This is a genomic window from Alphaproteobacteria bacterium (assembly GCA_016699305.1).
Taxonomy (GTDB): domain Bacteria; phylum Pseudomonadota; class Alphaproteobacteria.
Map to the genome: position 1 here is coordinate 690492 of CP064970.1, position 230686 is coordinate 921177.

Annotated in this window: 218 protein-coding genes and 6 tRNA genes (2 of these 224 only partly in view); 130 read left to right on the forward strand and 94 right to left on the reverse strand. The window is 58.8% G+C overall.

The annotated features are described in order from the left end of the window. The 8 genes from lptC to IPI58_03240 all read left to right on the forward strand — a co-directional run. Nucleotides 1–132, forward strand: the final stretch of a protein-coding gene (gene lptC, locus IPI58_03205) for an LPS export ABC transporter periplasmic protein LptC (protein QQR69675.1). The gene continues 555 nt to the left of window position 1, outside the view; the window shows 132 of its 687 coding nt (coding positions 556–687); its start codon lies beyond the left edge, outside the window; its stop codon occupies nucleotides 130–132. Between the two features lie 13 nt (nucleotides 133–145). Then, nucleotides 146–1135 carry a hypothetical protein gene (locus IPI58_03210; GenBank protein QQR69676.1) on the forward strand — a complete coding sequence of 330 codons (990 nt, stop codon included), beginning with the start codon at nucleotides 146–148 and terminating at the stop codon, nucleotides 1133–1135. A gap of 87 nt (nucleotides 1136–1222) precedes the next feature. Further along, nucleotides 1223–1975 carry an LPS export ABC transporter ATP-binding protein gene (gene lptB, locus IPI58_03215; GenBank protein ID QQR69677.1) on the forward strand — a complete coding sequence of 251 codons (753 nt, stop codon included), beginning with the start codon at nucleotides 1223–1225 and terminating at the stop codon, nucleotides 1973–1975. A gap of 9 nt (nucleotides 1976–1984) precedes the next feature. Next, nucleotides 1985–3382 carry an RNA polymerase factor sigma-54 gene (gene rpoN, locus IPI58_03220; GenBank protein ID QQR69678.1) on the forward strand — a complete coding sequence of 466 codons (1398 nt, stop codon included), beginning with the start codon at nucleotides 1985–1987 and terminating at the stop codon, nucleotides 3380–3382. A gap of 88 nt (nucleotides 3383–3470) precedes the next feature. After that, complete coding sequence (locus IPI58_03225) at nucleotides 3471–3905, forward strand: transcriptional repressor (protein QQR69679.1); 435 nt, start codon at nucleotides 3471–3473, stop codon at nucleotides 3903–3905. Between the two features lie 273 nt (nucleotides 3906–4178). Next, nucleotides 4179–4601, forward strand: a complete 423-nt coding sequence (locus tag IPI58_03230; protein ID QQR69680.1) for a rubrerythrin — start codon at nucleotides 4179–4181, stop codon at nucleotides 4599–4601. 78 nt (nucleotides 4602–4679) lie between these two features. Beyond that, nucleotides 4680–6077 (forward strand): glycerol-3-phosphate dehydrogenase, encoded by a 1398-nt coding sequence (locus tag IPI58_03235; protein ID QQR70027.1) that lies wholly within the window; start codon nucleotides 4680–4682, stop codon nucleotides 6075–6077. After that, nucleotides 6058–6267, forward strand: coding sequence for a hypothetical protein (locus IPI58_03240; protein ID QQR69681.1), 210 nt, complete (start codon nucleotides 6058–6060; stop codon nucleotides 6265–6267). The genes IPI58_03235 and IPI58_03240 overlap by 20 nt, the downstream gene beginning before the upstream one ends. A gap of 625 nt (nucleotides 6268–6892) precedes the next feature. On the opposite strand, the gene nuoF is transcribed toward IPI58_03240, so the two are convergent. Both nuoF and nuoE read right to left on the reverse strand, forming a co-directional pair. Beyond that, nucleotides 6893–8179, reverse strand: coding sequence for an NADH-quinone oxidoreductase subunit NuoF (nuoF, locus tag IPI58_03245; GenBank protein QQR69682.1), 1287 nt, complete (start codon nucleotides 8177–8179; stop codon nucleotides 6893–6895). Nucleotides 8180–8183: 4 nt separating this feature from the next. Beyond that, nucleotides 8184–8738, reverse strand: coding sequence for an NADH-quinone oxidoreductase subunit NuoE (gene nuoE, locus IPI58_03250; GenBank protein QQR69683.1), 555 nt, complete (start codon nucleotides 8736–8738; stop codon nucleotides 8184–8186). A 114-nt stretch (nucleotides 8739–8852) separates the two neighbouring features. On the opposite strand from nuoE, the gene IPI58_03255 reads away from it, so the two are divergent. The 5 genes from IPI58_03255 (at nucleotide 8853) to IPI58_03275 (ending at nucleotide 14102) form a co-directional block, all read left to right on the forward strand. Next, a complete protein-coding gene (locus IPI58_03255; protein ID QQR69684.1) occupies nucleotides 8853–9527 on the forward strand; it encodes a DUF3592 domain-containing protein in 675 nt (224 codons plus the stop codon). A gap of 150 nt (nucleotides 9528–9677) precedes the next feature. After that, entirely contained in the window at nucleotides 9678–10358 is a 681-nt protein-coding gene (locus tag IPI58_03260) for a DUF3592 domain-containing protein (GenBank protein ID QQR69685.1), read from the forward strand. Between the two features lie 110 nt (nucleotides 10359–10468). Beyond that, nucleotides 10469–11962 (forward strand): insulinase family protein, encoded by a 1494-nt coding sequence (locus IPI58_03265; protein QQR69686.1) that lies wholly within the window; start codon nucleotides 10469–10471, stop codon nucleotides 11960–11962. A 368-nt stretch (nucleotides 11963–12330) separates the two neighbouring features. Beyond that, nucleotides 12331–12756 carry a hypothetical protein gene (locus tag IPI58_03270; protein QQR69687.1) on the forward strand — a complete coding sequence of 142 codons (426 nt, stop codon included), beginning with the start codon at nucleotides 12331–12333 and terminating at the stop codon, nucleotides 12754–12756. A 32-nt stretch (nucleotides 12757–12788) separates the two neighbouring features. Then, the gene (locus IPI58_03275) at nucleotides 12789–14102 is read left to right on the forward strand and encodes an alpha/beta fold hydrolase (protein ID QQR69688.1); all 1314 of its coding nucleotides are present in this window, start codon (nucleotides 12789–12791) and stop codon (nucleotides 14100–14102) included. A gap of 11 nt (nucleotides 14103–14113) precedes the next feature. On the opposite strand, the gene mutL is transcribed toward IPI58_03275, so the two are convergent. The 3 genes from mutL to thrS form a co-directional block, all read right to left on the reverse strand. Then, on the reverse strand, nucleotides 14114–15955 hold the full coding sequence (mutL, locus tag IPI58_03280) for a DNA mismatch repair endonuclease MutL (protein ID QQR69689.1): 1842 nt from the start codon (nucleotides 15953–15955) through the stop codon (nucleotides 14114–14116). 12 nt (nucleotides 15956–15967) lie between these two features. Then, on the reverse strand, nucleotides 15968–16315 hold the full coding sequence (locus IPI58_03285; GenBank protein ID QQR69690.1) for a tautomerase family protein: 348 nt from the start codon (nucleotides 16313–16315) through the stop codon (nucleotides 15968–15970). A 120-nt stretch (nucleotides 16316–16435) separates the two neighbouring features. Continuing rightward, nucleotides 16436–18241 carry a threonine--tRNA ligase gene (gene thrS, locus IPI58_03290; protein QQR69691.1) on the reverse strand — a complete coding sequence of 602 codons (1806 nt, stop codon included), beginning with the start codon at nucleotides 18239–18241 and terminating at the stop codon, nucleotides 16436–16438. A 96-nt stretch (nucleotides 18242–18337) separates the two neighbouring features. Here thrS and IPI58_03295 point away from each other — a divergent pair, with 96 nt between their 5' ends. From IPI58_03295 to der, 4 genes are all read left to right on the forward strand, one after another. Continuing rightward, on the forward strand, nucleotides 18338–19495 hold the full coding sequence (locus IPI58_03295) for a site-specific DNA-methyltransferase (GenBank protein QQR69692.1): 1158 nt from the start codon (nucleotides 18338–18340) through the stop codon (nucleotides 19493–19495). Between the two features lie 93 nt (nucleotides 19496–19588). Continuing rightward, on the forward strand, nucleotides 19589–20323 hold the full coding sequence (locus IPI58_03300) for a hypothetical protein (GenBank protein ID QQR69693.1): 735 nt from the start codon (nucleotides 19589–19591) through the stop codon (nucleotides 20321–20323). Further along, on the forward strand, nucleotides 20320–21687 hold the full coding sequence (locus tag IPI58_03305; protein ID QQR69694.1) for a PQQ-binding-like beta-propeller repeat protein: 1368 nt from the start codon (nucleotides 20320–20322) through the stop codon (nucleotides 21685–21687). The genes IPI58_03300 and IPI58_03305 overlap by 4 nt, the downstream gene beginning before the upstream one ends. Nucleotides 21688–21704: 17 nt before the next feature. After that, nucleotides 21705–23123 (forward strand): ribosome biogenesis GTPase Der, encoded by a 1419-nt coding sequence (der, locus tag IPI58_03310; GenBank protein ID QQR69695.1) that lies wholly within the window; start codon nucleotides 21705–21707, stop codon nucleotides 23121–23123. Here the strand turns inward: der and IPI58_03315 are convergent. Then, nucleotides 23054–23806 (reverse strand): phosphatase PAP2 family protein, encoded by a 753-nt coding sequence (locus tag IPI58_03315; protein QQR69696.1) that lies wholly within the window; start codon nucleotides 23804–23806, stop codon nucleotides 23054–23056. The genes der and IPI58_03315 overlap by 70 nt on opposite strands. Before the next feature lie 84 nt (nucleotides 23807–23890). Here IPI58_03315 and IPI58_03320 point away from each other — a divergent pair, with 84 nt between their 5' ends. From IPI58_03320 to IPI58_03335, 4 genes are all read left to right on the forward strand, one after another. Further along, entirely contained in the window at nucleotides 23891–24499 is a 609-nt protein-coding gene (locus IPI58_03320) for a YdcF family protein (GenBank protein QQR69697.1), read from the forward strand. Continuing rightward, the gene (locus IPI58_03325) at nucleotides 24496–25248 is read left to right on the forward strand and encodes a 1-acyl-sn-glycerol-3-phosphate acyltransferase (GenBank protein QQR69698.1); all 753 of its coding nucleotides are present in this window, start codon (nucleotides 24496–24498) and stop codon (nucleotides 25246–25248) included. Before IPI58_03320 ends, IPI58_03325 begins: the two co-directional genes overlap by 4 nt. Before the next feature lie 260 nt (nucleotides 25249–25508). Then, complete coding sequence (locus tag IPI58_03330; protein QQR69699.1) at nucleotides 25509–26720, forward strand: pentapeptide repeat-containing protein; 1212 nt, start codon at nucleotides 25509–25511, stop codon at nucleotides 26718–26720. Nucleotides 26721–26749: 29 nt separating this feature from the next. After that, nucleotides 26750–27139: a response regulator gene (locus tag IPI58_03335; protein ID QQR69700.1), complete on the forward strand. Its 390-nt coding sequence runs from the start codon at nucleotides 26750–26752 to the stop codon at nucleotides 27137–27139. A 13-nt stretch (nucleotides 27140–27152) separates the two neighbouring features. Here the strand turns inward: IPI58_03335 and IPI58_03340 are convergent, their stop codons facing one another. Next, entirely contained in the window at nucleotides 27153–30743 is a 3591-nt protein-coding gene (locus IPI58_03340) for a PAS domain S-box protein (protein QQR69701.1), read from the reverse strand. Between the two features lie 207 nt (nucleotides 30744–30950). On the opposite strand from IPI58_03340, the gene IPI58_03345 reads away from it, so the two are divergent. Next, complete coding sequence (locus IPI58_03345) at nucleotides 30951–31427, forward strand: hypothetical protein (protein ID QQR69702.1); 477 nt, start codon at nucleotides 30951–30953, stop codon at nucleotides 31425–31427. Between the two features lie 79 nt (nucleotides 31428–31506). Here IPI58_03345 and tolB read toward each other — a convergent pair whose 3' ends face one another. The 4 genes from tolB to tolQ are packed head-to-tail and all read right to left on the reverse strand — an operon-like array spanning nucleotide 31507 to nucleotide 34958. Next, complete coding sequence (gene tolB / locus IPI58_03350) at nucleotides 31507–32847, reverse strand: Tol-Pal system protein TolB (GenBank protein QQR69703.1); 1341 nt, start codon at nucleotides 32845–32847, stop codon at nucleotides 31507–31509. Nucleotides 32848–32881: 34 nt separating this feature from the next. After that, the gene (locus IPI58_03355; protein ID QQR69704.1) at nucleotides 32882–33748 is read right to left on the reverse strand and encodes a hypothetical protein; all 867 of its coding nucleotides are present in this window, start codon (nucleotides 33746–33748) and stop codon (nucleotides 32882–32884) included. A gap of 4 nt (nucleotides 33749–33752) precedes the next feature. After that, entirely contained in the window at nucleotides 33753–34211 is a 459-nt protein-coding gene (locus IPI58_03360) for a biopolymer transporter ExbD (GenBank protein QQR69705.1), read from the reverse strand. A 9-nt stretch (nucleotides 34212–34220) separates the two neighbouring features. Further along, nucleotides 34221–34958: a protein TolQ gene (gene tolQ, locus IPI58_03365; GenBank protein QQR69706.1), complete on the reverse strand. Its 738-nt coding sequence runs from the start codon at nucleotides 34956–34958 to the stop codon at nucleotides 34221–34223. 485 nt (nucleotides 34959–35443) lie between these two features. Between tolQ and IPI58_03370 the strand changes: the two genes are divergently transcribed. Beyond that, entirely contained in the window at nucleotides 35444–35929 is a 486-nt protein-coding gene (locus tag IPI58_03370) for a hypothetical protein (protein ID QQR69707.1), read from the forward strand. A 13-nt stretch (nucleotides 35930–35942) separates the two neighbouring features. On the opposite strand, the gene IPI58_03375 is transcribed toward IPI58_03370, so the two are convergent. Further along, nucleotides 35943–37514 carry an ABC-F family ATP-binding cassette domain-containing protein gene (locus IPI58_03375; GenBank protein ID QQR69708.1) on the reverse strand — a complete coding sequence of 524 codons (1572 nt, stop codon included), beginning with the start codon at nucleotides 37512–37514 and terminating at the stop codon, nucleotides 35943–35945. A gap of 160 nt (nucleotides 37515–37674) precedes the next feature. Between IPI58_03375 and IPI58_03380 the strand changes: the two genes are divergently transcribed. Continuing rightward, on the forward strand, nucleotides 37675–37827 hold the full coding sequence (locus tag IPI58_03380) for a hypothetical protein (protein QQR69709.1): 153 nt from the start codon (nucleotides 37675–37677) through the stop codon (nucleotides 37825–37827). Nucleotides 37828–37879: 52 nt separating this feature from the next. Here IPI58_03380 and IPI58_03385 read toward each other — a convergent pair whose 3' ends face one another. Then, on the reverse strand, nucleotides 37880–39070 hold the full coding sequence (locus IPI58_03385; GenBank protein QQR69710.1) for a DUF2336 domain-containing protein: 1191 nt from the start codon (nucleotides 39068–39070) through the stop codon (nucleotides 37880–37882). 315 nt (nucleotides 39071–39385) lie between these two features. On the opposite strand from IPI58_03385, the gene IPI58_03390 reads away from it, so the two are divergent. After that, nucleotides 39386–40810: an IS66 family transposase gene (locus tag IPI58_03390; protein QQR70028.1), complete on the forward strand. Its 1425-nt coding sequence runs from the start codon at nucleotides 39386–39388 to the stop codon at nucleotides 40808–40810. Nucleotides 40811–40955: 145 nt separating this feature from the next. Further along, nucleotides 40956–41774, forward strand: a complete 819-nt coding sequence (locus IPI58_03395) for a hypothetical protein (protein ID QQR69711.1) — start codon at nucleotides 40956–40958, stop codon at nucleotides 41772–41774. Between the two features lie 133 nt (nucleotides 41775–41907). On the opposite strand, the gene IPI58_03400 is transcribed toward IPI58_03395, so the two are convergent. After that, on the reverse strand, nucleotides 41908–42903 hold the full coding sequence (locus tag IPI58_03400; protein QQR69712.1) for an RluA family pseudouridine synthase: 996 nt from the start codon (nucleotides 42901–42903) through the stop codon (nucleotides 41908–41910). Between the two features lie 130 nt (nucleotides 42904–43033). Between IPI58_03400 and IPI58_03405 the strand changes: the two genes are divergently transcribed. Continuing rightward, nucleotides 43034–43109, forward strand: a tRNA-Lys gene (locus IPI58_03405). 173 nt (nucleotides 43110–43282) lie between these two features. Here the strand turns inward: IPI58_03405 and IPI58_03410 are convergent. The 5 genes from IPI58_03410 to IPI58_03430 are packed head-to-tail and all read right to left on the reverse strand — an operon-like array spanning nucleotide 43283 to nucleotide 50033. After that, complete coding sequence (locus tag IPI58_03410; GenBank protein QQR69713.1) at nucleotides 43283–44692, reverse strand: insulinase family protein; 1410 nt, start codon at nucleotides 44690–44692, stop codon at nucleotides 43283–43285. 3 nt (nucleotides 44693–44695) lie between these two features. Then, a complete protein-coding gene (locus IPI58_03415; protein QQR69714.1) occupies nucleotides 44696–46117 on the reverse strand; it encodes an insulinase family protein in 1422 nt (473 codons plus the stop codon). A gap of 27 nt (nucleotides 46118–46144) precedes the next feature. After that, nucleotides 46145–46690 carry a DUF3035 domain-containing protein gene (locus tag IPI58_03420; GenBank protein ID QQR69715.1) on the reverse strand — a complete coding sequence of 182 codons (546 nt, stop codon included), beginning with the start codon at nucleotides 46688–46690 and terminating at the stop codon, nucleotides 46145–46147. Continuing rightward, entirely contained in the window at nucleotides 46687–47202 is a 516-nt protein-coding gene (gene lspA, locus IPI58_03425) for a signal peptidase II (GenBank protein QQR70029.1), read from the reverse strand. Before lspA ends, IPI58_03420 begins: the two co-directional genes overlap by 4 nt. A 14-nt stretch (nucleotides 47203–47216) precedes the next feature. Next, nucleotides 47217–50033 carry an isoleucine--tRNA ligase gene (locus tag IPI58_03430; protein ID QQR69716.1) on the reverse strand — a complete coding sequence of 939 codons (2817 nt, stop codon included), beginning with the start codon at nucleotides 50031–50033 and terminating at the stop codon, nucleotides 47217–47219. Nucleotides 50034–50154: 121 nt separating this feature from the next. Between IPI58_03430 and rpe the strand changes: the two genes are divergently transcribed. From rpe to IPI58_03455, 5 genes are all read left to right on the forward strand, one after another. Next, the gene (rpe, locus tag IPI58_03435; GenBank protein ID QQR69717.1) at nucleotides 50155–50847 is read left to right on the forward strand and encodes a ribulose-phosphate 3-epimerase; all 693 of its coding nucleotides are present in this window, start codon (nucleotides 50155–50157) and stop codon (nucleotides 50845–50847) included. 44 nt (nucleotides 50848–50891) lie between these two features. After that, a complete protein-coding gene (locus IPI58_03440; GenBank protein ID QQR69718.1) occupies nucleotides 50892–52568 on the forward strand; it encodes a heparinase II/III family protein in 1677 nt (558 codons plus the stop codon). Next, nucleotides 52565–54157 (forward strand): hypothetical protein, encoded by a 1593-nt coding sequence (locus IPI58_03445; GenBank protein QQR69719.1) that lies wholly within the window; start codon nucleotides 52565–52567, stop codon nucleotides 54155–54157. Before IPI58_03440 ends, IPI58_03445 begins: the two co-directional genes overlap by 4 nt. Before the next feature lie 322 nt (nucleotides 54158–54479). After that, the gene (nhaA, locus tag IPI58_03450) at nucleotides 54480–55652 is read left to right on the forward strand and encodes a Na+/H+ antiporter NhaA (GenBank protein QQR69720.1); all 1173 of its coding nucleotides are present in this window, start codon (nucleotides 54480–54482) and stop codon (nucleotides 55650–55652) included. 346 nt (nucleotides 55653–55998) lie between these two features. Continuing rightward, a complete protein-coding gene (locus tag IPI58_03455; GenBank protein ID QQR69721.1) occupies nucleotides 55999–56763 on the forward strand; it encodes a PhoH family protein in 765 nt (254 codons plus the stop codon). Nucleotides 56764–57003: 240 nt separating this feature from the next. On the opposite strand, the gene IPI58_03460 is transcribed toward IPI58_03455, so the two are convergent. Next, complete coding sequence (locus IPI58_03460; protein ID QQR69722.1) at nucleotides 57004–58662, reverse strand: hypothetical protein; 1659 nt, start codon at nucleotides 58660–58662, stop codon at nucleotides 57004–57006. Nucleotides 58663–58837: 175 nt separating this feature from the next. On the opposite strand from IPI58_03460, the gene IPI58_03465 reads away from it, so the two are divergent. The 7 genes from IPI58_03465 (at nucleotide 58838) to scpB (ending at nucleotide 65451) form a co-directional block, all read left to right on the forward strand. After that, nucleotides 58838–59296 carry a prepilin peptidase gene (locus IPI58_03465; GenBank protein QQR69723.1) on the forward strand — a complete coding sequence of 153 codons (459 nt, stop codon included), beginning with the start codon at nucleotides 58838–58840 and terminating at the stop codon, nucleotides 59294–59296. Nucleotides 59297–59358: 62 nt separating this feature from the next. Next, entirely contained in the window at nucleotides 59359–61119 is a 1761-nt protein-coding gene (locus tag IPI58_03470; protein QQR69724.1) for an arginine--tRNA ligase, read from the forward strand. Continuing rightward, a complete protein-coding gene (locus IPI58_03475; protein QQR69725.1) occupies nucleotides 61116–62078 on the forward strand; it encodes an SPOR domain-containing protein in 963 nt (320 codons plus the stop codon). The genes IPI58_03470 and IPI58_03475 overlap by 4 nt, the downstream gene beginning before the upstream one ends. A gap of 33 nt (nucleotides 62079–62111) precedes the next feature. Next, nucleotides 62112–63200 (forward strand): beta-N-acetylhexosaminidase, encoded by a 1089-nt coding sequence (gene nagZ / locus IPI58_03480; protein QQR69726.1) that lies wholly within the window; start codon nucleotides 62112–62114, stop codon nucleotides 63198–63200. Between the two features lie 30 nt (nucleotides 63201–63230). After that, nucleotides 63231–63938 carry a site-2 protease family protein gene (locus IPI58_03485; protein QQR69727.1) on the forward strand — a complete coding sequence of 236 codons (708 nt, stop codon included), beginning with the start codon at nucleotides 63231–63233 and terminating at the stop codon, nucleotides 63936–63938. Further along, on the forward strand, nucleotides 63935–64765 hold the full coding sequence (locus tag IPI58_03490; GenBank protein QQR69728.1) for a segregation/condensation protein A: 831 nt from the start codon (nucleotides 63935–63937) through the stop codon (nucleotides 64763–64765). The genes IPI58_03485 and IPI58_03490 overlap by 4 nt, the downstream gene beginning before the upstream one ends. Next, a complete protein-coding gene (gene scpB / locus IPI58_03495; protein ID QQR69729.1) occupies nucleotides 64762–65451 on the forward strand; it encodes an SMC-Scp complex subunit ScpB in 690 nt (229 codons plus the stop codon). Before IPI58_03490 ends, scpB begins: the two co-directional genes overlap by 4 nt. Before the next feature lie 15 nt (nucleotides 65452–65466). Here scpB and pbpC read toward each other — a convergent pair whose 3' ends face one another. From pbpC to IPI58_03605, 22 genes are all read right to left on the reverse strand, one after another. Continuing rightward, nucleotides 65467–67524 (reverse strand): penicillin-binding protein 1C, encoded by a 2058-nt coding sequence (gene pbpC / locus IPI58_03500; GenBank protein ID QQR70030.1) that lies wholly within the window; start codon nucleotides 67522–67524, stop codon nucleotides 65467–65469. Between the two features lie 156 nt (nucleotides 67525–67680). After that, nucleotides 67681–67806, reverse strand: a complete 126-nt coding sequence (gene rpmJ / locus IPI58_03505; protein QQR69730.1) for a 50S ribosomal protein L36 — start codon at nucleotides 67804–67806, stop codon at nucleotides 67681–67683. 140 nt (nucleotides 67807–67946) lie between these two features. Next, on the reverse strand, nucleotides 67947–68363 hold the full coding sequence (locus IPI58_03510; GenBank protein QQR70031.1) for a MucR family transcriptional regulator: 417 nt from the start codon (nucleotides 68361–68363) through the stop codon (nucleotides 67947–67949). Between the two features lie 169 nt (nucleotides 68364–68532). After that, nucleotides 68533–69165: an RlmE family RNA methyltransferase gene (locus IPI58_03515; GenBank protein QQR69731.1), complete on the reverse strand. Its 633-nt coding sequence runs from the start codon at nucleotides 69163–69165 to the stop codon at nucleotides 68533–68535. 95 nt (nucleotides 69166–69260) lie between these two features. Further along, on the reverse strand, nucleotides 69261–70025 hold the full coding sequence (locus IPI58_03520; protein ID QQR69732.1) for a biotin--[acetyl-CoA-carboxylase] ligase: 765 nt from the start codon (nucleotides 70023–70025) through the stop codon (nucleotides 69261–69263). A 7-nt stretch (nucleotides 70026–70032) separates the two neighbouring features. After that, nucleotides 70033–71532 (reverse strand): NADH-quinone oxidoreductase subunit N, encoded by a 1500-nt coding sequence (locus tag IPI58_03525; protein QQR69733.1) that lies wholly within the window; start codon nucleotides 71530–71532, stop codon nucleotides 70033–70035. Continuing rightward, complete coding sequence (locus IPI58_03530; protein ID QQR70032.1) at nucleotides 71529–73019, reverse strand: NADH-quinone oxidoreductase subunit M; 1491 nt, start codon at nucleotides 73017–73019, stop codon at nucleotides 71529–71531. The genes IPI58_03525 and IPI58_03530 overlap by 4 nt, the downstream gene beginning before the upstream one ends. A 72-nt stretch (nucleotides 73020–73091) precedes the next feature. Then, entirely contained in the window at nucleotides 73092–73400 is a 309-nt protein-coding gene (gene nuoK / locus IPI58_03535) for an NADH-quinone oxidoreductase subunit NuoK (protein QQR69734.1), read from the reverse strand. Then, nucleotides 73397–74005, reverse strand: a complete 609-nt coding sequence (locus IPI58_03540; protein QQR69735.1) for an NADH-quinone oxidoreductase subunit J — start codon at nucleotides 74003–74005, stop codon at nucleotides 73397–73399. The genes nuoK and IPI58_03540 overlap by 4 nt, the downstream gene beginning before the upstream one ends. Before the next feature lie 125 nt (nucleotides 74006–74130). Next, complete coding sequence (locus IPI58_03545) at nucleotides 74131–75687, reverse strand: DEAD/DEAH box helicase (protein QQR69736.1); 1557 nt, start codon at nucleotides 75685–75687, stop codon at nucleotides 74131–74133. Between the two features lie 300 nt (nucleotides 75688–75987). Then, complete coding sequence (gene ftsA, locus IPI58_03550) at nucleotides 75988–77283, reverse strand: cell division protein FtsA (GenBank protein QQR69737.1); 1296 nt, start codon at nucleotides 77281–77283, stop codon at nucleotides 75988–75990. Next, nucleotides 77280–78158 (reverse strand): FtsQ-type POTRA domain-containing protein, encoded by an 879-nt coding sequence (locus tag IPI58_03555; GenBank protein QQR69738.1) that lies wholly within the window; start codon nucleotides 78156–78158, stop codon nucleotides 77280–77282. The genes ftsA and IPI58_03555 overlap by 4 nt, the downstream gene beginning before the upstream one ends. After that, nucleotides 78139–79122 carry a UDP-N-acetylmuramate dehydrogenase gene (gene murB, locus IPI58_03560; GenBank protein ID QQR69739.1) on the reverse strand — a complete coding sequence of 328 codons (984 nt, stop codon included), beginning with the start codon at nucleotides 79120–79122 and terminating at the stop codon, nucleotides 78139–78141. Before murB ends, IPI58_03555 begins: the two co-directional genes overlap by 20 nt. Beyond that, a complete protein-coding gene (locus IPI58_03565; GenBank protein QQR69740.1) occupies nucleotides 79123–80598 on the reverse strand; it encodes a UDP-N-acetylmuramate--L-alanine ligase in 1476 nt (491 codons plus the stop codon). Beyond that, entirely contained in the window at nucleotides 80595–81749 is a 1155-nt protein-coding gene (locus tag IPI58_03570; GenBank protein QQR69741.1) for a UDP-N-acetylglucosamine--N-acetylmuramyl-(pentapeptide) pyrophosphoryl-undecaprenol N-acetylglucosamine transferase, read from the reverse strand. The genes IPI58_03565 and IPI58_03570 overlap by 4 nt, the downstream gene beginning before the upstream one ends. Then, nucleotides 81746–82873: a cell division protein FtsW gene (locus IPI58_03575; GenBank protein ID QQR69742.1), complete on the reverse strand. Its 1128-nt coding sequence runs from the start codon at nucleotides 82871–82873 to the stop codon at nucleotides 81746–81748. The genes IPI58_03570 and IPI58_03575 overlap by 4 nt, the downstream gene beginning before the upstream one ends. An 11-nt stretch (nucleotides 82874–82884) precedes the next feature. Further along, nucleotides 82885–83970, reverse strand: coding sequence for a phospho-N-acetylmuramoyl-pentapeptide-transferase (locus tag IPI58_03580; protein ID QQR69743.1), 1086 nt, complete (start codon nucleotides 83968–83970; stop codon nucleotides 82885–82887). After that, nucleotides 83960–85453 carry a UDP-N-acetylmuramoyl-L-alanyl-D-glutamate--2,6-diaminopimelate ligase gene (locus IPI58_03585; GenBank protein QQR69744.1) on the reverse strand — a complete coding sequence of 498 codons (1494 nt, stop codon included), beginning with the start codon at nucleotides 85451–85453 and terminating at the stop codon, nucleotides 83960–83962. The genes IPI58_03580 and IPI58_03585 overlap by 11 nt, the downstream gene beginning before the upstream one ends. Then, nucleotides 85446–87161, reverse strand: coding sequence for a penicillin-binding protein 2 (locus IPI58_03590; protein ID QQR69745.1), 1716 nt, complete (start codon nucleotides 87159–87161; stop codon nucleotides 85446–85448). Before IPI58_03590 ends, IPI58_03585 begins: the two co-directional genes overlap by 8 nt. A 34-nt stretch (nucleotides 87162–87195) precedes the next feature. Then, nucleotides 87196–87699, reverse strand: coding sequence for a hypothetical protein (locus IPI58_03595; protein QQR69746.1), 504 nt, complete (start codon nucleotides 87697–87699; stop codon nucleotides 87196–87198). Next, nucleotides 87696–88694 (reverse strand): 16S rRNA (cytosine(1402)-N(4))-methyltransferase RsmH, encoded by a 999-nt coding sequence (gene rsmH, locus IPI58_03600; GenBank protein QQR69747.1) that lies wholly within the window; start codon nucleotides 88692–88694, stop codon nucleotides 87696–87698. Before rsmH ends, IPI58_03595 begins: the two co-directional genes overlap by 4 nt. Next, entirely contained in the window at nucleotides 88691–89188 is a 498-nt protein-coding gene (locus IPI58_03605) for a division/cell wall cluster transcriptional repressor MraZ (GenBank protein QQR69748.1), read from the reverse strand. Before IPI58_03605 ends, rsmH begins: the two co-directional genes overlap by 4 nt. Nucleotides 89189–89728: 540 nt before the next feature. Here IPI58_03605 and IPI58_03610 point away from each other — a divergent pair. The 12 genes from IPI58_03610 (at nucleotide 89729) to IPI58_03665 (ending at nucleotide 100986) form a co-directional block, all read left to right on the forward strand. Then, the gene (locus tag IPI58_03610; GenBank protein QQR69749.1) at nucleotides 89729–90571 is read left to right on the forward strand and encodes an acyl-ACP desaturase; all 843 of its coding nucleotides are present in this window, start codon (nucleotides 89729–89731) and stop codon (nucleotides 90569–90571) included. 72 nt (nucleotides 90572–90643) lie between these two features. Next, on the forward strand, nucleotides 90644–91540 hold the full coding sequence (locus tag IPI58_03615) for a glycine--tRNA ligase subunit alpha (protein QQR69750.1): 897 nt from the start codon (nucleotides 90644–90646) through the stop codon (nucleotides 91538–91540). Beyond that, nucleotides 91533–93629, forward strand: coding sequence for a glycine--tRNA ligase subunit beta (locus IPI58_03620; GenBank protein QQR69751.1), 2097 nt, complete (start codon nucleotides 91533–91535; stop codon nucleotides 93627–93629). Before IPI58_03615 ends, IPI58_03620 begins: the two co-directional genes overlap by 8 nt. Nucleotides 93630–93768: 139 nt before the next feature. Then, the gene (locus tag IPI58_03625) at nucleotides 93769–94449 is read left to right on the forward strand and encodes a prepilin-type N-terminal cleavage/methylation domain-containing protein (protein QQR69752.1); all 681 of its coding nucleotides are present in this window, start codon (nucleotides 93769–93771) and stop codon (nucleotides 94447–94449) included. An 81-nt stretch (nucleotides 94450–94530) separates the two neighbouring features. Beyond that, nucleotides 94531–94875 (forward strand): histone, encoded by a 345-nt coding sequence (locus tag IPI58_03630; GenBank protein QQR69753.1) that lies wholly within the window; start codon nucleotides 94531–94533, stop codon nucleotides 94873–94875. Between the two features lie 45 nt (nucleotides 94876–94920). Then, entirely contained in the window at nucleotides 94921–95424 is a 504-nt protein-coding gene (locus tag IPI58_03635) for a hypothetical protein (GenBank protein QQR69754.1), read from the forward strand. A 750-nt stretch (nucleotides 95425–96174) separates the two neighbouring features. Further along, nucleotides 96175–96561: a 30S ribosomal protein S13 gene (gene rpsM / locus IPI58_03640; GenBank protein ID QQR69755.1), complete on the forward strand. Its 387-nt coding sequence runs from the start codon at nucleotides 96175–96177 to the stop codon at nucleotides 96559–96561. Nucleotides 96562–96647: 86 nt separating this feature from the next. Next, complete coding sequence (gene rpsK, locus IPI58_03645) at nucleotides 96648–97049, forward strand: 30S ribosomal protein S11 (protein QQR69756.1); 402 nt, start codon at nucleotides 96648–96650, stop codon at nucleotides 97047–97049. Between the two features lie 83 nt (nucleotides 97050–97132). Then, complete coding sequence (locus tag IPI58_03650) at nucleotides 97133–98185, forward strand: DNA-directed RNA polymerase subunit alpha (protein ID QQR70033.1); 1053 nt, start codon at nucleotides 97133–97135, stop codon at nucleotides 98183–98185. A 110-nt stretch (nucleotides 98186–98295) separates the two neighbouring features. Beyond that, nucleotides 98296–98733, forward strand: a complete 438-nt coding sequence (rplQ, locus tag IPI58_03655; GenBank protein ID QQR69757.1) for a 50S ribosomal protein L17 — start codon at nucleotides 98296–98298, stop codon at nucleotides 98731–98733. A gap of 71 nt (nucleotides 98734–98804) precedes the next feature. Further along, nucleotides 98805–99464, forward strand: coding sequence for a hypothetical protein (locus tag IPI58_03660; GenBank protein QQR69758.1), 660 nt, complete (start codon nucleotides 98805–98807; stop codon nucleotides 99462–99464). 154 nt (nucleotides 99465–99618) lie between these two features. Further along, entirely contained in the window at nucleotides 99619–100986 is a 1368-nt protein-coding gene (locus IPI58_03665) for a hypothetical protein (GenBank protein ID QQR69759.1), read from the forward strand. 3 nt (nucleotides 100987–100989) lie between these two features. Here IPI58_03665 and IPI58_03670 read toward each other — a convergent pair whose 3' ends face one another. The 3 genes from IPI58_03670 to IPI58_03680 form a co-directional block, all read right to left on the reverse strand. Continuing rightward, complete coding sequence (locus IPI58_03670) at nucleotides 100990–101415, reverse strand: transcriptional repressor (protein ID QQR69760.1); 426 nt, start codon at nucleotides 101413–101415, stop codon at nucleotides 100990–100992. A gap of 423 nt (nucleotides 101416–101838) precedes the next feature. Beyond that, the gene (locus IPI58_03675; protein QQR69761.1) at nucleotides 101839–102369 is read right to left on the reverse strand and encodes a hypothetical protein; all 531 of its coding nucleotides are present in this window, start codon (nucleotides 102367–102369) and stop codon (nucleotides 101839–101841) included. Between the two features lie 142 nt (nucleotides 102370–102511). Beyond that, a complete protein-coding gene (locus IPI58_03680; protein QQR69762.1) occupies nucleotides 102512–104002 on the reverse strand; it encodes an AarF/ABC1/UbiB kinase family protein in 1491 nt (496 codons plus the stop codon). Between the two features lie 41 nt (nucleotides 104003–104043). Here IPI58_03680 and IPI58_03685 point away from each other — a divergent pair, with 41 nt between their 5' ends. After that, entirely contained in the window at nucleotides 104044–105057 is a 1014-nt protein-coding gene (locus IPI58_03685) for an adenosine kinase (protein ID QQR69763.1), read from the forward strand. A gap of 46 nt (nucleotides 105058–105103) precedes the next feature. Here IPI58_03685 and IPI58_03690 read toward each other — a convergent pair whose 3' ends face one another. Both IPI58_03690 and ubiG read right to left on the reverse strand, forming a co-directional pair. Continuing rightward, nucleotides 105104–106897, reverse strand: a complete 1794-nt coding sequence (locus IPI58_03690; GenBank protein QQR69764.1) for a hypothetical protein — start codon at nucleotides 106895–106897, stop codon at nucleotides 105104–105106. Between the two features lie 1203 nt (nucleotides 106898–108100). Further along, nucleotides 108101–108856, reverse strand: coding sequence for a bifunctional 2-polyprenyl-6-hydroxyphenol methylase/3-demethylubiquinol 3-O-methyltransferase UbiG (ubiG, locus tag IPI58_03695; GenBank protein QQR69765.1), 756 nt, complete (start codon nucleotides 108854–108856; stop codon nucleotides 108101–108103). Nucleotides 108857–109000: 144 nt separating this feature from the next. On the opposite strand from ubiG, the gene mnmA reads away from it, so the two are divergent. Next, the gene (gene mnmA, locus IPI58_03700) at nucleotides 109001–110083 is read left to right on the forward strand and encodes a tRNA 2-thiouridine(34) synthase MnmA (protein ID QQR70034.1); all 1083 of its coding nucleotides are present in this window, start codon (nucleotides 109001–109003) and stop codon (nucleotides 110081–110083) included. A gap of 8 nt (nucleotides 110084–110091) precedes the next feature. On the opposite strand, the gene IPI58_03705 is transcribed toward mnmA, so the two are convergent. From IPI58_03705 to IPI58_03725, 5 genes are all read right to left on the reverse strand, one after another. Further along, nucleotides 110092–110754, reverse strand: a complete 663-nt coding sequence (locus IPI58_03705; protein ID QQR69766.1) for a CPBP family intramembrane metalloprotease — start codon at nucleotides 110752–110754, stop codon at nucleotides 110092–110094. Then, a complete protein-coding gene (locus IPI58_03710; GenBank protein QQR69767.1) occupies nucleotides 110751–111689 on the reverse strand; it encodes a histone deacetylase family protein in 939 nt (312 codons plus the stop codon). The genes IPI58_03705 and IPI58_03710 overlap by 4 nt, the downstream gene beginning before the upstream one ends. Nucleotides 111690–111709: 20 nt before the next feature. After that, nucleotides 111710–112513, reverse strand: a complete 804-nt coding sequence (gene xth / locus IPI58_03715) for an exodeoxyribonuclease III (protein QQR69768.1) — start codon at nucleotides 112511–112513, stop codon at nucleotides 111710–111712. Continuing rightward, a complete protein-coding gene (locus IPI58_03720; protein QQR69769.1) occupies nucleotides 112510–113202 on the reverse strand; it encodes a DUF502 domain-containing protein in 693 nt (230 codons plus the stop codon). The genes xth and IPI58_03720 overlap by 4 nt, the downstream gene beginning before the upstream one ends. Before the next feature lie 114 nt (nucleotides 113203–113316). Next, the gene (locus IPI58_03725) at nucleotides 113317–113988 is read right to left on the reverse strand and encodes a hypothetical protein (protein ID QQR69770.1); all 672 of its coding nucleotides are present in this window, start codon (nucleotides 113986–113988) and stop codon (nucleotides 113317–113319) included. A gap of 342 nt (nucleotides 113989–114330) precedes the next feature. Here IPI58_03725 and IPI58_03730 point away from each other — a divergent pair, with 342 nt between their 5' ends. Both IPI58_03730 and IPI58_03735 read left to right on the forward strand, forming a co-directional pair. Next, a complete protein-coding gene (locus IPI58_03730; GenBank protein ID QQR69771.1) occupies nucleotides 114331–114999 on the forward strand; it encodes a hypothetical protein in 669 nt (222 codons plus the stop codon). 171 nt (nucleotides 115000–115170) lie between these two features. Beyond that, the gene (locus IPI58_03735) at nucleotides 115171–115869 is read left to right on the forward strand and encodes a hypothetical protein (protein QQR69772.1); all 699 of its coding nucleotides are present in this window, start codon (nucleotides 115171–115173) and stop codon (nucleotides 115867–115869) included. 491 nt (nucleotides 115870–116360) lie between these two features. On the opposite strand, the gene IPI58_03740 is transcribed toward IPI58_03735, so the two are convergent. Continuing rightward, on the reverse strand, nucleotides 116361–117032 hold the full coding sequence (locus IPI58_03740; protein ID QQR69773.1) for a CarD family transcriptional regulator: 672 nt from the start codon (nucleotides 117030–117032) through the stop codon (nucleotides 116361–116363). A 379-nt stretch (nucleotides 117033–117411) separates the two neighbouring features. Here IPI58_03740 and IPI58_03745 point away from each other — a divergent pair. Next, a tRNA-Lys gene (locus IPI58_03745) sits at nucleotides 117412–117487 on the forward strand. 47 nt (nucleotides 117488–117534) lie between these two features. Here the strand turns inward: IPI58_03745 and pip are convergent. Then, nucleotides 117535–118524, reverse strand: a complete 990-nt coding sequence (pip, locus tag IPI58_03750; protein ID QQR69774.1) for a prolyl aminopeptidase — start codon at nucleotides 118522–118524, stop codon at nucleotides 117535–117537. A 53-nt stretch (nucleotides 118525–118577) separates the two neighbouring features. Here pip and IPI58_03755 point away from each other — a divergent pair, with 53 nt between their 5' ends. The 5 genes from IPI58_03755 (at nucleotide 118578) to IPI58_03775 (ending at nucleotide 122931) form a co-directional block, all read left to right on the forward strand. Continuing rightward, entirely contained in the window at nucleotides 118578–119660 is a 1083-nt protein-coding gene (locus tag IPI58_03755) for a glycosyltransferase family 9 protein (protein QQR69775.1), read from the forward strand. Between the two features lie 25 nt (nucleotides 119661–119685). Then, nucleotides 119686–120885, forward strand: a complete 1200-nt coding sequence (locus IPI58_03760; GenBank protein QQR69776.1) for a glycosyltransferase — start codon at nucleotides 119686–119688, stop codon at nucleotides 120883–120885. Between the two features lie 410 nt (nucleotides 120886–121295). Next, nucleotides 121296–121808 carry an NUDIX domain-containing protein gene (locus IPI58_03765; GenBank protein QQR69777.1) on the forward strand — a complete coding sequence of 171 codons (513 nt, stop codon included), beginning with the start codon at nucleotides 121296–121298 and terminating at the stop codon, nucleotides 121806–121808. Between the two features lie 152 nt (nucleotides 121809–121960). Continuing rightward, nucleotides 121961–122263 (forward strand): hypothetical protein, encoded by a 303-nt coding sequence (locus tag IPI58_03770; GenBank protein ID QQR69778.1) that lies wholly within the window; start codon nucleotides 121961–121963, stop codon nucleotides 122261–122263. A 107-nt stretch (nucleotides 122264–122370) separates the two neighbouring features. Further along, nucleotides 122371–122931, forward strand: coding sequence for a translation initiation factor IF-3 (locus IPI58_03775; protein ID QQR70035.1), 561 nt, complete (start codon nucleotides 122371–122373; stop codon nucleotides 122929–122931). Between the two features lie 303 nt (nucleotides 122932–123234). On the opposite strand, the gene IPI58_03780 is transcribed toward IPI58_03775, so the two are convergent. The 3 genes from IPI58_03780 to ruvX all read right to left on the reverse strand — a co-directional run bounded on the left by IPI58_03780 (nucleotide 123235) and on the right by ruvX (nucleotide 126479). Then, nucleotides 123235–124629 (reverse strand): phosphomannomutase/phosphoglucomutase, encoded by a 1395-nt coding sequence (locus tag IPI58_03780; protein QQR69779.1) that lies wholly within the window; start codon nucleotides 124627–124629, stop codon nucleotides 123235–123237. Between the two features lie 75 nt (nucleotides 124630–124704). After that, nucleotides 124705–125955 carry an O-antigen ligase family protein gene (locus IPI58_03785; protein QQR69780.1) on the reverse strand — a complete coding sequence of 417 codons (1251 nt, stop codon included), beginning with the start codon at nucleotides 125953–125955 and terminating at the stop codon, nucleotides 124705–124707. Beyond that, nucleotides 125955–126479 (reverse strand): Holliday junction resolvase RuvX, encoded by a 525-nt coding sequence (ruvX, locus tag IPI58_03790; protein QQR70036.1) that lies wholly within the window; start codon nucleotides 126477–126479, stop codon nucleotides 125955–125957. Before ruvX ends, IPI58_03785 begins: the two co-directional genes overlap by 1 nt. Nucleotides 126480–126531: 52 nt before the next feature. Here ruvX and gatC point away from each other — a divergent pair, with 52 nt between their 5' ends. Together gatC and gatA are read left to right on the forward strand one after the other, a co-directional pair. Continuing rightward, complete coding sequence (gene gatC / locus IPI58_03795; GenBank protein QQR69781.1) at nucleotides 126532–126819, forward strand: Asp-tRNA(Asn)/Glu-tRNA(Gln) amidotransferase subunit GatC; 288 nt, start codon at nucleotides 126532–126534, stop codon at nucleotides 126817–126819. After that, a complete protein-coding gene (gene gatA, locus IPI58_03800; GenBank protein ID QQR69782.1) occupies nucleotides 126819–128303 on the forward strand; it encodes an Asp-tRNA(Asn)/Glu-tRNA(Gln) amidotransferase subunit GatA in 1485 nt (494 codons plus the stop codon). The genes gatC and gatA overlap by 1 nt, the downstream gene beginning before the upstream one ends. 180 nt (nucleotides 128304–128483) lie before the next feature. Here gatA and IPI58_03805 read toward each other — a convergent pair whose 3' ends face one another. After that, a complete protein-coding gene (locus IPI58_03805; protein QQR69783.1) occupies nucleotides 128484–129773 on the reverse strand; it encodes an alpha/beta fold hydrolase in 1290 nt (429 codons plus the stop codon). A 429-nt stretch (nucleotides 129774–130202) separates the two neighbouring features. Between IPI58_03805 and phaR the strand changes: the two genes are divergently transcribed. The 3 genes from phaR to IPI58_03820 all read left to right on the forward strand — a co-directional run bounded on the left by phaR (nucleotide 130203) and on the right by IPI58_03820 (nucleotide 132197). Beyond that, nucleotides 130203–130883, forward strand: a complete 681-nt coding sequence (gene phaR, locus IPI58_03810; protein ID QQR69784.1) for a polyhydroxyalkanoate synthesis repressor PhaR — start codon at nucleotides 130203–130205, stop codon at nucleotides 130881–130883. Next, entirely contained in the window at nucleotides 130880–131464 is a 585-nt protein-coding gene (locus IPI58_03815) for an SIS domain-containing protein (protein QQR69785.1), read from the forward strand. The genes phaR and IPI58_03815 overlap by 4 nt, the downstream gene beginning before the upstream one ends. A 160-nt stretch (nucleotides 131465–131624) precedes the next feature. Then, nucleotides 131625–132197, forward strand: coding sequence for an N-acetyltransferase (locus IPI58_03820; protein ID QQR69786.1), 573 nt, complete (start codon nucleotides 131625–131627; stop codon nucleotides 132195–132197). Between the two features lie 207 nt (nucleotides 132198–132404). On the opposite strand, the gene IPI58_03825 is transcribed toward IPI58_03820, so the two are convergent. Next, complete coding sequence (locus IPI58_03825; protein ID QQR69787.1) at nucleotides 132405–133199, reverse strand: ABC transporter permease; 795 nt, start codon at nucleotides 133197–133199, stop codon at nucleotides 132405–132407. A 160-nt stretch (nucleotides 133200–133359) separates the two neighbouring features. Here IPI58_03825 and IPI58_03830 point away from each other — a divergent pair. Next, nucleotides 133360–133436: transfer RNA gene (locus tag IPI58_03830), tRNA-Pro, on the forward strand. A 92-nt stretch (nucleotides 133437–133528) separates the two neighbouring features. Then, a tRNA-Arg gene (locus tag IPI58_03835) sits at nucleotides 133529–133605 on the forward strand. 22 nt (nucleotides 133606–133627) lie between these two features. Here the strand turns inward: IPI58_03835 and IPI58_03840 are convergent. After that, the gene (locus IPI58_03840; protein QQR69788.1) at nucleotides 133628–139753 is read right to left on the reverse strand and encodes a tail fiber domain-containing protein; all 6126 of its coding nucleotides are present in this window, start codon (nucleotides 139751–139753) and stop codon (nucleotides 133628–133630) included. Nucleotides 139754–140168: 415 nt separating this feature from the next. On the opposite strand from IPI58_03840, the gene rpmG reads away from it, so the two are divergent. The 12 genes from rpmG (at nucleotide 140169) to IPI58_03900 (ending at nucleotide 152099) form a co-directional block, all read left to right on the forward strand. Next, nucleotides 140169–140327: a 50S ribosomal protein L33 gene (gene rpmG, locus IPI58_03845; GenBank protein ID QQR69789.1), complete on the forward strand. Its 159-nt coding sequence runs from the start codon at nucleotides 140169–140171 to the stop codon at nucleotides 140325–140327. A gap of 41 nt (nucleotides 140328–140368) precedes the next feature. After that, nucleotides 140369–140938, forward strand: coding sequence for a hypothetical protein (locus IPI58_03850; protein ID QQR69790.1), 570 nt, complete (start codon nucleotides 140369–140371; stop codon nucleotides 140936–140938). A gap of 45 nt (nucleotides 140939–140983) precedes the next feature. Then, nucleotides 140984–141238, forward strand: a complete 255-nt coding sequence (hfq, locus tag IPI58_03855) for an RNA chaperone Hfq (GenBank protein ID QQR69791.1) — start codon at nucleotides 140984–140986, stop codon at nucleotides 141236–141238. A gap of 52 nt (nucleotides 141239–141290) precedes the next feature. Next, nucleotides 141291–142610 (forward strand): GTPase HflX, encoded by a 1320-nt coding sequence (hflX, locus tag IPI58_03860; GenBank protein QQR69792.1) that lies wholly within the window; start codon nucleotides 141291–141293, stop codon nucleotides 142608–142610. Nucleotides 142611–142706: 96 nt separating this feature from the next. Then, nucleotides 142707–142780, forward strand: a tRNA-Gln gene (locus IPI58_03865). Between the two features lie 479 nt (nucleotides 142781–143259). Next, nucleotides 143260–144426, forward strand: a complete 1167-nt coding sequence (locus IPI58_03870; protein QQR69793.1) for an FkbM family methyltransferase — start codon at nucleotides 143260–143262, stop codon at nucleotides 144424–144426. A gap of 6 nt (nucleotides 144427–144432) precedes the next feature. Further along, nucleotides 144433–145083 carry an acetyltransferase gene (locus tag IPI58_03875; GenBank protein ID QQR69794.1) on the forward strand — a complete coding sequence of 217 codons (651 nt, stop codon included), beginning with the start codon at nucleotides 144433–144435 and terminating at the stop codon, nucleotides 145081–145083. A gap of 3 nt (nucleotides 145084–145086) precedes the next feature. After that, complete coding sequence (locus IPI58_03880; GenBank protein ID QQR69795.1) at nucleotides 145087–146214, forward strand: DegT/DnrJ/EryC1/StrS family aminotransferase; 1128 nt, start codon at nucleotides 145087–145089, stop codon at nucleotides 146212–146214. Next, complete coding sequence (locus IPI58_03885; GenBank protein QQR69796.1) at nucleotides 146211–147242, forward strand: glycosyltransferase family 4 protein; 1032 nt, start codon at nucleotides 146211–146213, stop codon at nucleotides 147240–147242. The genes IPI58_03880 and IPI58_03885 overlap by 4 nt, the downstream gene beginning before the upstream one ends. After that, entirely contained in the window at nucleotides 147239–148279 is a 1041-nt protein-coding gene (locus tag IPI58_03890; GenBank protein ID QQR69797.1) for a glycosyltransferase family 4 protein, read from the forward strand. Before IPI58_03885 ends, IPI58_03890 begins: the two co-directional genes overlap by 4 nt. After that, entirely contained in the window at nucleotides 148276–149574 is a 1299-nt protein-coding gene (locus IPI58_03895; protein QQR69798.1) for a glycosyltransferase, read from the forward strand. The genes IPI58_03890 and IPI58_03895 overlap by 4 nt, the downstream gene beginning before the upstream one ends. Nucleotides 149575–149636: 62 nt before the next feature. Next, nucleotides 149637–152099: a hypothetical protein gene (locus IPI58_03900; protein QQR69799.1), complete on the forward strand. Its 2463-nt coding sequence runs from the start codon at nucleotides 149637–149639 to the stop codon at nucleotides 152097–152099. 73 nt (nucleotides 152100–152172) lie between these two features. Here the strand turns inward: IPI58_03900 and IPI58_03905 are convergent, their stop codons facing one another. Then, nucleotides 152173–152868 (reverse strand): cytochrome b/b6 domain-containing protein, encoded by a 696-nt coding sequence (locus IPI58_03905; protein ID QQR69800.1) that lies wholly within the window; start codon nucleotides 152866–152868, stop codon nucleotides 152173–152175. A 149-nt stretch (nucleotides 152869–153017) separates the two neighbouring features. Between IPI58_03905 and IPI58_03910 the strand changes: the two genes are divergently transcribed. The 4 genes from IPI58_03910 (at nucleotide 153018) to IPI58_03925 (ending at nucleotide 156857) form a co-directional block, all read left to right on the forward strand. Continuing rightward, nucleotides 153018–154373, forward strand: a complete 1356-nt coding sequence (locus IPI58_03910) for an ActS/PrrB/RegB family redox-sensitive histidine kinase (protein ID QQR69801.1) — start codon at nucleotides 153018–153020, stop codon at nucleotides 154371–154373. 69 nt (nucleotides 154374–154442) lie between these two features. Beyond that, complete coding sequence (locus IPI58_03915; GenBank protein QQR69802.1) at nucleotides 154443–155129, forward strand: Tim44 domain-containing protein; 687 nt, start codon at nucleotides 154443–154445, stop codon at nucleotides 155127–155129. 8 nt (nucleotides 155130–155137) lie between these two features. After that, nucleotides 155138–156181, forward strand: a complete 1044-nt coding sequence (locus IPI58_03920) for an MltA domain-containing protein (protein QQR69803.1) — start codon at nucleotides 155138–155140, stop codon at nucleotides 156179–156181. 79 nt (nucleotides 156182–156260) lie between these two features. Beyond that, nucleotides 156261–156857, forward strand: a complete 597-nt coding sequence (locus IPI58_03925) for a superoxide dismutase (protein QQR69804.1) — start codon at nucleotides 156261–156263, stop codon at nucleotides 156855–156857. A 479-nt stretch (nucleotides 156858–157336) separates the two neighbouring features. On the opposite strand, the gene IPI58_03930 is transcribed toward IPI58_03925, so the two are convergent. Together IPI58_03930 and atpH are read right to left on the reverse strand one after the other, a co-directional pair. Then, nucleotides 157337–158869 (reverse strand): F0F1 ATP synthase subunit alpha, encoded by a 1533-nt coding sequence (locus IPI58_03930; GenBank protein QQR70037.1) that lies wholly within the window; start codon nucleotides 158867–158869, stop codon nucleotides 157337–157339. A 7-nt stretch (nucleotides 158870–158876) separates the two neighbouring features. Then, entirely contained in the window at nucleotides 158877–159464 is a 588-nt protein-coding gene (atpH, locus tag IPI58_03935) for an ATP synthase F1 subunit delta (GenBank protein QQR69805.1), read from the reverse strand. A 163-nt stretch (nucleotides 159465–159627) separates the two neighbouring features. Between atpH and IPI58_03940 the strand changes: the two genes are divergently transcribed. From IPI58_03940 to IPI58_03990, 11 genes are all read left to right on the forward strand, one after another. Next, nucleotides 159628–160602 carry a hypothetical protein gene (locus tag IPI58_03940; GenBank protein QQR69806.1) on the forward strand — a complete coding sequence of 325 codons (975 nt, stop codon included), beginning with the start codon at nucleotides 159628–159630 and terminating at the stop codon, nucleotides 160600–160602. 148 nt (nucleotides 160603–160750) lie between these two features. Continuing rightward, nucleotides 160751–161638 (forward strand): RNA polymerase factor sigma-32, encoded by an 888-nt coding sequence (locus IPI58_03945; protein ID QQR69807.1) that lies wholly within the window; start codon nucleotides 160751–160753, stop codon nucleotides 161636–161638. A gap of 257 nt (nucleotides 161639–161895) precedes the next feature. After that, on the forward strand, nucleotides 161896–162531 hold the full coding sequence (locus tag IPI58_03950; GenBank protein QQR69808.1) for a hypothetical protein: 636 nt from the start codon (nucleotides 161896–161898) through the stop codon (nucleotides 162529–162531). A gap of 150 nt (nucleotides 162532–162681) precedes the next feature. Beyond that, the gene (locus IPI58_03955) at nucleotides 162682–163317 is read left to right on the forward strand and encodes a hypothetical protein (protein ID QQR69809.1); all 636 of its coding nucleotides are present in this window, start codon (nucleotides 162682–162684) and stop codon (nucleotides 163315–163317) included. A gap of 146 nt (nucleotides 163318–163463) precedes the next feature. Further along, complete coding sequence (locus IPI58_03960) at nucleotides 163464–164126, forward strand: hypothetical protein (protein ID QQR69810.1); 663 nt, start codon at nucleotides 163464–163466, stop codon at nucleotides 164124–164126. Nucleotides 164127–164319: 193 nt separating this feature from the next. Then, nucleotides 164320–164877, forward strand: coding sequence for an HNH endonuclease (locus tag IPI58_03965; GenBank protein QQR70038.1), 558 nt, complete (start codon nucleotides 164320–164322; stop codon nucleotides 164875–164877). Between the two features lie 33 nt (nucleotides 164878–164910). After that, nucleotides 164911–165855: a lipoyl synthase gene (lipA, locus tag IPI58_03970; GenBank protein QQR69811.1), complete on the forward strand. Its 945-nt coding sequence runs from the start codon at nucleotides 164911–164913 to the stop codon at nucleotides 165853–165855. Nucleotides 165856–165976: 121 nt separating this feature from the next. Then, on the forward strand, nucleotides 165977–166396 hold the full coding sequence (locus tag IPI58_03975; GenBank protein ID QQR69812.1) for a response regulator: 420 nt from the start codon (nucleotides 165977–165979) through the stop codon (nucleotides 166394–166396). Nucleotides 166397–166472: 76 nt separating this feature from the next. Next, nucleotides 166473–166829 carry a hypothetical protein gene (locus tag IPI58_03980; protein ID QQR70039.1) on the forward strand — a complete coding sequence of 119 codons (357 nt, stop codon included), beginning with the start codon at nucleotides 166473–166475 and terminating at the stop codon, nucleotides 166827–166829. Nucleotides 166830–166858: 29 nt separating this feature from the next. Then, the gene (locus IPI58_03985; protein QQR69813.1) at nucleotides 166859–168232 is read left to right on the forward strand and encodes a TolC family outer membrane protein; all 1374 of its coding nucleotides are present in this window, start codon (nucleotides 166859–166861) and stop codon (nucleotides 168230–168232) included. 160 nt (nucleotides 168233–168392) lie between these two features. Then, complete coding sequence (locus IPI58_03990) at nucleotides 168393–168839, forward strand: hypothetical protein (protein ID QQR69814.1); 447 nt, start codon at nucleotides 168393–168395, stop codon at nucleotides 168837–168839. 42 nt (nucleotides 168840–168881) lie between these two features. On the opposite strand, the gene IPI58_03995 is transcribed toward IPI58_03990, so the two are convergent. The 8 genes from IPI58_03995 to IPI58_04030 all read right to left on the reverse strand — a co-directional run bounded on the left by IPI58_03995 (nucleotide 168882) and on the right by IPI58_04030 (nucleotide 178451). After that, entirely contained in the window at nucleotides 168882–169625 is a 744-nt protein-coding gene (locus tag IPI58_03995) for a LuxR family transcriptional regulator (protein QQR69815.1), read from the reverse strand. Nucleotides 169626–169631: 6 nt separating this feature from the next. Continuing rightward, nucleotides 169632–170294 carry a YceI family protein gene (locus IPI58_04000; protein QQR69816.1) on the reverse strand — a complete coding sequence of 221 codons (663 nt, stop codon included), beginning with the start codon at nucleotides 170292–170294 and terminating at the stop codon, nucleotides 169632–169634. Next, nucleotides 170272–170679, reverse strand: a complete 408-nt coding sequence (locus IPI58_04005) for a hypothetical protein (protein QQR69817.1) — start codon at nucleotides 170677–170679, stop codon at nucleotides 170272–170274. Before IPI58_04005 ends, IPI58_04000 begins: the two co-directional genes overlap by 23 nt. Nucleotides 170680–170805: 126 nt before the next feature. After that, nucleotides 170806–172689, reverse strand: coding sequence for a SpoIIE family protein phosphatase (locus IPI58_04010; protein QQR69818.1), 1884 nt, complete (start codon nucleotides 172687–172689; stop codon nucleotides 170806–170808). Beyond that, nucleotides 172679–173017, reverse strand: a complete 339-nt coding sequence (locus tag IPI58_04015; protein ID QQR69819.1) for an STAS domain-containing protein — start codon at nucleotides 173015–173017, stop codon at nucleotides 172679–172681. The genes IPI58_04010 and IPI58_04015 overlap by 11 nt, the downstream gene beginning before the upstream one ends. Nucleotides 173018–173038: 21 nt before the next feature. After that, nucleotides 173039–174049: a hypothetical protein gene (locus tag IPI58_04020; GenBank protein QQR69820.1), complete on the reverse strand. Its 1011-nt coding sequence runs from the start codon at nucleotides 174047–174049 to the stop codon at nucleotides 173039–173041. A 138-nt stretch (nucleotides 174050–174187) separates the two neighbouring features. Further along, on the reverse strand, nucleotides 174188–177055 hold the full coding sequence (locus IPI58_04025; protein ID QQR69821.1) for a response regulator: 2868 nt from the start codon (nucleotides 177053–177055) through the stop codon (nucleotides 174188–174190). Between the two features lie 190 nt (nucleotides 177056–177245). Next, the gene (locus IPI58_04030) at nucleotides 177246–178451 is read right to left on the reverse strand and encodes a class I SAM-dependent rRNA methyltransferase (GenBank protein QQR69822.1); all 1206 of its coding nucleotides are present in this window, start codon (nucleotides 178449–178451) and stop codon (nucleotides 177246–177248) included. A 113-nt stretch (nucleotides 178452–178564) separates the two neighbouring features. On the opposite strand from IPI58_04030, the gene lpxD reads away from it, so the two are divergent. From lpxD to IPI58_04050, 4 genes are all read left to right on the forward strand, one after another. After that, nucleotides 178565–179674, forward strand: coding sequence for a UDP-3-O-(3-hydroxymyristoyl)glucosamine N-acyltransferase (gene lpxD / locus IPI58_04035; GenBank protein QQR69823.1), 1110 nt, complete (start codon nucleotides 178565–178567; stop codon nucleotides 179672–179674). 51 nt (nucleotides 179675–179725) lie between these two features. Continuing rightward, the gene (locus IPI58_04040; protein QQR69824.1) at nucleotides 179726–179980 is read left to right on the forward strand and encodes an acyl carrier protein; all 255 of its coding nucleotides are present in this window, start codon (nucleotides 179726–179728) and stop codon (nucleotides 179978–179980) included. Nucleotides 179981–180013: 33 nt separating this feature from the next. After that, nucleotides 180014–181237: a beta-ketoacyl-[acyl-carrier-protein] synthase family protein gene (locus IPI58_04045; protein QQR69825.1), complete on the forward strand. Its 1224-nt coding sequence runs from the start codon at nucleotides 180014–180016 to the stop codon at nucleotides 181235–181237. Between the two features lie 197 nt (nucleotides 181238–181434). Beyond that, on the forward strand, nucleotides 181435–182109 hold the full coding sequence (locus IPI58_04050) for an exopolysaccharide biosynthesis protein (protein QQR69826.1): 675 nt from the start codon (nucleotides 181435–181437) through the stop codon (nucleotides 182107–182109). A 14-nt stretch (nucleotides 182110–182123) separates the two neighbouring features. Here the strand turns inward: IPI58_04050 and IPI58_04055 are convergent, their stop codons facing one another. Further along, nucleotides 182124–182480, reverse strand: coding sequence for an iron-sulfur cluster assembly accessory protein (locus tag IPI58_04055; protein ID QQR69827.1), 357 nt, complete (start codon nucleotides 182478–182480; stop codon nucleotides 182124–182126). A 20-nt stretch (nucleotides 182481–182500) separates the two neighbouring features. Next, nucleotides 182501–182893 (reverse strand): DUF59 domain-containing protein, encoded by a 393-nt coding sequence (locus tag IPI58_04060; GenBank protein ID QQR69828.1) that lies wholly within the window; start codon nucleotides 182891–182893, stop codon nucleotides 182501–182503. A 138-nt stretch (nucleotides 182894–183031) separates the two neighbouring features. Here IPI58_04060 and IPI58_04065 point away from each other — a divergent pair, with 138 nt between their 5' ends. Beyond that, complete coding sequence (locus tag IPI58_04065) at nucleotides 183032–183871, forward strand: phosphoribosylaminoimidazolesuccinocarboxamide synthase (protein ID QQR69829.1); 840 nt, start codon at nucleotides 183032–183034, stop codon at nucleotides 183869–183871. 469 nt (nucleotides 183872–184340) lie between these two features. Here IPI58_04065 and IPI58_04070 read toward each other — a convergent pair whose 3' ends face one another. After that, complete coding sequence (locus tag IPI58_04070; GenBank protein ID QQR70040.1) at nucleotides 184341–185726, reverse strand: tail fiber domain-containing protein; 1386 nt, start codon at nucleotides 185724–185726, stop codon at nucleotides 184341–184343. A 949-nt stretch (nucleotides 185727–186675) separates the two neighbouring features. Beyond that, entirely contained in the window at nucleotides 186676–187080 is a 405-nt protein-coding gene (locus IPI58_04075) for a hypothetical protein (GenBank protein QQR69830.1), read from the reverse strand. Between the two features lie 238 nt (nucleotides 187081–187318). Between IPI58_04075 and IPI58_04080 the strand changes: the two genes are divergently transcribed. Further along, nucleotides 187319–187573 (forward strand): DUF2312 domain-containing protein, encoded by a 255-nt coding sequence (locus tag IPI58_04080; GenBank protein ID QQR69831.1) that lies wholly within the window; start codon nucleotides 187319–187321, stop codon nucleotides 187571–187573. Between the two features lie 11 nt (nucleotides 187574–187584). After that, on the forward strand, nucleotides 187585–188100 hold the full coding sequence (locus tag IPI58_04085; GenBank protein ID QQR69832.1) for a flavin reductase family protein: 516 nt from the start codon (nucleotides 187585–187587) through the stop codon (nucleotides 188098–188100). Here the strand turns inward: IPI58_04085 and IPI58_04090 are convergent. Continuing rightward, entirely contained in the window at nucleotides 188058–189929 is a 1872-nt protein-coding gene (locus IPI58_04090) for an ABC transporter ATP-binding protein (GenBank protein QQR69833.1), read from the reverse strand. The two genes, IPI58_04085 and IPI58_04090, sit on opposite strands and share 43 nt — an antisense overlap. A 133-nt stretch (nucleotides 189930–190062) precedes the next feature. Here IPI58_04090 and IPI58_04095 point away from each other — a divergent pair, with 133 nt between their 5' ends. After that, nucleotides 190063–190557, forward strand: a complete 495-nt coding sequence (locus IPI58_04095) for an SUF system NifU family Fe-S cluster assembly protein (protein ID QQR69834.1) — start codon at nucleotides 190063–190065, stop codon at nucleotides 190555–190557. A gap of 79 nt (nucleotides 190558–190636) precedes the next feature. Here IPI58_04095 and IPI58_04100 read toward each other — a convergent pair whose 3' ends face one another. From IPI58_04100 to IPI58_04110, 3 genes are all read right to left on the reverse strand, one after another. Next, nucleotides 190637–191413, reverse strand: coding sequence for a PIG-L family deacetylase (locus IPI58_04100; GenBank protein QQR69835.1), 777 nt, complete (start codon nucleotides 191411–191413; stop codon nucleotides 190637–190639). A gap of 46 nt (nucleotides 191414–191459) precedes the next feature. Further along, nucleotides 191460–191723 (reverse strand): hypothetical protein, encoded by a 264-nt coding sequence (locus tag IPI58_04105; GenBank protein QQR69836.1) that lies wholly within the window; start codon nucleotides 191721–191723, stop codon nucleotides 191460–191462. 115 nt (nucleotides 191724–191838) lie between these two features. Beyond that, a complete protein-coding gene (locus IPI58_04110; GenBank protein QQR69837.1) occupies nucleotides 191839–193110 on the reverse strand; it encodes a glycosyltransferase in 1272 nt (423 codons plus the stop codon). A 95-nt stretch (nucleotides 193111–193205) separates the two neighbouring features. Between IPI58_04110 and mrdA the strand changes: the two genes are divergently transcribed. The 5 genes from mrdA to IPI58_04135 all read left to right on the forward strand — a co-directional run bounded on the left by mrdA (nucleotide 193206) and on the right by IPI58_04135 (nucleotide 198918). Continuing rightward, nucleotides 193206–195041, forward strand: coding sequence for a penicillin-binding protein 2 (gene mrdA, locus IPI58_04115; protein ID QQR69838.1), 1836 nt, complete (start codon nucleotides 193206–193208; stop codon nucleotides 195039–195041). Between the two features lie 120 nt (nucleotides 195042–195161). After that, the gene (locus IPI58_04120; protein QQR69839.1) at nucleotides 195162–195758 is read left to right on the forward strand and encodes a GNAT family N-acetyltransferase; all 597 of its coding nucleotides are present in this window, start codon (nucleotides 195162–195164) and stop codon (nucleotides 195756–195758) included. A gap of 14 nt (nucleotides 195759–195772) precedes the next feature. Beyond that, the gene (locus IPI58_04125; GenBank protein QQR69840.1) at nucleotides 195773–197353 is read left to right on the forward strand and encodes a RimK family protein; all 1581 of its coding nucleotides are present in this window, start codon (nucleotides 195773–195775) and stop codon (nucleotides 197351–197353) included. Nucleotides 197354–197581: 228 nt separating this feature from the next. Then, complete coding sequence (locus IPI58_04130) at nucleotides 197582–198514, forward strand: hypothetical protein (GenBank protein ID QQR69841.1); 933 nt, start codon at nucleotides 197582–197584, stop codon at nucleotides 198512–198514. Between the two features lie 131 nt (nucleotides 198515–198645). Further along, nucleotides 198646–198918 carry a hypothetical protein gene (locus IPI58_04135; GenBank protein ID QQR69842.1) on the forward strand — a complete coding sequence of 91 codons (273 nt, stop codon included), beginning with the start codon at nucleotides 198646–198648 and terminating at the stop codon, nucleotides 198916–198918. Between the two features lie 102 nt (nucleotides 198919–199020). Here IPI58_04135 and IPI58_04140 read toward each other — a convergent pair whose 3' ends face one another. Next, the gene (locus IPI58_04140; protein QQR69843.1) at nucleotides 199021–200133 is read right to left on the reverse strand and encodes a microcin C ABC transporter permease YejB; all 1113 of its coding nucleotides are present in this window, start codon (nucleotides 200131–200133) and stop codon (nucleotides 199021–199023) included. 54 nt (nucleotides 200134–200187) lie between these two features. Here IPI58_04140 and IPI58_04145 point away from each other — a divergent pair, with 54 nt between their 5' ends. The 5 genes from IPI58_04145 (at nucleotide 200188) to IPI58_04165 (ending at nucleotide 204200) form a co-directional block, all read left to right on the forward strand. After that, entirely contained in the window at nucleotides 200188–200631 is a 444-nt protein-coding gene (locus tag IPI58_04145) for a type II toxin-antitoxin system RatA family toxin (GenBank protein ID QQR69844.1), read from the forward strand. Between the two features lie 439 nt (nucleotides 200632–201070). Next, a complete protein-coding gene (locus tag IPI58_04150) occupies nucleotides 201071–201514 on the forward strand; it encodes a hypothetical protein (protein QQR69845.1) in 444 nt (147 codons plus the stop codon). After that, a complete protein-coding gene (locus tag IPI58_04155) occupies nucleotides 201405–202628 on the forward strand; it encodes a DNA-packaging protein (GenBank protein ID QQR69846.1) in 1224 nt (407 codons plus the stop codon). Before IPI58_04150 ends, IPI58_04155 begins: the two co-directional genes overlap by 110 nt. Nucleotides 202629–202703: 75 nt before the next feature. Continuing rightward, a complete protein-coding gene (locus IPI58_04160) occupies nucleotides 202704–203921 on the forward strand; it encodes a phage portal protein (protein QQR70041.1) in 1218 nt (405 codons plus the stop codon). 63 nt (nucleotides 203922–203984) lie between these two features. Then, nucleotides 203985–204200, forward strand: a complete 216-nt coding sequence (locus tag IPI58_04165; protein ID QQR69847.1) for an HK97 family phage prohead protease — start codon at nucleotides 203985–203987, stop codon at nucleotides 204198–204200. A gap of 2 nt (nucleotides 204201–204202) precedes the next feature. Here IPI58_04165 and IPI58_04170 read toward each other — a convergent pair whose 3' ends face one another. Beyond that, nucleotides 204203–204727 carry a hypothetical protein gene (locus tag IPI58_04170; protein ID QQR69848.1) on the reverse strand — a complete coding sequence of 175 codons (525 nt, stop codon included), beginning with the start codon at nucleotides 204725–204727 and terminating at the stop codon, nucleotides 204203–204205. 137 nt (nucleotides 204728–204864) lie between these two features. Here IPI58_04170 and IPI58_04175 point away from each other — a divergent pair, with 137 nt between their 5' ends. The 3 genes from IPI58_04175 to IPI58_04185 all read left to right on the forward strand — a co-directional run bounded on the left by IPI58_04175 (nucleotide 204865) and on the right by IPI58_04185 (nucleotide 207294). Continuing rightward, nucleotides 204865–205401: an HK97 family phage prohead protease gene (locus IPI58_04175; protein QQR69849.1), complete on the forward strand. Its 537-nt coding sequence runs from the start codon at nucleotides 204865–204867 to the stop codon at nucleotides 205399–205401. 42 nt (nucleotides 205402–205443) lie between these two features. Continuing rightward, nucleotides 205444–206667 carry a phage major capsid protein gene (locus IPI58_04180; GenBank protein ID QQR69850.1) on the forward strand — a complete coding sequence of 408 codons (1224 nt, stop codon included), beginning with the start codon at nucleotides 205444–205446 and terminating at the stop codon, nucleotides 206665–206667. 234 nt (nucleotides 206668–206901) lie between these two features. Continuing rightward, nucleotides 206902–207294, forward strand: a complete 393-nt coding sequence (locus tag IPI58_04185; GenBank protein ID QQR69851.1) for a hypothetical protein — start codon at nucleotides 206902–206904, stop codon at nucleotides 207292–207294. 76 nt (nucleotides 207295–207370) lie between these two features. On the opposite strand, the gene IPI58_04190 is transcribed toward IPI58_04185, so the two are convergent. Together IPI58_04190 and IPI58_04195 are read right to left on the reverse strand one after the other, a co-directional pair. After that, nucleotides 207371–208000, reverse strand: coding sequence for a hypothetical protein (locus IPI58_04190; protein QQR69852.1), 630 nt, complete (start codon nucleotides 207998–208000; stop codon nucleotides 207371–207373). A gap of 115 nt (nucleotides 208001–208115) precedes the next feature. Next, entirely contained in the window at nucleotides 208116–208562 is a 447-nt protein-coding gene (locus IPI58_04195; protein QQR69853.1) for a hypothetical protein, read from the reverse strand. Between the two features lie 131 nt (nucleotides 208563–208693). On the opposite strand from IPI58_04195, the gene IPI58_04200 reads away from it, so the two are divergent. From IPI58_04200 to IPI58_04215, 4 genes are all read left to right on the forward strand, one after another. Further along, on the forward strand, nucleotides 208694–209290 hold the full coding sequence (locus tag IPI58_04200) for a phage head-tail connector protein (protein ID QQR69854.1): 597 nt from the start codon (nucleotides 208694–208696) through the stop codon (nucleotides 209288–209290). Next, entirely contained in the window at nucleotides 209287–209625 is a 339-nt protein-coding gene (locus IPI58_04205; GenBank protein QQR69855.1) for a phage head closure protein, read from the forward strand. The genes IPI58_04200 and IPI58_04205 overlap by 4 nt, the downstream gene beginning before the upstream one ends. A gap of 3 nt (nucleotides 209626–209628) precedes the next feature. After that, on the forward strand, nucleotides 209629–210042 hold the full coding sequence (locus IPI58_04210) for a hypothetical protein (GenBank protein QQR69856.1): 414 nt from the start codon (nucleotides 209629–209631) through the stop codon (nucleotides 210040–210042). A gap of 178 nt (nucleotides 210043–210220) precedes the next feature. Next, nucleotides 210221–211909, forward strand: a complete 1689-nt coding sequence (locus IPI58_04215; GenBank protein ID QQR69857.1) for an MCP four helix bundle domain-containing protein — start codon at nucleotides 210221–210223, stop codon at nucleotides 211907–211909. Nucleotides 211910–212213: 304 nt separating this feature from the next. Here IPI58_04215 and IPI58_04220 read toward each other — a convergent pair. Further along, a tRNA-Ser gene (locus IPI58_04220) sits at nucleotides 212214–212303 on the reverse strand. 48 nt (nucleotides 212304–212351) lie between these two features. Between IPI58_04220 and IPI58_04225 the strand changes: the two genes are divergently transcribed. Genes IPI58_04225 through IPI58_04240 form a run of 4 tightly spaced genes read left to right on the forward strand, consistent with a single transcriptional unit; the run spans nucleotide 212352 to nucleotide 214660 of the window. Then, complete coding sequence (locus tag IPI58_04225; GenBank protein ID QQR69858.1) at nucleotides 212352–212759, forward strand: DUF3168 domain-containing protein; 408 nt, start codon at nucleotides 212352–212354, stop codon at nucleotides 212757–212759. A 19-nt stretch (nucleotides 212760–212778) separates the two neighbouring features. After that, nucleotides 212779–213405: a DUF2460 domain-containing protein gene (locus IPI58_04230; protein QQR69859.1), complete on the forward strand. Its 627-nt coding sequence runs from the start codon at nucleotides 212779–212781 to the stop codon at nucleotides 213403–213405. Nucleotides 213406–213408: 3 nt separating this feature from the next. Beyond that, nucleotides 213409–214263 (forward strand): DUF2163 domain-containing protein, encoded by an 855-nt coding sequence (locus IPI58_04235; GenBank protein ID QQR69860.1) that lies wholly within the window; start codon nucleotides 213409–213411, stop codon nucleotides 214261–214263. Next, nucleotides 214250–214660, forward strand: a complete 411-nt coding sequence (locus tag IPI58_04240) for a C40 family peptidase (GenBank protein ID QQR69861.1) — start codon at nucleotides 214250–214252, stop codon at nucleotides 214658–214660. The genes IPI58_04235 and IPI58_04240 overlap by 14 nt, the downstream gene beginning before the upstream one ends. On the opposite strand, the gene IPI58_04245 is transcribed toward IPI58_04240, so the two are convergent. After that, on the reverse strand, nucleotides 214653–215363 hold the full coding sequence (locus IPI58_04245) for a hypothetical protein (protein QQR69862.1): 711 nt from the start codon (nucleotides 215361–215363) through the stop codon (nucleotides 214653–214655). The two genes, IPI58_04240 and IPI58_04245, sit on opposite strands and share 8 nt — an antisense overlap. 133 nt (nucleotides 215364–215496) lie before the next feature. Between IPI58_04245 and IPI58_04250 the strand changes: the two genes are divergently transcribed. After that, nucleotides 215497–218901 (forward strand): phage tail protein, encoded by a 3405-nt coding sequence (locus IPI58_04250; GenBank protein QQR69863.1) that lies wholly within the window; start codon nucleotides 215497–215499, stop codon nucleotides 218899–218901. A 7-nt stretch (nucleotides 218902–218908) separates the two neighbouring features. Here IPI58_04250 and IPI58_04255 read toward each other — a convergent pair whose 3' ends face one another. Continuing rightward, complete coding sequence (locus IPI58_04255; protein QQR69864.1) at nucleotides 218909–220168, reverse strand: type II toxin-antitoxin system HipA family toxin; 1260 nt, start codon at nucleotides 220166–220168, stop codon at nucleotides 218909–218911. After that, on the reverse strand, nucleotides 220165–220392 hold the full coding sequence (locus tag IPI58_04260; GenBank protein ID QQR69865.1) for a helix-turn-helix transcriptional regulator: 228 nt from the start codon (nucleotides 220390–220392) through the stop codon (nucleotides 220165–220167). Before IPI58_04260 ends, IPI58_04255 begins: the two co-directional genes overlap by 4 nt. A gap of 154 nt (nucleotides 220393–220546) precedes the next feature. On the opposite strand from IPI58_04260, the gene IPI58_04265 reads away from it, so the two are divergent. The 3 genes from IPI58_04265 to IPI58_04275 all read left to right on the forward strand — a co-directional run bounded on the left by IPI58_04265 (nucleotide 220547) and on the right by IPI58_04275 (nucleotide 222700). Beyond that, complete coding sequence (locus IPI58_04265; protein QQR69866.1) at nucleotides 220547–220792, forward strand: hypothetical protein; 246 nt, start codon at nucleotides 220547–220549, stop codon at nucleotides 220790–220792. A 922-nt stretch (nucleotides 220793–221714) separates the two neighbouring features. Beyond that, nucleotides 221715–222179, forward strand: coding sequence for a lysozyme (locus tag IPI58_04270; GenBank protein ID QQR69867.1), 465 nt, complete (start codon nucleotides 221715–221717; stop codon nucleotides 222177–222179). Continuing rightward, entirely contained in the window at nucleotides 222176–222700 is a 525-nt protein-coding gene (locus IPI58_04275) for a hypothetical protein (GenBank protein ID QQR69868.1), read from the forward strand. Before IPI58_04270 ends, IPI58_04275 begins: the two co-directional genes overlap by 4 nt. A gap of 5 nt (nucleotides 222701–222705) precedes the next feature. On the opposite strand, the gene IPI58_04280 is transcribed toward IPI58_04275, so the two are convergent. The 4 genes from IPI58_04280 to IPI58_04295 all read right to left on the reverse strand — a co-directional run bounded on the left by IPI58_04280 (nucleotide 222706) and on the right by IPI58_04295 (nucleotide 226347). Then, a complete protein-coding gene (locus IPI58_04280) occupies nucleotides 222706–223830 on the reverse strand; it encodes an efflux RND transporter periplasmic adaptor subunit (protein ID QQR69869.1) in 1125 nt (374 codons plus the stop codon). 48 nt (nucleotides 223831–223878) lie between these two features. Further along, nucleotides 223879–224439: a DedA family protein gene (locus tag IPI58_04285; protein ID QQR70042.1), complete on the reverse strand. Its 561-nt coding sequence runs from the start codon at nucleotides 224437–224439 to the stop codon at nucleotides 223879–223881. A 40-nt stretch (nucleotides 224440–224479) separates the two neighbouring features. Beyond that, entirely contained in the window at nucleotides 224480–225523 is a 1044-nt protein-coding gene (locus IPI58_04290; protein ID QQR69870.1) for an ABC transporter permease, read from the reverse strand. 80 nt (nucleotides 225524–225603) lie between these two features. Beyond that, the gene (locus IPI58_04295) at nucleotides 225604–226347 is read right to left on the reverse strand and encodes a hypothetical protein (protein ID QQR69871.1); all 744 of its coding nucleotides are present in this window, start codon (nucleotides 226345–226347) and stop codon (nucleotides 225604–225606) included. A gap of 149 nt (nucleotides 226348–226496) precedes the next feature. Here IPI58_04295 and IPI58_04300 point away from each other — a divergent pair, with 149 nt between their 5' ends. Continuing rightward, a complete protein-coding gene (locus tag IPI58_04300) occupies nucleotides 226497–227525 on the forward strand; it encodes a nitronate monooxygenase (GenBank protein QQR69872.1) in 1029 nt (342 codons plus the stop codon). Continuing rightward, complete coding sequence (locus IPI58_04305) at nucleotides 227522–228589, forward strand: DUF4115 domain-containing protein (protein QQR69873.1); 1068 nt, start codon at nucleotides 227522–227524, stop codon at nucleotides 228587–228589. The genes IPI58_04300 and IPI58_04305 overlap by 4 nt, the downstream gene beginning before the upstream one ends. A gap of 263 nt (nucleotides 228590–228852) precedes the next feature. Here IPI58_04305 and IPI58_04310 read toward each other — a convergent pair whose 3' ends face one another. From IPI58_04310 to IPI58_04320, 3 genes are all read right to left on the reverse strand, one after another. Beyond that, nucleotides 228853–229224, reverse strand: coding sequence for an NADH-quinone oxidoreductase subunit A (locus IPI58_04310; GenBank protein ID QQR69874.1), 372 nt, complete (start codon nucleotides 229222–229224; stop codon nucleotides 228853–228855). A 112-nt stretch (nucleotides 229225–229336) separates the two neighbouring features. Beyond that, on the reverse strand, nucleotides 229337–230146 hold the full coding sequence (locus tag IPI58_04315) for a VacJ family lipoprotein (protein ID QQR69875.1): 810 nt from the start codon (nucleotides 230144–230146) through the stop codon (nucleotides 229337–229339). Continuing rightward, nucleotides 230143–230686 carry the 3' portion of an MMPL family transporter gene (locus tag IPI58_04320; protein QQR69876.1) on the reverse strand. Its footprint extends 2063 nt past the window's final position, so 544 of the gene's 2607 nt are visible here — the last part of the coding sequence; its start codon lies beyond the right edge, outside the window; the stop codon is at nucleotides 230143–230145. Before IPI58_04320 ends, IPI58_04315 begins: the two co-directional genes overlap by 4 nt.

Here is a 230686-nt window from a genome sequence, read left to right on the forward strand (position 1 = left end):
CAAAGCCCCGTTGACCTTTTCGGTCCCACGGGCGAGGTTCATGCTCAAGGCGGCTTGCTGATGCAAAACAGCGGCGCGATAGTCATCTTCAAAGGTCCCGCCCGCGCCGTATTGCGCGGCGAAGCTCGATAGACAGGATAGGCGCATGACGGTGCGGAACATGATGATGACTTCACGAAAAGATTTGGCCTGCGGTCTGCTATGGGTGGCCCTGGCATGGACGCCAGGCGCAGCGTCCTTGGCCCAAGCGGCTCCTGCTGCCCCGAAGGCCGCCGATGCGCAGCCAGCTGGCGCATCGTCCTTACCGGGCACGGGAAGCGACAAACCGATCGAAGTAACCGCCGACGAATCCCTGGAATGGCGGCGCGAAGAAGGCATGTATGTGGCCAAGGGCCGCGCGCGGGCGGTGCAAGGCGATGTGGCGGTGACCGCCGATCTGCTGACCGCATCGATGAAAAACAAAGCGGGGCAAAAGCAGGATCGTATCGTGCTGCTCACGGGAACCGGCCATGTGGCGGTCGAAAGCGGACGTTACAAGGCGACCGGCAGCGAGGGCAGCTTTGACGCCGAAACCGGCATGGGCGTCTTGACCGGCGAAGGCCTGCAGATGACATCCGATGATATGACCGTCACGGCACGCGATGCCTTGGAATACTGGCAGAATACGCGTTTGGCCGTGGCGCGCGGCAATGCCGAGATGATCCGCGCCGACGGCACGCATATCAAGGCCGATGAGCTTGTCGCCCAAATGCGCGACTCCTCGGCAAAACCCGCCACGGGCAATGGTGCGATGGATGTTCAGCAGGTGGATGCGCGGGGGCATGTGCATATCTCTATGCCTCAGGGCATGGCACAATGCGATCGCGCCAGCTTTGACCCCGTGCGCAATCTCACTCAGCTGTTCGGACATGTCCGAGTTGTACGCGGCACCACGGTTCTGATCGGGGACGTGGTGGAAATGAATATGGCCACCGGTGTCAGTCGCCTGGTCAGTAAGAGTGGCGAGCGCGTACGCGCCTTCCTGGTCCCGGGCGGCCCATCATCGGGCAGCAAAACGGACGCTTCGGCGGGGATCGACGGCCTTCTGGCCCCCATACCCGGCCAAAAGCGCCCTAAAGACGCCCCACGGCCATGACAAAGCGGTGGATGGTGCCTGTGCATATGGTTTCTCTTGCAGCCTCAATTGTTGTATGACGGTCTGCGAGCATATGGCTAAGGTTCTATGATGACGACTTCCGAATCTCCCAAAGGCGCTCAAGGATTACGCGCCGAGCATCTGGGCAAGACCTATCGTAAGCGGCCTGTGCTGCAAGATGTCAGTGTGCGTCTGGATCGCGGCGAGATCGTCGGCCTGCTGGGGCCCAACGGCGCCGGCAAAACGACATGCTTTTACATGCTGACCGGTCTTATCCCCGCCGATTACGGCACGATCACCATGGACGGGCATGATGTGACCGCCCTGCCCATGTATCGGCGCGCTCGGCTGGGCTTGGGCTATCTGCCACAGGAAGCCTCCGTCTTTCGTGGGCTTTCGGTCGAGAACAACATCCGCGCCGTCCTAGAAACCGTGGAACGCCGCCGCGACGTGCGCGAGGCCATGCTTGACGACCTATTGGCTGAATTTTCACTGGAGCATCTGCGCCGCGCCCCTGCTTTGGCTCTGTCGGGCGGAGAAAGGCGGCGGGTGGAAATCGCCCGCGCCTTGGCCACGCGTCCGCATTTCCTGTTGCTCGATGAACCCTTGGCCGGAATCGACCCGATCGCCCTTGGCGATCTGCGCGACCTGATCCGCCATTTGCGCGACCGGGGCCTTGGCGTTCTCATCACCGACCACAATGTGCGCGAGACGCTGGATATCGTGGATCGGGCCTATATTTTGCACGATGGGCGCGTCCTGATGGAAGGAAAGCCCGAACAAATTGTTGGAAATCAGGATGTTAGGCGCGTTTACTTAGGCGAAAGGTTCGCTTGGTAGCGTCGCTATATGGCGATCGAACCACGTCTGGAACTGCGCCAGGGAGCCTCCCTGGTTTTGACACCGCAATTGCAACAGGCCATCAGTCTGCTGCAAATGTCGAATGTCGAATTGTCGTCTTGGCTTCAGACCGAGATGGCGCAAAATCCTTTTCTGGAAACCGCCGCGCCAGACCCTGACTCGTTGGGTGATGCCGGCGCAGACGAAGCTCCCCAAGCGCCAGCCCTGACCGTGCAAGCACGCGACCGCAGTAATCGCCAATCCTCGGGTTCCGATGGCCATTCCTTACTGGATCAATTGCCTGGCAGACCCGAAAACCTGCGCGAGCATCTATGGGCGCAGATCGAAGTGGATATCCCCGCCGGCCCCGAACGTCTGGTGGCGTTAAGCCTGATGGAGAATCTGGACGAGTCCGGTTATCTGACCGCCGACCTTCCCAGCCTGGCCCAAAGCCTGGGCTGTCCGATCGAGAAGATCGAAGCCGTCCTAGAAAGAGTGCAAGGCTTCGACCCGCCCGGCATCTTCGCCCGTTCGCTGAAGGAATGCCTGAGTTTGCAGCTGAAGGATCAAGGCCGCTTCAGCTTGCCCATGCAAAAGCTTTTGGATCATCTGGATCTTTTGGCGCGGCGCGAAATGGACAAACTGTCACGCGCCTGCGGCGTCGATGCCGCGCAAATCTCGGCCATGGTCGCCGAATTGCGTCTGCTGGACCCCAAGCCAGCTTTGGTCTTCAACGCGCCGACGGCCGATGTCATACAGCCCGATGTGCTGATGCGACCAGCTCCCGCCAATGAAGGCCGAGCCTGGCGCGTTGAGCTGAATCCGGAAACCCTGCCTCGTGTTCTGGTCAATGAGCAATATTTCGCAACGGTACGCGCACAGACCCGGCAAGGCGAAGCGCGATCCTATATGACCGAACGCTTCCAGGCCGCCAATTGGCTGGTGCGCGCCCTGCACCAACGCGCCACCACTTTGTTGAACGTGGCTTCCGAAATCGTCCGTCAGCAAGAGGCGTTCTTTGTGCATGGCGTGCATTGCCTGCGCCCCATGATGCTGCGCGACATCGCCAAAGTGGTCGAAGTGCATGAATCCACAGTCAGTCGCGTGGTCGCCAATAAATTCATGTCCACGCCGCGCGGCACCTTTGCGCTGAAATCGTTTTTCTCGAACGCCCTGAGCGCCTCGGATGGCCAAGCCGACCATTCGGTGACCTCGGTACGCCATCGCATTCGCGAACTCATTAATACCGAAACAACGACCCATATCCTTTCCGACGAAGGCTTATGCCTGCGCCTACGCGAAGAAGGCGTGGATATCGCCCGGCGCACCGTCGCTAAATACAGGGAGTCCATGCACATCCCCCCCGCATGCCAGCGTCGCCGCGACAGTCGTTTACATGCTTCGTGAGCAAGGGCGGCCGCGACATAATGCCACGACCATCTCGCCTCGCATGGAATAACTTGCCAGTGAACTATTTCGGCTTAGACTGGTCGGGATGAAGCAGAGTCCACCCATTCAACGCATCACTGAGAAATTGCGCGGCATGGGCATACGCCCCACGCGCCAGCGCGTGGCGTTGGCAAGCCTCTTGTTTGCCGACCGTGACCGACATGTGACGGCCGAGATTCTGCACGGTGAGGCTGTGAAACAGCGCATAAATGTATCCCTTGCAACCGTCTACAACACGTTGAATCAATTCACACGGCACGGCATATTGCGTGAAGTGCATTTGGATTCGGACGTTTGTTGGTTTGATACCAACACATCGCCACACCACCATTTCATCTTTGATAGTTCGGGCAAGGTTTGCGACATTGATCCAGACAGCCTTCGCATTGAAGGTATGCCCGCCTTACCGGAAGGCCACCACATTCATCATATCGAGTTGGTTATCCATCTGGCCTCTACCGAAGAGTTGCCTCGCCCATAAATCTATCTCCGACTATCCCCCGACATGCCCGTCACGGTGAACTGCGGCAATTGGTCGCCTTGGTCTCGCACATCGAGCCCTATACTCAAAACCTTGTTAAGATGCGGGGCGCGGAAAGCTTGCATATATTTAGAATTGTTCTAAATATGTAGGTATCGAGTTCCCATGCATCCGAGCCTGGCAACTATGATCTTCACCGTTGTGGGGCTAGGCAACCGATCGGTCCATCACGGTGAAACCCTTTCATCACTCACACTCCTGGGGAGACACGTCATGAGCAGCTTAAAAGGCAGCAAAACCGAACAGAATCTGAAAGACGCCTTCTCCGGCGAAAGCCAGGCGAACCGTCGTTACCTGTATTTCGCTCAAAAGGCCGATGTGGAAGGCTATAACGATGTGGCCGCCGTGTTCCGTTCGACCGCCGAGGGCGAAACCGGCCACGCGCATGGCCATCTGAAATACCTGGAAGAGGTAGGCGACCCAGCCACGGGCGAGCCGATTGGCGACACAAACGCCAACCTCAAGGCCTCCATCGCAGGCGAAACGCATGAATACACCGACATGTATCCAGGCATGGCACGCACCGCGCGTGATGAGGGCTTCGAGGAAATCGCCGAATGGTTCGAGATCCTGGCGCGGGCCGAGAAGTCCCATGCTGGTCGTTTCCAGAAAGCCTTGGACAGCATTGCTGGTTAAAACGAAAAGAGTATCATGGCGCACTGGCCGGGGCGGTTATCCGTCCCGGCCAGTGCCAGCCGATTGAGGAACTTGATTATGCGTGAAGGTGGTTTGGAAGCTCCCCGGCGTCATCCCGTGGCCTGGAAAGAAGACGACTTCTGGGACGAGGCCAAATTGGATGCCGAACTGCGCCGTGTCTATGACATCTGCCACGGATGCCGTCGTTGCTTTAACTTGTGCGAATCTTTTCCGCGCCTATTCGATTTGATCGACGCCACAGCCAGCGGCGAAATGGAGGATGTGTCCAGCCAGGACTTCCCCTCGATCGAAAAGGCATGCACCTTGTGCGATATGTGCTATCAGGCCACCTGTCCTTATGTGCCGCCGCATGAATTCAATCTGGATTTTCCGCATCTGATGCTGCGCGCCCGCGCCGTGCGACGCAAGAAAGAGGGCAGTCCTTGGGCCGAGGTTCAACTGACCCAAACAGACCGCAACGGCGCGATGGCGCGGCTGGCACCGGAAATAGCCAATTGGTTGACCGATACCCGCAATCAACCCGCCCGCGTCGCCTTGGAGAAAGTGGCGCAGGTGGATCGCCGCGCTGCATTGCCCCAATATCACGGAAAAACCCTGGTCATGCAGGCACGGGAAAACCCACCCGTTGTCAACGCCAAGGCCCCCGCCTATGGCAAGCGCAAGGCCGTGGTCTATGCTACTTGTTTCAGTAATTACAATAACCCGGCTATCGGCATGGCGGCTCTAGCCGTGCTGGCCCATTGCGGGGTCGAGACCGAGGTGGTGTATCCGCGCTGCTGCGGCATGCCACAACTGGAGCAGGGCGACCTGGGCGGCGTGAATAAGCATGCCGCTACGGTGGCCGAGGCGCTTTCTCCATGGATCGACAAGGGATATGACGTGATCGCCCTGGTGCCCAGTTGTGCCCTAATGCTGAAAAGCGAATGGCCCCTCTTGGTTCCCACCGATGCTCCGCACCGCGCCTTAGTGCAAAAACTGGCCACGGCCAGTTACGACATCAGCGAATATGTGATCAGCCTCGCCAAGCGCGAAGGCGTACCCGATCAGCTCAAAGTTTTAGAAGGCGGGATCACGTTACATATTGCCTGCCACGCGCGCGCACAGAATATCGGCCTTAAAGCGGCCGAGATGTTGCGCCTTATCCCCGGCCAGGCTGTCAAGGTCATCGAACGTTGCTCGGGACATGGCGGATCGTGGGGCGTGCTGAAGGAGAATTTCGATTCCGCGCTCAAGGTCGGCAAGCCTGTGATGCGGCAAGCCGCTCAGGAAAAGAGCGCCTATCTGGCCTCGGAATGCCCCCTGGCGGGCGCGCATATCGCCCAAGGCATGGAGCTGATGGCACAGCAGGTGGTCGTTAGCCAAAGCGGCGCGTTATGCGACCCCGCCGCCGTCACGCCTCAATCGCGGCACCCCATCGAACTTATGGCCTTGGCCTATGGACTCGAAAACACCTAACCCATCGCCGCCAGGCGATGTCCTGTTCGAGCTGACGCGCATCGGCGATATCGTCAAGGTCACCGCCGTGGACGTACACACCGGCACCGAGGTCAGCTTGCAAGGCCCCACCAGTGCTGGCGAGATTCTCTTGCGCCAACGCGCTTTGCAAAAACTGCGCTATGTGATGCAAAAGCGTAAAGGGGATTGATAGCAAGGCGGCAGGTAATACCCCGCCGCCTTGCTATAGATAAATGTCTAGATTATGTGGGGCCGTACGCATCTCGGTACGAACCCGTACATACGGGCTTCAGGCGAATTCGACGAACAACCTGGAGGCAGGGGGCGGCTTGGCCTAGTGTTCGCTTTCTTGATGCTTGGCTTAGTCGGTCGCTTCTCATACATCCTTAGAATGACAATGTTCTCTTTCCCGTCGCCTGTTGGCTTTTCTGTCGTCATGTTGATCTCCCCGACCGCTTTTGAAGGCGGTCTTTTCTGTGCTGTCCGACCCAGCTTGGGAAAAGCCGGTGTGGGCCGATCACCGCAGACGCCGACAAAACGCCCCATAACCCGGAACGCCCTGTCAGCGGGGCCTGAGAAAACCGATTTGGTGTTGTCGTGAAGACGGATTCGCCGCCCAAGACTTCACACGCGCATCGCCCCAAACCCTCTGGGAACCGCAGCATGTGTCTTGTTGGCTGCGGCGCTTTAGCTTTTCGTGACGCGGTGCAAGCTGCCCCATCAAATCCCGCGAGCCGTTCAGGCGGCCAACCATGAGGGAAGGCTAACCCCAGCTTAAAATAACGTCAATGCGGCATTTGATTGCATGATCAAGGCTAATGTTCATGTGTCTCAGGCTCAGACGATGATGCCACCATCCGCTTTTCCATCTCGCCCCTAAAATGCCGGATCAGGCCTTGCACCGGCCAACCGGCGGCATCGCCATGGGCGCAGATGGTGTGGCCTTCGATCTGGCGGGTGATCGCCAAAAGATCGTCGATGTCATGTGGTACCGCCTGTCCCGAGGCTATTTTTTCCATGCGCCGCCATACCCAGCCCGTGCCCTCGCGACAGGGCGTGCATTGGCCGCAGGATTCATGCATGTAAAAACGCGATAAACGCGCGATGGCGCGCACGATATCCGTGCTGCGATCCATCACGATCACGCCTGCCGTGCCCAGCCCCGATTGAGCGGCACGCAAGGAATCGAAATCCATCAAGACCGTCTCGCACACCTCTTTGGGAATAAGAGGCGTGGATGACCCGCCCGGGATCACGGCCAACAGATTGTCCCACCCGCCGCGCACACCGCCCGCGTGACGCTCGATCAGCTCACGCAGCGGAATGCCCATTTCCTCTTCCACCGTGCAGGGCTTTTCCACATGGCCCGAGATGCAAAACAGCTTGGTGCCGGTGTTTTTGGGCCGACCCAGCGCGGCAAACCACGCTCCGCCCTTGCGCAGAATATCGGGCACGCAGGAGATACTTTCCACATTGTTGATGGTGGTTGGGCAGGCATACAGCCCCGCTTGGGCCGGAAAGGGCGGCTTGTTGCGCGGCAATCCGCGCTTGCCCTCCAGGCTTTCCAACAAAGCGGATTCTTCGCCGCAGATATAGGCCCCCGCGCCACGATGCACATGGCATTCCAGGTTCCAACCCGAACCGCAGGCATTGCGGCCCAGCAAACCCGCCGCATTGGCCTCGTCGATCGCATCGGCCAGAATCCGCGCCTCACGCGCGAATTCGCCACGCACATAGATATAGGCGCGATGCGCGCCGATGGCGAAGGCGGCCAATAGCACGCCCTCAAGCAGCATGTGCGGATCATGGCGCAGAATATCGCGGTCCTTGCAGGTGCCCGGCTCGCTCTCATCCGCGTTGACGACCAAATAATGCGGCAGATTGTCGTCTTTGGGCATAAAGGACCACTTCATACCGGTGGAGAATCCCGCCCCGCCGCGACCGCGCAGACCGCTATCGATCATCTCCTTGATGATCGCCTCGCGCCCCTTGGCCAACAGAGCTTTAGTGTCCGCCCAGCGGCCACGGCGGCGCGCCGCGTCCAGATTCCAGCCTTGCTCTCCGTGCAGATTGGTGAAGATGCGATCGGCGTCTTGCAGCATGGTCCTAATCCGCCTTGTCGTTTTGAAGACGTTCGATCAAGGCCTCGGTCTTCGCTTCGTCCAAGTCTTCGTGATAATCCTCGTTCACCTGAATCACGGGCGCGTTCACGCAGGCTCCCAGACATTCGACCTCGGACAAGGTGAACTGCCCATCGGGCGTGGTTTGGCCCGGTTCGATGCCCAATTTGCGGCGGCACACATGCATCACGCCTTCGGAGCCGCGCAGCCAGCATGGTGTGGTGGTGCATACCTGCAGATGCCAGCGCCCCACGGGCCGCGTATTGAGCATGGAATAGAAGCTGGCGACCTCATGCACCCGCATACGCGGCATCGCCAGATAATCCGCCACATAGTCCAAGGCCGCAGGTGGCAGCCAGTGATGATTCTGTTCTTGGGCCAATTGCAGCAGGGGTAAGACCGCGCTGGCCTGGTGTCCCGCCGGATAGCGCGCCACGATCTGCCCAGCCTTGTCCAGGTTCTCGGGCGTAAAGGAAAAGCCTGACGTTTCAGAGCCAGACAACGGCAAAGCGGCAGCGGAACCGGACACGGCAACCCTCATTCAATCGATGACCCAGCTTGCCCCAAGGGGCCAGATGGCGCAACCATGGGGGAGAGTTTTAACACATCTTCAATATGCTGGTCGAAACCGATGGAGCGCTGCAAAGGAATCGACATGTCCAAATTCGGCTTGATGGCCGTTCTTTTCGGAGCGGTCTTTGTGGGTCTAGCGCTATGGCAGGGCCAGGAAACACAAGATTTTCTGGCTGTCAGCGTGCGCGTACCGGGAAAGGTGATCCAAATGGAGGCAAGCCATGGCTCGGACTCCACCACCTATCGCCCCATTTTTGAATACACCACCAAAGACGGCCAGACGCTGACCCATCGCTCGGAGATGAGCAGCAATCCGCCCACTTATCATAGAGGCGAAGAAGTTGAGGTTCTGTATGATCCCGCCTACCCCGAAAAGGCAAAGATCAATGGATTTTTCAGCCTATGGGGATTGCCAGTAATCTTGGGCGCGTTCGGTTGCGTGCCGCTTTTGATCGGTCTTTTTATGGGCATGGCTCATGCCGCGCGGCAACAGCTCCGCGCCAGGCTAGAACGTTTTGGAAACAAGCTGCACTGCAAAGTGACCGATGTCAGCCAGAACACCTCATTTCATGTCAATGGCCGCTCTCCCTGGCGCATCACGGCGCTGGGACAAGTATCGGCCCAACCGATGGAATTCCACAGTCACAATTTATGGAAGGGTCGCCCTGTTCAAACCGAGGCCGCAGGCCATGTCGATGTCCTGTACGATCCCGCCGATCCCAAAAAATATGTGATGCTGGTGGCCGAGGACGATTAACGCGAGCGACGATGCTATCGTAACTAATTCATAAATAATAGATATGCATTTAGATTCATCGACATCATGCAACTGTACTCTTCAATCATTTTTCAGTTTTGTATCCGAGAATGATCCCGTCTAACAGAACACCGCCGGGGAGAGGACAACATGGATGCTCGTCATTATCTAGGAATGATCGCGGGCTTAGTCTTCATGGGTGTCGCTGGCTGGATGGGCTGGCAGAGTTTCGAATTTGTCGCGAGCAGCACATCGGCCGAAGGTGAGGTCGTCAAGATTCAAGAAAGTGTCAGTTCCAGGAGGCGCTATCGCCCTGTCGTCGAATTCACAACCGAAGACGGGCGGACAATTCGTTTTGTGGGATCTGGCTCGGTCCCTGCTATGTACGAAAAGGGAGAAACCGTCAGTGTTCTGTATAATCCCGACCACCCAGAGGGTGCCAAGATCGATTCTCTCCTCGATTTATGGGGAGGGCCGCTGGTCTTGGGTTTCTTCGGCAGCATCCCTTTTCTAGCTTTATTGAACACGCGCGCGGCAGATAACCGTCGCCGCCAATTGGTCAATGATATGGGGCACACGGGAACGCGCTTGCGCTGCAAAGTCATCAGCGTCAAGCAAGACCGTTCGATCAAAGAAGACGGATCATACCCCTGGCGCGTGATCGCCCAGGGCGATCCCACAGGCCACGGCGCACTCATGGAATTCCGCAGCCAAGACCTATGGAACGGTCGCCCCATCGGCGTGGAGTCGGTGGGCTATATTGACGTCCTCATCAACCCCACGAATCCCCAAGACTATGTGATGCTGGTGCCCGGATACGATAAGACCTGAGTTTGCTTTTATCCGTGGGCGGTGCGCCAAACTTCCCCCCGCTTTTTTGTGGCGCATGTATATTCGTTTCGTAAGATTAAATATCTTGATCCTTATTGTGAGGCGGACATATGGCTACATATCAACAATTTGCCGATGGCGAAGAAATGACCATCCTGGACAACGGCATGCATGTGATGACGAAAACCGACCGTACTGATCCAGTAGTGGCTATGAAGGTCCAGGTTGTGAATACGGGTATGTATTATGAAGATCACCGGGGTGCTCGAGAGACTGAGATGAGTCATATTCTAGAGCATGTCGTCGCTAAGGGTTCGATTCGTCATGGAGTGTTTGCGCCTTATTCAGATCTAATTGATGAACTGAGCTACACGGCTATTGGTTCTAACGCGACCACGAATAACCATTCGACAAATTATGCCCTAGATAAAAATACGAATCCCATACAAGTCCTAAAGGAATATGAAGGGCAAGAAGACTGGAGGATAATTTTAGAAGCAAATCTAGATATGTGTTTCTATCCAAACTTTGAAAACAATATTGTGGAAGCAGAGTATCTGGCAGTCAAGAATGAAACGAGTGGGTATGCCTATAGAGAAGAACAAGACAAAAATGCGCTCAAATATCGAGAATTAACGAGAGCGTTTTATCCAGAAATTAGAAATTATCGTCTATCTGATACAGAAAGACTAAATGCGTTGCTGTCGCGCCCGGTGACGGCAGAGCGACTGGAGGAATTCTGGCTCCAACACTATCATCCGTCGGCTATTCGCGTGTCTGTCTGTGGAGATATCACGCACCAGGAAGTGGTGGATGTCTGTTCGCACGCTGCATATAACAGAAGAAATGAGCCTTTGGCCCAGCGAGGCTTTGGACGCCTGCTGCAGCAAGACGCCGATATTCGTATTCCAGATCCAATGGCTGAGATATGCAGTTTCTCACTGGTATTTGGCGACAACGAAGCAAGCGGTTCCCTTGAGAATTCTCCGCGTGGCGACCAAATAAAAATGCTATATGAAAAAATATTTTCTCATGAGTTGTTGCTTGAATTGCGGCATAATCGCAGACTTGTTTATGGTTGCTCTGTGAATCATGCTATTTTGTTCAGCGATAACCAAAACTTCATGGCCATTGAGACGAGTTGTTTGCCACAAGACGTGCTTGGTATGACCAAAGGCATTCTGAGCGTTAGTGAAAGGCTTCTAGAAAAACCAACAATTGTGGAAGAAATTCTTGAGAAAATAATAAGAACTGAGAAGAAACAAGATTGCATGGATGCAAGACTTTTTCCCAAAGGATATGCGAAGAGAAATATAGATGCTTTGGAAGTGTATGGAACGATCATGCCACCTTCATGCACGCGGGAGATAAGATATTCTATTACGCCGCCTGAGATCATGTCCTACCACGCGCAGCGTTTATGCGCTTCGGCCATGGGTATCTTGACATATGGCAATACAGAACATGCGCCGCCATTTGAGCAAGTGAAAGACGCGCTATCGAGTTTGGGGCGTTCTTATTCGCCATCTTCATCTTGCACGCGACCTGGTGGCATCAGACAAAGGGGCGAAGACTTCCGGACTGGTCCATCACCTGCAAAGTGATATCGGCAAAGTGACGCCGATCCCCGGATACGACAAGACCTGAGTTTGCTTTTATCCGTGGGCGGTGCATGATGGTTCCGGTTTATTCGGAGGTCCGTTCATGTCCGCGCCTTGATATCGTCTATGTAGGCTCGGATTCGTGCGGACCGATCAAGCTATGCTTTCCTACCCACCGCCCAATGCGCCCAGATGGATGATGTGATGGCCCTATATCGGTGCTGTGCCATTATGAACTGCACTGGCACTTGCCCCAAGAACCTCAACCCCAGCCGTGCCATTTCCGGAATTAAAAAGCGTTTGGCGGCGGAGTAACCCGCGCCTAGGATGTTGCCACCTGTTCCTTCACGCAGCTTCTAGGAGAACGTGCGATGGTCAATACCTTCAAGAGCAAGGCCTTTGTCCTGTCGGCGCTGAGCGCCTTCGCCATCTGGTCGATCATCGACTTTCTGGTGCATGGCGTGTTGCTGATGCCCAGCTATCAGGCGACCGCGCATCTATGGCGACCGATGGAGGAGATGAAGCAGGCGATGATGCATCTGTCGGTGCTGCTGTCGGCCTTGGCCTTTGTCGCGCTTTATGCCGCCGTAGTTTCCAGCAAGACGCTGCGTAGCGGCCTGAATTTTGGCGCGCTCTTTGGTTTGTCCGTGGGAATCAGCATGGGGCTTGGCACCTATAGCTATATGGACATTCCCTTTCCCATGGCCATGACCTGGATGTGCGCCGAGATCGTGCGCTGCGTATCCGCAGGTGCGGCTATGGGCCTGATTTATAAGGCCGTAGGTAAAAAAGCCTAAGCTTCACGCCATCATTCTCAAGAGGTGTCTCCATGCCCCTAGCCAATCCTGTCATCGTCATTCCCGGCATCACGGCCACCTATCTGCGCGACGAATACACCGTGCCGCCGGAGGTGGTTTGGTCGGTGACGGGCAAGGAGTTCGAGCGTTCGACGCTGCACCCCGACGATCGACGCTATGAGGTCAAGGAACCGGCCCGCGTCCGCGCCGATCAAGTATTCGAGGTGGCCTATCGTGAATTGATCGAAGAGCTGCGGCACAATCTATCGCCCAGTGCCGATAAGCCCGTGCCGGTCTATCCCTTTGGCTATGACTGGCGCAAACCCTTGGCGCAGATCGAGGCCGATCTGGCCGATTTCGTGGAAGAGGTGATCGCCCGTACCAAGCTGATGCGGCATTACGATCAAGACGGCTATGCCAAAGCGCCCAAGGTCAATCTGGTCGGCCATTCGATGGGCGGCTTGATTGTTGCCGGATACATGCAGCGCACGGGCGCGGCGTGCAAAGTAGGTAAAGTGGCCAGCCTGGCCTCGCCCTTGCGCGGCTCGCTGGAAGCCGTGCTGCGCGTGGCCACCGGCACGGCCAATATGGGCGGGGGCGATGCCTCGTCACGCGAACGCGAAGCGGCGCGTCTGACTCCGGCTCTATATCACCTGTTGCCCAGTTTCCCCGGCGCGTTCGACTTTGCCCCCGGTCTGCCGTCTTCGATCTATGACCGCAGGGCTTGGCAGCCGGGCATCGTCTCTACTTTGACCGAGTTCGTGCGTCTGCATGGCCTAAGGCCCGCGCAGGCGGATGTTCAAGCGACCCAATTGCTGGATTCCATGCTCGACGAAGCGCGGCGTCACCGCGAAAGGTTAGAATCCTTCACGTTGCCCTCGGCGGGGCTGAGTGTGGACGACTGGCTATGCGTGGTCGGCGCGAACAGCACGACGCGCGTTCACCTGACCATCGGCGTCAACGGCCAGGGCCAGCCCGAATTTAACTTGAAGAACAACGACCGCCGCAACAATTGGGACAACGCCGATCCCGCTCGACGCGTCGAGACCGGCGATGGCACGGTGCCGTATATGGGGGCTTTGTCCTCGTTCATTCCCCTGGACAAGATCGTATGCGTCACGCCGGACGATTACGGCTATTGGGAAGTGCAAGACCGCTTGCTCTCCGCAGCTTCGGGATTCCACGGAATCTTGCCCAATATGGACATGCTGCACCGCCTGATCGTCTGTCACTTCACCAGCGGCGTGGCCGGGCCACGCGGTAATATCTGGGGCCGCCGCGCACCCAACCTATCCCCCAGCATCGCCTGGAACCCACCGATAAAGGGACTAAAGGAAGCGAAGTAAAGGACGCGGTCCTATCGCCGCTCGAACAGCTTTTCGATATCCGCCAGGCATAGGGTGATATGCGTGGGGCGGCCATGATTGCATTGGCCACTATGGGGGGTTTGTTCCATGTCGCGCAGTAAGGCGTCCATTTGTGCCAGGTTCAAACGGGTGCCGGCGCGGATCGCGCCGTGACAGGCGATGGTGGCGCATCGATGCTCGATGCCTTCGCGCACCGCAAAACCCTCGCCATGCTCCAAGATTTCCTCGGCCAGATCACGCAGCAAAGCGGCTATTTCGATGCGGCCTTGCAGCAAAGCGGGAATGGCGCGCACCAGCACCGCCGCATCGCCAAAGCGTTCAACCTCAAAGCCCCAAGAGGTCAGCTCGGGCAGATGCGCGCTTAAGGCCTCGGCGGCGCGTATGTCCAGCTCCACCACTTCGGGAGTCAGCAACCCCTGACTGGCTAAAGCGCCGTTTTGAATGGCGGCCTTCAAGCGTTCGTGCAGCAAGCGTTCATGCGCGGCGTGTTGATCCACCAGGATCATGCCATCTGGAGTCTCGGCCACGATATAGGCCCGGTGCAACTGGGCGCGGGGAATTCCGAGCGGGCCGGTTTCATCCCAATTCTGTGCCTGCTCGACAGGCGCGGGAAAATCGCCGGGCAAGGGTTCCGCCGCCTGCATGGCCAAAGCCAAACTGCCCTGAGCCAGCGCCGCCCCCGGACGCGCATCGCCCATGCCTGCATATCCACGTCCGGCATAAGAGGAAGCGTATCGCGCACCGCCGCCTATATGGGGCGATGGAGCCTGGAACGAGGGTTGAAACGCCGACAAAGCCTCGGTGCTTAAATGCCCGGAAGTGCGATGCGATTCCTGGGCCAGCCGCGCGCGCAATCCCCCCACGATCAACGAACGCACGGCTTCGGTGTCACGAAAGCGCACCTCGGTCTTGGCGGGATGCACGTTCACATCCACTTCGCGCGGCGGCACATCAAGGAATAAAGCCACCATCGGGAAACGGCCATGCGGGATCAGATCGCCATATCCCGCCCGCACCGTGCCCAACAGAGAACGGTCGCGCAAAGGCCGCCCATTGACGAACAGATATTGATGCCGCGCCGTCGCTTGGTTGGCCGTGGGCAAGGAAATCGTGCCTTCAAGACGCAAAGAGCCACGCTCGGCGTTCACGGACAAGGCCGACTCGCCGATGCTTTCGCCCAGCACCGCGCGCAGACGGGCCAGGCTGCCCGGCGCGGAATCGGAATCCGCGCAAGCCTCGACGCGCCAGGGCCGGCGGCCATCTTCGTTCAATGTGAAGGCGACTTGCGGCCAGGCCAAAGCCAGACGCTCGACCACTTCCATGATCGCGCCATATTCGGTGCCGTCCGAGCGCAAGAATTTAAGCCGCGCAGGCGTAGCGCAAAACAGATCGCGCACCTCGATCCGCGTGCCATGATGCGGCAGGCTGGCAGGCACAGGAACGCCCAGACGGCCACAATCCACCGCCAAGCTCCATGCCTGCGAGGCCCCGCGCGCCAAGCTTGTGACCACCATGCGACTGACCGAAGCGATGGAGGGCAAAGCCTCGCCGCGAAAGCCGAAACTGTGGATATCGAACAAATCATCGTCGGGAAGCTTGGATGTCGCGTGACGCTCCAGCGCCAGGGCCAATTCGTCCCGCTCCATGCCGTCGCCGTCATCTTGTATGATGATCAATGCCTTGCCAGACTGCCGCAAGGTGATCTCGATCCGCCGCGCGCCCGCATCAATCGCGTTCTCCGCCAGCTCCTTGACGACCGAGGCGGGACGTTCGACCACTTCGCCGGCGGCGATGCGGTTGATCAGATGTTCGGGCAGGCGGCGGATCGTCATGGCGGTGGGTGGCTAGCCAAATGTCTTGTTGTTGCATCCCCAATTGGCCCCGGGGACGTCGGTGATATTCACATAGACGCGCTTGGGATGGATGCCCAAGGCCTCGCCCAATGTCTCACACAGGCCCTTGGTCAGGGCAAGGGCCTGTTCCGTGCTGGGCTTACCGATCGAGCGCAGATCGACGAAGGCGGTCGGCCCGGCCTCACCCGCCATGGTCATGGTGCCTGATACGAAAGATGTCATCATGACGCCGGGGGGCTTGCCCAATATCTCAGACACATTCTCTGCAAGCGTCAGTAAAAGCTTTTCCTGGGCCGCGCGCGGGGTTTCGACAGAGGTACACAAGCTCAGATAAGGCATGAATTCACCTCCTTAATGTCGTGGACCGTCCCGCCAGGGTTAATGCCGCAAAGCATCCTGGGGAGGAACGATCTTACACGAAATCGCCCCTAAAAGAAAGCGCGCACCGGACAGGCGTGGTTAACGCCGCGCTGTTGTCTCTTCGATCAAGCGGGTGCGGATGGCATCCAGCGCGGTTGGGCCCATATTTTCGCCGCTGCGCAGACGCATGGCGGCGGTTTTGTCCGCCGCCTCGCGGTCGCCCACGACCAGGATATAGGGAATCTTTTGCATCTCGGCTTCGCGGATCTTCTTTTGCATGCGCTCGTTGCTGTCATCCACCGCAACGCGCAGGCCGCCGGTCATCAGTTCCTCTTGCACCTGCCGCGCATAGGGCACATGGCGATCCGCAATCGGCACCACGACGGCCTGAACAGGTGCCAGCCATAGCGGGAAGGCACCGGCATGATGTTCGATCAGCACGCCTAGGAAGCGTTCGAAAGATCCCAAAATGGCGCGGTGGATCATCACCGGCACAATCTTATCGCCCGCCTCGTCGATATAGGAGGCTTCCAAACGCTCGGGGATCACGAAATCGAGCTGATAGGTGCCGCATTGCCAATCGCGTCCGATGGCATCGCGCAACACGAATTCCAGCTTAGGCCCATAGAACGCCCCTTCGCCCGGATTAAGCGTGTAGGTCAATCCCGCCTCCTCCACGGCTTCCTTCAACGCCGCCTCGGCCTTGTCCCATACCTCGTCCGAACCGGCGCGCACGGGCGGACGGTCGGAGAATTTCACGCAGAAGTCCTGATAGCCAAAAGCCGCATAGACACGGCGCAGCAGATCGCAAAAGGCGATCGTCTCGGCCTTGACCTGGCCGGGCGTACAGAAAATATGCGCGTCGTCTTGCACAAAGGCGCGGGTGCGCATGATCCCGTGCAAGCTTCCCGAAGACTCGTTGCGATGGCACGCGCCGAACTCGGCCATGCGAATGGGTAAATCGCGGTAGCTTTTCAGGCCCTGCTTGAAGATTTGCACATGGCACGGGCAGCTCATGGGCTTAAGAGCCAGAACACGTTCCTCATCGGCCTGGGTGGTGAACATGTTTGCGCGGAATTTTTCCCAGTGGCCCGATTTCTCCCACAAGACCCGATCCAACAATTGCGGCGTCTTGACCTCGACATATCCTTCCCGCGCGAGTTGCTCGCGGATGAATTGCTCGACAATCAACCACAGCGTCCAGCCCTTGGGATGCCAAAACACGCTGCCAACGGCTTCTTCTTGGATATGGAACAGGCCCAATTCGCGTCCCAGACGGCGATGATCGCGCCTCTCGGCCTCGGCCAGCTGGTGCAGATGGAAATCCAATTCATCTTGCGTTGCGAAACACACGGCATGGATGCGCTGCAATTGCGGATTCTCGGGCTTGCCGCGCCAATAGGCGCCGGCCAGGGCCATCAGCTTGAAGGCTCCCGTCTTGCCCGAATGGGCCACATGGGGGCCACGGCACAAATCGGTGAAGTCGCCCAAGCTGTAAAAGGACACGCTGTCCACCCCGGCCTTTTCGCCGTCATCGGCCACGCCGGCATCGCCGGTTTCCTCGGCCACGGCGGTGCTGCCGCGCTCACGCAGCAAATTCAGCAATTCCACTTTATAGGGCTGACCAGCCTTATCCATCACCTCGATGGCTTGGGTGATCGGCACCTCTTTGCGTTCGATCGGCAAGGCCTTACCAGCCAATTGGCGCATCGTCTGTTCGATCTTCTCCAGGTCCTCAAGCTGCAAGGGCTGGGGCAATTCCATATCGTAATAGAAGCCGCGCTCAGTGGCAGGACCAACGCCAAAGCGGGTGCCGGGCCATAATTTTTGCACGGCAGCGGCCATCAGATGAGCGCAAGAATGGCGCATGGTCTGCAATTCATCGGCTGAAATCGGCTTGGACATTGTGTTCGGTCTCCCGATCGAAAGAGTGGACGAGATGGGCACAACACACCTAATATCCGCCAAGATTGCTTAAAGGGCCGCGCCGCGTCAACTGTCATGAATCAACCGAAAAGCCCGTCCCTGCCCGGTCTGCCGCTGGATACGATCATCCAGGGCGATTGCCGTGAAGGGCTGGCATCTCTGCCCGAGGCTTGCCTGGACCTGGTTTTCGCCGATCCGCCCTATAATTTGCAGTTACAAGGCAAATTGCTTCGCCCCAATCAAAGCAAGGTCGATGGCGTGGATGATGAATGGGACAAATTTGCCTCGTTCAAAGAATACGACGCCTTCACCGAATCATGGCTGACCGGCTGCCGCCGCGCCATGAAGGACGAGGCCAGCTTGTGGGTCATCGGCAGTTACCACAATATCTTTCGCATCGGCGCGATGCTGATGGATATGGGGTTTTGGATCATCAATGACGTGATCTGGCACAAGACGAATCCTATGCCCAATTTTCGCGGCACACGGTTTCAAAACGCCACGGAAACCATGATCTGGGCGCAAAAATCGGGCGGAGGGAAAAATCCCACGTTCAACTATCACGCCATGAAGCGGTTGAACGACGATAAGCAGATGGGCAATGTGTGGAACATCCCGCTATGCACCGGCTCTGAGCGCATAAAAGGCGTGGACGGCGTCAAGGCGCATGCGACGCAAAAACCTCTGCAATTGCTGTACCGCGTGATTCTGGCCTCCTCCAACCCTGGCGATGTGGTGCTGGACCCGTTCATGGGTAGCGGCACGACCGCCGCCGCCGCGCGCATCTTGGGACGGCGTTTTATCGGATTCGAGGCGGATCCGGGTTATGTAAGCGTGGCGCGGCAACGCCTAGAGGGGCTGGAGGCCGTGGCCGAGCCGGAATTGCTGCTCTCGCCCAGTCGCCGCGACAGGCCCCGCCTGCCCTTTTCGGCCTTGGTGGAGAGCCAGGCCATTCCGGCCGGTACAAAACTGTATTCCCGCAACCGGCGACATGAAGGCGTGGTGATGGCCGATTCCTCGGTCAAGACCAAGGCCGGCATCGGCTCGATCCACAAGTCCGGTGCGCTGGTCCAAGATTTGCCCGCCTGCAACGGATGGGATTTTTGGCACCTTGAAGACGCGCAAGGCGCTTTGCGCCCCTTGGATGAATGCCGGCAAAAAGCCTTGGAAAACAGCGGAAGTTCTGATACCGATACATCATCAGTCCCAGCAAAAGGCCAAGCGGCGGCCTGAACGGCGCGATGATCCTTCCGTCCGGCTCCATACGGGGCTAGACTGCCGCCATCCTCACTTCCCGCTTCCAGAAACGGACACAGAGCAAAGATCATGGCCGAAGATATTTTTGCCGAAGTCGATGAAGCCCTACAGCGCGAAAAGGTGCTGACGTTCTTCAAGCGCAACCGCATCCTGATCGCCATAACGGTCGTGGGATCGATTCTGGTGGCCGCATCCATAGAGGGCGGCAGTACCCTGCTGCGCCATCAGCGCGAGACCGAGACCGGTTTGCTGCTGCGAGCGATGGAGGAGACCCAGGGCCAGCCTCCCGCCCAGGCCGCCGCGCGCTGGGACGACGTGGTGCGACAACTGAGCATGAGTGGATTCTTGACCGTTATTTCTGGCTCGCAAGCTCTACAAATGGCCCGCATGCAATCGGCGACGGCGCATCTGAAGGCGGGAGACGTCGAACAAGGCGTCACCGCTTTCTCGAACATCGCCAATGACGAGGCCGTGGATCCTTTGTGGCGTTCAACCGCGCGGCTGCTGGCCTCTGTTGCGGTACTGGACACCGCCGATCCCCAGGACCTGCGCCAACGCCTGGAACCCTTGGCGGCCCAGGACGCTCCCTTGCGTCACACCGCCCGATTGATGTTGGCTTTGCTTGATATCCAACAAGGCAAGCATGATGCCGCTGCCGAGCAATTACGCAAGATCGACGAAGACTCGAAAACGCCCGGCCATACCCGACAGCAGGCCAAGTCCATCTTGCGCGTGTTGACTTCGGCGCATCCGGGAATCGCCGCCACGCCCGTTGCGCCGGCGGCTGCATCGGCCCAGCCATGACAGGCTTTGGCTTGATCCCGCAAGGACAAAAAACCCTCGCCTTGGCGGCCATGGCTCTGTCCTTGGTTGCTTGCGACAGCCAAGTGGGTCGCTGGGTCGGCGCAGAAAAAGATAAGCCGGTTGTCACGGGAAAGCGCATTCCCGTCTTGGTGGACGAACAGCGTCTAGCCCCGAACGATAGCGTTTCGGGCGAACAGGTCGCATTGCCCGAGCCAAAGGCAGGAAGCGATTGGCCGCAAAGCGGCGGCAACCCGGCCCATGTCCCTCCACATGCGGCCCTGGCCGAAAAGGTCAAATCCGTTTGGTCGGTCGATATCGGCGCGGGAACCAGCCGTTCCCTGGAAATCCTGGCCACGCCCGTGGCGGCAGGCGGCAAGGTCTATGCCATGGACGCCGCCGGCATGGTCACGGCCTTGGATGCCGCCAAGGGCAAGCGCGTCTGGCAACGCGATACCGCGCCTGACGAAGAAGACAAAAAGGCCATCGGCGGCGGCCTGGCCCTGTCGGGTGAGCGTCTGCTTGCCAGCACGGGTTTTGGCGAAGTATTAGCCCTGTCGGTGGCCGATGGCAGCGTGATCTGGCGACGTCAAATAGGCCAACCTTTGCGCGCCGCGCCCATCGTGGCCGAAGATCGCGTGATCGTCATCGACATCACCAACCGTTCCCATGTCCTGAACCTGTCCGACGGCACCGTTCAATGGACGCATCGCGGCATGACCGAGGCCACGGCCCTTCTGGGCGGCGCGACGCCGGCGGCGGAGAATCAAGTGATCGTCGTCCCCTATTCCTCGGGCGAGGTCTTCGCTTTGCGCGCCGAGACGGGCCGCGTCATCTGGTCGGACAATATCGCCGTGGCGGCGCGCGTCGGGGCCTTGCCGGGCTTGGCCGATATCCGTGCCATGCCGGTGATCGAGGGCAAGCATGTGCTGGCCCTTAGCCACAGCGGACGCCTGGTGGCTTTTGATCTGAACGCAGGACAGCGCGTGTGGGAACAAAGCGTGGGCGGATCGCAAACCCCGGTCGTGGCGGGACAGGCGGTGTTCGTTCTAAGCGCCAAGGGCCAATTGGCCGAGCTGGCGCGCGCAACGGGCCTGGTGCGCTGGGTCAAAGACCTTCCCGCCTGCGCCAAGGACGAAGAAGACGAAAAAGAGTGCGACGAAGCCTTGCACTGGTCCGGTCCGGTTCTGGCGGGCTGGCGTTTATGGCTGACCAACTCGGCGGGTGAACTGGTGGAGGTGACCACCGAAGACGGCACCATCACAAAGCGCCACCATTTGAGCGACGCCTCGTATTTACCGCCCATCGTGGCCGAAGGGACGATCTATGTCCTTAGTCAAGATGGTACCCTGACCGCTTTCAGATAACAGAACAGGCCCGCTCTATGCTTACTTTGGTCATTGCCGGGCGTCCGAATGTCGGCAAGTCCACGTTATTCAATCGTCTGGCGGGAAAAAAGCTGGCCCTTGTCGCTCCCGAACCGGGCGTCACGCGCGACTGGCAAGAAGCCGAATGCGAATTGAATGGCGTATCTTTCCGTCTGATCGATACCGCAGGCTGGGATGTCGGACATGATCCCGGCTCGGTCGCCGCCCGCGCCCGTCTTCAAACAGAACGCGCCCTTGCCCTGGCCGATGCGGCCTTGTTCGTCGTCGATGCCCGCGCCGGACTGACCGCCGAAGATCGCGACGCCGCCAAGCGTCTGCGGCGCGAGGGGTTGCCGGTTATCCTGCTGGCCAATAAATGTGACAGCGGTTTTGTGCCCGGCACATTCGATGAGCTGTACGAATTGGGCATGGACGAGGCCATCCCGGTTTCCGCCGAGCATGGCGACGGGCTGGCCGATCTTTCGCGCACCATCGCGGCCCTTTCCCCGCAGCCCGAGGAAGAGTTTTCCGAAACGGACGAGGTGTCAGACGAGGCCGCAGTCGCAGATCTGCCGCCTTTGCGTTTGGCCATCGTGGGACGGCCCAATGTCGGGAAATCGACACTGGTCAATGCGTTGCTAGGCCAGGAACGTGTGTTGACAGGTCCCGAGCCGGGATTGACGCGCGATACCATCGCGGTGACCATGGATTGGCACGGCCACAGTGTCCGCCTGGTGGATACGGCAGGGTTGCGCCGCTCGGCGCGGGTCACCGAAGACCTTGAACATGACGCGGTTCATGAATCCATGCGCGCCATACGCTTGGCCGAAGTCGTGGTGTTGCTGTTGGACGCGACCGAACCATCCCAGCATCAAGATATGGATATCGCCGCCCGGGTCGAAACCGAAGGCCGAGTCCTGGTGATCGTGGCCAATAAATGGGACAAAGTGAAAGACCCCGATGCCACGATGCGCGCGCTGCGCGACCGGCTGGGGCGTTCCTTGGGCCAGCTGCCCGATGTGCCTGTGGTCACGCTTTCGGCCTTGCGCGGCGAAGGACTGGGCCAGTTGATGTCCACCGTGGCCGCCACATGGCGACGCTGGAACTCACGCGCATCGACCGGTTCGTTAAACCGCTGGCTGGCCGAGGCCACCGAGGCGCAACCCGCGCCGATGGTCGCAGGGCGGCGCATCAAGATTCGCTATATCACCCAGATCAAGGCGAGGCCGCCGACCTTTGTTCTATGGATGAACAAGCCCTTGGACCTGCCGCAATCCTATATGCGCTATCTGGCGCGCAGCCTGGGCCGCCGGTTCGATTTGGCAGGCATTCCCTTGCGTTGGCTGAAGCGCAAGGGCGATAACCCCTATGCCACCAAGACAGGTTGCGACGGGCCACGCGCGAAGAGGCGTCCGCGTTCTTCGAACAAACGCTGACCAAAGAATATTCGATAGGTCAAGGCAACGGTGATCGGAATGACAACTCCGGCGGCCAGGGCGTCGCTGGCGAAATGCGCGCCCATGGCCACGCGCATCAGGCCAAGCCCGAAACCTGCAAGCATTCCCATCCAAAAAAGACGTCGCGCCCGTAAAGGCGAAGCGACAAAGGCAAACGCCACCAACCAAAACCCAAAGGCCGGATCACCCGCCACAAAGGAACAATTCGTGTCGCATTGCGCGCTGGGCAACAAAGCCGGGGTGAATTGCGCCGTCCCGCCGAATTCTTCCACCTGAACCGGGCGGGCGCGTCCCCATTGGTCTTTGAGTGCGACATTGGCCACAAGGCCGGGTCCCAGCAACAGGCTGACCAACAAGAAGGCCCAAACGCGCCATGTGCCCATACTGCGCAGCCATCTATGCCGAGGCAGCAAAGAAACGACCAAGCCGAGAGCAAAGATCACGCCGATCACGCGCGATCCCGTTTGCACGCCCTCATGCAACATATCGAAAGGCCAGGCCATCCGAGCCGGAAAGTTTCCCGCAAGAGAATCAAAAAACAGCCCGGAGACGGCCAAATCAGCCTTTGGATACAATGACAAACACAAAACAGCCGCCAAGCCCCCTGCAATGACGATGACGGGCAACGAAAACCAGTCCTTGATGCGTGGCGGAAGCGTCAACGAATTCCCCTCTGTCGGTCATGATCTTGATACCTGACGGCTTAGCACGTTTTGTTTTGTGCGGTCATGTCTATAATCGGCCTTATGTTCCGTCGATTCGTCCGTCTGCTGATGCTTCTGGTGTTCCTGTCCGGCCTGTTATGGGTGGGCGGGTTCGCCGGATTCATGGCCAGCGTCCTCCATCAACCCGGCATGGAATCTCCCGCCAAAGCGCCGGTGGCCGATGTGATCGTCGTCCTGACCGGTGGTGCCGACCGTATCGCCGCCGCCGTCGATCTGCTGAAGCTGGGCAAGGGCCGCAAGTTGCTGATATCGGGAATCCCCGCATCGGTTCCCTTGGCCGATGTCCTAAGCGGAGTCGATGTCTCCGAATTCTTGCGAGAATGCTGCATCATCGCCGGTCGCACAGCCGACAACACCAAGGAGAACGTGAGAGAGACGCAAGAATGGATCCGCACCGAAGGCGCCAGCTCGGTTTTGCTGGTGACGGCCAATTATCACATGCCGCGCAGTCTGCTGTTGTTCCGCACGGGACTGCCTGACACCATTATCTTTCCCTATCCCGTCTCTCCGTCGCAGATGCATTTAGATCTGTGGTGGATGAACCCGGCGCGGCTGCGCCTTTTGTCGGGCGAGTATAATAAATACCTCGCCACATTGCTGGACCTGCGGTGGGAGACCGTGCACGAATGACAGGACCCATTCTCGCTTCGCGGTTACGCCGAATTTTGTTTGCGACGGTCTATTCTGTCTGGATTGGCTTTTGCTGCTTGGGCCTGCTGATCGTTCTGGCGATGCCTGAACGGGTTTACCTGTATTTTCTGACTTGGTTCTTTCGCAGCTTGGCATGGATTGAGCGCGTGGTTCTGGGGCTGAGTTACCACGTCGAGGGCTTGGAAAATCTTCCCCGTCACGGTGCCTATATCGTCGCGGCCAAGCATCACTCGGCCTGGGAAACTCTGAAGCTGTTCGTGATGCTGCGCAACCCGGCGATCGTCGCCAAGCGTGAGCTGTTCGCCCTGCCTTTTTGGGGATGGTATATGCGCCGATCGGGGGCCATCCCCATTGATCGCGGACAGGGTGCGCGCACGGTCGCCCGTCTGATAGCCAGTGCCCGCGCGGCTACCCAGGCGCAGCGTCCCATCGTCATTTTCCCCGAAGGAACGCGCACCCTGCCCGGCCAGCACCGCCGCTACCAGGTCGGCGTTATCCTGCTGGCTCAACGCCTGAAACTTCCCATCGTGCCGATGGCGCACAATGCCGGGCTGTTCTGGCCGCGACGCGGAATGCCCCATAGCCGTGGCACCATCACCGTCCGATTCTTACCTGCCTTGACGCCTCAAGACGATGCGGCGTCTTTGATGCGCAGCTTAGAGGAATGTCTGGAAGAACAGTGCAACGCCATATTGCCTAAATCACCCGGAGCGCCCGATTGCGTGTAATTCTCTTAGCTCTTATTTTTTGAGATATGTTACAAATCAATAATATATATTAAATGCGCATCAACCCTATGGTTGTTGCTTGGTAGTTTATTTACCTCTTTCTGATTTAATTCGAAGAATGCGTTTCCAATCTGACGGCCAGACACATGCAACCCAAGAATGACGTTGATTTGCATCCAATTTCCCAGCAGGAAGTTGACTCTCGGTACGATCTGCACCGCAGATTCAGGGAAGGCCGACCGGGAGGACAGAAATTCTCTATGACCTTCTGCGATGCCTCTGGACTTGATCTGTCGTCTCGGGACATGGCCGAATGCGAGTTCGTCGGTTCATATCTTGAACGCGTCAATCTGGAGCGGAGCAACCTGAAAGGGGCCAACCTGTTTGGCGTCAACCTGTCATCCGCTCGCATGCGCAGTTGCAATCTCGAAAGATCCGATATGCGTGGCGTGACGCTGAATAGCACTGACTTGCAAGACGCGAATATGCAATTCGCGGATATCCGCGAGGGCTATATCCTAAAGTTACACCCCAACGGAACCTACGTCGCCATCCGCCGCAACGAGGCCGAGTTGAACCACGCGATCATGAACAACGCCAATCTGGCAGGCGCAAAACTGGGCATGGCCATGGCCTGCCAAACTCAATTGATGAATGCCAATCTAGCTGGCGCGCAACTGGCCAACGCCAACCTAACAGGGTCGGATATGCGCGGCGCGAATCTAGAAAACGCGGATTTAAGCGGCGCGATACTCAGCGGATGCCTATTGCACGGTGCAGACCTACACGGCGCAATACTTAGCGCCACCATCATGGACGGTGCCGACTTGACGGCGGCCAATGTCCATGAGGTGGATCTGGTGGATGCCGACACCACGGGCATGATTCGCTCGAAACATCTGGATTTTATGGAAGTTCCGCTTGAGCAGATTTTGGCCGACCATCGCACCTGGATTGACAGCATGTGCGCGAAAGGCGTTCAAGCCAATTTCTCCAATATCACGATGGAGGGCTTGGATTTACGTGATCGCGATCTATCGGCATCTATCATGAACCTAGCAACACTTAATTCCAGCACCTTCACACGCTGCAAGCTAGCCATGGCAAGTTTGAAATATGTCCTGGCCATCGAAGCAGACTTTAGTCACGCCGATTTACGAGGCGTCAATTTGGAAGGAGCCAATCTGAACCGTTGCAATCTCACCGGAGCCAATCTGGGCGCTGTCGCGCTGATCGGTGCCGAAAGGAGGCGCTGGCCTGCCAATCTCCACGGCGTGAAACTACAGAAAGCACGGCTTTGCCAAGCAAATTTACAGGACGTTAACCTTTGCCATGCCAATTTAAGGGGAGCAGATCTTCGCGGCGCAAATCTTAGAGGTGCCTCATTGGTCGATGCCGATCTAAGTGGCGCCAACGTCGAAGGTGTCGATATGACTGCGGTGGATAAGCGCTATACCATCGGCCTGTCATGATGTGGATCATCAGATGCTAGGTTGCTGACATGGGATATGCAGACAAGAAAATCCTGATCATTGATGACCAGCCATTCATCCGCACGGTCGTCAAACGCCTATTGGAGAAAATGGGGTTCGCGCATTTCGCCGAAGCCGAAGATGGCGCATCTGGGCTTTCCCTATTGGACGAAGTCAAACCCGATCTGGTGATTTGCGATATTGAGATGCAGCCCATTGACGGCATCGTCTTCCTTCAACATATCAAGAGGGACAAGCACATCGATCTGAACCAGATGCCCGTCATTTTCCTGACACATCATGCCGAGGCGCGCATTGTCCAACAGGCGCGGGATCTGGGCATTAAATCATTCGTCCTCAAACCCCCCACACAAGAATCCCTGCGCCAACACATTGACCTTGCGTTCTTCGGTCGCTAATTCGTGATAAACATCAGGGCTGTTCTTTCTTTGGCCCTAGGTGTGATGGACGCAGCGCCGCGATCACCGCAGACAATTCCCGCATTGCGGGCATGATCTGCGATCTTACCGCACTGGCGGCATCAAAATGACCTTGCCATATATTCTGTTCGATCATGCGCGTTAGATAACTCATGCGCTTGGCCCCCGCTGTCTCCGACGATCCCGCCATACCATGAGAGAGAGAGCGAATAGCCGTCATGTCCTTTTTGTCGAATGCCTTATCCAAATCCACTAGGTCGCGTTGAACTCTATCTAGATATTGATTCAGCATATCGGAAAGCATCGCCGGGTCATCGCCCACCAATTCCTGGAAATACGCCATGTCCAAGACGGGCAAATCATCGACGTTCTTTTCCATCGAAGGCAATTGCGTCTGCTCTTGTCGGACATCGGTTTCAGGACATGTTTTGTCGGTTCTACGCTTGTCACATCGCCACTCTATAGCACTGGGCAACCAGTGACGAATACACGACTCCATATCACTAATTGACACCGGCTTGATCAGATAATCGTCCATGCCCGCGTCGTAACACAATTGTCGTGTGCCTGGCAGCGCATCGGCGGTCAGAGCGACAATCGGCAAACGTTCCCTCGCCGTTTTTCTCTTTTCGTCAGAACGCCAACGTCTAGATAGTTCATACCCATCCATTTCCGGCATATGACAATCGGTCAGGAGCAGATGGTAATCTTTCTCCTGCAACATCTTGAGCGCCTGTCGTCCGGTGCCTGCCAATTCCATGGCAAAGCCCAGCTTGCTCATCAGCAACCGGATGACGCTTTGATTGGTTGGATTATCCTCTGCCACCAGAATCAGCACGCCTTTTTGTCGCGCTTGCTCGATATCCGGAGGGGAGAAGATGGCATCCCCGATAGGCATGTCGTCACTATTGCGATGACATGAGTGATTCTTGGGTTGCGTAAGTCCCATGGCTTCCGCCATAGCCTGGCGCAAGGCATGGGGCTTGACCGGACGCGACAGATGACTTTGGCGCAATCCTGGCACAGCGTTATCACGCGATGACGACAGATAATGCATGTAGGAAGAAAGGCGAATAAGATAAGGTGGCTTGGCCAGTTCTTTGGGGATCCAAGTCTCTTGATGATCCAGCCGGTCATCAAGAATAACGATCTGAAACGGCTGTCCCTTAACCTCAGCACCCACCAGATATCGGCTGACATCGCCCATATTCGTCAGAACCTTTGGCATGGCGTTATCTTGTCGTAAGATCATTTCCAGATTTTGGGCCAGCATCGGCGAATTGCAGACCACCATAATGGGCGCATGATGGAAATCGTAATGCTGTGCGCTACGCCGGTCAGGATAAGCAATCAGCGGCAAAGTGAACCAGAACGACGACCCCCTATCGGATACGCTGTTAATTCCTATACGTCCGTCCATCATGGTTACCAAGGCGTGGCATATCGAGAGTCCGAGCCCTGTGCCGCCATAACGGCGCATGGTAGACACATCCGCCTGCACAAAGGGACGAAACAGATGTTCTTGAATATGCGGAGGGATGCCGATGCCTGTATCTTCGACAGCAAATCGCAGAACCCGCTTATGATCGTGTGCGACATTCTTCTTGTCATATGCCGGATCCTGAACACATTCTATCGTGAGAGTGATGCCGCCTTTCTCGGTGAATTTCATGGCATTGCCAAGAAGGTTCAAAATGATCTGCCGAATACGCTGAGGATCGCCCTCTAAATAATCGGGGACGTCCGGTTGAATCACCGTCACAAGGTCCAATCCTTTTTCGACCATCTTGGGACCGAGCAAGTCGACCACGCCGTCCACCAGATCAGTCAACGAGAACTCGTTCTGCTCCAACTTGAATTGACCGGATTCGATCTTAGAGAAATCCAAGATATCGCCGATAATGTTCAGCAAGGCCAATGCGGATTCATGTACAACCTCGTTCATCGCCTTCTGTTCATTGGAGAGCGGCGTTCGTGCCAGCAACTCCGACATCGTGACCACACCATTCATCGGGGTCCGAATCTCATGGCTCATGGCGGCAAGGAAGGCGGATTTAGCCTGGTTGGCGGCTTCGGCTTCCTGTTGCGCTTTGGCCAGGGCCACCTCCTGCTTTTTCTGGCGCGTAATGTCATAGCACCAGATGACCACTGCTGGCTGTTCTTCGAATAAGCTACGTTCGGCCGAAATCAGTGCCCAGACATCCTCGCCTTGCGCATGGCTCAGACGCACAGGTTCATCTCGAACGGTGTGACCTTGAGCAATTTGATTCCAGATGCGTTCGTGGTCTTTCGGATCCGCATAAAGAACGCTGGCCTGCATGGCCTGCACATGCTGGCGCGTCATACCCACCATCTCGGCCAGACGATCATTCGCATCCAGAACAAGGCCATCCTCGCTTAGGATCAAGGCACCGACCGGATTGGACTCCAACAGATGCCTCAATTGTCTTTCATTACTGACCAAGGAACGTTGGCTACGTTTGATCTGACTGACATCCATCATCGTGCAGACGATCAGCATCTCGTCCGTGCTGGGGTGACGCGCCACCGCTTTTGAGACCAGGACCTCACGGATGCTGCCTTCCGCGAATGGAAACAGCGCCTCATAGGCGTGAAGCGATCTTCCTTGAATCAAGGCGTCATCCGACCGTTTATGCACATCAGCCAGGCTATGGGGCATGATATCGAAGAGCGTTTTACCGACAATCCTCTCGCGCGCCACGCCCAAGGCTTCCGAGAATGCCTTGTTGCAATATCCAATGCGTCCCTGCTGATCGCTGTAGTAGATGGGGTTAATGATCGTGTCGAGAAGGACTTCCTGGAAACTTTGATGAGATCGTAGAGAATCCTCGATTCGGCGAAAATATGACAGGTCACGTAGAAGGAAAAGATGCCTGTCTGGCTCCATACAGCTGGCCGGAAAATGACTGATGGAAACAGATAATTTGCTGCCGTCCAGCCTTGTGATGGTCATGTCCATGGCGGCTTCTTCTTCCTCATTAAAGCCAGGTAGCCCTAGCTCAGAGGCGGTCTTCGCCAGCAGCTCATGGTGATTCAGTCCCCAGAATGCGCAAGCTTGACGGTTATGCTCTTGCACCCGTCCTTCTGTGTCGCACACCACAACGGCTTCATCTAGGTGGTTAAGGAAGTCGTGATATCGACGTTCACGCGCAATCAAAAGCTCATCTGAACGCTTCTCGGCGGTCACGTCTTGGATGGTGCCAACCATCTCGTCATGCGCACCGGTTGCGCCGGGCAGAACCTGTCCGCGCCAGGCAATAGTACGTACCGTGGCATCCTTACCCGCCGTCACCCGCAACACCAAGTCAAAGCCTCGTTTGGTTTCCATCGCCAGATGAAGGCATGCGCGCGCCAGAACATAATCATCAGGATGCAAGGTTGAAAAAAACTGATCCAACGCCACCGGACTCGTCTCAAAGCCAAGGATGCGCAACGACTCAACCGAATATTCCTGCACCGCGCTGTCGGCTTGCCAACGCCAATGACCAATGCCCGTCAGGCTTTCCACCATCGTCAGCAGATCAGGCTGAGCGATGAGAGTTTGTTGCGTTGGATCCGTCACGTTTTCCTCTGGAATCATAGGATTCGGGCTAGGAATATCGTATCCAAGGATCATTGAGGGCCTGTTAACAGGTTAACCATCACGGGGATGATTGATCGTTCCGATAAAAGAAAAATGTCACGCCTTCGCCATGATCCTGACCAAGAAAAATCTTAATCCCATAGGAGAATAACACCATACAGAACCACCCAGAGAGGGAATCGAACCATGAAACGCATGTTAACCTTTGCCTTGGCCGCTCTTGCTGTCAGCGGAGCGGTTGGCCTACTCCCTCATCCGGCGGCGGCAGATACGCGGGTGGTTGTATCATACGCAGATCGCAACGATCATAACTATAGAGGCCGAGACTATAGGCACGCCGCCCCCTCCCGTTGGGATCGCCGACATCCGCATTGGGACAATTATGGCCCTGGGCCGGTTTGGGAATATCGCCGCTCAGGTATCATTCTGGAGCCGCGCCCCTTGATACGCGAGCGCGTGGTGGTGGTACAGCGTCAGCCGACCATCATCTACCAAAACACCGTTCCGGTTATGTCGGCAGAGCCTGTATCAGGTGTCTATATTGACAACCATGGCCTGACCTGTCGTGAGTTTCAGTCAAGCATCAGCGTCAGCGGTCGTTATCAACCCGCCTATGGCACAGCCTGTCTGCAGCCCGATGGCAGCTGGCGCGTGACGCAGTAGCTGAAATCTAGGCAGATAAGTTCTTAACATGGATCGGGCCGCCCTTGGGCGGCCCGATTTCATGCGCGTCCCTCTCAAATCAGGGAATCAGCGGGGACCATGCCGGATCTGAGGCGTCTTGCGGGGTTTGCACCACACGCTCATTCTGGCCGGTCAGATCGATGCTGTACAAGCGCGCGGTCTTACCCGCGCCGCCGGGACCGCCCGAGGTTTCCTTAAAGAACATCAATACGCGACCATTGGGCGCCCATGTAGGACCTTCGGCGTGATAGGCCTCGGTGATCATGCGCTCACCCGAGCCATCCGGACGAATGACGCCGATATAGAACCGGCCACCCAGAATCTTGGTGAAAGCGATGAGATCACCGCGCGGCGACCATACCGGAGTGCCATAGCGCCCTTCTTGGAAGGAAATGCGCTGTGCCTCACCACCACCGGCGCTCATCACATAAAGCTGCTGCGTGCCGCTGCGATCGGACTCGAAAGTCAGCCGCTTCCCATCGGGCGAGAAGCTGGGCGAGGTGTTGATGGACGGATGGTTGGTCATCTGCTGCGTGCGGCGGGTGCGCAGGTCCATCGTAAAGACGTTGGAATTACCTCCTTGTGACAGACTAAAGACCACGCGATCACCACCGGGCGAGAAACGCGGAGCAAAGGTCATACCGGGGAAATCGCCCAACACTTCCTGACGCCCGCTGTCAATATTGAACAGATAGACGCGCGGCTTATTGTTGAAATAAGCCATATAAGTGACTTCCTGCGCCGTCGGCGAGAACCGTGGCGTCAGAACCAGGGCACGACCATCGGACAGAAAACGATGATTCTCGCCGTCTTGGTCCATGATCGCCAAACGCTTGATCCGACGATTGGCCGGGCCGTTCTCGGCGATATAGACGATGCGAGTATCAAAATAGCCTTCCTCGCCCGTGATGCGCTTATAGATGGCGTCCGAGATGATATGCGCGATGCGGCGCCAATTCTGGGGCACGGTGAAATAGGCCAGGCCCGTCAATTGCTGTTCGGTGAACACATCCCACAGGCGGAACTCCACCTTTAAGCGGCCATCCCCTTGCATGGTCACTTTGCCCGCGACCAGCGACTGCGTTTGCAGGACGCGCCAATCGGCAAAGCGTGGCTGGGTCTGCAAGCTGGCGGGATCTTGGATAAAGCTGCTGGGCGGCACCGGACGGAACAAGCCCGAGCGTTCAAGATCCGCCGCGACCACGGCGGCGATATCGCGCCCCACGCGCTGATCCGAGGGCGAGGTCGCAAAAAAGTCAGGTATGGCGATGGGCATCGGCTCAACCGACCCGCGGGAGATATCGACCTTCAGATCGGCCCGGGCAGGCACGGCCCCCAACAGCCCCGCCACGGCCACCAAAGCCATGATCCCCATTTTTACAAAGCGCCGTGCGGTCATCTTGTTTTCTCCTCGCCTCGTTCTTGCTTGCCAGCTACATCATCCCGCTTGGATTGAAACTCAACGTCAAGCGGTGCCATTGTTCATACTTACCCGCGGGCAGATCCAACGGCGAACAACGCGGGTCAAAGACGGCCCGCATCGCCGAGTCGGCTGCCGCGCGATATGTGTTGTCGCGGTCATAGCGTGACCGGTCCACCAGAATCGCGCGACTTACTGTACGGTCAGAGTTGATTTCGAGCAAGATGTCCACCTGAATATCGAAAATATCGCGCGCGCCGATGGGCACGTTCCAGCAAAACTCGATTTGGCGACGCAAAGCGTCCAGCTCGCTCATGCTCAAAGCCTCGCTGGCCGAAGGGGCCGAGGTCGGAACGCCCACCGAAGGACCCTTGCCACCAAAGATACCCGGTGGCATCTGGGGTGCTTGTTGTGGACGCGGACGAGCGCGGGGCTGGTCTTGCTGCGGTGGCAACTGATTCTTCAACCGAGCGACGTTTTTCAATACGCTTGCCAACTGATCCTGGCGCGGCTCTTCCTTTTTAGGCGGCGTTGGCTTTTTGGGCGGCACCGGGCCAGGTTCGGCACTCTCCACAGGCGGGGTCGGCTTGGGCGGAGGTGTCGGCGACGGAGGCGGTGGCGTGGGCGCGGGCGGCGTTGGAGCGGGTGGCGTGGGGGCGGGAGGTGTCGGAGGCGCAGGCGGTGGCGGGGTTTGTTGTTGTTGCGTGACTTTCTCGCCTTGGCGTAGGCGCGTCAGTTCACTGATATCAACCACGTCCACGGGAATCGGCTGTAGCATGACCGTGTCGCGCTTGGTACGGAACCAATCCGGCAATCCCAACACCATCACCAGCATGAATGCCAGATGAAGCGCCGCAGAAACCAGCAGCCAACGGCGCATGGGATCAGCGCCCCGCACCGCTGCGCGCCCCCTCCTGCGGAAGTTCGGCGACCAGTGCCACCTTGCGATATCCGGCATTGTTCAAAATGCCCATCACTTCCATGACACGGCCATAATTGATTTTTTGATCGCCGCGCACAAAGATGCGCGAGTCAGGATTAACCCCGCCGATCGCTTGCAGGCGCGGAGCCAATTGCGAGACATCCATGCGGGTTTCTTGCAACCAAATGCCCCCTTTACCGTCAACGGTGATCACCAACGGCTCTTTCTGTTCGCTGATATTGGGTGCCTTAGCCTGGGGCAGATCGACCGGAACGGCCACGGTCATCATGGGCGCGGCGACCATAAAGACGATCAGCAACACCAGAGTCACATCGACCATGGGCGTGATATTGATATCCGCATTGGCGCGAAAGGCGTTGCGGCGCGCGCGGCGACGCAAGGTAGCGAGATGGCCGGCCATGTTCTTTCGTCAGCCTCCCCGATGTTCTTCAAGATTGCGCGACAGCAGCGTATGGAAATCGCTGGAGAACGTCTCCAATCTCTCGCCATAGCGGTTGATGTCGGTGGCATATTTGTTATAGGCCAGTGTCGCCGGTATGGCGGCCACCAAGCCCAGCGCCGTGGTGAACAACGCCTCGGCAATGCCTGGCGCAATCGTGGCGAGGCTGGTATTGCCCTGCTGCGCGATGGCCGTGAAGCTGTTCATGATGCCCCAAACGGTGCCAAACAAGCCCACAAACGGCGATGCCGAGGCCACCGAGGCCAGCACCGCCATCCCATGTTCGATATCGCTCATTTCGCGCGCGGAGGTGGTTTGCATGACACGCTCGACACGCGCTTGCAAGCTGCCGCGCATGGCGGGCGTGGCCAGCAGATTCTTGTCCGCCGCGTTGCGCCATTCCTTCATACCAGCCACGAAAACATTGGCCATCGGGTCGCCAGGGCTTTTTGATATCTTGTCGTACAAGGTCTCAAGCGACCCACCCGACCAGAAACGCTCCTCGAAGAAGAACGCGCGCTTTTTCAAGCGGCGCAGACGAAACAGCTTTTCCATAATGATAGCCCATGTCCACACCGATGCCGCTAATAAGGCCATGATGACGACCTTCGACAAGGTATCCGTGGCCATGAACATGCCCATAATGGACATGTCATGAGCGGCCACCGACCCGGCCAAACGCACCTGCTCTACCGATGAACTATCCATGCTTGGCATCCTTTTTTGATCTGAAACCGATTTCCATTCGTCATCTGCCAGCTTGCAGACACTTACCCCTGCAAATCATAACGGTAAATAAGGCACCAAGAGGGCAAGACGCCAGCCCAAAATACACAACTATTGACTTCCAGGGGAGGAAAAGAGGAAATGAGCCTATGAAGTATATTGGTTACATGTTTTTGTTCCCTCCTTCGTTGCTGCGACTGCGACGATGCCGCTTGTGTGCGGCCTAAATTTGCGCCGCTCCTGATCGCGTCTGCTTTCCTCGCCCATCGCTCCCTCAGCAAGGGGGCACAAACGAGACAAAGCCTCAGTCCCGCTTTATGGAACGGATACATAAAATGACCCAGGATTGTTTCAAACAGACAGCGCCATGTTCAACTGCAACCTGGCTTCCGTCTCTCCCGATTGAGATGGATATTCCTCTGACACATCGCCGGTTAAATCGCGCGGATATAGGGATGGTTCTGGGCATGCAAAAACGGAGCATTGCCGCTCTTCCGGCCGAAAACCGCCACTTTATGGTACAAAGATCTCCCGGTGAGCTGATCGCCTTACTGGCTGGCCAGGGCGGAGCCATGCTGGGATGCTGGATGGGGCCGAATCTGGCTGCCCAGATTATTCTGCGTTGGCCGAAGGACAGTTTTGCCGGAACAGGAATTGCCCGTCCCCTGCCCTGGTTGCCGCATGAGATTACCATGCTTCAGGGTGCATTGGTTGACCCTTTATGCCGCCAAAGAGGCATAACGCGGCATTTGTTGCTCAGCGCATGCGGCCTTTCGGTGCGCCATGGCCGCATGCAGATGCTGGCCCGTATCGCCGCCGCCAACACCCCCAGCCTGCGCAGCTTCTTGTCGGTCGGCTTTGGCATCTTGGCTTGCGAACCACACGACCCTTCAGGCCGCGAGACTCTCTATCTGGGCCTAGACCTGGCCAACCACCGACACGGCCTGACGTAATTCAGACAACGATTCAGGAACCGCGTGAGAGCATTTTATCTCCCTCTTCCGATGCCTGGGCGCGCAGAGTCTCGAAAAACGGCTCGACACTCTCCACCTCGATCAAGCGTTTCTTGCGGATTTCCCAAAAACGGGTCGCCGCGCCGCGCACCAAGCGCCTATCATGCGAGACGAACAGGCAGCTATGCCCTTTATCGTCCAATTCCTCTTCCAAATCCTCCTGGCCCTGAATGTCCAGATGATTGCTAGGTTCATCCAGAATATAGAAATTCGGTTTGGACAACCGCAGCACCAGCAAGGCCAGACGCGCCTTTTCGCCCAAACTGAGATCGCCGATGCGCTTGCTTTGCTGATCGGCGGCAAAACCGACCGCCACCAAGACCCGGATGGTCTGCGTGTGTCCCAGTTTGAATTCCTGCGCGATGAAGCTATGCAAGTCCATCCGTGGCGGCAGCTTTTCCAAATGCTGATCCAGATAGCCCATGCGCATCTGAGGGCTAAAATAGATTTCCTTGGATAGGCTGGGGCCTGGCTCATAGTTTTCGAAGGCGTCGATGATCCGCCGAATGAAGACCGATTTGCCCGCGCCATTCAGTCCCAGCAACGCGATGCGATCCCCCTGCTTGATGCCCAACCGGTCGACCTTGAACAAATCGCGCCCGTCCGGCGCGCGGATGATCGTGTTTTGCAGAAGCAACAACGCATCCGAAGCCACATGCGCCTGATGCAGCTTGATATCGCGCCGTTCCTCTTTATACGTCGATGTTTGGCGTTCCTTAAGCTGTTCGGCGCGATTTTGCACGGCGCGCGCCTTGCGGGCCAGATCGGGATTCACGCCCTTGCGATTGGCCCATTCCATCAAACGCTTTGAAGATCTTTCAAGACGTTGAATCTCTTGCTCCTCACGATGACGGGTGCGGGCGGCCAGCGCGTCATACTGCAACAGATTGGCCCGCGCCACCGAATAGGGGGCCGCGAATTCATAAACATGATCCGAGCGCATAAAGACGGTTTTCGTGGTGCATTTATCCAAGAATTCGCGGTCATGCGAGATCACCAGCAGCGCCGCCCGCGCCGCCTGCTGCAGCCAATTTTCCAGCCTGAATATTTTTCCAAGGTCCAGATGGTTGGTCGGCTCGTCCATCACCAACAGATCGGGATCTTGCAGATGGGCGCGGGCGATCAACAACAATCGCCGCCATCCGCCCGACAAAGCGCGCAGAGGCTGATGCCATAAATGGGCCTCCAAGCCCAATTCGGACAGAGCCACATCGACCTGCCAAAAATCCGTGTCTTGAGCATGAGACGGCAAGGCGCGCAGCAAAAAGCCGTGGCAAGTTTCATCGTAGATATCATCGGGGACTTCCTGCGGCACATAGCCGATGCGGGCATGGCGTTGGCGCGTGATGCTGCCCTGATCCAGCTCAATCTCGCCCAACAACGCCCGGACCAAGGATGTCTTGCCGCACCCATTATTGCCCACAAGCCCCACGCGGTCTCCGGCATTCACGGAAAACGTGATGTTCTGAAACAGGACTCTCGTGCCTTGATTCAACCGCGCATTTTCAATGACCCATAATGACATAACCATCCCCTGGTTATCTGAATATCAATACCTCACGCCACGGAGGCGAAGGCCGAACATCGGCAGAATATGACAAGACGCGCGTCAATTTGCAAAGCATGCAAGAGCTGCACGGTGACGGCACCATCTGACAAGCCGCCCTAGATAAGGCAAAAGCACAATGAGTAAGGGGCCGACTGTCTCAATGCCGCACAGGCCGCGCGCGGCACAATCGCGCAGCGAAGCCCCCAATGATGCCTTGGCCCCGAATTCGGGATGCATCCTAAAAATTACTGGCCATGAGATGAGCGAAGCGCCCAAGCTTATCGATTAAGGGCCGGTGGTATTCCTGGTGGCGCAAGACGGCATCGTCAGGAATGCTGACATTACCCGTTCAGACTTTTGACTATGGAAGACTGAACATAAGACGCAGAATCGGCGAGCTGATTGTTTTCTGTGCTGCCCCAAGCGGCCATCATCATCTTGGCCTTTTCCGCCGTGATCTGGTCGAACGCCACCAAGGCTTCCGACAATTCGCTAGGCCGCACGATCTGCTCGCCTGGCCGTGCGCCACGGCTGAGCAGAAAGATCGAGACAAAACTGGGTTTATCCACGCCCGCCGCGCGGCATATGGCGGCCAATGCATGACCGCCCGATTGCAGCACCAAGGCACGTACGCTGTTGGGGCGCAACCCTGTCATATGTCCCAAAAGCGCCTCGAAGAGGCGATACTGCCCCATGCGCAATACTTGAATCAACGTAGCGGCGGAGAGTGCGTCATGCGCCGTCAACCAATCAATGATCTGCGTGAACTCTTCTTGATCGGCGTGATCGCGCTCATGATGGCGCAGCAATTCCTGAATCGACCCGGCCAAGGCGGAATCAATCTGACCGGGATTCAGGCCGTAGCGGCGCAAGATGGTACGACGCAGTTCCGAGGACACCCACCAATACAGGCTGCTGGCCATATGAACGCTCAGTTCCGGACGCTTAATCAACGGCGCGCGCAGCGCCTCGGTCAGGCGTGCGGATTCGGCCAGCATATTCATGGCACTGTCAGAAAGCATGGCCCCGAGATTCTCGACCACAGTCTGCATGACCCGTACGTCACCAGTAGTGATCAATGCATCGGCCACCGCCTCACTGATCGCGCAGCGCGTGGCAATCGCTAAGGCATGATCATGGCCATGGGACTCGGCTACGAAGATCAAGTCTTCATCACTCAGATTCACACTCTGGCGCAAGATAGGTCCGGCAATATCCATCGACTCATCGCAAGCCAGCGAGATAATGACATTACGCGGCGCGCTGTTTGCCTTAGCAAAACGCTCGACCAGAATCTGGCGCACATCCACGCCTGAATTGGCCAAAAGATCATCTATGATTTCCTGCAGTAGATGCGACTCGTGCTCGTTCAGAACCACATGGCATTCTAAGACCGCCGAAGTCAGGACATCGGCCAGCCTGATCCGCGATTCCGATGTCCGTTCGGTAGCCAAACGGAATATCTCGGGCAATCTCTCTTGCAAGTCGCTTTGCAGCGCCATGATTTGCTCTTCGCTCAGATCGTTGGTCATCTTAGATCAAGATAAACACATGAGTAGTTAACAACCTGTTCATCCACCATGGTTAATGGGCACAAAGACCGCGACAGAATGTCACTGCCCTTAAGCACAAAGATCCATGCGACGACCGATACCCCGCAACTGAAAAAAGAACCGTTCGCAACCCTGCGGCTACGGCCGTGACCTGTAAAGTGCGTCTGTCATTTGTCTCAATGATTGGTAACTCCCAAGCCCCCGAGTGAGTCCGGAAGGCAACAGGTTTAAAGATCAAGCGGATAATGAGCTGATTTTGCTGGTGTTAGAAGGCTGGATATGAGTCAAAGGGGGATGGAGCTTTCCCCCGAGTTGCGCGAGTTAATCGAAGGTCTACGGCGAGAGATAGCCGTCTTGCGGTCTGAGAATGCGGCCTTGAAGCAGGAAGTGGCTGATCTGCGGCGGCAGTTGGGCAAGGACAGCTCGAACAGCAGCAAACCGCCGTCGAGCGATGGGCTTGGCAAGAAGCCACGGATAGCGGGGAGTTTGCGCGGCGCGTCTGGCAAGAAAAGCGGCGGACAGGCTGGGCATAAGGGCGGAACGCTGCGACGTGTTGAAACGCCGAATATCATCAAACACCACACGGCAGAAAACTGCGCTCATTGTCGTGCGAAGCTGACATCTGCAATGGCGGATGGCGTCGAGAAGCGACAGGTGTTTGACATACCGGAGCCTCGGCTTGAGGTCACGGAACATCAAGCTCACATCTACACCTGCGCAAAATGCCATGGCACGACCCAGGCGGCGTTTCCCGAAGACGTGACATCGTTCGTTCAATACGGCGCACGCATCAAAGCGGCGGCGGTTTATCTGAACGCGCAGCAGCTTATTCCTGAAGACAGAGCCGCCGAGGTTATGAATGATGTGTTCGGCGCGAAAGGCTTGTGCCCCGACAGCATCGTCGCGTGGGGCAAGGCAAAAGCTGCGGCTTTGCAGCCTTTTGTCGAACATATCAGAAAGTTGTTAGACGCCGCCCCTGTACGGCATCTGGATGAAACCGGCTTTCGCATCGGCGGCAAAACGCAATGGTTGCATGTGGTATCGACAACGGCGCTGACGCATTATCGCGCGTCGGAAAAGCGCGGCACCGTTCCACGAACCCTGCAGGGCGGCGTCATCGTCCACGACCATTTTAAACCGTATTATACGCTGGCGGGCCTGACCCACGGCCTGTGCAACGCGCATCATTTGCGCGAGTTGAAGGCCCTGACGGAGATCGAGAAAGAGCCGTGGGCGAAAAAGATGTTCCGCTTCCTTCTGCTGGCGAACAAGGCCGCGCATCGCGCCAAAGGCGCGGGCATGGAGTCTTTGCCCGAGCGCGTCAAGCGTCGTCTGATGTCTTTGTACGACGCGATCATCATGCAGGGCTGGATTTACCACGAAAACCTGCCTCCGCTCGCAGGGCGGCGTGTGGGGCAACGCGGCAAACAGGCGCGGCGTCCCGGGTTCAATCTGCTGCGGCGCTTGCGCGACTTCAAACAGGACGCGTTGCGCTTCCTCGAAGACTTCGCCGTGCCCTTCACCAACAATCAGGCCGAGCAGGACATCCGCATGATGAAGGTGAAAATGAAAATCTCGGGCGGATTCCGCACCATGGACGGTGCCACAACCTTCGCCTCGCTCCGCTCCGTCCTCTCCACAGCCAGAAAACAGGGCTGGAACATCCTAAAAACCCTTGCCTCAAAACCAGAAACCCTCGTCTCGGCCCTGCCTGCCTGAAATGGGGGCTTGGGAGTTACAATGATTGATGACACGTCTATAGAAACTAAAATTGATTCATTAGTTTCATGCGATCATGGCATTATTGCTTATTAGGAATGATACCCGTTACTAGGCCAGACATTGCAAGCCATGGAGACGCCATATGAATGCACAACCGTTCAAAACACAAACTTATCTTGATGTTGTACGCATGGAGCTTCGAGGCAGATTGTCTTGTGCGGCCATGGGGTACATTGAGATATTGAATTCGAAAGAGGAAAATCAGACCGTCCGAAATCATGCGGGCATGGGTGCTGTGCGTGTGGCCAACGCGATGCAAAAAGATCCTACCAAATTGCTAGAGGCTGCGCGGGTCTATGTTCAGATCATCGCGGGGTCGCAAACTGGTCATGTACGATGTGTCGATCGCGCAACAGTGGGGTTTTCTCAAGCGCTGCTACGATTGGACGCTTTTGATTCAGAGGGCGCAATGGACACGCGTTTGCATGCTATGACCGAGGTTCCCAAGACGGCACTGGGGCAGATGGCGACACGTTTTTTCTATAAACAAGGATGCGGCACTGGTCACGTCCAGAAGATGTGTGTTGCGGCTTCCACGGCGAGAGCGATGATATCCACAGCCGTTCAAGCGCCGCGCGGTTCTCGAAAACGCCATCAGGCCCTGGATCTGTATCGTCGAATGGCCGACATCATTGTGCAGTCAGGGCAGAAAAGAATTGCCGCGGATATGAATCGTTGGGCAACCAAGTTGCTTCATAAAGTCGGTCGCATGGAACAAGCGGCCTTATTAAAATCGACCAACAACCGGTCCGTGCTCGCGCCTCGACAGACGGTGAAGCGGCATAGGGGCGTTCGCCATGCGGTCCGGCTGGTGATGGCCAAATGGGCCCGTAAGGTATACCGCGCGAGCCGCCCTATCCATAGGTCAGTTAACAGTTCAGCCGCCCTGTCAATATCTTAGGGGCCAAGCAGATGCGAGGTGGACGGTGATGAAGCAAGGACAGGCCGTCCATTCTTCGGATTCTGAGACGATCTTGGCGCTCTGATGCAAGCGTGCCAAATATTTTGAGGAATTTTCGCTTAGGATTGCCAGGTTATATTTTAGTGCCTGCCTCCATCAGCACCACCAGTTCCTGCATGTCTTTGGGCAAAGGGCTGGTGAAATGGCGCGGTGCGTTGTCGGTCGGATGGATGAAATCCAGCTCGGTGGCGTGTAGGGCTTGGCGGGGGAAGGCGCGCAGCAGGGGCAACAAGTGGTTTTTAGCCTGTGTACGCAGTAAAGCGCGAGGCGGTGGGCCATAGGTGGCATCGCCCACGATGGGATGGCCGATATGGGACATATGCACGCGAATCTGGTGGGTACGACCTGTTTCCAAACGGCATTCGATCAGACTCGCCAAAGGACCGAAGGTCGCAAGCGTGCGGTAATGTGTGATGGCCAATTTACCATGCTCGGCATCCTGCGCGGCGTTTGTCACGGCCACCTTGCGCCGGTCGGTGGGACTGCGAGCCAACCGCGTTTCGATGCGTCCGGACGATGGATAGGGCCAGCCCCAGACCAGGGCATGATAGACACGCGCCAATCTGTGGCCTGAGAATTGAGCACTGAGCGCCCGGTGGGCGATATCGTGGCATGCCACCACCATAAGGCCGCTGGTGTCTTTATCCAGACGGTGGACGATGCCGGGCCGCAAATCGCCTCCCATGCCCGAGAGTCTACCCGCGCAATGGGCTACCAATCCGTTGACTAATGTGCCGTCAGGATTACCGCAAGCCGGATGCACCACAAGACCGGCGGGCTTATCCAAGACGATCACATCGTCATCTTCGTACACAATAGCCAGATCCATCGGTTGGGCGATGGCTGTCGCTTTTTCAGGCTCGGGCAGGCGCACGCGCAGATGCTGCCCCTGTCGCGTCGTAGCATCGGCCTGGATTTGGGGATGGCCGTCCACTTCCACCCCGCCCGCTTCAATCACGGCGCGCGCCGCCGTGCGGGACAGACAATCCTTCAGCATCAGCGCTAAAGCCTTGTCCAACCTCATTCCTGACCGATCCGGTGGAATCTCAACCTCGACCCAATTGGCCATCCGGCCCTCTCAATCTGTGTGCCTGTGTGACTGAATAATACGAGATTTTTTCATTCTTGGTGTGCTAGTATCTGCCGCACCGTAGCCTCCGGGGGGCGCACACCTCCCAGCTTGTCTATTCGCCTCAGGCGAGTCCGTAGCTCAGCCGGTAGAGCATCTGACTTTTAATCAGAGTGTCGCGGGTTCGAGCCCCGCCGGACTCACCATCTTTCCAATATGTTATCGCCGTCATTCGCGAGACGTTGGAAGTTCTTTGCGCCCTATTCTCCGTTACTCAACGACCAGGAAACAGCGCCAGGAACATCCTTTATATTCTCACAAAGCCCGCCAACATCCTTATTACAGACCTGCATGCTTAATTTTCGGCTTGAGAGTTACCTTATTCTTCCTGCTGCGTGATTGGGGTTCCCGATTCCAAGAGGGTCGGGATGGTCTTCGTGGGTGCCATATGTTCAGGCGCGCCGACCATCAGGATCAAGGGCGAAGGTGTCAGCATCTTCGCGGCGGCTTTTTGAGCTTGGCGCGCAGTCACGGCGCGTAGGCGCTTGGGGTATTCCGACAGAAAGTCAGGACCCATTCCCGTGCGCTTCATCGACAGCATCAAGGCGGACATGTCATCGCTCGATGTCAGGGCCACGGCATGTGAGCCGGCCAGATAGTCCTTGGCTTGGCGCAGTTCCTTGGACGTGGGGCCGGTCTTGGCCATGCGGGACCATACCTGACGCATGACGGCCAGGGCCTTGGCGGCGCGGTCGTTATTGGCCGAGGCCCGCGCCTGGATCATGCCCAGCTCGCGATAAGGCGTGAGGAAGCTGGACGCGCCATAGGTCAGTCCGCGCTTTTCCCGCGTCTCGGTCATCAATCGCGATTCAAAGCTGCCGCCGCCCAGAACGAAATTCACGATCATCGCGGCGAACCAATCGGGGTCACGATAACTGGGCGCGGCCGCGCTGAGCAGTAAGGTGGTCTGTGCGCCTTGGCGCGGCATCAGCACGCTTTGTCCCAGATCCTTCAATCGAGCCGGAGGCATGCCCACGGGCCGGGATTGCGCCGGCAACCCGCCAAATATTTGATCCAGCAAAGCGCCCAGCACTTCGGGCGTCACATCGCCCACCGCCGTGACGGTCAGATTGTCGCGCGCCAAGCGTCCGCGCGTGAAATCACGCAAGTCCTGCGACGTGATGCGCTCCAGGCTGTCGCGCGTGCCCAAGACCCATTGACCATAGGGGTGACCCGCCAAGGCGATATCCAGCATGGCGCGTTGCGCCAACCAGTCGGGATCGTTCAGGGAACGGCGCAACAGGGCCAGTTGAGCGTTGCGCATGCGCGCGATATCGACATCGTCAAAGCGCGGCTGCGTCAGGGCCTCGGCCACCAGACGCGCGGCGCGTTCGCGCGTTTCCGTCAAGACGCGAAGATGGCCGTTTAACGAGTCGCGCCGGGCCTCCATGGAAAACTCGATGGCGTCGTCTTCAAGGGCTTGGTGAAAGGCGCTGGCATCCATGCTTTGCGTACCCTCGTCCATCAGGGACATGGCCAATCGCGCCAAGCCTTGCCGGTCGGGCGGATCGGTCTCCATGCCGCCTTCGAAGGCGAAAGACAGCGACAGGATCGGCAATCGCGAGTCGGCGATCAACCATGCCTTGATTCCGCCGGGACTGGTAACTTCCTGCACCTGGGGCAAGGCCTGGGCGGGGACCGCGAATACCGTCAGCGCGGCCAGGGCCAACAGGCCAAGAGCCAAACGTCGCGTGCGAGCAAACAAGAGTATCGTCAGAGGGGCGATCATGGCTTATGGCTCCTGCTGTGCGGCGTTATCTGCGATCTGGGCGCATTGTTCCTGCGGCAACAGCCAACCGGTTACCCAGCCGCCTGTGCGGCCAAACACGTCCTTGGCGGCTTGTTGTACCTGCTCGGGCGTCACGGCGGCGATGCGCGCAGGCCAGGATTCAACATCGGCCACGCTTTGGCCGGTGGCGACCGAGAGGCCCAATACCTGGGCCGGATCGGTCACATCGTCGCGGGCCAGGATGCCCATGCGTTTCAGACGCTCGATCGCCTCGGCGGTTTCTTGGGCAGTCACACCATCTCGAACCAAACGCGCCGTTTCCTCGGCCATCACGGCGTCGATCTTGCCCAAGGAGTCCTTCATGGGCGAGACGCTCAGCGTCATCATGCCCTCGTCCCAGGCTTCGCCTTGATACGAGGTGCTTGCGCCGGTGGCGATTTTGTCCTCCATCACCAAGCGGCGATAGAGGCGGCTGGTGCGTCCGCCGCCCAGAATATCGGCCAGGACTTCGAAAGCGGCAGAACGCGGGTCGCTGGCCTTGGGCGCGCGTCCCCATCTTTGCCAACTGGCTTGGCGCAATCCCGCATCACACACTTTGATCTGCGCGGGCCGTGCCGTTCGGTCCATGGGGTCGCGTGCGCGATCACGAGGGGGCACAAAACGCCGGGGCAATCGGCCATAGGTTTTCTCGGCCAGCTTCAGCACTTTTTGTGGTTCCACATCGCCCGAAACCACAAGAATGGCGTTATTGGGCGCGTAGTTTTTTTTGTGGCGTTCCAGGGCCAAAGCGGGGGTAAGGCCCTTGATTTCCTCCGCCGTGCCGATCACCGGGCGACCATACGGGCTGACGCCGTACAGCGCCTTGCGCATCTGTTCCCATAGACGGCCAGACGGCTCGTCATCGGTGCGTTCGCGCCGTTCGGACAGCACCACGTCGCGTTCGGTCAGGCCCTGGGCGACGGGAAAGTGAAGCCCCGCCATACGATCAGCTTCAAGCCTCATCACCAATTCCAGTCTATCGGCGGGCACGGTCTGAGTATAGGTGGTGGTGTCGTAACTGGTGAAGGCGTTGTCATGACCGCCATGGCTGCTGACCAAGCGGCTGAACGTCCCGCCCGGATGTCGCTTCGTGCCCTTGAACATCAGATGTTCCAGATAATGGGCCAGTCCTGCATGGCCGGGCGCGTCATCGGCGGCACCGGTGCGGTACCACACTTGGTGGATCACGACAGGCGCGCGGTGGTTGGGCACCACGATCACGTCCATGCCGTTTTTCAGCGTAAAGGTGGTGGGATAAAACAGTCCGGCGGCAATAGCGGGCCCTGGCTTACCGGCCGTGGAGGATTCGACGGGAGCACATCCACCAGCCGTTGTTCCCAGCAGGGCCATCAGCCCACCTACAAAGACTGCCCGATGAAACCGCATGGAACCTCCCGTTTTTGTCTGTGTGTCTTAGAACCCCAACCAGCCCGATTTGCCGCGTTCGATGATGGGGGTCGCTCCCTTATCGGCGGGAGCCTTGCTTTCCGCATTGCCTTTCAGGCGCTGGGCCTCGGCAGGGGCGTCCACCACGGCGGCCGGAGTTTCACGCGGACCGCGCCAGAAGAGGATATCATCCACCAGTTTCTTGTTGCCTTGCGCGGTCTGGGCCGCCTCTCGGTCGATCTGCTCACGGATATTCGGGTCGCTGTCCTTAGTGGCTGCGCCTTCCAAAAGCTGCCTTTCGGCGGCGGAGGCGGAAGCGGGGGCCGTGGGCGCGCTGCCCAGAACCGCACGTCGCGCGTCCTCGCCCGGGTTGCTTTCTTGGGGGCGAGGGGCACCCAGACGCGGAGGACGCAAGGCGAAATCGGGAGGCAGGGACAAGGGCGCGCGTTCGACCACCGAGAACTCATCGGGCGGCTTGCGCGTCAGTCCCAACGTATCGCGCACGCTGGAGCAACCCGACAAAAGGACGGTGGCGGCGCTGGCCATGAGCATCAAACGAAACGGCGTCATCATGAGGATTCCTTCTGAGCATGTTTCTTATTCTTGTGCGTCTTGTCGAAGACGCCGTCAAGCAACAGCAATGCGACGCCGATCACGATGCCGCTATCGGCCAGGTTGAAGGCCGGCCAGTGCCATCCGGCGATATGGAAGTCCAGAAAATCGAACACCGCTCCCAGCAGGATACGATCTAGCGTGTTGCCCAAGGCCCCGCCGATCACAAGCCCCAGGGCCAGGCTGGCCCACAAGCTGACCCCACGGCATAGCCAAATCAGCAAAAAGACGGTCACGGCCAGGCTGATTCCGACGAACACGATGGCGGGCAACCCGTGGTCATTGAAAAGACCAAAACTAACTCCCCGATTGGCCACCGCCACAAGATCCAAAAAAGGCAGCACCGGAATGCGTCGTGGCGGCGGCAAAGGCAGTACCGCGCCCATGACCATAAGCTTGGTCAGGCGATCCAGCACCAGCAAAACGGCGGCCAGGGCCAAAGCCGACAACACATGGCGCGGGTTCGCGCCCATCTTCAAAGCATATTTCATGCGCCCTCCATGCTGCCCAGCGCATCTTCGCAACGACCGCACACATGCCGGGGATGAGCCGCGACCTCGGGCAAGATGCGCCAGCAACGCTCGCATTTCTCTCCCACCGCTTTTTCTACCACCACGCCGCATCCGGGGACATCGGGCAAGGTGAACGCGCCTGCGGGGACATCGCCCTGGCGCAAGGTAAGGTCCGATGTGATGGCAAGCTCGGCAAAATCCACGCCTTGCAACAGCGCGGCTTGCTGGGCGGTCACCGTCACCACGGGCGCGGCCTGAAGGCTTGATCCGATGCTCTTTTCCGCCCGCGCCAGTTCCAGCGCGCCCGTCACCACGCGGCGCAGATCGCGCAGATCCTTCCAGCGTACGGCAAGGACTTCATCGCGCCAAGCCTTAGGCACATCCGGGAACAGGCGCAGATGCACGCTTTCCTCGGGTGCGGCGAATGGGCTGACCGCGCGGCGGACTTGCCAGGCTTCCTCGGCGGTAAAGCACAAGATGGGGGCCAGCCATGCCGTCAGATAATCGAACAGGATGTTCATCACCGTTCGCGCGGCGCGACGCTTGATAGCATCGGGCCGGTCGCAATACAGGCTGTCTTTGCGCAGGTCGAAATAGAAGGCCGATAGGTCTTGGGCGCAAAAGCTGTGCAGATCGGTCAAGATGGCGTGAAAGGCGAAGTCATGGATGTTTTGCCGAATACTGGCGTCCATCTCGGCCACGCGATGCAGCACCCAGCGTTCGGCCTCGGGCATCTGATCAAAGGGCAGGTTTTCTTGAGGCGTAAATCCATCCAATGCGCCCAAGACATAGCGCAACGTGTTGCGCAAGCGGCGATAGACATCGGCCTGTTGCTTGAGGATGGCGTCGCCGATGCGTTGGTCTTCGGTGTAGTCGGTGGACAGCACCCAAAGGCGCAAGATATCCGCCCCGTATTTCTCGATGATGTTTTGCGGCGCGACGATATTGCCGATCGACTTGGACATTTTTTGTCCTTGCTCGTCCAGCGTAAAGCCATGGGTCAAGACGGCCTGAAAGGGTGCCCGCCCGCGCGAGCCGCAAGATTGCAGCAGGGAAGATTGAAACCAGCCGCGATGTTGGTCCGAGCCTTCCAAATATAAATCGGCGGGCCATGTCAGTTCAGGACGCTGTTCCAAAACAAAGCTATGGGTCGAACCGGATTCAAACCACACATCGACAATATCGAAGATTTGGGTGTAATCCTGCGCGTTGTAGTTCGCCCCCAGAAAGCTTTCGGGCGTGTTCGCGTACCAGGCATCCGCGCCTTGCTCCTCAAAAGCGGCTTGGATGCGTCCCAGCACGGCCGGATCGCGCAGCGCCTCGCCCGTTGTCTTGTGAACGAAGAATGCCAAGGGAACGCCCCAGGCGCGCTGACGGCTGACGCACCAATCGGGGCGTTGCTCCACCATCGACTTGATACGATTATAACCTTGGGAGGGCACAAAGCGCGTGGCCTCGATCGCAGACAGAGCCTTGGCGCGCAATCCGTTCGTGTCATCCATGGCGATGAACCATTGCGGCGTGGTGCGAAAGACGATCGGGGCCTTCGAACGCCAGGAATGCGGATAACTATGCGTCAGCTTGGCTTGCGCCAATAACGCGCCCGCTTGGGTCAAGGCTTCGATCACGGCGGCGTTGGCGTCGCCTTCTTTTCCCTTTTCGGTCAATACGCGCTTACCCGCGAACAGAGGCACGCTGGGACCATAGACACCATCATCGCCCACGGTTTCAGGGATCGATAATCCGTGGCTCTGACCCAAGTAAAAATCGTCCGCGCCATGGCCGGGAGCGATATGCACAAAGCCGGTGCCGGTGTCATGCGTGACGAAACCGGCGACCAGCAAAGGCACATCGAACTCATAGCCTTGGCCGCGCAAGGGATGGTGGCAGACAGTGTCAGCCAAATCAGGGCCGAGGATATTGGCTTGTTTGGTCAGGGTTTGTCCGATGGCCTGGGATACCTGTTCAGCCAAGCTTTCCGCCAGCACATAGCGCGCGCCCGACGGCGCGGCATAGACGCCATAGGTCATCTCGGGGCCAAAGGCGATGGCGCGATTGCCGGGCAGAGTCCAGGGCGTGGTGGTCCAGATAACGACCTGCGCGCCCTCCAATGCGGGCGTCGAGGTCTTAGCGATAGGAAAAGCCACATAAACCGTGGTCGAGACATGATCGTGATACTCGACCTCGGCATCGGCCAGGGCCGTTTTCTCGACCACCGACCACATGACGGGCTTGGCCCCGCGATGCAGACTGCCATTGATCAGATATTTGTGGATTTCGCGTAAGATCTGCGCCTCGGCGGCAAAAGTCATGGTGCTATAGGGGTTCTCCCAATCGCCCACTACGCCCAAACGCTGAAAGTCCTGGCTTTGAACGGTTTTCCATGTTTGGGCAAAGGCGCGACATTCGGCCCGAAAATCCAACACCGGTACCTGATCTTTGTCTTTGCCTTTGGCGCGGTATTCTTCTTCGATTTTCCACTCAATCGGCAATCCATGGCAGTCCCAGCCCGGCACATAGGGGGCATCAAACCCCAACATCTGATGGGACCGCGCCACCACGTCTTTGAGAATCTTATTCAGCGCATGGCCCATATGGATATGCCCATTGGCGAAAGGCGGGCCGTCATGCAGGATATATGTGGGCCGTCCCGCCGATTGCTGGCGCAGCCTTTGATACAGTCCCATGCCGCGCCACATCTCTAACCATTTTGGCTCGGTCTGGGGCAGATTGCCGCGCATCGCAAATTCGGTGCGGGGCAGAAAAACACTATCTTTGATCTCTTGGGGCATGTTTTACCTGTCTAGATAACGGATCACCCCATCTTGTATAGGCAATTCACGCCCCGGCGACAACCGATTGCAAGGAGGGGATGGACTTGCCATGCCCTAGGTGGCCTGCTACCAGAGTCCCATGAAAAAAGCCGTTATATCGCCCTCCTTGCTGTGCGCCGATCTCAGTCGGGCGAGGGATGAGGTTCTGGCGGTGGCTCAAGCGGGGGCAGATCGCTTGCATCTGGACATTATGGATGGCCATTTTGTGCCCAATCTCAGTTTTGGGCCGGCGTTGGTGGCGGCGTTGCGTCCGGTTGTGCGACTGCCTTTTGATGCGCATCTGATGGTCAGTGACCCGGCGGCTTGGATCGCACCATTCCTCAAGGCCGGGGTCGATAGCGTGACGATCCATGTCGAGGCAACCGACTCTAACGGCCTCATCACAGCCTTGTCCCGCATCAGAGAGCAAGGCGCTGAGGCAGGGGTGGCGCTTAATCCCTCCAGCACGGCACAAGTTTTGGAGCCGATTCTGGGGTTTGTGGATCGTATCCTTATCATGACGGTCGAGCCTGGTTTTGGGGGGCAAGGATTCTTGCCCGAGCAATTGCCCAAGATTCGCGCGATTCGAGAGATGATCGATCAAAGGGGGCTGAGAACGAAATTGACGGTTGATGGTGGAATTACCCCTGAAACCGGTCTGTTAGCCTGCGAATCTGGGGTCGATGAACTGGTGGCGGGGACGGCTATTTTCAGACACGGTCCGCAAGGGTATGGTGATGCCATCGAACGACTCGCCCGTTGCGGTCGCGGTTTCAGTATGGACGAAGATTAGGGGTGCCAATGGTTGCCTGGGATAAGATCTTAACGCGCGGACGCGTGCATCTTGAAACGCTGGCCTTCGCCAATCCGATCTATCGACTGACTTTGGGCGGTCCGGTGCCGCAGGTCTTGGCCGTCGTTCCCAGCGATCCGTGGCCGGGCGATGCGGGGGCGGGGCAGGCGATTCTAGAAGGCGCGTTTCGCTTTGCGGGACAGTCCTTTTGCGCCGATCCGGCCGATTGGCTACCGGTTGAGGCTCAGACACCATGGGTGTCCTATGTGCATGGCTTCGATTGGCTGCGCGATCTGCGCGCGGTGGGCGGAGACGAGGCGCGTCGGCGCGCGCGGCATTTGGTATCGTCCTGGCTGGATTCGAACACATTGTGGAATCGCGTGGCTTGGACTCCGTCGCTGGTGGGCGCACGTCTAGCCAATTGGGTGGTGCTGCACGATTTCTTTTGCGCCAGCGCGGACGACGCCTTTCGCCATCGCGTCTTTGACAGCCTGTCGCGGCAAACACGGCATTTGGCGCGTATCATGCGCACCGCGCCGCGTGGACCGGGACGTTTCGCGGCGATTCACGGCCTATTGCTGGGCGCGTTGAATCTAACCGATAGTGAAGCCATGGTCTCCCAGGCCCTGGCGGGGTTGCATACGGCTTTGGCCGAAGAAATCCTCCCCGATGGCGGCCATATCAGTCGTTGCCCGTTGATTCAGGCCCAGCTGCTGGAACGGTTGGTGGAAATTCGCGTAACCATGCGCACGGCCAAGCTGCCCGTGCCGGCCGATTTGCAAAACGCCTTGGATTGGATGGCTCCCGCTTTGCGTCTGATGCGTCACGGCGACGGCGGCCTGGCCTTGTTCAATGGAGGAATTCAGGATTCGCCCGAGCGGATCGAGGCGATCCTGGCCCAGGCCGAACCCCGTCCCCGCGCGTTAAAAAGCTTGCGCGAAAGCGGCTTTGAGCGTCTAAGCGCCGGGCGCAGCGTGGTGCTGCTGGATGTGGGGTTGCCGCCGCCTGCCGGCTTTGACGGTCGCGCCCATGCCGGACCGCTGAGCTTCGAGGTCAGCGTGGGACGCGAGAGGATCATCACCAATTGTGGCGCGATGCTGCATGACGATCCCGATTGGCGCATGGCTCTTGCGGCCACCGCCGCGCACAGCACCTTGACCGTGGCCGAGACGAACGCGGCCGAGGTCTTGCCCCAAGGCGGCATCGGACGGCGTCCGGCGCGCATTTCGTGCCAGCGTTCCGAGCAGAACGGCACGCATGAGGTCGAGGCCAGTCATGACGGTTATCTGACGTCTTTTGGATTGCGTCACCATCGCAGCCTGAGCCTGTCTTCGGATGGCGAGGAATTGCGCGGCGAGGACATGCTGGAAGGCACGGGCGGACACAGTTTCGCCTTGCGTTTCCACTTGCAGCCGGGCGTTCAGGCTTCGTTGATCCAAGAAGGCGTGGCCGTGCTATTGCGTTTGACCAACGGCCATGGTTGGCGTCTGACGATGGGCGAGGGAGGCCTCTTAGCCTTAGAGGAAAGCATCAATCTGGCCGACGGCATCAGTTTACGTCGTGCGCAACAGGTGGTGGCCGGCGGCGTGACCCAAGACGGAAGCACGCGCCTGTGCTGGACGCTGGCACGCGAACGCCGCGCGGGGGGACGTGATTCCACAAAGACTGCCGCTGCACCGCTTCCGGCACAGCGCGATTTGGTCGAGGATGCCGGGTCATGAGCGAGAGCAGTTATGTGTTGCGTCGCGCGCTGATTTCCACTTTCGACAAGACGGGCTTGGTGGCGCTGGGGCGTTTCCTGGCGGCGCAGGGTGTCGAGGTGATAGCCACGGGCAATTCGGCACGGCGTTTGCTTGACGAGGGAATCCCGGTGCTGGATGTTGCCGAGTGTGCCGATCTGCCCGACACGCTGGACGGTCGCTTGAAGACTCTGCACGCCAAGCTGTATGCGGGAATATTGTCGGACCGCGGCAATCCACAGCATATGACTATGTTGGATGAGCATCAGATTAAGCCCATCGATTTGGTGGTCGTGAATCTGCCGCCCTTTGCCGCCGCCACCGTGCGCGGTGCGTCCATGGCCACATGTCTCGAGAATATTGACATCGGGGCCGCGGCCTTGATTCGCGCGGCAGCACGCAACCATGAATGCGTAGCGGTGCTGACTTCGCCCGACCAGTACGCGCCTTTTATGACCGAGGTCGAGGAACACGGCGGTTCGATGCGCACGGGCTACCGTCGAGGCTTGGCCGCGTCAGCTTTTTCATATACCGCTGCGCGAGACAGTATGATTGCCGCCTGGTTCTCGCAGCATGAGGGAGAGTCCTTTCCTGAACGGATTAGCTTTAGCAGCAGCCTAAGGGCGATTTTGTCCAGCGCACAGAACCCGCAGCAACAAGCCGCTCTGTATGTGAATGACTCGGCCACCGAGACCAATGGTTTGGCCGCCGCCTTGATGGTCGAAGGGGAATGTCCAGGCCATCCTTCGTGGATTGCGGCCGATGCCGCCCATTCCTTGGTTATGGATCTACAACAGCCGGCTGTGGTCTTGGCCTGGCATGGTCAGGTACGCGCCGTCGCCCAAGGCTCCACCTTGCTTGCGGCATGGCAGCGTTTAGAGGGTAGCGCGGTGGCCCTACCCGGCAGATTGATGCCGGGAGCGGTGCTCGCGGTCAACAGGCCTTTATCCGATGACCTGGTTGATGTGTTGGTTCAATCGAACCACTTACCGAATGTAATCGTCTCTCCCGATGCCGCCGCCGCCGCGCGTGGGGCCCTAAGAGAAATGACCGACGTGGTTCTACTGCTGACGCGCCGCACGCCGCCAGGACACGAACATGCCGCCCTGCCGCCCGCTCAGCGCCTGCGTTCCATCTCGGGCGGAACCCTCATCGAAACCGCCGACGCGCAGCGTTTTGATCGCGAGCGAGTCCGTTATGCCAGCGCCAAATTGGCCAGCGAATCCCAAATGTCCGATTTGATCTTGGCCTTCATGTTGGCCAAGCATGTGCCCTCCCCCGCTTTGGTCCTGGTGCGCGACGGGGCAAGCCTGGCCATTTCAGGCGGACAAGCGAATTGGGACCAAGCCGCGCGCTTGGCCCTGATGCTGACTCCGGACGCCTCGCATGCCGTGGCCGCTTTGGATATGCCGCTGGATAATCCGGCCGTGCTACAAACGCTGATCGAGGCCGGGATCAAAGCGGTCATCCATCCGGGCGGCCAGTCGCATTCCGACGAGCTGCTGACCCAATTGGCCGACCAAGCCGGAATTTGCCTCTTGGTGGCGCATACCCAACATGCGCGGTATTAGGCACTGTCCACCGGCTTTGGAATGCTTGATGGTTGCGTGGGTGAATTTCTTCTAGACCACAGTACCATCGGCCAGAATAAGTGATGGGAGAGATTCTTATGCACATAGCCCCAGCGAGACATGCCCTAGCGCGCATGCGGGCATCCATCCCCCGCAATCCACGTAATCGCTGAATCGCAGATTCTCCATCTTCATCACAGCGGTTGACGCCGCTTTATGGGCCTTTGTGAATGGTGTGTAGGTGGCATGCGCGACCATGGCCTTTAGATGTTCTTAACCGGGCGCGCTGTTGTATGGTGGTGTTCCTTTAAGGGATAGCCCGATGACATCAGCCTCGCCCAGCTTATTGCAGCGATTCCTGTCCCAAGAATCCGCATCGGGCATTTTATTGGTCCTGGCGGCGGCGCTGGCCATGGGTTTGGCGAATTCGCCTTTGGCACAGGCCTATCACCTTGCCTTGCATCATGCCGTTTGGACCGATGGTCCCGACATGGCAGGAATCGTCAAAGACGGATTGATGACTCTGTTCTTTCTGCTGGTAGGGTTGGAGATCAAGCGCGAGGTGATGGATGGCGAGCTATCGACCCGCCATCGCGCTTTGCTGCCCGTATGCGCCGCGATCGGCGGCATGGTTGTTCCAGCAGGGATCTATCTGGCCCTTAACGCCCATGATCCCGCCTTACGGCAAGGATGGGCGATTCCCTCGGCCACCGATATCGCCTTTGCCGCCGGCGTTCTGGGCCTGATGCGCCGATATATCCCCGCCGGCTTGCGCATTTTCCTGCTTGCCCTTGCGATCATTGACGATCTTGGCGCGGTGTTGATCATCGCCATGTTCTATTCCGGTGACTTGCATGGCGGCGCTTTGGTCTTGTCCTTGGTTGTCTCGGGCGCGTTGTATGCCTTAAACAGGGTCAACATCCTATCGCTATGGCCTTATATGATCGGGCTGTGTGTTTTGTGGCTGTGTCTGCACGAGTCGGGGCTGCACGCCACTTTGGCAGGCGTGGTGACGGCTTCGTTCATACCTCTTGGCGCGCATCGGCATGGGCGCGCCCAAAGTCCGTTACTGAGGCTTGAACATATCCTGCATCCGTGGGTGGCCTTTGGCATCATGCCGCTTTTCGCGCTGGCCAATGCCGGGTTGACGCTGGGAAATGTGACGCAGGATATGTTCCTTCACAGCGTGACGCTGGGCGTGGGGCTGGGCTTGTTCTTGGGCAAGCCTTTGGGCGTTTTTCTGGGCGCGTGGACCGCAATCCGCGCCGGTTGGACGCATCTGCCCCATAGCTGTCACCATATCCATATTCTGGCCGTGGGAATGATCGCCGGGATCGGCTTTACCATGAGCCTGTTCATCGGCCAGATCGCTTTTACGGATGCCGCCCTCTACGACACCGTGCGCTTGGGCGTGTTGCTCGGTTCTTTCGCCTCGGCCATGGCAGGGCTGGGGATTCTTTTTATCCAATCCCGTGGCAGAACAGGACCGGCCTAGTTTCTCATAGGGTGATCCTATGGCCTCTATTTTCCCGCATGACATATCCCAAACAGGCGCGTTAATCATTCCTTATGGTTTCTGGATGTATCCAGAATATGTCTTTCTCTGGAGGGACTTATCCGAGGTCATCGTGTTGTTATAGCGGATATGTTAACCTATCGGCAGAAGGCACCATGAGGGAGGGTGAACACGTTCGTCGGCCTCAACCCTTGTCCAGGATCGAGACTGCTTGACGCCTTGGCGTCCGATGGCAGCGGGGCCATGTTCGGTTTTCGTATTTGGGCTTTTTGTCCTTCCTCTTCTTCCCATCTTCCGTTCACCACCACCCAGGAGAAAAGCTCGCATGGGCAAGAACGCCGCGCGTCTGCACGCGATTGACTCTTCCGCTTCCCGCCGTCCAGGCCGCCAAGCGGAACGCGAAGACAAGGACCAAAAGCCACGTGGCGTTTGGGACCCCCTGCAGAGCGAGGAGCGGCGCGAACAGTCTTATATCCGCCGCGTTCGGCCACAAAACCCCAATCAATCCGCTTTTATGGACGCCTTGGCCTCGCACAGCCTGACCATCGGCTTGGGGCCTGCGGGTACGGGAAAGACCTATCTGGCGATTGCGGCGGCGGTCGAGGCGCTCGAAGCCGGGCGCATCGAACGAATCCTGCTTTCCCGCCCGGCCATCGAGGCGGGGGAGAGCATCGGTTTCTTGCCCGGCGATTTGCAGGAAAAAATGGCCCCTTATCTGCGGCCTCTTTATGATGCGCTTAACGAGCGCATGGGGGGCAAGCGTTTGCGTGCCGCGTTGGCCGACGGCACCATCGAAATCGCGCCGATTGGATATATGCGTGGGCGCACCCTGAACAACGCCTTTATCGTGATCGACGAGGCGCAAAACTGCACCTATGGCCAGCTTAAGATGCTGCTGACTCGCCTCGGCTGGCATTCGACCATGGTGCTGACGGGCGATCCGGATCAGTCCGACTTGCTGCAAGGCGTGTCGGGGCTTTCGGAAATCGCCCGGCGTCTTGACGGGATGGAAGGCATCGTGACCATCCACTTCACGCAAAAGGACGTGGTGCGGCATCCCCTGGTCGCGCGGATGCTGACGGCCTTATAGTTCGGGCACTGTTCGCAAGGCGGTGATGGCCCCCGCCTTGGAGGAAGTGACTCATAATGAGAAGGAGGCGCACAACAAACCATGCCGCCCTCATTCAAAAATCGCCCTCTCGTTTCAGACGTGTCAACCGCAACAACCGTCATGACATTCCATGGCTTCTAGGGTGTCGGTCCAAGTCTGATGCAACTGGCCCAATGTCAGTTGGCGTTTCCAGACCGCCCCGATCAGCGGTAAGCGGTCTTACCTCGACGGCTGGCAGGGCGTTGCGACAACAAATCTACCGACAAAATCTTGGGGACGCATGGGGGTGACGGGTGGCTTGGAGAGCGATTCCTGTTCTTTTCGTTTGTTTATTTGTTCCAGTATGTCACGCGCGCGCCGCCCAAAATCACTGATCTCATCGAAACGCTCCGTGAGATTGGTCATACCATATGAAACATATGAGGAAAAAGATTTACGCTTCATCCGCGGATCGACTGCGATTTCTAGCATATGCTTGGCAATGCTGGATTCCAAAACACCGCCGTGAGGAGTTGAGTACAACACGCCAGACATACTATGCAAAGCGGCCTCTGGATTTCGTTCACGGAGTTTTGTGGTTAGGCGGTCAAAGAAACGAATGGCGTAACGCTGAGTGGAAGGCTTAAGCTGTTCGGGATATTGAAGACTGTGGCACACCGGCCACAACGCCACACGCTCACGGCCTGGCTTCACTCGTCTGGCATGGCGTAACAAGAGGATCGCTGCAAGGCGGCGGCGCGAATGCGTGGCAGGAAGAGCCCCCAGAGCTGCGCTCATACCATCCAAAGCAGGTTCCGGGTCGGCGCTCAATTTAAACAGGCGTGGACCATGCCCCAGGAGCATCAAGGCCGCCTCGGTTCTATCCGCACCGTTGCGTTTGTCATGATACGTAATTAATTTCATACTCTCAAACGATTCAAAAGGATATTCGGAGAAGCTCTGAGGCAACAGGGCTAATACCTCAGCCAAATCCAACGACATGGCTTGATCTTTGCGATACAGCAGGCATTCGCTAAGAGCGGAAGGTAAGATTTCCATTGTGGATTCTGGATTGGCGGCAAAAAAAGTCCTGGCATGCCGCAGAAAGCTGGGCGCCGTATGATGAGCCATTGGACCAGGTCCACAGTACCCCCTGGGCTGAATGGTGTGGCGCAAATGATCGAGTACTGTCTTGGGGTCCACCTGCATATGTCGCTCGGTCACATCGCGCAGCGTTTGGGCGGCTTGCACGGCCAGGCCATCCGGGGAGGTAGAACTAATGGCTTTGCGTAACATTGCGAATGCATTCTTTGGGTTCCGATTGAAATATATTTTAACGGCCCGATCATACATGCCCGACAGAACTCTAAAACGCGTGGTATCCACCGATGTGGCCTCAAAGGCGTCTCGTATTTCTTGTATGGTCCGTATCGGTGCTTTTTCAGACAGCGTTTCCACAAGAGGTGGGCAGCGACCCGAAGCCAAGGTCACCAAGGCCGTATCTCCATGCGGCTGACGGTGTTTGGGCATGGTCTGAATCGCGAGTGACAATGCCCGTTCGAACTCTCTATGCACGGTTAATTGATCAAGCATAACCTCCCAGGAGCTTACGACATAAGGATCGTTTTGCAATTCGACTTGATCCGATTCGGATAAACCGTGTCTTTCGAATTGAGAGGGGCTTTGAAGGACAGTGACATAACAATCCGCCGCTGTTCTCAATTTGCCCATATCCCCAGTGTCAATGGCCGCAGCAGCATCGCCGAGACGCTCTTCCAGATAGGGAGGAACTATAGAGGCGACCGGAGTAGATATCGACATCCTGGCATCCTTTCGTGCTGAGGTCATGGCCGCGATCATACCGAATACGGCATGGCGTGCAAATAGAAATGAAATCATCTGCCGACCTCATTCCACCGCATATTTTCTGTCTCTATTCGACCGCCGCCGGAAGAAAATGGATGAATACATTCATCAAGCAGTGATGCGTGCCGTGGGGGCACCCAATCATCCGTCGCCTAGGGGACTGCATCGTCTTGTGGGCCGTGGCAAGTCATGCTACGGCCCTTAATCTATGAGCGCGATGCATGATATCTCTTTATGGGCATGGGCGGCCATGGCCCTTTTGGCCTTGGCGGCGATATGGGATGCCAAGACGGGATTGGTCCCCGATGTCATCCTGGCTCCGGCTTGCGTCCTATCCTTGATCGGTCTGATTCTACGCGGCGATCCGGTTGCTGCGGCGGAGGCGGTCGGTTGGAGCGTTCTGGCGCTGGGGATCGTCTGGATAACCAATGAAATATGGTTTCGGCTGTTTCATCGGGACGCCCTGGGCATGGGGGACGCCAAATGGACGGCGGTGGCGGTGCTGGCGGCGGGGCCTTTTCCGGCGGCGGTGGCCTGGATGCTGGGGTCATGGTTGGCTTTATTTTGGATCGGTGGGGCCTGGGTCTTGCGCAGGCGTCTGGCCGTGGTTCATTTCGCGCCTTTTCTGTTGATCGGCTTGTTCGTGGGGATCGTTTTTTTTCACTAGGCCGCGCAAACCGTCCCCGATAGACTGGCGGAAAATCCGGTCTAAAAGGAATCAATAGGAAAATGAACATTTATACGCAGGTTCGCCAAGCTGTGATCGCGGCGGTCGCCGCCGCCCAGCGTGCCGGCGATTTGCCGGTTTTGGACACATTGCCCTCCTCGATCGAAGCCTCGCCCCCGCGCGAGGCCGGCCATGGCGATGCCGCCACCAACGCGGCCATGGTGCTGGCCCGTCCGATGGCGCGCAAGCCCCAAGAGATCGCGGCGGTTATCGCGCGCCATCTGAATGATTGGGACTCTCTGGAATCGGCCCAAATCGCGGGGCCGGGATTCATCAATCTGACCTTGAAGCCGCGCGTGTGGCAGGAAGAATTGCGCGCCATCTTGCAAGCCGGGATCGGCTATGGCGACGCGCGCCTGGGACAGGGCGAGAAGATCAATGTGGAATATGTCTCGGCCAATCCCACAGGTCCTATGCATATCGGCCATACGCGCAATGCCTGCTTTGGCGATGTGCTGGCCAATTTATTGGCCAAGGCCGGATGGGCGGTGACGCGAGAATTCTATCTCAACGACGGCGGCGGGCAGGTGGATATTTTGGCCCGTTCGGCCTATTTGCGCTATCGAGAGGCGCTGGGCGAGACGATCGGGGAGATTCCCGAAGGGCTGTATCCGGGCGATTATCTTAATCCCGTGGGCGAGGCTTTGGCCAAGCGTTATGGTCCCGATTTGCGCGATAAACCCGAGGAAGTCTGGCTGCCGGTGGTGCGGGCCTTTGCCGTCGATCAAATGATGGCCTTGATCCGCGAGGATCTGGCGCTGCTGGGCGTCAAACACGATGTGTTCACCTCCGAGCGCGCCTTGATCGACAGCGGAAAAGTGCAAGAGTGCTTCGATTATCTGCAAGAACACGGTTTGATTTATCAAGGCGTGCCAGCCGCGCCCAAGGGCAAGAAGATCGAGGATTGGGAGCCGGTGGAGCTGCCCATGCTGCGCGCCACGCAGTTCGGCGACGAAGTGGATCGTCCCATGAAGAAGTCGGACGGACGCTGGGTCTATGCGGCGGCCGATATCGCCTATCACCGCGATAAGTTTTTGCGCGGCCATACATGGCTGCTGACGGTGGTGGGCGCCGATCATGCGGGATGGGTGACGCGCATTCGCGCGGGAACCCGCGCCGTGACGAACGACAAAGCGCGCTTCGATGCCGTATTGTATAATGCCGTGCGTCTGTTTCGAGATGCCGAGCCTGTGAAGATGTCCAAGCGTTCGGGCAATTTCGTCACCTTGCGCGAATTGGTCGAGGAAGTGGGGCCGGACGCGGCGCGCTTTACCATGCTGACCCGTCGGCACGACCAGACTTTAGACTTCGATTTTGCCAAGGTGCGCGAACAATCGCGCGAAAACCCGGTGTTCTATGTGCAATACGCCCATGCGCGGTGCTGCTCGGTGTTACGAAACGCGGCTCAGGCTTTGCCGGGGCAGCCCTTAGATGATGTCAGCCTATCCACCGCCGCCATGGGGCGGTTGGTCGAGACCGATGAATTGGCGTTGATCCGCCGCTTGGCGCAGTGGCCGTCTTTCGTGGAATCGGCGGCCCAGGCTTTAGAGCCGCACCGAATCGCCTTTTTCATTTATGATCTGGCTGGTTTGCTTCATGCTCTGTGGAATCGGGGCAAGGACGATCCCTCCTTGCGCTTTCTGGTTGAGCAGGATCATGATCTGAGTTTGGCGCGTCTGGCCCTGGTTCGCGCCACGGCCCTGGTTCTGGCCAGCGGCCTTGCTGTCTTGGGTGTTCACCCGGTTGAGGAGATGCGAGCATGAACGATCAGAACCCACGTCCCGTCCCGCCCAGCACGGACCCGTATTTGCGTCCGCCAGTGCCAACGCATCGTCGCGGGCGTTGGAAGATATTGGCTCTTTTCGCCGTCCTGGCCGTGGGCGCAGGCCTTGTGCTGGGACGTCCCTTGGTGTTCTCGAACGCGCCGCCGCCGGTCATCAAGGCCGATGGCGCGCCGGTCAAGGAACGTCCCGAACAGCCCGGCGGGATCGCCATTCCGCACCAGGACAAAGACGTATTCGCCCGCATGAACACGCCCGAAGGCGCCGCGCCTTCTCCGGACAAGGCGCGGGTTCTGCCTGCCCCGGAAGCGCCCATGCCGCGTCCAGGTGCCGAGGCCCCCGCCGCGCCGCCGCCATTGCCGCCGGATACTATTCCTAATCAGGCCCCCCAAGCTGAATCGGCTGGGCCTCCGGTTCCATCTGTGCCGCCCGCGCCGCCTCAACAGGCTACGGCGATTCCTCCAGCCCAGTTGCCGTTGCCTGCGGCGGTTGAACCTGCAAAGACGCCTGTTCATCCGGCTGAACCGGGAAGGCATGAAGCGGCGGTCGTCAAGCCTGTTCCGCCAGTGCCTGCGCCTCCTTTGCCCGCCGTGACGATGCCACAGCGTCCTGTGCCTGGAATAAAGCCCACTGTTCCACATACGGCAGCGGCGGTTACCCCGCCCCTCCCCTCACCGCCCCCGATCCTGCATGCGGGCGCGTTTCGCGTGCAGCTGGCAAGCGTGCCGGACGAGGCCCAGGCCAAGCGCGAATCTGTGCGCCTGAAGAAGCGTCATGAAGATCTACTGGGCCGTGTAAATCTGGATGTGGTGCGCGCCGATTTGGGCGAGAAGGGCGTGTATTACCGTATCCAAGGCGGTCCGCTGGACGAGGCATCGGCCAAGCGCCTATGCGAGTCCTTGCGCGAACGCGCGGCGGCCTGTTTGACGGTTCGCCCTTGATCGTCTGATGCCATCCAAGAAGGTCTACGCGCCATGAACGATGCCAATCTCTATCGTGCCGCGACTCGCAAATGGTTGCCGCCGCGTGCCGTCATATTTGGTTGTGCCGGCCCTGTGCTGTTGCCGGAAGAACGTGTCCTGTTCCATCAGGCGGATCCGTTCGGATTCATCTTGTTCGGTCGCAACTGTGAAAGCCCCGAACAGATATCGCAATTGGTCGATCATCTGCATGCCACAGTGGGCCGCAGCGACGTGCCGATCTTCATCGACCAAGAGGGCGGACGGGTCGCGCGTCTTGGCCCGCCGCACTGGGTAACGCCGCCCACGGCGCGTTCGATCGGAGATTTATGGGCGCGTAAGCCGGATCTGGGCCAAGAAGCCGCTTGGCTCAATGGCCGCTTGATCGCGGCCGATCTGCGACGTTTGGGGATCACGGTGAATTGCGCCCCGGTGGCCGATGTCGCCGCTGCCGGTTCGGGCGAATGCATCGGGGATCGCGCCTATGGCGAAACCGTCCAAGTGGTCACCGCCTGCGCCCGCGCCGTGGCAGATGGATTGCTGGCGGGGGGCGTATTGCCGGTGGTCAAGCATTTGCCCGGTCATGGTCGCACCGTGCCCGATCCGCATGAAAGCCTGCCGACGGTGGATGCCAGTTTGGATGATCTATTGGCGCAGGATTTCGCGGCTTTTCATACCTTGCGCGAACTTCCCTTAGGAATGGTGGCGCATGTGGTCTATTCCGCCATTGATGCCGCGCATCCTGCCTCGCAATCCGCCAAGGTGATTGACCAGATTATCCGCAAGGAGATCGGTTTTGGCGGCTTGTTGATCGCGGATGACGTGGTGATGGGCGCGCTGTCGGGCGATATGGTCACGCGCGCCCGCGCCTGCTGGGAGGCAGGGAATGACGTGATCTTGCATTGCAACGGCGATTTTCAGCAGATGGTGGATTTGTCGATCGCCGCGCCCTTGATGTCTCCCGAAAGTCAAGAACGCTGGGCTTTTGCGCAAGATCGCGTCAATCAGGCCCAAAACATCGGCGCACCCTCGGCCAATATCGCGCAGATGAGCGAAAGGCTGGATACGTTGCTCGGTCACCTGGCCGCGCATGGCAATCCCTGATCCCTTCCTAACCTATGGAGGCTTGCGTCCATGGACCCTTGGCATGAGATGGGCCGTTCCTTTATCGAAGGCCGTGGCCTGGCACCCGAGGCACTTGGTGCCTGGGTCATTCCCATTCTGGTGACCATCGTGGCGCGCGAAATATCGCGCGGCATGGCGGCCAGCGTTTTCGGAGACAAAGCGCCGCGCCGCGAAGGCCGTTTGTCACTTAATCCACTGTGCCATATCAGCGTTTTTGGCACGTTGCTGTTGCCGACCTTGCTGGTCTTGGTCAAGGCTCCCGTCATCTTGACTTGGGGCAAATCGTCCCCGGTCCAGTTCGACCGTTTAAAGCCGCGCCGTCTGGGGATCATCGGCGTGGCCCTGACGGGGCTAATGCTGCATCTGTTGTTGGCAAGTATCTCGGTGGCGTTAACCTTTCTGGTGCCTCAAAAAGGATGGGTAGATCAAAATGTGGAGAACCTACTCACCCTGAATATATCATTGTTCATATTTAACATTCTCCCGATCTTGCCTCTGGATGGTGGGCGCATTCTATGGGCGCTGTTGCCGCAACCCCTTGATAAGATTTATGTGAGCAGCGAAGGATGGGGATTGCCCATTCTGTTGCTATTGGTGGTGATTCTGCCGCTGATTTCATTCGTCTTGGGCGCGGAATCGTTTAATCTGCTCAAGACGATAATCGGCTTACCGACCGAGGCCATCACGCACACGATCAAGGAATGGGTCATTCGATGACGGATGAGAAACACGGCGCGACACCGCAGCCCGAAACGGACGCCCCTGCCGAAGGGGCGACGGGGCTGCATGTCGCGCTGGAGGGTTTCGAAGGTCCGATTGATCTGTTGCTTAGCTTGGCGCGCGATCAAAAGGTTGATCTGGCGCGTATCTCCATCTTGCGATTGGCCGAACAATATATCGCGTATATCGAACAGGCGCGGGGTCTGCGCCTTGAGGTCGCGGCGGAATATCTGGTGATGGCGGCGTGGCTGGCTTATCTGAAGTCGCGCTTGCTGTTGCCCACGCCCCCGCCCGAGGACGAGCCTCAGCCCGAGGATATGGCCGCCGCCTTGGCCTTCCAGTTGCAGCGGCTCGAGGCGATGCAGCATGCCGCCGCGCGTTTGTTCGACCGCCCCTTGCTGGGACGCGACCGCCTGCCACGCGGGCATTTCAACGAAAATATCCCTACCCGTACCGTCTGGACGGCCAGCCTACCGCAATTGCTGACCGCGCTGACAGCCTCGATGCGGCGTCACCCGGCGCCTATGATGGCCGTGCGTCCCTTGCCCTTGATCGGTATGGAGGATGCAGCGGCGATGTTGAGGCGCATCCTTCCCGGCGTTCCCGAATGGCGTGAGCTAAGCCTTTTCCTGCCTCAGATCGCGCCGAACGCGGATACCGGCCTTGCGGCGCGGTCACGTTTGGCCGCCACCTTGTCGGCGGGGTTGGAGCTATGCCGCGAGGGCGTGGCCGAATTGCGGCAAGAGCAAGCCTTTGGCCCCATTTGGCTGCGTCGCCGCCAGGAGCCCGTTGATCCCATTCTTTCGCAAGAGCCTTCGACATGACCGCCGCCACGAATAGCACCGCACCCTTACCTTTGTTTCCCGAAGAGACGGAACAATGCCTACGCGCTCTCGAGGCGATGATCTTCGCGTCAAGAGAGCCGGTGATGGTGGAGGCTCTGGCGCGGCGCATGGGCGCGGGAGTCGATGTGGGGCACATGTTGGCGGAATTGGCCGAGCGGTATCAGACGCGCGGGATCAATCTGGTGGAAACGGCCTTGGGATGGTCTTTCCGCACGGCGGTGGATCTTGCGCCCTATCTGCAGGACTTGGCCGAGATCAAACGGCGCTTGCCGCGCGCCTCTTTAGAGACACTGGCGATCGTCGCCTATCACCAGCCGGTGACCCGCGCCGAGATCGAAAGCATACGCGGCGTCGCCACCAGCAAGGGCACGCTGGACATGTTGCTAGAGCTGGGCTGGGTGCGTCCCGGTCGCCGCCGCGAAACCCCGGGCCGTCCCTTGACCTGGATCACGACGCCCACTTTCTTGGATGCCTTCGGTTTGGAATCGCTGAAAGACCTGCCGGGTTTGACTGAGCTGCAATCGGCTGGCCTGTTGGATGCGCGTCCCGTATTGGCCTTGCCCAATGCCGATGAAGAAAGCGGCGATGTGGCTCCCTTAGAGGCCGAAGACTCTTGGCATGACGAAGAGGTTTTAGAAGAAGCCCCGGCAGCCGCCAGCGCGTAACCCAGGGAACTCTCTCTACTGCATCCAGAATTCCGCGCCCACCGCTTGGCCGGTGGAATCCACCACGCGCAAGCGTACGGCGCCTTGCCCAGATGGATGCCATAACGCCTGATGCCCGTCGGCCATCAGGTTAGAGCTGGGCAGGACACTATCATTGACCATCCATGAATAAGGCGGTGTGCCGCCACGGATCACCATATCCAGACCCGACTGGTTCAGTGCGTTCCAGTCCAAAGTCGCGCCATCGGGGGGAAAGACAATGCGCAAAGAGTCTTCGTCTTGCCTGTTCAAGAAAGCCAAGCTGGTCGGGCGCGTGGTGCCGGTGACCAGGCGGCGCAAGGCGGGGGGAAGATCAAAGCTTGACGCAATGCGGCGCACGCCCTCGGGCGGCGGATAGGGGGCTGGCGTGGAATGCGGCGGCGGAAGCAGGGCAAATATCTGCATCAGAATGGGCACCGCCGTGTCGCGTCCGATGCGGCCAGGACTGGGCGAGCCATCGGCGCGGCCCACCCACACGCCCACCGTGGTCTTGCCGTCAAAACCAAAGGCCCAGGCGTCTCGAAAGCCATAGGACGTGCCCGTCTTAAACGCCATGTTGGCCCGATCCTGAGCGTTTGCCATGCCCGGAGCGGGTGGCGCGCCCAACAGACAATCGGCCACCTGCCAGGCGGCGGCGGGCGAGAACAGGCGCTGCGGTGTCGTGGGAGGCTTGTCATCCTGACGCCACAGTAAAGGCGCGGCCAGTCCGCCATCGGCCAGGGCGACATATAGCCCCATCATCTCGTGCAAGGTCACGCCCACGCCGCCCAGCGCCATCGGCAGGGCAGGCGCACCACCTGCAGGCAATCGCGGTTTGACCCCCGCGCGGCGTAGCAAAGCATCGAAACGTACCGGGGATAAACGATCCAGCACGGCCACGGCAGGCATGTTCAGCGAAAGTTGCAGCGCCTGACAGGCGGTGACATCGCCTTCGTGGTTTTGCAGGAAGTTTTGAGGCGCGTAATCGCCAAAGGCGGTGGCCTGATCGCGTATTAAGGTCTGCGGATGCAGCCAGCCCTCGTCAAAGGCCATGGCATAAATTGTAGGCTTTAAGGTGGAACCGGGCGAGCGTACGGCAAAAGTCATATCCACCGCGCCTTGGCGTGGGGCGTCGAAATAAGACGCCGATCCGATGGCCGCCTGAACCTTGCGGCTGGCGTTGTCCACCACCATCACGGCCAGCGTGGCGGAAGGATCCAAACGCGCTATTTCTTGTTGCGCCACGGTCTCGATGGCGGTTTGCAGATCGGCGGCGATCCAACTGCGGATCACGCCATCTGGGCCGGGCTTTGCTCCTATCCGCAACCGTTCGGCCAGATGCGGGGCGCGAAAGGGCAGAAGATGGCGGCGACTGGGTAGGGGATCGGCGGTGGCTTCCTGGGCTTGGCCGGGTGAAAGGATGCCAAGCTGGGCCATGCGGGCCAACACGCGGTCGCGCGCGGCGCGGGCGGCATCGGGGTTGCGGTCGGGCCGCGCGCGTTCGGGTTGCTGCGGCAGGGCGACCAACAAAGCGGCCTCGGCGGCGGTCAGACGGCGCGGCGCTTTGCCCAGCCAAGCCAGCGAACCGGCACGAACGCCTTCGATATTGCCGCCGAAAGGAGCCAGAGTCAGATAAGCGCGAAGGATTTCGTCTTTAGACAGAGCGATTTCCAGACGTATCGCATCGCGCATTTGAAGCAGCTTGGTTCCCATATGGCGCGGCGTGCGCGTGGGATTCAGCAGACGCGCGACTTGCATGCTCAGCGTCGATGCGCCCGAGACGATGCGTCCATGCTGCGCCGACTGATGCACAGCGCGGCCCAGCGCCAGAACATCAACCCCGGCATGCTGATAGAATCGTCGATCCTCCCATGCGGTCAGCATACGTAGATAAAGAGGATCGACATCTTCCGGCGCGGTGGATAATCGCCAACTTTGTTGTGGAGAGAGAAAGGCGCGTAAGACCTGGCCATCCGCCGATAGAACCATCGGCGAGGGGGACAGCCGCCGCATATCCAGCGGCCATAGCAACACGATGCCCAGCAGAACCAGCATCACGCAAAAAACAGACCCGCGCCGAAAGGCGCGGGACGAACAGACGGACAATAAAGGACTAACCAAATCCCCGCCCCCCAGATACAAGCCCGATATCTTTCGGGCGCATAAAGCGGCCAGAGCAGGAAAAGGCGGCATCATGCGCCGCCCGATAGCTTAGCCCTGGCGGGCCTTAAAGCGCGGATTTTCCTTGTTGATGACATAGACGCGGCCTTTGCGACGGATAACCCGGCAGGCTTTATGACGCTTTTTCAACGTCTTGAGAGAATTGACAACTTTCATGACACACACCTGACTGTTGTGAACGGCCCGAAGATCTGCGGCGAACCTACCAAGGACCGCGACACGCACGCTAAAAGAAACGGCCCCCACCTGTCAAGCAAGTCGGGGGCCGCTTTGTTTGCGCGGGTTACGCGAGGTTTTTAGGAACGACCGCGCCGACCACGGGCGACAGCCGCCTTGTTGCCAAGGCCAATGTCTTTGGCGAATTTGGAACGCTGCGCCGAATAGCTGGGGGCGACCACAGGATAATCAGTAGGCAGACCCCATTTGGTCTTGTATTCGTCCGTGCTGATATTGTGCGCGGTGCGCAAATGACGCTTCAGGATCTTCAAGCGTTCGCCGCATTCCAGACAAATAATCTCGTCCTTGTTATAGGACTTGCGAATGGACACGGCCGGCTTTTGCGGTTCTGTTTCCTTGACAGGATTCGATGTGCCCAGATTCTGCAGCGAGTTGTAGATCGATGAGATCAGCTCAGGAACTTGCTGCATGGAAAGTGTGTTGTGGCCAAGATAGGCCGCAGCGATGTTCGAGGTCAGGACTTTATCACTGTTCATTTCTGTACTCATTGCGCGTTTCTCCTGTGTTGGACATGTTGTGATTCTTGACCACAAGGAAATTTATGGCATGTGAATGTCTATTATTCAAGTTTTTCATGGTCGACCAGGAATAAAAAGCTCCAAAAAGGCAAGAAATTCCAAAAATATTCGGGTGACTGTGTCGTTTTTAACCTTTAAAACCCTGAGCAAGGATAAACATCTCCACAGAATCCTTGCGACTTGCTTCAGGTTTGACACGACGAATTGTCGTGAATTGAGACTTCAATTTTGCAAAGAATGCCGCGCTATCGCCGCCTTGAAAAGTTTTACAAACAAAGCTGCCGCCTTTCTTCAGAATATGAGGGATCAAATCAGCCGCCGCTTCGGCCAACGCCATTTGTCGCCAATGATCCGTTTGCGCATGACCGATGGTCGAGGGGGCCATATCGCTTAGGACAAGATCAACTTTCCCGCCGCATGCGGCGATGATTGTCGCGGGCGCGTCTTCGCTCATGAAGTCATGAGTCAGGATTGTGACTCGCCCAATCGACTCCATGGGCAGAATGTCCACGGCCACGACGCGACTGGTGCCGTTCTCGTCCAGCTTCAGCGCCTTGGCGGCGACTTCGCTCCATCCGCCCGGCGCGGCCCCCAGGTCCAGCACGCTTTGACCGGGGCGCAGCAGATGGAAACGTTCGTCCAGTTCCAATAATTTATAGGCCGCGCGCGAACGCCACCCGTCGCGCTTGGCGGCGGCGACATAGGGGTCCTTGTGTTGGCGGGCCAGCCAGCGTTTGGATGAGGAGGATTTTTCGGCCATGCCGTCGGGCACCTTGTGTTCGTTGAATAGGCAGGGGCATAAGATCGCAAGGAAGCCTGTGGGGGATCAAATGAAATCGTCCGTGCGCTTGGTCGTTATTTTCCACAGTTAGGCGGAGAAAAGAAAAACACGTCCCCCGCATGGATCAGGCGGACGCTTCCATCATCCAAGGTCACGCGCAGCGCGCCATTATCTTCCCATGCGGTTAAGCGGGCGGAAAAGTTCTCATGGGGCAAATGAATGTCGATCCGGTCGCCGGGCTGGAAAGCGGCCCGTGTTCCCCATGCCGTGCGGATGGGGGCGAATCCGTCCGTCTGCCAAAGGGCATAGACGTTATCCAGACAGACTAGAAGCCGGGCCAGAAACTCCGCCACATCGACCGAAGCTCCATGCGCGGCCAGGGCGGTGGCGGGACGAGGCGTGTCTGTGGGGCATTGATTCAGATTAACGCCTAATCCGATGATGACGCCGTGGGGCACACATTCCAGCATTAAACCGGCGATCTTACCGCCTTCTAGCAAGACATCATTTGGCCATTTCAGGAGCAGGGCGGCTTTTTTATTATCGGGAAGATATTCTTCCAGGGCGCGCAAGACAGCCAGGGAAATTACAAAGCCCAGTTCAGGAACGCGCGAGACCGTCACTTTCGGACAGAGCAGGAACGAGACATACAAATTCCCTGGCGGCGAGACCCACTGATGCCCTCGGCGCCCGACCCCGTTCGATTGCGCCTTGGCCCAGACCAGGCTGCGTTCGGGCGCGTCCTGCTCGGCCCATTCGCTCATGCGAATCTGGGTGCTGGGCAGTGTGTCATGCGTCTCGATCTGCCAACCTTGGGGCCAAAGAGGATGAGCAGGCATGATGATCTTATGAAGGGGGAGCGGTGGAGAACAAAGGTGCCAAGGCCGCATCGGCCAAGCTCATCACGGGACCGGCCACGAAGGGGCCAGCCAGCAAAGCCAAACCGGCCACCAGGGTCACGGCCCGCAAGCCGAAGGAGGGCAGGAATTCGCCGGGGCCTACCGCATGCATGCGTATCGGCCTGGCGCGTTCAGGATCGTCATAGATCGCATGCACCACGCGCAGGTAATAGGCGGCGGCCACCACGCTGGTGACGGCACCGAAGATGGCCAAAGGAGCCATTCCCGCTTGGATCAACGGCACGAAGATAAAGAACTTACCGAAGAACCCCGCCAAAGGCGGCACCCCTGCCAGAGACAGCAAGGCGGCGGTCATGGTCAGCGCCGCGCCAGGATGACGGCGGGATAGACCGGTCAAGGCCGATAGGGTTTGCACCGGTTGGCCGTCTTGGCGCAAGGCGGCCAGCACAGACAAGGCCACGATGGCGGCGGGCAGATAGAAGATCACATAGGCCAAGGCGGCCCCTGCCCCTTCGCGCTGAGCGGCGGCCAGACCCAACAAGGCGTAACCGGCATGGCCGATAGCGCTGTAGGCCAATAGGCGTTTTAAATCTTGTTGTGCCAGAGCCGCCAAAGCGCCGATGGCCATCGACACCGTGGCCACGACCACGATCACGGGCTGCCAAACCTCGCTCCATTCGGCCAGAGGGTCCCATACCACGCGCACAAGCACGGCGATAGCGGCCAATTTGGGCGCGGCAGCAAAAATCACGACCGAAGGCGTGGGCGCGCCCTGATAGACATCGGGTGCCCACATATGGAAGGGCGCGGCGGCCAGCTTGAACATCAATCCCGCCAACAACAGAACCAAACCGGCCATCATCAGCGGCGCGGGCTTGCCCCCCGGCGTAAAGGCCGAGGCCATGGCGTCGTAGCTAAGCTGTCCCGACGCGCCATAGACCAAGGATAGGCCGAACAGGAAGATGCCCGAGGCCAAGCCCCCCAGCACCACATATTTTAGCCCCGCTTCGACGCTGCGCGGATCGTCGCGCCGCAAGGCGGCCAGGATATACAGGCACAAGGCTTGTAGCTCCAGCCCCACATACAAGACGATAAAGTCATTGGCCGCCACCGTCACCATCATGCCCAAAGTCGCAATCAGGACCAGAGCCGACCATTCGGGACGGGCGATATGATGCGCCTCGATCATGCCGCGCATGGCCCATAGCCCGGCGGCCACGGCCAGCAGCAGACCGGCTTGCGTGATCTGCGAGAAGGAATCGGCGTTGAGAGCGCCGCTGAATAAAGTAGCAGGCAAGTCTATGCCCAGAACCAGAGGCGTCACGGATGCCGCCAGGGCCAACAATGCTCCTATAGCAGCAAGGCTTGCCGCCAAACCTCCAGCAGCGGCTGTGCTGCGCCATGCGGACAGGACCACCAACAGCAAGGCCGTGGTGGCCACGATCAACAGGGGGGCCATGGCCCAAATTTCAGACAGGGGAGTCATGATCCGGTTCCTGTTAAGGCCAAGGCACCCGCCACAATGTCGTCCACACCCGGCGCGAATAAGGCTTGCACGAAAGAAGGATGCAATCCCATCGCCAGGATACCAAGACCCAGGACGACAAAGATCAACGTTTCCCGCGCTTCCAGGTCAGGGGTGACAGCAGGGGGCGTGGCGGGAGCGGTAAAGACCAAACGGCGGTATAAGATCAGCATATAGGCCGCGCCCAGCACCATGCCCAGCGCACCACCCGCTGCCGCCCATTGCCGCGAGATGAACGCGCCTTGCAGCGCAAGAAATTCTCCGACAAAGCCGCTGGTGCCAGGTAGGCCGATAGAGGCCAAGGTCAACAGCATCAAGGCCACGGCAAAGCGCGGCATGCTGCCCGCCAAGCCGCCGTAATCAGCGATGTCCCGGCTGTGACGGCGTTCATACAAAACGCCCACGGCATAGAATAATCCCGCCGAAACCAAAGCATGCGAGATCATGACCAACATCGCGCCTTGCAGGCCCTGCGGCGTGAAGCTGAACAGGCCCAGCACGGCAAAGCCCATATGCGCGACCGAGGAATAGGCCACCAATTTCTTCATATCGGACTGTGTCAGAGCCACCAAAGAGGCATAGACGATGGCGATCACCGCCAAGCCCATGACCAGAGGAGAAAAATCCAAACTGGTGCCGGGCATCATCTGCAACAGAAAGCGGATCATGCCATAACCGCCCAGCTTCAGCAGGATTCCCGCCAACAGCATGGACCCTGCCGTCGGCGCTTCGACATGGGCATAGGGCAACCAGGTATGCATGGGCCATAGAGGCATCTTGATGGCCAGGGCCAGAAAGAACGCTGCCCAGATCCAGCCGGATATCTCAGGCGGCAAGGGCTGTTGGCCGGGGCTTAGCAGGCGGGGTATGGCGGTCATGTCCGCGCTGCCGGTGTGCAGATACAAGGCGATCATCGCCACCAGCATCAGAACGGAACCGGCGAATGTGAACAGAAAGAACTTGAACGCCGCATGCCGTCGCGCCGGGCCGCCCCACAAGGCGATCAGCAGGAACATCGGAACCAACGTGCCTTCGAAAAAGACATAGAAGGCCACCAGGTCCAGCGTGGTGAAGGCCCCCAGCAAAGCCGTCTCTAGCACCAACAGCAACGACATGAACAATGGCACGCGCTGCGTGATCGATCGCCACGAAGCTAAGATCGACAACGGCACCAAGATGGCGGTGACCATGATGAACCAGGCGGAAAAGCCGTCAATGCCCTTGATATGGATAAGGCCCAGATGGGGCAACCATTCATAGTGACGGCTCAAGGCCACGCAAGAACAGCCCGGCGGCATCGCGCGTAAGGCCCAGGCGGCCAAAACCACCCCGATGATGGAGGTGACCAGCGCACTCCAACGCGCGACGGCCTCAGCGCCCTTTAACCGCGAACTTGCCGCGATGACCGCCACGCCCAATAGAGGCAGGAAGGTCAACAGCATCAACAAATGGGACGGCGCGTGGGGCGTCAGGGACATGGGATTGTTACCTTCATCCACAAAGCAAGCATGGCTTGCGTTCTAACCTTTAAGTTCGGTCATGGTGTCAGTGGCAATGGTGCCGCGCAGACGGAACCAGGCCACCAGTATCGCCAATGCCACCGCCGTTTCCGCCGCCGCCACCGCCAGAACGACCAACGCCAGCACATGGCCGCGCAGATCGCCCCAGTGCAGGGCAAAGGTCAGGATATTAAGGGTGGAGGCCAGCAGGACCAGTTCAAGACACATCAGCAGCGCAATCAGATTGCGCCGATGCACCACCATGCCGCCCGCGCCGATGGCCAGCAGCAGGGCCGAGACGATCAGATAATGGCCAAGATTGATGATCATCGTTCGATATTCACTCCCCCACCGACGGGCGGATGCGTCAAAGTCAGAACCTCGCGAGGATCACGGGCGATTTGCGCGTCCAGGTCCTGCCGTTTGACTCCCTCGCGGCGTCGCAAGGTCAGAACGATCGCCCCAATCATGGCCACCAGCAGAATCATCCCGACCATCTGGAACGCCACCGCGTCCTTGGTGTACAGCACGCGGCCTAAGGCACCCAAAGAAAACAGCTTCTCCGCCCCCTTGGCCGGAATGGCGGCGGCGTCATGCGACCATGACCAAGCCGCTGTGCCCAATTGCGCCGCCAGCAACGCGCCGATAGCCAAGGCCACGGGCCGATGGCGGCGCAAGCTGGGATCATGCAGGGGAATATCCAGCATCATGACCAGGAACAGGAACAACACCGCGACCGCCCCGACATAAACGACGATCAAGACAAGGGCGAGAAACTCGGCCCCCAGCAGCAGGAACAAACCGGCGGCGTTGATAAAGGCCAGAATCAGGAACAGCACCGCATGCACCGGATGCCGCGCCGCGACCACCATGACGGCGGCCAAGAGCAACACGCTGGAAAACAGGATAAAGAGCAGATCGTGCGCCATGACCATCCAAGTGCGGGATGCGTTGCGACAAGTACGGAACCTGTCTTAGCGCGCCAGGCCCGAATTGTCACGGGCGGCGGCAAACCCCTGTTTCCAAAATTGTTTCCAACAGGGGCTTGCTTGCAGGAATATTATTCCCCAGCCGGGATTACCCGTGCCGGGACGGGTTTTTGCATGAAGGCCGGAACGCGGTCGCCATGGAATCCGGGGCCAGAGTGCCGGACGACGGCGGTTTGATGAAACTGACGCTCGGGCCGTGCGGCAAAGCTGTGCTGCGAGGCCGTAGCCATAGAGCTGGGCGCCATAGCCGTATGTTCAAAGACCGGCCTTGCGCTGGGCAGAGGCGGATTGGGCAGAGGCAGGCTAGGACGCGGCTGGGGCGTTTCTTCCCTGGCGACGGTGGCACTGCGGTGCACGGATACGGGCGAAGGCGTTTCGGCGCTGTGTTCGCCGCGCGTGCTGGGCGCACGCGCTTGACCAACACGGGTCCCGCCGCCACGACCGCCGCGCATGGTACGGCGCGGCTTTTCAGTTTCGCTTGAGGGTTCTGCCTCGATTCCTTGTGCCGGCGCTTCAAACCCAGCCAAAGCGGGAATGGGGCGACGGATCAGAGACTCGATGGCCTGCAAACGTTCGCCCTCGCTGGAAGTGACCAAGGTCACCGCCGAGCCCGAGCGTCCGGCACGGCCTGTGCGGCCAATGCGGTGGACATAGTCTTCGGCGTTGATCGGCACATCAAAGTTGAACACATGGCTGACATTGTCGATGTCCAGACCTCGGGCCGCCACGTCGCTGCATACCAAAAGGCGCGTTTCGCCCCCTTTGAAAGAGGCCAGAATCTCCGTGCGGCGTTCCTGGGGCATGTCGCCATGCAAGGCACCGACGGGAAAGCCGTGACGCTTTAAGGAATTGAACAGGACATCCACATCGCGCTTGCGATTGCAGAAAATGAAGGCGCTGTCCACCTGTTGACCGCGCAGCAGATCTCGCAGCACGTCGCGCTTGTCGCGGCTGGCCACCTTGACCACCGATTGCGCGATGGCATCGACGGTGGAGGAAGGCGGCGCGACGCTGACTTCCTTGGGGTTTGTCAGGAATTTTTGCGCCAATTTGCGAATCTCGGTCGGCATGGTGGCCGAGAACAACAATGTCTGGCGGCTCTTGGGCAGACGCGAGGCGATCTTCTCGATATCGGGAATGAACCCCATATCCAGCATACGGTCGGCCTCGTCAATGACGAACATGCGAATATCCGTCATCAAGATGCGTCCGCGATCGAACAAGTCCATCAGGCGGCCGGGGGTGGCGATCAGCACATCCACGCCGGTTTCCATGCGGCGTATCTGCGCGTCCATCGACTCGCCGCCGATCAGCAATGCCTGGGTCAGGCGGTGATGGCGTCCATAATTGTCAAAATCGCCGGCCACCTGGGCCGCCAATTCGCGCGTGGGTTCCAGAATCAAGGATCGCGGCATGCGCGCCTTGGCTCGGCCCTGGGACAGTTTATCCAGCATGGGAAGCACAAAACCCGCCGTCTTACCGGTGCCTGTCTGGGCGCAGCCCAAAACATCGTGTCCGGCCAGAACCAGGGGGATCGCTTGTTGCTGGATAGGGGTGGGGGATTGATACCCGAGGTCAGCGACCGCGCGCTGCACTTCGGCACTTAAACCTAGATCGTTAAACGACATGAATAGGGACATTTCTCCTTAGTCAACCACCCGCTTTGCGGTCCTTGCCGGAAAGCGGTTGCGGTCATACTCTAACCGCGACGGGCCACGATGAACTTTTCGTTGCTGGCCTGTCCTGACACCGTCCACCATGGACGGCGCATTCGAATCTCTTCACTAGAGAGTATAGATGAAGAATAGATGAAAGCCAGGAAAAAAGAGGCCCCTATCATAAAATGACCCTATTTTTGGCATAGGTACCAAAAGAAATATATAATATAATTCAATGTATTAATTTAGGAAGCGCCCTAGCGGCGCGGATCAGATATTTTGTCGCACCCAGCTCCATGCCTTGCCCAGCCAACTGGACGGGGCAAGGGATTGGGCGACGGCGGCGGAAAGGCCGGGGCGGCGGGCTTGCAGCAATAGGCCCACGGCGGAGGAAAAAGCGGGGCTGTCGGCTGACAAAAGGTCAAGGCCGTTGATGCCAAAGGGTTGGCCCAGGCGCACAGGGCGTTCCAGTTTGCGCTCGGCAAGCTCGACCATGCCGGGCATTTGGCTGGCACCGCCGGTCAGCACGACGCGCCGGGCGGAACTGCGTAAGGCCGCTTCGTCCATGCTCTCGCGCAGCATTTCAAAGATTTCTTCCACGCGCGGACGAATGATGCGGGTCAGCTCGGAACGCGGTCTTTGCCGCGCGACGCTTTCCCCCATAGGCAGCACGTCGATGGCGGCGCGGTCGTCGCTGGGGCTGGGCAGGGCGTTGCCGTGTAGGATCTTTAATCGCTCGGCCTGGGGCAAAGAGGTGGTCAGGCCATGGGCGATATCGGCGGTGACATGCGCCCCACCGATGGGCAGCGCGTTCATATGGACGGCCTCGCCCTCGCTGAATAGGGCGAAACTGGTGGTGCCCGCGCCCATATCGACGATGGTCGCGCCCAATTGCATTTCATCCTCGGTCAGACAGGCAAAGCCGCTGGCATAGACGCCAAGGCTTAGTCCCTGGACGCGCTCGACCCCGCATCGGGTCAGCGTGTTGAGCAGGGTGTGCAAGGCGGTATAGGAGGCTTCCACCCGCACCACACGGGCAACCAATTGATGACCGACCAGGCCGCGCGGGTCATGGATGCCCTCATGCCCGTCTAAAAGAAAGCCGCTGGGGAGCAAGTGAACGGTTTCAAGCTGCGCGCCGCCCGAAAAGCTTGGTTCTTCCGGCTCTTGATTCGTGGCTTGCAAAAAGGCGCGATTTACATCCTGCGCGGTGACTTCACGCCCGCCGATCTCCATCTCGACACGCATTTCGCGCGAACGAATGGGCGCGCCGCCCAACGTGACCAAGACATGCTCGGCCGTCGTGCCGGCCATTTGTTCGGCCGAATCCATGGCCTGAGTGATGGATTGATGCGCCGCCTCGACATCCACGACCATGCCCTGGCGCATGCCGGTGGCGGCCTGGTGGCCGATGCCGATGACCTTCAGCCCGTCATTCTCGTCCAGCACGCCGATCAGGCAGGCGATCTTGCTGGTGCCCACATCCAAGGCGGCGATCGGTTGGTCGCGGCGCAGCAGAGCTTGGGCACGAGGACGCACAAGAGGAGAAAACGAAGCAGCGCTCATGGCTTGGAACCGGTCTTAACGGGGGGTGGGGCGATAGGGTCGGGCGCAACATCGGGACGACGCTGGACGATCAAGCGGTCCTCGAAGCGCAGATCGATACTGACGAACAACCCGTCCAGGACATGCTGTTGCGACTGAAGCTTGCAAAGACGGGCGATGGCCGATGCCGTTTGCTCTTCGGGGAAGTTCAAGGTGATCTTATCGTCAAGGCGCAAATCCCAGCGTCGATTGGCAATGCGCTGTGCCGTCAGTGTGCGGCCTGATAAGGCGGAACACTGCGACACCTCGGCCAGGAAACGCGCGCCCTCTTTTTCGGCACCTTCGCCTACCAACAGCGGCAGATGCCGGAAGCGTTCGAGATTCTCGCGTGTCAAAACGCGGCCCGTATCGTCGATCAATGCCATGCGTCGGTCATTCTGCCACAAGGCCATCGGTCGCCTTTCGATCAACCGCACCACGATGCGCCGAGGCAGTCGGCGCGCGACGAAGGCTTCGGACACCCACGGCAATTGACGCAGGCGTTGTTGGCTGGCTGCCGTGTCGAATTCCATGATCGGGCCGCCGCGCATGATGCCAAGCTCGGTCAACACATCGACCAGGGGAGTCTCTTGCCGGCCCTCGACCACGATGTCATCGACGCGCAGACCCGCCTGCCTGCTCCATTCGAGAGTTTGATTCCAAAGGCTGGCCTGAACGGCTTGGGCTTGACGCTCGAACCAGCCCGAACGCCAACCCCATACCAAAGCGGAGAGCATCAGGCATAAAGCGGCGATCGCGGCGGCGATGGCCACAAGGCGCAGCGACCATTGCACGGGCGGCTTGCGCCGTCCGCGTCGGCGCGGCGGCGGCAGGTGGCTACGGCGCAACCGGGCCATGCGAATCTGATTCCGATGAAGCGGCTTGGCCCAGACGCCGGATTTCCCATTCCAGATCGATGCCAAGCGATTCACGCACGCGGCGGCGGACTTCTTCGGCCAAGGCCTCGATATCGGCGGCCGTGGCCTCGCCGCGATTGATCAGGAAATTGCAATGCATCTGCGAAACCTCGGCATCGCCCACGCATAGGCCTCGGCATCCGGCTTGTTCGATCACCTGCCAGGCTTTTTGTCCAGGCGGATTGCGGAATGTCGATCCGCAGGTGCGCGCGCGTAGGGGCTGCGTGTCCTCGCGGTTGCTTTGGATATCGCGCATGCGGGCGCGGATGGTCTCCGTCTCGCCGGGCGTACCTTCCAAGATGGCCGATGTGACAATGGAATCGCCAGGTAAGGCGCTGCCGCGATAGACCAGGCCCAGTTGCTCGACGCTTAGGTCCTCCTGGCGCCCATCGCGGTGGACGATATGCGCATGATGTAGGACTTGGCGAAACTCGCTGCCATAGGCACCCGCATTCATGCGTACGCCTCCGCCGATCGAGCCGGGAATGCCGATCAGAAATTCCAGCCCCGCGATTCCGGCGGTCGCGCCCGCGCGGGCGACGTCGATATTGGCGGCGGCGGCACCGCTTTCAATCCTCAAGCCCTGCGTCTCGATCTTACGAAAGGCGGGGCCTAGGCGAATGACGACGCCCGGCACGCCGCCGTCGCGGATCAGCAGGTTCGAGGCCAGGCCGATGGGCGTGATAGGCACATCCGGTGGACATGCTGCCAGAAAATCCGCCAGGTCCTGGGCATCGGCGGGACGGAACATGACCTCGGCCGGTCCGCCGACGCGAAACCATGTCAGCGGTGCCAGCGGCACATGGGTTTGAAGATCGCCGCGTACACGGGGCAGACGAAGCAGCAGGGCCGGTCCGTCGAGCGGCACGAAGGCGGATGTGGAGGTAGGCTCGGAGTCGGACATTTAGACGCTCACGGCTTTGTTGGACAACGACTCGCCCGCCAGGACCGTCAACTGGCCTGGCAGGGCGTTGGCCCATTGCGAGATGCTGCCCGCGCCCAGGCATACGACGAAATCGCCCGGCTGGGCCAGATCATGCACCAAGCCGGCCAGACGCTCGGGCCCTTCCAGAGTCAGGACCTGGCGATGCCCGTGGGCGCGCAGCTTTTCGGCCAACATATCGCGGTTGATGCCTTCGATGGGCGGCTCGCCTGCAGCATAGACATCGGCCACGATCACGATATCCGCCTCGTTAAAGCAGGTGCAGAACTCCTCGAACAGGCTGGCCAGGCGCGTATAGCGATGCGGCTGCATGACGGCGATGGTGCGGCCCTTGCCGCCGGTGGCCAGACGCGCCGCCGATAAGACGGCGGCGATCTCCACCGGATGATGGCCGTAATCGTCGATGACGGTCACCCCGTTCACTTCGCCCGTGCGGGTAAAGCGACGTTTGACGCCGGTGAACTCGGCCAAGGCGGCGCGCAAGGCGGATTCGGGCAGGTCCATGGTGACGCCCACGGCCAAGGCGGCCAGCGCGTTTTGCACATTGTGCCGGCCCAGCATGGACAAGTTCATCTGCGGCATGCGGCGCTCTTTTCCGGTGCGGCGGTCGGTGATGACGGCGTCGAATAGGCTGCCATCTCGCGTGGTTTCCACATCCACGGCGCGGATATCGGCCTGTGGCGTGAACCCATAAGTCACGATGCGCCGATCATCCAAAACCGGGATCAACGACTGGACTTCCGGATGGTCCAGGCACATGACGGCAAAGCCGTAAAAGGGGATATTCTCGACAAAAGTGGCGAAGGCGCGCCGGACGGCGTCGAAATCGCCGTAATGGTCCATATGCTCGGGGTCGATATTGGTGACCACGGCGATGGTGGCGGGCAGATGGGTGAATGTGCCGTCGGATTCGTCCGACTCCACGATCATCCAATCGCCCGCGCCCAGGCGCGCATTGGTGCCATAGGAATTGATGATTCCGCCATTGATAACGGTGGGGTCCATTCCCGCTTTGTCGAATACCGAGGCGATCAGCGAGGTGGTGGTGGTCTTGCCATGCGTGCCGCCCACGGCCACCGACCATTTCAGGCGCATCAGCTCGGCCAACATCTCGGCGCGACGCACCACGGGGATAAAGGCCGCGCGGGCGGCCACGATCTCGGGATTGTCTTTCTTGACGGCGGAGGAGACGACCACCACACCCGCCATGCCCAGATTTTCGGCGCGATGGCCGATCGCCACGGGAATGCCGCGCGCGCGAAGACGCTGGACATTGGCGCTTTCGGCCAGATCGCTGCCTTGCACGCGATAGCCCAGATTGTGGAGAATCTCGGCGATGCCGCTCATGCCGATGCCGCCAATGCCCAAGAAATGCACCGTTCCCACCGGCAAAGGGGTGGGGCTAAGCCGGGGCTGAAGAATCTGAGGGTGTCTCATGTGGATGCGCGTCCTTGCGCGTTGACGCGCACCGAACCCAGGCGTTCGACCATGTCGGCCAATTGGCGCGCAGCGTGGGGATGGCTGAGCGTCCGGCTGGCACTGGCGGCCAATTGCAAGGTCGCGGGAATGCCCAGCAATGATTCCAGACGTGCCGCCAGGGATTCGCTGGTTAAACTGGCCTCGGCCATGACCCAGGCGGCCCCTGCCGCTTCGGCTTCGCGGACATTGGCGCTTTGCTCGTCGCGCAAGGCATGGGGATAAGGCACGAAGATCGCCGGACGTCCGGCGGTCATGATCTCGGCCACGCTGGAAGCCCCCGCCCGCGCGATGACCAGATGGCACGCGGTCAAGCGTTCGGTGATGTCGGAAAAGAAAGTTTGCACGTCGCCTTCCACCCCGGAATCGCGCAACAAAGCTTGGGCGCGGGCCAGGAAGTCCTGAGGCGCTTGCAAGTCGATGCGCAGATTCTGCCGCAAGCTCAAAGGCAGATGCATCACGGATTCGGCCACGATCTGCGCCAGTTTCTGCGCGCCTTGGCTGCCGCCGATGACCAAAATCTTCAGTTTTTGCCCTTGCGTGGCGGGGTAGGGCTGCGCGCCGATGGCGGCGATCGCTTCGCGCACGGGGGTGCCGGTCGTCACCATGCGGCCCGCTTCGATATCCTCGCAGCCTTGCGTTTTGGCGAAGGAGGTGGCCACCAGCCAAGCGCGGTGTCGGAAAGAGATATTGGCCTTGCCCATGACGGCATTGGCTTCGTGTATCGCCATCGGGATGCCGTATATCCACGCGGCCCACAGCGGCGGCAATGTGGGATAGCCGCCAAAGCCCAGCACCATGGCCGGACGTTGGACGCCGAACCATGTCAGCGCGCATGCCAGCCCCATTCCGGCCTTGATGACGCCCGCGAGCTTGGCAAAGATCGAACCGCCGCCACGGCCTGCAGGCAGCACCACGACTTTCAGGCCGCGCGGCAGAGCGTCTTTCAGAAAACGCCGTCCCCGCACATCGGTCGCCAAGGTCACGCGCTGTCCGCGTTCCAAAAGTTCCGCCGCCACCGCCAAAGCGGGAAAGACGTGACCGCCCGTCCCTCCTGCCGCCAGGATGATGGGGCGTTTCAGGATGACGGCGGCGGGGTCCGTGACGGTCATGATTCCAGGGATTCCCATGTCTCGTATCGCTTTCGTGTCAGGGACAAGATCATACCCGCCGCCAGGGCCAATGCCCAGAGGGAAGAACCGCCATAAGAGATAAAGGGCAAGGTCATGCCTTTGGTGGGCGTGAGATGCAAGGCGGAACCCATATTGATGAAGGCCTGCATGCCCATCTGCACCAACAATCCGCCCGCCGCGAGCAGGGCGAAAAGATTGCGTTCGTTACGGAGTGCCAACAGGCCGCGTATGGTGATGAAGGCGAACAAAGCGATGATGAAGAGGCAGACGATGGCCCCCATTTCCTCGCCCGCGACGGCAAAGATGAAATCGGCATGGGCATCGGGCAGATGGTTCTTGACGGTGCCTTCTCCGGGACCGGCTCCCAATAGGCCGCCATTGGCGAAAGCTTCCAGGGCGCGTTGAACCTGATAGGTGTCGCCGCTGGCCGGGTCCAGGAAACGGTCGATGCGGCTGGTGACATGGGGAAATGTCAGATACGCGCCATAGGCGGCAATCGCGCCCACGGGTAAGATCGCCACGACCCAGCGCACGGATAATCCGGCCATGAACAACTGACAGCCCGACGTGAACAAGATCAGTAAGGTCATGCCCATGTCAGGCTGCATCAGCAGCAAGCCAAAGGCCAAACTCAGCAGAGCCAAGCCCAGCAGACGACCGGGAAAGCCCGGCGCTTGGATGCCATGGGCCAACAGCCAAGCCAGGCTGACGGCCAGGCAAGGCTTTAAGAACTCCGAAGGCTGAAAGGACAGGCCGGGCAAGGCCAGCCAACGGCGCGCGCCTTTGATCTCGACTCCCCAAAACAAGGTGGCGGCCACCAGAACGAGAGAGATTAAGCATCCCACCACCGCCAGGCGTCGCGTCGATACGGGGCTAAGCAGCGAGGTGGCCAACATGACGAACAAGCCCACCACCAGCACGATCATGTGGCGTTCAAAGAAATAGAAGGGCGATAGGCCGATGCGTCCGGCCACGGCCGAGCCTGCGGCCTGGATCAGCACGATGCCCAGCAGCATCAGCAAACCAATCGCGCCCAATGTCCAGCGATCCACCGTCCACCACCAGCGGCTGAGCAAAGAAGGATCCGCGCGGTTGGGCATCATGGCCGTGTCCCCTAGCGCAGTTTCAAGGTGGACAGCCCCACCAGGGCCAGAATGGCCGCGATGATCCAAAACCGGATGACGACGGTGGATTCCGCCCAGCCCAGCTTCTCGAAGTGATGGTGCAAGGGGGCCATGCGAAAGACACGTTTTCCCGTGGTCTTAAAGGACAAGACCTGAATGATGACCGAGACGGTCTCCAGGACGAACAACCCGCCGATGATGGCCAAGACGATTTCGTGCTTGGTGATGACGGCGATGGTGCCCAGCGCGCTGCCGATGGCCAAAGAGCCGGTATCGCCCATGAAGACCTGGGCAGGCGGCGCGTTGAACCACAAGAAACCCAATGATGCGCCCAGCAAAGCCCCACAAAAAACGGCCATCTCGCCCGCGCCGGGTACGAAATGCAGATGCAGGTAATTGGCGAAGACGGCATTGCCGGTCAGATAGGCGATAAGGCCCAGACAGACAGCCGCGAACATGGTGGGGACGGTGACAAGGCCGTCCAGCCCATCGGTCAGATTGACGGCGTTGCTGCTGCCGGTGATGACCAAAACGGCAAAGGGAATGAACAAAGGACCCAAGGGGATCAACACGTCCTTGAAAAAGGGGACGGCCAGGCCTCCGGCCAGGCCCCCGGGGCTGGCCTTGAAGATCAGTAAGGCGGCCACGCAAGACAGCATGATTTCAAGTCCCAGCCGCGTGCGGGCGCTGATGCCTTTGGTGTCGCGGCGCGAAAGCTTCAGATAGTCATCGGCAAAGCCGATCGCCCCAAATCCCAAAGTGACGCACAGCACCACCCAGACATACATATTGGTCAAGTCGGACCATAAAAGTGTGCTGATGAACACCGAAGGCAGGATCATCAACGCGCCCAAAGTGGGCGTGCCTTTTTTGCGCAGATGGCTCTCGGGGCCATCATGGCGGATCGGCTGGCCGTGGCCTTGCATTTTGCGCAGCCATCGGATCATCGGCGGAGCGATGACAAAGCAGATGATCAGCGCGGTCAATATCGCCGCGCCCGTGCGGAAGGTGATGTAGCGAAATAGATTGAACAGCAGCAGATCGCCCGAATAGGGCGCCAAGAGATTATACAGCATGGGACGTGTTCTCCGGTGACAGTTGCGCCAATATGGACTTGGCTATTTCGATATCATCAAAGGGGAAGACCTGTTCGCCGACGATCTGGCCGCTTTCATGGCCCTTGCCCGCGATGACCAGAACGTCTCCTTGCGCCAAGGAATGGATGGCGGTGTGGATGGCCTGGGCGCGGTCGCCCATCTCAACGGCCTTGGGACAATTCGCCATGATGGCGCGGCGGATGGCGGCGGCGTCTTCGTGGCGGGGGTTGTCGTCGGTCACGATGACAGCATCTGCCAGACGCTGGGCGATCTGCCCCATCAAGGCCCGTTTGCCGGAGTCGCGATTGCCGCCGCAGCCGAACACCACCCAAAGACGCCCTGGCGTATGCGCACGCAAGGCGTTCAGAATTTCCTCTAATGCGTCGGGCTTATGCGCATAATCCACATAGACCGCCGCGCCGCAAGGATGCGCGCCGACATAGTGCAAACGCCCGGGCACGCCCTGCAACCGAGGTAGAACCGCGATGATCTTTTCAAGGGGCGTTTCGTCGGCATGCACCAAGGCCATGGCGGCCAAGACGTTATAGGCTTGAAAGCGTCCGGCCAAGGGCAAGGTTACGGCATGGGTCGCGCTTTGGGTCACCAGTTGGAAGCTTTGGCCATTATTGGTCAGCTTGTGATCCGTGATGCGCCAGGAGCAATGCGGCTGGGATCCATAAGAGATCACGCGAATGCCGCGCTTTTGGCATATATCGCGCGCGGAAGAGAAGGCGGACATGTCGCCGTTCAAGACAGCTATGCCATCGGCGGGAAGAAGCTCGCTGAATAGGCGAAGTTTGGCTTGAAGATAGGCCTCGATCGTCAGATGGTCGTCCAGATGGTCGCGCCCAAAGCCGGTGAAGGCGGCGGCGCGAAGGCGCACGGCATCGGGGCGGTGTTGGTCCAGACCTTGGCTGGAGGCTTCAAAGGCCAGGTGCGACACACCGCCTGCGGCCAATGCGGCCAGTTTGGCATGCAAGGCCACCGGGGCCAGCGTGGTCATTGAGCCATATTCCGAGCCGGTCGAAGTGACCAGGCCGATGGTGCCCAGACTGGCCGCATTCTGCCCCAGAAGATTCCATATCTGTTGTGCCAGGCACACGGTGGATGTCTTGCCGCTGGTGCCGGTGACGGCGGCGATGAATGGAGGCTGGGCATGGGCAAAAAGCGCGCTGGCCAAATGAGAAAGCCGCGCGCGGGGATGCGGGTCGCGGATCACCGGCACGCCTTCGGGCACCAAGGTCTCAGGCACGGCCAGAACGGCCACGGCTCCGGCGGCCAAGGCAGCTGGGATAAAGGCCGCGCCGTCTTGACGCTTGCCGGGGATGGCCGCGAACAGATATCCCGGACGAATGGCGCGCGAATCCTCGCTGATCCCCGCAATCATGGGATTCTGGCCCCGCGGGGATTCTGGCCCGGCCAGGTCCGAGAGGGGCAAGGGGGTGAAAGCGGGATCATTCATGCCTTGAGTCCTGATAGAGCGCCGGGTCAATGGCAAGCATTTCTTTGACGACCGCGTCATCATCGGCCACGGGCACGATTCCCATCAAGGGAGCGACCCGGCTGACCACGCGCCCGGCCATGGGCGCGGCCACCCAGCCGCCCGTGGCGAATCCGGCGGTTTCTTTGATTCCTTTGGGTTCGTCCAACATGGCAAACACCACATAACGCGGGGCATGAGCCGGGAAGATGCCGACGAAAGAGGATAACCGGGCGTTCTTGTTATAGCCGCCCACGCCCAATTTCTCGGCGGTGCCTGTCTTGCCGCCCACCACATAGCCGGCGGCATTGGCCGCCTTGGCCGTGCCCTCGGTGACCACCAGACGCATCAGCTTGCGCATCTGGTTCGAGACTTTCGAGCTGATGACTCTTTCCGCCATCGGGGGATGGTCCAGCTTTAACAATGTGGGGCTGTGATATGTGCCGCCATTGACGACGGCGGATATCGCCGCGCAGAGCTGCAAAGCCGTCACGGCGATGCCATGGCCGAAGGACACGGTCATTAAGGTCAGGTCTTTCCATTGGCGAGGCACCATGGGCACGCCGCTTTCGGGCAGCTCCAGGTCCAGCGCATTTAACAGGCGCAGATCGGTCAGGAACTGGCTCATGGCCTCGGCTCCCAGTTTCAGCCCGATACGCGCCGCGCCGATATTCGAGGAATGCAGATAGATTTCAGGAACCGTCAACCAACGATTCTCGGGATGGAAATCGCTGATACGAAACCGCCCCGATGTGATGGCCTTGGTGGCGTCAAAGCGATCCGCCATTTTGATAATGCCCCGATCCAAGGCGGCGGCAATGGTGAAAGTCTTAAAGGTCGATCCCATCTCGTAAACGCCCAACGATGCTCGGTTGAAGCGAGCGTTGTCCGAGGCGGATTCGGGCGCGTTGGGATCGAAATCGGGTAAGGAAACCATGCCCAGCACTTCGCCGGTGTTCACATCCATCACCACGCCCGCCGCGCCCAAGGCGTGGAATTGGTTCATCGCGCTGCTGAGTTCTTCACGCAAAATATGTTGGATGCGTAGATCCAGCGCCAAAGGCAAAGCCGTGGTGCGCGTGCGTAGATCGTGGTCCATCCCCTTTTCCACGCCGGACAAGCCGTCATCATCGATGCCGGTATAGCCCAGCACATGCGCGGCCAAAGTGCCCGAAGGATAGACGCGGCGGCTGTCTTTCTGGAAAAACAGTCCGGGGATGCCCAAAGCGTTGATGGCCTCGTATTGGCGCGGGGTCAGATGACGCCGGACCCAGACGAAACGCCGGCGGCTTTTCATGTCCTCCATCAATCGGGGCTTGTCGATATCCTTCAACACCGTGGCCAGTTTGGTTGCCGCCTCGCCTGGGTTCAGCACTTGGGCCGGATCGGCATAAAGCGAGACGGTAGGCAAAGAGCTGGCCAGCGGCGTGCCGTTGCGGTCCACGATGTCGGCGCGGCCTGTTCCGGCCTCGCCTGCCGCGCTGGAATCGGATTCCTCCACGCTGTGCCAGACCGACACGTCAATCAGGCGCACGGCCAATCCGAAAAAACAGATGCCTGCCAGAATGGCGACAATCAGCAGTCGCGCATGCGCCATATCCACGCAGGCTTGCAAAGGGCTTAGCGCCGCGCCGGCCATGCCGGCTGCGGACGGGTTCCCGCCAAGGTTCAGCCCCGGCAGAAGGGGCATCCGTGGAGCGCCCCTAGCCAAGGCTACCCCCCTTTTAGTTCTGAGGTGTCAGCGCGGCAAGGCGCAGGACGGGTTCGCCATTCTCATCCAGATATGCGCCATCCCACGTCCCTTCCTCCATCATCGCAACGCGCTGAGGCGTGGCTGCGGGAGCGGGGCGACGTATGGCGGCGGCAGGCTTGACGACGCTTGTCGTGCCCAACAGGACCTTACCATTGGCCGGCTGTTCGACGCGGGCCACCAAGGGCGCGGGATCCTGGTTCAGTCGGCGCATGGCACCGGCGGCCATGATCTGTTGATGATCGGCGTTCTTCAGGCCCAGATGACGCGCGGCCAGACGCTCCAAACGCTTGGGCTGGTTCAGCAAGGCCCATTCGGCCTGCAGCACATGCAAGGATTCCCGTTCGGCCATCATTTGGACGTGGGTATCTTGCAAGGCGCGACGCGCCTCGTCGTAATGATACGATGTCTTGTAGAGGACGACGCTCATCAGGATCGTCGTGACGGCACCCAAGATCGTCATGCGGCGGCTGTTCATGCTGCGGATCTCCTCTGAGATAGGCACGGGGAATCCAGCCGGATCGCCGCGCGCAGCTTGGCCGAGCGCGAACGGGGGTTGGCAGCGATTTCCTCGGGCGAGGGTGTCACGGCGCGCGATGTCAGGACCTGCCAACGCGCACAGACGGCGGCGGCGGCGGGCTGATGGCGCGAGGGGGCGGGCGCGCGGCTCGACCCTTGGCGCAGGAAGTTTTTGACGCAGCGATCCTCCAGCGAATGGAAGGCCACCACCACCAGGCGTCCGCCCGGGCGCAATATCTGCTCGGCGGCGGCCAGGCCGCGCTCCACTTCGCCCAGCTCGTCATTGGCGGCCATGCGCAGGGCCTGGAACGTGCGCGTGGCGGGATCAGTGCCGGTGCGTGCCGCCTGGGCCTGGCCCACGGGGCCTAGGGCCTTGCGGATCAGATCGGCCAATTCATGGGTGCGTGTTAAGGGGTGTTCCTGCCGCGCCTGCACGATGGCGCGCACGATGCGACCGGCACCCCGTTCTTCGCCAAGCTCCGCGATCAAGGCCACAAGCTCGGCCTCGGGCATGGTGTTGACCAGGTCCGCTGCGCTGGCACCCTCGCCCTCGGGACCTTCCATCCGCATATCCAAAGGGCCGTCCTTTTGAAAGGAAAAGCCGCGCGCCGCTTCGTCCAACTGGTCCGAAGACAGGCCCAGGTCCAACGTCACGCCATCGACCTGGGTCACGCCCATCTCGCGCAACACCTGCCCCATCTGCCCGAAGCGACCGGATACAAGCGTTAAACGACCGGCGAAAGCATCGGCCCATTCCTGGGCGCGCGCCAAAGCCTGCGGGTCGCGGTCGATCCCGATCACTTTGGTGTCGGTGGATTGTAAAATGGCGCGGCTCCATCCGCCGCCGCCAAAGGTGCCGTCCACATAGGTGCCGCCCGAGACAGGGGCCAGATGCGCCAACATTTCCGCCGGCATGACGCTGCGGTGGCAGGACGGGGCGAGGGTAAGGCTCATGCCGCACCTCCGCTGCCTTCGCCGCCGCGACGCGCCAAGGCCTCGGCAATGATTTTGCTGAGGGACACGTCATGCGCCAGCGCGGCTTGACGCGACTTGGTTTCATGCGTGGTCAGGCGTTGAGGCTGCCAGATTTGGAACGTCTTGCGCCGCCCGACAAAGGCGGCCTCGCCGTCCAATCCCGCCGCCTGCGCCATCGCATCGGGCAGCAGCACACGGCCTTCGCCGTCGAAAGGCAGGAATTGAGAGCCGCCAAAGATGGTCGTCTCGATCAACTCATACATTTCGGGCGTCAGATTGGGCAGTTTTTCTAGGCTATCGCTCAGCAGTTCCAGATGCTCGACGCTGCATGCTTCCAAGGCTTCGTGCTGCAATGAACGGAACACGACGATCCCTTGCGCCTGCGCGCCCAGGACGGCGCGGAAGGGTGCAGGAACCGAGACGCGGCCTTTTTTATCCACGCGGTTCACATATGTTGACAAAAATACGGCCATTCACCGTTTTCCAATCCGTCAACAAGCTTCACGAACAGGCCTTGAGAGGCCTTGGCGATAGGGGTGGCCTGTCGCATCAGGGGGTACGACGCGACAGGCACCAATTCATCTCTTCCCAGAGGGGATATCAGGGTCCAGATGGTGTCGTATGGGATATCATGGGTAGCGATGGTCTGTCAATGAAAAACGATGGGTTTTTCTGCTATTTTTATGTCTATACAGACTATCGGCGACTGAATTCTTGGTTAATAAATAGTAAATCTAGTCTTGATGTCTCAAGTCAGCTGTACAAGTTCTTTGTATGTTCTCATATAGGCAGAAAATTTATCCACATTGTCCCCAGGCGAGGTGTGGATAATCTTGGAATCCTTAGTCCGGATACCTGATCGAGCTCAGGTGAATGGCGCAGAGCCGTAAGGCATCCCATCGTGCCGCCCGTCGCGCATCCATTGACATGAATGGGCCTGAAAACTATGTGCAATAAGGCGGACCGTAATCGGTCCCCGGCTATTTCTTCTCTTGGCGATAAAGGTGTGTGTCATGTCGGCGCATTGGGTGTTGGATGATATTTCTTGGGACAGTCTGGATGCGGATCGAATCTCTCCCGAGATACTCTCGATCGTCAAAGCGGCGGCCTTGGTTGAGTCCAATGCCGCCGATTATGAACGCTATTTATGTAACGTGTTTCAAAGCGATGCCGCTTTTTGTCGCCTGGTTGAAACCTGGGCGCGGGAGGAAGAGCAGCACGGCGCAGCGCTGGGACGTTGGGCGCAATCTGTGGACCCTTCTTTCGATTATCCCCGCGCCTTGGCGCGTTTTAGGGCCGGATACCGTTTGGACCTCGAACGCCAGACATCGGTGCGCGGTTCGCTTTCGGGCGAATTGATCGCCCGGTGCATCGTGGAAACCGGCACCAGTTCCTTTTACACGGCCCTGGCCGAGGCAACGCAAGAGCCGGTCTTACAAGATATCTGTCGCCGCATCGCCGGAGACGAATTCCGCCATTACAAGCTGTTCTACGATCATCTGATCCGTTACTTGCAGCACGAGGATATTAGCCGCCTGAAACGCCTTCATGTGGGGCTTGGCCGCATGGGCGAGTCCGAAGACGATGAATTGGCCTATGCCTATTACGCCGCCAACACGCCTTTTGAAGCCGCGCCGCCTTATGATCGTAAACTGTATGGCGGGGCCTATTTGGCGCGCGCCTATGCCTGTTATCGCCGCCATCATGTCGATCGCGTGGTAGCCATGGTTTGGAAGGCATGCGGCCTGAAGGCCCGCACGCCCTGGCAGCGTTTGGCCGAATATGTCGTTTGGGGTTTTGTCCGGTTGCGCCTTTTCCTGGCGCGTCCATCCAATGCGTGGCAGGGTGCCGAGTGACAAGCTGGCCTCGGATCATGTAAAAGCCCAAAGAAGGCCCTTTCGGGCAAGCCCTTTGCGTACAGGTTGACCATGACTGAACCCAAGCCCCCCGCCCGTTCCTTGCAAGAGATCATCTTGCGCCTGCAGAATTTCTGGGCCGCTCACGGCTGCGCGATTTTGCAGCCTTACGATATGGAGGTCGGGGCCGGGACTTCGCACCCGGCCACGGTGTTACGCGCTTTGGGGCCGGAGCCGTGGAGCGTGGCCTATGTCCAGCCCTCGCGCCGCCCCAAGGATGGCCGCTATGGCGACAACCCGAACCGTTTGCAGCATTACTATCAGTTCCAGGTTGTTTTAAAGCCCTCTCCGGCGGACAGCCAACAGCTTTACTTGGACAGTCTGGCCGAGGTGGGCATTGATTTTGCCGAGCATGATATCCGCTTTGTCGAGGATGACTGGGAAAACCCGACTCTGGGCGCGTGGGGGCTGGGCTGGGAAGTCTGGTGCGACGGCATGGAGGTCACCCAGTTCACCTATTTCCAGCAAGTCGGCGGTTTCGAGTGTCGGCCCGTCTCGACCGAGATTACCTATGGCCTGGAACGTTTGGCCATGTATTTGCAGGGCAAGGAAAACGTCTATGACTTGGCCTATAACGATCCGGACGCCAAGACTCATTTGACGTATCGGCAAGTCTTTCATCGCGCCGAGCGCGACTATTCGGCCTTTAACTTTGAATATGCCGATACTGACTTGCTGCTACGGCACTTCAAGGACGCGGAGGGCGAGTGTCAGGCGCTGTTGACGCGCAAATTGGCCCAGCCCGCTTATGATCAGTGCTTGAAATGCGGCCATGCGTTTAATCTGCTGGACGCGCGCGGCGTGATCAGCGTGGTCGAGCGCGCCAGCTATATCGGCCGCGTGCGCGCGCTGGCCAAGGCCTGTTGCGAGGCGTGGCTGGACGGTCAGGAAGGAAAATCCCATGTCTGAGTTGCTGATTGAATTATTCGGCGAGGAAATCCCCGCCCGCATGCAAGCGCGCGGCGCGCAGGAATTCGCGCGGCTTTTGGCCGAGAATCTGACCAAGGCCGGGCTTGCTTTCGACTCGTGCGAAGGACATGTCACGCCGCGCCGATTGGCGGCGGTCGTGCGCGGTCTGCCGTTGCAACAGGAGGATATGCGCGAAGAACGTCGCGGTCCGCGTCTGGGTGCGCCCGATGCCGCAGTGACGGGATTCGTGGGCAGTTTGGGCATGACGGATCCGGGGCAGTTGCAACAACGCGATGGGTATTATTGGGCGGTCATTGAACGCAAGGGCCAGGCGACGCTTGATGCGTTGCCCGGATTGATCGACGCCGCGATCCGTGGGTTGGTTTGGCCCAAATCCATGCGTTTCGCGGATGGCGAATTCATGTGGGTACGTCCGCTGCACAGCATCCTGGCCATTTTCGACGGTCAGGCTTTGGCGGGGCGTTTCTCTTTCGGCGGAGGTCAGCCCGATCTGACCTATGGCGATGTCACTTATGGCCACCGCTTTATGGCGCCCGGGGCGTTTCGTGTGTCTTCCTTCGCGGAATACAAAAAGGGCCTGTATGACGCCCATGTCATCTTGGACCGCGACGAACGCAAGGCGGAAATCCTGCGCCAGTTGAATGAGGCAGCGGCCAAACTGGGCCTGACGGTGAAAGAAGATATCGGCCTGCTTGAGGAAGTGACCGGCCTTGTGGAATGGCCGGTGGCGTATGTGGGCATGATCGACGCCGCCTTCCTGGAGCTGCCTATAGAGGTGTTGGTGACCTCGATGCGCACGCATCAGAAATACTTCGCCTTGCTGGATAAGCAAGGAAAGCTGGCGCGTTTCGCGGTGGTGGCCAACAGGACAACACGCGATGGCGGCCAAAAGGTGGTGGCCGGGAACGAGCGCGTCTTGCGCGCGCGTCTATCAGATGCGCGGTTCTTTTGGGAACAGGATCTGAAGATTCCTCTGTCTCAGCGCGTCGATGACCTGCGCAACGTAACCTTCCACGCCAAACTGGGCACGATGTGGGACAAGACGCAGCGCGTGGAAAGAATCGTCCGCAGATTGGCGAATGACATAGTGCCAGTCCAAACGGAGGCGGCATGCCAGGCCGCGACTCTGGCCAAGGCCGATCTGACCACGGGCATGGTGGGTGAGTTCCCCGAATTGCAGGGGATCATGGGCGGCTATTACGCGGGCCAGGGCGAAGTGGGCGCGGCCATCCGCGACCATTACCGTCCCTTAGGACCGGATGACGATATCTCGACACTTCCTGCCTCCAGCGCCATCCTGGCCTTGGCCGATAAACTGGATAGTTTGGCCGGGTTCTTCTCCATTAACGAGAAGCCCACAGGATCGAAGGACCCTTATGCCTTGCGCCGCGCCGCACTGGGCGTCATACGCCTATTGATCGAGAACCAGGCGATGTCGGGCATCCGGGTCCCCTTGGGCCAATTATTGGCATATGCCGTGCATGGCTACTGCGCCGATCCTGAGTCATCGGATTCCGCCGCCCTGTCGGTGCGCGAATCCCTGCTCGATTTCATCTTCGATCGTCTGGCCGTTTATCTGCGTGAGAAGCAGGGCACTCGTTATGACATTGTCGAGGCCGTGTTCTCGCTGCGTCAAGAAGACGATCTGGGCCGCATTCGCGCACGGGCGCAGGCTCTGAGTGAGTTTGTGGGGACGCCGGATGGAGAAAACCTGCTGGCCGCTTATCGTCGCGCCAATAACATCTTGACCATCGAACATAAGAAGGATGGCGGCGGGGCCTTTGTCGCCGAACCCGAAGAATCTTTACTGCAAGAGACAGAGGAAAAGGCGTTGTTCGCGGCGTTGACGGCGTTTCGTAACGCCGCGCCAAGCTGGCTTGAATCTGGGCAATACCAGCCCATGATGCAGGCGATGGCGCAGATGCGCGGTGCGGTGGACGCATTCTTTAAGAACGTTAAGGTCAATGCCGACGAACCGGCATTGCGCTTGAATCGTTTGCGTCTGCTGCGCGCCTTGATCGCCACGGCCGATGGTGTGGCGGATTTTTCTAAGATCCAAGAAGGCTGATCTTTCGCGTTTCACGTCATCGGCCTGACACTCTTTGTCGCAGGGGGATTGCGCGTTGGCGGCGCGTAGCTGATGGTCCGGTCCTAGGAACGGGCATGAGGTCATGCCTGCCATCGGCAATGCGGGGAGATAGGGCGATATGGCACGGATTTATGCAGCACAAAACGAACGCGCGGGTGAGCAAGGCTTTACTCTGGTGGAAATGGCGGTGGTGCTGATTATCGCGGGACTGATGGTCGGCGGTGTGCTTGGTGCTCAGCAAATGGTGCAAAACGCCCGCGTCAACAATGTCGTGACGGCGGTGCAATCCTATCAGGCGGCGGTGGCCGATTATCAGCAGAAATTCGGCGCGCTGCCCGGCGACGACGATAAAGCCAATTTGCATTTTGGTCAGAATGTTTCCGTCACGGGCGCGCAGCATAACGGCCAGATCGGCACCGGCAGCAGCTTCAATTCGACCGAGTCCTTATCCATCGGCGCAGCTGCCGGACAACAGGGGGAAAGTCGTTTGGTATGGGCGCATCTGCGCGCGGCAGGATTGGTCAAGTCCGCCGCATCGCCGTTGGAGCAGCCGGGCAACCCCTTTGGCGGCGTCTATGGCATTCAATATGGCGCGTTTTCCGGGGCCGGGGCTTTGGTCGGAGCGAATGCGCTGTGCATGAACGGCGTTTCAGGGTCGGCGGCCTTGGCCATCGACTCGCGGCTGGATGACGGCAATCCCGTGGGAGGCACCTTGCGCGCCGCGACCGCGATTGGCGGGACACCCCCAGCCGAGGGTTACTCTACCGATGAAACCTATGTCGTCTGCACGACGCTATAGAATTAAATACGCCTTAATCTTGCCGTTGTTAGGGCTATTAACTCTCATCACTCACACCCCCAATCATCAGGAGATCCTTGTATGTCTCGTTTCTCTCATATTCTGGCCGTGTCGGCCCTATCTTTGGCTTTGGCGGCTCCGTTGGCCGTTCGCGCCGAAACGCTGCCTGCCGATTCTGCCATGACCGCGCCTACTCAGGCTCAGCCCGAAAAGGCCGCTAAGAAGCATCACGCCAAGAAGCATCATGAGGCCCATAAGAAGGCCGAGCACAAGAAGGCGGAACATAAAAAGGCAAAACATGCGCACAAGACTCATGCCAAGAAGCATGATGAAAAAGCCATGGTTGCTCCGGCTGCCGAGCCTGCCGTCATGCCGGCTCCCGAGCCTGCTCCGGCCCCCGCTCCTGCGGCTCCGACGGCTGAATAACTCGGTCGTTTAACTCACGTCAACCCAGTGGGGGAGGATAGGATCATGCAAACATCGCTGTTTCTTCGTGGTCTGGCCGCAAGCGCCCTGGTGGCGGTTTTGCTGGCTTCCGCCCCTGCTGGGGCTGTGACGCCCGCATCTGGGCCTCCTGCCCAAACACCCCCCGCCGTTTCTGGTGAGCTTCATGCTCCGGCTCAAGCCACCAAGCCGCAGTTGACCCCCGAGCAGGAAAAACAGCGCCAGGAACGCCGCGCACAGCGTGCCGCTAAAAAGGCCGAGCGCGTCAAGGACATGCAAGGTAAGTTTGCCGCACTGCCAGCCGCCGATCAGCAAAAGATCAAGGCGATCGGGGAAGAGATCAAAGCTTTGTCTGAGGATCACCGCGCCCTGCTGATGTTCCACGTCTATCATGAATTAGGCTTACGCAGTTCACATGGCCGTCAAGGCAAGAAGGGCGGCAGCGGATGGCGCGACCACAAGAAGATGGATGCCCCCTCCGCTTCGGCCAAGCCTGCTGCTCCAACCCAGACACCCGCTTCCGTGCAGTAAAAGTTTGTTTGGATGCGAATGAAGGGCCGACCGAATAGGGTCGGCCCTTTTTTATGTAAGAAAGGGGTCGGGTGCCGAGATGATTGGCACCAGTCATTGCAAGCCCCACCCGCATGCGGCTGGGACCAGGAACGGCCATCAGGATATACGCAGCACAAATGGGGGATGAACACGAAACCACATCTGTCCGTGGATGCTTTCGGTCCGCCGGTCAGTGTCGCTGTCATAGAAGGAGCCAGGGCTGATCGAAGGCTTGAATATTGAATATCGACTAGCCGAGATGGGGCACGACACCGATGCTATCCTGACGCAGGCCGAAGACCTTCACAAACGACGCCATTTGGTCAGAAACATCTTCTTTCGCCTCAGGCGTTGGTGCGGTATGCCCCACACCATGCTAAAAACTCCGCCTTTTTCCTTGTCGCCATCCCTATCCGCTGCCTCGCGCTCCGGCTCAAAATATCGTGACTACGCGCCCTAGTTCTCTGGTGATTAACGGAAATATGTAGCTAAGATCGTTATGGGCAGACAGGCGAGCATGAAACCTATTGACAACCTCGTGGCGCGAAGTAAAGTCGGGCCATCTTCCTTTGACGCGATTAGGGTCGGGGGTAGATAGGGTTTTGCGCAACGTCCGGGGTGGTCGTCGGCATCTGAGCGACGACACAGAATAGGGCGGAGCCATCCCAAATCCGGTTCGACCCAAGTCTGGGAAGAAATCTTTGGCAATTCGCAGTCAGGAGGCTGTCGGTGGCTCGTATCGCGGGTGTCAATATCCCTACGCAAAAAGCGGTGAAATACGCATTGCAATACATTCACGGCATCGGCCCGAAGCTGGCTGATGACATCTGCACCGTGCTGGGTCTGAACCCGCAAACGCGCGTGCAAGAGATGACCGAAGGCGATGTCATGCGTGTACGCGAGTACATCGACAAAAACTGCACCGTCGAAGGCGATTTGCGCCGTGAGACGGCCATGAACATCAAGCGCCTCATGGATTTGGGCGATCGCGGCTGCTATCGCGGCACACGCCATCGCAAGGGCTTGCCCGTGCATGGTCAGCGCACGCACACGAATGCCCGCACCCGCAAGGGTCCGGCGCGTCCGATCGCCGGCAAGGCCCAAGCGAAGAAATAGCCAAAGGGCATCCGCTTAATCCTGATCTGCGGTGCAGACGGCTATAAGCGGTGCCGATCGAGACTTTATGGAAGGAGACATCAGGGGTGGCTGAGAAAGAACAAGCGGGCGCGGGGCGCATCAAGCGGCGTGAACGCAAAAACATCATTGCCGGCGTGGCTCATGTGAATTCGACCTTCAATAACACGCTAGTCACTGTCACCGACGTGCAGGGCAATACCATTGCCTGGGCGTCCTCGGGCAGCGAAAAATTTAAGGGCTCACGCAAATCCACGCCCTATGCAGCGCAGATGGCGGCGGAGTCGGCGGGACGCAAGGCCATGGAGCATGGCATGCGCACTTTGGAGATCGAAGTCAAAGGCCCCGGTTCGGGCCGCGAGTCCGCCTTGCGCGCCTTGCAGTCGGTGGGCTTCACGATCACGACGATCCGCGATGTGACCTCCATCCCGCACAATGGCGTGAGACCGCGCAAGAGACGGCGCGTCTAACGCCGAACAGGCGAATGAAGTTGGGTGCGCGGCGTGTCGCATGCCGCGCAGGATGATCTGGCAAAGAACCAAGGTGAACGATGATGATGGACATTCAGCGCAATTGGACCCAGCTGATCCAGGCCAATAAGAACGTCCAGGCAGAAAGCGATGGGCGTAAGGCGACGATTGTGGTTGAGCCGCTTGAGCGTGGCTTTGGCCTGACCTTGGGCAACGCGCTGCGCCGCGTGCTGCTGTCCTCGCTGCAAGGTGCCGCCGTCACATCGCTTCAGATCGACGGTGTGCTGCATGAGTTCTCGTCAGTCACGGGCGTGCGTGAGGACATCATCAACTTGGTCCTCAACATCAAGGGTCTGGCTTTGCGCATGAACCAGGAGGGGCCGCGTCGTTTGCGTTTGCGGGCCAAGGGTCCTGGGGCGGTTACAGCAGGTCAGATTGAAGCGACGGCCGATGTGGATATCATTAATCCCGAATTGGTGCTGTGCCATCTGGACAATGATGCCCATCTGTCGATGGAATTGGTGGTCGAGAGCGGTAAGGGCTATGTGCCCGGCGGACAGAACCGTCCTGAGGACGCCCCCATTGGCCTCATTCCCGTGGATGCCATATTCAGCCCAGTAACCAAGGTTTCCTACAAGGTAGATAACAGCCGCGTCGGTCAGGTAACTGATTATGACCGCCTGTCGATCTCGGTCGAGACCAATGGCGCGATGTCGGCTGAAGACGCCGTTGCCGTGGCCGCCCGTATCGTGCAAGAGCAAATGCGCTTGTTCGTCACCTTCGAAGAACCCCGCATAGCCGATGCGGCCAGCAGCTTGATTGAATCCCCGATCGTCGAACGCGCTGCCGGCGTAGTTGAAGCCTCCTTCAATCGCAATCTGTTACGCCGCGTGGATGAGCTGGAATTGACCGTTCGCTCAGGAAACTGCCTGAAGAACGAGAACATCATCTACATCGGTGATCTTGTCCAGATGACCGAGTCGCAGATGCTACGGACACCAAATTTCGGGCGCAAGAGCCTGAACGAGATCAAGGAAATCTTGACGCGTATGGGGCTGAACTTAGGCATGACAGTGCCCAATTGGCCCCCTGAAAACATCGAGGAAATGGCCAAGAAGCTCGACGAACCGTTCTGATCCGGTCGCGTCTTTATGGTCATGTGCAATCAACTTGCTTTCAGGGCGTCCGGCGTGGTTTAGTGTCGCCGAGCCAATGAAGGTCCGCAGGGAATTAAGGAGTTTGGGTTATGCGTCACGGTATCGCTGGCAAAAAGCTGAACCGCACCAGTTCACACCGCAAAGCCATGTTGTCGAACATGGCAGTGGCTTTGCTGAAGCATGAGCAAATCACGACCACTCTGCCCAAGGCCAAGACTTTGCGCCCAGTGGTGGAAAAGCTGATTACCCTGGGCAAAAAAGGTTCTATGTCTCAACGCCGCATGGCTTTTTCAAGCCTGCGCGACGATGGCATCGTGGCTAAGCTGTTCGGCACCTTGGCTGATCGCTATAAGTCGCGCGCGGGTGGCTATATCCGCATTCTCAAGGCCGGTTTCCGCTATGGCGATAACGCACCGATGGCCGTGATTGAGCTGGTAGATCGCGATGTGGCAGCCAAGGGTCAAAACAGCGGCCCCAAGCCCGTCAAAAAGGGTGAGACTGCCGATTCCGAGGCTGCAGCCGCCTAAGCCCGCGCGGCATTTCTGGCCCGTCCAACTTTTGACGTTATTTCCCCTGATCCCCTCGCACGGAGGCGCAGATGGGCTTGGCTGACCGTTTGGGCGTTATCTGTGGCATGGAAGTCGAAGCGCGATATGCGCGGTGTTTGACGTCCGATGTCGCTTGCGCAGCCGGCCAGCGTCGCTTAGCCCAGCATGCCGCCACACAGATGCTGGACGAGGGCGTGACCGCCCTGCTCAGCTTTGGCGTCGCGGGAGCCTTGGCCCCCCATCTGAAACCCGGCGATGTGGTCATTGGCACTAAGGTTCTAACCTATGACGCCGTCTGGACCGCCGATTCCGCACTAACAGCCCGTTTACGCGCCGCACTGCCCCAAGCTTATGACGGAATGATCTGGTCGGAAGGTGACATTGTCCCTACCGCCGCGCTCAAAGCCGATTTATTCGAGCGCAGCGCATGCCTGGCCGCAGACCAGGAAAGCGCTGGAATGGCGCAAGCCGCGGCCCCCATGGCCGCGCCGTTTGCTGTCTTACGTGTTATCGTGGATACAGCACAACATAGCCTCCCCCCCGCTGCCTTATTGCCCTTTGGCGAGAATGGCCGTCCTCGGTGTTTGGATATCCTAGGCAGTCTGATCCAGCACCCCGGGCAAATTCATTCCTTACTTAAGATTGCATCATCTATGGGTAAGGCCACCCATAAGATGCGAAACATTTCCTGCATTATCAATAGGATATAGCTTGTCTTGCCGGAAGGCGTCATGCCATGTATAATACACATCGTTTTATTGGTTATACATGCAACGATATGAACTTGCGGAAAAGGCATTCATGTACGGACCTCCTATTCCACAGCCATTATATGGCCGTCTAGCCGCGATCTATGAAGAACTCATGGATATCCCGGACGGCCACGAATCTGGTGATATACACAAAAAATGGCTACGGGCAGCGAATGATATTTGGGACAAGCATCCCGGTGAGCAGTGGAGAAAATTTGCTGAGTGGCCACTGACAGTCCGCATAGCTCTGGCGGGTGCAGCCATGTCGTCATGGGCGACCCCCTTGCGCCAGGCTGATTTGCCCTATGATCCCGACATGGGCTGGCCCATCGCGCAACTGCCGAGCCAAGAATCCAGGCGACATGTTGTGACCATGCTTGAACGCGCCCGTGATGCTAACCGCGCACTCGGCATGGATCCACGCTATCTGCACACACAAGAACATGTCGTTCGAACATTCATAACCGATCTAGAAAGATCACCTGTCGTCAATATCTTGAAAAGTTCCTGGCCACGATTACACGACACGACTTCTGATTCTTGCGATATCATCCCAGCCATTATCAGCGTTTTTCGTACCTTGAATGTAGGCGGTATGCTGCCCGACCACAATTACATCACGTGCATCCCCTATCACGACCATGACACACCAAAGATCAGCGATCATTGGTGGCACCCTTCGCACCGTGCCTTGTCAGAAAAAGCCATGACGACATTCGATAACCAGGGATTGGGGATTAAAAATCTTCAAGAGCACTTACAAATCATCTTAACCCTATATTGGCAGAGCTGGCGCAAGGCACTACCCCATGTTTTTGGTTCAATTCCTGTGCCGCAACTGTTATTGCAGAATCAGAACACCAAGACATCGTCGGCAGGCACACGCCAGTATCGGGCTCCACCAGAAATGGAGCAGCAAAGACAGGAAAGCAAGGTGATGGCCGAAAGGCCGGAAATCGCGTTGGCCGATATCCAGGCATCCGTTGTGTTGTGTGCCCGCGCTCCCGTCATGACGCGCTTGGCGGGAGCGATTCACGTCATGATTCACAATGCCGAGCACGTTGTGCAGGATTTCTTAGGCGGCGCATGGAAACGGAACCTCTTGCAAGATAAATGTCATCAGCAGTGGATCGGTGCGGCATCTCGTTTTGCCATGCCAGATATACACCGCCGGCATGGCTATGATGATCGTTTGGTTTTTGATATCTCAGGCCTTAGCTACCCAGAAACCCATTCTTTCTTGCGGTTATCCGCACAAATACACCAGGGATCTGCTCGTATAATGGGAGCGCGTTTTGCCGCTTCAATGGCAGAAACCCTGTTCTGCGAAAATCATCAATATCCTCTTGGGACAACAAGCCCCATTCTGCCGCCTAATTTTTCTGCAATCCGCATCAACACCGATAATGTGCCTCATACGGCGGATTGTACCCGGCCTAAGCTCCTCCCGAAGTCCACCGAATATGCCCTTTATGTATAGCGCCTAATGTGCTTCATAGCACTTCGCGCACTGGCCGTGCATTTCGATCACATGATGCTGCAGGTGATGCTCGTATCTGTCGGCCAGTTCGTGCAGTTTTTTAGCGGCGAACCGATCCGTAATTTCTTGCCTATGGCCACATGAATCACAAATCATCACCAGATGCCCATGAGCGTGGCCATGATCCAGGCACAAACGATATGTGTTGTCGCTGTCGGATTTTAATACCACGTCCAGCGTTATCAAAAAGTCCAGCACGCGATACAAACTCATCGCGGCAAGTTTCGGGCTACGCTTTTTGTTGATAAAGCCCAGAATCTGATAGGCCGTGCGCGGCTGGTCCAGCTTTTCCAGTATGGTCAGGACTTCGCGGCGCAAGGACGTCAAACGCTCGCCGCGCTGCCCGCATAACGCAATCACACTATCCATCAAACCTTGTGCCCTAAGAGCTGGGTTGGCTGGATTTCTTAACCGCGAAACCATGACATGATCCTTGTTGTTTGATCGGCCAAGCATATCGCACGCGGCAGCTTTAGGCCACATATCCACCGATCATGAATATGTGTGTTGGTGATGTGTCATCTTCTGCGCTGCTCTATTCGGGCGCAATGGCCGAGGTAACGGGGCCGCACCGCAGCCGATCAGAGCGTATAGAATATCGCGTGATTGTGCAGGAACCTTGTCGGCCAGGACCGCTCATGCTGATGCCAATAGGTGGGGTGTGCGCGTACAATGTTCAGACATAGGTCAGCCACGGTCTTCGGGGGCCTTTTGTTCGTAGCCATGTTCGGCACTAGGCGGCAGCGTCTGACGCAAAAGGTCGGGGGATTGCCGTATCGTGCGCGGTAGCAATCAGATGCGCTTACTCTCGCAATCCAGTTCTGCCATGCGGCCTTTGATGTAACCTGCCGCCCCCAGCACCAACCAATCCGAGACATGATCGCCTTTTTGCGGCTCGCTCTTAGGCATGAAGGCGTAACGCGCCGACTCGTCGCCGCGATGCACAGCGTTGTGCGCGACCATGGTTTCAAGGCAGCGGATCATGCGCAAACGCAAAGAGGTCTCCCAATCCAAAAACTTGATATCAAGCCGTCCTGGCAGATCGCCATTCTTATCTTCCGGATCATCCATATCCTGCTTGCCGACTTGATGCAGCAACTGCATGGCTTCGTCTTGAAGCACATCAAAAACCGTTTCCAGGTCTCTTGCCTGTTGAAACGCCGTGCTGCGTCCATGCGCGGCATCGCCCAACGTCTTGCCCGAGGCAATCAAAGCCAGGGTTGCTTCAACCCCTTCGGCACGTGTCAGCGCGTCTTTCAAGCTTTGCAGCGCCTCATCGTCCATGTTGCTCCACAAAATGGCCACGGGGATCACGGAGTGCATGGGGAGGACCTTTCTAAAGCTTGAGACTTTTCACCGCCGTCATCCTAACGCATCAATCCTACGAAACGCTTAAGCAACGATGAGTTGGCCCTATAAAAACATGCAACTTCACCCAATACATAATAATATCAATATATTATTCCTATTTTTTGCGAGTCTTCGACCGAGCCGCCATAGTATCTGTCGGGCCGTCTTCGTCTTCTTGAGGAGGGGGACAGCCGTGTTTTTTCAATAAAAGACGCTGGCGCTTATGCAGATCGGCCACGCTAAAACCATCTACCAGCTCGTTAAACAGTCTGTGCCAATTCACTTCAGCGCGCAAGCGTAAGAACACGCCGCCCAGCCCCACGGCGGCACGATCCATCAGGACAAAGGCGCGCGGCACTTCCACCCCGCCGCCCAGCTTGCGCAGTTCTTGATGCACACGGCTGGCGGTCTGGCGACCAAAGGCCCCCGTGTTGGTTTCCTCGATCAGACGCGTACGATCTTCCAACAACGGGGCATAAAGGAATCGCGCCCAGATGTTCAGCACCTGCGCCATCTCACGCGAGATGCCATGAAAGCCCCAATTCTCATAGGCGGCGATGGCGCGGTCTTCGTCGTTGTCGCGCAAAGCCATGTACAGCTCCACCACCGCGCCCACCAGATGCGCCGGGAACACGCGCACGCAGCCAAAATCCAACAGATTGACGCTGTTATCCGCGCGAAAGCTGTAATTGCCCGGATGCGGATCGCCGTGAATGACGCCATAACCGTAAAATGGCCGATACCACGCGCGAAACATGTTCATGGCCACAGCGTTGCGGTCGGCAAGCGAGCGACCATCCACGGCGTCGAGACGTTCGCCCTCCATCCAGGACATGGTCAACAAGCGGTTTGTGGACAGCTCGGAATACACCCGCGGCACATGCACATCGGGCAGCTTGGCCAGCATGTCGGCGAACAACGCCATGTTGCGGGCCTCGTGTTGATAATCCAGCTCCTCACGCAAACGCGCACCGATTTCCGCCTGGACGTGGCGTGTCGAAAGCGCCTTGTCGTAACGCTCGAACACGCCAAGGACCAAGGCCAATTGCCGCAGATCGGCGGTAACGACCGAGTCCATATCGGGATATTGCAGCTTACAAGCCATATCCTCGCCTTGTAATCCCACGGCACGATGAACCTGCCCTAGGGAAGCGGCGGCGCTGGCCTCGCGCTCGAAATGGCGAAAACGTTGCGGCCAATCCTGCCCCAATTCACCGGTCATGCGGCGCTTGACGAACAGCCAGCCCATAGGCGGAGCGTCGGACTGCAATTGGGCCAGTTCTTTGGCGTATTCAGGAGGGATCACATCGGGCAAAGCGGCCAGAATCTGCGCCGCCTTCATCAAGGGGCCTTTCAACCCGCCCAATGCGCCACGCAAATCACGGGCCAGGGCCTCCGGTTCCGGCTCGCGTCCGGTCAGTTTGTGACCGGCCACACGCGCCGCCACGCCGCCCATGGCCGCGCCGACGCGTGCATAGCGTCCCAGTCTTTGCCCTAAACCGCTTGATGACTCGTCATTCACGGGAACAGCCTTATCTGAAACAATCCTACCCCTATACTTAGGCGTCCGGCAGCCCTCTTGCAACGGCGGCCCAAGGCAGGGCATACAAGGAAGCCTTCTATCTGTCTTTCCTAAGGATTCGCCGCATGACGACCCCCGCCCCTACCTCTTTTGACGTTGTCGGAATCGGCAATCCATTGCTGGATATTGTGATCCAGGTTCCCGATGATTTTCTTGATCAAAATGGCATCGTCAAAGGATCGTCCTCATTGGCCGATTCAGATCGGATCAACCAGATTTACGACCTGTCCGGTCCCGGCGTTGAGATGTCAGGCGGGTCGGTGGCCAATTCCATTGCGGCGCTGGCCGCCTTGGGCCAACAAACGGCACTGACCGGCAAAATCGGCTCGGACGCATGGGGTGATATCCTGCGCCACGATCTACGCGCCCAAGGGGTCAAGTTCGAAACCATGTCACATCCCGAGATGCCCACGGGCTGTTGCTTGTGTTTGGTCTCGCGCGATGGCGACCGTACTCTGATCACGCATCTGGGCGCTTGCATGGCGTTGGGAGCCGAAGACTTGGATCCCGACACCATCCGCAATTCAAAATACCTGCTGTTAGAGGGCTATCTGTTCGACCAGCCCGCCGCCAAAGCCGCCTTCTTAAGGGCCGCCGATATCGCGCACAGCGCGGGCAGCAAGGTCGCTTTATCGCTTTCAGCCGAATGGTGCGTGCAGAACCACCGCAATGACTTCCTGGCCCTTGTGCGCGGCCATGTCGATGTTGTGCTGGGCAATGAAACCGAAATCTGTGCCCTTTATGAGACCGAGGATTTCGAGCAGGCCATTCGTCAGGTTCAAGAACATTGCGACATCGCCGCCCTTACACGGGCCGAGAAAGGCTGCGTGATCGTATCGCACGGCAAGCGTCATGTGGTGCCGGCGGCCACCATCAATCCTGTGGTGGATACGACGGGCGCGGGCGATTTATTTGCCGCTGGGTTCCTATCGGGCTTGGTGCGTGGCATCGAGCTGGCCGATTGTGGTCGCCTAGGGTCCTTATGCGCCGCCGAGATCATCGGCCATCCGGGTGCCCGTCCGCTGACCCCGCTGCGCGAATGGGTCGCCGAGCATGGCGGTAAGGCTTTGCTGGGATAAGTGCCGATAGAACACTGTTAGCGAAACTTGCTATTGCAAATCCTCACTACGGTTCAATGGTATGGCCGGATGGCACTTGGGGTACAAGCCGCCCCTGTGGTCGTGCGGGGCTGGAATCCGTGGAAGGCACCAATCCATGGGGTAGCCCAGCATCTATGCGCCCGATGGCCTCGGCGATCTTCTCTGGGACTTCCTTTTGTTCTATCTTTAATCCGTAGATGTTGAAAAGATGGCTCAGCCCCTTGCAGCCCTCGCGCGTCAGGCCTCGACGCTGGTATGTAAGGGCTTTTCTCCACATTCCCCAATTCTGTCCCGACATGCCGGGAATATCGCCGCTCCTGTTAGACGGCAAAATACCATCATGATCCCGCGCCCATAAAAGCGCATGGGTTAAGATGATCTCCTCGGTCAGCAAAGAAGACGCATTCGTTTCGGTCAACCCATGCGGCTGTCCTTCGTTTATGCGCCCGATGGCCTCGGCGATCTTCTCAGGAGCTTCCTTGCGTCCTATCTTCAATCCGTAGATGTTAAAAAGATGGTTCAGCCCCTTGCAGCCCTCGCGCGTCAGGCCGCGATTTCGACAGCGAAGGGCTATGGTCCACATACCCCAATTCTGTCCCGACATGCCGGGAATATCGCCACTATATGTTGCAGGCAACTTGCCGTCATGATCCCGCGCCCAGAGCAAGGCATGAGTTAAGATGAGGTCCTCGGTCACTCGAAAGCCTGTTTCTGGAACGTCATCAATCTCGGTCAATCCATGCTGCTGACCCTCATTCATGCGCATGATGGCCGGTTCGATCACCTCGGGAACTTCCTTTTTTCCCTTCTTCAATCCATAGATATTAAAAAGATGACTAAGCCCCTTGCAGCCCTCGCGCGTCAGGCCTCGACGCTGGTTTGTAAGGGCTTTGGACCACATCGTCCAAGTCTGTCCCGACATGCCGGGAATATCGCCACTCTTGTCATGCGGTAATTTGCCGTCATGATCCCTTGCCCATAAAAGCGCATGGGTTAAGATGATCCCTTCGGTCAGCGGGAAAGCCGGAGCACTGCTTAATACGGTTTTCGGGCGCGGTGGATTGTCGCTCAGCACCGCCGCCGCCAGTCTGTCTTGCCAGGTTAAATCCATCGCCACGCGGGTGATGTGGGGCATGTGGCGCAGTTGTTCCTTGCTATAACTGGCCCAAAATAACGGGCCGGGTTGCCCCTGGGCGACATAGATGGCCTGACCTGCTTGATCGCAAACGGCGATTTCCCGATCCAAGCGCGGTATCTGTACGATCCGATAACCGCGCCGACGCATCCCTTTTGGGTCGAGGACGCCGTCAAGAACTCGGTAATCCGATGTCGATATGTCGTTCTGCGCCAGGAAAAGCAGCACCTGATTCAAGCGCGGTTCCAGCCGAATCGAATCCATCCCCGCGCCACTACCGGTTTGTATCGGCTTTTGTCCGTGGGTGGGTAGGAACTCTAGATCGGTCTGGAATGTGATGAAGGACACCGTGTCGTTGTTTAGACGACGGGCAAAGTTTCGCATCGCAAGATCCAACAAATCACTGACCGTGACCGGTTTATGGCCAGGCCCGCGCGCATGGCGGCTGAGGCTGGATTCGACGGCATCGCGGTTCAACGCGCTGTCCTTGCCGCGCTCTAAAGCGAGGTTGTCGAACGGGGCGAGTGCCTCTGTTAAGGCATCGATGCTTGCATCCGAATTATCGAAGTCTCGCGCCGCACGAAAGGCGCGGGCAAGAATATCGCGCAGATAACCCCGATCATCCCCCACGGCGATGGGCGAATAATGGATTTTCTCTTGTGGACGCGCTGGAGCAAAGGACATGGCGGCAAAACCCTTTTGTGCAATTCATCGAAGATGATTATGAATAACGATATCGCAACTAAATGCGTTTTCTTTATCGCGCAGTACGCCCACCTATATCTGAATCAGCCTTAACCGCTTGGTCAGCCGCTTTGATTCCGCACGCTTCCCGTCAGCAACCGATCCAACCGTGCCGAGAACAGGGCGGTGCTGGCCGATTGTGGTCGCCTAGGGTCCTTATGCGCCGCCGAGATCATCGGCCATCCGGGTGCCCGTCCGCTGACCCCGCTGCGCGAATGGGTCGCCGAACATGGCGGTAAGGCCCTGCTGGGATAAGATACATTTTTTCTGAATCAGCACAGCCCTGGCCGGGGCAATGGTCTCCCCCTTAAATCTACCCTCGCACATGCGGCGAAGGCGGAGGGGGATTCAGTGCGCCAAAAGAAACTTATGAAGTGTAGCTATTGATGCTCTCCCAGAATTTTCGCACCCAAGGCAACCCCAATGTTGAAAGGACATATCCTGCAACAGGCACTATTGCAGCCAAATACCATTCTGCGGTTGGAATTATGAAGATAAATATTAGACTTCCGCAAATATACGTCACAAAAACAATAGATAACCTTCGGGTAAGACTTATTTCCCAAGCCTTATCGACGGTGACTTTCTTGTTTCTTTCTTCAATCGCTGAGATTCGGTCTTCTAGATCCATTTAATTTACTCCGGTGACGGCATCGGTATCTCATGCCATAAATACGTCAAAACTCCAATTAGGTCCTCTCCCATTCAACCTACCCTCGCACATGCGGCGAAGGCGGAAGTCACTTGTATAAAGATGTCATGGAGAGAGATTCAGATAGAAGGCACGACCCTCCTAAAGGATCGGCATTCCTCCAAATCCCTCTCCAAAAAATTTAGCCGGCTCCACCACCACCAGGGAACGAAGACCAGCTGTGTAGATTATTCGACATGTTGGCGACTCCTCTCATTGGTTATTACGATGGTTGCATCGGGGCATTCGAATATTTCCTGCCCCGTTGAGCAGACTAGCACAGATTCTAACGTTCAGAAAGCGACCGCGGACACATAACGACAGGTTTCTCCGATTCAGACACGCGCCTTTCGCGTTTTCGTCAGTCATCGGCCATCCGGGTGCCCGTCCGCTGACCCCGCTGCGCGAATGGGTCGCCGATCATGGTGGTAAGGCTTTGCTGGGGTAAAGCCTTAGGGCAACTTCCTGGCCCAGAGCATGTAATTGATGCCTAGCTTATGCGGTGACAGGCTGAATGCGCCCGTCAGAGGATCAAAGGGCATCCCCATGATGCCCCCGACTTCCATCCCCTGCTGACGCACCAGCCGCGCCAGTTCGTGCGGACGCAGGAATCGGTGCCAATCATGCGAACCCGGCTCGGCCCAGCCCAGGACATGTTCGGCCAGCTCCACCGCCAGCAACCGCGCCATCCATGTGCGGTTAAGCGTGGACAAGATCAACGCGCCGCCCGGCCTGACCGCTTTCGCGGCAGCTTGGACGAAGGTCCCGGCATCGGCGGTATGTTCGATGATCTCCATGCCCAGAACCAAGTCGAAACTGCCCGGACGCAAAGATGCCGTATCAAGGCTGGCGGCATGATAGGCGATTTCCAATCCGTGATCTTTGGCATGGCGGCGGGCCACCTGAATGGCCTTGGGGCTGGCATCTAGGCCGGTTACCGCCGCGCCTTGACGCGCCAGCGGCTCACATAAAAGGCCGCCGCCACAGCCGATATCCAGCACGGTGACTCCGCGCAGAGGATGGCGCGAAGCGGGATCGGACGGAATATCCAGGGCCTTGGCGGCAATATCACCAATGCAGCGTAATCGCGCCGGATTCATCCGGTGCAGCATCCGCAAGGGACCGGAAGGGTCCCACCAATGCTCGGCGATCCGATCAAAAGTGGCCACTTCCTGGGGATCAAGTGTCGCGCGGGCGGGTTGTGTCATGGCAAGTTTTGGTCTCCTGGGCTTGGCTGGGTTATACTGCCGCCTCGCTCTTAAGGAAACCGTCTTATGCCCTCGGACATGCTTAGCCAAACGCTCGACGAAAGCCTTGCCGGCCTGCCTCATGGCGCGCGGGTGGTGGTGGCCATGTCCGGCGGCGTGGATAGCTCGGTCACGGCGGCGGCTTTGGTTCAGCGCGGCTTCGACGTAATTGGCGTGACGTTGCAGCTTTACGATCATGGCGCGGCCATGGCGCGCAAGGGCGCATGTTGCGCCGGACGCGACATCCGCGACGCCAAGGCCATCGCCGAAAAACTGGGATTTCCCCATTATGTCCTGGACTATGAGGCGCAGTTTCAGCGCGACGTGATCGACGACTTCGTGGACAGCTATCGCCGTGGCGAGACGCCCATCCCTTGCGTGCGCTGCAATCAAAAGGTCAAGTTCCGCGACCTGATGCAAGTCGCGCATGATCTGGGCGCGGCGGCCTTGGCCACGGGTCATTATGTGCGCCGCAAGGAGGACCCCCAAGGCCCCGCCATTTATCGCGCCCATGACGCGAATCGCGATCAAAGCTATTTCCTGTTCACCACCACGCCCCAGCAGCTGGCCATGTTGCGCTTTCCCTTGGGCGGCATGGAAAAGCCACAAGTCCGCGCGCTGGCCGCCGAAATGGGCCTGGCCGTGGCGGAGAAACCCGATAGTCAGGATATTTGCTTTGTCCCCTCGGGCCGCTATAGCGATGTGGTCACCCGTCTGCGCCCCGATGCGGCCATTCCTGGGAAAATCGTGCATCTGGATGGCCGCGTTTTGGGCCAACATGAAGGCATTATCCATTACACCATCGGCCAAAGGCGCGGACTTGGCACCACCGACAACAGCGGCGAGCCGCTTTATGTCATGCAGCTGGATGCAACCAAGCAAGAGGTGATCGTCGGCCCCTTATCGGCCCTGGGGCAAAACCGCGTCCACCTGCGCGATGTGAATTGGCTGATCCCGCCCCCCGCACCCGATGGCGAGCCTTTGCGCGTCGATATCAAGATGCGCTCGGCCCAGCCCCCCGCCCCTGCCCGCATCACTCCCCTGCCCGATGGCGGCGTTCAGGTGATGTTGGACGCGCCCCTGACGGGTATCGCCCCTGGCCAAGCCGGTGTGTTCTACGATGGCGACCGCCTGTTGGGCGGCGGATGGATCACCGCCACCGATCATCAAAGCGACCTTGCGGCATAGCCAATCCCTTATCCGTGCGCCCCGCCATAAAAATACCAACCCAGCCCCACCAAAAACAACGCATTGCCGTATAGGCCATGCTCTATCGCCACCAAGGCCAAGGAACGCGTTCGCGCGAAAGTGCGGGCAAAGATAAACCCCGCGACCAGGCTAAGAACCGGCGCGACCCAATTGATGAACAGGACATGGGCATAGGCGAATGTCAGCGCGCTGGCGAGGATGCGCCATCGGTCAGAAGGAAAGAACGGCGCGTAGCGTTTAAAGAAAACGCTGCAAAAGATAAACTCTTGCGGCAGCGCCGATAGCAAGGGATACAGCACCAGCAAAAACGGTACAAAATCCGGCCGACGCCGCACCAACTGAAACATGCGATCCGGATCCATCACCGCCACCAGAATCACCAGCCCCACACAGCATATCGCCCAGCGGATCAAGATGGGCCGCAGATTGTCCCAGCGCACCGCTTCCCAACGCCACAAATCGCGCCAGCCTGTCCAAAAATGCCGCCGATAGATCCAAGCGCAATACGCCGTCGCGCTCCAAAGGAACACGAACATATAAGGGGCCAAGCGAAAAGCCAGAATGATCGTCGGCACGCCCAACCAAAGCAGGACGAATTCAAGGCCTAAGACAAGTTTTGCACCATTCACGATGCGGAAATGCCTCGTCATGCCCCCATCAGCTCTCGAACATGAGCGGCGCTGCATTCGGCCAAAGCATCAAGGTCATAGCCGCCTTCCAGGAAGGAAACCACCCTGCCCCCCGCATGGCGGTTGGCCGACTGGCATAACTGCGCCGTGATCCAGGCGAAATCGCCGGCTTCTAGATTCAAGCTGGCCAAGGGGTCGCGCCGGTGCGCATCAAAGCCCGCAGAAATCAGGATCAATTGAGGCTTGAACCGATCCAGAGCGGGCAACAAATGCCAAAGCCAGGCCGCGCGGAACTCGGCAGAACCGGAACCGGGGGCCAAGGGCGCGTTCAGGATATTGCCAAAGCGCCCCGTTTCTTCGGCCATGCCCGTGCCCGGATATAACGGCACTTGGTGCGACGACAGAAACAGGACATCCGAATGCCCTTGCGCCCAAGCCTGCGTGCCGTTGCCGTGATGCACGTCGAAATCCGCAATCGCCACGCGCGTGGCATGACCGGCGGCCAAAGCCTCGGCAGCCGCGATGGCCACATTGTTCAGCAGGCAGAATCCCATCCCGCGCCCTGGCTCGGCATGATGGCCGGGCGGGCGCACGGCGCAAAAAGCGCGCCGTGACGCGCCATCGGGATGAAAAACCTCGCCCACCGCCGCGCAGCCCGCGCCCGCCGCGCGGCGCATCGCCCGGGCCGAGCCTGGACCGATGATGGTGTCGCCGCCATCAAGAGGCACCGTGTCGGCGCTTTGCAGCCAAACGGCCAAATCGGCCAAATAGGGGCGTTCATGCACTCTCTCAATCTGGGATTCATGCGCCAAGGGCGCGATGCGGCGGGCCAGAGCGGAAAAATCGGGACCGTCCAAAGCCGCCAGCACGGCGCGCAACCTATCGGCGCTTTCCACATGACCGGGGCCGGTATCGTGTTCAAGACATGCAGGATGGGTGTAGAGCAGCACGGTCATCTTTTCCGCCCCTTTCTTCGTCAATCCCGACGCGGCGCATCGGCCAAGACGACGGAGACGGCGGCATGGTCCGAAGGTCTTTCCCCTTCGCGCGTGGCGCGTTCGACCGTGCAAGCCGACAAACGATCCGCCGCCTCGGGCGAGAGCAGCACATGATCGATCCGCAAGCCATCGTCACGCGCAAAGGCGTTGTCTTGATAATCCCAGAATGTGAAGAGGTGGTCGTCCTGGGGATGCAGGGCGCGCAAAGAATCCGTCCAGCCTTGGTTCAATAAGGCGCGATAACGCCGCCGCGCCTCGATATGGAACAAGGCGTGATCCTGCCAGGCTTGCGGATCTGTCACGTCGCGCGATTGAGGGATGATGTTGAAATCGCCCATCATCGCCACCGGCATATCCATCTCTAGCAAGATCTGGGCGCGCGCGATCAGGCGATCCAGCCAGACCAACTTGTCATGATATTTCTCGCTGCCGGGAGCAGGACCATCGGCAGGCTGGCCATTGGGCGCGTATAATCCCGCCACGCGCACCCCCTGAATCGTCGCCTCAAGATACCGCGCTTGCGGCTCGTCGGGCGTGACCAGCCCCAGGCGCGTATCCTCCAACGGATGACGGCTAAGCAGAGCGACGCCGTTATAGGCTTTTTGTCCAAGAACCAATTGATGCGTATAGCCCAGCCCGTGAAACTCCAGCGCAGGAAAGGCCGCGCTCTCGCATTTGATTTCCTGCATCACCAGCATATCGGGCTGGTTCTGGCGCAAGAACTCTTGAACCTGCGCCAGGCGCACGCGCACCGAATTGACGTTCCAAGTGACCAGCTTCATAAAGCGGGAACCGACGGCTTAAAGCTGACATGATCCGGCCCCACCACGCCGCCCGACACGACATAGCGCATGGCTTCCTCGAACGTCCAATCCATCACCGTCAGGCGATCCATGGGCAAAATCTCTAAATAGCCCGAGCTGGGATTGGGCGCCGTGGGCACGAACACCGTCGCCAAAGGCGGGCCGCCTTGCGTATTGGTCAGCATGCGCGTCACAAAGCCCACCGCCTTGACCCCCGGATAGGGAAAATCGATCAGCACCACTTTCCAGCTATGCCCGTCGGGCTTTTGCTCTAGCGCCAAGACCAGTTTACGCATCGCCCCATAGATTTTCTTGACCAGGGGGATGCCCTCCATCACGCGATCGAACGCGCCCATCAGCTTTTGGCCCACCACATGGGTGGTGATCCAGCCCAGCAGATACAAGGCCAATACCACGACCAGCAACGCCATGACGCCTTGGAACATCGGCTCTTGCAGGGCCTCGGCCAATAAAGGATGCGAGGGGTGCAGCAAACGCGCCAGCGCCGCCACACCCGGACGGCCCACCTGAAGCAGGAAATCGAACAACAGCGAGCAGACCAGCCAGGTTACCCACAAAGGAACCAGCGATAACGCACCCGCCAACACATAACGCTGGAAACGCGCCATAAGAGAGACACGCGCCGCAGAAGAATCCGTCGAAACCATCAACACGTTTTCCTTATCGAGAGAGCATCGCTATATCCCCCGCCAGCCTATCTTTCGAAACACAGCAGGGCAAGCGACGCGGGGGGCGACGCAGGGGCCGCCATTCTTCACAGGCTATTCGACCTGTCCGGGCGGGCGTATCTGCCGCGCACCCCCTGCCAACCAGCGGCGGCGGGGTTGATCATCGATATCCTGGGCAGCCTCGATAAGGGGCGGCGGGGCATGATCGCCCGCGCCCTTTCCCTGACCTTCGCCCTGACGGGTTCCGCCCCGTGATCTGCGCCACGAGTCGTCGTCATCGGATAGGCGGTCGCCAGACAGGCTTTCCGATTCAATCAAGTCCTCGATCACCGAAGGCAATTGGCCATCGGCGGGGTAACCGCTGCCGATCCCCTCGTCCAAGGCATGGGCGGGGCCATGAAACAGCTCGGAGGTGATGCGGTCGCACGCGCTTTCGCTTTGCCACGAGCATTCCATCAAACGCTGCATATCCTGAGACCATAAGGGCATATCCTGCAACGCCTCGACCAAGGCGTCGCGCGCCAGGTAAATCGCCAGCTCTTGCAAGCGAACCGGGTCATCCGTGCCGGGAATGCCAGGACGTGGGGCGATGTGCGCGCGTTCCACAGGAAGAAAACCGTTCGCCAGACGCTGACGCAACTGCTCGGCGCGCGCCGCGCGGTCAAGATAGGCATGCTGGCGATAGACAAGCGCCACGGTCGTCAAGCGACGCTCGAGAATGCGTGCCCAGTGCCGCCAAGCGTAAAAAGAGGCTCTGCCCGCCATGAACCTGCCATCCTAGTCAGAGTTCGCAGTGTCTCCCGTCATTCTGCCTGTCATCTTGCAGGCACGCAAGAGTTGATTGCTTGATGACCCCAACGCCTTATTTCGGCGCGTGGTCACAGGGGGGCCTCGCCCCCCTGGACCCCTCATTGCAACAGCACTATGCAGACGCTACACTAGGGCCGGGATTGCGGTACAGGCTGGGAAGCCGATGACCGCACAGGGTAACACCGGGGCGCGGCTCTCAAGGGGGCCGCGCTTTCACATTTTAAGAGATTGTTAAGATGTGAAAGATAGAGCTATGATGAATTGACCTACTTCCTCTCGCGATAAGGAATGGACGCCATGCTGAAAAAGACGATCATCGGTTTCATGCTGGCTTTGTTCGCAGGGCCTCTCTCCGCTCATGCAGAACTGCCCGGGCAACCCTGCACCGCCGCGCAAATCGGCACGACTAAAATGGCCGATGACAAGCAAAACATCATTGCTTGCCTCGTAACGGGTAACGTCGCGCCAGAAAACGTCCAGGAATGGAAGTCTATGACTGCGGGTAGCCGTACCCGTTACTCTCTTACTTGTGATGACTGGAAGAAAATAGGGTGGGGCAGCAAGGACGAATGTATTAAGGATGGGCGTTGGCATCTCGTGTATGTCAACAATAACTCTGGTGGCTCTGCATATGGAAATATTAGTAATTTAGTGGATTATGCGAATTCAGGAGCTGACGTAAAAAGTAATACTTCAGGTTCAGTAGGAGGTTCTCACCTTTGTTCCTCTATTGCATGGAAGGATGGAGTATTAGCTTGCATGGATACTATCAGTGCGGATGCTAGTGATCTGTTTGTAACCAGTGCAGGCCCGAATGATGGAACTGTTTTCGCTGGTTCAGCATTGAGGCGAACAGATGGTATGAGGATGAATACGAATATTGTGCCAAACAATAGTGGCAACATGCAAATGACAGGATCATTAAATAATAATCGGAAAGCTATGGAATGGTATGTGAGATTCTAGTGCCAAGACCGCTGCTCCTTAGGGCTTCCTCATTGCTCCGCCGAACTATCTTTGACTTTTGGCTGGCGCGGCGGATACTGAGGGGATAGAGGTTGAGGGTGGTACAGGCTGGGAAGCCGATGATCACGAAGGGTAAGGCTGTAGGGAATGAGGCTGCTGATGAGGAATGCCATGATTGCTCTTGCGACGCTGCTGGTCGGTGTCAGTCTCGGTCTGCCTAGCTTTGCCGCAGCATGGGCTACCCCTGGCGCGGCTTGTACCCAAGAAGGCGCGAACGCGAACAGCGATGGCTTTCTCACCTGTACCGGCGGGGTCTGGGTGTCAAACGCCGTCCTGCTGGGTACGACATCCGCCACATGCGATTCTACGAAGGCCGGATATATCCGCTATACCGGCGGCCAATTTGAGGGCTGCAATGGAACAGGTTGGATTCAGTTGGCGAGTAGTTCGTCCCTGAAAGTCTACAAATCAGATGGCGTGACAGAACTGGGGAAAATGATGGGTAATTATGCTTCTGGGTGCGGAGGACTTGTTTTTGCAAGGAGTGATGGAGAAATTTTTTCTGCTAGTACCCTTTTCTGCGAAGGGGGCACAATACAAACGAATATTCTTTTCACTGGTGATAACTGTACTGGCTCCCCTTACTCACAGCATGGGGATACACAGCAATATCTTGGGTATTGCTGCACGGGAAGTGCACAATGTTTAACAAATAAATGCATTGGAAGTGGTGGCAAAAAAAATAATGTAAATCTTAGATCTTACAGAGCTACTAATGGGCTTTGCGCTGCTAACATTACAACTCTGTCTTCGTTGTATTTAGCCGTGCCGATTTGCAGTGATAACGGCACTGCCTGCATCGTGAAATAACCGACCTTACCGATTTCATTCAGGCCGTACTTTTGTGTTCGGTGTCTCTGTCGCTACCGGCCTCCTCGTTGCCCTGCCGAACTGTCTTTTGACTTTTGCGTTTTAACGGGCCGTGGATGGCCTGAAAGAGGCTGAATCGCAGACTCTTTTCTGAAATCCCGCACCATCGGCCAGGTCAGGAGATGGACTCCCGCCTTCGCGGGAGTGACTCACGAGGAGAGAAAGGCGCACAACAAACCATGCCGCATTCATATAAAAACCACTCTCTCAACTTGGTTTTGTCCGCCATCCACGCTGTCACTGAATCGCGCCGCGTGTCCCGTCTTTGAGCAACCTCGATATGGCAAAGAACCGGGGGAATTCTAGCCCGGGATATCATGTCTATTCTCGGGTCGATAACGTCTTAAGGAGCAAAAATGGAAGCGGGGCGGCCCCATAAGGACCGCCCCGCTTCTTTTGCCCAACAGGAGCTTGGGTTAACCGAAAAAAACTCAGGCGGCCTTCTTGTCGCGCACCAGCGCGGCTTCCAGCTTTTCGGCGGCACGGCCTGTATCGATCTTCTCGACCGCCGCCAGCTCACGCGCCAGGCGTTCCAGCGCCGCCTGATAGATCTGGCGTTCGCTGTAAGACTGTTCGGGCTGGTCGCTTTGACGATGCAAATCGCGCACGACCTCGGCAATCGACACCGGGTCGCCCGAATTGATCTTGGTTTCGTATTCCTGGGCGCGGCGGCTCCACATCACGCGGCGGACGCGCGAACGGCCTTTTAACGTTGCCAAAGCATCGCGGATGCGATCGCGCGAGCTAAGGCGACGCAAACCACACGCTTCGATCTTGTTGAAGGGCACCTTCAGACGCATACGGTCCTCATCAAAGACGATCGAATAGAATTTGATGCCTTCTATAATCACCGTGCCCTCGACACGGCCAACGCCATGTACCGGATACACCACGCTGTCACCTTTGTTAAAGGCTTCGCGTTCCTTTTTCACTTTCAGCTCGACGGGCTTAACCTCAAGCTTAACGACAACGCGCTCAGCGACCCGTTTAACCGGCGGCTTGGTCGCCACTACGGCTTTCTTGATGGCGGCCTTCGGCTCACTAACGGCCCTGACCTTGACGGTCTTGACTTGTTGCGTCTTCTTCACCGGCTTTGTTGCCATCGAGTTACCCTCATATCTTGCGTTGCGAACACCCCAGCGACCCACTATCTCCAACGGGCGCACCGTCCGACCTCTCATGCCGTCATCCGATGTGATCCGTGCGAAGACGGCCCATAGCCCCGATCGCATACCGGAACATCTTTTCCTCTTCCTTGCTTTTTTAGCACAATTTTCACCAATTTACAATTTATTTATGGTTTTTCCTGTGAAGAACCCCTGAAGATATCGATTTCGATATATATAATTTAAGCACAATATACTTTATATCCATATGATTATAATAGACTATTACGGAAATGTTGTTCCGCGCCAGACGAAAGAAGCCGCATTATATAGATGTTGCCTAACGAAACCAGCTTTGCTATGACAGCCGCCGGTGGGGCGCATAGCTCAGTTGGTAGAGCAGCTGACTCTTAATCAGCGGGTCGTAGGTTCGAGCCCTACTGCGCCCACCATCGCCTTTAGAATGACAATCGCAAACCCAGGACGCATTGCGGAGCGGTCAATCCCCCCGCACGGCATCGGTGGCGTCCAGCAATGCCGCGCGGATGGCGGGGTCGGAGCTGTGGTGACTGCCGCCGGGAACCATGATCAGTTTCGATTCTGGCAGTGCATTGTGCAGGTCATAGGCGCTGATGGGCGGCGTGATCATGTCATAGCGGCCCTGCACCAGGGTCAGCGGGATACCCTGAAGCCGGTTGGCTTCACGCAGCAACAGATCGTCCGGCTGCAAGAAACAGCCATTGACCGTGTAATGCGCGGCCAAAACCGCCGCCGCCATGGCCTGAGCTTTCTGTTCAGGCGTCAAAGCGAGGCTAGCCGCGCCATCAGCCGCGACATTGGGCGCGTGCGGCAGGCCGACCAACAGACTTTCCCACTGATTGCAGACTTCGGCGGCGGCCATGCGCAGTTCCTCGTCCTGACTGGTCAAGCGGCGGTAATAGGCGCGCATCATGTCGCCGCGCTCGTCCTCGGGGATAAAATCACGAAAAACCGGCCAATATTCGGGAAAGAAAGGCCGCGCCCCGCCCTGGTAGAACCAGTCGATCTCGTGCCGGCGACCCAAAAAGATGCCGCGCAGGATCATCGACGTCACGCGCCCAGGGTGACGCTGAGCATAGGCCAGCCCCAACAAACTGCCCCAAGACCCGCCAAAGACCATCCATTTCTCAATGCCCAGCAGCGTTCTTAGGCGTTCAATATCCTCGACCAAGTGCCAGGTGGTGTTATGGTCCAGCAGCCCCAAAGGCTTACTGCGCCCACACCCGCGTTGATCGAACAACACGACCCGATAGGTCGATGGATCAAAAAAGCGGCGATGGGCCGGTTTGCATCCGCCGCCCGGGCCGCCATGCAAAAAGACGACCGGCTTTCCTGACGGATTGCCGCAAACCTCGTAATACATCTGATGCCCGTCGCCCACATCCAGCATGCCGCTTTGATAGGGATCGATCTCGGGGTACAACTCTGCCTGCGGGCGATTCTCGGCCATGGTCACGAATCCTGCTAAATTGAGGATAACCTTCTGATGCGGCTCAACTTGACATGAACAGGCTTTCCAGGCAACGGCACCCCAGGCAATCACACCGTGACTTTCCGGCCCTGACCGTCCAGGCGCGGCCAGGTATCGGCGATATGGTGTGGTTCCTGCCGGCCTTGCGCGCCGTGGCGCGTGCCGAAGGGGCCACCGCCCAGCGCCCCATGCCGATCTTGACCAAGATGCCCCTAGGGGCCGCCAGCCTGTTCGAGGAAGACCCGTTTCGCTTTATCCCCATGCCGCGCCGCTTTTGGGGACGCTCGGCCCCCGCGCGGCTGGCTTGGTGCACGGCGCGTTTTGGCATGATGCGGTCGCTGCAACGCCTGTATGTCATGCATGATAGCCCTTGGTATGCTCTGGCAGGGCGATGGGCGGGGGTTCCACAGCGCTTTGGTTTGTTCTCGACCGGGCGACCTCATGCCGCGCTGACCGTGGGCTTGGCCATGCCCAAGGGCCCTGAGATCGACGAAATGCTTGCCTTGCCCGTGCAGTCGCAAAATCTGGTGCGACGTTTGGGCATACCTATCGACGAATCCGTGCCGCGTCTGCGGATCAAGCCCGCACGGCGCGAACAGATCGCCCAGAGGCTGGCCGATATGCCCCGGCCATGGATCATTTTCGGCATTGCCGCCAGCGAAGACTGGAAAATATGGCCACCCGAACATTTCGCCGCCCTCGCCGACGCCTTGATGCCGCGTCAAGGCACGATCTTTTTGCTCAGCGGTCCCGACGGGGTGGAACGGGCCGGTCGGATCAAGGCGCAATCGAGTCATCCGCATCTGGTGGCCATTAATGATTGGGCCTTACCCGACTCGGCGGCCCTGATCGAATCCGCCGATCTGTTCATCGGCAACGACACGGGACCTGCCAATATCGCCGCCGCCCTAGATCGCCCCAGCTTGGTACTGTTTGGAAAGACTCTTTCCTTCTCAATGCTTTATGGTAAGCATGTGCGCTCTTTATACGCGACCGACGCGGATAAAAGCATGGTCAGTATCTCTCCCGCGCATGTATTGGCCGAGCTGGAATCCCTAATTCACGGAAAAGGGGCTTTTCTTACGCCGCATTTTGACGCAAACAAGGCAAGATGATGACGTTTCAGGTTACAGTGCTTCCATGTCCTTGGGTCTGACATCCTCCAAAACGCCGCGCCCGACCACGGTGCTGTTGGCGATGAAGAACCTGCGCGAGGGCGCGTTGACGCGCGCCCTGTTGGATGTCGTGTCCGCCATTCGCAAGGCGGGCGGGCGGGCCATCGTCGCCTCGCCCGGCGGCGGCCTGGTCCACGAATTGCGCCATGTGGGAGCCATACACGCCACGGTGCCTTTGGACAGCGAACATCCCGTGACGGTGTCGCTGAACACCGGACGTTTGGTGGACATCATCCGCGCCAGCCGCGTCGATATCGTGCATGCGTTCAACCGCTCGCCCGCTTGGAGCGCGATGAAGGCGGCGCGGCGTACGCGTACGCGACTGGTGACCACCGTGCGGGCGTTGCATCCCATTCACAGCGCGTTCGAGCGCGCCTATTGCATGGTCATGACCGAAGGGGATGTGATCACGACGCCCTCGCATTGGCTGCGCGACAGCCTGATCAACGAATATGGCCTGGACGCGACGCGGGTGATGGTGGTGCCGCATGGCGTGTCGATGGATTCCTACGATCCCGAGCGCGTCGGCCATACCCGCCCGGCGCAATTGGCCGAATCCTGGATGTTGCCCGAAGAATGCGCGGTGATCCTGCTGCCCGGCTCGCTCGATCGCAGCCGGGGCCATGCCGTGCTGTTGCGCGCCATGGCGCGGCTGAAGCGGCGCGATATGGTGGCCGTGTTCCCCGGCGCGGACCAAGGCGACGACGACGCCTATCGCGACGAAATCCGTTTCCTGATCGCCCGTTTTGGCCTAGAAGGCCGCGTGCTGATGCCGCCAGAAACACCCTACCGCGCGGCGGCCTTATGGTTGGCCAGCGTGGTGGTGTCCCCCGCGATCGAGCCGGAAGGCTTCAACCCCGCGATCATCGAGGCCCAGGCGATGGGACGTCCCGTGGTGCTGTCGCATCACGGCGCTTCGGCCGAATTGGTCCGCGCGGGCGAGACCGCCTGGCTGGTGCCGCCCAATAATTCCGCCGCCCTGGCCGCCGCCTTGCAAGAAACATTGGCATTATCCGCATCCGAGCGCCTAGCTCTGGCCGAGCGCACCCGCGCCTTCGTCAGCCATACCTATAGCCGTGAACGCATGTGCGCCAGTCTGCTGACCGTTTATGACGCCCTGCTGCAAAACCAAGCCCGCGCGCCATTGCCTCTGCGAGCGGCTTAGAGGAAAACCGCATCCTCCATTTCGGACGAAAGACTTTTCTTTTATTGCAATCCGCACCGCACAATCACGCGGAAGCTTGAACATATCGGCGGGATATGACTTGTCTCCATCAGGCATGTGGCACGAGATTGAGACCAAGGCCCGTTCTTGCCCCGAGCTTTCCGCTATTTTGTCGGACTGATTGCAGGGCACGCAGTTTGATCTTCGTAAAATGATCCCTATGCAGTTACGCGATATTGGGTTTGTCGATGAACACACATGGAATGTCATGCGGCCTGTACGGCAGCGCCGGATTCGATGTATTCCTCCCATATCTTGGCGCTGCAGATGGGGGAGCGGATATTGGGATTTTGTATTGTCATATGGTAGCTTTTGCTAAGCTGCGCGTAGCAGAAAAAACGGGGGAATAAATGACAGAGCCTACAGAATTCTATGACGATTATGGTCGTGCTACGACGGTGACCGATCCGGCGCTGATCCAAAAATTTGATACCGTGCATGTCCTATGTCACAGCCAAGGGCATTGGCTGCTTAGCGTAATGGGCATGCTGCCCGATGTGCCTGAGTTTCCCGGTGGACGTGCCAATCCTGAAGAGAGCTTTGGGGCGAATCTACACCGTGAGTTTCTGGAAGAAACCGGCCTTACCCTGCCGCCAGACATCGAACGCCATGTGCGGCGGCGGCATCATCAAGTCGCGCCCTTTCACGCACGGATGGGGGGTAAGTTCTTTTTGTTGAACCAGACCTATGTGCTGATCGATTTGCCTGAGAACTTACGCGAACACGGCCCCGACCATCGTCTGGAATGGTCCGGTTCCGAGGAGAACCGCTTGGTCTGGATGCCGGATGCCCAAATGTCGGGCATCACCTTGCGCCACGAGCATGGATTGGCTTGGAAAGCGTTGCGCGCGGTAGAAGAATGAGCCACATGAACCCTCGTATTTTTATGGCTTCTCGCTTTTATCATGCGCCGGTTTGGCGAGCTTAGCGCGCGGCCGGGGTGCCTATTTGTGCCGATTGGATCGATCACATTGATCTGGACAGCCTCCCCAAAGAGCCTGACTAGGAACAGGGGTTGGCGCAGGAATGGGCGCAAAAAGCCAGGGAAATTCACGATTCAGATGGGTTTATTCTGTACTGTCAGCCCGGTGAAGTCCTACGTGGGGCCTTGGTCGAGGCGGGGATGGCCATGGCTTTTCAAAAGCGAATTGCCTGTGTCGGGTCTTGTGACGCAACTCTGGGCGGGCCAACACAGGCCACATATACCTACAGCCCGTTATGGGTGGCCTTTGATAGCTTGAAAGACGCCTTTCTAAGCTTTGGCATCACCTTGCCCCAAGGCTTACCTATCCCCGAACAGACCCGCTTGACCGCTTAGTTTCCCATCTTGATCATTGCGAAAGCTAGGCTATACTGTGCCTAATCTCTTGCGCCAAAAGGCGTGGGGGATGTGTGTTTGCGTCTTCATGGCAGGGAGTAACGACCATCCAAAAATTTAATGGCCCTGCGTCGGGTGCCCACGATGGCCCGCGCATCAATGGTCAAATCACGGCGCGTCAGGTGCGGTTAATTGACGCCAGCGGTGTGACACGGGGGATCGTCGCGTTGCGCGATGCCCAATTGGTTGCCGAACAGGCGGGTTTGGATCTGGTGGAGATCGCCGGCACGTCGGAGCCGCCTGTGTGTAAGGTCATGGATTATGGCAAGTTCCGCTTTGCCGAGCAAAAAAAGGCGTCCGAGGCCCGTCGCCGGCAGAAGGTGATGGAGATCAAGGAAATACGCTTGCGACCCATGATCGACGACAATGATTTTGGCATTAAGATCAATCAGGCGCGGCGTTTCTTGCAAGATGGCGACAAAGTCAAGGTGACCTTGCGTTTCCGTGGCCGCGAAATGTCGCATCAAGAATTGGGCGGCCAAGTGCTGGCCCGTGTGCGCGAGTCCCTGGCGGATGTCGGCAAGATCGAGATGATGCCCAAATTCGAGGGCCGTCAGATGGTCATGGTGATGACCCCGCAGCAACAGCAAGCGCCACAAAAGGCCTAAGCACATACGGCCTGTTGACAGGCCGTTCGTTTGTAGGATTGATGCGCTCGCCATGGATGGTGCCTTCTTAGAAGAGGCATCATCCATTTATAGTAAATTCAATAAAAATGGGATGAGCACTTTATTGAGCACTTTATCAAGGCCACCGTTTTCCACGATTTGCTGAATACACGCTGATGATAAGGCTTACATCTGGAAATGGGCGATGGGGTTCTTAGAAGTGCCCTCGAACGATGGATCAAAGCTCGACAATCCGCCGCCTTGCGGCAAGAAGCCGCAACACACCCCCCATGCTACCCACTTTTACAGAAGCCGCCCTTCCACGCCGCTGGCTGTCAATTGATCGGTCAGGGCTTGTTTCAGGCGAACCAAGGCCGCTTCGTCATGGCCTTCGGCGCGAAGGATTAGGGCGTTTTGCGTGTTCGAGGCGCGCAGCAGCCACCAACCATCCGGCGTTTTCACGCGCGCGCCGTCCACCAAGATCACATCGGCTCCCGCGCGGCTTAAACGCTCTTGCACCTCGGCGACGATGGCGAATTTGCGCTCCTCGGGCACATCCATGCGGATCTCGGGCGTGTTGACGGCTTGGGGCAGGGCATCGACCAGCTCGGCCAGGCTTTTACCCGAACGGCTGACCAGATTGATCAAGCGCATGGCGGCGTATAAGCCATCGTCGAAGCCGTCGTTATCGGCGAAGAACAGATGACCGCTCATCTCGCCGGCCAGAGGCGCGTTCACCTCTTTCATCTTGGCCTTGATCGGCGCATGGCCTGTCTTCCACATCAAAGGCTTGCCGCCCAGACGTGCGATTTCGTCATACAGGACTTGGCTGGCCTTGACCTCGGAGATGATCGTCGCGCCCGGTTTTTGCGCCAGAATCTCGGCGGCGAACAACGCCATCAGCTGATCGCCGGAAATCAGGCGTCCTGTATGGTCCACCGCGCCCAGACGATCCCCGTCGCCGTCAAAGGCCACGCCCAAATCGCAGCCTTCCTCAAGGATCTTGGCGCGTAGGTCCAAAATGTTCTTTTCCACCACGGGATCCGGGTGGTGGTTGGGAAAACGTCCATCGATGGTTTCATACAGCAGGATATGCTGCCCTGGCAGCGAGCCTGTCAGGCGGCGCATGACTTCGCCCGTGGCACCATTGCCGGCATCCCAGGCCACCTTCAGCGCCCGCGTGCCCTGCCAAGATCCCAGCAGTCGCGCCAAATAGGCATCGCCCATATTGATCGATTCGGACGTGCCTTGCCCCGTCTCGACATCGCCGCGCGCGGCCATCGCGCCCAATTCTTGAATGCCGGGACCATAGAACGGCGCATAATTGTCGTTCGGGCCCAACATCATCTTGAAGCCATTATACTCTGGCGGATTGTGCGAACCGGTGATCATGATCCCGGCATCGGCCTCTAAATGGCGCACGGCGAAATACAGCATGGGGGTCGGCCCCAGGCCGACATTGCTGACCATGATTCCTGCCGCCGTCAGCCCCTCGGCCAATGCCTGAGACAAAGCGGGCGAAGTGAGACGGCCGTCATAGCCCACACAAACCCGCACGCCGCCTTTGCGTCGGACGATGGATCCAAAGACGCGGCCTATGGCGCGCGCATCAGCCTCGGTCAGCGTGTCCCCGACAATGCCACGAATATCGTATTCCCGCAGACAAGACGGATTAAAGCTGTGCTGAAAGTCGGACATATATCCCCCAGAAAACCAGGCCCAAAAAGCCGGAGACGAGCGATTCGACCCCGTGGACTCTGTTTTTTAGACCGCTTATGCCGAATCTGCAATCTTCCTGTCAGTTTTACCCTTGGTAGAAATGCTTGTGGCGACCATAATCATAATGAGAACGGATGCGACATGGCCGCAGATCCACCAGGCTTGCATCAAGCCATAGGCCGTGTTCAGGACCACCAAGGCACAAGCCAGCATCCCCAACGCCAGGGCCTGGAGTTCGTCATCAAGCCGCCGCACCACACCCATCAGGGCCGCCCAAAGAAAAAGAATCACACCAACACCCACCGCACCCCATTCCATCCAAATTTGCAAAAAGCCGTTATGGGGATGCAAAGAGGTGGTGACGGGTTGATCGGCGGGCAAGCCTTGCAAATGCCGCGCCGTGTCCGGATCGTCAAAGGCGCGCGCGGCGTCTGTGCCCCATCCCTGCGCGGGCTTGATCATCACGCGCTGCGCGCTGGCATGCCAAATATCCAAACGCTGCTGGGCCGAGGCGAACAGCCAGCCATCGGTTTTCTGGGCAAGAGAGGGCAAAGCCAAACCAGCCGGCACCATCCCCAAAAAGCCGGTCACGACCAGCAAAGACAGGATGCGCCGTGTCCAGGTCAGGCTGATCCACGCAGTCAACAGAACCACCATGCCCGCCGCCACTCCCGCCGAGGCCGCGCGCGAGGGCCAGATCATGGCAAAAGGCAGGATCATCGTCCCGGCCAGCACCGCCATGGCTCCCACACGCCCCATATGGGGACGCAGTCGGCGCATGACCAAGGCCGCCACGGGCCAAGCCAACATGGCCAGCAACGCCGCAGCGCGTTTGGGCACATTGCCGCCCACGGGACTGTCCGAGGGAACATGGCTGACAAAGCGATGAAGGCTGTGATCCGTAAGAATCTCGAAGATCATCAATCCCAAGCCCAGCGCAGCACCGGCCAGAAAGACGCGACACAGTTGTTGCCTTTCTTCGGGAGCCAAAGCACGAACGGCCTGAATCAAAACCAGCCCACCTAGAATCGCGTAAATGACGGCGATGGCCGATGACCAAGCACGCGGCGAGGGGCTCCATAGAGCGGCGGCGGCGGCCCAGACTGCCAGCGCGGCCAAGCCTGCCAGGGCCAAAGGCGGGGCGGGCGGCCAGACACGCCGAGGCAGCAAGATGCTCAGCCCGGCCAACAAAGCGCTGACCAACAGCCATACCGGCATGCCGCGCGGCACCACGGCGGCCACAGGCAACAGCAGAAAAAAAGCCAAAGCCATCGGAATCACGTTTAACTGCAAGGCCCCGCGCATCACGTCATGCCTAAATCAGAGGAAAGAACGGCTGGAATCGACCCCAGAGACTGCATCCTGTCAAGTGCGCCTTGCAGAATATAGCTGGCGGCGGCGGCATCGACGGCGGCGGCGCGGCGGCGGCGGCTGACATCTTCGGCCAGCATGGCGCGGGTGACGGCAGCGGTGGACAAACGTTCGTCGAACAGCGCGACCGGCACGGGGGCCCCTGCCCTTTCCTGCCCTTGGCGCATCATATGAAAGGCAAAACTGCGCACCGATTGGCAGGCGGTGCCTTCCTTGCCGTCCATCTCCATCGGCAGCCCCAGCACATATCCCGCCACGTCGCGCTCTTGCGCCAGGGCGAAGAGTTTTTCAAGGTCCGGGCGTAACTTGCCCCGGTGCAAGGTGGTGATGCTGGCCGCCACGCGCCATGCGGCGTCCGAAACGGCCAGGCCCAAGGTCGTCGAGCCGACATCCACGCCCATCAGGCGCTTTCCGGGCGGCACCAGGGCGCGCAATTGGTCGAGGTTGCAGATTGGCATGGCCAATGATAAGCAGACAAAGCTGCGTTTGTCATAAGGTTGCGTGCTTGCCATGGCTATTGATCTACAAACCGTGCGCCGCGTGGCGCATCTGGCGCGACTGAAGGTCGCCGAAGAAGACTTGCCCCGCTTGGTGCAGGAGCTGGACGGCATCCTGACCTGGATCGAGCAATTGCAAGAAGTCGATGTCGAAGGCGTCGAGCCGATGACAGGCGTCGAGAACGACGCCTTGCGCATGCGGCCCGATCAAGTCACCGATGGCGGCAAGCCTGCCGATATCCTGGCCAACGCGCCGGACAAGACAGCCGATTTCTTTGTCGTATCGAAGGTGGTCGAATAATGAGCGCCCTAACCCGATTGAGCCTGTCCGAGGCCCTGGACGGCCTGAACAAAAAGGAATTCTGCGCGGTAGATCTGGTCCAAGACCATATCAAGGCCGTGGAAGACGCGCGGGTGCTGAACGCCTTCACCAAGGAAACGCCCGAGATCGCCCTGGCCGCCGCCAAGGAGTCGGATGCAAGGCGCGCCAAAGGCCAAGCGGGACCGTTGGACGGCATCCCCATCGCCGTCAAGGACCTGTATTGCACCAAGGGAATCGAGACCACCGCCTGCAGTAACGCCCTGCGCGGCTTTAAGCCCACATACGAATCCACCGTCACGGCGAATCTGTGGCGCGACGGCGCGGTCATGCTGGGCAAAGTGGGGTTGGACGAATTCGCCATGGGCTCCAGCAACGCAACCAGTTGTTTTGGGCCGGTCATCAATCCTTGGAGTCCGGGCAAGCCCGGGGCATGGGACAAACAGTTGGTGCCAGGCGGTTCGTCGGGCGGTTCGGCGGCGGCGGTCGCGGCGCGTTGCGCCATGGCGGCCACGGCCACGGATACCGGCGGTTCGATTCGCCAGCCCGCTTCCGTGTGCGGCATCACCGGCATTCGGCCTTCCTATGGAAGGTGTTCGCGCTGGGGCATCGTGGCCTTCGCCTCGTCTTTAGACCAGGCGGGGCCTTTGGCGCGCACGGTGCGCGATTGCGCGCATATGCTGCGTTCGATGTCCGGTTTCGACGAGAAGGATTCGACCAGCGTCAACCGTCCGGTGCCCGATTATGTGGCCGCGCTGACCGGCGATATTCGCGGCCTGAAGGTAGGCATTCCCCGCGAATACCGCATCCCCGGCATTCCGGCCGAGATCGACGCCCTATGGTCGCGCGGCGCGGCTTGGCTGCGCGAGGCGGGAGCGGAAATCGTGGAAATCAGCCTGCCGCACACCAAATACGCCCTGGCCGCCTATTACATCATCGCGCCGGCCGAGGCGTCGTCGAATCTGGCCCGCTATGATGGCGTGCGCTATGGTACGCGCGTCGAAGGCGAGGGCATCGACCAGATGTACGAAAATTCGCGCGGCGCGGCCTTTGGCAAAGAAGTGCGTCGCCGCATCCTGATCGGCACTTATGTGCTTTCGGCCGGGTATTACGACGCCTATTATCTGCGCGCCCAAAAGGTCCGCACCCGCATCGCGCAGGATTTCGAGCATGCCTACACGCAGTGCGACGTGATCTTGACCCCGACGGCCCCCGGCCCGGCCTTTGCCATCGGCGAAAAGCAAGACGATCCCATCGCCATGTATCTGGAAGACGTGTTCACCGTTCCCGTCAACCTGGCCGCGACATGCGGTTTGTCGGTCCCCGCCGGACTAAGCGCCCAAGGCCTGCCGCTGGGCCTGCAGCTGATCGGACGCCCCTTTGACGAAGAAACCGTCTTGCGCGTGGGCGACGTGCTGGAAAAAGCGGCAAACTTCCATGCACTGCCGCCTTTCCTGGCGGGGTAGTCCCAAGCTTTTCGCGGTTCTCGCTCAGGGTTGAGTTGACGAATCCGTAGCCTATGACGCTCCGCGCTGCGAGCCTTTATTGGTAGGCAGGCGAATCGTGAGCTACCTACGGCGATGGATTCCATATAACGCTGGGAATTCTGATTCTGAACCTGCAGGAGCTATGGAATCATCCCAAAATCACCCATTAAAATCCGTGAAGAGCTTCTTGTCGCCCTTGCGGCCAGGCGCGCGAGATTCGCTTAGAAGCCACTGTGCCAAAGGATCCCAAACCAATCGAGGCGCGCGCCGACTGGCGATCATGCCGATATGGCCAAGAGCCGTTTCGTTTAACGTGGCATGGGGTAAGTCCCTGGCCAAAGCCCGCGCCGAATCCGGCGGCACGATACGATCTTGTCCAGGCACAATGACCAAGGCGGGTTGACGTATATCTTGGGCGCGGCATGTCTGTCCGGCGATTTGCCACAATCCTTGCGCGGGCAGGTTATCTCGATACCAATCATGCAGTCCGTCGCGCGCCACCAGTCCGGGCAAGGGAACGCCGTCATTGAGCCAGTCTTCGACCAAGACAAAACGCCGTGCCGCTTCGCTATGCGGGTTCATGCCGGCGAAGCGGCGGAATTTTTCCACCATGCCCACAGGCTGCATCAAGGCAAACAGGGCCTGCAGCACGTCCACGGGCAGGGCAGCGCCTTCCTTCAGCCACGGGGCCAGCCAAGTCTCGATGGCCGACACATGGGCTTGCGCCTCTTTGGGATTTCGCCCGGCATGGAAATCCCATGGTGTTGCCAGCAGGGCCACGGCGCGAATGCTGGCGGGCCAGCGCGCGGCGGCAGCCAGGGCCAACAATCCGCCCATGCAATACCCCACCGTCGCCACCGGTTGGCCGCCGATCCGTAAGGCGGTTTCAAGGGCCGGGGCGATACGGGTGATCAAATAGCCGGACATATCCAAGGCTCTTTCACTTGCGCCCGCTCTCCCCCAGTCCAGAAGCATCGGGCGCAAACCCTTGGCCGCCAAAGCGCGCAGCCAACTATGGTCGGTGTCCAAATCCAGAATATACGACCGATTAATCAAAGAGGGGATGACAAAGACCACCGGCACGCCGCGCGGCGCGGTGGGGGCATAATCCAACAACCGAACGGAGCCTTCCTGCCATAAAACAGGTGTATCCGGCAGATTGCGCCGCGCGGGGTGAGAACGCCAAGCGTCAATGCCGTCCAGAAATTCTTTGTAATTTTTTCGCGCTTCAGCGGCGAGGGCGTCTTCGAGGCGTGGGTCTAAGGGGTGGGGTGTCCGGCGGCTTGCGCCCGCGCGGCTTGTCGGTTGTGGCCTTGGTTCGGGCGCGTCCGGCGGAGGCGGAGCGTGCGGGTTTGGCTGTGAGCAGGACGATTCGGGATTCAAGCTCTCCCACTCGCGCTTCAAGTGCCGCCATGCGAAGGGCCAGGTCAGCAGAGGTATTCCCGCCATCAGCAGATGCAAAACCAGCGGCCTTGGCCCCTGTCTTGAGAATGTCATCGAACATGCTCCCAACCGGCGATTCCTGCGTGCCCGCGCGGCGCATGAAGGCGTTCATGGCCGCCATGGCTCCGGCGATAAAACTTCCCGAAGGCTGGGCCAAAGAATCCAGATCGCGCATCGCCTCGGGGTCGCGCAAGGTGGCTACCCATTGTTGTTGCCACATTTCTAGGGTTCGTCGCACCAGGGCCTGTGTCTCTGCCATGGCGTCGGTGGACTCGTCCGCCCCGCTTGTCATACACTGTCCTCCAGTGTCCCGGCTTCTCCAACTCGTCCGCACGGGTCCCGTGCAGATCGCTATCCAGTGTTAGGCTGGGGCGGCCTTCCGGGTCAAGACGGCAGATCGGAGATGCATTCTTTTTCCAAGAGGCGACCTTGCCCATGACTACGGCCCCAGCTCCATCGTCTCCGCCCGTTCTGATCAAAAAGTATCCGAACCGGCGTCTGTACAATACCGCCAGCAGCTCCTATGTGACCTTGGAATATCTGGGACAGATGGTGCGGGACGGTGTGGATTTCGTTGTGTGTGACGCCAAATCAGGCGACGACATCACCCGTTCGGTCCTAACACAGATCATCGTGGAGCATGAAAACAGCGGCCATAGCCTGTTGCCTGAAGGCTTCCTAAGGCAGTTAATTTCCCTTTATGGCGACAATCTGGGTTGGCTGGTGCCGCGCTATCTGGAACACAGTCTGCAGGTCTTCTCCGGAAACCAGGAAAAGATCCGCGATTATGTTCAAGACACGGTGGGCGGCCTGCTGCCCTTCAGCCGTCCCTTGCAGGAGATGGGGCGCGAGGTCAGCCGCCAGAATCTGGAAATGGTTGAGCGCACCATGCGTTTGTTCAACCCCTTTGCCGCCGGAGCAGACGAGGCCAGCAAGGTCGAAGCCAAATCCGTTTTAGATACCTTAAGCCGCGCGCAACTGATCTCACGCGTCACCGAGTTGGAGGCGCATTTGCGTAGCCTGGCCAGTTTTGGCTCGCACGCCGTGGCCTCAAATAAATCTTCCGTAACTTCCCCCAAAACATCCAAACGCGCAAAGAAGACTAAAGACTCATGACCGGTTCATCATCTTTGGCGGCCTATTTGCGCCAGGCCGCCGCCGTGATTGAATCCACGATCAACAGCGAGGCGGTTGTCGCCACCGAGCAGGCCATCGTTGTGATCTCTCAGGCGTTGCATGCCAACAAGCCGCTGTTGGTCTGCGGCAATGGGGGATCGGCCAGCGACGCTTGCCATATCGCGGGGGAGATGGTGGGGCGTTTCTTGAAGGAACGGCGAGCCCTGCGCTGTGTCAGCTTGGTGGGCGATCCGGCGGTCATGACGGCGCTGGCCAATGATTACGGCTATGAGCAGGTCTTTGCCCGCCAGGTCGAGGCTTTGGGAGAGAAAGGGGGCGTATTGCTGGCCATCAGCACCTCGGGCAATTCGCCCAATGTCCTGGCCGCATGCCAAAAGGCGCGAGATATGGGCATGCAGGTCATCGGCCTGACCGGGCATGGTGGGGGGAAGATGGCTGCGATGTCAGATATTCTCATAGCCGTGCCTTCGCGCGCCACGCCGGAAATCCAGCAGGTGCATTTGTGCCTTTACCACTATTTATGCCAGGAAGTTGAAATGCGCATAACGGCAATGATTTAAACACGAAATAATCATAGGATTGGATTGATCGAGAATCTATGCAAATCCTGATGATGGATTAATTTAGAACTATTCTATCTCTTGATTAAGAGGCTTAATATGTGCTAGGGTTCCAGATCAAGAATGGCTTACGGCCATTCGGTTTCGTTCAGAGGGCATCATGCTTCAAATCAGAACGATGAGACCGGATGATTGGGGTAGCTATGGTCGGCACGCCCAAGATCAAGGTGGGGGATGGAATTCTCCGTCCATCAGTGCACTGACGGCTGACCATGCGTGTGTGGATGCATTGTCGCTCATCGTTGAGGCGGATGGCACCGTGGTTGCTGGAATACGGCATTGGCGCGTCCTCATGGGTGAATATGTCCCCGCCCTTTTGATGGAACGGACTTTTGTCAAACCCACTCATGTTGATGAGGGGCTTGAGGCATGGTTAATCCGTGAGTCTTTGGATCGGGCCTATCGCTTGGGACACCGAGTCGTCGTGACATTGGGGCATCCGGAAAGATTTCGTCGATTTGGCTTCTCTCGTTCCCTGGGTGCGGCTTTTTCTCTGCCGGGGTATGAATGCCAAGACGAGGAAACACTGTTGGTGATGGAATTTTGTCCCGGCACTTTGATGGGTGTCAACGGCCCCATCAATCGCTGGAGCGAGAATGAGGATGATGCCATCACATCGGGGATGAACAGCGGGCCTTGGACATATCAGGGGGCTACGGCCACTGCCGAGTAATGGTCCCGGACACTTCCATCTAAAAGAAAATCACGCGCCTTGATTGAACGACTTCTACACGCAGAGCATGTAAGGCGGTCGCAGAGAGTATCGGTTCTTCCATAAGTCGTTTCTTCATCGGCCTACTCATTTCAAACGAAGAAAGAACATGCTCCCTGCCATTCTGGGCCAAATCATGGGGGACAAGTTCCTTTCCATAAACTTGCTTTATCCGCGCAATTTATAGCCTGTGGCCAACATCCGCCAACACAAGAACCCAAGAGCCAATGTCACCGTCAGCATGATGAAAAGGCCCAAAGCCGGGTCGCTGTCGCCATGCCCTAACACGCCCTGGCGGAAACCGTCGATCATGTAAAAGAATGGATTTCCCAGGCACAGCCAGCGCCACTCGGCGGGAAGTTGCTCTAATGTGAAGAAAGTCCCGGACAGGAACGTCGCGGGCATGACGACGAAATTATTGATGGCGGCCAGTTGATCGAACTTATCGGCCCAGATGCCCGAAGCCAGCCCCAGCAGGGCCAAAAAGGCCGAACCCAGCAACAGATGAGCCAGCGCCAACCCGGGCTGGGCCGAAGGCATGACGACCAAAGGCAGCAACGCCACGATGGTGGCCGCGCCCACGACCAGGCCGCGCACCACGCCGCCCAAAGCGAATCCGGCCAGCAAATCAGCCGCCGACAAGGGGGCCATCAACACATCGGTGATGTTGGTCTGCATCTTGGATAGGATGAGCGAGCTGGATGTATTGGCAAAAGCGTTTTGCGCCACGGCCATCATCACCAGGCCAGGCGCCAGGAAGGTCAGCACGTCCACGCCGTGAATCTGACGCGCGCCGTGCTGCATGATGACGAAAAAGACGACACAGAACAGCAAGGTGTTTAAGGCAGGGGCAAGCACGGTTTGCACCGGCACCTTCAAGAAGCGCCCAATCTCGCGCCCAGCGAAGGTCCACAGACCGAGCCGGTTGCCCGAGGGCCAAAACAATATGTCGCTGGGATGCATCGGTATCGTCCTTTCATGACGTCTTTTACCCACAACCCTTCCATCATACACATAACATCATCCCGTTGTTTGCCCGAGAATGAATGTCCGCGCACACACCTCACTTTGCCCTTGTTTTCTGCACGATCACGCGGCATTGTGGGCACGTCGAAGGCTGGGGCGGAGCGTAGCGCAGTCTGGTAGCGCATCAGTCTGGGGGACTGGGGGCCGTGGGTTCGAATCCCGCCGCTCCGACCATCTTCGACGGCCCGCGATCTTTGGCCTCATGGCGCTGGGTTTTATGTGTGTTAGGCCGGATATTGTCGCGTCATGACTCAGTCGCGTCATACGGACCCGTAGCTCAGCTGGATAGAGTGCTGCCCTCCGAAGGCAGAGGTCGTGGGTTCGAATCCCGCCGGGTCCGCCACTTCACCCAGGATTCTGGAAAGCTAGTGATGCGTAGGTGGCGTTGCGTCCATCCGCTCTTCAAGTTTTCGAAGCCGTGCTTCGAGTGCGGCGTTTTTGGCATCGGCATTGTCTTTGGCGGCCTTCAGCTCTTGGATGGCTTTGGTCAGGACGGGGATGAGTTCGTTGTATTTGAGGCCCTTGGTTTGCTCGGCGTCCTCGTTGGTCAGCACCACACCGGGAAGGACTTTTTCGACTTCCTGGGCGATGAAGCCGATCTGCTCGCCCTTCATGCCCCCATCCTTGGGATCCTTCCATTCGAAGGTCACCGGCCGCAAGCGCTCGACGGCGGACAGGCCCTGGTCCAGGGAATGAATATTTTTCTTATGCCGCATATCCGATAACGCTCCCGCCGCGCCGATGGCATAGGCTGTGCCGTTGACTTCCAATCTATAACTTGGGGTGGTTGCAGCAATACCAATACCAATATAGCCGGTTGACAGATTGCCCCTGATTGTGTTGCCGATATTCAGATAATCGCTGGTGTCTGCCGCCGGCACATTGACGTTATATCCGATGACAATGTTGTTAGATCCTGTGGTCAGTGTTGCACCCGTGTTATAGCCCAGCGCGGTGTTGTTGTTGCCCGTGGTTTTGGCGGAGATCGCGTAAGCACCCACTGCAGTGTTTGAGCCGCCCGTGGTGTTGGAGTAGAGCGCGCTAGATCCGATGGCGGTGTTATATCCTCCCGTTGAGTTTGTGATAAGCGCGCTAATGCCAACGGCGATGTTCCCGCCGCCCGTGGTGTTGGCTCTGAGCGCTCCAGAGCCCACTGTAGTGTTTGCGGTGCCCGTGGTGTTATTTCTGAGCGCCGTATAGCCCAGCGCGGTGTTGTCGCTACCCATGGTATTTGTGGTGAGCGCATCACCACCCAGTGCTGTGTTCTGGAATCCGGTGGTGCTGGCGTAGAGCGCGTAATTGCCCACAGCAGTGTTGTGGGCACCCGAGGTGTTGGCGGCGAGGGCCTGAAGGCCGACGGCCATGTTGTCGCCGCCTGAATTCGCAGCCCCCGCCCCATAGCCAACGAACAGGTTGTAATCGGTGACATTTCCAATATTCAGGCGGTTTCCGGTGATGCTGACCAGGCCCGTATTGGCGATGGTCATCTGTGTGGTGCCCTCCGTGACGAAGGTCAGCGTGCCGTCGGCGCCGGTGTCGGTGGCGGTGATGCTGGTATTGCCTTGGCTGATGGCATTGACGGAGAGGGGTTGCCAGGTGCTGTCGCCGCGCAGATAGGTGGTGCTGTTGGCGGTGCCGCTGCCCAGGCGGGCGGTGGCCATGGTTCCGGCGGTCAGATTGGCGGCATCGTTGGTTCCTAGATTAGAGCGCGCGGTGGCGGCGTCCGTCGCCCCGGTGCCGCCATTGGCAACGGCCACCGTGCCGGTCACATTGGCCGCCGTGCCGGTCACATTGCCGCTGACGCCGCCCGTGGCGGTTAATACGCCCGCGATGGTGACAGCGCCGGTCGACAGATTCCCCGTGATCGCGCCTCCGATATTCAGATAATCGCTGGTGTCTGCCGCCGGCACATTTACGTTATATCCGATGAGGATGTTGTTAGATCCTGTGCTCAGTGTTGCTGCCGTGTTATAGCCCAGCGCTGTGTTGTTGTTGCCCGTGGTATTGGCGGCGAGCGCCGTATAGCCCACTGCAGTGTTTGAGCCGCCCGCGGTGTTGACGGCGAGCGCAACATTACCCAAGGCAGTGTTGCTGGCCCCCGTGGTGTTGGTGATGAGCGCGGAATTACCCACAGCGGTGTTAGAGGTACCAGTGGTGTTGGCGTAAAGCGCCCGATAGCCCAGTGCGGTGCCACCCGATGCTGTGTTGGCTTTGAGCGCCTGATAGCCAAGAGCGGTGTTCTGAGTTCCCGTGGCGTTGAAGAAGAGGGCATCACTGCCCACAGCGGTATTGTAGTGGCCCGTGGTGTTGGATACGAGCGCGTAAGTGCCCAGCGCTGTGTTCTGAGTTCCCGTGGTGTTGAAGAAGAGGGCCCCACCGCCCACAGCGGTGTTATTAGTGCCCGTGGTGTTGGATTGGAGCGTCTCTTTGCCCAGCGCGGTATTGAGGGAGCCCGTGGTGTTGGCTTGGAGCGCTAATTTGCCCAGCGCGGTATTGTGGAAGCCTGTGGTGTTGACGGCGAGCGCCTGATAGCCCACTGCGGTGTTGCCGGGACCCGAGGTGTTGGCGGCGAGCGCGGAAGTGCCCACAGCAGTGTTGCCGTCGCCCGTGGTGTTGGCTTTGAGCGCCTGATAGCCCAGTGCGGTGCTATCGGATGTTGAGTTGGCTTTGAGCGCCTGATAGCCAAGAGCGGTGTTGTTATTACCCGTGGTGTTGGCTTGGAGCGCCTCAAAGCCCAGCGCGGTATTGTAGTAGCCCGTGGTGTTGCCTTGGAGCGCGCTAACGCCCATTGCGACGCCGGCGGTACCCGTGGTGTTGTCTTTGAGCGCGTAATCACCTACGGCGGTATTCGAGTATCCGGTGTTGGCCCACAGCGCGTAATTACCCACAGCAGTGTTGCTGTTGCCCGTAATGTTTGAGGTGAGAGCAGAAGCACCCACAGCAGTGTTTGCGATGCCCGTAGTGTTGGCGGCGAGCGCCATATAGCCCAGTGCTGTGCCACTCGATGCTGTGTTGACTTGGAGCGTCCGAAAGCCCAGCGCTGTGTTTTGGACTCCGGTAACGTTGGCGTTGAGAGCGTTATAGCCGACGGCGACGTTGTTTGTGTTAGAACTCGAAGCTCCCGCGCTATAGCCGACAAATGTACCAAAGGTGGCGACGCTCCCGATCCCAAGGCGTGGTCCGGCGATGCTGACCAGGCCCGTATTGGCGATGGTCATCTGTGTGGAGCCCTCCGTGACGAAGGTCAGCGTGCCGTCCGCGCCGGTGTCGGTGGCGGTGATGCTGGTATTGCCTTGGCTGATGGCATTGACGGAGAGGGGTTGCCAGGTGCTGTCGCCGCGCAGATAGGTGGTGCTGTTGGCGGTGCCGCTGCCTAGGCGGGCGGTGGCCATGGTTCCGGTGGTTAGATTGGCGGCATCGTTGGTTCCTAGATTAGAGCGCGCGGTGGCGGCGTCCGTCGCCCCGGTGCCGCCATTGGCAACCGCCACCGTGCCGGTCACATTACCCGCCGTGCCGGTCACATTGCCCGTCACATTGCCGGTGATGCCTCCCGTAGCGGTTAATACGCCCGCGATGGTGACAGCGCCGGTCGACAGATTCCCTGTGATCGCGTTGCCGATATTCAGATAATCGCTGGTGTCTGCCGCCGGCACATTGGCGTTATATCCGATGAGGAGGTTCCGAGACCCCGTGTTCAGTGTTCCTGCCGTGTTATAGCCCAGCGCGGTGTTGTATTGACCCGTGGTGTTGTCGGCGAGCGCGCCATAGCCAACAGCAACGTTATTGGTGGCCGTAGTGTTGGATTTGAGCGCCCAAAAGCCCAGTGCTACGTTCTGGTCTCCGGTGGTGTTGGTGAAGAGCGCGTAATTGCCCACGGCAGTGTTGGCACTGCCCGTGGTGTTATGGGTGAGTGCCTCATTACCTAGGGCGATGTTGTTGGCACCCGTAGTGTTGGCGGTAAGGGCCTCCTCGCCCACAGCGATGTTATTGCTGGCAGTGTTGGCTTTGAGCGCCCGATAGCCCAGCGCGGTATTGTTATTACCCGTGGTGTTGGCTTGGAGAGCCTCACCGCCCAGCGCGGTATTGTAGTAGCCCGTGGTGTTGGAGTAGAGCGCCTGAACGCCAACTGCCGTGTTGCTGTTGCTGCCTGAATTCGCAGCCCCCGCCCCATAGCCAACGAACAGGTTGTAAGCGGTGGCGTCTCCAATATCCAGGCGTTCTCCGGTGATGCTGACCAGGCCGGCATTGCCGATGGTCATCCGTGTGGTGCCTTCCGTGACGAAGGTCAGCGTGCCGTCGGCGCCGGTGTCGGTGGCGGTGATGCTGGTGTTGCCTTGGCTGATGGCATTGACGGAGAGGGGTTGCCAGGTGCTGTCGCCGCGCAGATAGGTGGTGGTGTTGGCAGTGCCGCTTCCCAGACGGGCGGTGGCCATGGTTCCGGTGGTCAGGTTGGCGGCATCGTTGGTTCCTAGATTGGAGCGCGCGGTGGCTGCCGTGGTCGCGCCGGTGCCGCCATTGGCGATGGCCACCGTGCCGGTCACATTGGCCGCCGTGCCCGTCACATTGCCGGTGACATTGCCCGTCACGTTGCCCGTTACATTGCCGGTGATGCCGCCCGTGACGTTGAGCGTGCCTGTGACGTCCAATGTGCTGCTGGGGTTGTTATTTCCTACGCCGAGTTTGCCCTCGACATAGAGGCCGGCGGTTCCTGCACCGGCGTTGAGTATCTGGACTTGGTTGGAATTGGCATCCGACGTCGTGATACGGAACGCATTTTGATAGACGTCCGTCGTCCAATTTGAATAGGTACCATTGGATCTATTCCAAGCGACTTGCGCGCCTTCACTTGTGCCGTCCACGGCGCCAAGAGACAGCCCCGTCGAGTCTACTGTCATGCGCGCCGTTCCGCCTGTGGATATGGCGACGGCATCCGCATTGGGGGAATAGATGCCGGTGTTGGAGTCGCTGGTGAAGGACAACGACGGTGCAGCGGCAGAGCCGACGGGCAGGACGAGGCTGCTGTTGCTGATGGTGCCGCCGCTGATATTGGTGCCGCTGATTCCTCCCGTGGCGCTGAATGTACCGCCGATGGTGGCATTGCCCACGACATTAAAGACGCCAGATGGGTTAACGGTCATCCGTGTGGTGCCTTCCGTGACGAAGGTCAGCGTGCCGTCTGCGCCGGTGTCGGTGGCGGTGATGCTGGTGTTGCCTTGGCTGAGAGTATTGGTGGTGGCGGATATGCTCTGCCAGGTGCTGTCACCGCGCAGATAGGTGGTGCTGTTGGCGGTGCCGCTGCCCAAACGCGCGGTGGCCACGGTTCCGGCGGTCAGATTGGCGGCGTCGTTGGTGCCCAGATTGGAGCGCGCGGTGGCGGCGGTCGTCGCCCCGGTGCCGCCATTGGCGATGGCCACCGTGCCGGTCACATTGCCCGCATTGCCGCTGACATCTCCCGTGATCGTGCTGCCCGAAAGAGTCACCCCGCTGATCGTGCCGCCGGTGATCGCCACGGCGTTGGCGTCTTGCGTGGCGATGGTGCCCAGGCTCAAGGCCGTGCGTCCCGCCGCCGCGCTGGCCGCCGTGAACAGGCTCTTGCCCGTCGCTGTGGCTCCCAATGCGCCTTGCGCCGCGTCTTGACTGGCCGCCATGAACACGCTCTTGCCCGTCGCGGTGGCTCCCAATGCGCCTTGCGCCGCGTCTTGGCTGGCCGCCGTGAACACGCCCTTGCCTGTCGCGGTGGCTCCCAATGCGCCTTGCGCCGCGTCTTGACTGGCCGCCGTGAACACGCCCTTGCCTGTCGCGGTGGCTCCCAACGCGCCTTGCGCCGCGTCTTGGCTGGCCGCCGTGAATACGCTCTTGCCCGTTGCGCTGGCTCCCAGCGCGTCTTGCGCCGTGCCTTGGGTGGCGGCGGTGAACACGTCCTTGCCCACGACGGTGCCGCCCAGATTGCTCAGCGCGCCATTGGCATTGCCGGATCCCGTGCCGCCGCTGGTGATCGGCAAGGCCGTGGTCAGGACCAGGCTGCTGGCGCTCATCCCCGCACCCGTCAGAGTCCCCGAAAGAGTCAGATTGCGCGCCGAGATGTCGCCGGTGTCTTGCACGCTGACCGCATTGCTGCTGTTGCCAAAGGTCACTTTGTTCGCGTTGTCCACCCGCCACACATTGGCCCGCTCACGCGCAATGGCCACCGATAGATACTCCGTCCGATCGTCGCCAGAGGGAGTCGCGCTTTGGGCGCAGTTGGTCTGCACCGTGCCATCCGCGCCCGCCGAGATCAGCTTGATGACGGGCATCGCGCTATCGGCCAGATTTTGCTGCCAGCGGCAATACAGGTAATAGCGTCCCCACGGATCCAGTTGCCGCGCCCCCGAGGACACTTCCAACACGCCGGTTTCCGTGGGCGAACCGCCGCCGCTGATGGCCGCATAGCCCGAAGGCAGCTTGGCGGCATCCGCGCTGCCAAAGGCCAAAAGGGCCGGCGGCAACAACACGGGCTGGGCATAGGTGGTATTGTCGATGGTGGCGCGGTACGGAGAGCTTGACCGGCCATGAACAGCTGATTGCGGGCCGCCGTCTCGTTCGAGACCGTTATTCCCGAGCGCAACACCTGTGAATACCCGCCGAACAACACCCCGGTGGCCACGCCAATAAGGCCCAAAACATACAAAATCGGCCCCAAGATGAACCCTCGGGAACCGTTGTCACGCCGCCTTGCAAAATAGGGGGTGCGCTTCATCTTATCTTCCCTCTCCCCTCGGGATACGCCTCGCCACAAGCCCAACTCGACAGAATCTAAGCAGAGGAAGGTTAAGAAAACGGTTAAAACATGGGAACATTCAGCTGGAAATCTTGACAGGGTGCCTCGGGTGTCATTACAAGGGAGACACGTTAAAGTGAGGGGAAGTCATGGCTAAGGTTAAAACCGCTATCCGTATGAACAGCACGGCCAGTGGGTATTTCAAGGTCGCACGCAAGAACCCGAAAAAGGTTGAGAAGCTGACCTTGCGCAAATATGACCCCGTCGTGCGTAAGCATGTCGAGTTCAAGGAAGGCAAAGTCAAATAGCCTTGTTCGACAGGCTTGCTCTGCGTCGGACGGGAAACAGGATGCCTGGCCTGATCAAGCGGGCCGGTGTCCTGCTGGGTTTGTTGTGCCTGGTGACCGCGTGCAGTGGCAGCCTCTGGTCGGATGACAAGGAGATCCGCGCCGGACGCGGCTGTCCGCAAGTCGCCATTTTGCGCCCATTGGCGCAGACTCCGCCCGAATCCGCCAAACCAGATCCAGCGATTCCCGTGCTGAGCATGGTCGCGGTGCAGGCACAGCCTTGTCGATATGAGGATGAATCTCTGGACGTTCGCTTTGCATTGGATTTTGTCGCCCGGCATCAGGCTAAGGGACAGGATCGTCATCTGGACGCTCCATTCATTATCGCTGTGGTCGATCCGCATGGCACTGTGATCGCCAAGACCCAATACAATCTGAGCATGCATCTTGATGGGGAGGAGGCCCTTTCCGGTCATCAGGAGAATCTGCGCGTTCAACTTCCGGTTAGACCTGATGTCGATGGGGCGCTATATCGTGTGCTGACGGGCTTCCAGCTTGACGAAAAGCACTTGAATTCAAAGTCCGAATCTTTTGAGAATGCTTCTAGGCCAGTTGTACAGACTGGACGATGACGGTGCGCATGTTGCGCCCTGATATTTCCCAAACGGAGGGTGTAGATGCCAGACAAAGGTCAAAGTGTACAGGATGTCTTTTTGAACCATATGCGCAAACACAAAGTTCCTCTAACGGTCTTTCTGGCTAATGGCGTGAAATTACAAGGCGTTGTCACATGGTTCGATGCTTTTTGCGTATTGTTGCGCCGCGACGGCCATTTGCAACTGGTGTACAAGCATGCTATCTCCACGGTTATGCCTGGCCACCCCGTGGACTTATTCGAGACGCATGACAATACCGAGAGCATCGACGCCTGACATAGATTTGCCCGAGGAATCCTGCACTGGTCACGCATGGATCCTGTGTCCCATGCGCGAAGATGCGTCAGGGCATCAGCGTTCGGCTCAGGCGCGGATGAACGAGGCGGCGGGTTTGGCCGTGGCGATCCATTTGAATGTCGTAGGCGTCGAGGCGGTGGCTGTGGACAGGCCGCATCCCGGGACGTTCCTGGGCGCGGGGACCGTCGATCGCCTAAAGGCGGCGGTGGCCGAGGCCAAGGCAGATCTGCTGATCTTCGATCACGCCCTTTCGCCCGTTCAGCAACGCAATTTGGAACGGGCACTGATGTGCAAGGTGGTGGATCGCACCGGCCTTATTCTGGAGATTTTCGGCGCACGCGCCCGCACGCGAGAAGGCCAGCTTCAGGTGGAGCTGGCCGCGCTGCTGTACCAAAAATCCCGCCTGGTGCGTTCGTGGACGCATTTGGAACGTCAGCGCGGCGGCTTTGGATTTTTGGGCGGCCCTGGCGAATCCCAGCTCGAGATTGACCGTCGTTTGATCGGTCAACGTATCCTGACCATTCAGCGCGAATTGCACGAGGCGCGCCAACGCCGCGCCCTCCAGCGTCAGACTCGACGCCGCCGCGCATGGCCTTTGGTGGCTCTGGCCGGTTATACCAATGCCGGAAAATCGACTTTGTTCAATCGCCTGACCGGCGCGCAGGTGCGGGCCGAGAATCTGCTGTTCGCCACATTGGATCCCACTTTACGCGCCTTCGATTTGCCGGGGGGACACCGCGCCTTGCTATCCGACACGGTGGGCTTTATCAGCGATCTGCCCACGCAATTGGTCGAGGCCTTTCACGCGACCTTGGAAGAGGTGCAAGACGCCGACATCATCTTGCATGTGCGCGATATCGCCCATCCCGACAGCGGCCTGCAGCGCCATGATGTTCAGCAGGTCTTGGCGGCGCTGGGCATCGCGGCGGATTCCGATCGGGTGATCGAGGTGTTGAACAAGGCCGACAATCTGCCCTTGGATGACCATCGCCGCCTGAACCTGGAATGCGACCGCCATAACGCCGTCGCCTCTGCCGCCGCCGATGGCCAGACGGAGCCTGGGGCCGGGATGGTGGCTGTGTCGGCCTTATCGGGCGAGGGGATGGACCGACTTTATGCCTTGATGACAAACAAGCTGTTTGCCAGCCGACATGAACGCATCCTGACCTTGACGGCCGATGGCGGCGCGACTCTGGCTTGGCTGCATCGCCATGGCCAGGTACAAAGCCAGCGTGTGACGAAAACCGGCCGATTACACGTGCGCGCGGCGCTGGATTCGAGCGATTGGGGCCGTTTCGAAAAATCCTTTCCCGATATCCCTACCCGTGCCGCCCCAGCTAAGGGGCATTGAGAAACAAGAGGTAAGCGGCGCTGTGGGCCGATCCCCGAGTGGTTTCAATCCCTCTTGGCCTGACCTGTCTTTTGGTGCTAACCTTCGCCGCCGTGCTGGGGGATCGTCTAGCGGTAGGACAACGGACTCTGACTCCGTTTACCTAGGTTCGAATCCTAGTCCCCCAGCCAAATCTTAGCTTTAGCTGCATTGACCGTGTTCCCCGTCTCATGGCGAGCGGCAGCGGCAATTTCCTCCAATCTTGACAGACTTACGATCATCTTTTAGCATTCGCTCGGCTTTGGCGACGGATATTTATTGTCCTGGCGCGGACAGAGGCCTTCTGCGGCTTTCCGCATTCAGTTTTGGTTGAGAGATGACCCGTCCCCAGCAACTACGCAAGAATCTGGACATCGCACTAGCGGCCAAGACGTCTCTGTTGCAGGCAGCGGCCTTGCGACAAGGACAACCTGGCCTCCCGCCATGCCCCCCGGGACATATCTGCCGCCCTAATAAGAAGCCACGACCAGGGTGGCAAACAGCCCTGCTTGGTTGGTTGTATATCAAATATAAGAGCGTCAGGTCGCTGAGCGGCAAGGTATGGCGCAAAGGCCAGAGTTTTTTGCGCCGCGTACGCAATCGGATGATGCGGACCTTCGCGGTCGCCTTATTGAGACGCGTTATCCGGAAACTGCGCGCCGTCTGGTGCCAGATAACCATTAACAAACAATATCTGTTTCTAGCTGGCCAACTGGCCGCTCATACCGATGAAATGCGGCGAGAGATTTATGAGCTAAAGAAGGCTCTGTGGGAAAATGCCGATATTTCCTTCACCCAGTTGGAAATCGCCATCCAAACGAAGGACAATACTCCGTCCGCTGAACCGATGCAGGGCCAGAACACCTCGTCCGCGCTGCCTCGCCCTCCCAATCTTCCCATACCCCCGTCCGTCACGTCAGTTGAGGGGGAAGAGATCGACCGCGATCAACAGCTGATCTGGCATTTAAGCCAGTTGGACAAGCTGGGCTATAGGCCGGGGAACCGAGTTGCGGTGAATTGCGGACCGGATCAGATATTGGTGCGCACGCAGGTTGGCTATGTCTTCTGCTCGGCGCATGATCCGGTGGTGCTATGTGCCCTGGCCGAGACAGGAGAGCTGGAACACGGCACCCGTCTGGCAATTCAACGAATACTGCAACCGGGTGAAACCTTCATTGATGTCGGTGCCCATCTGGGACTGCACACCATAGCAGCAGCGAGAGTCTTAAAAGACCATGGCCGCGTCATCGCATTCGAACCTTTTCCGCTGACATGTTCCCTGCTGCGTAAATCAGTCGAGTTGAACAATCTGTCCTCGCTGGTGGAAATCCACAATGCAGCAGTGTCGAATCGGGCGGAATCACGTCCGCTGTTTCTTGGCTCCATCAGCGGTCACCATTCCCTGTTCCCGTTGCCGGATGAGGAAAAGGCCGGTGTGGCACCGGTGGAGGTGCCGACCATGCGCCTGGATCAAGTCATCGAACCGGGCCAGAAAGCCGACATGATCAAGATCGATGCAGAGGGCGCAGAGCTGGATGTTTTGGAAGGTGCGCGAACGCTGATCGAGGCCAATCCGGAAATCGTGCTGGTGGTGGAATTTGGCCCCTCGCATTTGCGGCGCGTTGGTCACATGCCATCGGATTGGCTTGCCCGTTTCGCCGATCTGGGGCTGATCTATCGCGTTATTAACGAGCAGACAGGCAACCTGGAATCTTGGCCCTATCACAAACTTCTGGACGTGTATTCCGTCAATCTCCTCTTTGCACGGCCGGACGCTTCGGTCTGGCAGAGGAGCTGACATCTTATGTCCGAAGATGTGATCCTGATCGGCGCCGGAGGGCACGCCAAGGTAGTGATCGAGTTATTTCAGGCCATGGGTCGTCGCGTGGCCTTTTGCGTCGGCGGAGCTGCAGATATTGCCGATCACTGTCTAGACGTACCGGTTTTGGCGGGGGACGAACATCTGGCCCGGCTTTTTGCCAAGGGGTATCGACACGCATTCGTTGCCATCGGTTCCAATGTCATGCGTCGCCGTATGGCTGATGAGGCGCGAAAAATTGGCTTTATCCTCGTCAGCGCCGTAAGCCCGAGGGCCGTTCTGTCACCTTCCTGCCGCTTGGGTACAGGGGTGGCGGTGATGGCAGGCGTGGTCGTCAATGCCGAGTCGGTGATTGAGGACCTTGTCATTCTTAATACCGGTGCCAGCGTGGATCATGACTGCCGCATCGGAGTTACAGCCCATATAGCCCCGCAATGCGCCCTCGCCGGGAATGTCCAGGTGGGAGAGTCGACCTTCCTTGGAGTGGGTTGTAAAGTTATCCCCGGTGTGCGCATTGGGGCGGGAACAGTGATCGGTGCCGGCTCTGTGGTGATCCGCGACATACCCGATGGCGTCACGGCCATGGGTGTCCCTGCGCGCGTGGCCAATGGCGCGACAGACAAGAAAGGACCTTAAAGGATGGAGAGAATTTTCGTTGCCGAGCCAAAGCTGGCCGGACGGGAACGCGAATATGTGCTGGACTGTTTGGATAGCACCTGGATTTCCTCGAACGGCAAATACATCACCGCGTTTGAACAGGCATTTGCCGCGTTCTGCGGCGCAAAGCACGCCATCGCCACCAATAACGGCACTACCGCCTTGCATGTGGCCCTGGTGGCGCTGGGCTTGAAGCCGGGCGACGAAGTGCTGGTGCCAACGGTCACTTACATTGCCACCGCCAACGCGGTGCGCTATTGCGGGGCGACGCCTATTCTGGTGGATGTCTGCCCCGACACGATGAATATCGATCCCACCCAAATCGAAGCCAAGCTGACGCCCAATACTCGCGGCATTCTGCCTGTCCACCTTTATGGCCATCCGGCCGAGATGGAGGCGATCAACGACATCGCAAGGCAGCACGGCCTGTGGGTGGTCGAGGACGCGGCCGAGGCCCACGGCGCGACCTATCATGGACGTAAGGTCGGTACGCTGGCCACCTGCGCCACCTTCAGCTTCTTTGGCAACAAGCTGATCACGACCGGCGAAGGCGGCATGGTCACCACAGATGATGACGAGCTGGCCGCGCGCATCCGCCTGTTGCGTGGCCAGGGCATGGATTCGCAGCGTCGTTACTGGTTCCCGGTGGTCGGCTACAATTACCGCATGACCAATATCGAGGCCGCTCTGGGCCTGGCTCAGCTGGAGCAGATCGAGACCGTTCTATCCGAACGCCGACAACTGGCGGCCTGGTACACGGAAGCATTGGCACCGCTGGAAGACATGATCGTTCTGCCGCAACAGCGGGCGGAATGCGAGCATGTCTATTGGATGTATACCGTCTATCTGCGTCGGGGCGGTGAGACCGAGCGCGATGCCATCATGAGGGCACTGGACGCGGCGGGCATCGAAACGCGGCCCGTCTTCTATCCCATGCATGTGATGCCGCCATATCTAGACTCCACCCCCTATCCGGTGGCCGATCTGTGGGCCGGTCGCGGCATCAACCTGCCATCCCACCGCAATCTGACCCAGGCTCATATCGTCCGCATCGCCGCCGCTGTTGCGGATGCGCTGGCGATGTGCGGGGAGGCTTTGAAAGTCGTATGAAAATTGCTTTGGTTTCCTCTTTCGTGCCGTTCATCTTCGGCGGTGCGCGCAACATCGTCGAATGGCTAGAGGAACATCTTCGCGCCGCCGGACACACGGTGGAGAGGATATATCTGCCGCAGGTCGACGCGCCCGATGTGCTTTTTCCTCAGATGGCTGCCTATCGTTGGATCGATTTGTCGTCCGCCGATCGGGTGATCTGTTTCCGTCCGCCAGCGCATATGATTCGACATCCACATAAAATTCTTTGGTTCATCCACCATATCCGTCTTTTTTACGATCTGTGGGACACACCCTATCGTGACTTTCCCGAGGATTCCAAGCATCTGGGCCTGCGCGAGGCGCTGTGGGCCGCAGACACGGCGGCGCTGATGGAGGCCAGGAAAATATTCACCAATTCAAAAGTGGTCAGTGACCGCCTAACCCATTTCAACCAGGTCAAAAGCGAAATTCTTTATCCCCCCATCCTGAATCCTGAGCGGTTTACCTGCAAAGAGTTCAATGACGAGGTGGTCTATGTGTCCCGCTTTGAGCATCACAAGCGTCAACATTTGCTGGTCGAGGCAATGGAGCACACCAAGACGGCTGTAAAAATACGCCTATGCGGCACGGGATCTAAGCCTTATATCGAGGAAATGCGCCAGACCATCAACCGCTCCAAACTGCACGATAAGGTGATTCTGGAAGATCGTTGGATCAGCGAAGAAGAAAAAGTGAATATCCTTGCCAACAGTCTGGCCACCGCCTATTTGCCGCTGGACGAGGATTCCTATGGCTATCCCAGCCTAGAATCCAGTCATTCAGCCAAGGCAATCCTAACTGTCACGGATTCGGGCGGCGTGATAGAGCTGGTCAAGGATGGCGTCAACGGCCTGATCACCGAACCCACGCCCCAAGCGATTGCCGAAGCGCTGGACAGATTCTATCTCGACCGAGCCGCCACACGCCGCATGGGCAAGGCAGCGGAAGAACGGCTAGGGGAGATGAACATCTCCTGGCCGCATGTGCTGGAAAGGCTGATGGGATGAAGGTTCTGGTTGTTAACAATATGGCGCCCTTCGTGTGGGGCGGGGCGGAGGAACTGGCCCTCCATCTTCAGAAAAATCTGATCGCCGCTGGCCATCAGTCCGAGGTTCTGCGCCTGCCGTTCCAATGGGCACCGGCTACGCGTATCCCGTCGCAAATGTTGATGGCGCGGGCGTTCGAGATATGGAACGTCGATCGGGTCATCGCCTTAAAGTTTCCTGCCTACCTGGTGCGCCACCCGCACAAAACCCTATGGCTGCTGCACCAATACCGTCAGGCCTACGACCTGTACGATGCCGGCCAAAGCAACCTGCCGCCGGGGCAAGAGGGGGAAGATATCCGCTCCCTGATCCGCAATGCCGATAACGAGGCCGTCAGCGAATCCCGTCAGGTTTTTACTTTGTCGGAAAATACGCGCAAACGCCTGAACCATTATAACGGCCTGGATGCCCAAGTGCTGCCGCAGCCCTTGAACGATCCGGAGATTTTCTGCGGAGGCAAGGCGGAAGGTTATATCTTTGCCGGTGGCCGTATCAACGGCATGAAGCGTCAGCATCTGCTGTTAGAAGCATTGGCCCAGACTTCTTCTAACATCCGCCTTGTTATCGCAGGCCCTGCGGACTCGCCAGCGGATGTAGAGCGTCTGGCCCGGCTAGCCGAAACCTTCGGGCTGAATGATGATCGCTTGCGCATCGACGCCCGTTTCCTGCCGCGCGCCGAGATCGCCGCCTTGGTCAATGGCGCGTCTGCCTGCGCCTGTCTGCCATATGACGAAGACTGTCTTAGCTATGTGGCAATGGAAGCAGCTTGCGCAGGCAAGCCCATTATTAGCACAACCGATTCCGGCGGCGTGCTGGGCCTGGCCCGACACCAGGAAACCGGCTGGGTGGTGGCCCCACAACCCCAGACTCTGGCCGAGGCAATGACGCAGGTCATAGCGCAGCCAGCCCGAGCCCGTGATCTGGGAGCAAGTGCCAAGACGCTGTGGAACAGCCTGGGAATCACCTGGCCCCGAACCATCGAAAGTCTGCTGCAATGAAACTGCTGATCTTCACGCCAGCCTGCAACACCTCTGCTATCGGTCGCATGGTCAGAATCATCGTCAACGTCCTAAAGGAGCAGGGACACACCATCGGCATCGTGCGCTCAGAAGATTTGTCCTTGCTGGATTCATCGATGCACGATTACGGCTGTGAGGTGATGCGCTGGGACGAACTGGAAAAAGTCGACGCGGCAACACGGGCGGCGGATATGATCGTCTATCAGATCGGCGACAACTATCATTACCATCGCGGCTGTCTGGAGTGGATGCCGCTGGTTCCGGGCATCGTATGCTTGCATGATTTCTTCCTGGGCAACCTATTCTGGGCCTGGGCCGATGGCCGATGCAAGATCGCCGAGGAAATCTTGAAATCCCTGTACGGCCCCAATATCGCCGCTGCTTACTTCAGATTTGGATCGCCGACAGAATTCGTAGAAAGCACGCGCCAGACCGCGCCGATGACCGAATGGATCGCCGCCCAAGCCACTGGCGTCATCACTCACTCGGGCTGGGATGCGCAACGCGTATTGGAATCCTGTCCCGGCCCGGTGGAAGTGGTTCCCCTGCCCTATCGGGGTTCGCACGATGCTATCGGCGGCCAGACTCACCCCACGCCGCGTTTCGCGGAATTCCAGGTACTGACCTTTGGCCATATCAACCCCAATAAGAGGGCTGAAAGCGTCATCCGCGCATTGGGTATCAGCCAGTCGCTGCGGCACAAAAGCTCGTACCATCTTGTCGGCGTCATCGCGCCGGACGTGTCAGCCCGCCTGCGCGGTTTGGCGGCCAGCTTGAAAGTGCCGTTGAGAATCTCCGGAGAGGTGAACGAAGCGACATTGATGCAGGCCATCGACGAGGCGGACGTGGTGTGCTGTCTGCGTCTACCGGCGCTGGAGGCCGCTTCAGCCTCCACCATCGAAGCGATGCTCTATGCCAAACCGGTGGTGGTGATGGATGTCGGTTTTTATCAAAGCCTGCCTGACGATTGCGTAAAAAAGATCAACCCCAAATCGGAAGTGCTGGAACTTCAGCGCACATTGGAAGTGCTGTACGAATCACCTCAAGAACGGCGGGCTATGGGGCGTAGGGCCGCACAATGGGCGGCGGCGACCTTCGATCCCGTCTCTTATGCCGACCGGCTGGTGGCGATGGGACAAGAAACGGCACGACTTAACCCGGCATTACAGGCGACTCGCGGCTTTACCAGCACTCTGGCCCGCTGGGGGGCCCCCGATCATTTCCCACTGGACGACACGCTGGATCCCCTGAAAATCTTTGAATTGCGGATTTAAGTCTTCCGCAACCTAATGGCTACCACTCCTTAGGTCCCACACTTCCTAGAAAGCCGTCACACATGATCAACAGCCGCCGCTCGGTCACCTCTGCCGATATCCCCGCCGCCACACTTGATTTCCACGGTGCCGTGGCCCTGGCTGCGGGCATGGCCAGTTTGGTGGCGATGATCTTGCTGATGGCGGATTCTTTCGATGTGCCGTTGATGCTGGGCGGCGGCGTCATTCTCAGCATTGTTGCTCTGGCCGCATTTCGGGCGCGGATCGCCCTGTCCCCCATGATACCCAGCGCAGCGCTGCTGGTTATCCTAGGCTTGGCACTGCTGCTGCGCATCGATCTTTACCCCCATTTAATGGGCGGACAAGATCAAGGCCTTTATGCCAACATGGCCGAGATATTTTTACGCGCGCGAAGTCTGTTCTATGTAGATGGGTTTCGCGCTTTGCTGCCAGACGATCTGAAAGCCTTGTACGATATGTCGCCGATGGCGGGGCCGGTGATGGTCAACCCGGCGCAGTCGTTGATGAGCATCGCCTTTTACCCGATGCACCCGTTATGGATGGCGGCGGCCAGGTTCTTGTTTGGCGAAGGCAATCATACGCTCTCCCTCCTGTTCTTTACCGCTTTATATCTAGCGGGTGGCCACAGATTGACGTTGGAAATCTTCAAGGATCGCCGCGCCGCGCTGTTGGTCTTGGCGTTTCTGGCTGTGAATCCGGCTCTTGTATTCTTCTCGAAATTTCCCGTGACGGAGATGGTGGCTTTTGCCTTTACCATCAACGGTTATCTGTTCTTCTTGCGCGGGGTGCGCGAAACCCGACTGCGTCAACAAGGGCTGTTCCTACTGATCGCCTTGCTCTGTTTTAACGGCTTATTCTATACGCGGCCACAATTCCTGATGCACTTGCCTTTCTTGGGGCTGCTGGCGGCGGCGTGCCTATTGCCATTGTGGCCGACGCGCCAGCGCTGGGCGACGGTCGGATTTATCACCGCCCTGGTTGCTACCTTCGGATTCAGCTTGTTGTTTTATTATGTGTATCAAAAAGAATTGTTCTTTGGCATCGCCGATTACATCTTCCACAGCATGGCCATGCCGAAGGTGTTGATCGGATTGTCCGCCGCCGCTGTGATGGGGGCCTTGGCGGTCGCCCTGCTGGCCTGGTTGCGGCCTAGAGGCACGAAACCAGGCGCGCATCTGGCGACGCTGGCGCAGAGAGGCTTGGCCCTGTCTCCCTGGCTGCTGTTGGCGGGTTTTCTGTTATCCATTCCGTCGATCTTGGCCCTCTACCGCACTGGGTCCGTGCCCTCGTTCAACTTTTTTGTCCCCACGAACGAAGATCCCTGGCTGATCCGTTATCACGTCATCTACCGCCTGATGATGATGCTCAGCCCCGTTGGACTGCTGCTTTTATTCGCGGCACCTTTCCTGCGGGCCGCCCGCACCGGGATGATCCAGATAGCGTTTGCCTTCACGGCCCTGGCATGGTTGGTGATGCTGCTTCAGCCCTATGTGCCCTATCTCTATTACTACGGTCGTTATCTGTCGGGGGAGCTGGTGCCGCTGGGATTGATCCTATCGGCTGGATTGATCATGCAACTGCATGATCGGTGCCGCTGGGTAGGAATCGGAGCGGCCGGATTGATGCTGGTCTATTTCCTGGCGTTTTCCGCCGCCCAATACGGCCACAAAGAAAGCGAGGATCCCGCCTTTGCCAAAGAACTGGCCAGTCTATTGACCCGTAACGATATCCTGGTCTCTAGCGAGCTGGACGACCGGCACATAGTGCCGCTGCGACTGACCTATGGACGACAACTCTTTATGCTGCGGCATTCCAAATCAAAAAATATCGATATGGAACCGCTTTTTCAGAAACTGCAGGGCATTGCCGACGCGCATGGTGGAAAGATCTATTTCATCTCCTATAACAAAGAGATCCGTGAGAATTTTACCCTCGTCCGAAAACTGACTTTCTCCAGTTCCTACCTATCGAATGGCGAGCGTAACTACAATAAGAACGCGAGTGAGCGGCTGATGCTGCCCACAGTATATAACCCCTCCAGCAGCGATCTATACCTATACCAGATCGACGCCAGCAAAGCATCCGACTTCACCTGCAAAGCGCATGTGGATTTCCGCAAGTCTCTGGGGCTTTCCGAATCCATTATCGGATTCAGCGGCCCTGAAGAACATGGACGCTGGACGGATGCGCCAAAAGCCAGTTTCCAATGCATGCTCTCGACTAATAGGCCGGCACCAAAGCGGGTTACGATTACCTTGAAGGCGATGGTGACGCCAGAACACCGGCAGCGCGTTCGTATCTCGGTCAATAACGGTCCGGCACAAGAATTTGTTTTCGTTCCCGCCACTGCTCAGCAAACCCTTAGTTTGCCGGTGATGGCTCAGCCGGGCCAGAATCTGAAGCTAGATTTCGACTTGCGCGATGCCATCACCCCTACCGCACTAGGCCTCGGCGACGATCCCAGGCGGATTGCGGTATCGGTAAAGTTCATAGATATGGAATAGCCTCTCTTGCAACGGCCATGCGGCGATCCACTGCCAAAAAGCGACGACATCGGCGATGATGGCTATCGCGATCTTATCCCGCCAAAGCCAATAGGCTATAGGATGCGGCCAGGCTGACGGCCAAAAGGCCGGCGGCCAGCCAAGGAGAAGGCGGACGGATTCCTAATTCGGGCGCATTGTCGATCTGCTTCTTGCGACCGGTCAGCATGGGGGTCAGCAAGTCTTGGCGGCGCAATAACCGATACACGATAATCGCGGCGACATGCACCCCGATCATGGCCATCAACAGATCAAAATTCTGATGATGCCAAGCGGTCAGCCTGTCCGACCATTCTTCCGGCAGATGTGGGGCCAAGGGTCCGCCCACCGAGAAAATCATGTCGTAAGAGCCAAGCCCCGTCAGGGCCTGAACGCCCATCAGGCCTAAAAGCGCCATGACCGCCCAGCCGCCCAGAGGATTATGTCCGAGGGACTGACCATGCTGCCCGCCCCGGATCAGCCATCGCAGATGTCCAATCACCGCGCGCGGCCCGCGCAGAAATTGAGCAAAGCGAGCCGTAGGCGACCCAATGAACCCCCAGATGATTCGGAATATCAGTAAGCCCAAAACGGCCAAGCCGCACAAAATATGCAAATCCATCATGCCGTTTTCGGCACTTATCCAGCAGGCTAGAACCAGTAGCACGATGCTCCAATGGAACAGCCTCACGGCTCCGTCCCAGATGAGAATGGTTCGAGATTTATCAAGGATTTTCTGTTCGTTAGGCATGACGTATTCCGGACGGGGAGATGTGGGAGGGCTGGGTTGAATCTCTCATCATGGGTAGGTAGAATACCATGGAAGACTTGGTGCAAGATTTTTATGTCTTTTTACGTTTAAAAGCCATTATGTTGCCGGGAGGCTGGAGATAAACCGTCGTGACGATCACTCAGTTCAAAGACAGCGATATGATCCCGCCGGTGCTTTCAACCGGCATCGGTCGCGTGACGTTGCGCACGCTGGTGTTCATTCGCTGGATCGCGGTGGGCGGCCAGATGGCGGCCCTGCTGGTGGCGCATTTCGCATTGGGTTACGCCCTGCCCATGGTGCCCGCTATCGTTGTTATAGGCAGTTCGGTGGTGTTGAACCTGCTGGCGCAATCGCCGCGCGGGCTACGTCCTACATTGCGTGGGCGCGACGTGGCCTTGTACCTGGCCTTCGACATCATTCAACTATCTTGCCTGTTGCATCTGACCGGGGGACTCACCAATCCCTTTACCATGATGCTGCTGGCTCCTTTGACCGTCGCGGCGACGTTGTTAAATTGGCGCTATGTGGCCGGGTTGACCTTTTTGGCCTTGTTGGGGCTTACCGCCATGTCCGCGTGGCGATTCCCCTTGCCTTGGACGGCCGAGAGCTTTCCTCAGGATTACGTCTATGGCCTGTGGATCTCCATGGCGTTGTCGGCGGTATTCCTGGCGATTTACGTCTATCACGTCTCGCACGAGGCGCAGAAGATATCGAACGCCCTGACGGCAAGCCAGGCGGCGTTGGACCGCGAGCAAAGACTGTCCACATCGGGCGCTTTGGCCGCCGCCGCCGCGCATGAGCTGGGATCGCCGCTCAGCACCATCGCCATCACCGTGCGTGAGATGGAGCGAGACCTGCCCCCCGGCAGCGGCCTGCGCGAGGATATCGCCCTACTCAACAGCCAGGTCGCGCGTTGCCGCGATATTTTGGCGACGTTCTCACGCCAGCCGCAGCAATTGACCGTAACCGACCCGGGGTTATTCGGAAGGTTGCCTTTATCCGTCCTGGTGCAGCTGGCGGCCGAGCCGCATCGTGCCGAACGCATTGATTTCGTCATCGCGCCCGAGGCTCATTGCCGTGGCCGCGAGCCGCGTATCAGCAACCGGCCCGAGATCACCCATGGACTGGGCAATCTGTTGCAAAACGGATTTCAGTTCGCGCATCAAAAGCTTCAGGCGTCCTTGTTTTGGAACGATGCCATCGTCCGGCTGATCGTCAGCGACGACGGACCGGGCTTCCCCGTGCATGTGCTCTCACGCATGGGGGAACCCTATCTGTCGGTACAACATGGCAAGAGCCCGGATGGCGGCGGTCATATGGGGCTGGGCATTTTCATTGCCCAAGTGTTGTTGGAGCGGACAGGAGCCAATCTCAGTTTTGGCAATAACGACTCTGCCCAGAGACATGCCACGATCGTCATCGAATGGCCCCGCAGCGCCGAGATCTTCGAGCCTATCGTTTTTCCCATGCAGGCTTCCGCCTAGGCCGTGAGTGTCCGATGGATGATTTTTCCTTTCGGCAAGCGGGGATAAATCTGCTAAGGTCACACCGCTATGCATGATCCTGGTTTTGCCGAAATTCTGATTCTGGCGGTCGTGGCCACATTTCTTGTGGCACGGCTTTACGCGATTTTTGGTCGCCGCGACGATGGTGGCCAACCGCCGCGCCAGCGCCCCAATCCGTATGCCCAAGCCGCGCCTGCTGCCGACAAGCCGGCGGTGACGGTTGGGGATATCACGCAGGCTCTGGCCCAGGCCGTGCCCGAAGAAGAACCGGATGACGGACGCCCTTTGTCTTTGGCTGCCAGCTTACAGCGTATTCAAAAGCGTGATCCCAGTTTCCAGGAAAAGGATTTTCTGAAAGGCGCGCGCGCGGCGTTTGAGATGATCCTTGGCGCCTATGCGCGCGGCGATTCCGATCAATTGCGCGGCTTGTTGGCCCCTGGCGTCTTCGATCGGTTCGATACCTCGATTCAAGAGCGTAAATCCCAGCAACAAAGCCTGGAGAGCCGAATTCTGCGCGTGCGCGAGGCCGAGATCATCAAGGCCGTCGTCTCTGGGACGGATGCGCGGGTCACCGTGCGCTATCTGAGCGAACAGATCCATGTGCTGCGCGATACAAGTGGTCAGATCATCAGTGGCGATCCCACGCGCGCCGAAGAAACCGAGGATTGCTGGACCTTCCGCAGGGAATTGGGCGCGGCGGATCCCAATTGGCAACTTGTCGAAACCGGGACGTGATTCACGACATGAAAGCTTTATCCGGCACCGCCTTGGCGGTGATGGCCGCGCTGATGCTGACCGCTTGCACCTCTGTTGAACCCGAAGAGGCCAGCCGCGTGCCGGTGGCTTTTGCCGATCTGCCCGGTTGGTACAGGGACGGGACTTCGGCGGTTTTGCCGGCCTTACGCCGTTCTTGCGCGCCGCGTCGCCTGGTTCTGACCGAAGAGATTTGCGCGGCCCTTGACGATATGCCCGATCAAGTCGATGACACCCAAATTCGCGCCTTCTTTGAACACTATTTTCAGCCCTATGCCCTTATCGGCAGCGGTAACGGAGCGAACGGCCTGTTCACGGGCTATTACGAGCCGGAGGTGACGGGCAGTTTTCGTCCCGATGCCACCGCCGCCACGCCGCTTTATCGCCTGCCCCCAAAGACGCCGGGAGAGGCCATGCCCAGCCGGGCCGAAATTTTCCAAGGCGCGTTGGAAGACCAAGATTTAGAGCTGGCCTATCTGGATGATCCCGTGGCCGCGTTCTTCCTGGAAATCCAAGGTTCGGGCGTGTTGCGTCTGCGCGACGGGCGCACGCGGCGTTTGGCTTATGCGGGACAAAACGGCCATCCTTATGTGCCCATTGGCCGCATCTTGGCCGATGCCCAGGAAATCCCCCGTTCTGAAGTCTCGTTATTCACCATCCATGCATGGCTACGCGCGAATCCGCTCAAAGCGCAGGACTTGATGAACAGCAATCCTTCTTACGTCTTTTTCCGTTTGTTGGAGCCGGGGGCCGAAGGCCCCATCGGGGCGCAAGGCGTGCCGTTGACCGCTGGACGTAGCCTGGCCGTGGATCGTCGCTATACCCCCTATGGAACGCCGGTTTGGCTGGACGCCGATCCGCCCTTGGCCGGTATGCCGCGCGTGCAGCGGCTGATGATGGCCCAAGATACGGGCGGAGCCATTCGCGGAGTCGTGCGGGGGGATGTCTTTTGGGGGACCGGCGAGGAAGCCGGGCAGATCGCGGGGGCCATGAAAAGCCGGGGCCGAATCTATCAGCTATTGCCCAAGAATTAAGCATGGCTTGCCAATCGCCGCCAAAGGATTATCTTAACGCTTGAAATGCCGTCCCCCTTTCCTTGATGGAGCCAGTGCCATGCCGTTCGAGCTTCCCGCCCTGCCCTACGCCTTGGATGCTTTGGAGCCGGCGATTTCCGCCCGCACCTTGGAATTCCATCATGGCAAGCATCATCAGGCCTATGTGACCAACCTTAACAATCTGATCAAAGGCACGCCTTTGGAGAGCCAGTCGCTTGACGCGGTGATCCGCCAATCGGCCGGGAACGCCGCGCAAGCCGGGATATTTAACAACGCCGCGCAAGTCTGGAATCACAGCTTTTTCTGGCACAGCATGAAAAAGGGCGGCGGCGGCACCATTCCCGCCGCGCTGGGAAAGCGCTTGCAAGACGATTTCGGCGGTGTGGACGCCTTTAAACAGGCCTTCACCCAGGCGGGGCTGACTCAATTCGGCAGCGGCTGGGCGTGGCTTGTCGCGGGGACGGACGGGAAGCTCAAAGTCGTCAAGACCGCCAACGCCGAAACGCCCTTGACCACCACCGACACGCCGCTTGTGGTGTGTGATGTGTGGGAACACGCCTATTACCTGGATTACCAAAACCGGCGCGGCGATTTCCTGAAGGCTTTCTTGGACAATCTGATCGACTGGGAATTCGCCGCCGCGAATATGGGCTAGGCACTGTTCACAAAGGTCTATGAATCGGCATCAACCGCTGTGATTAAAGTGAAGAGTCAACGATTCAGCACGGACACGAATGACAGGTGATGGATGCCCGCCCGCGCGGGGGTGGTTTCCATATGAAGGCGGCACACTTTGCTGTGAGCCTCCCTCTCCTCATGCGTCACTCCCGCGAAGGCGGGAGTCCATCTCCTGCCCTTGCCGATGGCGCTGGGGTTTGGAATGTTTACGCATGCAGCCTCGAACTCCAAGTTTTGTAAACAGTATCTAGGCCTCTCAGGTCGAGGGCTGCGCTGCCGCCAAACGGGACAGCCTTTGATCCAATTTTCCCACAGGGAGGTTTTGTTGCTGTCCCAAAGCAGGAATCGGCCCCTTCGGCCTGTATGGAAAGATATGGTGCGGCTATAGACTCAGCGCACCAAGGCCAAATTACCAATCGGTTCGGCCTAGGCCAGACGGACCTTTGAAGGGTGCTCTTACACAAACGTCTTCGTGTAATCCTCGATCACGCGGCGCAGTTTGCCTTCCAGCTCGGTGCTGATGTCGTGCTTGATGCGGATTTCTTCCACAAGCTCGGGGGCGGCGGTCTCAAAGTGATGACGCAAGCCGGCCTCGTACCGGACCACGGCGTCCACGGCGACCTTATCCAGATAGCCATGCACGCCCGCGAACAGCACCACCACCTGTTCCTCAACGGACAGGGGCGAATATTGCCCTTGCTTGAGCAATTCGGTCAGGCGCGCGCCGCGCGCCAATAGGCGCTGGGTCGAGGCGTCAAGATCGGATGAGAACTGTGCGAAAGAGGCCATTTCGCGGTATTGGGCCAATTCCAGCTTGATGGAGCCGGCCACCTTCTTCATGGCCTTGATCTGCGCGGCCGAGCCGACGCGGCTGACCGAGATGCCCACATTCACCGCCGGGCGAATGCCCTTATAGAACAGGCCGGATTCCAAAAAGATCTGGCCGTCGGTGATCGAGATGACATTGGTCGGGATATAGGCCGACACGTCGCCCGCCTGAGTTTCGATGATGGGCAGCGCCGTCAGGGAACCGCCGCCGTTCTCATCATTCATCTTGGCGGCACGTTCCAACAGGCGCGAATGCAAATAGAACACGTCGCCGGGATAGGCCTCGCGCCCGGGGGGACGGCGCAACAGCAAGGACATCTGACGATAGGCCACGGCATGCTTGGACAAATCGTCATAAACGATCAAGGCGTGGCGGCCACTGTCGCGGAAATATTCGCCCATGGCGCAGCCGACATAGGGTGCCAGGAACTGCATGGGAGCGGGGTCCGATGCGGTGGCGGCGACCACGGTGCAATAATCCATCGCCCCGTTGTCTTCGAGCGTCTTGACGATACGCGCCACGGTGGACCGCTTTTGACCGATGGCCACATAGATGCAATGCAGCTTGGTCTTGGGGTCGCCTGCGGCGTTTGGTCCTTTTTGATTCAAGATGGCGTCAAGCGCCAAGGCGGTCTTGCCGGTTTGGCGATCGCCGATGATCAGCTCACGCTGGCCGCGACCGATGGGCACCAACGAGTCGATGGCCTTCAGGCCAGTTTGCATCGGTTCGCTGACCGAGAGGCGGGTGATGATGCCCGGAGCCTTCATCTCGACGCGCTGCTTTTTTTGGTCGCCAACCAACGGACCTTTGCCGTCGATGGGATTGCCCAGCCCGTCCACAACGCGGCCCAACAAGGCCTCGCCCGTTATGACCTCGATGATGCGGCCTGTGCGGCGCACGATATCGCCTTCATGAATGTCGCGGTCGTCGCCGAAGATCACGGCTCCTACCGTATCGATTTCCAAGTTCAGCGCCATGCCGCGCACGCCGGATTCGAATTCCAGCATTTCGCCCGCCTGGGCCGAATCAAGGCCGAAAATACGCGCCACGCCGTCGCCGACGGTGACCACGCGGCCGATTTCCTCCATCTCGGTCTCGACGCCGAAAGTTTCGATGCGCTGCCGCAGCAGGGCCGAGATTTCCGCCGTATCCAACGTGATTTGCATCTTAAGAGACCTCCTTCATCCGTCGGCTCATCAAAGCCAGACGCCGTTTGATCGACGCATCATACAAATGCCCGCCCGTTTCGATAGTCAGGCCGCCAAGTAGGCTAGGGTCCGTGTGGGCCTCTAACACGACGCCGGGGCCTTGCACCGCTTCCATCGCCTGTTGCAGCTGCGCCATGCGCGCCTCCGGCATGGGGCGCGTGCTGGTCACTACGGTCAGGCGGCGGCCCCGATGGCTGAACAGGCGCGCCAGGATATCATCCAATACGACACCCAGCAGATTCAGCCGGCGACGCTGCGCCAGCACACCCAGAAATTTGCTCATCAAAGGCGACAATTTGGCATGTGCGGCAAGTTGTCGCATTAAGTCCACTTTGTCGTCGCAGTCATAAAGCGGGTTGCGCACCAGGTCTTGCAGGACGGTGCTGTTGGCCAGCAAGCGTTTCAGTGCGTCCGCCTCGTCCTCGATCTGATGCAGCTGACCGGCCGCCTCCGCCGAGCGGAACAAAGCCAAGGCATAGCGTCCCGCCACCACATGGGCAGGCCCGACCACCGCGTTGCGCCTTGTTTTCTTTCCACTTTGCGGCATACCTGTTTGGCCTTTGCGTCCTTGGTGATTCTGAACGTGTCAGTGTCATGCCTAGCGGTTTTATAGGCATTGTGCAACTGCCGTTGAGCTTGCTTGAAGCCCCTTACGCAATAGATTACATACGGTCCTGGTTTCACCCCATCATCCAGATAGAGTTCTGTCCATGCCCAAAACAATTTCTTCCCAGGCCTCTCCCTGTCAGGCTGGGGCTGATTCGATACACATGCTGGAAAACCAACAAGCCTTGGACCTGTTGCGCGTCAGAGAAGCCGTCATCTACCAAACGCGGTACGATGCCTTTGTCGCCAAGCTTTCTAGCTTTCCTCGTGCTGTCCAAGCATTGAAAGAAATGCACATGCGCTTTGACGGCTATCGCAAAGACGGGGTGACTCCGGAAGGGGCGCATCCGCTTGAGGTGGCACGTCACGTCGGCCGCTATAAAAGACTGATAGTTTCGGCATATGGCAGGAAATTCTTTGATGATGTCGTGATCGCCTGCGCTCTACACGATGGCATAGAAGACAAGGGAATGAGTGGTAAAGAAATACAAAGAAAATATGGCTTGAATGCTGCGGAAATGGTCCGGCTTGTATCGAAGGATAAGTCGGATCCAGGCTTTACAATAGCTCGTTATTATCATGAAATCGCAAACTATAGCGGGCCAGAAAGAATCCGTGTCGGGGCGATTGTCATCAAAGGAAGCGATAGACGGCATAATTTTCATACGGTCTTAGGCTTGAACCCTGCCCGGATTGGTCCGTATGTTGAGGAAACAGAGGAATATGTGATTCCGATGTTGATGGATGCAACCCATATGTATCCGCGTCTTGAGGGGTACTTTGCAGATACTGCCATTGAATTGACGGAGGCCACCTTGGTCGCGCGTAAATGGCATGAAATCGCCAGTCATCGGGGAACGCTGCAAGCACTTATGAAGGGATTTAGTCGTGCGACCGAGGCTACTGAATCCAATTCCAGTGCAGGGCGCATTCAATCTTTAGGGGTGACTTGCGCGATCGGTCATACTGCACGAAACGCGGTGCTGAATGACAAAAAGCCGCCCGCATCCCGTCAGAAGAAATCTGCACAGCCCCATCCATTACCTCCTGTCATTGGTATGGAATATGCGTTTTCATGATCGTTTCCTTATCGTTATTTCTATATTAGAATTGATCTAAACCATATATGACAAATCCCATTTTTCCTGTTAGGATGCTCACATGTCCGTTGGATCCCAAAAGGGATAGGCGGATTGGGTGTCTTGCCTCACACAGGGAGAACCAATCATGGCTTATATCGACGACCCTCAAACCCGCAAAGCGAATCAGGCTTTCATCCGTGCCAGCATGGCTGTGCCGTTGTTGGAACGCGAAGAGGAATTGGAACTGGCCCGCCAATGGCGGGGGCATGGCGATGAAAAAGCTCTGCATCGTCTCATCAAACCCTATATGCGCCTCTCGGTGGCGATGGCGACACGCTTTCGTCCCTACGGTTTGCCGATGGGCGATCTGGTGCAAGAAGGCGTGATCGGTCTGCTGCAGGCCGCCGCGCGTTTCGAGCCCGAGCGGGGCTTACGTTTCTCCACTTACGCCTCATGGTGGATCCGCGCCGCGATGCAAGACTACGTACTGCGCAACTGGTCCATCGTTCGCACCGGCACCACGCTGGCTCAAAAGACCCTGTTCTTCAATTTGCGTCGCTTGCGCGCGCGCATCGCCCAGTGGACTCCTGAGGGCCGTTTGACGGGAGAGGGACGCACGCGCTTGGCCAAGCAAACGGGCATTTCCGAACGTGAGATTGAAGATATGGAAAACCGCCTCTCGGCGGGCGATCAATCCCTCAACGCGCCTATGTCGCGCGAGGGCGATATGGAGTGGCAGGAACGCTTGGTGGATGCCGGTCCTTCTCCGGAACAGGCCACGATGGAGGATCATGACGGACGTCTACGCCGGGAATGGCTGGACAAGGCGCTGGCGGCCCTGCCCGATAGAGATCGCGAGATCATCCGCCGCCGTCGCCTCAGTGAAGACTCGGCTACCTTGGAAGAACTGGGAGTGGCCTTGAAAGTTAGTAAAGAGCGTGTCCGCCAATTGGAAGTCCGTGCCTTACAACGTCTGAAAACACTGATCTCGGAGCAGACCAAAAATCCCGAAGATCTGATGGTGGATGCCTGATGTTTCTGGCAACCGCGGAGCGAACAAGGGAATGAGGCTCGACCTTCTGATCCGGGCCTCATCCCGATTCGTCGAATATCCCCGGAAGAGGACATGTGTCCCGGCACCTACCTCCAATGGGATTGGTTAAAAAATGAAAGAAGAAACAGCATGTTAACTTTTTCTTTATCTTCTTCATTTACCAATCCATGGGAATGGGGTTAGCCTGTTACCGCTCTTGTCCCCCGTTTCCCATGTGAGTTTCTCAGGAGGTCGTCATGCAAGTGAGTGTCAGGACCAACCCGCAGGCAGGTATTGCCATCGGACCCATCTTGTTTGTTGTGGCCATCTTGGCTGTGCTGGCTTCGGCCATCGCGGCGGGAAGTGGTTCCTTTACGGCATCGTCGACATCGGAAGCGTCGCGCGCCAATGCGGCGGCGATGCTCGATATCGGTCAGAACCTGAAGATCGGATTTGATCGCCTGATGGGCTTGGAGACGGCCTACAACGGCGTGGTCATCGGTGCCACCAACACCGTCAATGCGGTGGATCTGTTCTCTCCTTCTGGCGGCGGCGTCAACCCACCCTCGACCAAAGTGGCCAAGAGCGGTGCCAGCTGGACCTATCCATACGCGAATATCACGAATTTGGGTGGCGCAGGCTGCACAGCCACGACGTCCAAGCGCGTGGCGGTGATCGCGGTGACGGACGCCACCATGTGCACGCAGCTAAACACCTACTTGGGCAATGGCGCAACGCCTGCCGCCGCGGCTGTGGGCGATCCCACGACCGTGGCCGAGGCCACCTGCTTGACCATTCCTGCGGGCCTCGCCGGCAAGATGGCCGGCTGCTATGAATCAACCACTGTGGGGTTTGTCGGGTTCTACTTTTATCAGGTCCTTGGCGTCCGCTAAGACCTGAAAGCCAAACGAGGCGCGGCGGGACATCCTGCCGCGCTTTTTTTTGTGGCGTGTTAACTATCTTTTTATTTTTTGCATTTACCAATTATAGTGAATGGGCCTGATCCGGGCCGATCCTTATGGCGAGTTTCTTTGGAGGTTGTCATGCAAGTGAATGTCAGGACCAACCCGCAGGCAGGCATTGCCATCGGGCCCATCTTGTTCATCGTGGCCATCCTGGCTGTGTTGGCTTCGGCCATCGCGGCGGGTAGCGGGACGTTTTCCGGTTCTACGACATCGGAAGCGTTGCGTGTCAATGCATCGGCGATGCTCGATATCGGTCAGAACCTGAAGATCGGATTTGATCGCCTGATGGGCTTGGAGACAGGCTACAACAGCGTGGTCATCGGTGCCACCAACACCGTCAATGCGGTGGATCTGTTCTCTCCTTCTGGCGGCGGCGTCAACCCACCCTCGACCAAAGTGGCCAAGAGCGGTGCCAGCTGGACCTATCCATACGCGAATATAGGCGCTCTGGGTGGCGCAGGCTGCACCGCCACGACATCCAAGCGCGTGGCGGTAATCGAAGTGACGGACGCCACCATGTGCACGCAGCTGAACACCTACTTGGGCAATGGCGCAACGCCTGCCGTTTCCGGCGTGGGCAACCCCACAACCATAGCCGAGGCCACCTGTTTGGCCATTCCCGCCGGTTTGGATGGCAAGATGGCCGGCTGCTATCAATCGAACACCGCCAGCTATACCGGGTTCTACTTTTACCAGGTCCTTGGCGTCCGCTAAGGCCTGAAGGCAAACAAGGCGCGGCAGGCTATTCTGCCGCGCTTTTTTTTTGCATGTTAACCATCTTTTCATTTTATACGTTTACCAATATAAATAACGGACTAATTCTAGTCCGCCAATTCTGGCGAGTTGCCCAGGAGGTTGTCATGCATCCCGATGTTGTTATGCAAATGTGTGTGGTATGTGCCAGGACCAACCCGCAGGCAGGTATTGCCATCGGGCCCATCCTGTTCATCGTGGCCATCCTGGCTGTGCTGGCTTCGGCCATCGCGGCGGGAAGTGGTTCCTTTACGGCATCGTCGACATCGGAAGCGGCGCGCGCCAATGCGGCGGCGATGCTCGATATCGGTCAGAACCTGAAGATCGGATTTGATCGCCTGATGGGCTTGGAGACAGGCTACAACAGCGTGGTCATCGGTGCCACCAACACCGTCAATGCGGTGGATCTGTTCTCTCCTTCTGGCGGCGGCGTCAACCCACCCTCGACCAAAGTGGCCAAGAGCGGTTCCAGCTGGACCTATCCATACGCGAATATCACGAATTTGGGTGGCGCAGGCTGCACAGCCACGACGTCCAAGCGCGTGGCTGTGATCGCGGTGACGGACGCCACCATGTGCACGCAGCTAAACACCTACTTGGGCAATGGCGCCACACCTGCCGTCGCAGATGTGGGCAACCCCACGACCATAGCCGAGGCCACCTGCTTGACCATTCCTGCGGGCCTCGCCGGCAAGATGGCCGGCTGCTATCAATCAAACACCGCCAGCTATACCGGGTTCTACTTTTATCAGGTCCTTGGCGTCCGCTAAGACCTGAAGGCAAACGAGGGCGTAGCGGTTATGCCGTTACGCCCCACTTGCGCCCTCCGCCTGATCGCGTCAGAGTATTCGGCATGACAAAGACCCCACGGCGTTCATATGACATCATGCGCCACCCAAGGACCTCGCATGCGGCACGACCCGCTAGGAGAAACAGGTGATCCCCGGCGTTCGTGACGCCGATATTCCTCTGCAGGCTTGTCCAGCCTTGGTCCTTAATGCTGATTTTCGTCCCCTTAGCTATTTCCCGCTCTCTTTGTGGCCATGGCAAGAAACGATCAAAGCCGTGGTGTTGGGCCGTGTGGTCGTCCTATCGGAATATGAGCGCCCGATTCGCTCGCCGCGCATCTCGATGCGGTTGCCCAGCGTTGTTGCCTTGCGTGACTACGCGCCGACGCCGCCCTGGCCCGCCTTTACGCGATTCAACGTTTTCTTGCGCGATGACTTTGCCTGTCAATATTGCGGCGCGCGTCCGGGCGTGCGCGAGCTGACCTTCGATCACGTCCTTGCCCGCAGTCAGGGCGGACGAACCGGCTGGACGAATGTGGTGGCGGCCTGCACTTCGTGCAATCTGCAAAAGGGAAACAGGACGCTGGCGCAAAGCGGCATGCGGTTGCGTCGTCCGCCTTGGCGTCCGAACAGTTATGAATTGCAGGCGCATGGGCGATGCTTTCCGCCCAATTATCTGCATACCAGCTGGCGCGACTTTTTGTATTGGGACGCCGAGCTGGAGACGGTCTAGAATGTCGCGTCACCGCCAAGGATCATGCCCAGGATGACCGAATCTTCGCCGCGTCCCCGCCACCCGGAAAAGGCGCACCGTCCCGACAATCCCACCACATGGGGCCGCAAGCCTGAATGGCTGCGCGTGCGCGCGCCAGGGCCTGGTGCCTTCGACGAAACCCACGCCACCATCCGCGCCATGGGCCTAACCACCGTATGCGAGGAGGCGGCATGCCCCAATATCGGCGAATGCTGGAAGCATCGCCACGCCACTTTCATGATCCTGGGTTCCGTCTGCACACGCGCTTGTGCCTTTTGCAATGTCTCCACCGGGTTGCCCGACCGCCTGGACCCGCACGAGCCGGAGCGTCTGGCCCAAGCGGTTCTTAAACTGGGATTGGCGCATGTGGTGATCACCTCGGTGGATCGTGACGATCTGGACGATGGCGGTGCCGAGCATTTCGCCCGCACCATCGCCACCGTACGCGCCGCTGCGCCCGACACAACCATCGAGGTCCTAACCCCCGATTTCATGCGCAAACCGGGGGCCATTGAAACCGTTGTGCGTGCCGCGCCCGATGTCTTCAACCACAATCTCGAGACGGTGCCGCGCCTGTATCCGTCTATTCGTCCTGGCGCGCGTTACTTTACTTCGCTGCGCCTGTTGCAGATGGTCAAGGAACTGGACCCGAACCGTATCACCAAATCCGGCCTGATGGTGGGGCTTGGCGAAACGCGGGAAGAGCTGTTGCAGGTCATGGACGATTTGCGCGCCGCCGATGTCGATTTCCTGACCATCGGCCAATATCTGCAACCCACGCCCAAACATGCCGAGGTGGCGCGCTTTGTGCCGCCCGAGGAGTTTGACGATTACGCGGCCTTGGCGCGCGGGCGCGGCTTTGCGATGGTTTCCAGTTCTCCCTTCACCCGTTCATCCTTTCATGCCGGTGAGGATTTTGAGCGTCTCACACGCCAGCGCAAAGTGACGGCCGGATAACTGGCGCATGGTTTGCACGGGTGTTTTCCGCATCTGCATAATCATTCGTCCCAGACGAGGGTGTGGAAACGAATTGCTAAGACGATAAGAAGTATTCTCGGAATGAAGGAGAACGCGACGGATGTCCATATCACCCCCTCATGTTCCTTGCGTGGCCAAGCCGCTTTTGGCCGTGGTGGATGACCAGGCCGATATTGGCGCTTTCGTCATCGAAGTGGCTGAAGGCATGGGATTCGATACCCATCAATCCATGAGCGCGGCCGAGTATTTCGACGCCGCCGCACAAAAAACGCCGGATGTTCTGGTCTTGGATATCGTGATGCCCGAGATGGACGGCATCGAGCTGGTCAATCGTTTGGAGCAGTCGCCGCACCCCCCTTTGGTGATCCTGATGAGCGGTTATGCGGGACAATACATTGTGCCCGTTCAGGAAAAGGCCAACCGTGATGGGCTTCAAGTCATCGGTACTTTAGAAAAACCGTTTCGTCTGGAGGAACTGCAGGTCCTGTTAACGCGCGCCATGTCCTTGTTAGACCGATAACATTTTGCCTTCTCAGGCAAAAACCCCTAATCTGAAAGGCAGTTTTGTTGCTAAGGAGACCAACAGCATCATGGGCATGACGCTCCAAGCCAGTCCGGCACCGCTTTGGAAAGACGGGCAGGATGTGACGGTCGATGATTTGGCCGAGGCTTTGCGTTGCGGTTCTCCCGTGGTGGTGGTGGATGTGCGCGAGCCTTGGGAAGTCGAAAAGGCCCATTTGCCTGAGACAATCCATATCCCGCTGGTGCAGTTGGACGAGCGATGCTGCGAATTGCCCCGTGATGCGCGCATCGTGGTGCATTGCCATCACGGCGGACGCAGCGCATGCGCTGTAGCCTGGTTACAAGAACACGGCTATGTTCAGGTTCACAATCTGCTGGGCGGGGTCGACGCTTGGAGCCGGATGGTGGATCCGAGCGTGCCGCGTTATTGAAGACGATAAAAAAGATAGAGCAGGAGACAATGGCCATGAAACAGATGCGCAAGACGGCTTGGATGTGGGCCTTACTGGCCTCGACGGCGATGATCGGATGGGCCGCGCCCGTTCGTGCCGATAGCTTGCAAGAGGCTTTGGCCCAGGCCTATAGCCAGAATCCCAGCCTGGCCGCCGCTCGCGCCGCTTTGCGCGCCGCCGATGAGAAGGTGTCCGAGGCCGAGGCGGGTCGCCGTCCTAATCTAGAGGCCAATGGATCGGCGGGGCTGAGCCGTACGGCCACCGAAGATCCGACAAGCGATAACGATATGACGCCGCGCAGCCTGGGCATTCAGGCCACGCAGCCCATTTGGCGTTTCGGACGCATCCAGTCGGCCATCGACACAGCCGAAAACAGCATGAAGGCTCAACGGGCGCAATTGGACGCGCAGGAACAGTCCTTATTGTTGTCTGCGGCCACGACCTATTTGGACGTTCTGCGCGATCAATCGGTTTTTGACTTGGCCAGCAATAACGAACAGGTATTGGAACGCCAATTACAAGCCTCGCGCGACCGTTTCGAGGTGGGTGAGATCACCCGCACCGATGTCAGCCAATCCGAGGCGCGCCTGGCCCGCGCCCGTTCGGATCGGGTCGAGTCGCAAGGTGCGTTATTTGCCAGCCGTGCCGCCTATCAGCGTCTGGTCGGAAGCGAGCCGCAGAATCTGTCCCAGCCGGAATTGGCCCTTGCGGAAATCAATTTGGATGAGGCCGTGCAGCAGGCGGAAAGCGCCAACCCCAATGTGCAATCCGCCATCATGGCGGTGGCCGCCGCGCAAAGCCAGGTCGAGGCCACCCAGTCCGAATTGCTGCCTGATCTGTCTTTGACGGCAGGCGCGCAGCGTTCTTGGGAGACATCGATGGGCGTGAAGGGGGCCAGCGATGCCGCCCAGGTGCAGATGCACATGCGCGTGCCCTTGTATCAATCCGGCGCGGAATATGCGCGTTTGCGCGGTGCCCAGCAGCAAGCCAACCAAAAGCAAATGGAACTGGACGAGGCGCGCCGCGCCACGCGCGAAGAGGCCATTCGCGCGTTCGAGGCTTTGCGCGCCACCCGCTCGTCGGTCGACTCGCGCAAGTCCCAGGTCAAGGCCAGCACCTTGGCGCTGGAAGGGGTGCGTCAGGAATCCGAGGTCGGCACCCGCACGGTCTTGGATGTGCTGAACGCCGAACAGGAATTGCTGGACGCCCGCACCGGCCTGGTGCGCGCCGAGCATGACGCCACCGTCGCCCAATTGCGCCTCTACGCCGCCACAGGCCGCCTGAACGTCGCCACCTTGTCCCTGCCTACCGCTGCCTATGATCCCGATCCCCATTATCAAAACGTCCGTAACCGCTGGATCGGATGGAGCATCAGCGAATAGGGGGGCCCTTTATCTGGCCAATGGTAAGGCGGAATGAATCTGGGCCGGGTTCGTCGGTATCTTCTGATGTTCGCATGTCTCGTTATTCTATGTGTTGCTATTGATGAAAATAATAGAATGCATTACGATATAATATCAATTAAATTTGTGGGGGGTAACGATGAATAAAATCAGCCCATTAGCGGAATTTGCCTCCAATAAAGTTGTCTTGTGTGCTGCCGGGATCGTTGGCGCGACGGTCTGGGATTTATTTTCAAACAATGCACAAATCACAACGGCTATGAGTCAACTTCCCTTGGTGGGACCGTATATCCACCAATATGCCGTGGGTGTCGTCAAAGCCGTTGATACCGTTCTGACGACGGGGTTTCAGGCTTGCGTTGGCGCTGTTGCCGGCGGCACATTAGGCATGATGATGGGGGCAAAAAATATTAAGAACGCCGCCATTTGCGGCGCATTTGTGTTTGCGGGCATCGGATCGGGCCTGATCCACGCGGCGGAAATGCCTCGGAGTGAAACTCCATCTGCCTATCATCTATCCGTGAAGCCGTCATCGCCCATGGCACAGTATCCTATGCGTTCTAAGAGCATTTCGTATAATCTATAGAAGCGCGCCTTGGTTCCCAAGGCTTCAACAACGGAAAATTCCTTATGGCGCGATCAACCCATCCATGATGGCGCGGGCGACGGCATGGGTTTTGTGATAGACGCCCATTTTGCGGGTGATATGGCGGATATGTTCGGACACGGTATTGCTGGTGATCCCCAAGATGGCGGCGGTTTCCCAATTGGTCTTGCCCCGCGCGGCCCATAACAGGCATTCCTTTTCCCGTTGGCTTAGGCGCACGACCTTGTCACGATTCTGTGGCTGGCTTAGCAGAATGCTCATGATCTTCTCATGGGCGTAGGTGGCCATCAGATGGACTTCGTGTCGATACTCGGCCCATAATTTGGCAAAAGACCCGTCATTTTGCGCGGTCGAGACGCTGAAGCTGGCCAGGCCATGACCAGGCCCACGAATTGAAACCGTCCCGCCCGAGCGGATACCTACCGAGGCCGCCTCGGTAAAAATGAGAGTCTGGGTGGATGTGATGCGCGGATTCTTTTTCAGCTTGTCCCAATCCACCGGCAAAAGGCTCTCATTGGCGCTGATCAAGGCCAAATCATGTTTGGCATAGCAGCGTTCTCGGTAACGTACGCGCCAATCATGGGGATACGAGGAGATGACCACACCTCCCATGCCTTCTTGCGGCGGACGGATCAGATAATAGCAAAAATGCGCGAATCCCAGCCGATCGACCTGCTCACGCAAAGCGTCAAAAACGGCATCAATCGTCTTGGCCGAGGAAACCTTGTCGATGAATGTTTCCGTATGGCCCAATACCGATGACATGGCGCTTCAATCCTGCCTTGTGGCTTCGATCTCGATCACCATCTCTAATTCGTTCCCGAACCATTCTTTGTCAAGACCTTTGTCGAATCCGAAATCGCTGCGGCGTAGTCGCACGATCATGGAGAGTCCGACGGCGTTATCGGGACGACCGAGCCAGCTTTGGCTATCTGCCACATCCGCCGCCTTGTTAAAGCGAATTTGGGCGGTGACGGGTTTTGTCGTGCCGCGCAAAGACAACGTTCCCTCCAGCGGCCCCCCTTGACGAGTCACGCTTTGCGGTGTGTTGGCTGTGGAGAGGACGATCTCGGGAAATTGCGCCGCAGCGAGCATATCGGCGGACAGCCAATCCTGGCGATGCTGTACATTGGAGAAATCCAGGCTGCCTGCATCCAGCACCAATGTGAAGCGCGAGACCATCCTGCTCTCGGGATCGAACAGAAAGCGCGCACTGCCCTGCCGGAACAGGCCCAGCACCTTGGCATAGCCACGAAACATGACCGATAGACCGACGCTGATCTGTTCAGGTGGAGCATAATACAGGCTGGATGAAGCATGCGCCGCCTTAGGCGCCCCCATCACATCCAGGATCAACAGCAGAAAGGCCGCGCAACACACCGCGCGTCTATGGCACGCCTGTGGGTGGCGGTTACTGCCAATACGCGGACGCAAAGGCCCATCCAAACTTATGCGGATACCAACGGTCGGGCACCAACACCGCCGTGGGATGCGGACGTTTTACCCATTGTCCTGTCTGCCACACATAACCTTGCTCGCTCCATTCCCAATGTCCAACGCGCCATGCCATATAAGGCGGCACATAGCCCGGGAACGCCTCGACCAACGGCGACGGCGGCGGCGTGGGTGAAAGGCGGAACACGGGAAGCGGTGACGGATGCAACAGTCCCTCGCTTTCCATTATGTTCAAATGCCTGGCCCCGGTGATGCCCGGGGACTCCACGATAGGCACCCATGAGGGCGGCTCGCACCCAGTTGCCAGAACCCCAAGCAGCACGATTGTCGCGCCGCGCATCCCGCGAATTTGAAAGACAGGCATAACCAAGGATACCCCTTTGTCATCTCATGGCGGATTACCGTAGCTCTTTTTAGCAGTCTTTGCCACGAGATGCAGCCATTTTCACGGACAGGGGCGGGCTGTGCCGGCGTCTATTGCCGACCATGCCTATTCATGTCGCAAACAAACCATGGTTAAATCGTCCTGGGGAGTCAGGTGAGCGCCGCCCAGCAACGAGTGGCCGAGCAGCGCATCTAGAACTGCCTGCGGCGTGGCGAAGGGATCTTGCCGGTCCAGCCATTGAGCCACCATGGCTGCGGTGGGATAGTCTCCGGTCTTCGTTCCGGTTTCCAGCAAAGCATCGCTATAGAGCAAAAGATACGATCCAGGAGGGAAAGCCGTTGTCTGGGAATGATATTGGCTATGCGGACGCATTCCCAGCGGCACTCCGCTGGCGTCCAGCGTACGCGTGGGCACAGAAGAAGAGATACGTAGCACGGGATCGGGCATTCCTGCCGCGGACCAATGCAGCGTATGGGCAGCGGTGTCCACCACCCCGTAGAACATGGCCACGAACTGCCCGGGATGCAGCATGTCGGCCAATTGCCGATTCAGCGAATCCAGCATGCGCGCCGGGTCGCGGCGAATAGTTGCACTCTCCAGGCGAATAAGCGTTTGCAGACGAAAGGCGTTGATGGCCGCGCCTACGCCATGGCCGCTGACATCCGCCAGAAACAGGCTGCACAAGCCGCCGGGGAGGGCTTCCACGCCCCACACATCTCCGGCCAGTTCCGAGCAGGGCTGGTACACGCCCTGCACCTGCACAGGCAAGACCTCGCCAATCGCTTGTATCTGTGAGGACGAAGGAAGAGCCTCGCACTGCATGGCGCGAGCCAAGTCCAGGTCGCGCGCCAAACGATCATGATAGGCGCGCAAGGTCCGAATCAACAGGCGTTTGGCCAAATGCACGCGCAATCGCGCGGTGAGTTCGGTATAATCAAGGGGCTTAGTGACATAATCCGTGGCCCCGCAGGCAAAGGCTTGCTGGCGTTCGCGCATCCCCGTGAAGGCCGTTTGCATCACCACCGGCAGATCGACAAGATGCATATCCTGACGGATACGACGGCAGACTTCGAATCCGTCTATGCCGGGCATGGCCACGTCCAGCAGCACCAGATCGACCGGCCCTGCCCCCAGCAACGCCAGGGCCTGCTCGCCGTCGCGCGCATGAGTGATGCGTGACCAACCCGCCTCGCGCAGAAACCGACCGATCATCTGCACGTTGGCGGCCACGTCGTCCACGACCACAATGTGGCAAGCGTCCAGATCCTCCTGCGAGACCAATCCATCTGAAGTCGAAACCAGACGGTGCGTCACGCGCTGCGTATCTTGATCGATCTGAGCCCCTAGGCGCGAAAATACCAAAATCACACGGCGCCGTGCCGGATCTATGACCAGGGCCTGCGTCAGGCTTTGCATCAGCCGCAAGCCATGTCCACCTAGACGCTGGCTGGCGTAGCAGGGATCGCAGCTTTTGGCACGTAAACGCTGCAGTCCTTCGCCTGTCCCTTCGTCTTGGATGGTCAAAGTGATGTCGTCCTCGGTCCAAGATGCCCGAATGATGACGCGACGTGCGGCCAGACGCGGATCGGCCAAACGCTCTTGGGCGTGCTGATGATAAAAATCCATAGCGGCTGGCGTCACACGCGTGGTTTCATCCATGTCCAAATTGCCGTGGAAGACGGCATTGCAGATAGCCTCATGCAAGGCCAGCTCCATATCGTCCACCACGCCGCCTGTCACATTTCCCAGTCTTTGGGCCAGCAATCCTGCCACTGCTCGTGCCAGAGAGCAGCGCCAAGCGCTGGCTGTGCTGACGATCAGGGTCAATCCGTCCTCGGTGATCTCCACACCTTGCATCGTGCTGGAGTCATGACCTTCGTAGGCCAGGCGCCAAGAGCCATTCGCTAATTCTGCCAAAGCCTCGTCCGTCACGGGAGGATCCAAACGTACGCAGCCGCTATAAAGCGAGAGAACAGCATTATCCGCCATGATGATCTTCCTCGCTCTCCGGTCCCAACACGATGTTCAAAAGGGTCTTGGCCGCTGCAATCTCCAGGGCGCGCCTAACCTGGCCGCGCGGGTGAATGATGGTCAGCTTGCCTTGGCGTGTAGCCGTTTCGTCGTGAAGAATAAGCAGCATGCCGATGGCCGAGGAATCCAGGAACTCCATCTCTGATACATTGATCTCAATCCGTAGCGCCCCGCCCCGCTCAATGTCGGTGCATAGATGGCGGAAGGCCGGATAATCCGCAAAGGTAAACCGATCTCGCAACCGAAGCCGGAGACCGTCGCCGTGTTGTTCTGTGTCGTAGCGCATGGCCGCAATCTTCCCCTTGTTCTAAAAGAGTTCCACGCTGCCCGAGGTGTCGGCCCCGGCCAGAGAGGATCCCCCCGATGGTGGGCAACCATCTTGCACAACCGCATCCAGAAACTGCCGGCGCAACTGCGATAGCTTGCACACTTCTGACAGACGCTCCAGCGTGCCGGAATCCAGAATAATTGCTCCGCTGCCCTCCGGGGCATATTGATAGGCTTGGCCTTGCATGGCGGCGATGGCCTCGCCCAGAACCCCCAACACCTCCACCACATGCCCCAGATGCTGACGCGCTCGGTCTTGAAATTGCATGTCGGTGATCATCTGCGCGACGGTGCTTGAGAACGCGCCGATACCCTCTTCCACATGCCGCACCATCTCGCCCAATTCCTCGCTTTGCTCCGCGAGCAGAGAATTCAGTTTTTTCAAGCGATCCTTGGATGCCAGATACGGCGACAGATCAATAGTGGCGATATCTTTCAGCATCTGCCTATTGCGTTCGACGCCATCGGCCACCACGCCGACATGCCGGGTGATGGACAGCGACAACTGGTTGGTCGAGCGCGACAGATCGCGCACCTCGTCCGCCACCACCTTAAAAGTCCTACCCGCCTTGCCCGCGCGTTGCGCCTCGATGGCGGCGTTCAAGGCCAAGAAATTGGTCTGACGGTTGATGCGTTGAATGCCGGTCATGGATGTTTTCACGTCATCCAGGGCCAGCACCACGTCATCCAGACCATAGACCATGGTCATGGCGTTCTTCGACAACAGATAGATCGACGAGATGATGTCATTGAGGAGCGTATCGGCCATATCGGTCACATCGCTCATACGGATGCGCTGGCCGTCATACTCAATGCCTCCCGCGATATCCAGAATCTTCTCGGTGCTTTGAATCTGCGTTTGGGCCGAGCTGGCCAGGCGCGTGAATTGCTCGCCCAGAGTGATGGCGCTTTTCTCGACAAAATCCGATACATCGCTTAACTCATGAGCCAACGCCATAAAGCTGCGTTTCTCCAGCTCCGATAATTCCATCCAGCGCCTTAGTATCTCGTGAACTGAGGCAGAAGCCGGCAAAGAAGGCGAGTCGTTCATCATGAAAGAGCCCATAGACAGACGAGGACATATACAACCTGAAGAATATATATTAATAAGAGGTTATCAATCTAGCGTTTAATTCTTCCCGCTAATTAGATGGGCGATTTTTCTTTGCAATTCCGGCAACAGAACTGGCTTAGATAAATAGTCGTTCATCCCAGCGCGTAAACATAGCTCTCGGTCGCCCTGCATGGCCTTGGCCGTCAGGGCAAGGATGGGAATAGGGGAAAGCCTCTGCTCGGCCTCCTGACTACGAAGTTGCCGCGTGACATCAAGCCCAGTCAGATGCGGCATGTTAATATCCATCACGATCAGGGAAGGCCGCGCACACCGGATAGCCTCCAAAGCCTCGTGACCGTTGCTGGCATTAACGCTTGCCAAGTTCATCCGATGCAGCACCTGCCGGACGATTTTTTGTGAAAACGGATCATCATCGACCACCAGCACATAATCCTGCGGCGGCGCACTAGCACAAGACTCATTCGCATCCACGCCCCTGTCATCCACTTTCCGTGTGGATTTGATCTGTACAGGCTGACCGTGCAAACCGGACAAGACTTGGCACAAAGATGTGGGCAGAACAGGCTTAACAATCACAGGCCCTTGTTCTGCCTTTGTAGCTTGCGCATCGCCAGATGCCACCATCATCACCACAGGAGGACAAAAACCTTCCTCGAACAATGGGATCAAACGTTGAATCAAGGTCTGTCTATTCAACAAACCATGCGCATCGTCGACCAGAACGGCATCCACCCGTGCGCCGTCTCGAGAATCCCGTCCAAGGCCATCTATCAAAGAATCGCACGACAGGGCGAATCGCGTTTCGACCCCCAGGTCGCTTAGCATGTCGCCTAGAATCTCATGGGAAAACGGATAGGCATGGAGAACCCATACGCGCGCCGCCGATGGTGAGGTCAGCGGCCATTCAGGCACGTCGGCAGCCTGAACAGCCGCGACCATGAACGGCACGCGCGCCGCAAATTGACTGCCGCCGTCTTGCACACTGTAAAACTCCACCCCACCCCCCATCATCTCCGCCAGTCTCTTGACCAGCGTCAGGCCCAGACCCGTGCCACCATAGACGCGCGTGATCGAACTGTCGGCTTGCACGAATTTCTCAAACAAAAGAGGTTGCTTATCTTCAGGTATACCAATGCCGGTGTCATGAACAGCAAAGCGGAACATGCTGCGTCCATCCCCGACCACCATCTCAGGCAAACGGCGCACCTCCAGCAGGACATGCCCCTTATCTGTGAATTTGATGGCATTGCTCAGCAGATTACTGACGATCTGCCGCAGTCGCACCACATCGCCCACCAGCACATCCGGCACATCTGCCCCAAGGGATATAAGGAACTCCAGACGCTTTTGACTGACCGCCAGGCGATGCGTCGCCACCAGATCAGCAACGATCCCCCTCAAGGAAAAAGCCAGATTCTCAAGATTCATACGCCCGGATTCGACCTTGGCGATATCAAGAATGTCATTGATAATATCCAAGAGATGCTGCGACGAATCCAAGATCGTGCGACAATATTCCAACGAATTCGGCTCTTGAATATTCATCTCCAGCAATTGTGCCATGCCCATGATGCTGTTAAGTGGCGTGCGAATCTCGTGGCTCATATTCGCCAGGAATTCGCTCTTAGTGCGGTTGGCCGTTTCAGCCTCGTCGCGGGCCGCCACCAAAGCCTGCTGGCGCTGGCGGTCTTCGGTCACATCGCGGGTTATAGTCACGATCACCACATCCGCGCCGGGCAAAACGATGCGTGAGCCGTGTAAATCGAGAAGGCGTTTTATTGCGCCCGACCGCAAAGTCACTTCACGCAAGGCGGATGAAGAGCCTTGCTCCAACACACGCTCATGCTCGGCGCGCAGGAAGACGGCATCCTCATCGATCAAATAATTTTCGGGATGATCGCCGGCCAATAAACTCCCCAAAGGAAGCCCTAGAAATACACACAAGGCATCGTTGCAATCCCTGAGGCTGTAATCGGCATTACGGATCAACACCGGATCGGGCAAATGCCGCAAGATAATCTGGAAGCAGCGTTGCGCATATTCCGCACGGCTTCTCTCATCTTCCAACTGCCCTTCGCGCGCAAGCAAGGCCGAGGCCGTATTCTTAGCCATGGAGCAAACGCGGCCATGCGCTGCCAGCGCCAGCGCAATAATCCCCCAAACCAACAGGCCGACCACAAACGACACGACCAGATACACGCCATCCATCCCTTGGAGAATGGTTCTATGGTCGAAGGCCTTGGTGGAGATAAAGGAAATATCCCAGCGCCACCCCATGGCCTGTATACGGCGATGCGTGGCGAAACGCCCTATCACGCTGCGTGGGGGCGTCTGCCGCCCATCCAGCGTCTCGAAAAAAGGCTGTCCTGCATTCTCCATGCGCGCTGTCATCAGTATCTGGTGGATGCGCGGGATTGTCTGATCCTGTAGCAAACGCCGAGCATCAACCAGCAAGGCCACGCAATCTGGAAAGCCATCCCCCACTGGTTCCACATACAGCATCAGGCCAGGATGCTGCTTGGGCACGATCTCATAACCCATCGCCGCGATCCCGCATCTAGCCTTGCTCCGAATTTCCTCAACAAGTTGATCGGTCACGCCAAATTCATCCGGCATAGGGCTGCCCAGCCTCGTCCAGAACGGTCTTTCCCCGATGACGCCTGCGGCCAACCATTCGGGAGAATGTTCACGGCTGTTAAAACTGTCAAAAAAACTCTTCCAAGAACCCGATGTAACCGGGGGAACGATTCGCGCCACGCCGCGCAGCGATTCCAAGATCGTCTGGTAGGTTTCGAGATGATCGCTCAGCGACTCTACGGTTTCGTTTACCTCGTACTCGAAAAGAGCGTTCGCGGAGTCCACGGCCTTGCCATGTTGTTGCTGCAAAAATAGGCCAAGTCCCAGCATCAACGCCAAAAGCAAGGCTCCGCTGATGATCCAACTCCGAGGCCATATATATGATGAGCCAGATGGCATGCCATGAGACAAAACTGATATATCCCCTTTTCCTTTGCGCGGATTCCATGACCGCGCCTTTGAACTTCAGGGGATATGCTAGTGAGACATGGTTTAAGAAGGCATGACGCGAATGCATGCGCCTGTATGCATTCTATCAATCCAAGGCAAAGAGAAGTCCTTTGAGATAGGCGGATTCAGGTAATTGCGGGTGTACGGGATGATCCATCCCTGCCCCCGTCTGGCGCAATAAGCGGGCTTGGCGTCCGGCGTCATGCAGGCCCCGCGCGGCCTGCTCCAAGAGCAGCTCGGGTGGCACATGATGGCTGCACGAGGCCAGAAACAAAAAGCCGCCGGGCGAGACCAGCATCGCGCATAACCGCGTCAGTTTGCGATAACCGCGCGCGCCGGCGTTCAAATCCTTGCGGCTGCGTACGAAGGCGGGCGGATCGGCGCTGACCATCTCAAAGCGCACCCCAGCGGCAAAGGCCTGTTCCAGATAGTCGAAAGCCTCGGCCTTGATGAACTGGCAGTGTCCCGACACGTCGTTGCGAACAGCGTTGCCGTTGGCCAGTTCCACCGCATGGGCCGAGGCGTCCACCCCGACCACCCGTGCCGCGCCCATTCGGGCCGCCGTCACCCCAAAGCCGCCCGCGAAGCTGTAGAGGTCCAATAGCGTGCGGCCCTTGGCCATACGGGCCACCAAGGCGCGGTTGTCGCGTTGATCGAAGAACCATCCGGTTTTCTGGCCGTCTTGCGGATCGACGCGGAAATGGCCGCCATTCTCTTCGATCTCAAGATCGGCGGGAATCTGCCCAAAGGCCATGCGCTCTTCTTCTTCCAGCCCCTCCAGCCGTGAGACGGGCGAGTCGTTACGCCAGATCATGGCTTGGGGACTGACAAGGTCTTGCACCGCCGCCTCGATCTGAGGGGCCAGCAGCCTCATGGTGGCGGTGTTGGCTTGGCCCACGATGACCGAGCCATAACGATCCAGCACAAGCCCCGGCAAGGAATCGGCCTCGGCATGGACCCAGCGGTAATAGGGCGTATCGAACAAGGTTTCGCGTAGTGCCAAGGCCGCCGCCAGTCGCACTCGCACAAAATCACGATCCACGCAGGCCCCCGGATCGGGGGTCAAGCGGCGCGCCGCGATCAGGCTGTGCGGATTGAAACCCGCCACGCCCAAAGCCTCGCCCCCCGCCGCCGCCAAGCGCACCAACCCGCCCGGCGGCAAAGCCTTGGCTGGCGCGTCCATCTCGATCTCGTTGGAATACAGCCACGGATGCCCCGCCACCAAGCGCTTGTGGCCGCCCTGACGCAACCGCAGGACCGGATAAGAAGGGGAAGATGTCAATGGAGCCATCGGATGAGAGCCTGTCCGCAAGAAGCTGTGGGGAATGAGCTGGAATTGGTGTATGACATAAACCGGTCCGGCGTCCACCGCCCTATCCGTCACATCCCGTCGAAAAAGGTCTCATGTCCTCCGCACTTTCCCTTGCACACATCGCCAAGGCCCTCGATGCGGCCTGGACAGGCGACGGCGCATTGACCATTCGCCGCCCCGTCCATCCGGCGGCAGCCCAGACCCCCGATGACCTGGCCGTGGCCATGGCCGATGATCTTCTGCCCCTGCTGGCGGAATGTCCTGCCCAATCCGCCATGGTGCATGAGAGCGCCAAGGATCGTCCCGAGCTGGCCAAGATGAAGGCCGTGATCTTCGTCGCGCGTCCGCGCCTGGCTTTATCGGGATTGACCCAGCTTTTTGCCCTGACGCCCTACGCTTTGCCGGGCATTCACCCTTCTGCCATTGTGGACGCCACTGCCCAAATCGGCCAAGACGTGTCCATCGGGCCAGGCTGTTATGTCGGGCCGGGGGCTGTGATCGGCGAGCGCGCCGTTCTGTTGTCCCAGATCAGCATCGGGCGCGACGCCCAGCTTGGCCCCGATGGCCTGGTGCATCCGGGTGTGCGCGTTGGCGAGCGGGTGCGTATCGGCGCGCGCGTCATCATCCATGCCAATGCCGTGATCGGCGCGGATGGATTCAGCTTTGTCACGCCCGAGGCGGGCAGCGTGGAAACCGCCAAGGCCACCGGTACAGTGCAGGCGACCAATACACGGCTTTTGCGTATCGCTTCTCTGGGCACCGTGGTGATCGGCGACGATGTCGAGATCGGCGCCAATGCCTGCATCGATCGCGGCACCCTGGCCGATACGGTGATCGGCAACGCCACCAAAATCGACAATCTGGTTCAGATTGGCCACAATGTCCGCATCGGCGACACATGCATGATCTGCGGCCAATCGGGTATCGCGGGCAGCACGGTCATCGGCGACCGGGTGGTCATCGGCGGCGGTTCCGGCCTTGCGGATCATCTCAAAGTTGGTAACGATGCCGTTCTAATGGGCGGATCACGGGTTGGCGGTCATATCGCCGCGCAAACCGTCGTGGTCGGCTATCCCGCCATGCCGCGCGACAAGGCTTTGCAGCAATTGATCGATCTGCGACGCTTGCATACGCTCTTCGAGAAAGTATCTGATATGGAACAAAGAGTACAGCGACTTGAGCCGCCGCCGGAAAAAGGCTAGCAAGAGTACCTGCCCTTTGGGGCGCAGTGTCTGACAACAGGATCAGGAACGATGAGCAACATCACAGATGACATTTTGGATATCGTGGCGTCCAAGGCCATGGTGGACCGTGCCAAGCTTTTGCCCGAGGCGAAGCTGACCGATCTGCAAATCAGTTCGCTGGACGTTGTGGAAATCGTCTTCGCGCTGGAAGATAAGTTCGGCATCCAAATTCCCTTCAACGCCAACGACTCCAAGGTCGAGTTTCAAACGGTGGGCGAGGTGATCTCCGCCGTGGAGAAACTGGTTGCCGCCAAAAAGGCCTAAGCCTGGGCCGTCATTGATAAAGGATCATGCGGGATGAGCGAATCCGTCGTCGTCACCGGCCTTGGCGTTGTGTCGCCCTTGGGCCTTGATGTGCCGTCTTTTTGGTCGGCATTGACGGCTGGCCGCTGCGCCATCGGCCCTATCCGTAACATCAATACCGAAGGGCTGACCAACGCCGTCGCCGCCGAAATCCACGACTTTGACCCTGCCAAGCATTTCGATCCGCGCAAACTGCCTTTGCTGGACAGATTCAGCCAGATGGCCGTGGTGGCCGCGCGCGAGGCAGTGGCCCAATCCGGCCTGCCGCTTGGCCAATCCGATTTGGCCGAGCAAACCGCGTGCATCATGGGCACGGGCGTGGGCGGCCAAACGACGTTGGAAGAATCCTATACCAAGCTGATGACCAGCGACCGGCCCAATGTGCGGGTGCATCCCTTTACCGTGCCACGTTTGATGGCCAATGCCGCCGGCAGCCAGATCAGCATGGATATGGGCATCACGGGGCCGGGCTTTACGGTGGCCAGCGCCTGCGCGTCATCGACCCACGCCATCGGCGTCGCGTATCAGATGGTCCGCTCGGGCGCGGTCCGCGCGGCGGTGACGGGCGGGTCCGAGGCTTGCTTGACCTTTGGCACGCTCAAGGGCTGGGAAGCTTTGCGCGTCATGGCCCCCGACACCTGCCGCCCGTTCTCGACCGGCCGCGCCGGGATGGTGCTGGGCGAAGGCGCGGCGGTCGTCGTGTTAGAGCGAGAAAGCGATGCCAAGGCGCGCGGCGCGCATATTCTGGCGCATCTGGCCGGTTTCGGCATGAGTTCGGACGCGCGCGACATCACCACGCCCGACGCCAATGGCTCGACCCGCGCCATGCGTTTGGCCCTGCGCGACGCCGGACTGAACCCGCAGGACGTGGACCATATCAACGCCCACGGCACCGGCACGCGCCTGAACGACACCACCGAATCCGCCGCCATGCATATGGTGTTCGAGGCTCATACGAAGAACATCGCCGTCTCGGCCTGCAAATCCTCGTTCGGTCACGCCTTGGGCGGTGCCGGCGCGCTGGAATTCATCGCCACGGTCATGGCCCTGCGCGAGGGCGTGGCACCGCCGACGCTGGGTTTCCAAGGGCCAGACCCCGAATGCGATTTGGATATCGTGGCCAACGAGGCGCGTCCCATGCCCGGCATGAAGACCGCCCTGTCCAATTCCTTCGCCTTCGGCGGCCTGAACGCGGTATTGGCCCTGCGCCGCTATTAGGCCACTATGGCTGATCCAAGGCCATCGGCCAGGGCAGATGATGATCCCTCGCATAAAGTCTAGGATATGCAAAAAGATCCTTTCAAAACTTGAACATCAGCACCACATTAAACGGAGGGTGTTCTGTATGCCGACAGATACCGATTTTATTAAATCCGACACGGAAATGCTGGGATAGAGCGCACAAGGTGGTAGTCTTGGCGTCGCCCTATCATCCGACCGATCTAGAAAGTCCCATCATGCCATTGACGCCCTATAGCGACAGGCCGCAGACAGTTTTTGATACGTTGCGGATGATTGCGCATGACTCGCCCGATGAGAGAATCAGCGTCGAGGCATTTTCCAAAGGGCTGGGGCGACGCGGCTATGGCATCTTGATGGTCACGCTGAACTTGCCCAATCTGATCCCCTTGCCCTTGCCGCTGTTGTCGTTCATTTTTGGTTTGCCCTTGGCCTTGGTGGCGCTGCAATTGCTGCTGGGGCGCGAAAACCCCTGGATTCCTCCCTTCCTTCTCCGCCGTGGCATCCGTAAGCAGGAAATTTTGTATGTGTGCGACCAAGCCGAGGCGCGCTATGGCCGCTTCCATCGGTGGATTCATCCGCGCCTTCCTGCCCTTACGCGCCGATGGGGCGTAAGGGTCATCGGCTTTGCCATTTGCCTGTTGGCTTCCATGATGGTGTTGCCGATTCCGTTTGGCAATCTGGTGCTGGCGATCCCCATTGCGATCCTGTCGCTGGGCTTGATCGAGCGTGACGGGCTTTTTGTGATCCTGGGATTGGTGCTGGGCGTGGCCGGACTCTTCTTCAATCTGCTGCTCGGCTCATCCATTCTCTATGGCATGCTCGTGGCCACGCAGCATCTGTTTGGCTAGACAGCGCCGCCTTCTTATCCCCCCGCCACCGAGAAGCTTTCCCCGCAGCCGCATTTTCCGGTCTCATTCGGGTTGAGAAAGACAAAACCGGCACGCAGCTTGTCTTCTTTCCAGTCCATGGTGGTCCCGATGAGGTACAAACTGGCCGCAGGGTCCAGGGCAATGCGTGCGCCGTGGCATTCCACCACATCGGCATGGGGGGGAATCTGATCCACATAGGTCATCGTATAGGACAAACCCGAACATCCCTTATTTCCCACGCCTAGCAGCAAGGCCGTCGCGGGCGGGTCGCGCCTCGCCAGCAATTCGGCCACGCGGCGGGCAGCGGTTTCGGTGACAATGATGGGCGGCGGTAAAGCGGGGCTTGGCATGATGGGGGGAATCCTTCTTCTTAAAACATATTCAGGCTAAGGCGCGCTTCGTCCGACATGCGGGCAGGGGTCCAGGGAGGATCCCAAACCAAGGCCACCTGACTGGCGGCCACCCCCTCTACCGTGAGCGAGGCTTGACGGACCATCTCGGGCATCTCACCCGCCACGGGACAGCCGGGTGCCGTCAGAGTCATGGTGATCGACACGTTCTGGCCCTGGCCATCCGCGCTGGGGGATAGGTCTATGCCGTAAATCAAACCCAAATCATAGATATTGACCGGGATTTCCGGGTCGCGCACGGTTTTGAGCGCCGTGATGATCGACTCGCGCAGGCCTAATCCCTCCGTCCCCTCAGAGGGCGGAGTTATGGCGGCATTTTGTTCCGCAGTCGCTGTATTCTTATCTAACTGCATGATTTGTCTTCAATCTTAAATAGGACTATATATAGTCCTATTACGCGGGGATTGCTTCGTCAAGCCTAGCAACGTTATGATACAATCTCAAGGGCCGCGCGCCCTCGGCTTGACCCTTTATGCGAGAAACGACCGATTATGATCCGCCGCCGCCGCATCTATGAGGGCAAGTCCAAAGTTCTGTTCGAAGGCCCCGAGCCGGGTACCTTGATCCAGTATTTCAAGGACGATGCCACGGCGCTGAACGATCAGAAAAAGGGCACCGTGACGGGCAAGGGCGTCCTGAACAACCGCATTTCCGAATTCCTGATGATGCGCTTGAGCGATATCGGCGTGCCGACGCATTTCGTGCGCCGTTTGAACATGCGCGAACAGATCATCCGCCGGTTAGAGATGATCCCCATCGAGGTGGTGGTGCGCAACGCCGCCGCCGGATCTTTCGCCCGCCGCTTTGGCATCGAGGAGGGCACGGCCCTGCCGCGCTCGGTGGTGGAGTTTTATTATAAATCGCCCGAGCTGGGCGATCCGATGGTCTCGGACGAGCATATCACCGCCTTTGGCTGGGCGGGCGCGCATGAGGTGGACGAGTTCATGTCCCTGGCCTTGCGGGTGAATGATTACCTGATGGGGCATTTCCTGGGCGCGGGGCTGCGACTGATCGATTTTCGCATGGAGTTTGGCCGCCTATGGGACGCCGACGACATGCAGATCATGCTGGGCGATGAAATCAGTCCCGATACCTGCCGTCTATGGGACGTAACCAGCGGCGAGCGACTTGATAAAGACCGATTCAGCCGCGACCTGGGCCGCGTGGCCGAGGCGTATCAAGAGGTGGCGCGCCGCCTGGGCGTGCTGCGCGATATTCCCGAAACCGAGCTGGATAAAACCGACGCAGAGCCCGAAGCCGCCGCCCCCGACGGAACGCCCCCCACGCCTGTCGTGAATGCCCCCATTTCCTTTAGGATCGGGCGCAAATAGCGCGCGTTCTTTGCCTCGCAAAAGAAGCTTTCCGCGATGATCTCTTGAAACGCTTGGGAGGCGTCTGCCTGTTATACTCAGTTCGATTAATTTCCCCATCAGCCTGTATGGGAGTGATATGTCAGGACCATCAGTTCCATCGTCAAGGATAGGAGATGGACCCTCGCCTTCGCGAGGATGACTCCCGTGACAAGGGAAAGAACGGGATTTTCACAAGCATTCAACGCTTTTTGTGATACCAACCTCTCAACGAGTCATGCCCGCGCAGGCGGGCATCCATCACTTGTCATTCCCGCCTGTGCTGAATTTCAGACACTTCAACCTGTATGGAAATAATATGGCCTGACTATAGCGCCCCTATAAGGGCACCTCAAGAAAAAGCCCCGCGCCTATGTCCCGACCGTAGAAGGCGAGGAGGCGCGGGGCCGTTTGAGCATCACGGCGGGAAGAAAACCCCTCCGCCACAGACTTACTGCGCGGCGGGAGCCTCCAGCTTTTCAAGACGCGCACGCAGGGCATCGTTTTCCTCCTTTATCTGACGCAAGGCCTCGATGATCGGCGCAACAAGGTTGCCATATTGCACACCCTTCATGCCGTCCTTGCCCGTGGTGGTGACCAATTCCGGAAACACCTTTTCCACGTCTTGGGCAATCAAGCCCACGCCCGGCTTGCCGTCTTTCTTCCAGTTAAAAGTGTCGCCGCGGATCTGCAACAGCTTATCCAACGCCCCCTCGATCGGCTTAATATCGGTTTTGAGCCGGGCATCGGAATTGTAGATGAATTCGACAGCTGTCCAGCGTGTCGCCGTACCGGCACCAGCTACATTAAAGACAGGATTGGTTACGTCAGGATTTAGAGGATCAGCATCCGACACGGAGATCACGGCCAATGTGTCGCCTGCTCCGCGAAAGAACTTCCACGCTCCACCACTAAAGTCGCTCGTCGTATTTGCATTGACCGTTTGTAACGCTCCACCTCTGATGGACAAAGAGAAACCAGATCCATCATTCTGCGTGACTTCCTTGATATTAGACAAATTATTGTTATTCATGTCCAATGTCGTGAACATCCTATTATATTCCGGAATACCTATATTCAATCGTGCCAACCAGGGAGAAGACGTATCTATATCCGGCGACATTTGGACTCGCGCGGCCATATGGCCCGCATTAAAAGCCAAAGGAGACCAATTCGACGTCACGTCTTCAATCCATGCAGCACCCGTGCCACACGCACGGTTAGCTAGGCACTGGCCAAAGGGCTGGCTATACATAAAACCGCCCTCAGATCCCAGCATGGCGGAGATGGTGCCGCCCTGCTTATCCTCAATCAATTCACGGTCTGCAACAGGCACCACAGGGTCTGGTTGCGTTACCACCATAAAACGCCAGCGGAATGTGGCATTGTCTGTTGGAAGCAACGCTGGACTGGTCTGTAGTCGCTGAGCCACCACACGATAGCGTTGCCCGGTGTATCCCCCCGAATACGGGAACACATTGGTAGCCCCACCCGGAGAATTAGGCAAGAATCCACCGCCGATTAACGTCCGATCAGGGATTGAACCCGTCGCCGGACCAATGACAATCTCTCGAACCGCACCCGGAGCGAGCAAAGACGGAGTTCTGGCCCAACTGCCGCCAGGAGTGCTTGGATTGGCCGCCCCGGCCAAGAATGTGCGTGTCGCTTCAATGATCTGACGAATATTGTCCGCCTCCTGCTTGGCGCGCAATTGTTGCTGGCCGCTGGCGATGAGACCCCATATACCTGCGAATAACAGGCCCGCGATAGCCAGAACGATGGCCAGTTCCACCAGCGTAAAACCGGACTGGGATGTGATGGAGTGTGTCTTACGCATGGGATTAACCTCCGAAGGAGACGATGGCAACGGAACCCGCTGGTGCAGCTGCGGCACCAGGGGGAAGCGGATAGATGATATATGTGCCCGAGCCTACTGTATAATTAGTCGGCGTCATAAATCTTACCCTAAGGCAATTACGCGTGCCGCGTATGGCAGCCGGCAGGCAAGCCGATGTGTTCTCTCCGGGCAAGCATGCGCGGACGCAGTTCGCTGAAGTTGCCGCCTCAACAATTCCCACAGAAGACAATAGCCCCCCCGCCTTTTGCAGCTGCCCTGAGAGCTCTGCCTGGGTCAGACCCCATAGGTATATTGCTCCATCCGAGACGGAGCTACTGGCTGGAGGAGGAGCCACCCATGTGGCGACAACGCGCCGTGCATCCGTCGGGTCGCCCGGGTTATAGCGGTACACAGCACTATTCCATTTACGATTCAGTTCGTCTGGGATACCCAATGCTAGATTGCGCCCACAATTCGGTGCCGGAACCGGGCTACCGCACATGAAATTCACAAGCCTTGAGTCGCTCAAGCCGCCATATATTGCCGGCGTCGCGATCACGTCTGTGGAAGATGCCCCCAATAGCGGAGTATTTTGCGCAAAACTGACCACCGCCCGGTGCCAAACCACCATGGCCTTGCCCGCAGGCGCCTGGTTATTTGGACGCCCCAGAGGCCACAGCCACACCTCAAAGAAGGCAGCGATAATCGCCAGCAAGACGTAGAGGTAGAAGAAAAGCCACATGACGCCCTAGCCTGTTGGTGTTCAACTTCTGCCGGCATCCCACTGCCCGGCAACACACAAAGTGAATTGGAACGATTCGCTCATGCTACACCGGATAATAACTCGCATTAATCAGACAACGCAAACTCTTAGGGCCATGCCATTTCTCTCAACACGCTCACCCGCAAAGATATAACGAGAAATCTGGCCCCAGAGCTGCATTTCAGCTTATTGAACTGCCTTAGGACTCATGTACAAGCCACAAATCAGCTGACATGCATCACCTTGCTGTTTAACGCAACAAACTCCCCAGCTCGCCAGCTTCTGTTGATTAAGCACATAATCTCCTCCGCCTGGCACAGCACAATTCTCAAAGTCCCCAGAACTACGGAACTCTGACAACATGTTCTTCTTTGCTCTAAAGCGTTCACGCATACACTCATTCGCAGATGATATAATTTGCCGAGATTGCCGTGATAAATTCGAGCAAGTAACCTTTTGTTTGCACGCACCATTCATCATCAAAATCGGACTCTCATTAAACGGCGCTTCATCTCTTACCGGCACGGCCATGGCTCCGGCTAGGGGGAGCGTCAGGAGGGCCAAGGCCAGGGCCATGATGCGCAAGAGCATAAGAGTTCCCCTTAAGCGAGAGTGAGCGATTGAGAGGCAGGACGATTCGATAACCTATCCAGGATATCAATATCCTACACAATTGTGAAGAGAGTATGACCAAGATCGACCGAGGAATGATCAAAGACCGAGACTTTAAGGCAAGCGGGGGCCTTGCCCGTTGCGGCTTCATGGCGTAGCCTCGCGCGGCGCGGTTCCGGTCGGGGCCGTTCCAAGGCATGGCGGGGGCACGAATCCAGTGACGAGTAATGTAAAATCGGCCGCAGTCGGCGCGGCGCAATTGAAAAGCGTGATTGAACGGATCGAACGCCTGGAAGACGAAAAAGCCGAGGTGGCCGCCCAGGTGCGCGAGGTGTATTCCGAAGCCAAAGGCAACGGGTTTGACGCTCGCATCTTGCGGCAGTTGGTGCGTTTGCGCCGCCTGGACCCCTCGGCGCGGGCCGAGCAAGAGGCCTTGTTAGACTTATATAAATCCGCATTGGGCATGGAATAGGCGCACGAAACATGTCTGCTGACCTTGTTTCCCCCTCTTCCGACGCGTTTCGGGATGTTTTGGCGCGTTTGGCGGGCGGCGTGGCGGTGATGGCCACATGTACCGGCTCGGATGCGCCCATCGGGGTGACCGTCAGCGCTCTATGCTCTGTGTCGCTCGAGCCGCCCTTGGTGCTGACCTGTTTGGCGCATACGGCCAGCGTCTATTCCGCTTTCCGTGCTTGCGATTCATGGGGGATCAGCCTGCTTTCGGCCGAGCAATCCGCTCTATCCGACCGGTTTGCCCAACGCGGCGGACAAGATTGGGACGGGGTGGCGCTGCATCCTTCGGCCACTGGCGTGCCGTTGCTGGCAGGGGCATTGGGTTGGATCGAATGCCGCCGTCACGCCCGGCACGAGGCCGGCGACCATGATATTTTCGTGGGCCATGTCCTGGCTTTGGCCTTGGGGACCGATGCGCCCGCCTTGATCTGGTACCAGCGCGGCTATTCGCGCGCCGTCTCGCTTTCTTCGTCAATGACGCGCTGAGCGGGGACCGTCAGGACCTGATCGGCATCGTCCGGTTCCGCCGGTAAATTCTGCCCGTCTTCTTGCAAGAACCCTCCCGATTGTCGCCGCCATAGGCCGGCATAGATTCCGCCTTTGGCCAGCAATTGGGCATGGGTGCCGTCCTCGACGATGCCGCCTTGGTCCAACACCACCAGGCGATCCAAATGCATGATGGTGCTTAGGCGATGGGCGATCGCCACCACGGTGCGGCCTTGCATGGCCAGTTTCAGGGAATCTTGGATCGCGGCTTCCGACTCGCTGTCCAGGGCCGAGGTGGCCTCGTCCAGAATCAGGATTGGCGCGTCTTTCAGTAACGCGCGCGCCACCGCCAGACGCTGACGCTGCCCGCCTGATAGCTTCACGCCGCGCTCGCCCACCATGCTGTCATAGCCTTGGGGCAGTTTGTCGATGAATTCATGCGCATGCGCGGCATGTGCCGCATGGCGGATATCAGCCTCGCTGGCGCTGGGACGTCCATAACCGATATTCTCGCGCAAGCTGCGGTGAAACAAGGTGGTGTCTTGCGGGATCAAGGCGATCTGGCCGCGCAGACTTTCTTGCGTCACGCCGCGAATATCCTGCCCATCGATCAAGATGCGTCCACCGCTGACGTCATACAGGCGCAGCAGCAAGGACACCAAGGTGCTTTTCCCCACGCCGCTGGCCCCCACCAGGCCCAGCTTTTGCCCGGCAGGGATCGTCAGGCGCATTCCATCGAACACCACGGCCCCGTCGGGATATGCGAAGCGCAGGTCTTCCAGGCGAATCTCGCCGCCCTTGATCTCTAATCCCCGCGCACCGGGCGCATCCGGCATTTCGTGCGGGATGATCAGCATGCGCGTGGCCTCGCGCGCTGCGCCGTAATTGTCGATCACTTCCGATAACGCCTCGCCCAAGTTCCAAATCTGCTTGGATAGAATGGTCACCAATCCCACCATCATCACCACGTCGCCCGTGGTCATCCGGCCCTCTTGCCAAGCCCACAGCGCGCCCGTGAACATCCCCAGCCACAGCACGATATCCAGGATATATTGCCCCACGCGCATGCTGGCATAGGCCAGAAAGACTTGTCGGCGGCGGTATTTCTCGTCCTCGACATAGCCGCCCAGATAGGCGTCTTCCTGGGCATGATGGGCAAAGGTGATCAGGTTACGGATATTGGCGATGGCGTCCACGATGCGGCCCGTGACCGCCGTCTTGGCCGTGTTGTGGTCCTCCGAGCGGATCGCGCAATAACGGGCGCGCCATGCGCAAAAACCAATATAGACCACCGCCCACAGGCAAATCCCGACCACGAATCCCCATCCGGCCTGCATCATCAAAACGCCGGTGACGGCCAAGGTGGCCAGTGTCGGAAAGAAATCCCAGGCGGCAAGCTCGTATAACTTCATCAGCTGTTCGGGCAGCAGCATCACTTTATGCGCGATCTTGCCCGAAAGCTCGTCATCGAACCATCCATTGGCATGACGCTGGACATGGGCAAATACGGCGCGGCGCATCCGCGCCAGCAACGGAAAGCGCAGATGATAGGCCACGAACCATTGCACGAAGGTCAACGCAAACCGCACCAGCAGAATGCCGACGAATAGGGCCAAGGGCGGCGTCAAAACCGTCCAGACGCGATCGGCATGCGGAGTCAGCGTCCCCAAGGCGTCGATGATCTGTTTGGTGGCATAGGTCAATGACGCATACAGCGATTGCGACAGAAGGGGGATCAGGATGAATCCCATCGCCAGCAACGGAGTCTGCCGCGCGAAATGAATCAGCATCGGTAGGGGCTTGTTCGGAAAAGGCAAAGAGTCGGTCATAGGGCACCTGAAAATTTATGATCTGCCAGTCTATCATGCCCAAGACGCCAAGGCCGGGACGAAATTGCTTTCCCCATCCCGGACTATTGGGCTATAGCGCAAGAGAAGCCGCCCCGAAAGGAACAACGCCCCCGTGCCGCAAGACGATCTGCGCGAATTGTATCAGGACATGATCTTGGATCATGGCAAACACCCGCGCAATTTCCGGGTTCTGGATCCGTGCGATCATCAGGCGCTGGGGCATAATCCGCTCTGCGGCGACCGATTGGTCGTGTTCTTGAAATTGGGAGAGGATGGCCGCATCGAAGACGCCGCGTTTCAAGGCGCGGGATGCGCCATCGCGGTGGCCTCGGCTTCGCTGATGACCGATATGGTGCGCGGCGCATCGCCCGAACAGGCGCAAAAGCTGTTCAACGCGTTGCATACCCTATGTACCGGAGGAGACGCCAAAGCCATGCTGGCCGATCTGACGCCCGATCAACAAGATCGGTTGCATGTGCTGGCAGGGGTGCAGGCCTATCCGGTGCGCGTGAAATGCGCGACCTTGGCATGGCATGCGCTGCGCGCCGCCTTGGCCTCTCATACGCCCGTGGCAGATGAAGAATATCGTGTGACGACGGAAGAATAATGGTGACGTAGATATGGAAAAGGGTTTGTACGGATATCTACCGAGTTGATAATATGTTGTCCCCCGGCACGCTAAAGCCCTATCGGCGGTGATCGAAGAATGCGCCGATTGCCGCGCAGACTTGCTCGGGCCGCGTAAAATCCACGCGCGGGTGACGAAAGGGCACCCAGTGATGCCGCGCATACCACACGGTGTCAGGATGCGGCGGGCGGGTGTAGTCATAGGTGTCGGGATGCAGGGTGGCCAAGCTTTCCTGTTCCAGTTTCACATAACCCAAATTGGCTTTTTCGCTGACATAGGCGTCCAAACAACGACGTTTAAAGGCGCGTTCTTCGGGCGTGAGAGTCAGTATCTGTGCATCCGAACGCTTCGTCACGAAACTGTGGCTGTGCGCCCGTCCGCCCGCAAAGTGATATTCGGCGCATTCGCGCAGATCATGGCCTTCTCCGGCCAAGAAAGCGCCGATGGCGTTCAAGGCGTCATGGTCGGGATTGCCGCCCTCATAGGCGGGCACCCATATTTGCGTGGGCGCATGCGCGGCGATATCGGCCTGAATACTCTTTGCCACCGCATCCATCTGTCGCCACAGGCCACGCGCGGGAAGATTGGGGTCCGGCTCTAAAAGCTGCGCGCCCATCATGGCCACCGCTTGCCGCCCTTGCGCCAATCGCCGCACCGCTTGGGCGGGACGCCGGCGACGATCCCAAAGCCACATGTCGTCCAGAGGGATCACGCCATCGGTCAGCCAGCGCACAAAGACCTGTGCGCCTTGCTGATAAAGCCGCCACGCCGCCACGCCACAGGCGACGATCTCGTCATCCGGGTGCGGCGCTAAAATCAGGATGCGTTCCGTCACGGCTTACAACGCCCCGTCACGCGCCGCTGGTAAGGACAATCGGCTTCTAGGTGTCGCTTTCGATGTTATCATACAAGCCATAGACCTTGCCCCGTTCAGGAATCACGGGAATATTCGCCCGGCCCAACCGGTATAATGTCCAATAGTTTATCGAGTAGACGCGGTGCTTACAATCATCGTAGGGGCAGCAGTTCACGCCTTGCTCGTTTTTCTTGATCTCGTCCGTCAAGAAGCAGCGATAACAGCCCGCGCACCATGCCCAGTCCGCTTGATCGTTGGTTTCGACGCTTTTGGCTGCATTTGTCATCATTTTATCCCCCTGTTTGAGGTCACAAAACTCAACCCATAATTGCTTATAACCCCATCATTGTCTATTTCAAAAAAAGCCGGAATGCACAATGCCTGTTACTGATTCGTAAGTTTGTTTACCGTCCCGCCGAGCGGCGCCATGCAGGCAGTAAGTCTTGTTGCAAGGTGGCATCCCAGTCGTCAAGGGCGGTCGAAGCGATGCGATAAGCCGCCTGCCCCATGGATATCCGTCGCGCGTTATCGGTTGCCATCAAGGCCAGGGCCGCGCTCCACGCTTGGGGATCGTCCGAGGGCAGGTTGATCCCGGCCATCTCGCCCGTTTCTTCGCTTAAGAACCGCGCCACGCCACTGCCTTGCGCCGCCAGGACCGGCAGGCCGCTGGCGAGGGCCTCGGTGGCCACGCAGCTCCAGGTTTCGATGGCCGAAGGTAAGACAAAAATATCCGCGCTGGCATAAAGCCGCGCCAGATCAACCGGTGCCACATAACCGGGGCAAGTGGCATGACCGGGCAAACGGGCCATGATGGATGCGCGCATCGGCCCCTCGCCCGCCGCGATCAGATGTATGGGCAGGCCTTGGCGCATCAAAGGCTCCAGCGCATCGAGGATCAGGCCGACATTCTTGCCTTCGTCCACGCGCCCAACCAACAGGATCACCATCCGTCCCGGCGGCACCGCATAACGCGCCTCGATCCCAGCCCGGTCGCGCTGGGCAGGATTGAACAGGGACCTATCTACACCCAGGCGCAACCAGGCGATTTTCTCGGGCGGTAAGACGGCGCGGGCCGCTTGCGCGTCTTGCTCGCGCGATACCATAGCCAGGGCGCATGCCGCTTGATGACGAGCCAGGCTGCGTTCCTGCCCTTGAGCGGCGCGTTCCCCGACCCAAGCGCCCAGCGCGCCTGGCAAGGCGGTGCGGGTGAACAAGCGCGTATAGGCCGGGGTATCGGTATGAACCGAATTGACCAAGGGAATGTGCCGCCGCCGCGCCACGCTTTGAGCCGTGCGGGCAAAGCTGAAAAAACCGTCGGTCGTGTGAATCACATGCGGCCGGGATCGCGCCAATGCCCAGGCCAGGCCGGGGTGATACGGAGCCAGATCGGTATGGTCGGGCATATGCAAGAAACGCCGCAACAGGCGCGTGTCTAAAACCGGCCTATGCCGCACCAAACGCACATGCGCAGCCAAATCTTCCTGCCCCGCCCGATCCCCCAACAGATGGATGCTCATATCCAGCAGACCCGCAGGCAGTCGCGCCGCCGCCTCGGCCCAACGCAACCAGCACAGCACATGCCCGCCCGCCTGGCGCTGACCCAGCAGGGTAATCAGCACGGCGACGCGCAAGGTTTGATCGTTTTTCGAATGGTCCGAAGTCATAGCGGCCAGCATGCGTCCCTTGCAGCGGGGGATCAAGTGCGCTCATCTCTGGCATTCTGGCCCCGCTCCTTGTATGAACGGGGGAACCTGCTGATGATAGAAGGCCCATGTCCGACCGCGAACGCCTGCGTATCATGACCCGCCGCGCCTTTCTTTTAGGCGGTCTGGAGCTGGGAATCGTTGGCCTTTTGACGGGGCGCTTGTATCAATTGCAAATCCTGAATGGCGAGCATTACCGCACCCTGGCGGAAGAGAACCGCATCAATCTGCGCCTACTGCCGCCGCCGCGCGGGTTGATCCTGGACCGGATGGGGACGCCGTTTGCGGGCAATCAGGGCAATTACCGGGCGGTGATGGTGGCCGAGGGCGCGGCGGGCGATGTCCCAGGACTTTTGGACCGCCTGACCCGCCTGCTGGCCCTGACCGCCGAAGACCGCAAACGCATCGAGCATGATCTGCGTTCGGCCCGTCCCTTCAATCCCGTTCTGGTGCGCGAGAACCTGCCTTGGGAACAAGTGGCCGCGTTGGAGCTGAACACCCCGGATATACCAGGGGTCAGCATCGAAAAAGGCGAGGTGCGCTATTACCCCTTGGGCGAGGCGGCGGCGCATGTGATCGGCCATGTCGGCGCGGTGACCGACCGCGACCTTGAACCCACGCGCAAAGATCCCGTCTTGCTGCTGCCAGGGTATAAGATCGGCAAGAACGGCATGGAAAAACAAAAAGATTCCGTGCTACGCGGCCGCGCCGGTTTCGTGCAATTGGAAATGAACGCGCGTGGGCGGGTGATGCGCGAACTGGGGCGGCAAGAAGGCCGCATCGGCGCGCCGTTGACCCTGACCTTGCATGCGGGACTGCAGGAATTCGCGCATCATCGTCTGGCCGAGCATCCCAGCGCCAGCGCCGTGGTGATGGATGTCACCAATGGCGACGTGCTGGCTTTGGCTTCGTGCCCGGGCTTTGACCCCAATATGTTCGCCCAAGGCATCCCCTCGACCGTATGGAAGTCCTTGAACGAGGACGAACGCGCGCCCTTGACCAACAAGGCAGTCTCGGGCTTATACGCGCCCGGCTCCACCTTCAAGGTCGTGGTGGCCCTGGCCGCCCTCGAAAGCGGGTTGGTGGACGCGGATCATGCCGTCTCATGCCCTGGTCATACGGATTATGGCAATCACCGCTTCCATTGCTGGAAAAAGGAAGGTCATGGCCGCTTGACCATGTTGGGCGGCATCTATCAATCCTGCGACGTGTATTTTTACGATCTGGGACGACGCATCGGCATCGACCGCATTCATGCCATGGCCGTGCGCCTGGGGCTTGGCAACAAATTGGGGCTGGACCTGCCGCATGAACGCGGCGGATTGATCCCCAACCAGGCATGGAAACGCGCGCGCCTGAACGCGCCTTGGACGGGCGGCGAAAATCTGGTGGCCGCCATCGGTCAGGGCTATATTACCACCACGCCCTTGCAGCTGGCCACGGTCGCAGCCCGCATCGCTGGCGGCGGCTTGGAAGTTGTGCCGCGCCTGATACGCAAAGTGGGGGATACCCCAGAACCGCCGCCCGCCGCGAAATCTTTGGGTATTAACCCCGATCATCTGGCGCTGGTCGTCAAAGGCATGGAGGCCGTGACCCAAGCCGGCGGCACCGCCTATGGCGCGCGGATCACCGAGGCCGGATACGAGATGGCGGGAAAGACCGGCACATCGCAGGTTCGGCGCATTTCGCGCGAGGAACGCGCCACCGGCGTCATCCCCAACGAACAACGCCCCTGGCGTGAGCGCGACCACGCCCTGTTCATCGGCTTTGCCCCCATCCACGCCCCGCGCTATGCCTGCGCCGTGGTGGTCGAGCATGGCGGCGGCGGCTCCAAGGCCGCCGCGCCCATCGCCCGCGACATCCTATTAGAAGCGCAAAAGCGCGACGTGGCGAAGGCAACTTAAGGGAATATTGAAGGAATATTAACCAGACCATCCCCATGATCGCGCTTGTGCGAGGGATGGATTGCTTTACAATGATCCCCATCATGTACCGCCCGTGATCGAAAGGCCCCACGGCTCACAATGCCTTCATTGAATGTCATCTCTCCCGCTTTATCCTCTCCCGTCCGGCACGGGGGAAGTGAGCCGCCGCCGGAACCTGACCAACCTCCAGGGCTGGACGGCAGCGGCGGCCTCTTGATCCGCGCCGCCCGGCTGGACGATCTGGACCGACTCTTCAACATTGAACAAGCTTGTTTTGACAGTGACGCCCTATCGCGCCGCAGCTTTCATCACGCGCTGACGCATGCCCATGCGACCTGTTTGGTCGAGACGATGGACGGCCATGTGGCGGGCTATGCCTTGGTTTTCGAACGCACGAATAGTCGCATCGCGTGGCTGAATTCCTTGGCCGTCGATCCCGCCTATCGTGGTCGTGGCATCGGACGCCGCCTGTTGGGCGCGGCCGAGTCCAGCGCGCGGCGGCACGGTTGCCATTGGATGCGGCTTGAGGTGCGACCCGATAACGGATCGGCCTTGGCTCTTTACCGGCAAGAAGGCTATCAGCCCATCGCCACCATCCCCGGCTTTTACGAAGACGGCGCCCCGGCGCTGCGCCATCGCAAGAACCTCCTGGACGACACGTCGTCCGCCTCGCCCGTTTCTCAGACCTCGCCGTAGAGGAGTGTTATCGCATGGCCACGCATCTATTGATCGTTGATCGGCGCGCCGATTTTAAATGGGCCAAGAACAACTTGCAGGCCGTGACGACGCGCGACTACATCACGCGCCCCGACGCCTATCGCGCGAGGGCGCAACGGGTGATCAACCTGTCGCGCAGTTATACCTATCTGGGCTATGGCTATTATTCCTCGCTGCTGGCCGAGGCGCGCGGCGATAAGATCATCCCCAGCGTCAAGACCATCTTGGACCTTAGCCAAAAGAGCATCTATCGCTTTGCCTTGCCCGAGCTGGACGAATTGCTGCGCCGACGCATGCGCCGCCTGACCCAGCGTCCGGAAACGTCCTTTTCTTTGTATATCTTCTTTGGCTATACGGATGACCGCCGGTTTCGCGATCTGGCCCGCAAGACATTCGACCTGTTTCGCTGCCCCATGCTAAAGGTGCAAATGCGCCTGAAGGACGATTGGAGCATCGCCTCGATCCAGACCATGGATCTGGACGATCTGCAGCCCGAGCAGGAAGCCGATTTCGAGAAGGCTTTGGAAGCCTACACCCGCACTGGATGGCGTGAACCGGTGGTCAAGCGTGGCAACACCTATAGCATGGCCATTTTGCACAATCCGCGCGAGGCCATGGCGCCGTCCAACGCGCGAGCCTTGCAAAAATTCGTCCGCGCGGGCGAAGGGCTGGGCATGGAAGTCGAGATGATCGAGGCCAAGGACTATCTGCGCCTGACCGAATTCGACGCTCTGTTCATCCGCGAGACCACCGCGCTGGATCATCACACCTATCGCTTCGCCAAAAAGGCCGAGAAAGAAGGCCTGCCGGTGATGGACGATCCCAATTCCATTCTTAAATGCACGAACAAGGTCTATCTGGCCGAATTGCTCAAGGCCAATGGTCTGCCCGCGCCGCGCACCTTGATCATCGATAAAAGCCGTCTGGCCTTGGTGCCGCAACAGGTGGATTTCCCGATCGTGTTCAAGATCCCGGATGGTTCGTTCTCACGCGGCATCTATAAGGTCCATAACCGCGACGAGCTGGAGGCCACCGCTGAGGCCCTGTTCGAGGAGTCGGACGTGATCTTGGCCCAAGAATACATGTTCACGGCCTTCGATTGGCGCGTGGTGATCGTGAATAACGAACCCATCGTGGCCTGCCAATACATGATGGCCAAAAACCACTGGAAGGCCGTGCGCCACAGCAGCATCGGCGCACGTCCCCAGCAGGGCGCGCATCGCACCTTGCTGGTCGAGGAAACGCCGCGCGACGTGCTGGACTTGGCCATCAAAGCCGCCGGCCTTATCGGTGACGGTCTGTATGGCGTGGACATCAAGGAGAACGACAACGGCCTGTTCGTGATGGAGATCAACGACAATCCGAATCTGGATGCGGGGATCGAAGATCAGGGTCTAAAGGACGAATTGTACCGCATCATCTTGCGTGATTTTATCCGGCGCATCGAACAAAGCCCGCGCCGCGAGACGATTAATCGTCCGGAACTTATCCCTTCTGTTTCTCTTCCCGTCAGCGATTCGAATTTATGGCTTAGCGACGAATCGCTGCATCCTGAAAAAATTTTAACGCATTGATATAACATACAATTTTATCCACACACCATGAAACTAATCCGGCTTGCTTTCGGTAGCGGCCCGGCCTAGCTTTTTCACATGTTAATAATTCCTTCACCATCTCATCCTGTTGGGACGCGCCAACGGCACCTCATCAGCAGGAGGAGGAAGTGACGGAATTCGAAACAATTCTGTGGATTGCGACCATCTGTTACCACTCCTCAACAACCAACCACACGGAGACAAGACATGGCTGAAGACACCAACACATGGGACGATGCACGAGTCGCTCAAGTTCATATTGCAGAAGGCCTTATTGGCATTGAACCAGACATGCTGCCTGATCATCTTCTTCCCGAGGGTAACAGGCCACAAAAAAAGATTATCGCGGAAGCGCACGCGGCCGAGGCGATGAAGGCCGCCCCTGACCAAACGGTGGAGAATCCCCCAAATCCACAGGAAATTTTGCCAGAATCTCCCACTCGCCTCACCGGCATTGCTATGGCGGAGTTCGCGCTGAAAGGTAGCCTCATTGAGGGTGTCCCTGCCTACATAGAACAAGTGCCAGGATACTGCCTTGTGCAGCCATGGACTGAAAATAAGCCCGGAATCTGGGCCGGACATGCCAATGCCATCCGGACATGGCAGCGCGCATTAGAATCCGAGCCGTTCAAATATTCCTATACTGACGACAGCGGAACCGTTCATCAGGTGCACCATAAGCTAAAGAATCCGATGGAAACTCTGTACAGTTCAAACAGTGCGGCACCGACCCCTCATGACACGAGCATTCATGTCACGCTGATCCCCGACAATCGCCGCAGGGACGAACTCGTATTGGTAGAGCAATGGACCGACGATGAGGGAAGACAAGCGATGGTCCTGCATCAAGACAGCCATTACCCTGCCGCCAATGATCGACGCACAGGGACAATGGCCTATGCCCTCAAAGCAATGGCAGCCGTTGCCGCGGAAAGTGACATGACGAAAGGTGGGAGCCAGCCCATCGACATTTTTGGCGATGATGCAAGCATCGTTACCATGCGCAACCATCTGGTAGATCAGGGTATCCCGAAAAGTTTGATCCACGTTCGGGATGTATCCAAAAATGCGTCCCCCTCGCGCCCTGCTGGCTCATCAGAAAAACCCTCGACCCCACCAGCGCCTGGCAATGGTAGCTAAGCCAAGTATACAGGCACGAACCTAGGGCAGAAAAAAGCGGGCCGTCCTGAAATTTAGGGCGGCCCGTATCCTCGGCTCTATCCGGCAAAGACAAACAAAAAAATCAACCCAAACCATGAGGGAGATGTGGCATGAGCACTGCGGATTATGGGATCAATGCATGGTCCATTGAGCATAGCATGAGGGAAGCGCTTGAGCAGTCAGAACGAGATCAATTTCTAGGAACGGGCAGGAAGAGGCGGAGACATCAAAAGATAGTCGCGCTGATTCAAGGGATGGATCTAAGACAAGAATGGATGAAATCACTGGCGGCAGAAAAGAAAGAGCGGGCCATAGCAAGAAGCGGGCCCCAAAGGAGTGCAAAGGCTCCGACAGCACCCATTCAGACATATGACATCGGCTGATGGTAAACTGAAAAGCACTCGGCATGCGGATCAGCATGTATCCGTTTGATAGGGTGACGGGGCCGTCCTAAATTTAGGGCGGCCCTTTTCTTCGAAGAGACTTCAAGCGCCCCGTGATTCGAAATCCAACCGAGGATCGGTGAGCATGCAGGCCAAATCGCCCAGCAGATTCATGGCCAGGCCCAACAAGGTAAAGACATACAGCGTGCCGAACACCACCGGGTAATCGCGGTTGATGGCGGATTCAAAGCCCAGAAGGCCCAGCCCGTCTAGGGAAAAGATCACCTCGATCAACACCGAGCCGGTGAACAGAACTCCCAAGAACGCATGCGGGAATCCCGCGATCACCACGATCATGGCGTTGCGAAACACATGGCCCCACAAGACGCGCTTTTCGGACAGGCCTTTGGCGCGCGCGGTGGTCACATATTGCTTATGGATTTCTTCAAGAAAGGCGTTCTTGGTCAGCATGCATAGGCTGGCAAAGCCGCCGATGACCAATGCCAGGACCGGCAAGGCGATATGCCACAGATAGTCCAAGATACGCTGGGGCCAAGGCATATCGCCCCAATTCTCCGACACCAGGCCGCGCAGGGGAAACCAATCCCAATATCGTCCGCCCGCGAACAGCACCACCAACAAGATGGCAAACAAAAAGGCCGGGATGGCATAGCCGATGATGATGGCGGCGCTGGTCCACACGTCGAAGGCCGAGCCGTGACGCACCGCCTTGCGTATCCCTAGGGGGATCGAGACCAGATAGACCAGGAACGTCGTCCATAACCCCAGCGAGATCGACACCGGCAATTTTTGAGCAATCAAATCCACCACGCGCGTGTCGCGGTAATAGCTGCGTCCCAGATCGAAGCTGGCATAGGCCAGCATCATGCGGGCAAAGCGTTCGGGCAAGGGCTTGTCAAAGCCGAACATCTGCTCCAATTCCTTGATCAAGGCCGGGTCCATGCCGCGCGCGCCGCGATAGGCGCTGGCCGTTCCCCCCTCCCCCGCCGGACCGCCGCGCGGTCCCGCGCGCACGATATCGCCGCCTTCTCCCGCGAAGCGTCCCGTGGCCTCGGCCGCCGTGCCCTGGAACCGCGCGATCATGCGATCCACCGGACCGCCCGGCGCGGCCTGGGCGATCAGGAAATTGACGATCATGATCCCGAACAATGTGGGGATGATGAGCAGCAGACGGCGCAAGGCGTAATGGAGCATGACAGGCAGACTCCTCTCTTTTCCCCGCCGCCGTCAAGGTGTATCAAGGCCCCTATGCCCGCGCATCGTGAAAGCCGCATCCTGCCCTGGACGCCCGAACAATTGTTCGATCTGGTGGCCGATGTGGAATCTTATCCCAAGTTCCTGCCCTGGTGCCTGGCCGCCCGGGTGCGATCACGCCAGGGGGATGAGCTGGTGGCGGATTTGGTGGTCGGCCACCGCATCTGGCGTGAGACATTTACATCCCTGGTGCATCTGGAACGCCCCGCGCGCATCCAAGTGCGTTACGGCGGCGGGCCGCTCTCTCACCTACACAACGCCTGGAGCTTCGAACCCGCGCCGACGCCCGATGGCGCGTCCGGCTGTCGCCTGGGGATGGAACTGGATATCGACATGGCCTCCCCCCTGCTGCGCCGCGCTCTGGGCATGGTGTTCGACCCTGCCGTGGCGCGCATCGTCACCGCATTCGAGGCGCGTGCACAGAGGCTGTATCCATAGATGTTCTTATTTTGTTCTTGACTTGGGTGGCATGATCGGGTATTTGACAATGGACGGGGGCGAAGGCTGTGCGGCGGTGCCTCTGAGCATAGATCGGCTTCCACTGTCCAGGATAAAGCTAGACTTTTTCCTGAACCCCAGCGTCTTCGGCCAGGGCAGGTGATGGACTCCCGCCTTCGCGGGAGTGACTCATGGGGAGAGGGATGCGCACGACAAAGCTTGCCGTATTCATATGAAAGCTACCCTCTCAACTTAGTCATGCTCGCGCATACGGCATCCATCACTCGCCATCAACGCTGGCACTAAATTGCAGACTCTTTTCTGAACCCCAGCGCCTTCGGCCAGAACAGGTGATAGCCCCCCCGTAAAAAGAGGGAAGTCAGCGCATAGAACGCCAAGCCTTGATCGCGGGCATAGGGATAAGCGTGAGGTACTTTCTATGACTGAACCATCCGATAGCTGCCCTCCTCCTCCGCGCAAGCCCAAACCAAAAACCGCAGAATCCGAACATGTCACCACTCTGGCCCGTGCGCATACCGCCAAGGCCATCGCGGCTTTGGCCGAGATTTTGCACGACGAGGACGATCCGCGCATACGGGTGGCGGCGGCGCGGGCGTTATTAGAGCGCGGCTGGGGACGTCCAGCCGCCATGAATGAGGATGAAACAAGCATGAACGAGACGGATGCAACGCAGCGTGAGCAAGCCGGACAAGAAGCCTATCGACTTTTGGAGCAGCTTGCCTCCCATAAACGTGGCGGCGGCGCGCGCCCGGATGCGGTGGATCAAGACGGCGCGGCCCGAACAGCTGACGCCCGAGGGGGATTGGCGGATATGGCTGATCCTGGCCGGTCGCGGCTGGGGCAAGACACGAACGGGGGCTGAAGACGCAGCCCATTACGCCCTATGGCACGAAGGCGCGCGTTTGGCCGTGGTCGCCCCCACTTACGCCGATGCGCGAGATACTTGCGTGGAGGGCGATAGCGGTTTGCTCAGCGTCATCCCGCCTCTTTGCGTGCGGGCTTGGAACCGCAGTCTGGGCGAATTGGTGCTGGTCAATGGCAGTCGCTTTAAGTTGTTTTCCGCCGACCGGCCCGAGCGTTTGCGCGGTCCGCAGCATCATCGCGCCTGGGCGGACGAGCTGGCCGCCTGGCCCGCCCCCGAAACCCTCGATCAAGTGCTGTTCGGCCTGCGCCTGGGGATCGATCCGCGCCTTATCGTCACCACGACGCCAAAGCCGGTGCCGTTGGTCGTCCAATTGACCGAAAGGGAGGGGCGGGATGTGCGCGTGACGCGCGGGACCACCTATGACAACGCCCGGCATCTGGCCCCGGCGGCGCTGGCCCAATTGCGCGAACGCTATGAAGGCACACGTCTGGGACGGCAAGAGCTGCATGCCGATCTGTTGCAAGACGTGCAAGGCGCTTTATGGACGCATGAGCAATGCGACCGGTGCCGCATTCCGACCCCTCCCCCGCTGGCGCGCGTGGTGATCGCCATTGATCCGGCCATGGGCGCGGGTGGCAGTGATGGCGACGAAACAGGCATCATCGCCGCCGGACGCGACACGCAAGGACGGATCACCGTTCTGGCCGACGGTTCGGGGCATTACTCGCCCGATGCTTGGGCGCGCATGGCCGTGGGTTTATTTCACGAATGGTCCGCGCATCTGGTGGTGGCCGAAGTCAATGAAGGCGGCGCGTTGGTCGAGCGCGTCTTGCGCATGGTCGAGCCGCATCTGCCTTTCAAGGCACTGCGCGCCTTGCGCGGCAAAGTCGCCCGTGCCCTGCCCGTGGCGGCCCTATACGAACAGGGCCGCATGCAGCATTGGAGCGGCGGCGGGCTGGACGCGCTGGAGGATCAAATGTGCCGCTTTACCCATCAGGGATTGGCAGGAGGCAAACACCGCTCACCCGATCGAGTCGATGCCTTGGTCTGGGCGGTCACCGAGTTGATGCAAGACGACCTGCACAGCCCTCCGCGCATCCGATTGGGATAATCGCATGATTGGTATGACCAACAGGAGACACGCATGAGCATCTGGAACACCCTCATCACTCCGTGGCTGCACGGGATGCGCATGCCTGATCGGGAACCCGACACACAGGGCAAGGCCAGCGTCAGCGGCCCCTTGGTCGCCTATAGCAGTTCCGGACGGCCACGCTGGACGCCGCGGCGCTATGACTCTCTGGCCGAGGAAGGCTTTCGCAAAAACGTGGTGGCTTGGCGTTGCGTGACGCGCGTGGCCCAGGCCGCCGCCACCATTCCTTGGTTGCTCTATGACCGAACGGGACGCGAATGGACCGAGCATCCGGTGCTGGCCTTGCTGCAGCGTCCCAATCCGTTGCAAGGCGGGGTATCCTTTTTTGAGCAGGTCTATGCCACATGGCAGCTTTCGGGAAACGTCTATATCGAAGCGGTGCGCCCGGACGACCGCTCTCCCCCGCGTGAGCTGTATAGCCTGCGGCCCGACCGGATGAAGGTGATCCCGGGCGGCGCGGGACTGCCCCAAGGCTATGAATACAGCGTGGAAGGCCGCGCGGTCCGTTGGCCGTGCGATCCACTAAGCGGTTCTAGCCCCATTTTGCACTGGAAATCCTTTAATCCCTTGGACGACTGGTACGGCATGGCCCCTGCCGAGGCGGCCTTGCTGTCCATCGATCAACACAACGCGGCGGGAGCCTGGAACCAGGCCCTGCTGAACCAAAGCGCGCGGCCTTCGGGCGCGTTGGTCTATGCGCCCAAGGCGGGGCCGTCTGCGCTGAGCGACGAACAATTCCGCCGCCTGAAAGAGGAACTGGACGAACACTACCAATCCGCCCGCAACGCCGGACGGCCTTTGGTGCTGGAAGGCGGGTTGGAATGGCACGAGATGAGCCTATCCCCCAAAGACATGGATTGGCTGCAAGGACGCGACGCCGCGGCGCGTGATATCGCCCTGGCCTTTGGCGTGCCCGAGCAATTGGTGGGAGTCAGCGACTCGCAAACCTACGCGAATATGGCGCAAGCGCGTCTGGCCATGTATGAGGAAACCGTGATCCCCCTGGCCACGCAATTGGCGGCGGCTTTGAACGCCTGGTTGCTTCCTATGTTCGCGCGGCCTGGCGATTTGCGCTTGGATATCGATATCGACGCCATCAGCGCGTTATCGGAGCGGCGCGATGCCCTATGGTCCAAGCTGAACGAGGCCGATTTTCTGACGCTGAACGAAAAACGCGCTGCTTTGGGCTATGCCCCCGTCCCGGGCGGCGACGAAATCGGACCAGGCCATATGGAGACTGAGGCTATTTAAAGTACGGGGTTGTATCTGGATTCTGCTGCCTGCTTTCTAAACCAAGAAAGGAACTTTCCGACCATGCCGCATGCCCGGCGCGCTTGCGCCTTTGACATGAAATCCCTGACCGAGGATGGCCGTGTGACCGGCTATGCCAGCGTCTTTGATCTGGTGGATGCCCAGGACGAGCAAGTCTCGCCCGGCGCGTTCCGTCGCAGCCTGGCCGCCTGGAGCAAGACGGGACGCATGCCGCCGTCCCGGGCGGCGGCGAAATCGGCCCGGACGTATGGAGGCTGAGGCTATTTGAATTGCGGGGTTATTATTCCACCCCCGCATTGCCGTGATTTAACTGTAAGAGGATCAGGATTATTACTACAACCATTATCTCTAGAAGTATCCTTACCAAGAGCTTTGCGGATTTTTTCTCCGGTTGCTTTGATCTGTTTGCTATTAGAATGTTGTTTGGTACCTGCAAGAAGTATCGTGTTTATATATTGCACGTTTTCCTTGACCTTTTTGGCCATAGATTTTTCAGTATAGTCTTGGTCCCCGCAGTTTTTGTATTCTTTGTTACCAGCCCCCATAAGAAGCACGTCTTCTATTTCTATCACAGTATTACTGGCCTGGCATTCACGATATTTTTCGGGATCACCCTTTTTCGGATGATCAGACCGAAGGCCATATCCTTCTGCCATTACATTTAATTCTGTCTCGGCTTCCTGGGCCTTGGACTCAAGAGATTCTTGGGTATCACCAGACGTTTGCGCACCCGCGGATGTCGCATAAAGCAAGAATAATCCCTGAATCGCGCTTCGTAGTCTCATCGCAGTTCTCCTTATTTAACGGTTCTCTGCATACGTTCCTGTATCATATCAATATATGTTTTCAATATCAAGAATAGAAATAGTTTCATCCCACCTCTCGTTCGGCATCTGTTAACCAAGAAAGGAACTTTCCGACCATGCCGCATGCCCGGCGCGCCTGCGCCTTTGACATGAAATCCCTGACCGAGGATGGCCGTGTGACCGGCTATGCCAGCGTCTTTGATCTGGTGGATGCCCAGGACGAGCAAGTCTCGCCCGGCGCGTTCCGTCGCAGCCTGTCTGCCTGGCGCGGGTCGGGACGCATGCCACCGATGCTATGGATGCACGACCCCGCCGCTCCCGTGGGCGTATGGACAGATCTTCGCGAGGATCGCCAAGGATTGTTGGCGATCGGCCAATTGGCCCTTGGCGCATCCTGCGGGCGCGAAGCCTATGAATTGCTGAAGCTGAAGGCCGTCACGGGCCTGTCCATCGGCTATCGCGTGGTGACCAGCCGGTTGGATTCGACGCGGCGCGTGCGCGTCTTGACCGATGTGGAGCTGTTCGAAATTTCCCTGGTCACCTTCCCCGCCAATGACGCCGCGCGCGTCAGCGATGTGAAAGACGGCATGCCCCACGGCCTTACCGACTGGGCCGACAAGCTGCATCAGGCGCGAACGCGTCTGCTGTCCTGACGGTCTTTCTTTTTACTTCCCCACACTCAACAGGAGAATCCTATGACGGAACTCATGGAAATCCGCGTGGCCAGCGAAGCCTTGGCCGGCGCGTTCGAGCAATTCAAGCAGGCCAACGACACGCGCCTGGCCGCCTTAGAGCGGCGCGGCGGCGGCGATGTGTTGACCGATGAAAAAGTCGCGCGCCTCGACCACGAGATCGAACGCTTGCAAAGCCTGATCACCCATATGGGCGTGGCAGCGCGGCGTCCGGGCGGCGCGACGAAAGCGCGCCTGACTTCGGCGCAAGAAGACGCGCATAAGCAGGCCTTCCTATCCTATCTGACCAAGGGCAACGAAGCCGATCTGGCGCAATGGCAATCCAAGGCCATGTCGGTGAACAGCGATGCCGATGGCGGTTATCTGGCCCCGCCGGAATTGGCCGAGCGTGTCGTCAGTCGCCAGTTCGACACCACACCCATGCGCCAATTGGCCACGGTGATGACCGTGAATGCCGAGGCGGTCGAGATGCTGCGCGACACGGACGAGGCCGAAGCTTTGTGGGTTTCGGAATTGGCCACGCGCGCCGACACCAATCAGCCCAGCCTGGCCCGCATCCGCATTCCGGCCTATGAGCTGCACGCCCAGCCCAAAGCGACACAAAAGCTGTTGGACGACGCCGCGATCCAGGTCGAAGACTGGCTGGTCGCCAAGATCGCCGACCGCTTCGCCCGGCGCGAGAACGCCGCCTTTATCGGCGGCGACGGCGTGACCCAGCCGCGCGGTATTACCAATTACGCGACCGCCGCCACCGGCGACTCAACCCGCGCTTGGGGAACCTTGGAGCATGTGACGACCGGCGTGAACGGCGACTTTGCCGCCTCGGCCCCCGCCGATAAATTGATCGAGCTGATGCATAAACTGAAGGCCGGATATCTGCCCAAGGCCGCGTGGCTGGCCCCGCGTTCGGTGGCCGAGAAAATCCGTAAGATGAAGGATCAGCAAAATAGCTATCTGTGGCAACCCGCGCTGCAGGCTGGTGTGCCGCCCACCTTGTTGGGCTATCCCTTTCATCTGGCCGAGGATATGCCAACCCTTGCCACAAACAGCCTGTCTTTGGCCTTTGGCAACTTCGCCCAAGGCTACACCATCGTGGACCGCAGCGGCATCAGCGTGCTTCGTGATCCCTTTACCGCCGCGCCTTTCGTCAAGTTCCGCTGCCGCAAGCGCGTGGGCGGCGACGTGGTGAATTTCGAAGCCATCAAATTGATGAAGTTCTCGACGTAAAGCGACCCCAGCACCATCGGCCAGGACAGGTGATGGACCCCCGCCTTCGCGGGGGTGACTCATGATGAGAGCAAGACTCACGACAAATCATGCCGCGCTCATTTAAGCATCACACTCTCGTTTTAGTCATGTCCGCGCAGGCGGGCATCCATCACCTGTCGCCTACGCTGTCACTGAACCGCAGACCCTTTCCTGACCCCCAGCACGACTCCCACACAAGAAAAGGACATACCCATGACCGTCAAAGACATGAAAACTTCCCTGGACGTTATCCAGAGTCTAACCCCTGCCGCGCGCACGGCCACGGCCACCGGCACCGCCGCCGATTTACAAGGATATGACAGCGCCATGGTGCTGGTATCGGTCGGCACATGCACCGATGGCACGCATACGCCCAGCCTGGAGCATTCCGTGGATGGCGTCAGTTATGCCGCCGTCACGGCCAGCGATTTGCTGGGCAGTTTTACGGCCATCACCAGCGGCGCGGGTGCGGCCAGCGTGCAGCGCGTGGGCTATGTCGGTGAACGGCGTTATCTGCGCGTGGTGATGACGGTGACGGGCGCGACGACCGGCGCTGTTTATGGCGCCGACATTCTGCGCGGGTCGCCGCATCGCCGCCCCTTGTAATCCTTGCCCGAAACCCTTTCCGCCGCGCCGAAGTCTCCCCCATACGCACGGCGGAAAGGGCCCTTCTCCTCGGTTATCAGGTCATTTCATGCTTGGTAACGTAGAGCACATAAGGCGCTCTCGCGGGGCGCAAAGCCCATTTTTCCTCAGCTTCTTGACGGCTGCGTGCCAAAGGTTTCAAACAACTCAGTAATCCGGCTAGTCCCGTCGGCAGCTCACCGATATCCGTCCATCTATTAGATGCGGGCTCACAAGATTTCAGAGCCGGCCTAGCCGAGGATGTATCGAGCATGGCAGTAAGCATCGTTTCCGTTTCGCTCCGATCGGGGCAGACGCCTTCTTTATCGATCCATCTTACAAGAGATCCATACGCTTGCGGTGAGTTGCTGACGGCATAGATATGCCACTGGTTCCCGGCAGGTTCTTGGCGCACCAAGACACTTGTGGTCGGATCCGCCCCCTCTTGAAAAGGAATTTCTCGGCTGGCTTGGTTCAAGACATCCAAGACCGGTTGCACGGCATGGCCTTGACGCGAATCGCCAGCGAACAGATGAACATAGGCGCAGGTGAACTTTATTACTGGAATATTATTGAGATTTTCTTCTTCTCTAAGTTCTGAAAGATAAGGTTTTGTATCGGCCGCATTATCCAGGAACCTCTGACGCGCGGATGCTGGAACGGTGATGTTTGAAGGGTATGTGGTCATGATAGAGCCTCTTTCTTGGTGTGGGTGGTGTGATGACATTAAGCCAGCTTTCTTGTGAAGAGATTCCGTGCCGCTGGGCTTATTCATGCCCTGGCGACACGGAGATTTGACGGGCTTAGACGCAAATGTAAGTCCGCAGTGTCACCTGTGCGGGGTTTGCCTCTGGAGGCTTAGCTGCGCCTTCGGGCACGACTGCGGCAAGTACCCGTGACCAATCCTTCCCGGCAAGGCGGGGGAACTTATTGTTGATAGAGACAGCATCGATGCCGGCGGTGGTGACGGCTTTACTCACATTCTGGCCGGCAGCACGGGCCCATGCGTCTGTGGCCTGATCGGCAATTTCCGAGGCACTGGGCTTGTTCGTCGCCCAATAGACGATCCCATCGGCTTGCGCGACATAAACCCGTGCCTCCTGGGGACGGCACATATCGAACCCGGCCTGCAAAAGCCTGCGAAAAAGACGGCCCATCTTGTCGGACGGTCCCGTGATGACATGCATATACATATCGGGTGCGTCTTGTTGCGGCTGCGTGGCGATGTCGGTGGTGGGTGTGTCGTTCATGGGTGGTTTCCTCCATTCCCTCTGTTCATGGAATGGCGCGAGGCTAACACCGGCCCGAATATGAAACAATTCTTGCAAGAGGCGTTTGCCTCATTGCGCGTTCTTTTCCTATCACCCAAGGAGATAGGCCCATGACGTCATGTGTATTAACCATTCCGCCGGCCAGCGAGCCGGTGAGTCTGGACGAAGCCAAGGCGCAATGCCGCATCGATGGCGCGCAAGACGATGCCTTGTTGACGCGGCTGATCGTTGTGGCGCGCGAGGCCTGCGAGTCCTATACGGGCCGCGCGTTGATATCTCAAAGCTGGACCTTGTGGCGGGACTCGTTTCCGGCGGACGGGTCGCCGCTGCGTTTGCCGCGACCGCCTTTGCAAAGCGTCGCATCGGTGCAGAGCTATGACGAATCCGATCTTTTCGTTGCGATGATCGCAAGCGATTATATGGTGGACACGGCCAGCACGCCGGGCCGCGTGGCATTGCGCTCGGGACGATCTTGGCCGGTTGCGGGGCGGGCCTTGCACGGGGTGCGGGTGGAATTTACCGCCGGATACGGCACCAGCGCCGATGCCGTCCCCGCCGCTTTGCGCCAAGGCATATTGGCCCATATCGCCGCCCTTTACGAATATCGCGGCGACGGGTTGAACGCCCAAGGCGAATTGGCCAGCCTGGCCGCTTTGCCGCCTTTGGCCGAAGCCCTTTACGCCCCCTATCGGATCCAACGCCTATGACCGCCGCATCGCCCTTGATTGGCCGTTTGCGCCAGCGCGTGACGTTGCAGCGCGAATCCGGCGTGCCCGATACGGGCGGCGGCTATGCCCTCGCTTGGACCGATCTGGCCACCGTCTGGGGCGCGGTGGAGGCCCTGACCGGACGCGAAAGGCTGCAGGCCGCCGCGCTTGAAAGCACCGTCACGCACCGCATGCTTCTGCGCGCCCGCACCGATATCGACGCGGCGATGCGCGTGGTCTGGCGCGGACGCGCGTTCAACATCCGCGCCGTCATGGATCGCACTGGCCGCGACCGTCTGACGGAGCTTTTGGTCGAAGAAGGAGGCGCAGTCTAGGTCATGGCACTGTCATCGTTCATCCGCATCACACCCAAACGCAGCGCGCAAGACCGTCTTCAGGCGCGTTTGTCGCGTATCGAAGAATCCCTGGCCGCTCTCTCACGCCGCCTGGACGGGTTGGAATCGCGCACTCGGCCTGCATCTTCCGCCTCGTCGCTCTCAACGCGCGGCGGGAATGCGCGGTTGATGACTTCCTTCGCCACCAGCGCCGAATCCAGCCTTGAAAGCGGATTTCGTCATCTCTGGGAAGGGGAAGAGGCCGCCGATATCGCCTCGGATATCGGCGAGCGATTCATCGGCAGTGCGGCGCGGATGGCCGGGCGCACCCTGATCCAGGAAAGTGCCGCCCCGTCTTGGGGCCAGACCGCTGCCGGATTCTTGGACCTGCTGCGCCATGGCGCGAGGAATCGATAAGACGATTACGCCAAATCACAATGATGATTGATCGATATGATTTAAATCTTACGGAGCAGTTAAGCAATCGGTAATCACACTGCGCTATCTGTGATGGTCATACCGGACGGTGACGGGCCGAATCCATCGGCCAATTCCCTATCCTGACCTTAAATCTCATTCGCGCGAGGCTGCCATCATGCTCTTTATTCGTAACATCCGCATCGCACCCAAAATGCTGTCATTGATCGCAGTGTTGCTAATTCTGACGGTTGGAATCAGTGCCCTTAGCATTCAATTGATGGAAAAAATGGGCGCGGAATCCATGGTCATTGCTGAATCCAGCCATCGCACCTTCTTGGCCGGGCGTGGCAATGCCAATATTCTGAGCTATGCGCGCGCCGTTGAATATCTGCCGCTTGATATGAGCGCCGAACAACGAGATGCATTTGAAAAAGAAGCCGACGAGCAAACGCTTCGCTACAAAGAGCGCATCGATACGTTGCGCCCCATTCTGCTGACAGAGGATGGCAAAAAAAATCTGGCAGCCGCCGACGAGGCTTTGGCCAAGTATAAAGTCGTACACAAGACCGTTCTCGATCTATCCCGCCAGAAGAAGTTCGACGAAGCCGGGAAAGCGGCTTTTGATGGATCGCCGCTGATTGCGACGATCCAAAAGAATCTGCGCGAAGTTGAAGAGCGTAACCAGAAGCGATCGACAGAAGGCAGCAAGACCTTGGACCGTATTATTGAAGAAGCTAAGCGGCAGATGTGGACCCTGACGGGCATCGGCGTGGTGCTGGGTCTTGGCCTGGGCCTGTTGATTGCCGTCGCCGGGGTCAGCCGTCCCTTGGGCCGGATGGTGACCGCCATGACCAAGGTGGCCGATGGCGATTTGAACACGGTCGTCCCGGGCCTTGGGCAAAAGGACGAGGTGGGCGATTTGGCCTCGGCGCTGGATAAATTCAAGGCCGCCGCTTTGGAAAACCGCCGCCTGGTGGCCGAGCAGGAAGAGGCCAAGAAACGCGCCGCTGCCGAACGCAAGACCGCCATGCTCAAGATGGCCGACGACTTTGAGGCCAGCGTCAAAGGCGTGGTAGAGCAGGTGACCAGCGCCGCCACCAAGATGCAAAGCACGGCGCAATCCATGTCGGCCGTGTCCGAGCAGACCAGCCGTCAGGCGGGGGCGGTATCCGCCTCTTCCGACCAGGCCGCCCATAATGTGGAATCGGTGGCCTCGGCGGCGGAAGAGCTGAACGCCTCGATCGGAGAAATCAGCCGCCAGGTGGACGAAGCCGCGCGCATCGCCCGCAGCGGAGTCGAGGACGCCGACAAGACCAATATCACGATGCAAGAACTCAGCTCGGCCGCCGAAAAGATCGGCGATGTGGTCAAGCTGATCGAAGAGATTGCCAGCCAAGTGAACCTGCTGGCCCTGAACGCCACCATCGAGGCGGCGCGCGCGGGCGAAGCAGGCAAAGGCTTTGCCGTCGTCGCCAACGAGGTGAAGAACCTGGCCAACCAAACCGGCAACGCGACCCAGGAAATCACCCGCCAGATCAGCGGCGTGCAGGCCCAGACCAAACTGGCCGTGGAAGCCATCGGCACCATCACCACCACCATCCGCCGGGTCAACGAGATATCCACCGCCATCGCCTCGGCCGTCGAAGAGCAAGGCGCGGCGACGCAGGAAATCTCGCGCAACGTGCAGCAAGCCTCGCAAAGCGCGGGCGAGGTTAGCCGCAATATCGGCGGCGTGACCCAGGCCGCCACCGAAACCGGCAGCTCGGCTACCGAGGTTCTGCATTCCGCAGGCGCCCTCTCCAGCCAAGCCGACGCCTTGCGTCAAGTGGTCAACGGCTTCTTGGGCACCGTGCGCTCGGCCTAGTCTATTCCTCTTGCGGAGGATCGTTGAAGGGCGGGTCGGCAACGGCCCGCCCTTCGCATAGGCGCTTTATAAATTGTAAAGCCGCATATTATTTTTGCACACGCCGTTTACGCCGATTCTGAATCGCAGATTCTTTTCTGAACCCCCGCGCCTTCGGCCAGGGCAGGAGATGGACTCCCGCCTTCGCGAGGGCAGGCTCCGGCGGGCATCCATCACCCGCCGCTCACGCTGTCGCTGAGTCGTAGACTCTTTCCTGAACCCCAGCACCATCGGCCAAGGCAAATAATGCGCTCAATCTTCAATCTGGCGGATGGGGTGGGATTCGAACCCACGGTGACATCTCTGCCACGCCGGTTTTCAAGACCGGTGCCTTCAACCGCTCGGCCACCCATCCTTGGGACCTTCTTCTTATAACGCATTCACAAAAAAGGGAACATCCTCGATGAACGACCCGCACACCGCCGTGCAGGACGCGCTGATGGCCGTCCTGATGGCCAGCGCGGCCTTAAAGGCCCGCATCGGCGATCCGCCGCGACTTTACGACCATGTGCCGGCCGGGCCGGTTTTTCCCTTCCTATCGCTGGGCGGGGCGCGTTCGCGCCGCATGGACGATCTGGGCGGGGACGGCATGGCCCAAGAGATCACCTTGCATGCCTGGTCGCGCTATCGCGGCCAGCGCGAGATCAAAGACATGTTGGCGGCGATGTATGGCGCGCTGCATAACGCGCCATTGACGGTCGCGGGTCAAAGCTTTGCCTTGGCCCTGTTCGTCGATGCCGCCACCGATCTTGAAGAAGACGGGCTGACCTATCACGCCCAGGCGCGTTACCGGCTTTTGACATCGTCTTGACGGAAAAGGGAGAGCGTTCATGCCGTTTGATGACATTTTGCTGCCTCTGCGGGTAGGATTCGGCGCGCATGGCGGCCCAAGTTTTTCCACGCGGATCGTCACCTTAGACAACGGCGCCGAACAGCGCCTGCAAGATTGGAGCCAAGCGCGCCGCCGTTTCGATGCGCGCACCGGTCTGCATCGTCCTGCCGATATCGCCGCCTTGCTGGCGTTCTTTCACGCGCGGGCCGGACGCGCGCGCGGCTTTCGTCTGCGCGATTGGACGGATTGGACCAGTGCCGCCGACGGCGTTTCATCCCCGGCCTTCTCGGACCAGAATATCGGCACCGGCAGCGGCGCGACCAAGATATTCCAATTGCGCAAACGCTATGCCAGCGGCGGCGTGATCCATGACCGCGATATTCGAAAGCCCGTGGCCGGGCGCGTGTGGATCGGCCTGGGCGGCGCGGCGCAAGCCTCGGGCTGGACGGTGGATAACGCCACCGGCCTTGTCACTTTCGCCGCCGCGCCAGGCGCAGGGGTGGCCGTGACCGCCGGATTCGAATTTGACGTGCCTTGCCGCTTCGATACCGACCAACTGAATATCCGCGCCGACGATTTGCGCTTGGCCTCGGCTGAAATCCCCTTGATCGAAATACGGGTGTGACCGATGAAGACTCTTCCCCCCGCTTTGGCCGCGCATCTGGGCGGCGATGTGCTGACCCTGGCCTGGATCGCCACAATCACCCGCGCGGATGGCGTGGTGCTGGGCCTGACCAGTTTTGAGCGCGATGTGACGGTCGAAGGCCTCACCTATCGCGCCGCGCCGGGTTTTCGCCCCGGTCCCTTGGAGGATCGCGCGGACCTTGCCACCGGAACCCAGGAAATCCTGGGCATTTTCGATGACGCCGCCCTGACCGAAGAGGACATACGCGCCGGACGCTATGACGGGGCGCAGATTGAGATGGCCTTGATCAATTGGGCCGACTCCGCCGCCGGACGCATCGTGATGCGGCGCGGTTGGATCGGCCAGATCGTCCATGACGGTGATTCCTATCATGCCGAGATGCGCGGTCTGCATGACCGGTTGCAGCAACCCATCGGTGCGTGGCTGTTACCCGAATGCCGCCACAGCCTGGGCGATGCGGGATGCCGTGTGTCCCCAACGGGATGGACCGTCACGGGCAGCGTGACCGCAGTCACCGTCACCGACCGCGCCCAGTTTACAGATGCCGCCCGCGCCGAAGCGGCAGGGCATTTCGCCTATGGCCGCCTCACTTTCACCGGCGGCGCGAATGCGGGTTTGGCCGCCGAGGTGAAGGACTTTGCCGCAGGCGGCCAATTTTCCCTATGGCTGGCCATGCCGCATGATATTTCTGCCGGCGACACTTACAGCGTCACCGCCGGATGCGACCGCCGCTTGGCCAGCTGCCAGGCAAAGTTCAACAATGTGTCCAACTTTGGCGGCTTTCCCCATCTGCCGGGGCTGGACCGCTTGCTGGCTTATCCCGATGCCTCGGCCTGATCCGGACACGCTGATCCGCGCCGCCCGCGCCTGCCTGGGCACGCCCTTTCACCATCAAGGCCGCTGTCCCGGCGCGGGGCTGGATTGTGCGGGGCTGATCGTCCATGCCGCGCGTTCTTGCGCCATGGAGATCATCGATCAAACCGATTACCCGCTTTTGCCGCCCGAGGCGCCGCTGCGAGAGAGCCTATGCAAGCATGGCCTGCGTGAAGTCGCGGACACGCCGCTTCCGGGCGATATCTTGCTCTTTCGCTTTGGCCGCGATGCCCGTCACCTGGCCCTGGCCACGGATGCGGGCCGCATGATCCACGCCTATGCCCCGGCAGGACAGGTGGTAGAGACCGCCCTGACCGAGGTATGGCAACGACGTTTAACCGGCGTGTGGCGGTTTAATTGAGATCCAGTCCTTTTGCGGCGGATGGACGTTTCCGCGCAATTCGGCTCCGGATACCCGCATATATTTGCGCAGTGTTGGGACCGAGCAGCCTAGGCTCTGCCTTTATCAACCGCTTCGCATCCTCCAAGCATGCACGAATAAACTGGTTTTCTTGGTCTTTGTTGTCAAACGTAGTGTCCGAGAGACGTTGTGGTGACCGGGGTTTGGAAAGGGTCATGCCCTTTCTTGTTCTCCTTGAGATGACGGTCGCCGCGACAAGAGACCGCGAGATAAAAAAGAGTCCTCGATCAGATTCGCGCAAAGGATTGCCTATTATTTCCGTCGAAGGATGATGACGAGCGATCAAGGCGGATAAGGGCACTCCCTCCACATATTCATCTTGTTCGGGGCGCTTAGCCGCAGGCTTGGGAAGACCCGTGGGAAGGCCCTGGTGCCAAGTCTCTAGCGCGATTTCAAAGAGACACAAGTCGCCCCTTTTTAGCCTCCCTGACGCAAGGTTATCTAGATTCTTACGAACATATTGAAGGATTGAGTCCCTATTCTCTAGAAACATACCCTCATGAACCTGCTGCCTAAACGCCTTCGCATGCTGCATTGTCGGCAAGGCACCATTTGAACAAAAAAAAGGGACGCGACCGATAACGGGCGTCCCATATGACGGCGTGCGCGCCTCGCGCACGTGTTCGGTCTGCGTATCAAACATTAGGTCTCTCTCCTTCGGCAGAAAAGTCGATGCCCATCGGCGGCGCACTGTTGCACATCCCGACCGGCAAAGGCAATCATCCCTATCCTTTCGTGTATCACATTGAATTTACAACAAATAAAGGGAGGCTCTGATGGCATCCATCATTCTATCGGCGGCGGGCGCGGCTCTGGGCGCGGGATTGCCGGGCCTGGGCGGCGCGGTGGCCGGGCCCTTATTGGGAGCGGCGGGCCGCGCCGTCGGCTCGATGCTGGACGATATGGTGATGCCGCGCGCGCCTTTGCGCGGGCCGCGTTTGGACCATCTGCCTTTGCACGATTCCCGTTATGGCGCGGGGCTGCCCATCGTCTATGGCCGCATGCGCTTACCCGCGCAGTTGATATGGGCCGGTCCTTTGCGCGAGACTTTGACGACGCAAAGACAAGGCGGCAAAGGCGGCGGCGGCGTATCGGTGCGTCAGGCGCGTTACAGCGTCAGCGTGGCGCTGGCCGTGTGTCTGGGGCAGGGCGCGCGCGTCGAGACCGTCTGGGCCGATGGCAAGGTCGTGTATGACGGCGCGTGGAAAAGCGGGATGCTGGCCAGCGCGGCCATCTATGACGGCAACGCCGCCCAGCCGCCCGATCCTACGATGGAGGGTGTCGAAGGCGCAGGAAACGTGCCGGCCTATCGCGGAGTGTGCAGCATTGTTCTAACCGATTTGAACCTGGGCAGTTTCGGCAATCGCCTGCCCAGTTTCAGCGTCGAGGTCAGCGCCGATCCGGGCGTATTGGCGCCCCAAATGACCGGCAGCCTAGCTCCTTCATTATACGCCACCCCCGACACCACCGCCGCCGTGGTGGCCTGTCCGCCTTTACCCGTGGCTCAGCGCGGATCTATCTTGGACCGCGTGGCGATCATGGGCACCGATTCCACCGGCAACGACCATAGCTTTGTCGTGGTCGAATACGATCTGACGGGCGATGCGCCCGTCGAAATTGCCCGCACGATATCGGCCAGCGTCACCGTTTCATCGGGCATCGTGCGCCAAAGCTGGAGCGAAGCGCGCGATGGACGCTATGTCCTGCTGGCGCGTCAACACAATGACGCCAATCGCAGTCTGTGCCTGGCCATCTACGATAAAACGACGCGAAGCTTCGGCCCTGTGCTGACTCAGACCATGCCCCAGCTTTTGATCCCTCAAATCGGGTGGTTGGACGATCAACACGCCGTCATCGGCGACAGCGACGCAGGCCTGCGCGGCGCGCGGGTCTATGCGCGGGCGGGCATGAATGTCGTGTCTTTGGGATTCTTCAACGTCTGGGGCGGCAGCGCCTTGCGCTGGCCGTGCGACTGGGCGCAATTCATCACCGTTCCGGGCGGTCTTGTGGCTCTGGCGGGCAATGCCGAGCTTGGCCCTTCCACCATCACCCAGCGCGTCTTGCGCTGGGGCAACGGCGCGTTATCGGTCGGCTCCGAACAGCCTGTGTTGTCTGGGCTGTCCGGAAGCCCCGGGAATATCTATCTTCTGCTCCCTGACGACGATCAGGCTATTCTGGTGCGCGGCTATGGCAACAGCGTGGACCTGGCGGGATTCAACGTGACAGCCGATGGCGTGGCCGTCACGCTGAGCTTGACCCATCTGGGCGTGGGCGGCGTAGCCAGCTTTAACAGCTTTCAATATATGCGCGGTCGCCTGATCGGCCTGCACGCCTTCGCCAGCGACGAACAGGCCAGCCTGTCCGAGATCGGACTGACGGCAAGCGGCTTTGTTATTCTGCAATCTCCCATCCTAGTGACGGGATGGCTGACGCCGCAAGCGTATCTGGTGGCCTATCCCGTGGATGGGCGGCGTTTGCTGAGCCTGGAGATCAACGCCTCCACCCATGGCATCGAGCGTTTGGGACTGGTGGAAACTTATCCTTCCGGCCAAAGCCTGGAATTTGTCGTCGGTGATGTGTTGACGCGCGCGGGATACGCGCCCAGCGACCATGATTTGACCGCTTTGGCGGATGATCGCGTCGCGGGCTATGTGCTGGACGAACCCATGACCGCGCGCGACGCGCTGGAGCCTTTGCGTTTGTACCGTCCCTTCGATCTGATCGAAAGCCAAGGCCGGTTAAAGGCGGTGCGCCGCCATGATCTGCCGGATGCGGATATTCCGTCCCAAGACTTGCGCGCGGCATCCGAAGGTCGCGCGGTGCCGCCTGCCATCAGCACGATGCGCGCCCAAGAGCTGGATCTGCCCGCCGAAGTGATCGTCGATCACCGCGACCCAAGCCGCGATTATCTGACCGGCAGCCAGCGCGCGCGGCGTTTGGCGGGGCTGGCGCATGGCACGTTGAAGCTAAGCCTTCCTTTGGTTTGCCAAGGATCGGACGCCAAGCGCGTGGCCGAGACCCGCCTGTTCGGCCTATGGGCCGAGCGCGAGAAGCTGCGTCTTGCCCTCGGTTGGAAATGGCTGGCTCTGGACCCGGGCGACGTGGTGACGGTGGAAGGGCGAACGCTGCGCCTGGTGTCGCTGACCTGCGGCGAGGGTGTGATGGAGGCACAGGCCGTGCCAGTGGCCGCCGCCTTGTCTAGTCAGGCTCTGGCCGAATCCGGCCCCGTTCCACAACGCCCTCTCTTGGCCGCGCCCGCAACCCGTTTGGAGCTTTTGGACCTACCCGCCTTGCGCGATGGCGACGATCAAGCGGGGTTGTACGTCGCCGCGACCGGCACCGACAGCGCATGGCCCGGCGCGGTGCTGATGCGCTCGGATGATAGCTTGGATTGGGATCAAGCCTTGCCCGTGTCGCAAGCTTCCCGCATGGGATGGAGCGTTTCCGCCCTACCCCCCAGCCCACGCGCCGATTGCGTCTATCCGGATTCCGTGGGCAGCGTGCAGGTACAAATGACGCGCGGCGAGCTGACCAGCTGCACGCCGGATGCATGGCTGGCAGGAGCGAACACAGGCTTATTGGGCGATGAGATCATCCAGTTCCAAACCGCGACTCTCTCCGGACCCGGCTGTTACACCCTCTCGGGCCTATTGCGCGGAAGGCTGGGCACGGAATCCGCATCCAGCTTCCATGTGCCGGGCGAGCGGTTCGTGATGTTGGATTCCAGTTTGAGCTTTCTGCCCCTGACCCTGAATGATCGGGGCCGCAGTCTCTATTGGCGCGGCGTCAGCATCGGACAAGATATCGAAACCCCGCCCACCGTCTCATTGGTGCCGAAGATGGACATGTTGATCCCCCGCGCCCCCGTGCATCTGCGCGGCACACGCGCGGGCGTCGGCGCGGATATCGCCCTCACCTGGAAACGCCGCGCCCGATTATCCTTTGGCTGGATGGACGGCGTGGATGTGCCGCTTGACGAACCGCAAGAGCTGTACGATCTGGAAATCATGAACGGTGGCAATGTCATGCGCGTCTTTTCCTCCCTGACCACCCCCAGCCAAACCTATACCACCGCCCAACAAACCGCCGATTTCGGAGCCGCGCAAGCCAGCGTCTTGGTGCGCGTCTATCAAATCAGCTCTCGGCTGGGACGCGGACAGATGGCGATGGGATGGGTGTGAGGATGCGTTATCGTTCAAGCGTTGCGTTGGTCAGTCTGGCCCGGTCTTGCAAAAAATCGGCATGGGCCGCAAGCGCCGTTGCATCAAGGCCCGGTTGCGCGGTAAGCGCAACGGCGGCCCCACCGGCCTCGTCCCGAACGCGGGCGCATAGTTCCTCGACGCGACGACGCACCAAGGACAGGCCAAGCTCGGCTTCGGCGGCGAAAGCGGTCCAGGATTTCGCGTCCATCTCGGCCAAGGTCGCGCCTTTGCCCATCTTCATCGCCATTTTTGGCGATAAATCGGGGTACAGAACCGTTGACAGCAAGTCATAAAGCGGTGCCAGGCGCGGGCCTTGATCGCTATACAGAATCGAGAAATTCTTGCCATGCGCATCGGCATTCCCCGCGATCAGATTAAAGATCACGGCATCCAGCAGCGCCAACACATCCTGCGCCGGACGCGCGGATATGCGTCGCACCAAGGCAAAGCTATCTTGCAGCGTGGGGCCGCCCTCGGCGGCGTATTTGGTTTCGGGCGGCACGGCCAGGGCTTGGCAGAAATCCTCTTGATGGATACGGCGCACGCGGCCATCCGCCCCAAAGTCGCGGTCATAGCGTTGCACCAATAGGAAAGGACGGTCACGCACCACGCGCGCCTCGACCGGCGCGACGTTCAGGCCGCAGGCCGCCGCCAAACGCATCACCAAAGCCTCGTTCTCGGTCGTGGCGGGAAAGCGGGTGATGGGCGGCTTGATGATATGCGTGGTCGCCTGACCTGGTTCGGGAAGGGCAATCGCACCATCGGCCACCACCACTGGCACTTTCGCCTGCGCCCCGGCCAGAGAGAGGCGTAAGCCTTCCTCCCCCGCCAACAAAGGCCGCATCGGCAGCTTGTCCAACACGGCGATCAGTTGATCATCACGCAAAGCCTTGGGCTGGGCGACCGATTCAAGGAAGGGTTCTTGTCCGACCGGCAAAAGCTGCAACGCCCCCGCGACATCGCCGCCCAGGCGATCCAGTAAGGCAAAGTCATTGGCCTTGGATACGCCAAGGGCTTGCGCGGCGGCATCGCGCTGCGATTCTTCGGGCAGCAAACCGCCAAAGAACGGACGGCATTCGCGGCGGGCATAAGGCTCGGCCCGTTTGGGCAAAGATGCCGAAAGCGGCAGACTCGCCCCGTCCGCGATCCAATCGGGGTCATAGACGAAACCCAGCTCGCCATGCCGATCTTGCGTCAGCTGGCCCACCATCCGCCCGTTCCACCACACGACAAGCTGGCGCGTCATGGCCTGCCCTCTTGCGGGGCCGTGATCTCGACCCGACAGCCCAAAGCCGCCAGCACCTGAAGAACTTTGCCGATCTGCGCCGTGGGTTTGCCCGATTCAAGATCGACGATAAAGCGCACGCCCACGCCCACCACTCCGGCCAGTTCGTCCTGACGCAGGCCTTGAGCCTTGCGGGCCGCGCGGATCACGGCGGCAATATCGGCAGGGGTGAGCATGATGGTCATCCTGTTATCTTCCCGTTCGGGAAGATAACAGGGATTCTACCCCTCGTCTATAGCATAATTTCCCGCTCGGTAATTTATAGGCATATCACCGGTTTCTACCCCCATATATTTACCGATCGGGAACATCATTTCACTCATACAGAAAGGTCCGCCGATGGATTCCCCCTCTCCCGTCTCTTTGCAACATATCTGGCCCGTTCTGGTGGCCGTGGTCATTCCTTTGCTGTTTTCCATGTTCGCAGGAATCAGTTGGTGGATGAAGAAGCTGGACGACCGGCAATTCGCCATGAACCGCGAGATGGCCACGCGCAGCGATCTCTCAGCCATGGAGGCGCGCATGATCGAACATCTGCGCCATATCGACCTGAAACTGCGCACGCGCAGCGATCAGGATCTGTAGTCCTTGATGGTTGCGCTTTTCTGAGCCGCAGCACCATCGGCAAGGATCGGTGATGGACTCCCGCTTTCGCGGGAGTGACGCATGAAGAGAGAGAGGCTCACAACAAGCCATGCCATATCCATATGAAAAACAGTATCTTAGCGAGTCATGCCCGCGCAGGCGGGCATCCATCACCCGCCATTCACGCTGGGACTGAATCTCAGACTCTTCCCTCATTCCTAAACGACACAGGAGTTTTGCCTTATGCCACGCTCGGTGAACCCGGCGGGATTGGCGCTGCTGCGCGGTTGCTGTGTGTCAGCATCAAGACGCTGCAGAACTGGGAACAGCACCGCCGACACCCCACCGGCCCTGCATCGGCATTGCTCAAGATTGTGTCTTCGGCTCCCGATGTCGCTTCGTTCCCGGGAAGGCATGTAGTTTATTAGGGGAAGATTCACATGTAATTGAACAGAGAGCTGTGTTTAGATTATCTGTTCAATTCTTAATCAACTTTCACACACCGGAATAGTAAAACGCCACAGCTAACAACATTAGTAAGGCAAATCCAAAAACAGCCAGCGAAAACAGGAGTATTTTGTATATCGGCCAATTAAGTTGGAGGACGGCAAATCCAAAAACAGCCAGCAGAAGCAGGAATATCTCTAGCACTGTCTCCACCTCTTCTTCATACCCCAATCCCTGTTAAAGACGCGATCCCCGCAAGAGCTGCGCCCCAGTGTTACCCTGTGTGGTTATCGGTTTTACAATCTGTCCCGCCTGACGCAGGGTAAATCCTAGCAATTTCATGGCACCGTTACAACGGAAGACAGCAGCAGGTGTAGCCCTCCTGCGCTTGATCTCGATCCATCACCCGCCAGTCACATTGGCACTGAATCTCAGACTCTTCCCTCATTCCTAAACGACACAGGAGTTTTGCCTTATGCCACGCTCGGTGAACCCGGCGGGATTGGCTTTGTTGCGTCAATTCGAAGGATTGCGACTGAACGCCTATCGCTGCCCGGCCGGAATCTGGACCATCGGTTACGGCCATACGCGCGGCGTCACGCCGCGCCAGACCGTCACGGACGAAGAGGCCGAAGAGCTTTTGATCCAGGACGTCTCCATCACAGCCGCCGCCGTCGAGGTTCTTGTCCAGGTGACGTTGAACGACAATCAGTTTTCGGCTTTGTGCTGCTTCGCCTTCAATGTGGGGACGGGTGCCTTGGCGGGATCGACTCTGCTGCGCCTGTTGAATCGCGGTTGGTATAGCCAAGTCCCGGCGCAATGGATGCGCTGGACCAAGGCAAGCGGGCGCGATTTGCCAGGGCTGCGCGCGCGCCGCATCGCCGAAGCCACCCTGTGGGCGCAATCTTCCCCAACAAAAACGGAAAGGAATATTCCATGAGCTTTGATTGGCAATCCCTTGTGCGCACCGTGGCCCCCGCTTTGGGCGCGGCCTTGGGCGGACCTTTGGGCGGGTTGGCGGCGCGGACCATCACCGGCGTGCTGCTAGGCGAGGAGACCCAGGACGAGCAAGCCCTGTCCCAGGCCCTACAAACCGCCAGCCCCGACCAACTCTTGGCCCTGAAAAAAGCCGATCAGGACTTTGCCGTACACTTGCGCGAGATGGATGTGGATATCGAACGCATCGCCGCACAGGACCGCGACAGCGCGCGCAAACGCGAATCCGATGTGCGCGACCGCGTGCCCGGATTCCTGGCTTTTCTGGTGGTGGCGGGGTTCTTTGGCGTCTTGGCCTGCCTGTTGGCCTATGGCACACCCAGCCAAGGCGGCGAGGCCTTGCTGGTTATCCTGGGCGCCCTATCGTCAGGCTTTGCCGCCGTGCTGGCCTATTATTTCGGCTCTTCCGCAGGGTCCAAACAGAAAACCGACTTGCTGGCCCAATCCCCTATAGCGCGCCGGTAAATGACCTACGGCTTGGCCGCCTCTGCCGCAGGAGCATCCTTGGCACCCTGGTTCAGCACCATGACCTTGGCACCTTCGTGCAGCTTGATCTGGCCGTCGGTGATCACCAAGTCCTCGGCGGTCAGGCCGCCGGACACTTCCACCTCGCCCACGCGGCGACCGGCCAATTGCAATTTGGCCAAAACCGCCTTGCCTTCGGCGACGCGGTAGACGAACAAGCCGTCCGGGCGCGTCATCAAGGCGCGTTCGGGGACCAACAACACGCGGCCCGTGCTGCTCGTGGCGATTTCGGCGCGCGCGAACAGGCCGGGGCGAAGCTGGTGATCGTCATTGGGTACACGCAAACGCACGGCCAGACTGCGACCATCGGGGTCCAAGCGCGGCTCAATCGCCACCACCTTGGCGGCAAAGCTGACGCCGGGCAGGGCATCTACTTTGATTTGCGCTTCTTGTCCCACAGACACGCCGGCAAAGGCGGTATCGGGCAGGCGCACATCCACCAAAAGCGGGGCGGGAGCGGTGACGGTGAACATCATACGCCCCGGTTCGACATAATCGCCCACATTCACTTGACGCAGGCCCAACACGCCGTCGAAAGGCGCGGTGATGGTCATTTTCGCCAATCGCGCCTCGGCCAGGGCCAACCGCGCTTCGGTTTCACGCAAGGTCGCCAAGGACTCGTCCACCGAACGGCGCGTCCCCGCCGCACGCTGAGCCAGATCGCTGGCGCGCCCATGATTGGCGCGCGCCAAAATCAAGGCCGCCTTAGCCTCGTCGAATTCGGATTGAGCAATGCGGGTATCCAGGCGCACCAACACGTCGCCGGACTTGACCATCTGGCCTTCTTGGGCCGAGACCTCGGCCACGCGACCCGCCACTTCGGGAGCCAGCGACACCATATGCTCGGCGCGCAAATCGCCCAAGGCCGGAACCAAGCCGTTGCGTGCATCCGATGTCGGATGCACGGCAAAGACCGGCATGGCCATATCCGCCATGCCGCCGCCCGGGCCGCCGCCCTTCATGAACATGGCCATGATCTTGGCATGGGTCGTCCAGCCGATGACGCCGCCGACAACCAACAGCGCCACGATGGGCAGGATTTTCTTTATCGGGCGGTCATTCAGGTTCATCGCTCTTTCCCCTTATCCGGACGGCTTTCAGACTAACATGCCAGGGGGCTATCCGGCGATCCATTTGATCGCAAAGAATCCGCCCACCAGCAAGGCAAAGAACAGCCAGCTAAGCAACGCGAAATGTTTTTCGATCATCCGATGCATCGGTTCGCCAAAACGCCACAGCAAGGCGGCGACCAAGAAGAAACGCCCCGCGCGCGAGACAATGGCCGCCAGCACGAATAAGAACAGATTCAACTGGGTCACGCCGCTGACAATCGTGATGACCTTGAAGGGAAAGGGCGTAAATCCCGCCATCAGCACCCAGCCAAAGCCCCAGGCGTTGAATTTTTCCTGAAAGTCATGAAACAGGCCTTGGGCGTTATACAGATCCAAAATCCATTTTCCCACGGTCTCGAAGGCGAAAAAGCCGATGGCATAGCCCAGCATGCCGCCCAGAACCGAAGCCAAGGTGCAGACCAGGGCAAAGCGAAAGGCGCGATCCCGATTGGCCAGACACATGGGGATCAGCATCACATCGGGCGGAATCGGGAAGATGGAGCTTTCGATGAACGAGACAATCGCCAAGGCTTTCTCGGCATGGGGACCACGCGCGGCATGCAGCATGCGGCTATAGAGTTTTTTCAGCACAAGTAGTTTCCTTTTCTTATCGAATGGCACCGACGGATCGACGTGGATCAAAGGCGTCGCGGACGGCTTCACCCATGAAGATCAGCAAACTGAGTAACCCGCCCACCGTGACGAACCCGGCCAGACCCAGCCAGGGCGCTTGCAGATTGTTCTTACCCTGATTCAGCAATTCGCCCAATGACGGCGATCCCGGCGGCAGGCCAAAGCCCAGAAAATCCAGCGCGGTTAAGGTGGCGATGGCCCCGTTCAAGATGAAGGGCAGATAGGTGATGGTGGCAACCATGGCATTGGGCAAGATATGACGCGCCATGATCCGCCGGTCGCTGGCCCCCAAGGCGCGCGCGGCGCGAACATAGTCGAAGTTGCGTGCGCGCAAAAATTCGGCGCGCACCACCGGCACCAGCTTCATCCAATCGAACAACAGCAACAGTAACAGCAACCATCCGGCGCTGGGCTGCACCAAACTGGCCAGGATCAGCAGCAGATACAAAACCGGCATACCCGACCATATCTCGATGACGCGCTGGCCGATCAGATCCAGCCATCCGCCGAAATACCCCTGCACCGCGCCCACGGCCACCCCCACCAGTGAGGATAAAATCGTCAGCGCCAAGCCGAACAACACCGATAATCGCAACCCATACAGCACCCGCGCCAACACGTCGCGTCCTTGATCATCCGTGCCCAACCAGTTATCCGCCGAAGGCGGCACCGGAGCAGGGGCGGGCATGGCGCGATTGATGGTGTCATGAGAAAACTCCACCAAGGGCCAAACCGCCCAACCGCGCTGGGATATGCGTTCGCGCAGCCACGGATCACGATAATCCGCCGGGGTCTCGAAATCCCCGCCAAAAGCCGTCTCGGGAATATCGGTCAGGATGGGAACGTAAAACCGCCCCTCATAGCGCACCAGTAAGGGACGGTCATTGGCCACAAGGTCAGAGGCCAAAGCAACGACGAACACGACCAAAAAAATCCTAAGCGACCACAGCCCGCGCCGGTTGGCGCGAAACAAGGCCCAGCGTCGCTGGGCCAATGGCGTGTGAAGAAAGGCAAACATAGCCCGGCAGACTAATGCATATCCGCGCAACGCGAAAGCATGACGCGCGGATATGCATTAGTCTGCCTTAGAGAGACCGCCTAAGGCGTTGGACGATTGACAGTCAGCTTGCATCGCCAATCAAAAGGCATCTCATCCGGACGGATTAAACAGCGCTGCGCCAATTTCACCGCCGCAACAGGCCACTGAGACGCGACATCCAAATCGTCAATGCGTCCATGCCGACCGCCTTTCTGGTCCACAATGCGGTCCTGAGCATGGTCACGGATGATGCTATGGACATAAGACAAATCGGGATGAGCCGCGCACACGCTCAAGAAGACGCGCACGACCTCCTCGGCGCGACCTGCAAAGGGGCATGTGACCTCTGCGGCCGAAGCCTTTTGGAGCAAGGGATCAAGGATGCCAGACACCTTGCGCCGCTGGATAGACATGGCTTGATTGAAACCGTGGATGTCATCTTTCCACAATTGCATCTGCCCCAGGTCGTCACGATCATCTATCAAGTCCGCGTGATGCCTAAAATTAGCCATCGTCAGTGTGAACATGTGCCGCACGCCGTCGCCCAGCTCCAGGCAGTCCACGGCATGGGATAGCTTATGAACCGGTGGCTCTCGTTTCTCATAAATGCTCAACGCCTTTTTGGATGTCAAATAAGCGATAAAGAACCCCCAGCACGGCTTATCATTCTTCCGGTCTCCGATAAGAGTGTCCAAAGCACTGGCACAAGTCAGAAGATAATCATTCGCCAGAATGCCCATCGGCGTTTCTTTTTGGGTATCGCGACAGCGAGGACCATTTTTATTTTTAATAGATTTTGTCATTTTTTCCTCCGTTCGCCTTGATCTTGTACTAATTCATAATGATTACGCAACCGGCGTATTACTTTCGTATGCCTCAGCCCTATTGACTCGCTGGCCGTTGTGCTTGAAACAGAAGGGCAACCAATGAACGACTTTTGGCTCGAGGATCCATGACGGCCGCGCAACGGCTTGATACTCTATGGCGGCGGGGCTGCAATTTTCTAGGCAGTCCGACGGCCATTCTGGGCGGGGCCATGACATGGCTGTCCGAGAGGAATCTTGTGGCGGCCATTTCCAATGCCGGTGGCTTTGGCGTATTGGCCAGCGGCGCGATGGAGCCTGCCATTCTGGACGCAGAGATCGTCGCCACGCAGCGCCTGACCTCGCGCCCCTTCGGCGTCAATCTGATCACCATGCATCCCCGACTGGACGCCCTGATCGATGTCTGTCTGGCGCGGCGCGTGGGGCATGTGGTGCTGGCAGGGGGCCTGCCGACGACGATCGCCATGCGCAAAGTCAAGCAAGGCGGGGCAAAATTGGTATGCTTCGCGCCGACTTTGGGCGTGGCGCGCAAACTGGTGCGCGACGGGGCCGATGCCCTGGTGATCGAAGGCATGGAGGCGGGCGGGCATATCGGCCCGGTTTCGACTTCGGTATTGGCGCAAGAGATTCTGCCCGAATTGGGCGGCAGTCTGCCGATCTTCGTGGCAGGCGGCATTGGTCGAGGCGAGATGATCGTCACCTATCTTGAGATGGGAGCCAGCGGCGTGCAGCTGGGCACGCGCTTTGTCTGCGCGCGCGAGTCGGTGGCGCATGAGAACTTCAAGAAAGCCTTCTTGCGCGCCAGCGCGCGCGATGCCGTGCCATCGGTCCAGATCGACCCTCGCTTTCCGGTGATCCCCGTGCGGGCGCTGGCCAACGCCGCCACACGCACCTTCATGAACAAGCAGCGCGAGGTGATCGCCCGCTTTGATAACGGCGAGATCGATCAGAAATCCGTTCAATTGGAGATCGAGCATTTTTGGTCCGGGGCCTTGCGCCGCGCCGTGATCGAAGGCGATGTGGAAGGCGGCTCTTTGATGGCCGGGCAAAGCGTCGGGATGGTGACAAGCGAGCAGACCGCCACCGAGATCCTGGGCGAATTGGTGGAACAGGCGCGCCGTGCCCTGGCGGCCCGACTTGAGGAGGTCGACGCATGACCGGACGCCGCAAGAACGCCGCAACGGATTCATCCCCCGGTCATGAATTGCCCCTGCCTTTGCTGGATTCTCCGACTTCCGAGGGGGACACAAGAAACAGCCAGGCGGCGGATGAACGCGAAAGCGCGCCTGATCCGGTCGTCCTGCCGCCCATCGCGGTGGCCCCGACTCCGACCGAGGGGCTTGGTTGGTTGCGTCAAGTGCGTATGGACAAAAACATCTCTCTCGATCAGGCAGAGCGCGATCTGCACATCCGCCGCCAATATCTGGAGGCAATCGAGGAAAACCATCTTTCCACCCTTCCCTCGGGCGTGGTGCTGGGGTTTGTGCGCAGCTATGCCCGTTATCTGGGCCTGGATGAAGACGAGGCCGTGGGCCGTTGTCGTCAGCAGGGTCGCGCCTTCTTGCGCGTGCGTCTGCAGATGCGCCAGCCGATGCCTGATGTCCAAACTCCCAGCGCTGGATTATTGACCCTGGCGGCCTTCACGGCCCTGGCTTTGTATGCGGGATGGTTCTTCTTTGCCAGCGAGGATCGCGCCTTGGTGTCGCGCCCGCCCGAATTGCCGTCTTCGCCTCCTATTGCGCTGCAATCTGCCGCGCCCGAGACGGCACCTCCCGGCATGGCACCCGTCTCGCCATCGGTTGTTGTGATGCCCTCTGCGCCGCCGGAAGCCACCGGTACGACCGCCGCCGCCGTGCCGGCTCCCGTTCCTGATGCCGCCGTTTCCGCCATCCCCGAAGACAGCGCCGACTCGGCCCCGCTGCCGCCGGATATCGAGGAAGTTTCCATCGGACGCATTCAGCTTTATGCCGTGCAGCGAACATGGCTGCGCGTCATTGGCCCCAATGGTCGCACCATTGAAGAAGTGACCTTGAACGAGGGCGACAGCTATGAGCCGCCCGCCTCATCCGGCGTGACGATGGATGTGGGCAATGCCGGCGGCGTGGCGATGCAAGTGGATGGCCGCGACATGCCAAGCCTGGGCGGCATCGGCCAAGCCGTGCGCGGCCTATCTTTGGACGCCATCCGCGCCCGCGCCAAGGGAGAGGTTAAGCCGCGATGAATGCTGTGTGAATAGCGGATACATGCGCGCTTTATTCTCATATCAGCTTGTATAGGAATGATATGTCTGGACCATAAGTCCCATCGGCCAGGGCGGGCGATGGACCCTCGCCTTCGCGAGGGTGACTCCCGTGAGACAGGGAAAGAACTGGATTCCCACAAGCACTCAAAGCTTTTGCCATTCGCGCCTGTGCTGAATCTTAGACCCTTCATCCTATATGGAAATGATATGACTTTTTCTGAATTTTTGTGAATAGGGCCGAGCTATTCCCAGTCCAGCGCGCCTTTTTTCCATTCATAGATAAAGCCGACCGTCAGGACAAACAGGAACAGCATCATCGAGGCGAAGCCCGCGATGCCGATCTCTCCCAACGTGACCGCCCAAGGGAATAAAAAGGCGACTTCGAGGTCAAAGACGATGAACAGAATCGCGACCAGATAGAACCGCACGTCAAAGCGCTTTCGTGCATCGCCAAAGGCGGGAAAGCCGCATTCATAGGCGGCCAGCTTGTCCGGATCGGGTCTTTGATGCGCCAAGACGAATGACAAGCTTACAGCCACGCCGGACAAGACAAAGGCCACGCCCAAAAAGGCCAGGGCCGGCAGATAATCCGCGATCACGCCGATACTGGGCATGGTGTTTCCCCCTCAAACAAACGTGGCGTCCCTTTATCAAGGACGCCACGTTATCACATTTCAGAACGCGAGAGGATTTCTTCGCGCTTATTGTGTGCGACCCTGTGCCGGATCAGCGTCCCACCGGTGCCATCATGGTGGGGTTCATTTCCTGCTCGGTCGGCATCTCGGCCATCTTGGGTGTGATGCCAAGCTGCTTGTTGCGGTATTGGCGATAGACGCTGCGCAGCTGGGCGTAGAAGTCCACCGAGGTGCGTTCCAGATTGTCCATTTCCTCTAGCACGCCGGCACGGCCGCTGACGATCGAGGTAACCAGCGACGAACCAGAGAAGGCCCAGTACTGCTCATCCGTACCATAGGCACCGACGATATAGCCCCAAGGCGACATGGCGCGGTCCGCGCCAAAGCCGATGGCATCGCGCGGATTCGACGGCCCCAGCAGAGGCAGGAACAGGTAGGGTCCCTCTTCCATGCCCCAGACATGCAAGGTCTGGCCGAAATCGCCCGGCTGTTCCGGCAAACCGATATTCGAGGCCACATCGCCCACACCGGCGGCGCCGATGGTGCTGTTGACCAGGAAGCGGCCCAAAGTGAATGCCGCGCGGCTGACTTCGCCTTGCAGCAGGTTGTTGGCCATCACCACCGGCTCGCCCATATTCGAGAGCACGTTGGAAATCCCCTCGCGCACGACATCGGGCAGAACGGCGTTATAAACAATAGCCAAAGGACGCAACAACGCCTTGTCCACGACCTGGGTGCCCTCAAAGAACACGCGGTTCATCGGCTCCAGAGGATCGTTGGCTTCGTCATAGACGGCGCGTTGCACAGGATCAGTGGGCGCAGTGGCGCATGCCGAGAGCGCCAAAGCGGCGCAAACAGACATGACCATCGGGCGCAGGCGCGAAAGCGTCAAATCAGTCATGGTAAGGTGTCCCCCGTTTTTGGCGATTGGCCCAGCAAGGCCGGCAAGATGACCAGATTGGCCACCAATGTATATACCAGACAGGCGGTTAATAATTCCCCCATACTGGCGGTTCCCTGGTGGGCCGACGCTGCCAAACTGCCGAATGCCGTCAAGGACGTCAAGGCACTAAAGATGATCGCGACCCCCATGCTTGCGCTTAGTGGATGAGCGTGTCCTTGTTGCCACCATGTGACGATGTACACCCCAAAGGAAACGCCCAGCCCCAGCATCAACGGCAAAGCAATAATATTGGCAAGATTCAAGGGCCAGCCCAGCCATCCCATGCTGCCCAGCGTCACCAAACCCGCCAGCATCAGGCTTAGTAACGCTTTGCTAACCAAAAGCGGTTGCCGCAACATAAAGATCAGCAGAGCCAGCACGGCCAAGAAAGCCAGCCCCGCCGCTTCGGCAAACGCCCCCAATATGGTTTGCCCCGATCCCAAAATAGAAATGGGCATTCCGGTGGCCTGAGGGGCAACGGCCAAGACCGACTCGGCA

Excerpts from the sequence above, each read along its gene's own strand:
- IPI58_03210 (QQR69676.1), top strand. The coding sequence starts at position 146 with ATGACGGTGCGGAACATGATGATGACTTCACGAAAAGATTTGGCCTGC.
- lptB (QQR69677.1), top strand. The coding sequence starts at position 1,223 with ATGATGACGACTTCCGAATCTCCCAAAGGCGCTCAAGGATTACGCGCC.
- rpoN (QQR69678.1), top strand. The coding sequence starts at position 1,985 with ATGGCGATCGAACCACGTCTGGAACTGCGCCAGGGAGCCTCCCTGGTT.
- IPI58_03225 (QQR69679.1), top strand. The coding sequence starts at position 3,471 with ATGAAGCAGAGTCCACCCATTCAACGCATCACTGAGAAATTGCGCGGC.
- IPI58_03230 (QQR69680.1), top strand. The coding sequence starts at position 4,179 with ATGAGCAGCTTAAAAGGCAGCAAAACCGAACAGAATCTGAAAGACGCC.
- IPI58_03235 (QQR70027.1), top strand. The coding sequence starts at position 4,680 with ATGCGTGAAGGTGGTTTGGAAGCTCCCCGGCGTCATCCCGTGGCCTGG.
- IPI58_03240 (QQR69681.1), top strand. The coding sequence starts at position 6,058 with ATGGACTCGAAAACACCTAACCCATCGCCGCCAGGCGATGTCCTGTTC.
- nuoF (QQR69682.1), bottom strand. The coding sequence starts at position 8,179 with ATGCTGCAAGACGCCGATCGCATCTTCACCAATCTGCACGGAGAGCAA.
- nuoE (QQR69683.1), bottom strand. The coding sequence starts at position 8,738 with ATGAGGGTTGCCGTGTCCGGTTCCGCTGCCGCTTTGCCGTTGTCTGGC.
- IPI58_03255 (QQR69684.1), top strand. The coding sequence starts at position 8,853 with ATGTCCAAATTCGGCTTGATGGCCGTTCTTTTCGGAGCGGTCTTTGTG.
- IPI58_03260 (QQR69685.1), top strand. The coding sequence starts at position 9,678 with ATGGATGCTCGTCATTATCTAGGAATGATCGCGGGCTTAGTCTTCATG.
- IPI58_03265 (QQR69686.1), top strand. The coding sequence starts at position 10,469 with ATGGCTACATATCAACAATTTGCCGATGGCGAAGAAATGACCATCCTG.
- IPI58_03270 (QQR69687.1), top strand. The coding sequence starts at position 12,331 with ATGGTCAATACCTTCAAGAGCAAGGCCTTTGTCCTGTCGGCGCTGAGC.
- IPI58_03275 (QQR69688.1), top strand. The coding sequence starts at position 12,789 with ATGCCCCTAGCCAATCCTGTCATCGTCATTCCCGGCATCACGGCCACC.
- mutL (QQR69689.1), bottom strand. The coding sequence starts at position 15,955 with ATGACGATCCGCCGCCTGCCCGAACATCTGATCAACCGCATCGCCGCC.
- IPI58_03285 (QQR69690.1), bottom strand. The coding sequence starts at position 16,315 with ATGCCTTATCTGAGCTTGTGTACCTCTGTCGAAACCCCGCGCGCGGCC.
- thrS (QQR69691.1), bottom strand. The coding sequence starts at position 18,241 with ATGTCCAAGCCGATTTCAGCCGATGAATTGCAGACCATGCGCCATTCT.
- IPI58_03295 (QQR69692.1), top strand. The coding sequence starts at position 18,338 with ATGAATCAACCGAAAAGCCCGTCCCTGCCCGGTCTGCCGCTGGATACG.
- IPI58_03300 (QQR69693.1), top strand. The coding sequence starts at position 19,589 with ATGGCCGAAGATATTTTTGCCGAAGTCGATGAAGCCCTACAGCGCGAA.
- IPI58_03305 (QQR69694.1), top strand. The coding sequence starts at position 20,320 with ATGACAGGCTTTGGCTTGATCCCGCAAGGACAAAAAACCCTCGCCTTG.
- der (QQR69695.1), top strand. The coding sequence starts at position 21,705 with ATGCTTACTTTGGTCATTGCCGGGCGTCCGAATGTCGGCAAGTCCACG.
- IPI58_03320 (QQR69697.1), top strand. The coding sequence starts at position 23,891 with ATGTTCCGTCGATTCGTCCGTCTGCTGATGCTTCTGGTGTTCCTGTCC.
- IPI58_03325 (QQR69698.1), top strand. The coding sequence starts at position 24,496 with ATGACAGGACCCATTCTCGCTTCGCGGTTACGCCGAATTTTGTTTGCG.
- IPI58_03330 (QQR69699.1), top strand. The coding sequence starts at position 25,509 with ATGACCTTCTGCGATGCCTCTGGACTTGATCTGTCGTCTCGGGACATG.
- IPI58_03335 (QQR69700.1), top strand. The coding sequence starts at position 26,750 with ATGGGATATGCAGACAAGAAAATCCTGATCATTGATGACCAGCCATTC.
- IPI58_03345 (QQR69702.1), top strand. The coding sequence starts at position 30,951 with ATGAAACGCATGTTAACCTTTGCCTTGGCCGCTCTTGCTGTCAGCGGA.
- tolB (QQR69703.1), bottom strand. The coding sequence starts at position 32,847 with ATGACCGCACGGCGCTTTGTAAAAATGGGGATCATGGCTTTGGTGGCC.
- IPI58_03355 (QQR69704.1), bottom strand. The coding sequence starts at position 33,748 with ATGCGCCGTTGGCTGCTGGTTTCTGCGGCGCTTCATCTGGCATTCATG.
- IPI58_03360 (QQR69705.1), bottom strand. The coding sequence starts at position 34,211 with ATGGCCGGCCATCTCGCTACCTTGCGTCGCCGCGCGCGCCGCAACGCC.
- tolQ (QQR69706.1), bottom strand. The coding sequence starts at position 34,958 with ATGGATAGTTCATCGGTAGAGCAGGTGCGTTTGGCCGGGTCGGTGGCC.
- IPI58_03370 (QQR69707.1), top strand. The coding sequence starts at position 35,444 with ATGCAAAAACGGAGCATTGCCGCTCTTCCGGCCGAAAACCGCCACTTT.
- IPI58_03375 (QQR69708.1), bottom strand. The coding sequence starts at position 37,514 with ATGTCATTATGGGTCATTGAAAATGCGCGGTTGAATCAAGGCACGAGA.
- IPI58_03380 (QQR69709.1), top strand. The coding sequence starts at position 37,675 with ATGAGTAAGGGGCCGACTGTCTCAATGCCGCACAGGCCGCGCGCGGCA.
- IPI58_03385 (QQR69710.1), bottom strand. The coding sequence starts at position 39,070 with ATGACCAACGATCTGAGCGAAGAGCAAATCATGGCGCTGCAAAGCGAC.
- IPI58_03390 (QQR70028.1), top strand. The coding sequence starts at position 39,386 with ATGGAGCTTTCCCCCGAGTTGCGCGAGTTAATCGAAGGTCTACGGCGA.
- IPI58_03395 (QQR69711.1), top strand. The coding sequence starts at position 40,956 with ATGAATGCACAACCGTTCAAAACACAAACTTATCTTGATGTTGTACGC.
- IPI58_03400 (QQR69712.1), bottom strand. The coding sequence starts at position 42,903 with ATGGCCAATTGGGTCGAGGTTGAGATTCCACCGGATCGGTCAGGAATG.
- IPI58_03410 (QQR69713.1), bottom strand. The coding sequence starts at position 44,692 with ATGATCGCCCCTCTGACGATACTCTTGTTTGCTCGCACGCGACGTTTG.
- IPI58_03415 (QQR69714.1), bottom strand. The coding sequence starts at position 46,117 with ATGCGGTTTCATCGGGCAGTCTTTGTAGGTGGGCTGATGGCCCTGCTG.
- IPI58_03420 (QQR69715.1), bottom strand. The coding sequence starts at position 46,690 with ATGATGACGCCGTTTCGTTTGATGCTCATGGCCAGCGCCGCCACCGTC.
- lspA (QQR70029.1), bottom strand. The coding sequence starts at position 47,202 with ATGGGCGCGAACCCGCGCCATGTGTTGTCGGCTTTGGCCCTGGCCGCC.
- IPI58_03430 (QQR69716.1), bottom strand. The coding sequence starts at position 50,033 with ATGCCCCAAGAGATCAAAGATAGTGTTTTTCTGCCCCGCACCGAATTT.
- rpe (QQR69717.1), top strand. The coding sequence starts at position 50,155 with ATGAAAAAAGCCGTTATATCGCCCTCCTTGCTGTGCGCCGATCTCAGT.
- IPI58_03445 (QQR69719.1), top strand. The coding sequence starts at position 52,565 with ATGAGCGAGAGCAGTTATGTGTTGCGTCGCGCGCTGATTTCCACTTTC.
- nhaA (QQR69720.1), top strand. The coding sequence starts at position 54,480 with ATGACATCAGCCTCGCCCAGCTTATTGCAGCGATTCCTGTCCCAAGAA.
- IPI58_03455 (QQR69721.1), top strand. The coding sequence starts at position 55,999 with ATGGGCAAGAACGCCGCGCGTCTGCACGCGATTGACTCTTCCGCTTCC.
- IPI58_03460 (QQR69722.1), bottom strand. The coding sequence starts at position 58,662 with ATGATTTCATTTCTATTTGCACGCCATGCCGTATTCGGTATGATCGCG.
- IPI58_03465 (QQR69723.1), top strand. The coding sequence starts at position 58,838 with ATGAGCGCGATGCATGATATCTCTTTATGGGCATGGGCGGCCATGGCC.
- IPI58_03470 (QQR69724.1), top strand. The coding sequence starts at position 59,359 with ATGAACATTTATACGCAGGTTCGCCAAGCTGTGATCGCGGCGGTCGCC.
- IPI58_03475 (QQR69725.1), top strand. The coding sequence starts at position 61,116 with ATGAACGATCAGAACCCACGTCCCGTCCCGCCCAGCACGGACCCGTAT.
- nagZ (QQR69726.1), top strand. The coding sequence starts at position 62,112 with ATGAACGATGCCAATCTCTATCGTGCCGCGACTCGCAAATGGTTGCCG.
- IPI58_03485 (QQR69727.1), top strand. The coding sequence starts at position 63,231 with ATGGACCCTTGGCATGAGATGGGCCGTTCCTTTATCGAAGGCCGTGGC.
- IPI58_03490 (QQR69728.1), top strand. The coding sequence starts at position 63,935 with ATGACGGATGAGAAACACGGCGCGACACCGCAGCCCGAAACGGACGCC.
- scpB (QQR69729.1), top strand. The coding sequence starts at position 64,762 with ATGACCGCCGCCACGAATAGCACCGCACCCTTACCTTTGTTTCCCGAA.
- pbpC (QQR70030.1), bottom strand. The coding sequence starts at position 67,524 with ATGCTGGTTCTGCTGGGCATCGTGTTGCTATGGCCGCTGGATATGCGG.
- rpmJ (QQR69730.1), bottom strand. The coding sequence starts at position 67,806 with ATGAAAGTTGTCAATTCTCTCAAGACGTTGAAAAAGCGTCATAAAGCC.
- IPI58_03510 (QQR70031.1), bottom strand. The coding sequence starts at position 68,363 with ATGAACAGTGATAAAGTCCTGACCTCGAACATCGCTGCGGCCTATCTT.
- IPI58_03515 (QQR69731.1), bottom strand. The coding sequence starts at position 69,165 with ATGGCCGAAAAATCCTCCTCATCCAAACGCTGGCTGGCCCGCCAACAC.
- IPI58_03520 (QQR69732.1), bottom strand. The coding sequence starts at position 70,025 with ATGCCTGCTCATCCTCTTTGGCCCCAAGGTTGGCAGATCGAGACGCAT.
- IPI58_03525 (QQR69733.1), bottom strand. The coding sequence starts at position 71,532 with ATGACTCCCCTGTCTGAAATTTGGGCCATGGCCCCCCTGTTGATCGTG.
- nuoK (QQR69734.1), bottom strand. The coding sequence starts at position 73,400 with ATGATCATCAATCTTGGCCATTATCTGATCGTCTCGGCCCTGCTGCTG.
- IPI58_03540 (QQR69735.1), bottom strand. The coding sequence starts at position 74,005 with ATGGTCATGGCGCACGATCTGCTCTTTATCCTGTTTTCCAGCGTGTTG.
- IPI58_03545 (QQR69736.1), bottom strand. The coding sequence starts at position 75,687 with ATGTCGTTTAACGATCTAGGTTTAAGTGCCGAAGTGCAGCGCGCGGTC.
- ftsA (QQR69737.1), bottom strand. The coding sequence starts at position 77,283 with ATGAGCGCTGCTTCGTTTTCTCCTCTTGTGCGTCCTCGTGCCCAAGCT.
- IPI58_03555 (QQR69738.1), bottom strand. The coding sequence starts at position 78,158 with ATGGCCCGGTTGCGCCGTAGCCACCTGCCGCCGCCGCGCCGACGCGGA.
- murB (QQR69739.1), bottom strand. The coding sequence starts at position 79,122 with ATGTCCGACTCCGAGCCTACCTCCACATCCGCCTTCGTGCCGCTCGAC.
- IPI58_03565 (QQR69740.1), bottom strand. The coding sequence starts at position 80,598 with ATGAGACACCCTCAGATTCTTCAGCCCCGGCTTAGCCCCACCCCTTTG.
- IPI58_03570 (QQR69741.1), bottom strand. The coding sequence starts at position 81,749 with ATGACCGTCACGGACCCCGCCGCCGTCATCCTGAAACGCCCCATCATC.
- IPI58_03575 (QQR69742.1), bottom strand. The coding sequence starts at position 82,873 with ATGATGCCCAACCGCGCGGATCCTTCTTTGCTCAGCCGCTGGTGGTGG.
- IPI58_03580 (QQR69743.1), bottom strand. The coding sequence starts at position 83,970 with ATGCTGTATAATCTCTTGGCGCCCTATTCGGGCGATCTGCTGCTGTTC.
- IPI58_03585 (QQR69744.1), bottom strand. The coding sequence starts at position 85,453 with ATGAATGATCCCGCTTTCACCCCCTTGCCCCTCTCGGACCTGGCCGGG.
- IPI58_03590 (QQR69745.1), bottom strand. The coding sequence starts at position 87,161 with ATGCCCCTTCTGCCGGGGCTGAACCTTGGCGGGAACCCGTCCGCAGCC.
- IPI58_03595 (QQR69746.1), bottom strand. The coding sequence starts at position 87,699 with ATGAACAGCCGCCGCATGACGATCTTGGGTGCCGTCACGACGATCCTG.
- rsmH (QQR69747.1), bottom strand. The coding sequence starts at position 88,694 with ATGAGCCTTACCCTCGCCCCGTCCTGCCACCGCAGCGTCATGCCGGCG.
- IPI58_03605 (QQR69748.1), bottom strand. The coding sequence starts at position 89,188 with ATGGCCGTATTTTTGTCAACATATGTGAACCGCGTGGATAAAAAAGGC.
- IPI58_03610 (QQR69749.1), top strand. The coding sequence starts at position 89,729 with ATGTCGGCGCATTGGGTGTTGGATGATATTTCTTGGGACAGTCTGGAT.
- IPI58_03615 (QQR69750.1), top strand. The coding sequence starts at position 90,644 with ATGACTGAACCCAAGCCCCCCGCCCGTTCCTTGCAAGAGATCATCTTG.
- IPI58_03620 (QQR69751.1), top strand. The coding sequence starts at position 91,533 with ATGTCTGAGTTGCTGATTGAATTATTCGGCGAGGAAATCCCCGCCCGC.
- IPI58_03625 (QQR69752.1), top strand. The coding sequence starts at position 93,769 with ATGGCACGGATTTATGCAGCACAAAACGAACGCGCGGGTGAGCAAGGC.
- IPI58_03630 (QQR69753.1), top strand. The coding sequence starts at position 94,531 with ATGTCTCGTTTCTCTCATATTCTGGCCGTGTCGGCCCTATCTTTGGCT.
- IPI58_03635 (QQR69754.1), top strand. The coding sequence starts at position 94,921 with ATGCAAACATCGCTGTTTCTTCGTGGTCTGGCCGCAAGCGCCCTGGTG.
- IPI58_03650 (QQR70033.1), top strand. The coding sequence starts at position 97,133 with ATGATGGACATTCAGCGCAATTGGACCCAGCTGATCCAGGCCAATAAG.
- rplQ (QQR69757.1), top strand. The coding sequence starts at position 98,296 with ATGCGTCACGGTATCGCTGGCAAAAAGCTGAACCGCACCAGTTCACAC.
- IPI58_03660 (QQR69758.1), top strand. The coding sequence starts at position 98,805 with ATGGGCTTGGCTGACCGTTTGGGCGTTATCTGTGGCATGGAAGTCGAA.
- IPI58_03665 (QQR69759.1), top strand. The coding sequence starts at position 99,619 with ATGGATATCCCGGACGGCCACGAATCTGGTGATATACACAAAAAATGG.
- IPI58_03670 (QQR69760.1), bottom strand. The coding sequence starts at position 101,415 with ATGGATAGTGTGATTGCGTTATGCGGGCAGCGCGGCGAGCGTTTGACG.
- IPI58_03675 (QQR69761.1), bottom strand. The coding sequence starts at position 102,369 with ATGCACTCCGTGATCCCCGTGGCCATTTTGTGGAGCAACATGGACGAT.
- IPI58_03680 (QQR69762.1), bottom strand. The coding sequence starts at position 104,002 with ATGCCCTGCCTTGGGCCGCCGTTGCAAGAGGGCTGCCGGACGCCTAAG.
- IPI58_03685 (QQR69763.1), top strand. The coding sequence starts at position 104,044 with ATGACGACCCCCGCCCCTACCTCTTTTGACGTTGTCGGAATCGGCAAT.
- IPI58_03690 (QQR69764.1), bottom strand. The coding sequence starts at position 106,897 with ATGTCCTTTGCTCCAGCGCGTCCACAAGAGAAAATCCATTATTCGCCC.
- ubiG (QQR69765.1), bottom strand. The coding sequence starts at position 108,856 with ATGACACAACCCGCCCGCGCGACACTTGATCCCCAGGAAGTGGCCACT.
- mnmA (QQR70034.1), top strand. The coding sequence starts at position 109,001 with ATGTCCGGCGGCGTGGATAGCTCGGTCACGGCGGCGGCTTTGGTTCAG.
- IPI58_03705 (QQR69766.1), bottom strand. The coding sequence starts at position 110,754 with ATGACGAGGCATTTCCGCATCGTGAATGGTGCAAAACTTGTCTTAGGC.
- IPI58_03710 (QQR69767.1), bottom strand. The coding sequence starts at position 111,689 with ATGACCGTGCTGCTCTACACCCATCCTGCATGTCTTGAACACGATACC.
- xth (QQR69768.1), bottom strand. The coding sequence starts at position 112,513 with ATGAAGCTGGTCACTTGGAACGTCAATTCGGTGCGCGTGCGCCTGGCG.
- IPI58_03720 (QQR69769.1), bottom strand. The coding sequence starts at position 113,202 with ATGGTTTCGACGGATTCTTCTGCGGCGCGTGTCTCTCTTATGGCGCGT.
- IPI58_03725 (QQR69770.1), bottom strand. The coding sequence starts at position 113,988 with ATGGCGGGCAGAGCCTCTTTTTACGCTTGGCGGCACTGGGCACGCATT.
- IPI58_03730 (QQR69771.1), top strand. The coding sequence starts at position 114,331 with ATGCTGAAAAAGACGATCATCGGTTTCATGCTGGCTTTGTTCGCAGGG.
- IPI58_03735 (QQR69772.1), top strand. The coding sequence starts at position 115,171 with ATGATTGCTCTTGCGACGCTGCTGGTCGGTGTCAGTCTCGGTCTGCCT.
- IPI58_03740 (QQR69773.1), bottom strand. The coding sequence starts at position 117,032 with ATGGCAACAAAGCCGGTGAAGAAGACGCAACAAGTCAAGACCGTCAAG.
- pip (QQR69774.1), bottom strand. The coding sequence starts at position 118,524 with ATGGCCGAGAATCGCCCGCAGGCAGAGTTGTACCCCGAGATCGATCCC.
- IPI58_03755 (QQR69775.1), top strand. The coding sequence starts at position 118,578 with ATGAACAGGCTTTCCAGGCAACGGCACCCCAGGCAATCACACCGTGAC.
- IPI58_03760 (QQR69776.1), top strand. The coding sequence starts at position 119,686 with ATGTCCTTGGGTCTGACATCCTCCAAAACGCCGCGCCCGACCACGGTG.
- IPI58_03765 (QQR69777.1), top strand. The coding sequence starts at position 121,296 with ATGACAGAGCCTACAGAATTCTATGACGATTATGGTCGTGCTACGACG.
- IPI58_03780 (QQR69779.1), bottom strand. The coding sequence starts at position 124,629 with ATGTCCGACTTTCAGCACAGCTTTAATCCGTCTTGTCTGCGGGAATAC.
- IPI58_03785 (QQR69780.1), bottom strand. The coding sequence starts at position 125,955 with ATGCGCGGGGCCTTGCAGTTAAACGTGATTCCGATGGCTTTGGCTTTT.
- ruvX (QQR70036.1), bottom strand. The coding sequence starts at position 126,479 with ATGCCAATCTGCAACCTCGACCAATTGCGCGCCCTGGTGCCGCCCGGA.
- gatC (QQR69781.1), top strand. The coding sequence starts at position 126,532 with ATGGCTATTGATCTACAAACCGTGCGCCGCGTGGCGCATCTGGCGCGA.
- gatA (QQR69782.1), top strand. The coding sequence starts at position 126,819 with ATGAGCGCCCTAACCCGATTGAGCCTGTCCGAGGCCCTGGACGGCCTG.
- IPI58_03805 (QQR69783.1), bottom strand. The coding sequence starts at position 129,773 with ATGGCGGGAATACCTCTGCTGACCTGGCCCTTCGCATGGCGGCACTTG.
- phaR (QQR69784.1), top strand. The coding sequence starts at position 130,203 with ATGACTACGGCCCCAGCTCCATCGTCTCCGCCCGTTCTGATCAAAAAG.
- IPI58_03815 (QQR69785.1), top strand. The coding sequence starts at position 130,880 with ATGACCGGTTCATCATCTTTGGCGGCCTATTTGCGCCAGGCCGCCGCC.
- IPI58_03820 (QQR69786.1), top strand. The coding sequence starts at position 131,625 with ATGCTTCAAATCAGAACGATGAGACCGGATGATTGGGGTAGCTATGGT.
- IPI58_03825 (QQR69787.1), bottom strand. The coding sequence starts at position 133,199 with ATGCATCCCAGCGACATATTGTTTTGGCCCTCGGGCAACCGGCTCGGT.
- rpmG (QQR69789.1), top strand. The coding sequence starts at position 140,169 with ATGGCTAAGGTTAAAACCGCTATCCGTATGAACAGCACGGCCAGTGGG.
- IPI58_03850 (QQR69790.1), top strand. The coding sequence starts at position 140,369 with ATGCCTGGCCTGATCAAGCGGGCCGGTGTCCTGCTGGGTTTGTTGTGC.
- hfq (QQR69791.1), top strand. The coding sequence starts at position 140,984 with ATGCCAGACAAAGGTCAAAGTGTACAGGATGTCTTTTTGAACCATATG.
- hflX (QQR69792.1), top strand. The coding sequence starts at position 141,291 with ATGCGCGAAGATGCGTCAGGGCATCAGCGTTCGGCTCAGGCGCGGATG.
- IPI58_03875 (QQR69794.1), top strand. The coding sequence starts at position 144,433 with ATGTCCGAAGATGTGATCCTGATCGGCGCCGGAGGGCACGCCAAGGTA.
- IPI58_03880 (QQR69795.1), top strand. The coding sequence starts at position 145,087 with ATGGAGAGAATTTTCGTTGCCGAGCCAAAGCTGGCCGGACGGGAACGC.
- IPI58_03885 (QQR69796.1), top strand. The coding sequence starts at position 146,211 with ATGAAAATTGCTTTGGTTTCCTCTTTCGTGCCGTTCATCTTCGGCGGT.
- IPI58_03890 (QQR69797.1), top strand. The coding sequence starts at position 147,239 with ATGAAGGTTCTGGTTGTTAACAATATGGCGCCCTTCGTGTGGGGCGGG.
- IPI58_03895 (QQR69798.1), top strand. The coding sequence starts at position 148,276 with ATGAAACTGCTGATCTTCACGCCAGCCTGCAACACCTCTGCTATCGGT.
- IPI58_03900 (QQR69799.1), top strand. The coding sequence starts at position 149,637 with ATGATCAACAGCCGCCGCTCGGTCACCTCTGCCGATATCCCCGCCGCC.
- IPI58_03905 (QQR69800.1), bottom strand. The coding sequence starts at position 152,868 with ATGCCTAACGAACAGAAAATCCTTGATAAATCTCGAACCATTCTCATC.
- IPI58_03915 (QQR69802.1), top strand. The coding sequence starts at position 154,443 with ATGCATGATCCTGGTTTTGCCGAAATTCTGATTCTGGCGGTCGTGGCC.
- IPI58_03920 (QQR69803.1), top strand. The coding sequence starts at position 155,138 with ATGAAAGCTTTATCCGGCACCGCCTTGGCGGTGATGGCCGCGCTGATG.
- IPI58_03925 (QQR69804.1), top strand. The coding sequence starts at position 156,261 with ATGCCGTTCGAGCTTCCCGCCCTGCCCTACGCCTTGGATGCTTTGGAG.
- atpH (QQR69805.1), bottom strand. The coding sequence starts at position 159,464 with ATGCCGCAAAGTGGAAAGAAAACAAGGCGCAACGCGGTGGTCGGGCCT.
- IPI58_03940 (QQR69806.1), top strand. The coding sequence starts at position 159,628 with ATGCCCAAAACAATTTCTTCCCAGGCCTCTCCCTGTCAGGCTGGGGCT.
- IPI58_03945 (QQR69807.1), top strand. The coding sequence starts at position 160,751 with ATGGCTTATATCGACGACCCTCAAACCCGCAAAGCGAATCAGGCTTTC.
- IPI58_03950 (QQR69808.1), top strand. The coding sequence starts at position 161,896 with ATGCAAGTGAGTGTCAGGACCAACCCGCAGGCAGGTATTGCCATCGGA.
- IPI58_03955 (QQR69809.1), top strand. The coding sequence starts at position 162,682 with ATGCAAGTGAATGTCAGGACCAACCCGCAGGCAGGCATTGCCATCGGG.
- IPI58_03960 (QQR69810.1), top strand. The coding sequence starts at position 163,464 with ATGCATCCCGATGTTGTTATGCAAATGTGTGTGGTATGTGCCAGGACC.
- lipA (QQR69811.1), top strand. The coding sequence starts at position 164,911 with ATGACCGAATCTTCGCCGCGTCCCCGCCACCCGGAAAAGGCGCACCGT.
- IPI58_03975 (QQR69812.1), top strand. The coding sequence starts at position 165,977 with ATGTCCATATCACCCCCTCATGTTCCTTGCGTGGCCAAGCCGCTTTTG.
- IPI58_03980 (QQR70039.1), top strand. The coding sequence starts at position 166,473 with ATGACGCTCCAAGCCAGTCCGGCACCGCTTTGGAAAGACGGGCAGGAT.
- IPI58_03985 (QQR69813.1), top strand. The coding sequence starts at position 166,859 with ATGGCCATGAAACAGATGCGCAAGACGGCTTGGATGTGGGCCTTACTG.
- IPI58_03990 (QQR69814.1), top strand. The coding sequence starts at position 168,393 with ATGAATAAAATCAGCCCATTAGCGGAATTTGCCTCCAATAAAGTTGTC.
- IPI58_03995 (QQR69815.1), bottom strand. The coding sequence starts at position 169,625 with ATGTCATCGGTATTGGGCCATACGGAAACATTCATCGACAAGGTTTCC.
- IPI58_04005 (QQR69817.1), bottom strand. The coding sequence starts at position 170,679 with ATGCCTGTCTTTCAAATTCGCGGGATGCGCGGCGCGACAATCGTGCTG.
- IPI58_04010 (QQR69818.1), bottom strand. The coding sequence starts at position 172,689 with ATGGCGGATAATGCTGTTCTCTCGCTTTATAGCGGCTGCGTACGTTTG.
- IPI58_04015 (QQR69819.1), bottom strand. The coding sequence starts at position 173,017 with ATGCGCTACGACACAGAACAACACGGCGACGGTCTCCGGCTTCGGTTG.
- IPI58_04020 (QQR69820.1), bottom strand. The coding sequence starts at position 174,049 with ATGGAATTATCGGAGCTGGAGAAACGCAGCTTTATGGCGTTGGCTCAT.
- IPI58_04030 (QQR69822.1), bottom strand. The coding sequence starts at position 178,451 with ATGGCTCCATTGACATCTTCCCCTTCTTATCCGGTCCTGCGGTTGCGT.
- lpxD (QQR69823.1), top strand. The coding sequence starts at position 178,565 with ATGTCCTCCGCACTTTCCCTTGCACACATCGCCAAGGCCCTCGATGCG.
- IPI58_04040 (QQR69824.1), top strand. The coding sequence starts at position 179,726 with ATGAGCAACATCACAGATGACATTTTGGATATCGTGGCGTCCAAGGCC.
- IPI58_04045 (QQR69825.1), top strand. The coding sequence starts at position 180,014 with ATGAGCGAATCCGTCGTCGTCACCGGCCTTGGCGTTGTGTCGCCCTTG.
- IPI58_04055 (QQR69827.1), bottom strand. The coding sequence starts at position 182,480 with ATGCCAAGCCCCGCTTTACCGCCGCCCATCATTGTCACCGAAACCGCT.
- IPI58_04060 (QQR69828.1), bottom strand. The coding sequence starts at position 182,893 with ATGCAGTTAGATAAGAATACAGCGACTGCGGAACAAAATGCCGCCATA.
- IPI58_04065 (QQR69829.1), top strand. The coding sequence starts at position 183,032 with ATGATCCGCCGCCGCCGCATCTATGAGGGCAAGTCCAAAGTTCTGTTC.
- IPI58_04070 (QQR70040.1), bottom strand. The coding sequence starts at position 185,726 with ATGCGTAAGACACACTCCATCACATCCCAGTCCGGTTTTACGCTGGTG.
- IPI58_04075 (QQR69830.1), bottom strand. The coding sequence starts at position 187,080 with ATGCTCTTGCGCATCATGGCCCTGGCCTTGGCCCTCCTGACGCTCCCC.
- IPI58_04085 (QQR69832.1), top strand. The coding sequence starts at position 187,585 with ATGTCTGCTGACCTTGTTTCCCCCTCTTCCGACGCGTTTCGGGATGTT.
- IPI58_04090 (QQR69833.1), bottom strand. The coding sequence starts at position 189,929 with ATGACCGACTCTTTGCCTTTTCCGAACAAGCCCCTACCGATGCTGATT.
- IPI58_04105 (QQR69836.1), bottom strand. The coding sequence starts at position 191,723 with ATGATGACAAATGCAGCCAAAAGCGTCGAAACCAACGATCAAGCGGAC.
- IPI58_04110 (QQR69837.1), bottom strand. The coding sequence starts at position 193,110 with ATGCTGGCCGCTATGACTTCGGACCATTCGAAAAACGATCAAACCTTG.
- mrdA (QQR69838.1), top strand. The coding sequence starts at position 193,206 with ATGTCCGACCGCGAACGCCTGCGTATCATGACCCGCCGCGCCTTTCTT.
- IPI58_04120 (QQR69839.1), top strand. The coding sequence starts at position 195,162 with ATGCCTTCATTGAATGTCATCTCTCCCGCTTTATCCTCTCCCGTCCGG.
- IPI58_04125 (QQR69840.1), top strand. The coding sequence starts at position 195,773 with ATGGCCACGCATCTATTGATCGTTGATCGGCGCGCCGATTTTAAATGG.
- IPI58_04130 (QQR69841.1), top strand. The coding sequence starts at position 197,582 with ATGGCTGAAGACACCAACACATGGGACGATGCACGAGTCGCTCAAGTT.
- IPI58_04135 (QQR69842.1), top strand. The coding sequence starts at position 198,646 with ATGAGCACTGCGGATTATGGGATCAATGCATGGTCCATTGAGCATAGC.
- IPI58_04140 (QQR69843.1), bottom strand. The coding sequence starts at position 200,133 with ATGCTCCATTACGCCTTGCGCCGTCTGCTGCTCATCATCCCCACATTG.
- IPI58_04145 (QQR69844.1), top strand. The coding sequence starts at position 200,188 with ATGCCCGCGCATCGTGAAAGCCGCATCCTGCCCTGGACGCCCGAACAA.
- IPI58_04150 (QQR69845.1), top strand. The coding sequence starts at position 201,071 with ATGACTGAACCATCCGATAGCTGCCCTCCTCCTCCGCGCAAGCCCAAA.
- IPI58_04155 (QQR69846.1), top strand. The coding sequence starts at position 201,405 with ATGCGGTGGATCAAGACGGCGCGGCCCGAACAGCTGACGCCCGAGGGG.
- IPI58_04160 (QQR70041.1), top strand. The coding sequence starts at position 202,704 with ATGCGCATGCCTGATCGGGAACCCGACACACAGGGCAAGGCCAGCGTC.
- IPI58_04165 (QQR69847.1), top strand. The coding sequence starts at position 203,985 with ATGCCGCATGCCCGGCGCGCTTGCGCCTTTGACATGAAATCCCTGACC.
- IPI58_04170 (QQR69848.1), bottom strand. The coding sequence starts at position 204,727 with ATGAGACTACGAAGCGCGATTCAGGGATTATTCTTGCTTTATGCGACA.
- IPI58_04175 (QQR69849.1), top strand. The coding sequence starts at position 204,865 with ATGCCGCATGCCCGGCGCGCCTGCGCCTTTGACATGAAATCCCTGACC.
- IPI58_04180 (QQR69850.1), top strand. The coding sequence starts at position 205,444 with ATGACGGAACTCATGGAAATCCGCGTGGCCAGCGAAGCCTTGGCCGGC.
- IPI58_04185 (QQR69851.1), top strand. The coding sequence starts at position 206,902 with ATGACCGTCAAAGACATGAAAACTTCCCTGGACGTTATCCAGAGTCTA.
- IPI58_04190 (QQR69852.1), bottom strand. The coding sequence starts at position 208,000 with ATGACCACATACCCTTCAAACATCACCGTTCCAGCATCCGCGCGTCAG.
- IPI58_04195 (QQR69853.1), bottom strand. The coding sequence starts at position 208,562 with ATGAACGACACACCCACCACCGACATCGCCACGCAGCCGCAACAAGAC.
- IPI58_04200 (QQR69854.1), top strand. The coding sequence starts at position 208,694 with ATGACGTCATGTGTATTAACCATTCCGCCGGCCAGCGAGCCGGTGAGT.
- IPI58_04205 (QQR69855.1), top strand. The coding sequence starts at position 209,287 with ATGACCGCCGCATCGCCCTTGATTGGCCGTTTGCGCCAGCGCGTGACG.
- IPI58_04210 (QQR69856.1), top strand. The coding sequence starts at position 209,629 with ATGGCACTGTCATCGTTCATCCGCATCACACCCAAACGCAGCGCGCAA.
- IPI58_04215 (QQR69857.1), top strand. The coding sequence starts at position 210,221 with ATGCTCTTTATTCGTAACATCCGCATCGCACCCAAAATGCTGTCATTG.
- IPI58_04225 (QQR69858.1), top strand. The coding sequence starts at position 212,352 with ATGAACGACCCGCACACCGCCGTGCAGGACGCGCTGATGGCCGTCCTG.
- IPI58_04230 (QQR69859.1), top strand. The coding sequence starts at position 212,779 with ATGCCGTTTGATGACATTTTGCTGCCTCTGCGGGTAGGATTCGGCGCG.
- IPI58_04235 (QQR69860.1), top strand. The coding sequence starts at position 213,409 with ATGAAGACTCTTCCCCCCGCTTTGGCCGCGCATCTGGGCGGCGATGTG.
- IPI58_04240 (QQR69861.1), top strand. The coding sequence starts at position 214,250 with ATGCCTCGGCCTGATCCGGACACGCTGATCCGCGCCGCCCGCGCCTGC.
- IPI58_04245 (QQR69862.1), bottom strand. The coding sequence starts at position 215,363 with ATGTTTGATACGCAGACCGAACACGTGCGCGAGGCGCGCACGCCGTCA.
- IPI58_04250 (QQR69863.1), top strand. The coding sequence starts at position 215,497 with ATGGCATCCATCATTCTATCGGCGGCGGGCGCGGCTCTGGGCGCGGGA.
- IPI58_04255 (QQR69864.1), bottom strand. The coding sequence starts at position 220,168 with ATGACGCGCCAGCTTGTCGTGTGGTGGAACGGGCGGATGGTGGGCCAG.
- IPI58_04260 (QQR69865.1), bottom strand. The coding sequence starts at position 220,392 with ATGACCATCATGCTCACCCCTGCCGATATTGCCGCCGTGATCCGCGCG.
- IPI58_04265 (QQR69866.1), top strand. The coding sequence starts at position 220,547 with ATGGATTCCCCCTCTCCCGTCTCTTTGCAACATATCTGGCCCGTTCTG.
- IPI58_04270 (QQR69867.1), top strand. The coding sequence starts at position 221,715 with ATGCCACGCTCGGTGAACCCGGCGGGATTGGCTTTGTTGCGTCAATTC.
- IPI58_04275 (QQR69868.1), top strand. The coding sequence starts at position 222,176 with ATGAGCTTTGATTGGCAATCCCTTGTGCGCACCGTGGCCCCCGCTTTG.
- IPI58_04280 (QQR69869.1), bottom strand. The coding sequence starts at position 223,830 with ATGAACCTGAATGACCGCCCGATAAAGAAAATCCTGCCCATCGTGGCG.
- IPI58_04285 (QQR70042.1), bottom strand. The coding sequence starts at position 224,439 with ATGCTGCATGCCGCGCGTGGTCCCCATGCCGAGAAAGCCTTGGCGATT.
- IPI58_04290 (QQR69870.1), bottom strand. The coding sequence starts at position 225,523 with ATGTTTGCCTTTCTTCACACGCCATTGGCCCAGCGACGCTGGGCCTTG.
- IPI58_04295 (QQR69871.1), bottom strand. The coding sequence starts at position 226,347 with ATGACAAAATCTATTAAAAATAAAAATGGTCCTCGCTGTCGCGATACC.
- IPI58_04300 (QQR69872.1), top strand. The coding sequence starts at position 226,497 with ATGACGGCCGCGCAACGGCTTGATACTCTATGGCGGCGGGGCTGCAAT.
- IPI58_04305 (QQR69873.1), top strand. The coding sequence starts at position 227,522 with ATGACCGGACGCCGCAAGAACGCCGCAACGGATTCATCCCCCGGTCAT.
- IPI58_04310 (QQR69874.1), bottom strand. The coding sequence starts at position 229,224 with ATGCCCAGTATCGGCGTGATCGCGGATTATCTGCCGGCCCTGGCCTTT.
- IPI58_04315 (QQR69875.1), bottom strand. The coding sequence starts at position 230,146 with ATGACTGATTTGACGCTTTCGCGCCTGCGCCCGATGGTCATGTCTGTT.